We start from the raw sequence: 223,185 nt of genomic DNA on the forward strand, positions 1-223,185 counted from the left end.
TCCTGATGGATCTCAACATGCCCGGCCTGAACGGGCTGTCGGCCACAGAGATGATCCTCGAACAACGCCCGGAGACGCGGATCCTGGTGCTGTCGATGCATGACACGCCGGAATATATCTCGACCGCGCTGGGGCATGGCGCGGTGGGCTATGTGCTGAAGGATGTGCCCACAGACGAGATCAAGCGCGCCATCGACACGGTCATGGCGGGCGGGCGCTATCTCTGCACCGGCGCCGAGGGCGCGCTGCGCCCGGTGATGACCGGCGGGCGCGAACAGCTCACCAACCGCGAACAGATGGTGCTGTTGCAGCTTGCGCAGGGCAAGTCCAACAAGGAAGTGGCGCTGGCGCTGGACATCTCGGTACGCACGGTCGAGACCCACCGCAAGAACATCAAGCGCAAGCTCGGCATCAGCTCCACCGCCGGCCTCACCCGCTATGCGCTGGAACATGGCGTCTTGCAGGGCACCGGCGTCAACGTCTGAACGCAACCGCGCAAACCGATCGCCTAGATCAACGGCCCCGCGCTCTGGCTCTCACCGCAGCGTTCGACCAGCACCCGCAGCACCTGGGGGTGGGTCATGGCATCCTGGGCGATCTCGCCCCCCGCATCCCGCACCGATCCCAGGAGCTGCGCCAGCACCAGAAGCGCCACGAGCAGCGCCGCCTTCATCATGGTGAAGTCGCGGGCGGTTTTGTGGAACGTGCGATAGATGGCCATGTCATCCTCCCTCAGCGGATACTGAACCGATAAGTTCAGATTGCCGCAAAATCATGTTTCAAGCAAATCACGAAGCCGCGCGCGGGTCTTGTCCCCGCCAAATCCAGCCGCTGGGCGGCAGGCAGCAAAATGCGTCTGTCTCCCTGCCCCATTACGAAAGCGGTCGAAATTCTTTCCAAAAATGTCGCCCAACACCCCCGCCTGGAAACTTTCGAAAAAACAAAGCCGCGCGGAATGTGATTTTTCGCGGATTCCAAGGTTGACGCCCCTGCCCCATCCTCCTAATGTCCGCCCCGCGCAACCAAGGAGTCCACCCCGTGGAACGGCTCGTACTGATTGTAGGAAAATGGCGCATGGGCCGGTAACTCGGAACCATAACGGATCCCCATGCGCCCCCGAAATTCTCGGGGGCTTTTTTTATTGCGCAGCGCAAAAATGAATGACGTCGTAAACGGAGACACGCGATGACACGTCAGATGACCGGAGCGAAAATGGTGGTTCAGGCCCTGAGGGATCAGGGTGTGGACACGGTATTCGGCTATCCCGGCGGCGCCGTTCTACCGATTTACGACGAGATCTTTCAGCAGAACGATATCCGCCACATCCTCGTTCGCCACGAACAGGGCGCGGTGCACGCTGCCGAAGGCTATGCGCGCTCGACCGGCAAGGTCGGCGTGGCGCTCGTCACCTCGGGCCCCGGTGCCACCAACGCGGTCACCGGGCTCACCGATGCGCTGATGGATTCCGTTCCGATCATCGTGCTTTCGGGTCAGGTGCCCACCTTCATGATCGGCTCGGACGCGTTTCAGGAGGCCGACACCGTCGGCATCACCCGCCCCTGCACCAAGCATAACTGGCTGGTGAAGGACACGGCCAACCTGTCCTCGGTGATCCATCAGGCCTTTCACGTGGCGGCCTCGGGCCGGCCCGGCCCGGTGCTGGTCGACATCCCCAAGGACGTGCAGTTCGCCAGCGCGGAGTACACGCCCAAGCCCAAGGCGCCGGTCGGCCATTACCAGCCACAGGTCAAGGGCGACATGGAGACCATCACCCAGCTGGTCGAGGCGCTGGAAAACGCCGAGCGCCCGGTCTTTTACACCGGCGGCGGCGTGATCAATTCCGGCCCGGCGGCGAGCCAGCTGCTGCGCGAGCTGGTCGATGCCACCGGCATTCCGATCACCTCGACCCTGATGGGGCTCGGCGCCTACCCGGCCAGCGGCAAGCACTGGCTGGGCATGCTGGGCATGCACGGGCTCTACGAGGCCAACCTCGCGATGCATGGCTGCGATCTGATGATCAATATCGGGGCCCGCTTCGACGACCGGATCACCGGCCGCATCGACGCGTTCTCGCCGAAGTCGAAAAAGGCGCATATCGACGTTGATCCCAGCTCGATCAACAAGGTAATCAAGACCGACATCCCGATCGTCGGCGACGTGGCGCATGTGCTCGAGGACATGCTCAAGGTCTGGAAGGCGCGCGGCCGCAAGGTCAACCGCGAGGCGCTGGCGAAATGGTGGCGGCAGATCGAGGAGTGGAAACAGGTCGAGTGCCTGAAATACAAACCCTCCGAAACCACCATCAAGCCGCAATATGCGCTGGAACGGCTGGAAGCGCTGACCAAGGGCATGGATCGCTATATCTGCACCGAGGTCGGCCAGCACCAGATGTGGGCGGCGCAGTTCCTGGGCTTTGAGGATCCCAACCGCTGGATGACCTCCGGGGGTCTGGGCACCATGGGCTACGGCACCCCCGCCTCCATCGGCGTGCAGGTGGCGCATCCCGACGCGCTGGTGGTCAATGTCGCGGGCGAGGCCTCGTGGCTGATGAACATGCAGGAGATGGGCACCGCGGTGCAGTATCACCTGCCGGTCAAGCAGTTCATCCTCAACAACGAGCGGCTGGGCATGGTGCGCCAGTGGCAGCAGCTGCTGCATGGCGAACGCTATTCGTCGAGCTGGTCCGAGGCGCTGCCCGATTTCGTCAAGCTCGCCGAGGCCTTCGGGGCCAAGGGCATCCTCTGCAAGGATCCGAAGGATCTGGACGATGCGATCATGGAGATGCTGAACTACGACGGGCCGGTGATCTTCGACTGCCTGGTCGAGAAGCACGAGAACTGCTTCCCGATGATCCCGTCGGGCGAGCCGCATAACAAGATGCTGCTTGGCGACGCCAAGGCGACCAACGCCATCGCCGGCAAGGGAGCGGTGCTTGTCTAGCAGCGCGAAAGACCGGCCTGCGCCCGATGCGGCGCAGGCCCTCGCGCAGGCAAACGCGCTGATCTCGGCGCAGCGCAAGCCCGAGGCCGCGGCGCTTTTGCGCGGGCTTCTGGCACGCAGCAGCGACAACGCCGAGGCGCGGCGGCGTCTCGCCGCGCTCGGGGCGGCGGCCCACCCTGCCCCGCGTCTGACAGCGGCGGAAACCCGCGAGCGCAAGGCCATCGGCACGGCGCTCCGGGCCCGCGACTGGCAGGCGGTGCTGCCCCGCGCCCAGGCGCTGCTGAAACGCCAGCCGCTGCTCGGCGATGTCGCCAATGCGCTGGGGCTGGCCCTGCGCGCCACCGGGCGCAACAACGACGCGCTGCGCGCCTTCGACCACGCCATACGGACCGATCCCGCCCTTCCAGACAGCTATGTAAACATGTCGATGCTGCTCCGTTCCCTCTCGCAACCCGCCGCCGCCCGCGACGCCGCCCTCGCCGGGCTGGACGTCGCGCCCGGCAATGCCGGGGTGCGGATGGCGGCGGGGCTGGCGCTGCTCGAACTGGAGGATGCGGATCGCGCCATCATACATCTGCGCGAGGCCACGCGGTCTGCCCCCGGCGATGTGCTCGCCTGGGACGCATTGCTGCGGGCGCTGGATCTGGCCAACAGGAATGACGAGGCCGCCGACGCGCTGGACGCCGCCGAGGCCGCCTGCCCCGGCGCACCGATGATCGCGCTGCACAGGGCTGCGAGGGATCTGCGCGAGGACCGCGCCGAAGACGCGCTGACGCTGCTCGACGCACAAGACCCCACCGCACTGCCGCCCGAGACGCGCGGCGTGCGCGAACAGCTGCGCGGACGCGCGCTCGACAAGCTGGACCGGCCCGCCGAGGCCTTCGCGGCCTTCGACGAGATGAACGCCCACCGGCTGCGCGCCCGGCCCGCCGTTGGCGGACCGCAGTTTCATGGCGCCATTCAACACAAGCTCGCCGGGCTCGACGCGCTGCCCGCAGGCAGCTGGCCCGCCGATGCGGCGGAGACCGATGGCTGGCAACCGGTCTTCATGGTGGGCTTTCCCCGCTCGGGCACCACACTGGCCGACACTTTCCTGCGTGGCCATCCCGACATCCTGCTGACCGAAGAACGGCCGTTTTCGCAAACCCTCACACGCGGCATCGACCCCGCGCGGGAGGCGCACGATCTCGCCACCCTCGGCACCGAGGAGCGCGCCGCCCGCCGCGCCGCCTATCGCGTGCGCTTCGAGACCGATCTTGGCCAGCAGGTGGGCAACCGCAGCGCCATCGACCGGCTGCCCTTCAACATGCTGAACGCCGCCGCCATCGCCCGCATGTTCCCTGGCGCGAAATTCATTCTCGTGCTGCGCCACCCCTGCGACGTGGTGCTGAGCTGCTTCATGCAGAATTTCACCGCCAACGAGGCGATGGACCGCTTCCTCGATCTCTCCGAAGCGGCAGAGACCTATGACCGCAGCTTCACGCTCTGGCAGCGCTACCGCGACCGGCTGGAACTCGACGTGACCGAGCTGCGCTATGAGGACATGATCGCCGATCCTGCCCGCGCCTTTGCGCCGGTGATGGCGGCGCTGGGGCGCGACTGGCGCACCGACATGGCCGATCATCGCCGCGCCGCCCAGAGCCGCGCGGTGATCCAGACAGCGAGCTATGCGCAGGTGACGCGCGGGCTATACCGCGATGCAGAGAACCGCTGGCAGCGTTACCGCGACCAGCTGGCGCCGGTCATGGACCGGCTGACACCATGGATGGAGACGCTCGGCTATTCCGGTCGGGCGCAGTGACAGGAGCGCCGCCAGCCGGCGGCAAGGAAGGGAAGAAAGGAACGGAAATGTCCGCGCTACAGATCAAGAAGGGCTCGTCCAAACATTCGGCCTACAACCTGCGCCCGACCTTCTCGGATGTGCAGGAATCGCACACGATCACCGTGCTGGTGGAGAACGAGCCCGGCGTGCTGGCGCGCGTCATCGGCCTGTTCTCGGGCCGGGGCTACAATATCGACAGCCTGACCGTGGCCGAGGTCGATCACGAAGGCCATCTCTCGCGCATCACCATCGTCACCACCGGCACGCCGCAGGTGATCGAGCAGATCAAGGCGCAGCTCGGCCGTATCGTGTCTGTGCGCGATGTGCACGACCTCACCGCCGAGGGCAGTTCGGTCGAACGCGAACTGGCGCTGATGAAGGTGATCGGCAGCGGCGACAAGCGCGTCGAGGCGCTGCGGCTGGCCGATATCTTCCGCGCCAATGTGGTGGATTCGACGCTGGAAAGCTTCATCTTCCAGCTGACCGGCGCGCCGGACAAGATCGACGCCTTCGCGGATCTGATGCGACCGCTGGGCCTGGTTCAGGTGGCCCGCACCGGCGTCGCCGCTCTGGCCCGCGGCCAGGACTGAGCGACGCCGGGAACCTCCTCCTCAGGATGCCTTGAGCGTCTCCGCCAGAAAACGCCGGTCGGGAAACGCCACGACTTTCCCGGCCGGACGCGCCGCAGCACGGGCCTGCGCCGCGCCACCCCCCGCCATCGGCGAGGCGCCGCGCAGATTTTGCGCGAGCTCCGGATATTGCTTCTGAACCAGACGTTTGGGATTACAGGCAAAGCGCAGATTTTCCGCCTGCATCAGATCGAACTGAATCAGATCCCCGGCGTCAAGCGACACACCGTCATGCGGGCTGGCCACGGAATCATGGTAGAACGCAAGATCGCCGTGGTCCTCACACCAGATTACAGCTTTATGATCTCCGGGGTCTGCCCATAGCACCACCCCATACATCTTTTGTGACATTGTCACACCCTTACCGCTCCGTCTGATACAGGGTTACGCATTTCCTGCCGCACGCCCATGCGAAGAAACGTGTCTCTGGGTTGCATTTTGTGACAGTTTCGATATCAATTGGCGCGGATGGGCATCAAGTGTGACGCTACTTCGCATCAAGTTCCGGTAACCCGTAGAAAATAAGGCCCAAAAATGACGGCGCGCTGTCGTCTAAGCCCCGCTGCGGGAAAGAAACGGAATGTCAACAGATCTAACCCGAGACGATAATCAACCCAGCCCGGCCGAATTGCGTGGCGTATTCGGAGCCAATCTACGCAGGCTCGGACGCAATGCGCCATCTATTTCGGCCCTGTGCCGCGATCTTGGCATCAATCGCACGCAATTCAATCGCTACCTTGCGGGCGAAAGCTTTCCGCGCCCAGATGTGCTGCACCGGATCTGCCGCTTTTTCGGAGTCGATGCCCGTATTCTGCTGGAACCGGTCGACCAGATCCGATCCGAACCGCGCAGCCTGTTGAGCCACAGCTTTATTTCGGATTTCATCGGCGCCGGGGTCACGCATTTGTCGGAAGAGGAATTTCCCTCGGGTTTCTTCCGCTTCTCCCGCGCCGCCTTTACCGAAGAAGACCGCTTCGTCGTCGGGCTTGTGCACATCACCCGCAAAGAGGGCTTCACCTTCCTGCGTGGCTTCGAGCCCAAGGAAGCGCTGTCCATGCACGACATGCCTACCGATCCGCGCACGCGCGAATTTCGCGGCATGGTGATGCCGCAGGCCGAGGGGCTGGCGATGCTGGTCAGCCGGCGCGGCGCGGTCACCACCTCGTTCAACTATCTCGCCCGGGTGCCGGCGCTCGCAAAAACCTACTGGGTTGGCTACACCGTGCGCACCACGCCGGAGAATCCGACCGGGCGGCGCGCTGCCCGGCTGGTCTATGAGTATCTCGGCCGCGACACCCAGCTCATCCTCAATGCCGCACGCACCGCGGGCTATGCCTCGGCAGAGGAACTGGTGCCGTTCCACCGCAAGCAACTGCGCATCGACGAACCCTTCGTCTGATCCGCCCGTCTGAGCCCTTCGGGGCTCAGACCGTCACTGGCCGACCCGCCGTCCCCGCCGCCGCGCCGGTCTTCAGCAGATCGTAGAGATGCCAGGTGGCGTGGCCCAGCACCGGCAGTGTCAGGAACAGCCCGAGAAAGCCCGGCAGCATCGAGACCAGCGTGACCGCCGCGATAAAGAACGCCCAGGCGAACATCACCACCGGATGCGCCGCAACATACTGGAACGAGGTGATCATCGCGGTGACGAAATCGATTTCGCGGTCCAGCAGCAGCGGCAGCGCCAGCACCGTGATCATGTAGAGCAGCGCCGCAAAGCCCGCCCCCACCGCCGAGCCCACCGCCAGCATCGTCAGCCCGTTCGCGGTGAGGAACACCCCATAGCTCGACGAGACATTGGTCATCACCGAGAGGCCCATGAACAGCGCAAAGATCATATGCGCGAGGAAGAACCAGAACAGGAAAACGATCACGATCACCGCGCAGATCGACGGCAGTTGCCGTTTCGACTGCCGCAGGATGACGCTGAAGATCTGCATCCAGTCGAGCGGCAGGCCAAGCTCCAGCCGCCGGCTGACATCGTAGAAACCGACGGCGGCAAAGGGCGCCAGCAGCGGAAAGCCGATCGCCGCGAGCACCAGCCAATAGCTCTGCCCGGTCGCCCAGGTGATCCAGCTCATCAGCAACCCGGCGAACACATAGACCCCGGCAAAGACCAGCGCAAATCCCGGCGCGCGCTTCAAATCGGCCACGCCCCGGCGCAGCGCCTCTTTCAGCGTGGCAAAACGCACCTCTGCCAGCGGGGGCACCCCCGGCTCCGGCGTCACGGTCATCCCTGCCCTCCCTTTTACCCAACTCACTCCTCTTGGAGGAGAGTGTAACCCGGAAAGCGACCACGGGCGCAAGATCTTTGCGCCCGTTCGGAGGATCAGGCGCTCATCGCCTCGGCCAGCGCCGCCGTGTCCTCGTAGAAGTGATAGAGCACCAGCTTGCCGCCCTGCCACTCGGTGACCAGCGCCCAATCGGAGGCAAATGTCTTGCCGGTGGCCCGCACAATGTGGCGCAGCCGTCCGAACAGGCAGGCGCGGCGGGCGTCGCCGACCCCGGCGGCGATGTCGAACCGCTCCGGCGTGAAGAGATCGCCGAAGCGGCCAAAGAACAGCGCCGCCCCCTCCGGCCCGGAATAGGTGCCAAAAAGCGGGTTGGCCGCCGAAGCCTCGCGGCGCGCGGGAATGAACACGGCATCGGGTGCGACCATGTCGAGCACCTGCCCCATGTCCCCGGCGAAAAGCGCCTCTAGAAAGCGGCGTGTCAGCATCTCCGCCGGCGCGGCGGTGTCGGGTTTGTCCAGCATGGGATTTCCTTTCTCTGCGAACTGCCGCAAAGATATCTGTGCGGAAATTCCCGGGAAGCCGGAAGAAATGCCCCATAAATGTGAGAAAACACCCCGATGAACTGGCACGACCTGACCGTTTTTCTCGCGCTCATGCGACAGGGATCGCTGTCGGGCGCGGCGCGGGCGCTCGGCGTCGAACACGCCACCGTCGCGCGGCGGATCGACCGGCTGGAGCGCGCGCTGGCGCTGAAACTCTTCGACCGGCTGCCGCGCGGCTGGCGCCCGACGGCAGAGGCCGATGCGCTGCTGCCCGAGGCCGAGGCGATGGAAGAGGCCGCGCAGGCCCTGGCCCGCCGGGCGCGCGGCGCCGATGCCGGCGGGCCGGTGCGAATCTCGGCGCCGCCGGTATTTCAGGCGCGGATTCTGGTGCCGCTGCTGGGCGGGCTGCTGGCCGATCACCCGGATCTCTCGATCCGCCTCGACGGGCTGGCGGCGCGCGCCGATCTGCAAAGCGGCGAGATCGACATCGCGCTCAGGGTGGGCGCGCCGGAGGGTCAGACGATCCGCGCCCGCAAGCTCGCCGAGGTCGCCTATCGCCCCTATCGCGCGCCGGATGCGGTGACAGAGGCGGTGATCCGTCCCGAGAGCAGCGGCGGCGAGGTCTTTGCCTGGGCGCGGAACTGGGCGGGCAATCGCGCCGTGGCGCTCTACTCCGGCGATCCGCCGAGCATGCTGGCTGCGGCGCACCAGGGGCTGGGCATCGCGGTGCTGCCGGTATTTCTCGGGCGCCCGGCGGGGCTTGTGCCGGTGGACGACGCGGTGCTCTTGCGCCCGCTCTACCTGGCGCTGCACGAGGACAAGGCGCGCAGCCCGCGCATCCGGCGCGTAGCCGACGCCCTGGCCGAACGTCTGCGAGCGATCCGCACCGAGCTGGTCTGAGGCGCTAGTCGCCGAGCCCCAGCCGCTTCATCCGGCGATAGAGCGTCGCGCGGCCGATCCCCAGCGCGCGCGCCGCCTGCGAGACATTGCCGTCGGCGCGGGTCAGCGCCCGCACCACCGCCGCGCGCTCGGCCTTCTCGAACCCGGTGGGGCCGTCGCCCTGACCGAAGAGATCGGCGGCAGGCCGCGGCTTCAGCGCGCCCTTGGCCTCCAGCCGGAAGGCCTTGCGCGCACCGCGCGTGGCGCCGACCACCAGATCGTCGGAATCGACCGCCACCAGCACCGAGGCCTCGCTCTCGTCGCCATCGCCCACCACGATGCGTGCATCGGGAAAGGAGGCACGGAAGAAATCCGCCTCGATGGCGCGCGCGGTCTGCGCCACCGTCGCGGCAATCAGCCGGTTGAAGCCCTCGGTCTGGTCGGCCCGCGCCGACGACACGTCGAGCGCCGCCAGCACGCTGCCATCGGGGCCGAAGATCGGCGCGTCCATGCAGCTCATGCCGATATTGCGCGCAAGGAAATGATCGCCGCGATGGATCGTCACCCGGCGCTGTTCGGCCAGGCAGGTGCCGATGCCGTTGGTGCCCTCGGCGGCCTCGCTCCAGTCGCTGCCGGGCCAAAGCCCCCAGTCGCGGAACACCGCGCTGTCGGCATCGGCGCAGCGCTGATCCAGCACCAGCCCCGCGTCATCGGTCAGCAGCACGCCGCAGCCGGAGCTGCCCACGAGCCCGAAAAGCTGATCGAGCTTCGGCCCGGCCACCAGCAGAAACCGCTCCACCCGCAGCCGCCGCTCGTGCAGCGCGCGCTGGTCGAGCCGCTCGGGCGCGCGACGCTCGGACGGATCGAGCCCGTGATGCCGCATCGACCGCCGCCAGGACGCCGCCAGCGACGACATCGCAGCCGCCCGGTCCGAGCCCACGGTCTTCACGACTCTGTCGATATGATCGGTCACGGGGGTAATCGGCACTCTCCTCCATCGGCGTTTGCGGCGCTAACACCGCGCAGATGGCCAGATTATAGCCCCCGCTGTCAATCGCGCCATGCGACCAAGGCAGCAGGCCCCGTTACTGAAAGCGGCCGCTGCGCTCCAGCACCTCGATCTGATAGCCATCGGGATCGGCGACAAAGAAGAACCGCCCCACCAGCTTGCCGTCGGGGGCGAATTCCACCAGCTTGCGCGGATTGAGGCCTTCGGCCTCGAAACGCGCATGCTCGGCGTCGAGATCGGCCACCGACACCGCCAGATGGCCGTAACCGTCGCCGAGATCGTAGGGCTCCGTCCGGTCCTTGTTCACCGTCAGCTCGACCTCGAACCCGGTCTCGGCATTGCTGAGATAGATCAGCGTGAAGTCGCTGAAATCGAGCCGGTCGGCGATCTCCAGCCCGAAGGCAGTGCGATAGAACGCGACAGAGCGGTCCTCGTCGAGAACCCGGATCATGCTGTGAATGGCTTTGGCCACGATATCCCCCTCAGGTCTTGCTGTGCTGAGGCGCAGCCTAGAGCGCGGCGGCGGGGCGCGGGTAGTAGCGGAATACTACCCCCGCCCAACGTCACTCCGCCTGCGCGTCGGCGCGCGACTTGCCCGAGGCCTGCTGCGCCAGCGTCGCCGCCATGAACGGGTCGAGATCGCCGTCGAGCACGCCCTGCGTGTCGCTGGTCTCGTGGCTGGTGCGCAGATCCTTCACCATCTGGTAGGGCTGAAGCACGTAAGAGCGGATCTGGTTGCCCCAGCCGGCATCGCCCTTGGCCTCGTGCTGGGCGTTGATCTCGGCATTCCGGCGGTCCAGCTCCATCTGATAGAGCCGCGATTTCAGTGCCTTCATGGCGATATCGCGGTTCTGGTGCTGGGATTTCTCCGACGAGGTCACCACGATGCCGGTGGGCATGTGGGTGATCCGCACCGCCGAGTCGGTGGTGTTGACGTGCTGACCGCCGGCACCGGACGACCGGTAGGTATCGACGCGGATCTCGGAGGGGTTCACGTCGATCTCGATATTGTCGTCGACCACCGGATAGACCCAGACGCTGGCAAAGGAGGTCTCGCGCGTGCCCTTGCCAAAGGGCGAGATCCGCACCAGCCGGTGCACACCCGATTCCGATTTCAGCCAGCCATAGGCGTTGGGGCCGGAAATCTTGTAGGCCACCGATTTGATCCCCGCCTCGGTGCCCGGCTCCTCCGATTGCAACTCCACGTCATAGCCGCGCTTTTCGGCCCAGCGGACATACATGCGCTGGAGCATCTGCGCCCAGTCGCAGGCCTCGGTGCCGCCGGCGCCGGCATTGATCTCGAGAAAGGTGTCGTTGCCGTCCGCCTCGCCGTCGAGCAGCGCCTCCAGCTCCTTCTGGCCGGCCTTCTCGGCGAGCGCTGCTATGGCGGCCTCGGCCTCGGAGACGACCTCCTCGTCCTCCTCCATCTCGCCCATCTCGATCAGCTCGACATTGTCGGAGAGCTCCTGCTTGATCGAGTTGTAGGTCTCCATCGCGTCGACCAGCATCTGCCGGTCGCGCATGAGCTTCTGCGCCGCCTGCGGATCGTCCCAGAGGTTGGGGTCCTCGACGCGGGCGTTGAACTCCTCGAGCCGGTGCGGCGCGGTCTCCCAGTCGAGCCGCTGGCCCAGCAGGTCCAGCGATTTCTCGATCTTGTCGACGGATTTCTGGGTCTCGGCGCGCATGGCTGGCTCTCTTCGGGAAATCTGTTGGTCAGGGGGACATAAACCAGCGCCGCCTGCCCTTCAAGCGCCGCGCGTCACAGGCCCCCCCCGGTCGACGCCGGAGCGCCGGCCCGCCCCTTCATCTTTCCGACAAATACTCAACCGACCCCGGCCAGACCGCGCACCGCACGCCCTTTCGCGCCACCGCCGCACCCCCCTCAGGGTGGGTTTTCACCCGCCTGCCCGGATCAATAAAGCCCGCCCGAGCTCAGCGTGCCGAAGCTCGCCTTGGGGCCCACCACGGCTTTCTTGCCGGTGGAGGTGGTCACCTGGCGGGCGCGGGTCGAGCCGTCGGGCTGGATCACGTCGAAATTGCCGGTCATCGCCCAGCCACCATCGAGCTGGATGCCAAAGATCGGCTCTTCGCCACGGCGGAAACACTCGGCCACCACATTCGGGCCGGAGGCCGCATCGCCCAGACGCGCCCCGGTGAAGCGGTCGATCTTGATGAACTCGCAGGCCTCGGGCACCTTGAACGGCCCGCCGCCGTATTTCTTCACCGCCTGGGTCATGAAGCGCTGGAACACCGGCCCGCACATGGAGGCGCCATACGCCCCCCGGCCCAGCGGGCGCGGCGTGTCGTAGCCGATATAGCAGCCCGCCACCACGTTCGAGGTAAAGCCGATGAACCACACGTCCTTGGCGTCGTTGGTGGTGCCGGTCTTGCCGGCGGTGGGCACCGGCAGGTTGACCACACCCGAGGCGGTGCCGCGCTGTACCACGCCCTGCATCATCGAGGTGAGCTGATAGGCGGTCACCCCGTCCATGATCCGCTCGCGGTTGTTGCGGATGGTCGGGCCGCGCCCCGGCGGCAGGTTCGGATCGGCGCAATCCTCGCAGACCCGTTCATTGCCCTTGGCGCTTTCGTGGTTGTAGATCGTGCGCCCGTAACGGTCCTGCACCCGGTCGACCAGCGTCGGCTCCACCCGCTCGCCGCCATTGGCGAACATCGCATAGGCCGAGATCATCTTGTAAAGCGTGGTCTCGTCGGCCCCGAGCGCATTGGCCAGCACCCGGCCCATCTGGTCGTAGACCCCGAATTTCTCCGCATAGCGCGCCACCGTGTCCATGCCGATCTCCTGCGCGAGACGGATGGTCATCAGGTTGCGCGACTGCTCGATCCCGGTGCGCAGCGGCGTCGGGCCGTAATAGGTGTTCGACGAGTTCTTGGGCCGCCAGACGCCCTGCGGCGTGTCGATCTCGATCGGGGCGTCGATGATGATGGTCGAGGGCGCGAAACCGGAATCCAGCGCCGAGGCGTAGACGAAGGGCTTGAAGGAAGAGCCCGGCTGGCGCTGCGCCTGGGTGGCGCGGTTGAAGACCGAATCCTGATAGGAGAAGCCGCCCTGCATGGCGATCACCCGGCCGGTATTGACGTCCATCGCCATGAAGGCGCCCTGCACCTTCGGCACCTGGCGCAGGGTCCAGCGGATAAAGCTGCCGTCGCCATCCTCGATCATCGCGCGCACATGCACCACGTCGCCGCGTTCGAAATTGTCGCGGAAGCTGCCGCGCATCCAGGCGATGTCGTTGCGCGGCACGGAATTGCCGCGCGGGTCGTCGGTGGCGACGCCCTCGATGCCCAGCCGCATGGCCTGATCGCCGACCTCCAGCACCACCGCCGGCAGCCATTGGCTTTCCAGGTCGATGTCGCGGGCGACAGAGGTGCCGGCCAGCGCCGCGCGCCAAGCCTCTTCGCTGCCGAGCGAGTCCTCGGGCAGCGTCTTGCCGGTGCCATGCCAGCGCCCGAGTCCGCGGTCGTATTGCTCCAGCGCGATGCGCAGCGATTCCGCCGCCTCCACCTGCATCTCGGGATCGAGCGTGGCGCGCACGCTGAGACCGCCGGAAAAGAACTCGCCCTCGCCGAAATCGCTGGTCAGCTGGCGGCGAATCTCGTCGGTGAAGTAATCGCGCGGCGGCAGCGAATCCTGATAGGGCTCGTAATCGCCGTTCTGCACCGAGAGCAGCGGCGTGGCGACCTCCGTCTCATAGGTCGGCTCGTCGATATAGCCGTTCTCCATCATCTCGCGCAGCACGTAGTTGCGGCGCGAGAGCAGCCGGTCCTTGTTGCGCACGGGATGGAAATCCGACGGTGCCTTGGGCATCGAGGCGAGGAAGGCGGCCTCGTTCGGCGCCAGCTCCGACAGGCTCTTGTTGAAATAGGTCTGCGCGGCGGCGGTGACGCCATAGGAATTCTGCCCGAGGAAGATCTCGTTCAGGTAAAGCTCGAGGATCTTGTCCTTGCTGAGAGCGCCTTCGACTCGGCTGGCGAGGATGATTTCCTTGATCTTGCGCTCGGCGCGGCGGTCGCCGGAGAGCAGGAAGTTCTTCATCACCTGCTGGGTGATGGTGGAGGCGCCGCGCACGTCGCGGCCACGCGATTTCACCGCGTCGATGGCGGCGGCGGCGATGCCGCGCGGGTCATAGCCCTGATGGGTGTAGAAATTCTTGTCTTCCGCCGAGATGAAGGCCTGCTTCACCAGGTCGGGGATCTGGTCGGCGGGGGTAAACAGGCGCCGCTCCTGGGCGAATTCGTCGATCACCCGGCCCTGCTGCGAATAGATCCGGCTGATCGTCGGCGGGGTGTATTGCGCGAGGCTCTCATGGCTCGGAAGGTCCTGGCCATACATCCAGAACACCGCGCCGATGGTCAGCGCGATCATCATCAAGCCCAGCGTCAGAACGCTGAAAATGCCGCCGAAGAAGGAGAAGATAAACCGAGTCACGCAGGGAGCCCCCAAGATTTGCGCCCCCTTTATAGCGTGCCGGGGCCGCGGTCAAAACACACGCGCTTGTGAGAGCGGCGCGCCGCCTGTTGCCGCGGCGTCCTACTGCCGCCGCAGGCGGGCGAGCGCGGCGTCCTCGATGGCCCAGGCTTCGATTCCGTCGCGAATGCCCGCCGCCATGCCGGCGCGCCAGGCCGAATCCTGGAGGTTCCTGAGATCCTGCGCGGTCGAGAGGAACCCGACCTCGATCAGCACCGAGGGGATGTCGGCGGCCTTCAGCACCGAAAACCCGGCGCGGCGCAGCGGGCGCTTGTGCACCCGCCCCACGGCGTTCTCGATGCCATCCACGAGGTGGCGCGCCAGCGACAGGCTGCGCGGCGTATTGTCGAGCCGCGCAAGATCGAGCAGCACATTGGCGACGCGGTCGTCGGAGCCCGAAAGATCGAGCCCGGCAAGGATATCGTCGCGGTCATGGCGTTCGGCCAGCGCGGCGGAGGCGGCGTCGGAAGCGTCTTCGGCCAATGTGTAGACGGTGGCACCATGGGCGATGCCCTCTTCGATGGCATCCGCATGCAGTGACACAAAGAGATCGGCGCGCGCGTCATGCGCCAGCGCCACGCGGCCCTCGAGCGACACGAAGTGATCGGCGTCACGGGTCAGCACCGCCTCGAAGCCCGCGCGGCGCAGCACGTCGCGCAGCTCGCGGGCGAAGGTCAGCATGAGATCGGCCTCATTGATGCCGTCACGCTCGGCGCCCGGGTCGATGCCGCCATGGCCCGGATCGAGCATGATGCGCAGCGGTGCATCCGCCGCGCGCGGCGCCGGCGCCACGACCGAGGGCGCGGGCAGATCCCAGCGCGGATCCTGCGGCGCGCCGGAGGCCGCCTGCATCTCCTCGGCGCTCGCCGGCAGCAGGCGCAGGCGCAGCTCGGCGCTGCCCGAGCCCTCGGCCACGGTCATGCCCGCCTCGCCGATCACCATGGGCGCCTCGAGCGCCGCCACCAGCCGCGACCAGCCGGAGCGGAAACCGCCCATGCGCAGCGCGGTGACCGCTTCGGAGCGATCCATCTCTTCGGCATCGGCGCCGGTCCAGTCGACCTCGCGGAAATCCACCACCAGCCGGGCGGGATCGGTCAGCGTGAAGGCCCGCCACGGCACGCCCTGGCTGAGCGAGAGCGACAGATCCGCCGCCCCGCCCCAGCGCGCATCGGTGACGCGGCCCCCGGTAAAGAGCGCCCGCCCGCCCAGATCCTGCGCGGCTGCGCTGGCGGCGATGAAAAGCGCCGCGATACAAAGGAAGATCCTGCTCATCCGCCCGTTCGATTATGGTTTTTCCGACCCTACCACGCCGCGCCCGGGATTCGCACCCCGCGCGACGCTCACAAGATTTTTCGTACGAAAAATCTGGGCTCAGCCGCGGGTTTCCATGAAACGGCGCAGACGGTCGAGCCCTTCCTCGATCTCCGCCGTGCCCTGGGCGTAGGAGAACCGCAGCGTGCCGCCGCCGCGCTCTGGATCGAAATCGAACCCCGGCGTCACCGCCACCCCGGCCTTGTCGAGGATCTCGGCGGCAAAGGCGCGGCTGTCATGGGTCAGGTGGCTGACATCGGCATAGACATAGAACGCGCCGTCCGGCGGCGCGATACGGTCGAACCCGGCCTTCGGCAGCCCCTCCAGCATCAGCTGGCGGTTGCGCGCATAGACCTTGCGGTTCTCCTCAAGTTCCTCGGTTGCATCCATCGCGGCCAGCGCGGCCACCTGCGCCGCGTGCGGCGGGCAGATGAACAGATTTTGCGCCAGCCGCTCGACCTGTCGCAGCTGCGGCTCGGGCACCACCAGCCAGCCGACGCGCCAGCCGGTCATGCAGTAATACTTCGAGAAGGAGTTGATCACGCAGACATCGTCGGAGATCTCCAGCGCCGAGACCGAGCGGCGCTCATGCTCGATGCCGTGATAGATCTCGTCCGAGAGAAAGGCCGCGTCGCGCTCCTGACAGAGCCCGATCATCTTGCCCAGCCCCTCGCTGTTGAGCATCGTGCCCGTGGGGTTGGCGGGCGAGGCCATCATGAGCCCCTGAAACTCGACGCCCTCAAGATCCTCCGGCGCCAGCAGGTAGCCGTTCTTCTCCGAGGCCGGGATCTCCAGCGGCCTGATATCCAGCGCCTTCATGATCTGCCGGTAGGAGGGATAGCCGGGCCGTCCGACCACGACATTGTCGCCGGCATCGAACAGCGCGGTGAAGGCCAGCACGAATCCCCCCGACGAGCCCGGCGTAACCACCACGCGGGCCGGGTCGAGGTCGACATCGTACCATTCTCCGTAATGCCGCGCGATGCGGGCGCGCAGCTCCGGCAACCCCAGCGACATGGTATAGCCCAGAGGGTCCGTCTTCATTGTCTCCGCCAGCACATTGCGGGCATGGGCCGGCGCGCCCGAAGACGGCTGTCCCACTTCCATATGGACGATGTGGCGCCCGGCCTCTTCGGCAGCCCGCGCCGCCTCCATCACTTCCATCACAATGAAGGCATCGACCGCCCCCCGGCTTGAGTTTCGCATCTCGCTCTCCCATGGTGGCTCGGGTTCCCGCTTACGGGCGATGTGAGGGAGGGTCAATGTCCGCTGCCGCCGCAAGACCGCTGGCCGCGCTGCTGATCGCCGCGGCGCTGATACTCTCGGCAGTGCCGGCGCGCGCGGTGACGCTGCTGCGCGATGCCGATATCGAATATGCGCTGGCCGAGCTCGCCGCGCCGGTGCTGCGCGCCGCCGGCCTCAGCCCGTCGCAGGTGGGCATTATCGTGGTCGACGACAACAGCCTGAATGCCTTCATCATCGACACCCGGAACATCTTCATCCATTCCGGCCTGATCCTGAAACTGGAAAGCCCCGAGGCCCTGCAGGCGGTGATCGCGCATGAGGCGGCGCATATCACCAACGGCCATATCGCCCGCCGGCTCGGCAATATGCGCAGCGCCCGCACCGCCGCCGCCCTCGGCGCGGCGCTGGCGGCGGCCACCGGTGTCGCCACCGGCAGCGGCGACGCGCTGGCCGGCGTCATGCTCGGCACCCAGAGCGCCGCGATGCGCAATTTCCTCGCCCATACGCGCGCCGAGGAAAGCTCTGCCGATATCAGCTCGATCCGCACGCTGGTGCGCGCCGGGATCGACCCGCGCGGCGCACTGGAAGTGCAGGAGATCTTTCGCGGGCAGGAGGCGCTCTCCGCCCGCCGTCAGGATCCGTATATGCAGACCCATCCGCTGACCCGCGACCGTTTGCGCGCGCTTCAGGGGCTGGTCGCCTCCGCCGGCGCCAAGGCCGCCGAGAATCCGGAGGCGGACTACTGGTACGCCCGCAGCCGCGCCAAGCTCTCGGCCTTCCAGCGCGCGCCGAACTGGACGCTGCGGCGGCTCGACCGGGCGCCGAGCCGCGATATCGCCCTGATGAGCGAGGCGGTGGCACGGCACCGGCAATCGGACCTGCCGCGCGCGCTCAAGGCCATCGACGCCGCCATCGCGCTGCGCCCGCGTGATCCGTTCCTCTACGATCTCAAGGGCGAGATCCTGCTCGAATCCCGCCGCGCCGGCCCGGCCATTCAGGTCTATTCGCAGGCCCGGCAACTGGCGCCGCGCAACGCCCAGATCCTTGCCGGGCTCGGCCGGGCGCAGCTCGCGGCGGGGCAGTACGGCGCCGCGCTGAAGACGCTGGAAGAGGCGCGTGGCCGCGACTGGCGCGACAGCCGCGTGCTGCGCGACCTTGCCGTGGCCTATGCCAAGGCGGGCAATGCCGGCATGGCCTCCGAGGCCACGGCGCAGCGCTATGCGCTGCAAGGCCGTCTGGAGGATGCCGGCATCCACGCCACCCGCGCGCTCGGCCTGCTGCCGCGCGGTTCCGCCCCATGGCGCCGCGCGCAGGACGTGCTAGACGCGGCGCAACGTGCCGAAAAAAACCGCTGACAGCGGACAAAACAGAAAACGGAGATCCGATGCTGACCCGACTGACCCGCCCCGCCACCGCGCTCGCGCTCGCCGCCGGGATCGCCGCCGCCGCCCCTGCCCCGTCCCGGGCGCAGGAGGTCGACTTTTCCGCCATGACGCCGGAACAGCGCCAGGCCTTCGGCGAGCAGGTCCGCGCCTATCTGATGGAGAACCCGCAGGTCATCATGGAAGCGGTGAGCGTGCTCGAAGCGCAGCAGGCCGAACAGCAGGCCGCCGCCGACGAGCAGATCGTGGCGGACAATGCCGATGCGCTCTATCGCGACGGCTATTCCTGGGTCGGCGGCAATCCGGATGGCGACATCACCATCGTGGAATTCTCCGATTACCGTTGCGGCTATTGCCGCAAGGCGTTCCCCGAGGTCGAGGAGCTGATCGAGAGCGACGGCAATATCCGCTTTATCATGAAGGAATTCCCGATCCTCGGCGAAGCCTCGGTGACCTCCTCGCGCTTTGCCATCGCGACGCTGATGGAGGCCGGCCCCGAGGCCTATAAATCGGTGCATGACGCGCTGATGACACTGGAGGGCGAGCCCTCGGAGCCGGTGCTGCGCCGCCTTGCCGGCACGCTGGGTCTGGATGTCGACGCGATCATCGCGCGCATGTCGGACGAAGAGATCACCCGCCGCATCCAGGAAACCCGCGCGCTGGCCGCGCGGCTCAAGATCAACGGCACGCCGAGCTTTGTGTTTGGCGGCGAGATGCTGCGCGGATATGTGCCGCTCGACAGCATGCGCGAGATCGCGGCGCAGATCCGCTCCGATCGCTGATATTGCGGGGCGCGCCTCAGGGGCGCGCCTCTCCACTCCCCGATGCGCCGGAGCCGGGCGCCGCTGACGCCTGCGCCATGGGCAGGTCGAGCCAGATCTGCATGCCTCCGCCCTCGCGCGGCTCAACCGTCATCTTGCCATTGGACTGCTCGACAAACCCGCGCACCATGGGCAGCCCCAGCCCGGAGCCCTGCCCGCGCGGTTTGGTGGTGAAATACGGCTCGAACACCTTGTCGCGCAGATGCTCGGGGATGCCGCTGCCCTCATCCGCGATACCGAAGCGCAGCGCGCTGCCATCGCCATGCGGGCACGGCTTCGCGGTCAGGACGATCTCGCCGCCCGAAGGCATCGCGTCGCGGGCATTGCCGATCAGCTCGAGCAGCGCCGAATGCAGCTTTTCCGGATCCGCATAGACCGGTCTCAGCCCCGGCGCGACTCGCAGCGTCACCCGGTGCCACGGGCCGAGCAGCTCGCGCCGCGCACGTCCGGCCACCGTTTCGAGCAGCGACGCGGGAAGCTGCGCCACCGGGCTGAGGCGCGCATTGCGCGACAGCGCCAGCAGCTGTGTGGTCAATTCGGCACCGCGCCGGGCCGCACGCTCGGCCTCGGTCATCAGCGCATCGCGCTCGTCCGGCGCCACGCTCAGCCGCGCCAGCTCCATATTGCCCAGCACCACCGTCAGCAGATTGTTGAAATCATGCGCCACACCGCCGGTGAACTGGCTAAGCGCGCGTTGCCGTTCGCGCGCGTCGCGCTCGGCGATATGAGCCTGCAACTGTGCGTGCATGCCCCGCAGGTCGAACGCCGCCTTCATAAAGACGCCGTAGAGCGCCAGCATCGCCACCGCCAGCATCCAGCTGTCCGGCGCGTAAGGTGCCTGCCAGAGCAGCCAGCCGACGCGCACCAGCACCGCCCCCGTGATCACCGCAAGGTCGATGCGCAGCGCCGCCCGGAGATGCGCGCGCATCGCCAGGGCGTTGAGCCCGCCCGCCGTCAGAAACAGCAGGGAATAAAGCCACGCCTGCATGTCTCCCGCGATCCAGAGAGAGAGGCCGGGCAGGCAGAACAGCAGGCTGTTGAGCGTCTGCATGATCAGCACGCGCCGCATCAGAAGCGGCGGCCCGCTTTCCGGAAGGCCGCGCAGCACCAGCGCATAGGCGAACTGCGCGAGCATGAAAACCGCGAACCAAAGCGGCAGAAGTGCACTGCCGTAGGTGCGCCAGAACAGCAGGCAGCACAGGCCGAGGATCACATGACGCAGATAGCGCCGATTGGCAAAGGGCGCCTCGAAGCGGCGGATCTGCGCATAATCGACCGGAGGCGACACGGCGGCACCGGTGCCCGGCAGTTTCCCGGCACCGTCCGCCACGGCCTTACTCCGCGGCCTGGGCGCTGGAGGCCTCGGCCTCGATCTCGGCGGCCTTCTTCTCGACCTCCTCGACGATATGGTCGATCATCTGCGCGTTCGACATCTTGTGACTGGCCTTGCCGGCCAGATAGACCATGCCGCTGCCGGCGCCGCCGCCGGTAAAGCCGACATCGGTCATCAGCGCCTCGCCCGGCCCGTTCACCACGCAGCCGATGATCGAGAGGCTCATCGGCGTCTTGATATGCTCCAGCCGCTCCTCCAGCGCCTCGACGGTCTTGATCACGTCAAAGCCCTGCCGCGCGCAGGACGGGCAGGAGATGATGTTCACACCGCGATGGCGCAGCCCCAGCGATTTCAGGATCTCGTAGCCGACCTTGATCTCCTCCACCGGATCGGCGGAGAGCGAGACGCGCAGCGTGTCGCCGATGCCCATCCAGAGCAGGTTGCCGAGCCCGATGGCGGATTTGATCGTGCCCGAGGTCAGCCCGCCGGCCTCGGTGATGCCGAGATGGATGGGCTTGTCGGTGACCTCGGCCAGCCCCTGATAGGCTGCGGCGGAGAGGAAGACGTCGGACGCCTTCACCGAGATCTTGAACTCGTGGAAATCGTTGTCTTCTAGAATGCGGATATGATCGAGCGCGCTTTCCACCATCGCCTCGGGGCACGGCTCGCCGTATTTCTCCAGCAGGTGCTTTTCGAGGCTGCCGCCATTGACGCCGATACGCATGGAGCAGCCGTGATCGCGGGCGGCGGCGATCACCTCGCGCACGCGCTCGGGGCTGCCGATATTGCCGGGGTTGATGCGCAGGCAGGCGGCACCGGCTTCGGCGCTCTCGATGCCGCGCTTATAGTGGAAATGGATATCCGCGACGATCGGCACCGGGCTTTCGCGCACGATCTCCTTCAGTGCCTTCGAGCTGGCCTCGTCGGGCACCGAGACGCGCACGATATCGGCACCCGCCTCGGCGGCGCGCTGCACCTGCTCCACCGTCGCCCTGACATCGGTGGTCGCGGTGTTGGTCATGGTCTGCACGCTGATCGGGGCGTCACCGCCCACGGGCACATTGCCCACCATGATCCGGCGCGACTTGCGCCGCTCGATGCTGCGCCAGGGACGGATGGGATTGTGGCTCATGCCGCGAAGCTCCTCTTGAGCGCCTTCGAATTTCGCGCCCACCGTACTCTTTCAAGCATTCAAACGCCAGTCTCGGCCCGGGCGCCATTGGTCAAATCCGCGTGGCATAAGCCCGCAGACGAAATGGCCCGGAGTTTGGCAACCTCAGTCGGTGACGGCGCTGTTCAGCTCGGCGACCACGCGTTCGAGATCGGCGTCGCGCGAGGCGTCGGCGACCGCGTAGGTCTGCGTCAGGTTGTCGACCGAGAGCGCGAGATTGGCGGTGACCGCGCCACGATCGCCGGCGGGGCCGTAGGTCTGACCGTTCACCGCGAAATAGATCGCGCCGGATTCGCCGACGCGCAGCGTGGCGGGATCCTCGGTGGCGGGAAGCTTGAACGTGTCGCCGGCATTCATGATCGACTCGTAGATCACCGAGCCGTCGGCGGCGCGCACCCGCACCCAGGCCGGGCGCACGGCGATCATCATCACGCCGGGCGCGCCGTCTTCGAGCACTTTGGGATTGCCGGGCACGCCCTGCCCCGCGTTGCCGTTGAACTGGCCCATATCCGCCAGCACGCGCTGGAGATCGCCATCGCGCTGCGGATCGGCGGGCGTATAGGCGGCGTTGAGCAACTCCGGCACCAGCGGCAGATCGCTGGTCACCGACCCGCTGGGGCCGGCAGGGCCGTAGGTCCGGCCGTTCATGGCGAAATAGATCGCACCGGATTCGCCGACATTGAGCCGCGCCTCGGCCTCGTCGCGCGGCACGGTCCAGGTCTCGCCCGCGTCCATCACACGCTCAAAGATCACATTGCCGGTGGTGCCGCGCACCCGCACCCAGGCCGGGCGCACCGCCACCAGCGTCACAGCACCGGGCAGCGTCGCCGAGGCAGAAATGCGCTGCGGCTGCTGCGCCTGCGCGAATTGCCGCTCCGAGCCGTCCGGCGCCATGACCGGCGACGGCGGGGTCATGCCACGCTGGGCAAAGGCGCCCACGGTGGCGGGATCGAGCGAGGAAATCGGCGCGTCGCGCGCCACCAGAACCGGCACGTCAAGCGCCTGCGGACGGTAGAGCCGGTCCATCGCCTCCGACGCCGGCGGCGAGAACGCGCCCACACCATCGGCACGCGCGACCGACTCTCCGGCCACGTCATCCGTCTCGGGGATGCCGGCAGCCTCGACCGGATCAAGCTCGCTCAGAACCACCGGGGTCTGATCGACCGGCGCCAGCTGCACGCGCTGCACCTCGCGCAGGACCGCCCAGCCGCCATAGCCGATGCCGCCGATCAGCGCGACCAGCACTAGCAGCGAGCCGATGGCGCCGGGCTCGATGCGCGACAGGAAGGAATCGCCCGAGGGCGCAAAGGGCATGCGCGGCTCTTCGAACGGATCGCGCGCGGCGGGGCGCGGCGTTTCGCCGGGCTGCGCCTTGCGGATCGTCGAGGCCTTGTCGGACATGCCATGCGCCACGGCAAAGCCGCTCTCGGCACAGAAATGCTGGAAGCACTCGTCGGGATCCATGCCCAGATAGCGCGCATAGGAGCGCACATAGCCGGCGATGAACCCGGGCGTGTCAAATGCGGAAGGGTCGCAATTCTCGATCGCGGCAATGTAGCTCGCCTTGATGCGCAGCTCGCGCTGCACATCCAGCAGCGATTTGCCCATTGTCGCACGCTCGCCGCGCATGACGTCACCGAGCCGTAGCGCGAAGTCGTCAAACCCGCGCGGGCCGTCCTCGGCCACCTCTTCCGGCTTACGTAGGGATTTCCGCCCGATCATGCGTTTGACCCAGTCACCGCTGTCCCAAAAATCTGCCTGTCCACTCACGCTTTCGCGATTCGCGCTGCGTGTTTTATTGAGACTACGTTAGCACATCACAACCTGTTTTACAGGCTTTCCACAGCCCATGAGCGTGGATCTGCGCAAGCCGCCCGGCCACAGGGCGGCCACACTCCGTCACAACGTCGCCACAGAAGCCATTCTGATCTAGAGAGGAATCCGGCCTGCCCCGCCCCTCTCCGCCAGCTCTGCACCGCAGCGGTGCGACAGAGCCGCCGCAAGCAAAAAACCTCCCGCGCAATGCGCGGGAGGCCACTTGATAAGCACTCTGCCAGTTGATTGCGCCTGACCGGATCAGGCGCTCAGCTCCTGCCGATTCAGCGCGCAATGCGACCACAGCGCGTCGAGCGCGCGGATCAGCGTGTCCATCTCGTCGGGGCCGTGCACCGGCGAGGGCGTAAAGCGCAGACGCTCGGTGCCGCGCGGCACGGTGGGGAAGTTGATCGGCTGCACATAGATGCCGTAGCCGTCGAGCAGCATGTCCGAAAGCTGCTTGGTATGCACCGGATCGCCGACGATCACCGGCACGATATGGCTGCCATGGTCGATGATCGGCAGGCCCATGCCCTTGAGCCGGGTCTTGAGGATGCGGGCCTGGGTCTGGTGCTGGTCGCGCAGCGCCTGATCGGTCTTGAGATGCGCGATGGAGGCCGCCGCCCCCGCCGCAACCGCCGGCGGGATCGAGGTGGTAAAGATAAAGCCCGGCGCATAAGAGCGGATCGCGTCGCACATCTTGTCGCTGGCGGCGATATAGCCGCCGAACACGCCGAAGGCCTTGCCCAGCGTGCCGTTGATGATGTCGATGCGATGCGCCAGCCGGTCGCGCTCGGCCACGCCGCCGCCGCGCGGGCCATACATGCCGACCGCGTGCACCTCGTCGAGATAGGTCAGCGCGTTGAACTCGTCGGCGAGATCGCAGATCTCGGCAATCGGGCCGAAATCGCCATCCATCGAATAGACCGATTCAAAGGCGATGAGCTTGGGCGTCGCCGGATCGTCGGCCTCCAGCAGCTCGCGCAGATGCGCCAGATCGTTGTGCCGGAAGATGCGCTTGGCGCCGCCATTGCGCTTGATCCCCTCGATCATCGAGGCGTGGTTCAGCTCGTCGGAATAGATGATGAGCCCGGGGAACAGCTTGGGCAGGGTCGAGAGCGTCGCGTCGTTGGCGATATAGGCCGAGGAAAAGACCAGCGCCGCATCCTTGCCGTGCAGATCGGCGAGCTCCGCCTCCAGCCGCTTGTGATAGACCGTGGTGCCCGAGATGTTGCGCGTGCCGCCCGAGCCGGCGCCGGTGGCGTCGATGGCCTCGTGCATCGCGGCGAGCACCGCCGGGTGCTGGCCCATGCCGAGGTAATCATTGCCACACCAGACGGTGATCGGCTGTTCGCTGCCATCCGCCTTGCGCCAGGTGGCGTGGGGAAACTGACCGTTCTTCCGCTCGATGTCGATAAAGGTGCGGTAACGCCCCTCTTCATGCAGGCGGTTCAGGGCGTCGTCGAGCTTCGCGGTGTAGTCCACCGTGGTCTCCTCCTTCATCTTAGGGCCACGTCGTTATCCATGCTGCGCGGCCTCTTTGCGGCTGTACACAACCGCATTCAGGTTCGTGAATGGATAACGTTCACATCTCTTTCTGTCCACGGTTTAGAAAGAGACTAAGAGTCGCGGCCTTGATTTGTATCAAGACTTTTGGGTCATAAGCGCGGGTCGGGTTTCCCATACTCGTCAGACGCCGCCGATAGGCGCATCGTCCCACCATTGCTTTTTTCCATTCCGGCCGCCGCGTTCGGGCGGCCCTGCTTTCGCGTTTTATCAGGTTGTCCGGATGTCGGCATTCATCGTCTCACTGCCCCCCGCCCCGTTTCTCGTTCTCGGCACCGCCGCCGGCTACGCGCTTGCCACCATCGGCATGAAATTTGCCTCGCAAGGCCAGAGCCTGCCGGGTATCGTATTGACCGCGCTCGGCTTTCTCATCGCCTTTCTGTCCGAAATCTGGCTGATGCGCCAGGCCGAACTGCCGGTGATCTACATCGCGATCATCGCGGTGGAAACCCTCATGGTGCTGCTCTACGCCGCCTGGATCGGCGAGGGGCCGAGCCTGAAACAGGCGCTTGGCGCGGGCATAGTGCTGGCCGGGCTGGTGGTGGCCGGCTGACGCCCGGGCGGTCTGGACAGCGGGGCGCGCGCTGCTAGGGTCGCGGCAGATTTTCCCGCTACAGGAGCCCGCCCATGTCTCTCGACGCCGTTCTCGCCCGTATCGACACCGATCTGCCCGCCGCGACCGACCGGCTGCTCGAGCTGCTGCGAATCCCCTCGATCTCGACCGACCCCGCCTACAAGGCCGAATGCGACCGCGCCGCCGACTGGCTGGTGGCGGATCTGCAATCGCTGGGCGTGACGGTCGAAAAGCGCCCCACCCCCGGCCATCCGATGGTGGTGGGCCATGTGGACGGCGACGGCCCGCATATCCTGTTCTACGGCCATTATGACGTCCAGCCGGTCGATCCGCTGGAGCTCTGGAACCGCGACCCGTTCGATCCCGCCATCGAGGAGACGCCCAAGGGCAAGGTGATCCGCGGCCGCGGCGCGGCGGATGACAAGGGCCAGCTCATGACCTTCATCGAGGCCTGCCGGGCGTGGAAGGCCGAATATGGCGGCCTGCCCTGCAAGATCACCTTCTTCCTTGAGGGCGAGGAGGAAAGCGGCTCGCCCTCGCTGGTGCCCTTCATGAAGGAGAACGCCGAAGAGCTGAAAGCCGATCTCGCGCTGATCTGCGACACCGGTCTGTTTCAGTCCAGGACGCCGGCGATCATGACCATGCTGCGTGGTCTGCTGGGCGAAGAGCTGACGATCACCGGCCCCGACAAGGATCTGCATTCGGGCATGTATGGCGGCATCGCCATCAACCCCGCCCGCGTGCTGACGCGCATCCTCGGCAATCTCTTCGACGATCACGGCGTCATTCAGGTGCCAGAACTTTACGAGGGCGTGCCGGAGCTCTCGCCCGAGCTGAAGGCGCAATGGCAGGGGCTGGGCTTTGACTCCGAGGCCTTCCTGAAGGATGTCGGCCTCTCGGTGCCGGCGGGCGAGGACAGCGTCACGCCGCTGGAGATGATCTGGGCGCGGCCCACCGCCGAGATCAACGGCATCTGGGGCGGCTATACCGGCGACGGGTTCAAGACCGTGCTGCCCAGCCAGGCCCATGCCAAGATCAGCTTCCGCCTCGTGGGCACGCAGGATCCGGAAGCGATCCGCAGGAACTTCCGCGCCTGGGTCGAGGCCCAGCTGCCCGCCGACTGCAAGATCGCGTGGAAGGATCACAGCTGCTCGCCCGCCTCGCAGATGTCGACCGAGCATCCGGTGTTCGAGGCGGCGCGCATGGCGCTATCTGACGAATGGCCGGACCCGGCGGCCTATGCCGGCTGCGGCGGCTCGATCCCCATCGCGGGCTATTTCAAGTCGATCCTGGGCATGGACGCGATGCTCGTGGGCTGGGGCAAGGATGACGACCAGATCCACTCGCCCAACGAGAAATACGACATGGAAAGCTATCACAAGGGCATCCGCAGCTGGGCGCGCATCCTTTCCGCGATGACCGCCTGAGCGCAGAGGCTGATCCGGGACGGTCACGGCATGCACGCAGCGCGTGTGCCGTGACCGCCCAAGTCAGATATGCCGCGCAAACCGCGCTTGCGCCCCTGCTCCCGCACTGGCGCCAAAAGCGCCGCGCAGCCCCTGCGCGTCACCGGCACGACAGGTTTTCCACATGCGAAAGGTGACCCAACGTCATAGTTTTTCAGACTTTTCAATCCGTCCTTCCGTGAGCGGATTTTCCGCCCAAAAATTAGGATTTCGCTCAAATTACCCCTCTGAAGCCGCTGCCAAGACGCATTCGCCACATGAATTCGCCACATTCCGCCGTTAACACTTTTTGTATGACAAACGGGAATAGCCAAACCGAACGGTCGGCCCTAGCGATCTCGCGATGCAACCAGAAGCCGTAACGGTCAGGGACTGAGGCAATGAGGAAATACGCTTTCCGCAAGATGACGCGGGACGATTTCAACACCCGCGTGAAGCGGCTCGACCCCCAGTATTTCCAGCATGGCGATACCAAGCCGGTAGCGACCTGCAGGGCAACCGCGCACCCTTATCTGTGCCTGCTGCTGGGCTTCGGCTGGGCCTATCTGATCTTTGCCATCGCAGGCAAACGCAGCCTCATCGAGACCAGCCTGATGCGCGGCAGCATCCCCGTTCAGTATCATGACTATATCTTCTACGCGCTGGCGGCGCTGCTGGCGGTTTCCGCCGTGATGCTGGCCATACACGTTCTGCGCTATGTCTGCCTGCGCCGGGGCCGCCCGGGGCGGAGCAATTCCGGCGGACTGCTGGTTGGTGCGGCGGCCGCGGCAGCGCTCGCCTACATGCCCTCCAGCGTGCTCGAGGCCGGGTTCGGCCTGCTCGACGACAACTCCAAGACCTTCATCATGGCGACCTCGCAAGGCGTGCGCGAGGCGATGCCCGCCGAGCTGACCTCCGTCGCCTTCATCGTCACCGACTGAATCGCGCCGCTTGACGCCCCCGGCGCGCCGCGCTTCCCTGCCCGGCATGAGCCAGACGCATGACACGCCCCTCAGGGCCGATATCAATGACACGCCCCTCAGGGCCGATATCAACGGACAGAGCATCGCCTACGAGATCGCGGGCCGCGGCCCGCCGCTCCTGCTGCTGCACGGCTATCCGCAATGCCGCGCGCTCTGGCGCCCGCTGATCCCGGCGCTTTCCGACGCCTTCACCGTGATCGCCGCCGATCTGCGCGGCTATGGCGACAGCTCCATGCCCGAGACGATGGAGGCGATGAGCTTTCGCAATATGGGCGCCGACATGCTGGCGCTGATGGATCATCTGGGCTTTGACCGGTTTCACCTCGCCGGGCACGACCGTGGCGCGCGGGTGAGCCACCGGCTGGCGCTGGATGCGCCGGAACGCCTGCTCGCGGTGACCCTGATGGATATCGTGCCCACGCATCACCTGCTCTCGCATTGCACGCAGGAGGTGGCGCGGGCCTATTACCACTGGTTCTTTCTCGCCCAGCCCGCGCCCTTCCCCGAAACCCTGATCGGCCACGATCCGCAGACCTATTTCGAGCGCTGCCTGCTGGGGTTCGGCAAGGCGGCGCTGACGGATTTCGCGCCCGGGCCGCTGGCGGAATACCGCCGCGCCTGGGCGCAGCCCGGGGCGATCCGCGCCGGCTGCAACGATTACCGCGCCGCCATCGACGTGGATTTTCACCACGACGCCGCCGACCTGCACCGCCGCGTGGCATGCCCCGCCCAGGTACTCTACGGTGCCGAGGGCGCCATGGCGCGGCTGATGGATGTGCCCGCGACCTGGGCCGAGCGGCTGGAACATATGCAGGCGCGCGCGATCCCAGGCGGGCATTTCTTTCCCGACCAGTCGCCGAAAGAGACCGCGCAGGCGCTGCGGAGCTTCCATCTCGCCCACGCCGGCTAGACCCGCCGCTTGTGCCGCGCCGCGCCGCGTCCTATCTCTGCGCCCACGGCAAGGAGAGCGAGAAGTGGCGAAGGGCGAGGAGAAGGCACGGGGCGGCTGGGGCGACTGGATCTCGGACCGGGTGCTGCGCGGGCTGATCCGGCTGGCGCTCGCCCTGCCCCATCGCACGCGGCTGCGCCTGATGGGCTGGGCGGTGCGCCGGGTCATCGCGCCGCTGGCGGGCTACCGCAAGCGCGCCATGGACAACCTCGCCCATGTCTGGCCCGAGATGCCCGAGGCCGAGCGCCGCGCCATCGCCGACCGCGTGGCCGAGAATGCCGGGCGCACGATGATCGAGAATTACGACGTCAAAGGCCTGCTGGCGCGGATGCAACACGCGCCGGTCACCGGCGACGGCCTGCCCGAGATCGAGCGCGCCCGCGCCGAGGGCCGCCCGGTGCTTTTCGTCACCGGCCATTACGGCAATTTCGAAGCTCCGCGCGCCGCGCTGGTGGCGCGCGGCTGGCGCATCGGCGGGCTTTACCGGCCCATGGCCAACCCGTTCTTCAACGAGCATTACGCCGCCAATATGCATGCGCTCTCCGACCCGGTCTTCGAACAGGGGCGGCGCGGCACCATGGGGCTTTTGAAGCATATCCGCGGCGGCGGCATGGGCGTGCTGCTCTTCGATGTCTACAGCAGCGATGGCGCCCCCATCGACTTTCTCGGTCAGCCCGCACCGACCCTGACATCGGCCGCCGAGATCGCGCTCAAGACAGATGCGCTCTTCGTGCCCTTCTTCGGCATCCGCCGCGCCGATGGCGTCTCCTTCGACGCGGTGTTCGAGGCGCCGATCCCGCATGGCGATCCGGTAGAGATGATGAAGGAGGCGACGCGGCGGCTGGAGGCGCGCATCGCCGAGGATCCCGGCCAGTGGTTCTGGATTCACCGCCGCTGGAAACCCAGGCGGCAGGCCCGGCGTCAGCGCAAGCGCGCGGCGGCGAGGATGGGGCCGTAACCCTCTTCCTGAAGCATCACCACAACCGGATCATCGCCCTCGACCGGCACATCCATTTCGAGTGGTTCGGCGCCGTCCCAGCGGCCCAGGAACTCCCAGCCATGGGCGATATGGGTATAGGTGACCGAACGGCCCGCATTCTCGCCGTCGAGGATCTCGACCCGGGTCTGCGGCGTGTAGCGCACCAGATGCACCAGCGTCGCCGGCAGCGCCGCCAGCGGCTCCGCCCGGATCTCCAGCGTATCGCCCTCGCGCAGCAGGCTCAGCCGCGCCAGCGCCGGTTTGGCGGCCGCGTGGTTGATCGCGTCAACCACCTTCATCGGGCGCGAGCCCACCACATCGTAGCGCCCGCCGATCACCATCTGCGGCGTGTAGATCGAGCGCCGCCCGGCGGCACGGGCATAGCCCTTCTGCCGCTTGGTGAAATCCGGATCGGCAAAGGCGTCGGGCCAGCCGATATAATCCCAGTAATCCACATGCAGCGCCAGCGGGATCACGTTGGCATGCTCGCCGAGCTCGGCCAGCACCGCGTCCGCCGGCGGGCAGGACGAACAGCCCTGCGAGGTGAAGAGCTCCACCACAACCGGTGCGTCCTCTGCCCGCGCTGCCGCGCCGGAAAGCGCGATACTCAGCCCTGCGATCCAGTAGGTGAGTCGGTTCATGTGCGGTGAAATCCCTGTCTGTGTCCCCTTTCCGGGGTAGCGAAGCGCGCCTGAAATAACCAATCAAGGTTTTGCGAGAGGCGGTGAAGCTTTGCAGATGCGGCATAAGCGCCATTTTTTGTATTCTACGGTATACAAAACCGCGCATCCCCCTTGCACGAGCGCGGCCCATGGGGCAGAACGCGAGGCAAGCGAACCCTTTTCTCCAGTCCTTGCAAGGGAGCCAACCATGCCCATCACAGTCGGTCAGGACACATCCAAGACGCGCAAGACGCTCGAGGTGAACGGCAAGACCTACGCCTATTACTCCATCCCCGCCGCAGAGGAAGCCGGGCTCGGTGCCTTCTCGCACCTGCCCGCAGCGCTCAAGGTGGTGCTGGAAAACATGCTGCGCTTCGAGGACGGCAAGACCGTCTCGGTGGACGACATCAAGGCCTTCTCGGAATGGGGCGCGCTCGGCGGCAAGAACCCGCGCGAGATCGCCTATCGCCCGGCCCGCGTGCTGATGCAGGACTTCACCGGCGTTCCCGCAGTGGTCGACCTCGCCGCCATGCGTGACGGCATCAAGGCCCTGGGCGGCGACGCGCAGAAGATCAACCCGCTGAACCCGGTGGATCTGGTCATCGACCACTCGGTGATGATCGACGAGTTCGGCAACCCGCGCGCGTTCCAGATGAACGTGGACCGCGAATACGAGCGCAATATCGAGCGCTATGAATTCCTGAAATGGGGCCAGTCGGCCTTCAACAACTTCCGCGTCGTGCCCCCGGGCACCGGCATCTGCCACCAGGTGAACCTGGAATATCTGGCCCAGACCGTCTGGACCGATGCGGATCAGGACGACATGGAAGTCGCCTATCCCGACACGCTGGTCGGCACCGACAGCCACACCACCATGGTCAACGGCGCCGCCGTTCTGGGCTGGGGCGTGGGCGGCATCGAGGCCGAGGCCGCGATGCTCGGCCAGCCGATCTCGATGCTGATCCCCGAAGTGGTCGGCTTCAAGCTGACCGGCGAGATGATCGAAGGCACCACCGGCACCGACCTCGTGCTGAAGGTCGTCGAGATGCTGCGCGCCAAGGGCGTGGTCGGCAAGTTCGTCGAATTCTACGGCGACGGGCTCGACAACCTGCCGCTGGCGCAGCGCGCCACCATCGCCAACATGGCCCCGGAATACGGCGCAACCTGCGGCTTCTTCCCGATCGACGACGAGACGCTCCGTTACCTGCGCCAGACCGGTCGTGACGAGGACCGCATCGCGCTGGTCGAAGCCTATGCCAAGGAAAACGGCTTCTGGCGCGGCGCGGATTACGATCCGATCTACACCGACACGCTGGAGCTCGACATGGGCACCATCGTGCCCGCCATCTCCGGCCCGAAACGTCCGCAGGATTACCTGAAGCTGACCGAAGCCGCCTCCGCCTTCACCAAGGTGGTCGCCGATTATCGCGGCATCGACATCTCGGACGACGCCAAGGACATGGCCGACGAAGGCCCGGTGGCCACGAAGCCGGTCAACATCCACAAGACGGCCAAGGTCGACGGCGAGGAATACGAGCTGAAGGACGGCTCGGTGGTGATCGCCTCGATCACCTCCTGCACCAACACCTCGAACCCCTATGTGCTGATCGGCGCCGGGCTCGTGGCACGCAAGGCGCGTGAGCTGGGCCTCAACCGCAAGCCCTGGGTGAAGACCTCGCTCGCTCCCGGTTCGCAGGTGGTGACCGAATATCTCGACGCCGCCGGCCTCACCGAAGACCTCGACGCGGTGGGCTTCAACCTCGTGGGTTATGGCTGCACCACCTGCATCGGCAACTCCGGCCCGCTTCAGCCGGAAATCTCGAAGGCGATCAACGACAACGACCTGATCGCGACCTCGGTGCTCTCGGGCAACCGGAACTTCGAAGGCCGGATCTCGCCCGATGTGCGCGCCAACTACCTGGCCTCGCCGCCGCTGGTGGTGGCCTATGCGCTGGCCGGCGACATGAATATCGACATCGCCAACGATCCCATCGCCCAGACGGCGGACGGCAAGGACGTCTATCTGAAAGACATCTGGCCCTCCAACCAGGAGATCGCCGAGCTGGTCGAGAAGGTCGTCACCCGCGAGGCGTTCCAGGCGAAATATGCCGACGTCTTCAAGGGCGACGAGAAATGGCAGGGCGTGGAAGTCAAGGGCGGCGAAACCTATGACTGGCCGCCGACCTCGACCTATGTGCAGAACCCGCCCTACTTCCAGGGCATGAGCTCCGAGCCGGGCGAGATCACCAATATCTCGGGCGCGCGCATCCTTGCCGTGCTGGGCGACATGATCACCACCGACCACATCTCGCCGGCGGGCTCCTTCAAGGAAAGCACCCCCGCAGGCCAGTATCTGGTCGAGCATCAGGTGCCCGTGCGGGAGTTCAACTCCTACGGCTCGCGTCGCGGCAACCACGAAGTGATGATGCGCGGCACCTTCGCCAATATCCGCATCAAGAACGAGATGCTGGACGGCGTCGAAGGCGGCTACACCAAGGGCCCCGATGGCGAGCAGACCTCGATCTACGACGCCTCGATGGCCTATCAGGAGGCCGGCACCCCGCTGGTGATCTTCGGCGGCGAGCTCTACGGCGCGGGGTCCTCGCGTGACTGGGCGGCCAAAGGTACGGCGCTTCTGGGTGTGAAGGCCGTGATCGCCGAGAGCTTCGAGCGTATCCACCGCTCGAACCTGGTGGGCATGGGCGTCATCCCCTTCGAGTTCACCGGCGACGACACCCGCAAGACGCTGGGCCTGACCGGCGAGGAAACGGTGGCCATCGACGGACTCGACAGCGTGACCCCGCTGGCCGAGGTGCCCTGCACCATCACCTTTGCCGACGGCTCGACCAAGACCATCCAGCTCAAGTGCCGCATCGATACGGCCATCGAGAAGGAATATGTCGAGCATGGCGGCGTGCTGCACTACGTGCTGCGCAACCTCGCCAAGTCCTGATCGGCACAGATATGAGCGCCGCCCGCGACCCAGCGGGCGGCGGAACAGACAGAAAAGCCTGCCGGATAGTCCGGCAGGCTTTTTTATGTCTATGTCTCTTTCGCGAGCACGTCGCCGAAAGGTCCGGCGTGTTCCTGCCCGCAGTCAGCAAAGCGCGCCCGGGCGTGGCTTGCCCCGCATGGCGAGGCAATCCCGCGCGCCGACCGAGAGCCGGAACTCACCCTCCCCCGAACAGCCGCTCCGCCTCTTCCGCGCTGTAGCGCCCCAGACGCACATCCTCCTCCACCAGCGCCCTGTCGCGCGCCGCCGGATCGCCGTAGCCGCCGCCGCCCGGCGTCTTCACACGCACGCGGTCGCCGGCACTTAACGCGATGTCCTGCGCCTTCGAGAGATGCTCCGGCGTGAAGGTCTCGTCATCACGGGTCACCGCGACCTCGTTCACCGCGCCATCGCCGCCGCCCAGCACCCCCTGCGGGCCAAAGCGCCCGTGATCCATCACGAAACTCGCCCGCGCCGTGCCCCTGAGGATCTCCACCTCGTAATCGAGCCCGAACCCGCCGCGATGCGCCCCCGCGCCGCCCGAGCCCTCGCGCAGCGCATAGCGGTGATAGAGCACCGGGAATTGCTGCTCCATGATCTCCACCGGCGGCGCCTTGGAGATGCCGATGGTCGAGCAGCCGTTGGAGATTCCGTCGCCCCCCGCATAGCCGCCATAACCGCCGCCCGAGATCTGATACATCACATAGCTCTGCCCGGTCTCGGCCACCTCGCCGCCCAGTGCGAAATTGCCCGACGAGCCCGCCGGCGCCGCGCTCACCCTGTCGGGCAGCGCCGCGACCAGCGCGGCAAACACCGCCTCGGCGATGCGCTGGCTGACCTCCGCCGCGCAGCCCGAGACCGGGCGCGGGTATTGCGCATCGAGGAATGTGCCCTCGGGGCGGAGGATCTCCAGCGGCTCGAAGGCCCCGGCGCTGATCGGCACATCGGGAAAGATGTGGCGCATGGCGAGGTAGACCGAGCTGTGCGTGGTCGCCAGAACCGAGTTCATCGGCCCGGCGCAGGGCGCGCTGGAGCCGGCGAAATCGAAGGTCAGCTTTTCCCCGTCAGCGGTGATCGCGAGCTTGATCTCCAGCGGCTCGTTCACCACCCCGTCGCTGTCGATATAGGCAATCGAGCGATAGACCCCGGGCGCAATCGCCGCGATCTGCGCCCGCATCTGCTCGGCGGCACGGCGGCGCAGCTCGGCGATGGCCTCGCGCACGGTGTCGTCGCCATAGCGATCGAGCAGCCGCGTCAGCCGCGCCTGCCCCACGTAAAGCGCCGCCGCCTGCGCCTTCACATCGCCGATGCGCTGATCGGCGACGCGGATATTGGAGCAGATGATGGCATAGATCTCGGGATCGAGCTCGCCCTGTTTGAAAAGCCGCACCGGCGGCAGCCGCAGCCCCTCCTGCTCCACCGCGGTGGCGCTGGCGGAGAACCCGCCCGGCACCGCGCCGCCGGTATCCGGCCAGTGGCCGGTATTGCTGAGCCAGCAGAAAATCTCGCCCCCGCGCCAGACCGGCATGGCAAAGCGCACATCCATGAGATGCGTGCCGCCGAGATAGGGGTCGTTGACGATATAGATATCGCCCGGCTGCGGCGCGGCGACCCGGCCCTCGGCGATCATCTCGATGATCTTGCGGGTGGAATGCTGCATGACCCCGACAAAGACCGGCAAGCCTTGCGAGCCCTGCGCGATCAGGCTGCCATCCTCGGCGGCATAGATCCCGTCGGAACGGTCATTGGCCTCGGCGATCACCGGAGAGAACGCCGCGCGGGAAAAGCTCAGATCCATCTCGTCGCAGACCTGTTGCAGCCCGGACTGGATGACGGTGAGGGTGATGGGATCGAGACTCATGACCGTTCCTCCTGTGGCACATGCATGCCTGCCTCCGGCGGGAGTATTTCCGGAAAGATGAAAGCACAGCGCCGCGCCCGGCTTTCATCTTTCTTCAAATACTCCACCGCTGCCATTGCCGCCCGCGCCACGCCGCTCATGAGCGCCCCGCGACGGTGACGATCAGATTGCCGTCGCCATCCTGGGCGGCGCGGTCGCCCGGTTCCAGCACCAGCGTGCAATCCATCTGCTCGACAATCGCCGGGCCGGTGAGGATGGCCTCGGGCGGCAGGTGATCGCGCCAATAGACCGGCGTGTCGGTCCAGCCCTCGAAATAGACCCTGCGCGTGCCGGTCTGCGCCTCGGCCAGCCTGGCCTTGCGGCCCGCCGCGTCGATCAGCGCAGAGAGGTCGATCTCGGGGCGGCGACCGATCACCGAGGTGTTGAGATTGACCAGCGCCGGGCGGATCTCGGGCAGGCGCACCTGGAAGCGGCGGAAATAGGCGTCTTCGAAAAGCGCTTGCAGATCGGCGCGCGAGGGCGTCGCGGAGGCGAGCGGCACGCGCAGCAGATGGGTCTGGCCGATGAAGCGCATCTCGACCGAATGGGTCACCCGCAGCTCGGCGATCTCCACCCGCTCGCGGGCGATGGCGGCGCGGCCCTCCTCGGTCTGGCGGGCGAAGATCGCATGCACCTCGCCCATGTCGCAGGTATCGAGCGGCCTGTTCACCGTGGCGACGTAATCGTGGCGCAGATCGGCGACGATGCAGCCCAGAGCGTTGGTGATGCCCGGGCGCGCGGGCACCAGCACGCGTGGCACACCCAGCTCGCGGGCGATGGCGCAGGCATGCAGCGGCCCGGCGCCGCCGAAGGCGAAGAGCGCAAAATCGCGCGGGTCTTCGCCGAGCGAGACCGAGACCATGCGCACCGCATCGGCCATCTTCGCCGTGGCGATGCGCAGCACCGCCGCCGCCGACTCTGTCGCATCGAGCCCCAGCCGGTCGCCGAGCGTTTCGGCAAAGGCGGCGCGGATCGTCTCCAGCGACACCCCATCCGCGCCGGTGTTCAGCCGCTCCGGGTTCATCCGTCCCAGCAACATATTGGCATCCGAGATTGTCGGTTCCGTGCCGCCCTTGCCGTAGCAGATCGGCCCGGGCACCGAGCCGGCGCTCTCCGGCCCGACCTGCAACAGCCCCGCCGCATCGACCCGCGCAATGGAGCCGCCGCCGGCACCCACGGTGCGCACATCGACCATGGGCACATGGATCGGCATGGCGTATTCGATCTCGATCTCATGGCTCACCGCCGGGTCGGCGCCGCGGATCATCGCCACATCGGTGGAGGTGCCGCCCATGTCATAGGTCAGCAGATCGGGGATGCCCGCGCGCCGCCCGGTATAGGCCGCCGCCATCACACCCGAGGCGGGGCCGGACATCACCGTCTTGGCGGCCTCCTCGGCCACCACCCGTGCCGAGACCATGCCGCCATTGCCGTTCATCACCAGCAGGTCGCGCCCGTAACCGCGCTCCGACAGCCGGTCGGCCAGCCGCTCCACATAGCGGCGCAGCAGCGGCTGGACCGAGGCGTTGACCGCCGCCGTCACCCCGCGCTCGTATTCGCGACTCTCGGAGATCAGCGCGTGCCCGAGGGTGATATTGCCGTTGGGCCAGATCTCGCGGGCGATCTCTCCGGCGCGGATCTCATGCGCGGGGTTGGCATAGGCGTGCAGAAAATGGATCACCAGCGCCTCGCAGCCCTTTTCCACGAGTTCAGACAAGGCCACGCGCAGGGCGTCCTCGTCGAGCGGCAGATAGACGCTGCCATCGGCCAGCAGCCGCTCGGGGATCTCCAGCCGCAGATCGCGCGGGATGATCGGACGGAACTGGCCGGTCATGCCATAGGCATGCGGCCTTGTGCGGCGACCGAGCTCCAGCACGTCGCGGAACCCTTGGGTGGTGATCAGCCCGGTCTTGCAGAGCCGCCGCTCCAGCACCGCGTTGGTGGTGGTGGTGGTGCCGTGCACGATGAGATCCAGCGCGGCGGCATCGACCGAGGCCGCATCCAGCGCCGCCAGCACCCCCGTCGCCTGATTGTCCAGCGTGGTCGGCACCTTGGCGAGTTTCACCGCCGAGGCGCGGCTGTCATAGAACACCAGATCGGTGAAGGTGCCGCCCACGTCGATCCCGGCAAAGGCGCCGGTCAGTTCGTCTGTCATGTGGTCCCCGACAGGATGGCCGCGCGGATCTTGTCCGGGGTCGCGGGCAGATGGTGGATGCGCGCGCCCGTGGCATGGGCGATGGCGTTCAGCACGGCGGGCGCGGTGGGGATCAGGCAATGCTCGCCCAGCCCCTTGGCGCCGTACGGCCCGTGCGCATCGCCGCTCTCGACGATCAGCGTGTCGATAGGGGGCACGTCGCCGATGGTGGGGATGAGGTAATCGTGCAGGTTCTCGGTGCGGCCCGGCAGGAATTCCTCCATCAGCGCCATGCCGATGCCCTGCGCCACGCCGCCCTCGATCTGGCCCTCGACCAGCAGAGGGTTGATCGCCTTGCCGACGTCATGCGCCGCCACGATGCGCCGCAGTTGCACGGTGCCGAGCGCCAGATCGACCTCCAGTTCGCAGATCTGCGCGGCGGTGCCGAAGACCGCATAAGGGTCGCCCTGCCCGTTCGGATCGAGCGGCGTGGTCGGCGGGTCGTAGCTTTCGATAGCCTCCAGCGCATAAGGCTCCCCCGGCGGCAGCTCGACCCTCACCGTTGTACCCGCATCAGTAAGCAGGATGCCCTCGCCGGAGAAGGCGATCTCGGCGGCGTCCGAGACATTGCCCAGCCGCAGGATCTGCGCCCGGAGCGCCGCGCCGCAAAGCCGGGCGGCATTGCCGGAAATATAGGTCTGGCGGCTGGCGGAGGTCTTGCCCGCATCGGGGGTGATGTCGGTATCCGGCCCCACCCGCGTCACGGCAGTAACCGGCACGCCCAGGGCTTCGGCAAAGATCTGGGTGATCACGGTGTTGGAGCCCTGCCCGATATCCACCGCGCCCTGATGCAGCATCAGCGTCCCCTCGGGGGTGACGCCCGCGCGGATCGTCGAGGGGTTCGACATCGAGGTGTTGCCGCAGCCGTACCAGCCCGCCGCCACGCCGATGCCGCGCTTGCGGTCCTCGTGGCTGGCGTTGAACGCCGCCACCTCGGCTTGCGCCCTGTCCCAATGCGGTTTCAGCGCGTCGAGACAGGCGTCGATCCCCATGCCGGTCTCGAACACCTGCCCGGTCACCGTCGGGTCGCCGTTCACCAGGCAGTTGCGGCGACGGAACTCCAGCCGGTCGAGCCCCAGCCTCTCGGCCAGCATGTCATAGAGCTGTTCCTGCGCCACTGCCGATTGCGGCACGCCGAAGCCGCGAAAGGCCCCGGCGGGCGCGGTATTGGTATGAATCCCCGCGCTTTTCGCCTGATAGTTCGGCGTCCGGTACGGCCCGCTGGCGTGGATCGGCACGCGGTTCGCCACGGTCGGCCCCCAGCTCGCATAGGCGCCGGTGTTGAACACCCCGTCAAAGCGCGCCCCCACGATACGGCCATCGGCATCGGCGCCGATCTCCATCACCATGTCCGAGGGGTGGCGTTTGGTCGAGGTCGAGATCGACTCGCTGCGGGTATAGGTGATGCGCGCCGGGCGGTTCAGATGCCAGGCGGCCAGCGCCACATAGGGCTGCGCGGTGAGGTCCAGCTTGGAGCCGAAGCCGCCGCCCACCGCCGTGGGCAGGATGCGCACCGCGTCGGGCGGCAGCCCCATGATCGTCGCGAGACCGTCGCGGTTCATATAGGGCGCCTGGGTGCAGCAGGAAATCTCGATGCGGTCGCCGACCCGGCGGGCCGAGGCCGCCTCGGGTTCGATATAGCCATGCTCGATGAAGCCGGTGGAGAAGCGGCCCGAGACCACATGCGCGGCGCCTTTCAGCGCCGCATCGGCATCGCCGCGTGCCACATAGCCCCGGCACATGACGTTTTCGGCGCGGCTCTCGTGCAGTTGCGCGGCGCTCTCGGCGCCCTCCGGGGTGAGGATCGCGGGCCGTTCCTCCCACGCGACCGGAAACGCCGCCATGGCGTCGAGCGCCTCCTGGGTGCCGACCACCGCCGCCACCGCCTCGCCCTTGAACCGCGCCTCGCCCTCGGCAAAGACCGGCTGGTCCTCGAAGCCGGGGATGACGCCGAAACGGTTCTCGCCGGGGATGTCGGCGGCGGTTAGGATCAGGTCGAGCCCGTTGGCCGCGCGAAACGCCTCAAGATCGCCGAAGCGGAACGCCGCCCGGTGATAGGGCGAGCGGATCACCCGGACCACCAGCGCATCAGTGGGCGCCACATCGTCGCCGAAGCGCTCTTCGCCCGAGAGTTTCGGCCCGCCGTCGAGCCGGGCGATGGGTGCGCCCACGCCGCCCTCGGTCAGCGGTTCGGTGCCGGACGCATCGAGTACCGCGGCAACGATCTTGCGATACCCCGTACAGCGGCAGAGCACGCCGCCGAGCGCATCCGCGACGCTCTCTTCGCTCAGCGCCGCGCCGGAGCGCAGCAGCGCCACCGCCGAGACCATCATGCCCGGCGTGCAGATTCCACATTGCGCCGCCTGATGGCGCTGAAAGCTGCGCACGAGACGGCGCGCATGCGGATCCTCCGCCGCGAGACCGGATTGCGTTTCCACGATATGGCCCTGCACCTGCCCGGCGGCCATCAGGCAGGCACAGACCGGCGCGCCGTCGATCAGAACCGTGCAGGCGCCGCAATCGCCGGCGTTGCAGCCGATCTTGACATCCTTCGCCCCGGCCACCTCGCGCAGCACCTCCGAGAGCCGGGCCGTGCTGTCGGCGGGCACGGTGATCTCGGCGCCGTTGAGGGTGAAGCCGATATGACCCTGCGGCGCATCAAGCGACATGAGCGGCCTCCTGTTCCATGGCTGTGGTAATGGCGCGGGCGACGAGCGTGCGCACGGCGTCGTCACGATACACCGCAGGCGCCCGGACATCGCCAATGGGCGTCAGCTCTGAAAACGGGTATTCACTCACGATTTCAGTTAGTTGAAAAACATTCTTCCCGTAAAGCATTGACTCGAGAGCAGGCAATCGCTGCGCCACCGGTGCGCAGGCGCCCACGGCGATGCGGGCGCGGGTGATGCGGCTCGCCTCGGCCTCGATCACCGCCGCGACCATGGCGATGGAGATCACAAGATATTTCCTCGCACCCAACTTGAGGAATGCGCTGCATCCTCCTGCATTCGTGATAAAAATCTCCGCCAGGATCTCCCCTGCCTCCAGCAGCGTCGCGCGCGGACCGGTGATGAATTCCGCAAGCGGCAGGCGCCTTGTGCCCGCCGCAGAGGCCAGCCCGACCTCGGCATCAAGCGCCAGCAGCGTCGGCACGCCATCCGCCGCCGGAGAGGCGTTGCAGAGATTGCCCGCCACCGTGCCCGCGTTCTGGATCTGCACCGATCCGACCTCGCGCGCGGCGGCTTTCAGCCCATCGAAAAGCGGCGGCAGATCGGCGCGCAGCAGCGCGCTCCATGTGGTCGCCCCGCCGATGCGCCAGCCCTCCGCCTCGCGCGTCACGCCGACGAGTTCCGCCACCCCGGTCAGGTCGACCAGCTCGGCCGGCGGCACCCCGTCGCGCAGCGCCGGATAGAGATCCGTCCCCCGCCCAGCGCCTGCGCGCCGCCCCTGCCCATCAGCGCCAGAGCGGCGTCGAGCGTGTCGGGTCGGTGCAGGGGCATGGCGTCTCTCCTGAGGTCGCTGGCTCTGATGATTTCATTCGCACACAAACGAAGATGCAGGCAGCCTAGGGCGGCTTTGCGATTTCTGTCAATCCGCATCCGGGGACTGCCAGACCACACGTAACGGATTGCTGAAAAACTCATCACAGGTCTCGACACACCCCATCTGCCATATCGCGCCGCTTGACAGAAGAGCGGATGGCATGCGTTCGTATACAAACGAACTTGCCGCAGATCAGCCAGCAGCCGGAGCCCGCGACTTGAGCACACCGACGTCCCCCGCGAAACGCAGCCCCTCGGACCGCCCCGACAAGATCCGCTGCGATGCCTGCCCGGTGATGTGCTACATCGCCGAGGGCCGCGCCGGCGCCTGCGACCGCTATGCCAACGAGGGCGGCGAACTGGTCCGGCTCGACCCGCTGACCATTCTGGAAAACCGCGAGGACGTGGCGCTGGTGCCCTTTCTCGACCGCGAATGGGACGGCGATATCGTCTCGGGCGACGAGGCTTTCATCACCGCCGTGGGCTCCGGCACGACCTATCCCGATTACAAGCCCGCGCCGTTCATCGTCGCCTCCAAAGCGGCGGATGCCGACATGATCACCGTGGTGACCGAGGGGATCTTTTCCTATTGCGGCGCCAAGGTGAAGATCGACACCGACCGGCATCTGGGCAGCGAATGCGCCTGGGTGCGCGCCGAGGGTGAGGTGATCGGCCATGTCACCACCTCGGAATACGGCAGCCAGATGCTGAGCCTCGGCGGGGTCAACCACCTCACCGGCGGCTCCAAGAAGGAGGGGCGCGCGACCTGCTCGGCCCTGCTGGCGCTGTGTAATGGCGAAAGCGTCGCGCTGAGCATCGACAATGGCGCCGAGCTGGAGATCGCCGCCGGACAGGCGCCTGTGGTCAATGGCCAGCGCGAGGAGCGCATGCGCGTCGGCTGCGGCTCGGCCACGGTGGGCATGTTCGCGGCGCAGTGGCAGGGGCTGGTCGACGAGGTTGTCGTGGTCGACGATCATATCACCGGCGTGATGTCGGAACATCAGGCGGGCAAGGTCATCGGCTGGCCCGCCACCGGGATCAAGATCAACGGGCGGCGCTCGACGCCGGGGCGCTATTTCCAGGTGGCCGAGCCCGGCACCGGCTGGGGCGGCACCGATCTCTCCGATCCGCTGGAGATTCTCGGCGCGTGGAAACCCGGCATCGCCTGGCCCGGACTGTCGCTGCTCATGGTCTCGACCACCGGCGAGCACGCCGCCTATTTCGAGCTGAACGAGGATCTCGTGCCGGTCGAGAAAGAGATGCCCGAGCGGCTGCTGCCTTCGGTCCGGCGGATCGAGGATAATTGCGAGCCGTCGCTCGCCTCGGTGCTGTTCATGGCGGGCGCCGGCGGCTCGCTGCGCTCGGGCGTGACCGAGAACCCGGTGAGCCTCACGCGCTCGGTGCAGTCGCGGCTGACCCGGGTGACCTGCGGCGGCGCGCCGGTGATGATCTGGCCCGGCGGCGGCATCACCTTCATGTCGGACGTGACGCAGATGCCGAAAAACGCCTTTGGCTACGTGCCCACCCCGGCGCTTGTGGCACCCATCGAGTTCACCATGCGGCGCGAGGATTATCAGGCGCTTGGCGGGCATATGGACTATGTGATGCCGCTGGAGGAGGCGCTGAAGGGCGTCACCGGGCGGCAGAGCGATCACCGGCTCTCGGGCCGCCGCGCCGAGACTCGCAAATCGGGCAGCCCCTGGCCTGTCAGCCGGGAGCCCGCAAAATGAGCTTTCGCGAGGCCCCCATCGTGCGGATGGCCCGTGACGGGCGGATGCGGCTGACCCATGGCCCGATCGACGTGATCGTGACGGCAGAAGGCCCCGAAAGCGCGGCCAAAGCCGCCCTGCGGCGCGCGCATGAGGCCTTTGAACCGGTGCTCCACGATCTCTGCGCCGAGCTGCCCCGGCTGCGCGCGGCGCATGGTCCCGCGCCGCGTGGCGCCGTGGCGCTGCGGATGCAGAGCGCCACCGATCTCTTCGCGCCCGCCTTCGTGACACCGATGGCGGCAGTGGCGGGATCGGTGGCCGATCATATCCTGGCGGCGACGCTGGTGCCCGGTCACGGACTCGCCCGCGCGCACGTGAACAATGGTGGCGACATCGCGCTCTGGACCGGATCCGCGCCGCTGCGGCTGGCGATCTGCGAAGACCCGCAGACCGGCGCGCCCGGCGCCCGCGCCAGCATCGCGCCCGGCGATGGCATCGGCGGCGTGGCTACCAGCGGCTGGCGCGGGCGTTCGCACTCGCTGGGCATTGCCGACGCGGTCACCGTGCTGGCGCCCGACGCCGCGCGGGCCGATGCCGCCGCCACGCTGATCGCCAACGTGGTGGACCTGCCCGGCCACCCCGCCATCACCCGGATGCCCGCAAGCACCCTCGCCCCCGACAGCGATCTGGGCGACCGGCCTGTGACCACCGGCGTGGGCGCGCTCACCGCCCGCGAGGCGCGGCGCGCGCTGGACGCGGGCCGCGTGCTGGCCGAAGACTATATCCGCCGGGGCCTGATCCGCGCCGCCTGCCTTGCGCTGGCGGGCGAGCGGGTGGCCCTCGGCACCGCCATTGCCAAGGAGGAGCCCGCCCATGCCTGAGGTCAAGATCCGCAAGACGCTGGTCCAGGTCGAAACCGTCTATCACGAGGGCGGCCCCGCCCCCGAAACGCCGCAAAAACGCGCCGCCGCGCTGGCGGTGATCGAGAACCCCTATGCCGGGCGCTATGTGGACGACATCGCCCCCTTCATGAAAGACCTCGAACCGCTGGGGGCGCAGATGGCGCAGCAGCTCATCGACGCGCTTGGCGGCGATGCGGCGGCGGTCGAGGGCTATGGCAAGGGCGCCATTGTCGGCGTGAACGGCGAGATCGAGCATGGCGCGCTCTGGCATGTGCCGGGCGGCTACGCGATGCGCGACGCCATCGAGAAGAGCAAGGCCATCGTGCCCTCGGCCAAGAAGGTCGGCGCGGCGGGCACGCGGCTCGACGTGCCGGTGACCCATACCAACGCCTCTTACGTGCGCTCGCATTACGATGCGGTGGAGGTGGGTATTCCCGACGCGCCGCGCCCGGACGAGATCGTGCTGGTGCTGGTGATGACCACCGGCGGGCGCATCCACGCCCGCATGGGCGGTCTGACGAAAGAAGACGTCAAGGGCGAGGACGGGTTGCGGTGAAGCTGCGCAAGATCATCACGCAGGTCGAGGAGACCCGCTCGGAGATGGGCCGGACGGTCACGCCGCCCGCCCGCCGGGCGCTCGCGGCGGCGGTGATCGAAAATCCCTTTGCCGGGCGCTACGAGGACGACCTGTCGGAACTGATCGAGACCGGCGCCGCGCTTGGAACCTTGCTGGGCGAGGAAGCGCTGGCGGCGCTCGGCTGCGGCGCGCAGGCGGTCGAGGGCTATGGCAAGGCCGCGCTGGTGGGCGAGCTGGGCGAGTTGGAACACGCCGCAGCACTCCTGCACCCCAGGCTCGGCGCGCCGCTGCGCGCGGTGATCGGCGGCGGCAAGGCGCTGGTGCCCTCCTCCAAGGCCATCGGGCGTGCAGGCGAGAGTCTCGACATTCCGCTGGGCCACAAGGATGCCGCCTATGTGCGCAGTCATTTCGACGGCATGCGCCTGCGCATCGCCGACGTCCCGCGCCCGCGCGAGATCGTTGTGGCGGTGGCGTTGCAGCAGACCGGCCGCCCGCTGCCCCGCGTCGGCGGCTTGCAGCATCGCGAGGTGACGGGCGAGGACGGGTTGCGATGACCCTGACCGCGCCGCATAGCGCTCCGCGACAGGCCGGAGGGGCGCCTTCGGGTCCGGCCCGTCTTGCCTGTCCGGTAACAATCCCCCAATCTCGAGACGACAGACCGTTCCCGGCCCGCGTCGCCGCCCGCCCGGCGGCGATTGCAGATCCAGACACCCGGCGCAAAGACCGGATCACATCGGGGGCCGCAGCGCCCCTCAGCCAACAGGAGAGTGACACGCGATGAACCTGATGAGACGCACCGTGCTGGCCACGGCCGCCGCCCTTGCCCTGACCCCTGCCACAGCTTTTGCGCAGGAGACGATCAAGGTCGGCGAGATCAACCATTACAAGCGCCTCGCCGCCTTTGCCGAGCCCTACAGGAAGGGCATCGAACTGGCGCTGAGCGAGATCAACGCCGATGGCGGCGTGCTGGGCAAGGATCTGGAATTCATCTTCCGCGACGATCAGGGCGACCCGGCCGAGGCGGTGAAGATCGCCGAAGAGCTGATGACCCGCGACGGCGCGGTGATGTTCACCGGCTCGATCCTTTCGAATGTCGGGCTGGCGCTGTCGAGCTTCGCCAACGAGAAGAAATATCTCTACCTCGCCGCCGAGCCGCTGGCCGACACGCTGGTGTGGACATCCGGCAACCCCTATACCTTCCGCCTGCGCGTCTCGACCTGGGTGCAGGCCGCCATGCTGGCCGAGGAGGCCGCCAAGACCGACGCAATCAAATACGCCACCATCGCGCCGAACTATGCCTATGGCACCGATGCGGTCGAGGCCTTCAAGACCAACCTCAAGATGCTGAAACCCGAGGTGGAATTTGTCGCCGAGCAATGGCCGGCGCTGTTCAAGATCGACGCCGGCGCCGAGGTGCAGGCCATCGAACGCGCCAAGCCCGATGCGATCTACAACGTCACCTTCGGCACCGACCTCGCCAAATTCGTGCGTCAGGGCACCGACCGGGGGCTCTTCGAAGGCCGTCCTGTCTATGGGCTGCTGACCGGCGAGCCGGAATATCTCGAACCGCTGGAGGACGAGGCGCCTGAAGGCTGGTTCGTCACCGGCTTCCCCTGGTACGGGTTCGAGGACGGCACGCCGGGCAAGACCTTTGTCGATGCCTATGAGGACTTCACCGGCGAGACGCCGAAAATCGGCTCGCTGGTGGGCTACATGACCGCGCAGAGCATCGCCGCCGCCATCACCAAGGCCGGCGCCACCGATACCGAGGCGCTGCGGATGGCCTTCGAAGGGCTTGAGGTCGAGGGCACGCCCATCGGCACGCTGCATTACCGCGAGATCGACAACCAGTCGACGCTGGGCGCCTGGACCGGCACCACGGCGGTGGAGGACGGCAAGGGCGTGATGGTCGACTGGACCTATAACGACCCCGCGCCCTACATGCCCTCCGACGAGGAGATCATGGAGATGCGCCCGGCGGAATGAGCCCGGCCCAGCCATGAGGCCCCGGACCACGTCCGGGGCGGGTTGGGACGGCTCCGACCGATGCCCCCCGCCCCGGGCCTGACCCGGGCCTCCACCGGAGCCGCCCGCGCGGCGGCCCCGCAAGCCTCTCTCCCGATACCAGCCAGAGGACCGTCATGGCCTTCTTCTTCGCCCAGTTCCTCACCGGGCTTGCCAATGCCGCCGCGCTGTTCCTCGTGGCCTCCGGCCTGTCGCTGATCTTCGGCGTCACCCGGATCGTGAATTTCGCGCATGGCTCCTTCTACATGCTCGGCGCCTTCATCGGTGTCGTGCTGATGGATCTGCTGCCCGGCCATGTCGGGTTCTGGGGCGCCATCCTGCTCACCGGACTTGCGGTGGGCCTCATCGGCGCCGTGGTCGAGATGGTGGTGCTGCGCCCGATCTACCGCGCGCCGGAGCTGTTCCAGCTTGTCGCCACCTTCGGGGTGATCCTCGTCATCCAGGATCTGGCGCTGATGATCTGGGGCGCCGAAGACCGTCTTGGCCCCCGCGCCCCCGGCCTGCGCGGCGTCTGGCGGATCTTTGACGAGCCGGTGCCGAAATACGATATCGTGCTGATCGCCATCACGCCGGTCATCCTCTTCGCGCTCTGGTATCTCATCGCCCGCACAAGGCTGGGCGTGCTGGTACGCGCCGCCACGCAGGACCGCGAGATGGTCGGCGCGCTCGGCGTCAATCAGGCCTGGCTCTTCACCGGGGTCTTTGCGCTCGGCTCGGCGCTGGCCGGGCTTGGCGGCGCGCTGCAACTGCCCAAGGGCGGCGCCGATCTGCTGATGGATTTCAATATCATCGGCGCGGTCTTTGTCGTGGTGGTCATCGGCGGCATGGGCTCCCTGCCCGGGGCCTTCATCGCCTCGGTGCTGATCTCGGTGCTGAACGTGTTCGGTGTCACCTACCTGCCGCAATCGACGCTGGTGCTGATGTATGTGGTCATGGCGGTGGTGCTGATCGTGCGCCCCTACGGGCTTCTGGGCCGCGAGGAGGTGGCGGGCGAACATGGTCAGGTCGGCGCGCCGGAAACCCCGATCCGCCCCTACGGGCGCAAGGGCATGGCACTGGTCGCGGTGCTGCTCGCCCTGCTGGCGCTGCTGCCCGTCTTTGCCGAGCCCTTCGTGCTGACGCTGGTGGTCGACATGGTGGTCTTTGCGCTTTTCGCCGCCAGTCTGCATTTCATCCTCGGCTCCGGCGGGCTGGTCAGCTTTGGCCATGCGGCGTTTTTCGGCGGCGGCGCCTATGCAGCGGCGCTGCTGGTCTATCACACCGGCACGCCGATGGAGCTCGCCTTTCTCTTCGCGCCGCTCGCCGCCGGGCTGCTGGCGCTGGGGATCGGCTGGTTCTGCATCCGCCTCACCGGCGTCTATTTCGCCATGCTGACGCTGGCCTTTTCGCAGCTCGTCTGGAGCCTCGCCTTCCAGTGGCGCTCGGTCACCCGTGGCGATGACGGGCTGGTCAATATCTGGCCCGCCGAGTGGCTCTCGGGCGACATAGCCTATTACTATTTCGCGCTGGCCTTCGGCATCGGCGGAATTCTCGTCCTGCGCCATGTCATCCACGCACCCTTCGGCTATGCGCTGCGCGCCGGGCGCGACAGCCCGCGCCAGGCCGAGGCCACCGGCATCGACGTCAAGCGCGTGCAATTCGCGGCCTTCGCGCTGGCGGGCGCCATGGCGGGGCTTGCGGGCGGGATCTTCGTCTTTTCCAAGGGCTCGGTCTTCCCGACGGAGCTGGAGATCGCCAAGAGCTTCGACGCGCTGATCGTGGTGTTTCTCGGCGGGGTGAAGACGCTGGCGGGGGGCGTCGTGGGCGCCAGCTTCATGACCGTGGTCGAGGACTGGCTGGTGCGGCTGGAATACTGGCGGCTGCTGCTGGGGCTGGTGATCATCGCGGTGGTGATCGTGATGCCCGAAGGCATCGTCGGCACGCTGCGCACGCTCTGGCGGCGCCTGCGCCATAGCGATGAGGAGGCGGTCTGATGTCCGAGATCCTGCGTGTCGAGAACCTCAAGAAAAGCTATGACGGCTTTCTCGCTGTCAACGATGTGTCCTTCGCCGTGGCAAAGGGCGAGCTGAAGGCGCTGATCGGCCCCAATGGCGCCGGCAAGTCCACCTGTTTCAACATGCTCATGGGGCAGCTCAGACCCACCGCCGGGGAAGTCTATCTCGACGGCGAGCGCATCACCGGCAAGCGCCCGCGCGAGATCTGGCGGCGCGGCGTCGGGCGTACCTTCCAGATCACCGGCACCTATCAGTCGATGAGCGTGATCGAGAATGTGCAGATGGCGCTGATGAGCCACCACAAGCGGATCTTTTCCATCGCGCCGCGCGCCTGGAAGCTCTACCGCGACGAGGCGATGGGCTTTCTCGACACGGTGTCGATGGCCGATCAGGCCGACCGGCCCTGTTCGGTGCTGGCCTATGGCGATCTCAAGCGGCTGGAGCTGGCGATTGCGCTCTGTCACCGCCCGCGGCTCTTGCTGATGGACGAGCCCACGGCGGGCATGGCGCCCTCGGCGCGGATCGAACTCATGCAGCTCGTGGCCGATATCGTGCGGGATCAGGGCGTCTCGGTGCTCTTTACCGAGCATGACATGGACGTGGTCTTTGCCCATGCCCATCACATCATGGTGCTGAACCGGGGCGAGCTGATCGCCGACGGCTCTGCGACCGAGGTGCGCAACAACCCGCAGGTGCAAGAGGTCTATCTGGGCGGCGGCACGCTCTTCAAGGAGGACGCAAATGCTTAGCGTCGAGCGCATCCACAGCTATTACGGCAAGGCGCATATCCTCAACGATCTCAGCTTCGAGGTGCGGCGCGGCGAGGTGGTCGCGCTTCTGGGCCGCAATGGCGCCGGCAAATCCACCACGATGAAATCGGTGATGCAGCTTGTGCGCCCGCGTCAGGGACAGGTGACGTTTCAGGGCCGCGATCTGGTGGGCGAGCCCGCCTTCCGCGTCGCAAAATGCGGCATCGGCTACGTGCCCGAGGACCGGCGCATCTTCACCGATCTCACGGTCTTGGAAAACCTTGAGGTCGGTCGCCAGCCAAAGCGCGAGGACGCGCCGTTCTGGACCCAGGAGCAGCTTTTCGAGATCTTCCCCAACCTCTACGAGCGCCGCGCCAACCGGGGCAAGCACATGTCGGGCGGCGAGCAGCAGATGCTGACCATCGCGCGCACGCTGATGGGCAACCCGGCGCTGCTGCTGCTCGACGAGCCTTCGGAGGGCATCGCGCCGGTGATCGTCGAGCAGATGGCCGAGACCATCAAGACGCTGAAGCAAGAGGGGCTGACGGTGATGATCTCCGAGCAGAACCTGCATTTCGCCCGTGCGGTGGCGGATCGCGCGATCATCATCGAGGGCGGGGAGAAGAAGTTCGACGGCAGTTTCGCCGAGCTGGAGGCGCATCCGGAGATCCGCGATGCCTATCTGTCGGTCTGACAGCCCGGCGGCATCGCCCGGCCACGGGGCTGTGTCGGAGTATTTGGGAGAAAGATGAAAGGGCGCGGGCCGCGCTCTGCCCGCAAGGCGGCACTGGCGATGCCGCATTGCCTTTCGCAGGAAATGACGTTACGTCCGTTCCCCGGAAAAGGAGAGCCTTGCCTTTGGACGATATCCGCAAAGCCCGCACCAGCGCCGAACACGGCTATCTGCTGGACGAACAGATCGGATTCCTGTTGCGCAAGGCCTATCAGCGCAATTCCACGCTTTTTGCCGAGCTGGTGCCGGGCAAGCTGACGCCGACGCAGTTCTCGGTGATGCACCGGCTGGCCGAGGACGGCCCGATGTCGCAGAACCGGCTGGGCCGCTCGGTGGCGATGGACGGGGCGACGACCAAGGGCGTGGTCGACCGGCTGATCGCGCGCGGGCTGCTCAGCACCGCCCCCGACCCGGACGACCGGCGGCGGCATCTGGTCTCGCTGACGGCAGAGGGCGTGACGCTGATCGACGAGGCGGTGGAGGCGGCGATCGAGGTCAGCGCCGAAACGCTGGCGCCTTTGCGCGAACGCGAGCGGGAGACGCTGCTGCGGCTTTTGAAGAAGCTGGGATAGCGGCCTCAGAGATAGCCGCGCCAGAGCAGCAGCCCCATCAGCAGCGCAAAGACCAGCAGCAGGTTCAGCATCACCGCAGCGAGCAGCGACAGCCGCCTGCCGCGCCGCCGGTCCGCCACGTCGATGCGCTTGAGATGCGCCTCGACCCGCTCCGCCGCGGCCCCGACGGCGGTGGCGTCGATCATCCGCGCCAGACGCGGATGCCCGGCCATGCGGCGCGCCTCGACCACCTTCGCCAGATCGCCGCGCAGCGCGCGCGGCAGCGCCCGGCGGGCGCGGGCCGCGCGGGTCTCGAACCCGCCACGGCGCAGCGACAGCTTTTCCTCGAAAAGCCGCTCCAGCCGCGTCACCGCGCCGCCGATCTCCGGATCCACCATCATCGCCATGCCCGCCAGATCTGCGCAAATCCGCGCCCGATGCAAGCCCCTCGCGCACGCCGGCGCAAAAACCGCGACGGGAGCGCCCTGCCCCATTCCCTTCGCCGCGCGCATCTCCTAGACAGAGCCCATGCTGAACACGATCCTGCATGGCACGCCCGGTGCCGAACCGCCGCTTCTCATCGTCCACGGCCTCTTCGGCTCCGCCCGCAACTGGGGCGTGATCGCCAAGCGGCTGTCCGACGAGCGCCAGGTCATCGCCGTCGACCAGCGCAATCATGGCGAGTCGGCCTGGACCGAGACACACAGCTATCCCGACATGGCGGCGGATCTCGCCGAGGTGATCGACGCCCATGGCGGGCGCGCCGACGTGCTCGGCCATTCCATGGGCGGCAAGGCGGCGATGGTGCTGGCGCTGACCCGGCCCGAGATGGTGGGCCGGCTGATCCTCGCCGATATCGCGCCGGTGACCTACGAGCATTCGCAGATGCAATATGTCGATGCCATGCGCGCGGTCGATCTGTCGCGGGTCGAGAAACGCTCGGATGCCAGCGAGCAGCTCGCCCGCACCGTACCCGACCCGACGCTTCAGGCCTTCTTCACCCAGTCGCTCGACGTCAAGGAGAAGCGCTGGAAACTCAATCTCGACCTGCTGGCCAGGGAAATGCCCAAGATCCTCTCCTTCCCCGAGATCGACGGCCGGTTCGACGGCCCCACCCTGTTCCTCTCCGGCGCCGAGAGCGACTACGTCAAACGCGAATACCGCGAGCGGATCCTGACGCTGTTTCCCGCCGCGCGCTTTGCCAAGATCCCCGGCGCGGGGCACTGGCTGCACGCGGAAAAGCCGCGCGAATTCGAGGCGGCGGTGCGCGCCTGCCTCGCCGCCGAGCGCTGACAGTTTCACGATTTCCGAAACTGGGCGCTACTCGCCCGCCAAAACCCGCAGCTCGCCTTCGAGCCAGGGAAGCTGGCGCAGCGCCGGGTCGATGACCAGTTCCGAGACCAGCTTGCGCATGGTGCGCGCCACATCGCGCGGCACCCGGTCGCTCCAGTCCGAAGCCGCAAACAGCGAGATCGTGCGCGCAAAAGGCTGCACCGGCAGGGGATGCGCCTCCATCCGGTCATGCAGACGGCCCGCGCGCATATAGCCCAGCGGCGTGGTGATGCCCCAGCCCACCCCGCGCGCCACCAGCGTCATCAGCGACAGATGCGCGCCGATCTCGAAGCGTTCGGGGAATTCCAGCTGCTGCCGCGCCAGATGTGCCTCGATCTGCCGCCCGATGAGCTGCTCGCGGTCATAGCGCAGCATCGGCAGCGCGCGCATCAGCGCCTCTGCCCCGCCCGCCTCGGCCAGCGCGCCGCGCGCGCAGACCAGCATGAAGGGATCGCGCACCAGCGGGTATTCCACCACCCCGTCCAGCACCGCGCCGGAGCTTGCCGCGATGGCGATATGCAGCTTGCGCTCGCGCATCGCCTGGGCGATCTCGTGGCTCGGCGCGGTGACCAGCTTGAAGCGGCAGCGGGTCATGTTCTCGGCCAGAATCGTCACGAGCTGCGGCGTCAGATCGTTGTCGAAATCGTCGATCACGCCAAGGTTCAGCGTGCTGAGATGGGTGAGATCCATCACCGTCAGCTCGTTCTGCGCCAGCCGCAACTGGCCCAGCACGCTCTGGGTGCGCATCAGGAAGGAGCGCCCGGCGGGGGTGAGCTGCATCGGCCGGCGGCCGTGATCGACCAGCTCCGCCCCCAGCGCCGCCTCGAGATTGCGCATCTGCTGGCTGACGGCGGGCTGGCTGAGCCCGGTCAGGTCGGCGGCCTGTGCCACCGAGCCGCTCGCGGCCAGCGCCTCGAACACTTCGAGCCCGCGCAGGGTCACCCCTTTCATCAGCATGGCCATCCTCCGCCGCGCCGCCCGTGTCAGAGGGGCGACTTTCACCTTTTGTGAAACTCCGCGCGGTCGGGGTCAAGCGCGCAGGCGGCAGACCCGCCCGCGCCGTGCGGGGCTCAGACGCCCTTGCACATACGCTCGGCGCGGTCGACGAAGGCGCTGTAGCGCTTCCAGAAGGCCTCGTGGCTGGCGCGGTCGGACTGGCGGATCTCCTGCGCGCGATGCGGATCGCGGTAGAACCCCACGGCCATGCGCTGATCGCCATTGCTCAGTTCGACATTGGCGGCGGCCTGGATGCAGCCGCAGAGCTGCGGGCTGCGCGCCTTGCGGTCGGACGAGATACAGGCATCGCTGATCGGCCCGCTCGCCATGCGCGTCACCCGGTAATCGCTGCGCGAGCCGCCGCCGCCGCATCCCGCGACCACGGCCAGCACCACTACAAAGGAAATCGCTCTCATCCGCCTGCCATCCTTGCGCCTGCTCGTCCCCTCGAGGGCTTTGCGCCCTGCTCTGTGGGGAGGTTTTGACACAAAATGCCCCAAAACGCGGCGGGGTTCAATTCACCAGAGTGTCAGCTGGGCGGCGGCAAGCACTGTGATCTCCGGTCAGGTCGGCGGCTCGCCCTCGTCAAAGAACCAACCGGCAATCCGCCTCCCCAGATCGAGCAACCACTTTGCAGCCTTGTCTGCCTTCTGCCCTTGATCCAGCCAGCGTCCGAGCACCGTTACCCGATTGACAAGCACCGCGCGCCATGCACGCGGCGGCTTTTCGGCCTCTACGACAATCTCGACAGCTTCTTCTATCTCCGCTTTTGCACGTGGTGTGAGCGGAGCGTTTTTCTCAAGCACTCCGGGCAACTGACGCAGATCCGCGCGTTCCTGCGCTGTCGGGTATCGCCGCGTCTCAAGCGCAGCCAGTCGTGCGATCCGAGCGCGAACCACATCGCTTTCCCCGCAGATCTCCTCGACCGAAGTGTAAAGAACATTATTCAGCGCGATCAATGCACCGTCTTCCGGGTATTCATCGCCGATCTTACGTTGAAGACTCATACAGGCATTCCAGAACGAGACAGCGACAAGACTCGGCTCTGCACGGTGAGGCCCCAGCGCCCGACGGAGCAAAATCGCCTCGAATGAGCTGTGCTGAAGTCCATTCCCACCAGAAGATGCAATCGCGGAATCCAGCGAAATCTCCACCTGCCCACACGCAAAATCGAGCGCGCTTTGTGGAATAATGACATCATCCCCGACATCCCATTGACCGCTTTCGCGCCTGACAAGCGGCGGAGTGATCGAAGACTTCTGGCTTCTCTCAATCTCGCGGATCCACTCAGCCACCCGACGCGGAGCATCCTCCCCGGTCCAGATCTCATCGGGGATCTCGGTGGCGATGCGGTATTGCAGATCGAAATCGAGCGGTTCGCCGCGGTCGGCGGCCTCGTACCAGCGGATCCAGAAATCAAAATCCGCATCGAGCGCCGAGAACGGTCTGGATTGTTTCAGGATGTCGGACAGAAAGTCGGGACGTTTGTCGCCCCAAAGCAGCCTCGTCCTCAACGCCTCCAAGGAATGATCCGCGTCACTATGGACGGCAGAGCGGACGGCGGCGGCGGCGGCGTCGCCCACGGCGTGGGCGTCGGCGGCGGCGGCGCCCACGGCGTGGGCGGCGTCGGCGGCGGCGTCGCCCACGGCGTCGGCGGCGGCGGCGTGGGCGGCGTGGGCGGCGAAGGCGGCGTCGGCGGCGCCCACGGCGTCGGCGGCGGCGGCGTGGGCGGCGAAGGCGGAGGAGCGGGCAGCGGAGCGGGCGGCGTCGGCGACGAAGGTGAAGGCGGAGGAGCGGGCGGCGGCGTGGGCGGCGACGGCGGCGACCTTTTTGATTTCGGGGGGTGGCGAAGCAGCCGCAACCCCCGAAATCAGCATCGCACGTCCTGTCAAGAGCGCAAGTCTTCGATGCGCATCGGTGAGGCTGTTGCCGTCCGGAAGCCAGGCGATCGCCCACCAGACCCGCATCGCCGCCCGCGTCGCGATCATGACGCAGATCTCTTGCGGCTGCGTCTTCAGCCACGCCTCGAATTCGTCGTCGCCCCTAAACTCCACGCCTACCCGCGCCCCATCTCACACAGCACCTTGACCGAACCCGCAAACCCCATCATATCCACGAAATCATGACCGACCTCGCGCATATCCGCAACTTCTCCATCGTTGCCCATATCGACCACGGGAAATCCACCCTGGCCGACCGGCTGATCCAATCCACCAACACCGTCACCGAGCGGGAGATGAAGGAGCAGTTGCTCGATGCCATGGACATCGAGCGCGAACGCGGCATCACCATCAAGGCCAACACCGTCCGCATCGAGTACATCGCCGAGGACGGCGAAAAATACGTGCTGAACCTCATCGACACGCCCGGCCATGTGGACTTTGCCTACGAGGTCTCGCGCTCGATGCGCGCGGTCGAGGGCTCGCTTCTGGTGGTGGACAGCACGCAGGGCGTCGAGGCGCAGACGCTGGCCAATGTCTATCAGGCCATCGACGCCGATCACGAGATCGTCCCGGTGCTGAACAAGATCGACCTGCCCGCCTCGGAACCCGAGCGCGTCAAGGAACAGATCGAGGACGTGATCGGCATCGACGCCTCCGAGGCGCTGCTGGTCTCGGCCAAGTCCGGCATCGGCATCAAGGAGACGCTGGAGGCGATCATCCACCGCCTGCCCGCCCCCAAGGGCGACCGCGACGCGCCGCTCAAGGCGATGCTGGTGGATTCGTGGTACGACCCCTATCTCGGCGTGGTCGTGCTGGTGCGGATCATGGACGGCGTGCTGAAAAAGGGCGACCAGATCAAGATGATGCAGACCGGGGCGAAATACCCGGTCGACCGCATCGGCGTCTTCCGCCCGGCGATGCAGACTGTCGACGAGCTCGGCCCCGGCGAGATCGGCTTTCTCACCGCGCAGATCAAGCAGGTGCGCGACACCAAGGTGGGTGACACGATCACCCATGAGAAGAAGGGCTGCGAGTCGCCCCTGCCCGGCTTCAAGCCTTCGGTGCCGGTGGTGTTCTGCGGGCTCTTCCCGGTGGATTCCGCCCAGTTCGAGGATCTGCGCGACGCCATTGAGAAGCTGGCGCTCAACGACGCCTCCTTCAGCTTCGAGATGGAGACCTCCGCCGCGCTCGGCTTCGGCTTCCGCTGCGGTTTCCTCGGGCTCCTGCATCTCGAGGTGATCCGCGACCGGCTGGAGCGCGAATACAATATCGACCTGATCACCACCGCGCCCTCGGTCATCTACAATGTCTTCATGAAGGACGGCGAGCTGATCGAGCTGCACAACCCCGCCGACATGCCCGACATGTCGAAGGTGGCGCATGTGGAGGAGCCGCGGATCAAGGCGACGATCCTGGTGCCCGACGACTATCTCGGCGATGTGCTGAAGCTCTGCCAGGACCGGCGCGGCATCCAGCTCGACCTGACCTATGCGGGCAACCGCGCCATGGTGGTTTATGACCTGCCGCTCAACGAGGTGGTGTTCGATTTCTACGACCGGCTGAAATCGGTGACCAAGGGCTATGCCAGCTTCGATTACCAGTGGATCGGCTATCGCGAGGACAATCTCGTGAAGATGCAGGTGCTGGTGAATGATGAGCCGGTGGATGCGCTGTCGATGATGGTGCATCGCGACCGCGCCGAGATGCGTGGCCGGGCGATGTGCGAGAAGCTCAAGGACCTGATCCCGCGCCACATGTTCAAGATCCCGATCCAGGCGGCCATCGGCGGCAAGGTGATCGCGCGCGAGACGCTCTCGGCGCTGCGCAAGGACGTGACGGCGAAGTGTTATGGCGGGGATGCGTCGCGGAAGAAGAAGCTGCTGGAGAAGCAGAAGGCCGGCAAGAAGAAGATGCGCCAGTTCGGCAAGGTCGACATCCCGCAGGAAGCGTTTATTTCCGCCCTCAAGATGGACAGCTAAGTCCATCTGGAGGGCGCGCGGGCGACAGCGGGTTTGGCTATGCCAAATCCCGCGTGCCCGCACGGCTGAGGGGCGCACACCCCCACCGCACTCCCCACCCGTCCCGGCCCCCGCGCCGGGACCTCTCCCTCTCCGTGGATGACAGGCCCGGCAAGGCGCGCTAAGCTTCCGCCATGCCGGCGGCCTTTCGCCATGACGGGTTCCGGTTCTTTTTCTATTCCAACGAGGGCATCTCTTGTGAGACGCACATCGCGCTAGAAAATATCCACCGCCACCAAATCAAGATTAGGCATACTTTAGAAAGTGAACATCTTAGGTTAAAAATGTTAACGACGCGAAGCAGGCAACCACTTGCCCATCTGCATATTAAAGGAATCCCTCACCTAATTGACAATTCGAACTTCTCCAAAAACAGCTCAGCCGCGTCGATACCTTGGCGTGCGGTCATTAGTGTCGTTGCCTCTGGCTCCCCATGAGCCAAATTATGACGGCATGTAAGTAAATTAGAATAATATGTTGCATATTGATCCGGCACAGACGAATTGAACAGCTCCTTACACTCCTCACCAAATCTCTTCGCCAAATCAGCAATATCTGACTTCTTTATTCTCCCTTGATTTTTCCCGTATGTTTGAGAAATAAAGTGAGACACTTTTCGGTCGCCTATTCCTCCGAATCGATCGGATAAAATCGCCTCAACCTTTTTTTCAACCTCAGAATACACCATCGCAGAAACATAGCCAGAAAGAGCCTGCTCAAGAAACGCACGATCACCAGGGTTCGCGCGGTCAGCTCGATCAACAATCTCATCTACAAGCTCTAACACAGCTCTCGACTTGATAAGCATCTTAAAAATACCTGATCAAGTCAGGAACTCATCGGCTTTTTCGATTCTAGTATGAACTTCGTGGCGGTCGCTCGTATTTGCAGATGTCGCCGCCACAAATCCTGTGTCAGAAAAGAGCATATCAAGAGAATCTTCAGACGGATTTCCTCCAGAATTTACTAACGAGCAAAGAACTGCATCTAGAGCGCCATAGTTTAGCTTCCCTCTAAGATGAAATGGCTTTTCTGGCTTGACATTTAAAACTGCCCTACACGCATGTAAGAACTGATTCCGCAGCACATCGAGATTATCGGAATCCTTCATTTTCGCGGTATAGTTACTCAAAAAACCCTTCATTGGCTTTTCATACTCCAGCCATGAATCTGATAGAGCAAGAACACGAAGAAGAAGCTCAACATCCCTAAACCTCTTGTCTGGCTTGGGACGCGCAAGAATTTTTCGCCACTCAGTCGACTCGTTCATCTCATCCAAGAAAGAAATGAACTTACCATGATAGACACATCGGCGAACCTCCATCGGGTTTAAGTTCATACCTCCTGTATTCAATCTCTCAAAAATCAGGTAGATACTTCTATCATCCAAAGGATCCAGCTGCTGAATAATAGTCGCCCTCATCACCGCCTGCTCAAGCTTGAATTGATCTGATTCACTCAAGTCATCAAAAGATTTCCCATTCCACCGAGCCGAGACCCCCTTAAGCCGAAATTTATTCTCACCCATAACTCCAGACAAATAAGCGGTAACCGATGTAATACGCTGGTGACCATCAATAACTTGATATCCCTTGCCCGCCCGAGGTTTATACAAAAAGACACCCGGAACCGGCAATCCAATCAAAAAAGATTCAATCAACTTAGATGCCTTTACTTGATCCCAAACAAATTGTCTTTGAAAATCCGGCACCTTAAGAAGACCATCATCAAGTTGCTGCTTATACCCCTTCAGAGTAGTGTCGGCTGGGTAGTTAAGTATTTCAAACTCCAGCTCAGGTGTCTCTTCCTGTTCATAATCTTCTTCAGTTTTTTCAATGTCCCAATCGGCAGACTGTTCCTGCGACATAGTTTCGTCCTCATCGGCTTTTCACAACAACTACATGGATACCCTCAAAAGGCAATCCTACACCGGCCAAAGCCCAAAAATCTCTTGATATCACATCTGCGCCAACGTTTTCGACCTGTCAAAGTAGCGTATCGTCGAATTTGTGGTTCGGTTTGCCCCCCCTCCGACAGGCGCCATACAAAAAGACCGCCCCTCCCGGGGCGGCCCACGTCACATACTCAAACCTCACTCCGTCATCATCCGCTCGCCGCGCTGGCGGGTCTCCACCATCGCGAGGATCCGCTCGTTGAGCTCCGGGTCGCTCTGGGCGGCCTGGCCGATGCGGTTGTAGGTCGTCACGTCCATACCTTCGGTCTCCTCGACCGCCGCCGTCATCTCGGTATTGGCCTCCTGGATCAGCGCCTTTTTCTCATCCTCGGCAGCCGCGGCCTCGATCTGCGTCATGTAATCCTTCTGCACCTCCTGAACCTGCAACGCCGCATCGACGAAGGAGCTGAGCTGGTCCTCGGAGAAATCCGCCGCCGGTGCGGTCGCCGCCGGAGCCTCGGGGGCGGTTTCGGCGGTCTGGGCCATGACCGGCGCCACCGGCGCGGCGATCAGGGCGGCGATGATCGTGGATTTGAGCAGGGTGCCGTTCAGTTTCATAAGCTCTCCTTCCGGGGGATCCCGGCTGTCTGTGGTCGAGCACGGGATCATCCCGCACCTTCGCCTCAAGAGCTATGCAGTCCCGCGCCCACGTCAAACGCCCCGCCGCCCGCAACGGGAAAGACAGCAAAGCCCCGCCGATACCGCGCGCAAAGGGCGGCGGGCTGCCGCCGGCGGCCTGTGGTTCCATTGACGTGGCGGCGCCGGGCCAAACCCCGCCAACGCCCGATCACAGGCCGGCAAGCCTTTGCCGACACAGCGAAAAACCCGCAAATCCGTCGCAGTTCCGCAACAGCAAAATGATGTGATCGCCCCGTGTGGAGCGATCCGCCCTCCCCATCGTTACCTCCTCAGTCGCGGGAGCCACTCACCCCGCACAATGACAGGAGCAGACGACAATGACCTTCAAACCGCTTATTCTCGTGCCCTTCCTCGCCACCCCCGCCTTTGCCGGCTCGCTCGACCAGGCCGCGCCGGAGCCCGCGCCCGCCGCGCCTGTGGTGCCGGTCACAACGCCGGCCACCGGTGACTGGACCGGCCCCTCGGTCGGTGTGCAGCTCGGCTATGGCAGCGCCGATGCGGATGGCCCCGCCGATGACAGCGAAGAGGGTGCGCTTTATGGCGTGCGTGCCTTCTACGACCACGATTTCGGCAACTGGGTCGCCGGTGGCGGGCTGCAATACGATGGTGCCGATATCGACCTCGGCGACGCGGGCAATGTCGATGGCATCGCCAAGCTCGGCGGCCGGGTCGGCTATGATATGGGCCGGACGATGATCTACGGCTCGGGCGGCTATGCCCATGCCTCCACCGATGGCGGCGCGCTCGATGCGGGCAGCTCGGACGGCTATTACGTGGGCATCGGCGCCGAGACCTATGTGACCGACAATGTCACCGTCAGCGGCGAGCTGAACTATAACGAGTTCGAGGATTTCGACGCCAACGACCTGAAGGTCGGCGCCACCACCGCTACCGTGGGTCTGAACTACCGCTTCTGACCCCGGCTCCCGCGTCCGGCCCCTTCCCCGGGCGCGGGATTTCCAGACCGTCATGAAACCGTTACGCTCCGGTGCATGCGGTCGCTTTTGCTGATTCCCCTCCTCCTGCCCACGGCGCTGCCTGCCGCCTCTCCCATCGCGGAGGTGCTTTGCGAGCCCGGGCCCCGCATGACCGAACGGCTGACCACGCGCCACGGCGCCACGCTCACCTCGACCGGGCTGCGCAACCCCGAGGAGGTGGTCGAGCTCTGGACCGATGCGCAGGGCGACTGGACCATGGTCATCGCCTATGCCTCCGGCACCTCCTGCATCGTCGCCATGGGCGAGCACTGGGCGACGCGCCTGCCACAAGATCCGGCGTAATCCACAGGCTTTCCCCCATGATCGTGGGGTCTGACGCCGCGCGGCCCCTTCCCCCGCCCGCGCCGCTCTGCCATACTCGGCGCCAATCATCGCACAAGACGAGCAGGGCACCATGGCAGACGATCTCCTCGCGGCTACCGAAGCATCCAGTTACGACGCCTCCTCCATCGAGGTGCTCGAAGGGCTGGAACCGGTGCGCAAGCGCCCGGGCATGTATATCGGCGGCACCGACGAGCGGGCGCTGCATCACATGGTGGCCGAGGTGCTCGACAACTCCATGGACGAGGCGGTGGCGGGCCATGCCAACCGCATCGAGGTCGAGCTGCACGCCGATTACGCGGTGACGATCCGCGACAACGGCCGCGGCATCCCGATCGACCCGCACCCCAAGTTCCCCGGAAAATCCGCGCTGGAGGTGATCCTCTGCACCCTGCACGCGGGCGGCAAGTTTTCCGGCAAGGCCTATGAGACCTCGGGCGGCCTGCACGGGGTCGGCGCCTCGGTGGTCAACGCGCTCAGCGATTCCATGGTCGTGCAGGTGGCGCGCAACAAGGAGCTCTTCGAGCAGCGCTTTTCCCGCGGCCTGCCGCTGGGCGGGGTGGAAAAGGTCGGCGCGGCGCCCAACCGGCGCGGCACCACCGTGACCTTCCACGCCGATGAGCAGATCTTTCACCACCACCGGTTCAAGCCGGCGCGGCTCTTCAAGATGGTGCGCTCCAAGGCCTATCTCTTCTCGGGCGTGGAGATCCGCTGGAAATCCGCCATCGACGACAAGGAAACGCCAACCGAGGCCAGCTTTCACTTCCCCGGCGGTCTGGCGGATTACCTTTCCGAGACGATGAACGGCTCCTCCACCTATGCGGACAAGCCCTTCTCCGGCACGGTGGATTTCAAGGAAAAGTTCAACACGCCCGGCAAGGTGGAATGGGCGATCAACTGGACGCCCTCGCGCGACGGCTTCATCCAGTCCTACTGTAACACCGTCCCCACCCCCGAGGGCGGCACCCACGAGGCCGGGTTCTGGTCGGCGATCCTCAAGGGCATCCGCGCCTATGGCGAGCTGGTCAGCAACAAGAAGGCCAGCCAGATCACCCGTGACGACCTGATCACCGGCGGCTGCGCGCTGGTCTCCTGCTTTATCCGCGAGCCGGAATTCGTCGGCCAGACCAAGGACCGGCTGGCCACCACCGAGGCGCAGCGGCTGGTCGAGGGCGCGGTGCGCGACCATTTCGACAACTGGCTGGCCTCGGATACGAAATCCGCCGGCGCCATTCTCGATTTCCTCGTGCTGCGCGCCGAGGAACGGCTGCGGCGGCGTCAGGAGAAAGAGACCGCGCGCAAATCGGCGACGAAAAAGCTGCGCCTGCCGGGCAAGCTCACCGACTGCACCGCCAAGAACCGCGAGGGCACGGAGCTGTTCATCGTCGAGGGCGACTCCGCCGGCGGCTCCGCCAAGGGCGCGCGCTTCCGCGAGACCCAGGCGCTCTTGCCGCTCAAGGGCAAGATCCTGAACGTGCTGGGGGCGGCGTCGAACAAGCTCAGCTCCAACGCCGAGATCCGCGATCTTTGCGAGGCGTTGGGCGTCGGGCTCGGCACCAAGTTCACCATCGACGATCTGCGTTACGACAAGATCATCATCATGACCGACGCCGATGTGGACGGCGCCCATATCGCCTCGCTGCTGATGACCTTCTTCTACACCCAGATGCGGCCGCTGATCGACCAGGGGCATTTGTATCTGGCCTGCCCGCCCTTGTATCGCCTGACCCAGGGCGCGCGGCGGATCTATGTGGCGGACGATGCCGAGAAGGAGGAGATGCTGGCCAAGGGTCTGGGCGGCAAGGGCAAGATCGACGTACAGCGCTTCAAGGGTCTGGGCGAGATGGACGCCAAGGATCTCAAGGAAACGACCATGGACCCGGCGACGCGCAAGCTCATCCGGGTGACCATCGACGAGGACGAACCGGGCGAAACCGGAGATCTGGTGGAGCGCCTGATGGGCAAGAAGCCCGAGCTGCGGTTCCAGTATATCCAGGAGAACGCGCGGTTTGTGGAGGAGTTGGATGTTTGATGCATTGGACAAATTATTTCAGCAGCCTTGCTCCCACATTTGTCGCGTTAATTGTAGCGTACATCGCCTTCCAGCAATGGCAGACCAACAGAACATCTCTTAGAGAGAGATTATTTGACCGTAGACTTGAGATTTTTGAAGAAACGCATACTTTTCTCTCAGAAGTTATTCATAAAGGAACAATTTCAGAAACGAGTATTTTTAGATTTCACGCAGCAATTCACAAAGGAGAATTTCTATTTGAGAGCGATGTTATTTCCTACATGAACGAGATAAGAATCGCATCCGTAAAGTTACTTGAGCACGAAACTATCGCAAGAGAAGCGACGAACAAAGAAGAGCGACAAGAGAATATAAAAAGAAAGTACGAAAAACTGGGAACTCTCGACGAAAAAATCGAGAACATTTTTGATGTCTTTAGGCCCTACCTTCATTTCGCTCGATAGAAGATCAGTTAAAGAGGCATATGAACGCGCCACCTACAGCCGCCGCGCCATCGCCGGCACGCGGGGTGGCGATCCGACCGGTGAACCTCTCGATTTATCCCAGCCACATCCGAAAGACCTCGACACGCGGCACCCAGCCCAGCCAAATCGCCAGCCCGATGGGGCGGGCCGGCGATGGCGCGGCGGCCTTCGGCCTTGTCCCGCGCCCGGGGCAACGCTCGGATGTCGACTGAGGGGCGGTGCTCATAGCAAGGGCATAGTGGGCAGAGTCAGCAACCGAGCACCCCACAACTCTCTCAGGGCTTGCACCTAACCTCCCAAGCAGGTTCAACACCCCGGCAGCAGATACGCGGGCCCGACATGCTCCACCTCTCCCCTCCCTGGTTCAGCCTCGATCTCGGGCAGGACATGCCCGTCCTCTCCTGGGCACCGCATAACGGCGGCCTGACCCGCGCGCGGCGCATCCTCTGGCGCGAGGTGCGCAATGCCGATCTGACCGAGACGCTCGACGTCACCGACTGGCTGCGCCGCGAGCTGGGCGCCATCAACGCATCCGATGCCGTCTGCTTTCTCACCTCCCGCAAACTCTCCGCCGCAATCACGCGCGAGCACACCGAGGGCGGGGTCACCGCAAAAGCCGTGGTCACCGCCGGGCTCTCCAATGCCGAGCGCATCGGCACGCGGCTGCCGCAGACCTGGAAGGACTGGGGCACGATCAATATCGCCCTCACCCTCTCCGCGCCCCTCACCCCGCCCGCGCGGATCGAGGCGCTGAGCCTTGTCGCCGAGGCCCGCACGACCGCCGTGATCGACACCGGCGTCACCCTGCCCACGGGCACCGCCACCGGCACGGGCACCGATTGCATCGCGGTCGCCGCACCGGAGGGCGAGATCGCCTATGCCGGCAAGCACACCGATGCCGGCCACGCCATCGGCCGCGCGGTCTATGACGCCACGCTGACCGCCGTGCAGGACTGGCTCCGCGACAGCGCCCGCTGGTGAAAACCTCACATCTGCGTCAACCGCGCCGCGCGGCGCTAGGCGCCTGCCCCGCCCCCGGCTAGCCTCTCTCCAACGCCCCGCCGAAAGAGATCCGCCATGCGCCGCACCGCCCTCGCCCTCTGCCTTCTCGCCGCCCCCGCCGCCGCGCAGGACACCGATCTGGAGCTGGTGCTGCTGGCCGATGCCTCGGGCTCGATCACGCCCGGCGAGCTGATGTTCCAGCGCGAGGGCTATGCCCAGGCGATCACCGATCCGGAGGTGCTCGCGGCCATCGGCAACACCGCCTATGGCGAGATCGCGGTGACCTATGTGGAATGGGCGGCGAACCAGGCGCAGGTGGTGGGCTGGACGCGGATCGCGGGGCCCGAGGACGCCGAAGCCTTTGCCGAAGAGCTGATGGTGCAGCCGCGCCAGGCCTATGGCCGCAACGCCATCGGCGCGGCGCTGCTGGAAGCGCTGCGGCTGATGGAGGAGAACGACATCGACGGCTGGCGCCGGGTGATCGACTTTTCCGGCGACAGCGCCGGCAACTGGTCGGGCCCGCCCATCGAGACGGCGCGCGACGCGGTGGTGGCCGAGGGCGTCACGATCAACGCGCTGCCGATCCTGCGCCCCGACGATCCGGGCCGCGCGCAGGGCGGGCTGGAGGCGATCTATGAGCAGCGCATCATCGGCGGGCTCGGCGCCTTCGTGGTCACCGCAGACAGCCGCGAGCGCTTTGCAGAGGCGGTGAAGCGCAAGCTGATCCTGGAGATCTCGCATTCGGGCATGGTGGAAAAGCGCCGGGCGCTGGCCGATTGAAGACACGGGGCTTGCGCCGATGCGCGACTCCTGCCCCTAATCCGGCCATGCGTATTCTCCTGCTCCTCCTCTGTCTGACGCTCGCCGCCTGCGGCCGCCCGCTCACCCAGAACGAGCGCGCCTTTCTGAGCGCCGTGCAGGGCGATCAGGTCGATACCTCGCGGGTGCGGTTCCATGACGGGCTGGCGGCGGGCTCGGTCACCTATCAGCGCCCGATCCGCCCGCGCCTGACCTGCATGGAGCGGATCTGGCCGCCCTCGCGCGGCGAGACGGTGACCGTCTCGCCCGGCGCCATGACGCTGTTCAACCGGGTGTTCTATCGCAAGGATCTCTACCGCGAGGATTACATGCCGCATTATCCCAAGCGGGTGGATCTGCTCGACACGATGCTGCTGGCGCATGAGATGGTGCATGTCTGGCAATGGCAGAACCGCGACCGCACCGGCTATTCGCCGCTGAAGGCCGCCACCGAACACGGGCGCTCGGAAGATCCCTATCTCTTCGATCCCGACAGCTCCGCGCGGTTTCTCGATCACGGCTACGAGCAGCAGGGCGCGATCATGGAGGAATATGTCTGCTGCCACATTCTCGACCCCGAGGCGCCGCGCACCGCGCGGCTGCGCGAGATGATCGGGGCGGAGATGCCGGTGGCGCGGCTCGACGCGGCGCTGCGCGACCCGGAGGTGCTGGTGCCCTGGGCCGGGATCCAGAGCGAGGGGATCTGCCGGTGATCGTGCCCGGGGCGGTGGGCAGATTGCCCACCCTACGAGGTCTGCGCTTTGCTTTGAGTGCGGCACCGGACGGATGTCTCCCGCAGGCGTATTTTTGAAAGAGAAGATGCGCAGGACCGCGCCCCCTGACTTTCTTCTCTTTGAAAATACGCAAATCGGCGCGAGGCCGGGCGGGCTCTGCGATTGCAGGTGGAGAGATCCGGCCCCGGCTGCCGCCACTTGGTTCCCCGCGATCAAGCGCGACCCGTAGGGTGGGCAATCTGCCCACCGTCCGACGCGTGACGCGTGACGCATAGAGCCCGCTATGGCCGGATCACAATCCGCGTCTCCGACAGCCCGACCACCTGCACCGCCTCAAAGAGCACCCGGGCGTTTTCCGGCGCCAGCCGCACGCATCCCGCCGAAGCGGGCGTGCCGAGCCGGTCCACCGCCGTGGTGCCGTGAATGGCGTAATTGCCCCGGAAGAAGATCGACCAAGGCATCGGCGCGTTGTGGTAAAGCGTCGAGTAATGCATGCGCTCCAGCGCATAAGGCGTGAAACTGCCCACCGGCGTCACCTTGCCCGCCCGCGCGGTCGAGACAGGCCAGACATAAGCGGCACCGCGGTCGAAGACCACCATCTGCTGGTCGGAGAGATCGATCTCCACCCAGAGGCTCTGCGCCTGTGCCGCCCCGGCGCTCAGCCACAGCAATAGCGCCAGCGCCGCGAACAACACCCGCATCCGCCGCCCTCCTTTGCCGTCAGTCGATTTTCTGGATCTCGCGCAGATAGGCGACCAGATCGACCACCGGCTGGGAGGTCAACACCGGTTGCCCCGAGGGCGTCTTGATCGGCACATCGAACATGCGTGCGAAGTAATCGCCATAAACCGGCATCGGCGAGCCGTGGCTGACCAGCGGGTCGCGCCCGTCGATGCGTTTCACCACGCGCTCGACCGGAAACGTGCCCCCATTGGCAGCGGCGAGCTCGGTGAGGTTCACCGGCTTGATCGTCAAAACGCCTTCCATCGGCCCGTCGCCGCGGCCTTCGAGCCCGTGGCAGGTGGCGCAATGGGTGTGATAGAGCGACCGCCCGATATCGGCATCCTGCGCCGCAGCGCCGGAGCACAGCGTCGACAAGGTTGCGAGTGTTATGATGACATTGCGCATGATCTGGCCTCCCGTTCCTGCCGCGCGAGTGTCTCACCCCCGCAGGGCGCCCGCCTTGATCCGGGTCAAGCGCAGGCGCGGAGATCACACCACGGCGAGATGGGTACTGGCGCGCAACGCCTCCATCGGCCAGGGCGCGTGGCGCCCGTCGCGGTGGAAGGTGGCATGGCCCTGCCCCTGGCCGCTCGGGTTGACGGCGATGCTCACCGGGGCCCCGTTGAAATCGGTGAAACCGAGCGCGGCGCTCTGTCCCAGCATTTCCAGCCGCTCGCGCAGCACATGGCAGGCCAGCGCCTCGCCGAGGCGCAGATCGAGATAGTTCTCGGCCTGGAAATAGCCCCCTGCCACCGAACGGGCCAGCGCGATATCTGCGGCGAGCCGGTCGGCCTCAGTGCCGATATCGACGCCGCTGCCGTCGCTGCCGACCATGCGCAGCCGGGCATGACGGCGGGTGTCGAACAGCGCCTTGAGCAGCGTCGAAAGCGCGCCTGCGATCACCGCCTGGGCGGCGTAGTCGGCACGATGCAGCGGCACGCTGCTCTTCAGCGGCGGCACCAGCAGCATCGGCACCCTGCCCGCGTCACGCCCGAAGGCACGGTTCATCCGATCGACCCAGTGCAAAAGGTTCGGCGCCTTGCCCGAGAGTTCCTCGGCGCAGCCGCGCAGCACACTCGGCTCGCCGGCCATGGGATCTTCCTGCTGCAACAGCGCCGTCAGCCGCGCCGCGAACACGCCCGGGCGGCTCAGCCGGTTGGTACGCCCATGCGCGCGCATAGCGGCGTCAAAGGCACGGTCGGCGGTTTCCGCCATCAGCGACAGGATGTTCTGCGCCGAGACCGGTGCCGCCTCGCCGGCAGCTTGCAGACCGGGGTCGAATTTCACACCCCGCGCCAGCAGCCGCAGCACCGCGTTGTAATAGATCCGGCAGGGGTGGCTCTGCTGCACCCGCGCCACCAGCTCGCGCGGCGTCGCCAGGCCCGGCGTGATCTCGTCGCCCCGGCCCGGCAGCGCCAGCGCGGCGCCGGAAAACCGCTCGATCCAGTCGAGCCAGCGCGACATCGGCGCATCGGGAGCGGGCGGCTCGGAGGGTTCGAGCTCGACCTCTCCGTCGCGGTCGGTGTGGTGAAAGGCCGAAAGCCGCAGCGCCTCGCCATTGTGCCCGACGACGCCGCGAAACAGCGAGCGCAAGGTCAGCTGACCATCGCCGTTGCGCCGCAGACCCCGGCGATGGTCAGCCTCGCCGCAGACGGTCCGGGAGCTGAAGACCGTCTCGACCGGGCCCGGAACAGGCAGCGCCTGCTCGTCGAACCATGTCAGGCTGCGCAGCTCGCAAAGCAGCTCGTGCAGCGTGAAATGCGTCGTGCCGTCGATCCAGATGCGGCAATGGGGATCCTGCATCACCGAGAACGGCAGATCACGCACCAGCGACAGCGCATAGAGTTCGGCCATTTCGGCGGCGAGCTCGGCCGGCCCCATCTCGGGCGGCGGTGGCAGTTGCAGGCTCATCGTGGGCGGCGTACCCGGTTCACGGCCACCTTCTATCACACGAAACCCTGTACGGGCGCTATCGGTCCGGACGGTCATGGTATGATCCCCTGTCGGTTTCGGCCTTGATCACGAACGCTCTGATTTACGGAACGTAAACGCAATGTGCCGACTCAGCGTGAACACACCGTGATTACACCACGAAAACAGCGTAAACTTGGCCCTGATTTGGTAAGAAATGGCCCCCGACTGCAAGGGCAGGCGCGTGAATATTGCGCAAATTCCGCGGGTTTTCTTGACGTAAAGGCCGGCTAAGGCTTTGCTTGGACCATATTTCATCCATGAATTCACGAGGAAACCGCGATGCCCCTGACATGGAGCGATGCACAGAGCGCCGATTTTCGCGACCCCTATGTCGATTTTTCCTGGATGCTGCGGCAAAGGCGCCGGCCTGCGGTGGGCGATCACATCTATCAGCCGGTCTTTATCCGGCTCAAAGGCGCCAAGCCGCGCCCCGCACGCAAGGAGCTCTTGCGCCTGATCGACGACCCGACGGCGCCGCTGCTGATGGAACCGCATGAGCGCGCCATCCTCGAAAGCCGCGCCGCCGGATCAGATCCCGATGCCGGGCTGCCGGACGAATACGCGCTCTATATCGCGCAGGGCACCGCCGCCGATGCCTATGCCGCGCTGTTCGACACGCTCGACACCGGCACGCCCGTGGCGCTCGACCCGAGCGGCACACCCGAGGCGCCCGCGCCCACCGCCGCCGCCGCACAGACCAGCGGCCAGGTGCAGCCCATCGTGGCGATCATCGACGACGGGCTCGCCTTTCTCAACGCGCGCTTCCGCAAGGACGGGCAGACACGGTTTCACGCGGTCTGGCTCCAGGCGCTGGAGCGCAGCGGCCCCGGCGCGAAATCCATGTATCTCGGCGAGGTCATGACCCGCGCCGAGATCGACGCGCTGCTCGCCAGAGGCACATCGCTGAACGAGCCGGCGGAATATGCGGCGGTGAACGCGCGGCTGGCGCGCCACGATGCGCGTCGCTCCACCGATCACGGTACCAGCCATGGCACCCATGTGCTCGACCTCGCCGCCGGGGCTGATCCGCAGGATGCCGACGACCCAGCGCGCGACTGGCCGCTGATCGGCGTGCAACTGCCGCCACAGGCGGTTGCCGATACGTCGGGCACGCGGTTCGAGAGCTACATGGTGCAGGCGATGCGCTGGATCCTGCGCCAGGCGCAGCAGATCGACCCGCGCGCGCCGGTGATCGTCAACCTGTCGATGGGCATGCTCGCCGGCCCCAAGGACGGCACTCGCTTTGCCGAATACCAGATCGCCCGCGAGGCGGCCTTCTGGGAAGAGGCCAAGGGCCAGCCGGTGCGCGTGGTCTGGTCCTTCGGCAACGACTACCGCAAGCGGCTGGTGGCGCGGTTCGACTATCCCGAGGCGCATCCCCGCAGCGCCACCGACCGCAGCATCGAGTGGGTGGTACAGCCCGGCGACCAGACCGAGAGCTTTCTGGAGCTGCGCAGCGGCGCCGGCCAGCCGCTGGACGGGCTGCACCTGGCGCTCACCACCCCCGCCGGTCTGAGCTCGGGCTTTGCGCCCCTCGCCCCGGGCGAGAGCCGCAGCCTGACGCTCGGCTCCGAGGCGGTGGCGCGGATCTATCACGTTCCCGACTACCGGCTCGACGACAATACCGTGCAGCGCGCCTATTACCTGATCGCGCTGGCCCCCACCGCCTCCTGCCATGGCGAGGCGCTGGCCCCCGCCGGTACCTGGCGGCTGGCCTGCCGGCACGTGGGCGGCGAGGCGCTGAGCCTGCATTTGCAGATCCAGCGCGACGACAGCCTCACCGGCTACCGCGCCAGGGCCCGGCAGAGCTATTTCGACAGCGCCGACGGCTATGGCTGGAACGACACCTATCTCGATCACAGCGCGCTGGAGGCCGATTGCGTCATCCGCCACGAGGGCAGCCACAATGCGCTGGCCTCCTCGACGGCGCGGCAGGTGTTTCTGGTGGGCGCGGCGCGGCAGAGCCGCGAGACGGCGCAACTGCTGCCCGCCGACTATACCGGCGAGGGTGCCGACTGGTCTGTACCCGGCCCCACCGCCGCCACCGTGGCCGACCGCAGCCGCATCCGCCCGGGCATGCAGGGCAGCGGCACGCTGAGCGGCAGCACGCGGTTCCTCAACGGCACCAGCGCCGCCGCCGGGCGGCTGACCCGGGCGCTGGCGCTGTCGCACGCGCAGCTCACCGCCAATGCCAGCGGCCCGCATAGCGACGATTTCGACCGTTCCGTGCTGACGCTGTCGCAGGTGCCCGATGCGCAGACGCCCCGGCTCGGCGCCTATGTGGTCGGGACTGAAGAGACCGTCCTCGCGGTCTGAGGCTGAGGCCTTCAAGGAAAACGGCCGGGGCGTTTGCCCCGGCCCACTCGCACCACAAGGCCGGAAAGAGCCAGCCCCCACGCGTTAAACGCTCCTTCAGGCTTCGGTCTGCGCCTCCGCCCACATATCCTTCAGCCACTCGGGCACGACCGACGAGTCGATCTGCACGGTGGATTCGGTGATCTTGTCCTGCGCCGCAAGCTCGGCGCTCAGCAGCGACAGGTTGAAATCGCCCTCATAGAGATCGCCGCGATAGACCCGCGCCGTGGTCTCGGTCTTGCCGTCGAGCAGGTTGACCAGCGCCTCGGCCATGGTCACCCCCAGCACCGCGCCGGCCATGCTGTCGGTCGGGTAATGCACCCCGGCGACGGTGCGGTTGATCGCGATCCGCTCCGCATGGCGGTAAAGCTGGTTCTGCTGTTGCAGCGCCGCGCCCGGATCGAACGCCGCCCCCTCCGCATGATCGTAGAACAGTCGGCTGAGCAGCGTCGCGCCGGCAAAGCTCTCGGTGGCGTGGCCGCTGGGCCAGGCGCCGTGGCCCGGCGTCTGGATGATCGGCTGCACCTCATAGGCCAGCGTGATCGGGCGCGGCAGGTCGAAGCCCAGCTTCACCGGCATCTCGATCCGCGTGCAGAGCCGGAACACCGCCTGAAGCAGCGCCATGGTCCATTTCGTGGCGCCCGAGGACATATAGCTGACCCCGGCAAAGAAGGACTGGATATTGCTGGTCTCGACCCGGATCTCGGTCAGCCGGTCGAAGCGCAGATCGGCGGCGGCGCGCAGATGGGGGAGCTGGGTGGTCTTGACCAGCTCCAGCCCCGGGCGGTGCAGCGTCACCAGCGGCTGGTTCTGGAAACTCACCATGCCGGTGTCGTTGGCCGCCCCGCTGCTCTGGAACTCCACCGCAAAGAGGCTCTGGATCGCCTGATCCATCACCGCGCGGCGCGGCGTGATGTCCAGCCCCCTGACCGCCTGCCAGGAACTGCGCCCCTCGACCCGGCTTTCGCGACTGGGCAGCCCGTCCCAATAGCCGACGGTGCCGTCGCGGGCGCGGCCGAGCGCCGAGCTCAATGCCGAGGAGCCGCCGCCCCCTTCGTGACCCTCATGGCCCTCATGACCTTCATGCCCCTCATGGCCTTCGTGACCCTCGTGGCCCTCATGTCCCTCGTGACCTTCATGTCCATAAATCGGCATATCGCACCTCCTCCCTCGGGAGCCAAATTCACAAAACAATCGCTTTCCTCAGGGTAAACTGGCAGAAAACACACGCAAGCGTCAAAGACTTGTCGGGTCGCTCGCGCGCGATTCACGGAGTATTCACGACAGTTGCCGCTACTGAGAGCCGGTGTTACCCTCACGTCATATCCGTGCCTCCTGAACAGGACCAAGCAATGCGCGACAGCGCGCCTATGATCCGAATTTCGGTGCTCGGCCCGCTGCGTGTGCAGTCGGCGGAGGGGTTGTCGCTGACCCCGAAAGGCGCCAAAAACCAGGCGCTTCTGGCGCTGCTTGCGCTCAGCCCCGACATGTCCCGCCCGCGCCGCTGGCTGGAGGACAAGCTCTGGAGCCAGTTCGGTCCGGAACAGGCCAGCGCCAATCTGCGCCAGGCGCTGAGCAAGCTGCGCGGCAGCTTCGGCGCCCATGACGGCGTGCTTCTCGCCGACCGCAACTCCGTCGCGCTCGACCCCTCGCGCATCACCGTCGATCTGCGCGACGACGGGTTGCCCGGCGATCTGCGCACCGAGCTGCTGGAAGGGCTCGACGCGCGCGACCCGGAATTCGAGGAATGGCTGCGCATGGAGCGCGCCGATCTCCAGACCCGGCTGTCGCGCGCGGCCCCGCAAGAGGCCAAGGGCATCCTGATCGCCTGCCGCTCCTCCGCCTCGGACGGCAACGGGCGGATCATGGGCGATGTGCTGGCCAACCAGATCGGCGAGAACATCGCCGAGCAGATCCGCGCCTGGCGACAGGCCAACGAGCCGGACCTGCCCGCGGATCTGCCGGTCAGCGACCTGTCGATCGGCTGCGATCTGGTACAGACCGATGACGGCCACAAGGTTTTCGTCAAGGGGCTGCACATGCCGACCGGGCGCATCCTCTATTCCAAGCTGCAAAGCGTCGGGCGGCTCGACGACATCCTCGGTGCCGAGGACAGCATCGCCCGGCTGGTCTTCGAGGCCGCCGACTGCATCATCGGCAAGCTGCCGCAGGTGCTCGACAGCAGCCGCCCGGAAAGCCGCGCCACGGCGCTGTCGCGGCTCAGCATGTACCGGATGTTCAGCTTCGAGCGCGACGCGCTGCGCGAGGCCTATTCGCTGCTCAAGCAGGCGCATGAGCTCGACGGCAACGGCGTCTACCTCGCCTGGAGCAGCATGGTGCGGATGATCCAGCTCATGGAGCTGCTGGAGGACGACCGCGAGGCGCTGCGCGAGGAGGCCATCGCGCTGAACTACCGCGCCATCGAGGACAGCCAGGACAATGCGCTGGTGCAGGCGCTGATCTCCAAGGTGCGCGGCACCGCGCAGCGCGACGCGGCGGGCGCCTATGAGCTGGCCGAGCGCGCGGTCGGGCGCAACGCCGCCTCTGCCTTTGCTTGGAAGTCGCTCGCCGAGGCGCATATGCTCAAGGGCGATGTGACCGCCGCCTTCGACGCCTCTGCCCGGGCGCGGGCCATCGCGCACAGCTCGCCCTTCCGGCAATGGTGGGACATGGGGCACTGCATCATCGCCATCGCCAGCAACCGCCCGCACGAGGCCATCGAGGCCGGCGAGGCAGCCGCCCGCGCGGCACCGCTCTCGCGCCCGGCGCACCGGCATCTCCTGGCGCTCTACGCGCTCGACGGGCAATTGGACAAGGCGCAGGACACGGCGGAAAAGCTGGCCAAGATCGAGCCGGGCTTTACCCTCGACCAGATCGTGAACGACGAAAGCTATCCGGTGCGGACGCTGCGCAACAAGGGGCTGCTGGAGCCGATCCGCGCCCTGCTCTGAGCCGCGCTCAGGAGGCGCGCTTGTCGGGGGTCTTGTCGGCGCTCTTGCCCGAGGAATCGAGCGCGCCGACGGTCAGCACCGGCGAGGCGTCGATATCGCGCGCATCCAGCATCGCGGCCACGCGCTCCAGCGAGGACAGCAGTTGCGCCTGCTCCCAGTCTTCCAGACGTTCGAATTCGCGGACGAAGCGCTGTTGCAGCGCGTCCGGCGCGCGTTCCAGCGTGCGCAGCCCGGCCTCGGTCAGCATCACATTGACCTGACGGCGGTCGGTCTCCGATTGCGCCCGGCGCACCATGCCGGTCTTGACGAGCTTGTCCACCAGACCGGTGATCGTCGCCTGACTCACCCCCATCTGCGTCGCCAGCGCCTTGGGCGTGGCGCTGCCGCCGCGCATCTGCACGATCTGCATCACGCGCAGTGTCGCGGGGGACACGCCGGCGGCGCTCGCCAGGTCCCTCTCATAGAGCTCCGTCGCTCGCAGAATGCGGCGCAAGGCAATCAAGCTGTCATCCGTTCGATCCATCGGACCTCGGCCTCATCAGTGTTTTGGCGGATGGTCCTTAGTTGCACAGAACGGGAGAAACCTTCAACCACCTAAGCATCTCCCGCTTTTTCTTTACGCGACTAAGGATATACCATCGAAAAAACTTTTCAAGGCCTGCGATTTTTCCCTTTATTATCAGCACATACCCGCGCAGATCGGCAAAAATCCGTTCAAAATGCTTTAGAGCTTGAAACTTTGACACGGCACCATTAGTTTATCCACCAAAGGAAAGAGAGGGACCAGACCCGATGCCGAAAGACAGCTTCACGCCCCGCAAGGACACGCTCGTGCTGCGCAAGCCCGAGTCGACCGATGGCGCCGCCATTTGGGAGCTCGTGCGCGCGTGCAAGCCACTCGACGAGAATTCCATGTACTGCAATCTCGTGCAGGCTGAGCATTTCCGCGACACTTGTGTCGTGGCCGAGTTGAATGGCGAGGTTGTCGGTTGGATTTCGGGTCACATGATCCCGAACCAGGAGGCCTTTTTTGTGTGGCAGGTCGCCGTCAGCGCCAAGGCGCGCGGACTGGGGCTTGGCCGCAAGATGCTGACGCATCTCGTCAACCGCGACGAATGCGCAGAGGCCGAATGCCTCAAGACCACCATCACCGAGGATAACGACGCCTCCTGGGGGCTCTTCCGCAGCTTCGCCCGCTCTCTCGGCGGCGAGCTCACCGACGAGCCGCATTACGAAAAAGACGTGCATTTCGACGGGCACCACGACACCGAGCACATGGTGACCATCACCCTGCCCCGCGAAGAGGCAGAGGTGCTGCGCGCGGCCTGAGCCGCGCCCGCCCGTCATTCCCCGAACATCGAGAAGACGAAAGGACGTCTCCTATGACACGCGACATCTACACGCGCCGCGAAAGCGAAGCGCGCTCCTACTGCCGTAGCTTTCCCACCAGCTTCGTGAAAGCCAGCGGCTCCATTCTCACCGACGACGAAGGCCGCGAGTATATCGACTTTCTCGCCGGCTGTTCCTCGCTGAACTACGGCCATAACGACCCCGACATGAAGGCCGCGCTGATCGAGCACATCACCGCCGACGGCGTGACCCACGGGCTCGACATGCACACCGCGCAGAAAGAAGCCTTTCTGACCGCCTTCGAGGAGATCATCCTCAAGCCGCGCGGCATGGACCACAAGGTGATGATGACCGGCCCGACCGGCACCAATGCCGTCGAGGCCGCGATGAAGCTGGCCCGCAAGGTCACCGGCCGCCACAATATCGTGGCCTTCACCAACGGCTTCCACGGCATGACCATGGGCTCGCTCGCCGCGACCGGCAATGCCGGCAAGCGCGCCGGCGGTGCGATGCCGCTTCAGGGCGTCACCCACCTGCCCTATGACGGTGCCTTCGGCGAGGGCGTGGACACGCTGAAACAGATCGAGTGGATGCTCGACAACCCGTCCTCGGGGCTCGACGCCCCCGCCGCCTTCCTGGTGGAGCCGGTGCAGGGCGAAGGCGGTCTCAACGCCGCCTCCAAGGAATGGATGCAGGGCATCGCCAAGCTCGCCAAGAAACATGGCGCGCTGCTGATTGCTGACGACATTCAGGCCGGCATTGGTCGCACCGGCACGTTCTTCTCCTTCGAGGAGTTCGGCATCGAGCCCGACCTGATCCCGATGGCGAAATCGCTCTCGGGCATGGGTCTGCCCTTTGCCGCGCTGCTGGTGAAGCCCGAACACGACATCTGGAAGCCCGCCGAGCATAACGGCACCTTCCGGGGCAACACCCACGCCTTTGTCACCGCCCGCGTGGCGCTGGAGAAATTCTGGAAAGACAATAGCTTCCAGAACGATCTTCAGGCAAAGGCCAAGCTTGTCGAGGACGGACTGACCTCCATCGCCGAGATGGTCGACGGCGCCTTTCTCAAGGGCCGCGGCCTGATGCGCGGCGTCGATGTGGGCTCGGGCGAGCTGGCCGGCGCGATCTGCGCCGAGGCCTTCAAGCGCGGCCTCATCATCGAGACATCGGGCGCCCATGACGAGGTGGTCAAGGTGCTTGCACCGCTGACCACGACGGATGAGCAGTTCGCCAAAGGGTTCGAGATCCTGCGCGACGCCACCCGTGCCGCCCTGACCGGAACCAACAAGATTGCTGCGGAGTAACCGACATGATCGTTCGCGACTTCAACAAACTGAAAAACACCGACAAATGCGTGGCCGATGCCCGCTGGACCTCGACCCGCCTGCTGCTGGCGGATGACGGCATGGGGTTCTCGTTCCACATCACCGTGATCGAGGCGGGCTCGGAACACACGTTCCACTACAAGCACCATTTCGAGAGCGTCTACTGCATGGCCGGCAAGGGCCGGATCACCGATCTCGCCACCGGCGAGACGCATGAGATCACCCCCGGCGTCATGTACGCGCTCGACAAGCACGACAAGCACACGCTTGTCGCCGACGAAGAGCTGCACCTCGCCTGCTGCTTCAACCCGCCGATCACCGGCACCGAAGTGCACCGCGAAGACGGCTCCTATGCACCGGCCGAGGAGGTGGCGTAAGCCATGGCAGAGCATACCGTTGAAAAGATCGGCGGGACGTCCATGTCCCGCCTCAACGAATTGCGCGACACGCTGCTGATCGGTGACCGCGAGGGCGCGGATCTCTATGGCCGCATTTTCGTGGTCTCGGCCTTCGGCGGTATCACCAACCTGCTGCTGGAGCACAAGAAATCCGGCGAGCCGGGGGTCTATGGCCAGTTCGCGGAATCCGACAACAGCCATGGCTGGCACGATGCGCTGAACCGCGTCGGCGACGCGATGATCGAGGCGCACAGCGCCGTGCTCGACCATCCCGCCGACATCCAGCAGGCCACCGATTTCGTGCGCACCCGCATCGACGGCGCGCGCAACTGCCTGATCGACCTCGCCCGCGTCTGCTCCTACGGGCACTTCCGCCTCTCCGAGCACATGCTGCAAACCCGCGAGCTGCTTTCCGGTCTGGGCGAGGCGCATTCCGCCTTCGTCACCGTGCAGATGCTTCAGCGCGCGGGCGTCGACGCCCGGTTCGTCGATCTCTCGGGCTGGCGCGGCGATGGCGACGTGACGCTCGAGGAACGCATCCTCGGCGCGCTCGAGGGCATCGACCCGATGACCGAGTTGCCCATCGTCACCGGCTATGCGCAGTGCAAAGAGGGCCTGATGAGCGAGTTCGACCGCGGCTATTCCGAGGTCACCTTCTCGCATCTCGCCGCCCTTACCCATGCGCGCGAGGCGATCATTCACAAGGAGTTCCACCTCTCCTCGGCCGACCCCAACCTCGTGGGCCAGGACGCGGTGCGCAAGCTTGGCCGGACCAACTATGACGTGGCCGACCAGCTCTCGAACATGGGGATGGAGGCGATCCACCCCAAGGCGGCCAAGACGCTGCGCCAGGCCGATGTGCCACTGCGGGTGACCAACGCCTTCGAGCCGAAGGATCCGGGCACGCTGATCGACGACCAGCCGGCGGAGGCTTCGGCGGTGGAGATCGTCACCGGTCTCGACATCATCGCGCTGGAGCTCTTCGAGCAGGACATGGTGGGGGTGAAGGGCTATGACGCCACGATCCTCGACGTGCTGACGCGCCACGATGTGCGCATCGTGTCCAAGGTGTCGAACGCCAACACGATCACCCACTATGTGGATGCCTCGCTCAAGAGCATGCGCCGGGTCGAGAAGGATCTGTCGAAGCTCTACCCCTCGGCGCGGATCTCGTCGCGGACGCTCGCCATGGCTTCGGTCATCGGGCGCGACCTGAACGGGCTGAGCTGCCTGCAACGCGGGCTTGTGGCCATTGCCGAGGAAGGGCTGGAAGCCATCGGCGCCAGCCAGGGGCCGCGCAATGTGGATGTGCAGTTCGTGCTGGAGCGCGAGATCCTCAAGCCGGTCATCAAGGCGCTGCACCGGACCTTTATCGAGGACGAGGCCCCGGCCATCCGCAAAGCCGCCTGAGGCCGCGCGACAGATATCAAAACGAAGGGTGGGCAATTTGCCCACCCTTTTTTATGCGCAACGGACGCCGGGCCAAGGCGTCGGGATTGAACAAAGCAAAACCCGCCCCGCGACATTGCGGAGCGGGGTGTTGAGATCCGTGAGACAGATCCATCGCGCGGCAGAGCCCCCCCTGCCGCGCCTTTTACATCACGCCAGGTCGAACCGGTCGGCGTTCATCACCTTGGTCCAGGCGGCCACGAAATCCTCGACGAATTTCCCGGCATTGTCGTCCTGGGCATAGACCTCGGCATAGGAGCGCAGGATCGCGTTCGAGCCGAAGATCAGGTCAAGCCGCGTCGCCGTCCACTTCACCGCGCCGGTCTTGCGGTCGCGGATCTCATAGATCCCGTCCGCCGCCGGCACCCATGTATAGGCCATGTCGGTCAGGTTGGTGAAGAAATCCGGGGTCAGCGCGCCCTTGCGGTCGGTCAACACGCCGTGCTCGGTGCCGCCATGGTTGGTGCCCATCGCCCGCATGCCGCCGACCAGGACGGTCATCTCCGGCGCGGTCAGCCCCATCAGCTGGGTGCGGTCGAGCATCAGCTCTTCCGGGCTCACCACGTAATCCTTCTTCAGCCAGTTGCGGTAGCCGTCATGGATCGGCTCCAGCACGTCGAAGGACTCGGCATCGGTCATCTCGTCGGTGGCATCGCCCCGGCCCGGTGCAAACGGCACCGTCACGTCGAAGCCCGCCGCCTTGGCGGCCTGCTCGACACCGAGATTGCCCGCCAGCACGATCACGTCGGCGACGCTCGCGCCGGTTTCCGCCGCGATCGGCTCCAGCACCGAGAGCACCCGCGCCAGACGCTCGGGCTCATTGCCCTCCCAGTCCTTCTGCGGGGCGAGACGGATGCGCGCGCCATTGGCGCCACCGCGCATGTCAGAGCCGCGATAGGTCCGTGCGCTGTCCCAGGCGGTGCTCACCATGTCCGGGACCGAGAGGCCGGCGGCGGCGATCTTGGCCTTCACCGCGTCGACATCGTAGGAGGTCGAGCCCTCGGGAACCGGATCCTGCCAGATCAGGTCTTCCGCCGGCACGTCGGGGCCGACATAGCGCACCTTGGGGCCCATGTCGCGGTGGGTCAACTTGAACCAGGCGCGCGCGAAGGTGTCCTTGAAATACTCCGGATCGGCCATGAATTTCTGGCAGATCTCGTTGTAGATCGGGTCCATCTTCATCGCCATGTCGGCGTCGGTCATCATCGGATTGCGGCGCTTGCTCGGGTCGGTGGCGTCGACCGGCTTGTCCTCTTCCTTGATGTCCACCGGCTCCCACTGGTAGGCGCCTGCGGGCGATTTCCGCAGCTCCCATTCATGGCCGAAGAGCATGTCGAAGAAGCCCATGTCGAACTTCGTCGGCTCCGAGGTCCAGGCACCTTCGAGGCCCGAGGTCACCGCATTGGCGGCCTTGCCGTGCATGTTCGGGTTGGCCCAGCCCATGCCCTGCATCTCGGGGCCTGCCGCTTCGGGATCGGGGCCGAGCGCCTCGGCATCGCCATTGCCGTGGGTCTTGCCGACGGTATGGCCACCGGCGGTCAGCGCGGCGGTTTCCTCGTCGTTCATCGCCATCCGCGCAAAGGTCTCGCGCACCTGGGCGGCGGTCTTCAGCGGATCGGGCGTGCCGTTCACCCCCTCGGGATTCACATAGATCAGGCCCATCTGCACGGCGGCCAGCGGGTTTTCCATGGTCGAGGGATCGTCGACATTGTCGTAGCGCTCGTCCGACGGCGCCAGCCATTCCTTCTCGGCGCCCCAGTAGGTGTCTTTCTCGGGATGCCAGATATCCTCGCGACCGAAGCCGAAGCCGAAGGTCTTCAACCCCATCGACTCATAGGCCATGTTGCCGGCAAGGATGATCAGATCGGCCCAGCTCACCGCGTTGCCGTATTTCTTCTTGATCGGCCAGAGCAGACGCCGCGCCTTGTCGAGCGAGACGTTGTCGGGCCAGGAGTTCAGCGGCGCGAAACGCTGGTTGCCGGTGCCGCCACCGCCACGCCCGTCGGCGAGACGATAGGAGCCCGCCGCGTGCCAGGCCATGCGGATCATCAGACCGCCGTAATGGCCCCAGTCCGCCGGCCACCAGTCCTGGCTTTCGGTCATCAGCGCCTTGACGTCGGCTTTCAGCGCCTCGACATCGAGCGATTTCAGCGCTTCGCGATAGTCGAAGCTCTTGCCCATCGGGTCCGTCTTGGTGTCGTGCTGATGCAGGATGTCGAGGTTGAGCGCATTGGGCCACCAGTCCATCACCGTGGTGCCGAGCGCGGTCATCCCGCCATGCATCACCGGGCATTTGCCGCCCGTGTTCACATTGTTTCCGTCCATCTTGGTTGTCCTCCGGACTCGCTGCGTTAGCCGTTGCAAGGGAACAGGGCCGGCGCCTCCCGAGCCTTGCGGCATCTGGGTCAGGCCCGGATCCTCCTCCCTTCCTGGAATCGTTCTAACACGGCGAAACAATAACGTATAATTTCATTTTCTTACTTATACGATAAGTTTTCCAAATAGAGGCGCGCGCAATGCCCCTGCCCCAAAAGCCGGACGCGCCGGCCTGCGGCGGGTCTTCAGTTGGCGCCCAGCGAGGTACCTACCTGAACGATGCCGGTGCCCAGTGAATCCAGCACATAGCTGCCCGCCACCGTCACCGCCTCGATGGTGCCGCCATCGTTGCGCAGCACCTGGTACATGCGCGCCAGCCGGAGGAAGCGGGAATGACGCAGCGGGCTTTCCGGCTCCACCGTCGAGATGTCGATGAGCTGCACCTGCGCCTCGCGCGCGGCGCGCTCGACCACCGGGTTCTCCACATCCACCGCCCCCAGCCGGGGGCGTTTGGTCGAGAGCGCCGAGGACAGCGCCAGCGCCCGGTCGTCCTTGGCCACCAGCACGCTGATCGGCCGGTCGAGCGGCCCCAGAGACCTCAGCTGTTCGCGGAACACCAGCACGTCGATATCCGGCGCGATGAGCACCACATCGGTGTCGCGCACCTCCTGCCGCTCGCCGCGCAGCGCCATGGTGCGCAGGGCCTCCATCGACAGCCAGCTTCCCATGGAATGCGCCAGCAGCAGCGTCTTGCCGTTCAGCCGCCCGAGATCCGACAGCAGCGTGGCCAGCGCATCACGCGACCAGAGCGCCTCCTGCCGGTCGGCCACATATTCCAGAGCGCCGGCTTTCGAGGGCCAAGAGAACAGCACCGGCGGCGTTTCCACCCCCGCCTCATGGCCGAGCTTGGCAAGCCGCAGCAGCGCCTCGGGAAAGCTGTAATTGAAGCCATGCACGAAGACGAGCGTCTCGGGATTGGGCAGCCGTGCCCTGTCCTGCGCCAGCCGCGCCATCAGGCTCGCCCGGTCGAGTCGGCCATGCCCGACGATGAGGTAATCATGCTCGGGATCGGGCGCGCCGTCGCGCCAGTAGATGCCCCGTTCGCGCGGATTCGGCGGAATCGAGACATCGAACCAGCGATAGCTGACGCCGATGGCCGGCGCGCCCGAAAAGCCGATGGCCGGCGGCGCCATCGGCGCCCGCGTGGTCGCCACATAGACCCGCACCACCTCCGCCTCGGGCGGCGGGTCGGCGGGGATCAGCGATTCCGGCCCCGGACGCGGCGAACAGGCCGCGACGAAGAAAAGCAGCGCCATCAGCAGATGACGCCACAGGCCCGGTCTTTCCACGATGTTGCCGTCGTTGCGCAAGAGGCCTCCCGACTCGTGTCCGCCCGCCCTGCATAACCTTCGGCGATGACAGCGAAAAGACAACCGCGCGTTTCATGCGGCTTCCCGAATTCGTGAGGCGCCTGCCCCGGCTCAGCCTTCAGCGATTGCCATAGACCGCGCAGACGCAGCCCTGCGCCTTGAGCTTCACGCAGTAGCGCCAGGCGGTATCGCGGTCGTCGCGCCCGATCCGCGCCATCCAGTATCCGCCCTTCGGGCTCGCGCGGCTCTTCTGCCAGATCAGATCCGGCTCCTCCCCCGCGACCAGCGCGGCGCAACGCTGCGTGCGGGCGCGGTATTGCTCCAGCGCCCGGTCCTTTGTGGTACCAAAGGCGAGCTGCACGCCCCAGGGTTTGAGGTCGGGCTCGGGCGCGGGATAGGCGGTCAGGCGCCGGTCACGGGCGAGCTCATGGCAGGACGGCGCAAAGGGCTTGCCGGGCTGGAGGCTGAAATCATGCGTCTCGGGCGGCGCTTCGGCCCAGGTCTCGGCGGGCAGCCCGGTGATGATGCGCACGTAGTTCACCGTCTCGCGCGGCAGCGACGCGCCGCTTGCGACCAGCGCATCGGCGCGCCGCTCGCCGCCGTTATAGGCCACCGCCGCCAGCCCCTGATTGCCGTAGCGCCGTCGTAGCTCGCCGAGATATTCGGCGGAATATTCCATCGCTTCGGCGGGGTTATAGGCATCGGTCAGCCCGCGCAGCGCGGCGGTGGAGGGGATGAACTGCGCGATGCCCTGGGCGTTGGCATGGCTGCGCGCGTTCGGGTCGAAGCGGCTTTCCTGCCAGAGCAACCGGGCGAAGAACCCCGGATCGACGCCGTGGCGCAGGGCAAAGCGCTCGATGGCCTGGCAGGTGTCGAACACCGCCTGGCTGGGGCGGATGCACAATACCGGGCCGAACGCGCCGCGCGAACAGAGCGTGCCGGGCTCGGAAAGCGGCGGCAGCGCGCCGGCCCTTAGCGGCGCCGCCAGTATCAGAAACCCGAAAAGCATCGCCGCCCGCCACATGCGTTCACTTGGCCCCGGCGGTGCGTGGAGGTCAACTCACACTTTTCACCGGGGCGGCGGCGTATTAGGTGGGTAGCACGGCAGGTGAAGGGTCCGGTCCATGTCATTCTTCGGCAAGCTCAAGAGCAAGCTGTTCAAATCCTCCTCGAAACTCGAGGAAGGCCTCGACGCCATCGTGCAGGAGGGCGGCAGCGAAGACGCGCCCGATCCGGCGCCCGAGCGCCCCGACGACGTGCCGCCGCCTCCGGTGGAGACGCCGCCCGCGCCGGAAGAGGTTCCGGGCCGCCCCGACGAGGCGCCCCCGGGGGCGCCCGAGGAGGTGCCCCCGCGCAGGATCCGGCGCCGGACCTGCCCGGCACGGAGCCCGCGCCCGGGCCCGGCCCGGATGTGGTGCCGCCCGCCGACCCGATCCCCGAGCCCGCGCCGGAGATCGCGCCGCCCACGCCGCAGGAAATGCCCGCGCCGCTCGATCCCAGCCCGATCGCGCCGCCGCCGGAGACACCGACCGGTCCGCCCTCCGAGAGCCGCAAACCCGGCCTGCTGGGCCGTCTGCTCGGGCGCGAGACGCCGGACGCGCCGGTGCTGCGCCGCACGCTCGACGACGAGATGCTGGAAAGCCTGGAGGAGCTGCTCATCGCCTCCGACATGGGCGTCGACACCGCACTGCGGGTGAGTTCCAATATCGCCGAAGGGCGCTATGGCAAGCGCGTCTCCACCGAGGAGATCAAGCAGCTTCTGGCCGGCGAGGTCGCCCGCATCATGGAGCCCGTCGCCCGCCCGCTGCCGCTCTATCCGAAAAAACCGCAGGTGGTGCTGGTCGTGGGCGTCAACGGCTCCGGCAAGACCACCACCATCGGCAAGCTGGCGAGCCAGTTCCGCGCCGCCGGCAAATCCGTGGTGATCGCCGCCGGTGACACCTTCCGCGCCGCCGCCGTCGAGCAGCTTCAGGTCTGGGGGGAACGCGCCGGCGTTCCGGTGCTGACCGCGCCCGAGGGCTCCGACCCGGCCAGCCTCGCCTTCGACGCGATGACCAAGGCGCAGGCCGAGGGTGCCGATCTGCTGATGATCGACACCGCCGGGCGTTTGCAGAACCGGCAGGATCTGATGGAGGAGCTGGCCAAGATCGTCCGCGTCATCCGCAAGAAGGACCCCGACGCGCCGCATAACACGCTGCTGGTGCTGGATGCCACGACTGGGCAGAACGCGCTCAATCAGGTGGATATCTTCCGTCAGGTGGCAGATGTCTCAGGGCTGGTGATGACCAAGCTCGACGGCACCGCCAAGGGCGGCGTGCTGGTGGCGCTGGCCGACCGCTTCGGCCTGCCGATCCACGCCATCGGGGTGGGCGAGCAGATCGACGATCTGGCGCCCTTCGATCCCGAGGAGTTTGCCGCCGCGCTCACCGGTCTCGACCGCGGCTGAGCCGGGCGGCAACTCTTTTCGAAAAGAGTTGCAAATTCCTTTGAAGGAATTTGCGATCACGCCTAGTCGTGATGTTTGTCCCGGGGCCAGACCCGCGTCTCCAGCGCGCGCAACACCACCAGCACCACCAGCACGATGGCGGTGGCCATGGCGGCGAGCGGCATCTGCCCCGCACCGCAGCCCAGCCCGATGGCCCCCGCCAGCCAGAGCGAGGCGCCGGTGGTGATGTTCTTCACCTCGCCGCCGGATTTGAAGATGATCCCGGCCGCCAGAAAGGCCACGCCGGCGGTCACCGCCTCGATCATCCGCAGCGGGTCGTTGCGCTGCTCGCCGCTGCCGCCGAAATCCAGCGCCGCCAGCTCGCGCCCGAGGATCACAAAGAGACAGGCGGCCACCGAGACCAGGATATGCGTGCGCAGCCCCGCCGGCTGGCGGCGCCATTCGCGCTCGGCGCCGATCAGCCCGGCGAGCCCCATCGCAGCGACGAGCCGCAGCAGGGCGACGGGGGCGGGCACGGCGGAAAAGCTCCGCCCGAATTCGGAAAGGATCGTCTCGTTCATGTCACCTCGCAACGGGGATGTGACAAGAACCTACCACACCCGCCCGGAGTTCCCATTGAGATGCGCCGCCGCAGCGTCTATCTCTGCCGCAGGCAATCGGAGAGGCGCATGGCCGCGAAACAGATCAACCCCTTCCTGAAATCGGCGCTGGAGATCGGCCCGATCCTGGTGTTCTTCGCCGCCTATCTGCTGCTCAAGGACCGCGTCTTCACCATCGCGGGCACCGAGTATCAGGGCTTTATCCTGGTCACCGCCGGGTTCATCCCGCTGATACTCGTCTGCACCGCGGCGCTGTGGAAGCTCACCGGCCATCTCAGTCCGATGCAGATCGTCACCGCCGTGCTGATCGTGGTGTTCGGCGGGCTCTCGGTCTGGCTCAACGACGAGCGCTTCTTCAAGATGAAGCCGACGCTGATCTACCTGCTCTTCGGCTCCGCGCTCGGCATCGGGCTGCTGCGCGGCGAAAGCTATCTGCGCAGCGTCATGGAGGGGCTGATGCCGCTCAAGCGCGAGGGCTGGATGATCCTGACCCGCCGCGTCACCGCACTGTTCTTTGGCCTCGCGGTGCTGAACGAAGCGATCTGGCGCACGATGAGCACCGAGACCTGGGTCTATTTCAAGACCTTCGGCCTCACCGCCGCGATCTTCGTCTTCTTCATGACCCAGAGCGGGCTTTTCAAGCGCTACGGGCTCGAACAGCCCGACTGAGGCCGCGCGCCCGCTGTCATGAAACCGTCGCGCCCCGCCGCTATCGCGGGGCGACGACAGGAGACAGCCATGGCGCTTTCGGCATTCACCGCTCCGGGCCGGTTCTGGCGCGGCAATCTGCACACCCATTCCGACCGCTCCGACGGCGTGCTGCCGCCGCAGGAGGTCTGCCGCCGATATCAGGCGGAGGGCTATGATTTCATTGCGCTGACCGATCATTTCATCGGCGCCTATGGCTATCCGATCACCGACACGACGCCGTTCCGCAGCAACAACTTCACCACGATCCCCGGTGCCGAGCTCCATTCCGGCGCCATGGCGAATGGCGAGCTCTGGCACATCCTCGCGGTGGGTCTGCCGGAGGATTTCACCGCGCCTGATGCGCCCGGCTTTCACCCGGTCGCGGGGCAGGAAAGCGGGCCCGAGATCGCCGCGCGGGCACGGGCTGCCGGAGCTTTCGTGGCCATCGCGCATCCGCAATGGTCGGGGCTGACGCTGGCGGATGCGCGCAGCATCGACGCGGCGCATGCGGTGGAGATCTACAACCACGGCTGCGCCACGGGCTGCGACCGGGCGGACGGCGCGCATACCGCCGATCTGCTGCTGAGCGAGGGGCGGCGGCTGAGCCTGATCGCCACCGATGACGCGCATTTCTCCGAGCCCGATCATTTCGGCGGCTGGGTCATGGTCAAGGCCGAGGCGAACGATCCGGAGCTTCTGCTCGACGCGCTGAAACGCGGCGATTTCTACTCCAGCCAGGGGCCGGAGCTGCGCGGCGTGACGTTGGAGCGCGATGCGGTGCGGGTGGAATGCTCGGCGGTCTCCACGGTGATCGTGCAGGGCCATGGTTCGGCGGCAACGGCGCAGCATGGCGCGTCGATGACAGGCGCCGAGCTGCCTCTGGAGCGGCTCCGCAACAGCCCGTGGCTGCGGGTGACGGTGATCGACCGGGCGGGCAAACGGGCCTGGTCGAACCCGATCTGGCGATAGCGCGCGTTGCCCTACCGCCCTACCCCATGGCGGTTGCCGTAGCCCAGGCGAGCACCAGATAGCGCCCGGTCTTGGCCAGGCTCACCAGCACCAGAAAGACCAGCCAGTGGGTGCGCATGATCCCCGCGACCACCGTAAAGGCATCGCCCAGCGGCGCCCAGCTCAGCAGCAGTGTCCAGACGCCCCAGCGGGCATAGAACCGCTGCGCCCGGTCGAGCTGCGCCTCGCTGGCCGGAAACCAGCGGCGATGACGGAAATGCTCGACCCAGAGGCCCAGAAAGTAGTTGACCACGGCACCGAGAATATTGCCGATGCTCGCCACCAGCACGATCATCGACAGCGGCGCCGCCTGCCCCAGCTGCATTCCGACAAAGACCACCTCGGACTGGAACGGCAGGATCGTGGCGGCCCCGAAGGCCGCAAGAAAGAGGCCGCCGAGTGCGGCGGCCTCAGACAACATTGGCGAGGGCCTTCATCCCCATGATGCCCCGCCCAACGCTCAGTGGCCGCTGGCCACCTCGAAGTTGCGCTCCGCCTGCTGTTCGCGCGGCGGGCGACCGATGACTTCGCGCAGCTCGTCGAGCTCGATGAAGTTGTCGGCCTGGCGGCGCAGCTCGTCGGCGATCATCGGCGGCTGGCTGCGGATGGTCGAAACCACCGAAACCCGCACGCCCTGACGCTGAAGGCTTTCCACCAGCGGGCGAAAATCGCCGTCACCCGAAAACAGCACGATGTGATCGACGCGCGGGGCCAGCTCCATGGCATCGACCGTGAGTTCGATGTCCATATTGCCCTTCACCTTACGGCGGCCCTGGCTATCGGTATATTCCTTGGCGGGCTTCGTCACCATCGTGAAACCATTGTAATGCAGCCAGTCCACCAGCGGGCGGATCGGCGAATACTCGTCATTTTCCAACAGGGCGGTGTAGTAAAACGCGCGCACCATTTTGCCGCGGCGCACGAATTCCTGGCGCAGCAGCTTATAGTCGATGTCGAACCCGAGCGCCTTGGCGGCGGCATACAGATTCGACCCGTCTATGAACAGCGCCAGCCGTTCGTCCTTGTAAAACATAAAATGTCCTTTCAGCAATTGGACGCGCCCGAGTGTCCGTGAGTGTGTAATAGGTGGCACGACCGATCTAAGGAGATTAAGACTTTTGCGCGGCGATTCAAGCCGGCATACATAAGAAGAAAGGTATCCGAAACTTGGCTTTCGGACAAGGAATCATGATCGCGCTCGGCGCGAACCTGCCCTCGGCGGCGGGCGGACCCGCCGACACGCTGCGCGCGGCGCTGGCGGATCTGCCGCGCCACAGTCTGGCGCTGCGCGATGTGAGCCGGTTCTACGCAACCCCTTGCTTTCCCGAGGGGGCCGGTCCCGATTACGTCAATGCCTGTGCCCTCCTCGACGGACCGGACGACCCCGAAAAGGTGCTCGCCGCGCTGCATGCGATCGAGGCGGAACACGGTCGCGCACGCCTTCAGCGCTGGGGCAGCCGCAGCCTCGATCTCGACCTTCTGGCGATGGGAGACACGGTTTTGCCGGACGCGACGTCACAGGCTGAATGGCGCAGCCTGCCGCTACGGGAACAAGGCCGGCGCAGCCCGGAGCGGCTGATTCTTCCGCATCCGCGCATTCAGGACCGCGCCTTTGTGCTGGTACCGCTCTGCGATATCGCCCCCGACTGGCGCCACCCGCTGCTCGGCCAGAGCGTGCGCGCGCTCTGCGACGCCCTGCCCGAGGCCGACCGCGCCGCCGTCCGGCCGCTCTAGGCGAATCGTGCTTGTATTCCTTACCCGTGCACGTTAGAAATTCACTTTCTGACGGCTAACCCGATAGGTGATCCCATATGGCCCGCGTGACGGTAGAAGATTGCGTCGACAAGGTTCCCAACCGCTTCGAGCTGGTGATGCTCGCAGCGCATCGCGCCCGCGAGATCTCGTCCGGCGCCGGGATCACGGTCGAACGCGACAACGACAAGAACCCGGTCGTTGCTCTGCGTGAAATCGCCGAGGAGACCCAGTCCGCAGACGAGCTCAGAGAGCGTCTGATCGAGTCCAACCAGACCCAGATCGAGGTGGACGAGCCCGAGGAAGACAGCATGGCGCTGCTCATGGGTGCCGAGCAGGACAAGCCGGCCGATGACGACATGTCGGAAGAAAAGCTCCTGCGCGCGCTGATGGAGGCTCAGGGAGAGAGCTGAGGCCCGCGCCTTATTTGCGGGCCGGGTAAGGATAGGCGCCCATGATCGCGGCGGAAGACCTGGTTGCGCTGGTCCGCAACTATAACCCCAAGACCAATGAAGAACTCATCCGTGCGGCCTATGATTTCGGCCGCGCGATGCATGAGGGGCAGTTCCGCCATTCCGGCGAGCCCTATTTCACCCATCCCGTCGCCGTTGCCGCCATCCTGACCGAGCAGCAGCTCGACGACGCCACGATCATCACCGCGCTGCTGCACGACACGATCGAGGACACCCGCGCCTCCTACAGCGACATCGCCGAGCGCTTCGGCGAGGATGTCGCCGGGCTGGTCGACGGGGTGACCAAGCTCACCAACCTTCAGCTTTCGAGTTCCGAGACCAAGCAGGCGGAGAATTTCCGCAAGCTTTTCATGGCGATGTCCAAGGATCTTCGCGTGATCCTGGTGAAGCTCGCCGACCGCCTGCACAATATGCGCACGATCAAGGCGATGCGCCCGGAAAAGCAGGTGCAGAAGGCGCGCGAGACGATGGACATCTATGCGCCGCTCGCGGGCCGCATGGGCATGCAGTGGATGCGCGAAGAGCTCGAAGACCTCGCCTTCCGGGTGCTGAACCCCGAGGGCCGCGCCTCGATCATCCGCCGCTTCATCACGCTTCAGAAAGAGGCCGGCGACGTGATCCACCGGATCACCGGTGACATGCGCCACGAGCTGGAAGAGGCCGGCATCGACGCCGAGGTGTTCGGGCGGGCCAAGAAACCCTATTCGATCTGGCGCAAGATGCAGGAAAAGGGCATGGGATTTTCCCGCCTTTCCGACATCTACGGCTTTCGCGTCATCACCCGCAACGAGATGGACTGCTACCGCGCGCTGGGGGTGATCCACCAGCGCTGGCGCTCGGTGCCGGGGCGCTTCAAGGATTATATCAGCCAGCCGAAATCCAACGGCTACCGCTCGATCCACACCACCGTGTCGGGCCGCGACGGCAAGCGCGTGGAGGTGCAGATCCGCACCCGCCAGATGCATGAGGTGGCCGAGACCGGCGTCGCGGCGCACTGGTCCTATCGCGACGGCGAGCGCGCCGAGAACCCCTTTGCCGTCGATCCCGCCAAGTGGATCGCCTCGCTGACCGAGCAGTTCGACGCCGAGCAGGACCATGACGAGTTCCTCGAGGCGGTGAAGCTCGAGATGTATTCGGACAAGGTGTTCTGCTTCACGCCCAAGGGCGACGTGGTGAAACTGCCGCGCGGCGCGACGCCGCTGGATTATGCCTATGCGATCCACACCCGCATCGGTTCCGCCTGCGTCGGCGCCAAGGTCGACGGCATCCGCGTGCCGCTCTGGACCCGGCTCAAGAACGGCCAGTCGGTCGAGATCATCACCGCCGAGGGCCAGACCCCGCAGGCCACCTGGCTCGACATCGCCACCACCGGCAAGGCGCGCACCGCGATCCGCCGGGCGCTGCGCGAGGCCGGGCGCGAGCGCTTCATCAAGCTCGGCAACGAGCTGGCGCGCTCTGCCTTCGAGCATGTGGGCAAGAAAGCCACCGACAAGGTGCTGGAAAAGGCCGCTCAGACTCTGAGGCTCGACAGCAAGGACGAGCTGCTGGCGCGGCTTGGCAGCGCCGAGCTGACCTCGCGCGAGGTGGTGCATGCAGTCTATCCCGATCTCGGCCCCGGCGACGAGGCCGAAGTCGATGCGCATCGCGCGGTGATCGGGCTCGAGGCGGGCACCGGCTTTACCCGCGCGCGCTGCTGCCAGCCCCTGCCCGGCGAGCGGATCATCGGCATCACTCATCGCGGCAAGGGCGTGACCGTGCACACGATCGACTGCGAGTCGCTGGCCGCCTACGAGGACCAGCCCGACCGCTGGCTCGACCTGCGATGGGCCGAGGGCACGCACCCGGCCGCCTATGATGTAACCCTGGAGCTAACCATCGGGAACGATACCGGGGTTCTGGGCCGCGTTTGTACCTTGATCGGCGAACGCTTGGCCAATATCTCGGACATGACCTTCGTCGACCGGAAGCCCGACTTTTTCCGGATCAGGATGGATGTCGAGTTCCGCGATGCCGAGCATTTGCACTCGGTGATCTCGGCGCTCGAGGCCGAAAGCGACGTCGCCTCGGTGCACCGCCGCCGGGATGCCTCGCTGGCGGCGATTCCGGCGGCGGCCGAATAGGATACGCGGCTGCGCGCGGCCGCGACATGTGGAACGCGCGGCCCGTCGCGGTCGCGGCAGAACGGACGGAACTGACCTTTGGTCTTCAAACGCCGCGACAGACGACCTTTCTGGAGGATCGTACTGGAGTTGTTCTGGCCGCGCGGCGGCTGGGGCCGTGCGGCGCGCTATGTCCAGCACCGGCTGCACCGCCTGCCCGACCCGCCGGAAAAGATCGCCCGCGGGATCTTTGCCGGGGTCTTCACCACCTTCACCCCGTTCTACGGGCTGCATTTCGTCATCGCCGGCACGCTCGCCTGGATCCTGCGCGGCAATATCGTCGCGTCGCTGCTCGGCACCTTCTTCGGCAATCCGCTGACCTATGTGCCCATCGCCATCGCCTCGCTGCGCACCGGCTACTGGCTGCTGGGAATCGACCGCCACGAGCCGCATCACAAGACCCTGCTTCAGAACTTCTCGGATGCGGGCAGCGATCTGTGGAACAACCTCGTCGCGCTGGTCACCGGCAATCCGACCGACTGGACGGAGCTGATGGTGTTCTACGACAAGGTCTTTTATCCCTACATGATCGGCGGCATCCTGCCCGGCATCATCACCGCGCTGGTGGCCTATTACCTGAGCGTGCCGGTCATCCGCGCCTATCAGAACCGCCGCCGCGGGGTGCTCAAGGCCAAGCTGGCGGCGCTGAAGAAAAAGAAGAAACAGGCCGAGAACGGCGCGCCGCCGGAGTGAGGGCGCGCGCCGCAACCGCAGCGGGAGGGGAGGCCCGAAGCCCATGCGCCTGGTACTGCTCGTCGCCCTGACCATGACGGCCTTTGCCGCCAATTCGCTGCTCAACCGCGCAGCGCTGGCCTCGGGCGGCATCGACGCGGTGAGCTTTGGCACGCTGCGGCTGCTCTCGGGCGCGGTCATGCTGGGCGCGCTGGTGCTGATCCGGCAGGGCGCGCTGCGCCTCGGCGGGCGCGGCCGGCTTGCCGGGGTCGCGGGGCTGTTTCTCTATATCTACGGGTTTTCCGCCGCCTATGCCGGCATGCCGGCCGGGCTCGGCGCGCTGCTGCTTTTCGGCATGGTGCAGGTGACCATGTTCGGCGGCAGCGTGCTGGGCGGCGAACGGGTGCCGGCGCGGCGCTGGCTGGGTGCCGCGCTGGCCTTTGGCGGGCTGGTCTGGCTGCTCTGGCCCGGCGGTGGCGCGGCGCCCAGCCTGCCGCATGCGGCGGCGATGCTGCTCGCGGGGTTCGGCTGGGGGATCTACTCGCTGGCCGGGCGGCTGGCGGCGGCCCCGCAGGCCTCGGCGGCGGCGAATATGGTGCTGGCGGCGGCGCTCGGGCTGCTCGTGCAACTGGGGATGGTGACCGGCGGCGTCGTTGCGGGCGGTTGGTCGGCCTCGGCGGTGGCGCTGGCGGTGCTTTCGGGCGCGGTCACCTCGGGGCTGGGCTATGCGCTCTGGTACGCGCTGCTGCCGCGCATCCCGGGCTCGGTCGCGGCGGTGGCGCAGCTCACGGTGCCGGTGATCGCCATGGCCGGCGGCATGGTGTTTCTCGGCGAGGCGCTCACCGCGCGCTTTACCCTCGCGGCGCTGCTGGTGCTGGGCGGTGTGGCGGTGTCGGTGATCCCCTGGCCACCGCGCCGGGCGGCCTGAGACGCGCCGCATGGCGCCCTGCCCCGCTCGCATGCTAGAACGCTCCGAAAGCCAGGGAGACGGCAGGCATGGCGCGGTTCGTGATCGCAACGCTGGGAATGGTGGGGGCGCTGGGTCTGGCGCTCTGGCTCGGCGGGCTCTGGACGCTGCTCGCCCTGCTCTACATCACCGTCTTTACCTTTTTTCTCGACCGTATCGCGGCACTGGCCGCCCCCGACCGGCCCGACAGCGAGTTTCCGGCGGGAGACGGGCTCGCCGCGCTGCTCGGGCTGGTGCATTTCCCGCTGCTCTATGCCGGGGTCTGGGCGGTGGCCGGCGCCGGCGGGCAAAGCGCGGCGGAGCGCGTCGCGCTGTTCTTTGCGCTGGCGCTGTTCTTTGGACAGGTGAGCAATTCCAACGCGCATGAGCTCATTCATCGCGGCAGCCGGCGGCTGCACCGGCTGGGCGTCGCGGTCTATTGCTCGCTGCTTTTCGGGCATCACGTCTCGGCGCATCTGCGGGTGCATCACATCCACGCCGCCACGCCGCAGGATCCCAACTCGGCGCCGCTGGGGCAGAGCTATTATGCCTTTGCCCCGCGCGCCTGGATCGGCAGTTTCCGCGCCGGGCTACGCGCCGAGACCGCGCGGCGCGCCCGCACCGGCAAGGCACGCGGCTGGCATCCCTATCTCACCTACGCCGCCGGCGCGGCGCTGTCGCTGGCGCTCGCGGCGCTGGTCGCGGGCTGGGCCGGGCTGCTGGCGCTGCTGGGGCTGGCGGCCTATGCGCAGGCGCAGCTGCTGCTTTCGGATTACGTACAGCATTACGGGCTGCGCCGCCGCGCGCGCGGCGCCGGGCGCTATGAGCCGGTGGGGCCGCAGCACAGCTGGAACGCGCCGCACGGGTTCTCCTCGGCGCTGACGCTGAACGCGCCGCGTCATTCCGACCATCACGCCCATCCGGCGCGCCCCTATCCGGGGCTAGAGCTCGACCGGGCAGAGATGCCGATCCTGCCGCAATCGCTGCCGGTCATGGCGGTGCTGGCGCTGCTGCCGCCGGTCTGGCGCCGGCTGATGGATCGCCGGGCGCGGCGCTGGCAGGCGGAGACGCTCTGAGGCGCCGGAAACGGAAAAGCAGCCCCGGGGGGCTGCTTTTGTGGGGATACAATGACACTCGTTAGAAGCTTTGTGCGTTTACTCCGCCGCGAAGGCGGTGGCGAACTTGCCGCACCAGTCGCTGGCCTGAACCACCGGCCAGAGGCCACGGCTGTCGGGCTCGGTCTGGCTCACCGGCGGGTTGGCACGGCAGAGCCCGGCATCGTCGAGCTGATGGGTGTTGTTGGCGATGTGATCTTCGTAGAACGCGCAGGTTTTGCAGTTGGCATGGGCCATCTCATGCACTCCTTCCATTCTGGATGAGGAATGACGGCTTGCTGGCGTACGTGCCTGGCGGAGTGCTGGGTGCGTGAGCTTGCTGGCGTCGAAAACGGGTATACGCCCGAGTCGCGCGCATGTCAAATAATTATTTAAAATCAAATAGTTGAGTAAATTTCTCACCCTTAAATACCTGACTCTTCCGCTCACGATCCGCCCGCGCCCCCTTTTCTCTTGCCGCGCGCTCTGGCAGGGTCGGGACATGCGTATCGTCTGTCTTTGCCTGCTGCTGCTTGCCCCGCTGCCACTGGCCGCGGCCCAGCCCATGTCGGCGGCGGAGTTCGAGCGCTATGTCACCGGCAAGACGCTCTATTTCGGCCTCGGCGGCACCGATTACGGGGTCGAGGAATACCTGCCCGGGCGCGAGGTGCGCTGGTCCTTTCTGGACGGCAGATGCAAGGACGGGTTCTGGTACGAAGAGGCGGGGATGATCTGCTTCGTCTATGACGACCAGCCGGCGCCGCAATGCTGGAGCTTTTTCCGCGAGGGCAACGGGCTGCGCGCGGTGTTCGAGAACGACCCGGCGAATACGGTGCTCTACGAGGCACGGCAGGACGATGAGCCGATGATGTGCCTAGGGCCCGAGGTCGGGGTCTGAGGGCGACCTTTGCCGTCGCGCGGGGCGCGCGACGTTTATTGAGTATTTTCAGAAAGATGAAAGGGGCCGGTCAGAACAGGCTGCCCTGCTCCGGCGCCTCCTTCGCCTTGCGCTTCGGGCGCGGCGCGGCGCCGCCCAAAGCCAGGCGACCGTCGGCGAATTCGATCTCGAGCCCGGCGGCGTCCTGCGCCTCGGTTTTGCGGGTGAGAATATGGCCCTCGCCGCTGCGCACCACCGCATAGCCGCGCGCGAGCGTGCCCTTGTAGCTCAGCGTCTCAAGCAGCCGGGACAGCCCGTCGAGCCGCTGGCGCGGGCTGTCGATGCGGCGCAGGCCGGCCTCGCCGAGCCGGGCGGAAAGCGCGTCGAGCCGGTCACGGCCCAGGGCGATCTCGCGGGTGATCGGGCGCAGCGACAGACGGTCGGTGCGGCGACCGAGCGATTCGCGGCCATGGGCGATGACGCGGGTCAGCAGCGAGGGGCGCAGCGCGCCGGCAACATCGGAAAGCGCCACCCGGCGCTGTTCGGTGCCACGGATGAGGCCGCGCGGCAGCCGGTCGGCCAGAAGATCGAGGCGCTGGCGCGGCGTGTCGAGCAGGGTCTCGGCGCGCGGCAGGGCGCGGGAGAGATCGCGCAGCCGCTGGCCGCGCAGCTCGATACGCTGGCCCATGGCGCGGGTCATGCGGCTGCCCGCCTCGCCGGTCCAGGAGAGCAGCTCCATGCGCACCGGCACGGCGATCTCGGCGGCGGCGGTGGGGGTGGGCGCGCGGCGGTCCGAGACATAGTCGATCAGCGTGGTGTCGGTCTCGTGCCCCACCGCCGAGATCAGCGGGATCTCCGAGGCGGCGGCGGCGCGGGCGACGATCTCTTCGTTGAAGCCCCAGAGATCCTCCACCGAGCCGCCGCCGCGCGCGACGATCAGAAGGTCGGGGCGCGGCATGGCGCCGCCGGGGGTGAGCGCGTTGAAGCCCTCGATGGCGCGGGCGACCTCGGGGGCGCAGCTCTTGCCCTGCACCGCCACCGGCCAGATCAGCACCTTGCGGGGAAACCGCTCGCGCAGCCGGTGCAGGATATCGCGGATCACCGCGCCCGAGGGCGAGGTCACCACGCCGATGATCTCGGGCAGATAGGGCAGCGGGCGCTTGCGTTCGGGGGCAAAGAGCCCCTCGGCCTGGAGCTGGGCCTTGCGTTTCTCCAGCATCGCCATCAGCGCGCCGAGCCCGGCCGGGCGGATGTCCTCGATGACGATCTGGTATTTCGACTGCCCCGGGAAGGTGGTGAGGCGGCCCGTGGCGATGACCTCCATGCCCTCCTCCGGCTGGGTCTCGAAGCGCGCGGCAACGCCCTTCCAGGCGACGCCGGAGATCACCGAGCGGTCGTCCTTGAGATCGAGATAGATATGGCCCGAGCGCGGCCGTGACACGCGCCCCACCTCGCCGCGCACCCGGACAAAGCCGAACTCGCCTTCGATCACGCGCTTGACCGCCCCGGAGAGCTCGGAGACCGAGAATTCCGGCGTGTTGCCGCTGTCGTCGTCGAGAAGATCCATGCCGCTGCGCCTCGCCTGTGGTTCGGGCGATGGTAACCGGCGCGACGGATGAGGGAAAGAGCCGGAGGGGGGGCGCGGGGGAGCTTGGCTCCCCCCGCGCCCCCCTCGACACCGACCTGGAGTTGCGGAATGCCGCAAGCGCCGCTAGAGACCTCGCAACGAGCGACGGGCACGGGCGAAAGGCGGCAGGACGATGAACATCCTCATTCTCGGCGGCGGCGGGCGCGAACATGCGCTGGCCTGGGCGGTGATGCAGAACCCCAAATGCGACAAGCTGATCGTGGCGCCGGGCAATGCCGGCATCGCGCAGATCGCCGAATGCGCCAAGCTCGATATCGAAGACGGCGGCGCGGTGGTGGAATTCGCCGGGGAAAACGCCATCGACCTGGTGATCGTCGGCCCCGAGGCGCCGCTCGCCGCCGGGGTTGCGGATGCGCTGCGCGACGCGGGCTTTCCGGTCTTCGGGCCGTCGCAGGAGGCGGCGCGGCTGGAGGCCTCGAAGAGTTTCACCAAGGAGATCTGCGACGCGGCGGGTGCGCCGACGGCGGGCTACGGGCATTTCACCGATGCGGAGAGCGCCAAGGCCCATGTGCGGGCCGAGGGCGCGCCGATCGTGGTCAAGGCCGACGGCCTGGCCGCCGGCAAGGGGGTGATCATCGCCGAGACCGTGGCCGAGGCCGAGGCCGCCATCGACGACATGTTCGGCGGCGCCTTTGGCGGCGCGGGCGCCGAGGTGGTGATCGAGGAGTTCATGACCGGGGAAGAGGCGTCTTTCTTCCTGCTGGTCGACGGCGAGGACGTGCTGCCCATCGGCACCGCGCAGGACCACAAGCGCGTGGGCGAAGGCGATACCGGCCTCAATACCGGTGGCATGGGCGCCTATTCCCCTGCCCCGGTGCTCTCGGACGCGGTGGCGCAAAAGGCGCTGGACGAGATCATCAAGCCCACCATGGCCGAGATGGTGAAGCGCGGCACGCCTTATAGTGGCGTGCTTTATGCCGGGCTGATGATCGAGGACGGTCAGCCGCGGCTGGTGGAATACAATGTGCGCTTCGGCGATCCCGAATGCCAGGTGCTGATGATGCGGCTCGGCGCGCAGGCGCTGGATCTCATTCAGGCCTGCGCCGAGGGGCGTCTGGCAGACGCACAGGTCAACTGGGCCGAGGATCACGCGATGACCGTGGTGCTGGCTGCGAAGGGCTATCCCGGCAGCTATGAGAAGGGCACCGTGATCGGCGGGCTGGGCGCGCTGACCGAGGACAGTTTCCACCAGATGTTCCATGCGGGCACCTCCGAGCAAGACGGCAAGGTGGTCGCCACCGGCGGCCGGGTGCTGAACGCCACGGCGCGCGGCGCGACGCTGGCCGAGGCGGCGGAGCGGGCCTATGCGCTGGTCGATGCGGTGGACTGGCCCGAGGGCTTCTGCCGGCGCGATATCGGCTGGCGGGCGCTCTGACCCGCTGAGCGGGCTGGACGGCGCCTTGACGGCGCCGTGCGGGGGCGCTGCCCCCACGGCGCGGCGGGCCGCGCCTCCCCCGGGATATTTCTCGCCAATGGAAAAAGGACGCGCGGCGCGGGGTGAAACGCCCCGGCAAATCCACGCGAATGTCCGCGAATGGCCGTTTTCTCGCGGTATGGCCGGGTGCGAGAGCAGCCGGACGGGACAGAGATGCGCAGAGGTCTGAAGATGATTGCGGCGGCGGGGGCGATCCTCGTGGCGCTGCCGCTGCTGAAGGATGCGCAGGGCGGACCGTCGCTCTGGCATCGCGCCGAAGCCCGGCAGCGCAATGCCGGCATCGAGGAGGCGCTGGCGCCGCGCGCGCCCTATCAGGCGGGGCTGATGCCGGTGCGCCGCAGCACTGTCAACGATCACGAGATGCGTGCCTTTGCGCGGTTCCGCGTCGAGGCGCTGGTGCTGTCGCGGCACGATTACCGCTTTGACCGCACGGCGGGGTTCAGTTCCACCGATCTCGCGCTCGGCTGGGGGCCGATGTCGACCCCGGCGCGGGTGGAGGAGGTGGAGATCAGCCAGGCGCGGCGGTTCTATTACTGGCGCCCGAAGCCCGGCGCGCAGCTTTCGGCGCGGCAGATCAGGACCTCCAGCGCCAATATGCATCTGGTGTTGCAGAGCGCGGCGCAGCGCGAGGCTCTGAAGCAGATAGGCAAGGGCGATCTGGTGGTGATCGAGGGCTATCTCGTCGATGTGGAAGCCCCGAGCGGCATGCGCTGGCGCAGCTCGCGCACACGCAACGACGCGGGCGCCGGGGCCTGCGAGATCATCCTGGTGGAGACGATCCGGCGGGTGGCGCCTGAGGTAGAGAAGGCGGTCTGAGCCGCGCAAGGCATGAAAAAGGCGGCGCCCGCTACAGGCGCCGCCCTCTGGTCGTATCCCCGGTGCCGCTCAGGCGGCCTTGGCGCTGTTCGAACCGATGAACCAGGCGTCCTTCTCGGCGGTGCGGCTGACCTCGGTGAAGAGGTCGGCGCTGTCTTCGTCACCCGCCTCGCCGGCGGCATTGACCGCCTCGCGCAGCTTGGTCGTATAGGCGTTGAAGCGGCTCACCAGCGCCTGCACATGGTCTTCGAGCGCCACGATCTCGGTCGGATAGGGCTCGAGCGTGGTTTTCTCGGCCACGGTCTGCGAGCTGCCGCGGGCGAAACCGCCCATCATCGACACGCGCTCGGCCATCATGTCCGAGCCCTCGCGCAGGTGGTCGGCGACGTCGTCGAGCATCTCGTGCACGCCGATGAAGCCGGTGCCGCGCAGGTTCCAGTGGGCCTGTTTGACGGCGTTTCCGAGGTCGATCGTGTCGGCGAGCCGGTCGTTCAGCAGGCCGATCATCTCGTTGCGGGCGTTCTCGTTCAGAAAGGGAACAAAATTCTGTGGCATGTGTAACTCCAATCGTCACGTGTGTCTGTCTGCATCGCGCATCCCGGCGCGTGACCGGGTTCCGCCAGACAAACGCGATCAGAGCCGAGGCGGTTCCGAGATGCGCGGGGAAATCACCTCGCGCTCGGTGACGATGAGGTCGAGCGGCTGGTCGTAGGGATCGAAGGGCAGCGCCTCGGCCTCCTGCGCCGCATAGGCAAAGCCGATGGCCAGCGCCGCGCCCTGCCCGCGCAGCAGCGCCAGCGTGCGGTCGTAGAAGCCGCCGCCATAGCCCAGACGCCCGCCGGCGCGGGTGAAGGCGACCAGCGGCACGATCAGGATCTCGGGCGTGACATAGACCGGCGCGGCGGGAATGCGCGCGCCGAAGGGGCCGTCGACCAGCGGCATATCGGGCTCCCAGAGGGCAAAGCGCAGCGGCTCGCCCGGTCCGGTGATGACCGGCACCGAGACCGGGCCATAGGCGCAGGCCTCGGCCATGGCGGGCAGCGGGTCGATCTCGGTGCGGATCGGCATATAGCCCGCCAGCGACACGCCGCGATGGCCCGCCAGCAGCTCCGAGAGCCGCCCCGCGCCGGTGCCGGGATCGGCGGCATGGGCCTCTTTGCGCCGGGCGAAACCCGCCTTGCGGGCCGCCTGTTTGGCCCCGGCCAGCGGATCGGCGCTCACAGCAGCACCAGCACGGCGAGGCCGAGGAAGGCGAAGAAGCCCACCACATCGGTCACCGTGGTCACGAAGGCGCCGGAAGCCAGCGCCGGGTCGACCTTGAGCCGCTCCAGCACCACCGGGATGACGATGCCGGCGAGCCCCGCCACCACGAGGTTGATCACCATCGCCGCCGCGATCACGCCGCCGAGCTGCGCCGAGCCGAACCAGAACAGCCCCACCAGACCCATCACCAGCGCAAAGACCAGCCCGTTGACCAGCCCCACCATGACCTCGCGGCGGATCACCCGCCAGACGTTGGAGCCGGTGAGGTCCTTTGTGGCCAGCGCCCGCACCGCCACGGTCAGCGCCTGGGTGCCGGCATTGCCACCCATCGAGGCGACGATGGGCATCAGCACCGCCAGCGCCACGACCTGCGCGATCGCGGTCTCGAACTGGGCGATGACCAGCGAGGCCAGCACCGCCGTCAGCAGGTTCACCGCCAGCCAGGGAAAGCGCTGTTTGGTGGTCTCCAGCACCGTATCCGAAAGCCGGCTTTCCTCGCCGACGCCGGCGAGGCGCAGGATGTCTTCCTCGTGCTCCTCGTCGAGCACCGCCATGGCGTCGTCGATGGTGATCACGCCCACCAGCCGCTCGTTCTCGTCCACCACCGGCGCCGAGATCAGGTGATACTGGTTGAAGGCATAGGCCACCTCGCCCTCGTCGCGGGTCACCGGGATGACGTGGAAGGTTTCCGAGATCAGCGAGCGCAGCAGCACCTCGCGGCGCGAGGCCATCAGCCGGCCGAGCGTGACATTGCCCACCGGGCGCAGCTTGGGATCGACCAGCACGATGTGATAGAACTGCTCGGGCAGATCCTCGGTGTTGCGCAGATAGTCGATGGCCTCGCCCACGTTCCAGTGTTCGGGCGCCATCACCACCTCGCGCTGCATCAGGCGGCCGGCGGAGAATTCCGGATAGGTCAGCGATTTCTCGACGGCGACCCGGTCGCTGTTGTCCAGAACCTCAAGAATCGCTTCCTGCTGGGCCTCGTCGAGATCTTCGAGCAGGTCGACCACATCGTCGGATTCCAGCTCGCGCACCGCCTCGGCCAGAACCTCCGGGTGCAGCGCGTTGATCACCTCCTCGCGGATCGATTCGTCGAGCTCGGACAGGATATCGCCGTCGAATTCCTTGCCGTAGAGCTTGATCAGACGCATCCGGTCGAAGGCGTTGATCTGCTCCAGAAGGTCGGCGATGTCGGCGGCGTGCAGCGGCTCCATCAGCGCCACGAGCTTTTCGCGGTCGCCGATATCCACCGCGTAGAGGATCGCCGCCACATCCTTGCGCTGAAGGCTGTAGGCGTCGTCTTCGTCGCGCTCTTCGTCCGGGACGGCCTGTTCGGTCTCTTCGGTCATCGCTGCTCCGCTGCCTGCCGTTTGGCCAAAGCTTAGGATATCGCGGCGCCGAGCAACAGGGCGCATTGCGCTCGGGCGCACCGCCCGCCACAGTGTGTTGCGCCGGACAAGGGGGACGCATGGCAAGGCTGCATCTTGGACAGATCCTGAGCTTCGACGGCTCGCCCTTCGAGGAGGGCCACGATGCCGTCTGGCATGAGCGCCATGGCGGCATGGTGGTCGAGGGCGGCAGGATCCTCGCGCTCGGGCCGGCGGAGGCGATGCGCGCCGCCCATCCCGGCGCCACGGTGGTGGATCATGGCGACGGGCTGCTGCTGCCCGGCTTTGTCGACGCGCATGCGCATTACCCGCAGACCGGCATGATCGCGAGCTGGGGCAAGCGGCTGATCGACTGGCTGAACCATTACACCTTCCCCGAGGAGATGCGCTTTGCCGATCCCGCCTATGCGCGCGAGGTGGCGGGGCGCTATCTCGACCTGCTGCTGGCGCATGGCACCACCTCGGTCTGTTCCTATTGCACGATCCATCCCGGCTCGGTCGATGCGCTTTTCGAAGCCGCCGAGGCGCGCGGCATGCGGATCTTTGCCGGCAAGACCTGCATGGACCGCGACACCGCGCCCGAGGGGCTGCGTGACACCGCGCAATCGGCCTATGACGACAGCAAGGCGCTGCTGGCACGCTGGCACGGGGTTGGCCGCGCGTCCTACGTGATCACGCCGCGCTTTTCGCCGACCTCCACCGTGGCACAGCTCGAGGCGCTGGGGGCGCTCTGGGCGGAGCATCCGGATTGCCTGATGCAGACGCATCTGTCTGAGCAGACCGACGAAATCGCCTGGGTGAAATCGCTCTACCCGGAGGCGCGCGATTATCTCGACACCTATGAACGCTACGGGCTGCTGGGCGCAGGCGGGCTCTACGGGCACGCGATCCATCTGGAGCCGCGCGAGCGCGACCGGCTGCGCGAGACGGGCGCGGCGCTGGTGCATTGCCCGACCTCGAACACCTTCATCGGCTCGGGCCTCTTCGACATGGAGGGGCTGACGCGCGAGGGCCAGGTGGTGGGGCTCGCCACGGATACCGGCGGCGGGTCGAGCTTTTCCATGCTGCGCACCATGGCGGCGGCCTATGAGATCGCGCAGTTGCGCCACCGGCCTTTGCATGCCTCGGAGCTCATCTGGCTGGCCACGCAGGGCTCGGCCCGGGCGCTGCATGTCGCGGACCGGATCGGCAACCTGGCGCCCGGGATGGAGGCGGATTTCATCGTGCTCGATCTGGCGTCGACCCCGGCCATCGCGCAGCGCAGCGCCCGGGCCGGGGATATCTGGGAGGCGCTGTTTCCGACCATCATGATGGGCGACGACCGCGCCATCGCCGAGACCTGGGTGGCCGGCACGCGGGTGTGAATGCCGGGTTGTGACGGTGTGCCCGCCCTGCGGTTGAGCGTTGCGCCGGCGCGGAATCAAGGCGCACCGCGCCGCCGCGCCATCGCCGGCCCGTCCCCCGGGCTGGCGATTTGGTGACGTCAACGCCGCATGTCGAGGTCTTTCGGATTTGGCCGGGGTAAATCGAGAGGTTCTCAAGGCAGGTCGCCAACCCACGGGCCGGCGATGGCGCGGCTTACCGCAGGGCGGGCAAATCTGCCCACCGCATCCGCGCCCTATCTCCGGCGCGCAACCAGCAGCACCCAATATTGCCCGGACCTCCCAATGCCGTAGTCGGTGACCTCGCGCAGGCGCAACGTCTTGCGGTGCGAGGGCGACTCGTCCCAGCCCTCCAGCACCGTGGCAAAGCCGCGCGCCGTCCAGCCGGCGTTTTCCGCCACCCGCGCTGCGTCATAGCCCTGCGCGCGCACCCGGTCGAGGATCGAACTGCCATCCGAGCCCACATGCCCCACCATACCGGTGCGTGCCATGTCGCTTGCATGAGCCTCGGCGGCGGCGACGAGCTGCGGCGTGCGCGACAGGCGCGGCAGCCCATGCGCCGCGCGATAGTCGTTGACCGCACGGTCCGGATCGACCGGCGCGTCCGGCGACCCGCCGAGCTCACCGTATTTGTAATAGAGCGGCGTGCCATCAGCGGCGGCGGCTGTCTGCGCCGGCGCCGCCACCCCCTGCCCGTCCTCGCGCAGATCGATCTCCGCACAGGCGGCCAGACCGAGACAGAGCAGCGGCAAGGCGCCTTTCAGAGCGAACCCCGGCAGGCCGCTCATCGCGGCCGACCGACCACCAGCGCCCAGTAGTCGCCGGACTGTGCCAGCCCGTATTGCGTCACATCCCGCAGCAGCATGTTCTTGCGGTGCGGCGGCGAAGCGATCCACAGCTCCATCACACGGTCGGCGCCACGTCCGGTCTCGGCGATGTTCTCGGCCACCCGGCGAAAGCGATAGCCCTGCCGCTTCACCCTGTCGCCGACGCTGCTGCCGTCCGAGCCGGTATGGGTCATATCGCCCATGCGCGCCATATCCCGCGCATGCGCCTCCGCGGCGCGCTGCAAGGCCGCCGAGCGGGTCAGCCCGGGCAGCCCGTTGGCGGCGCGATAGGCGTTCAGTGAGGGTGTCGCGGCCTGCACCGCCGCCCCCTGGCTCGCCACCGCCGTCGGCGTCGGCGCCTGTTCCGGCACCGCCGACATGCAGCCGGAGACCAGCACGGCCAGCCCGATCAGTACTCCTCGCATGGCGCTCATCCTCTTTACCATGTTCCCTCTCTTTACCATGTTCCGTTCAAACCACGAGCGCGCGGGCCAGCGCCTCCTGCCGCGCCAGCGTCGCGCCAAGATCAATCGTCATGAGCCGCCCGTCGCGCACCACCTGCCGCCCCTCGACAAAGAGATGCCGCACCCGCTGCGGGCCGGCCAGCAGCAGCGCCGCCTTGTCCCAGCTGCCGGCACTGTCAATGCCGGTGACATCCCAAAGCGCCAGATCGGCGCGCTTGCCAGGCGCGATATGGCCGCAATCGTGGCGGCCCAGCACCTCGGCGCCGCCGCGCGTGGCAAGCCGCAGCGCCTCGCGCGCGCTCATTGCATCGGCGCCGCGCGTCACCCGCTGCAACAGCATCGCCTGGCGCGCCTCGGCCATCAGGTTCGAGCTGTCATTGCTGGCCGACCCGTCGACCCCCAGCCCCACCGGCACGCCCGCATCCACCATCGCCCGCACCGGCGCGATGCCCGAGCCGAGCCGGCAGTTCGAACAGGGGCAATGCGCCACCCCGGTTCGGGATTGTGCAAAAAGATCAATCTCCTGCCCGTCGAGCTTCACGCAGTGCGCGTGCCAGACATCGGGGCCGGTCCAGCCAAGCTCCTCGGCATATTGCCCGGGCCGGCAACCGAACTGCGCCTCGGAATAGGCGATGTCCTCATCGTTCTCGGCCAGATGGGTGTGCAGCATCACCCCCTTGTCGCGCGCCAGAAGCGCCGCGTCGCGCATCAGCTCACGGCTCACCGAGAAGGGCGAACAGGGCGCAACGCCGACACGGATCATGGCGCCCTCGGACGGGTCGTGAAAGGCGTCGATGACGCGGATGCAATCGTCAAGGATCGCCGCCTCATCCTCCACCAGCGCATCCGGCGGCAGGCCTCCCTCGCTCTCGCCAATGCTCATCGCGCCGCGTGTGGCGTGAAAGCGCAGCCCGATCTCCAGCGCCGCGTCGATCGTGTCGTCGAGTCGCGCGCCGTTGGGGTAGAGGTAGAGATGGTCCGAGGTCAGCGTACAGCCGGAAAGCGCCAGCTCGGCCAGCCCGGTCAGCGCCGAGATCCGCATCTCCTCCGGCCCGAACCGCGCCCAGATCGGGTACAGCGTCTGGAGCCAGCCGAAGAGCAGCGCATCCTGCCCACCGGGCACCGCGCGGGTCAGCGTCTGGTAAAGATGGTGATGGGTATTCACCAGCCCCGGGGTCACGACGCAGCCGCCCGCTTCGACGATCTCGCCCTGCGTCGCCAGCCCCTGCCCGATCTCCGCGATCAAGCCGCCGCGTATCAGGATATCGGCGCCAGCCAGTTCGCGGCCTTCATCGTCCATGGTCAGCACGCTATGGGCGTTGCGGATCAGGATTTCCGGCATAGCAAGGGCTCCGTTGACGTCGTCGTCAGCGTGACCGCTCGGGCCACGAAAGGAAAGCCCCGGAGGCTGCACATGGCAGCGAAAATCGCCCCATTGCCCGGCAGATGACAAACCCCGCATGGGGCGGGCAATCCTGCCCGCTGCGTGTCAGGTGCCGTTGAGCACCGCGAGCGCCTCTGCGTGCAGCTCGGCATTCGCCGCCGCCAGCGCCCGCCCGCCCTCATGGACAGGCCCGCCCTCCCAGTTGGTGACGATGCCGCCCGCCGCCTCGATCACCGCAATCGGTGCCTGGATGTCATAGGCGTGCAGCCCCGCCTCGATCACCAGATCGATCTGCCCCGCCGCAAGCAGTGCATAGGCGTAGCAATCCATGCCGTAGCGGGTCAGCCGCGCCCGGTCGCGCACCCGTTCGAAGGCCAGCCGGTCGGCCTTTGTGCCGACTTCGGGAAAGGTGGTGAAGAGGATCGCCTGATCGAGCCCGCGCGGCGCGCGGGTGGCGAGCGCAGAGGCGCCCATCGGCCCGGTCATCTCGGCCCGCCCGAGCCCGCCGCAAAACCGCTCGCCGGTATAGGGCTGGTCGATGATGCCGAGGCGTGGGCCGGTCTCGTCCGAAAGCGCGGCCAGCACGCCCCATGTGGGAGTGCCGCTGAGAAAGCCGCGCGTGCCGTCGATCGGGTCGAGCACCCAGGTCAGCCCGCTGCTGCCGCTGCTGGTGCCCAGCTCTTCGCCAAGGATCCCGTCCTGCGGGCGACGCTGCGCCAGCACCGCGCGCATGGCGGCCTCGGCGGCGCGGTCGGCGACGGTGACCGGGTCGAACCCGCCTTCAAGCTTGTTTACGGCATTCAGAGTGCGGGAGCGGAAATGCGGGAGGATCGCCGCACGCGCTGCATCCGTCAGCGCATGCGCCGTGTCCCAAAGCTCGTTTGCCAGCTCTGTCGAGATTTCTGCCATTACGCCCACTCCGCCTGTCGGTCCTCAGACCGCCTAGCGCAGCGGGGGCAGAGGCTCAAGCGACGTCGGAGAGGACCCGCGCCAGCTCGAACAGGCGGCGGCGCTGGTTTTCGGGGATCGCGTAGTAGGAGCGCACCAGGTCGAGTGCCTCCTTGTCGCCAAGGATATCGGCGGGCATCGCGGCGGCGGGTGCGGCGGGCGCATCCTCGACGGTCGCGTCATGCTCGTTTTCGAGCCCTTCGAAGAAGAAGCTCACCGGAACGTCGAGCGCATCGGCGATATCCCAGAGCCGGGAGGCGCTGACGCGGTTGGCGCCGGTTTCGTATTTCTGGATTTGCTGGAACTTGATCCCGACATGTTCGGCAAGCTGTTGCTGGGTCATCCCCACGAGCCATCGGCGGTGGCGGATGCGTTTGCCCACATGGACGTCGACGGGATGCGTCATCGGATGTTCCTTCTACCACACCCCGCGCAGGGGGCGACTATTTCTCCACGCGCCACGAAGCGCACTTTCTCCGAACGCGCGACCCACACGATCGAGAACCCGTTTTCCCGGCTGACGCGACGCTACATCGGGTTAACGAAGAAAATCAAGTAATTTGCGCCCCTAGCGATAAACAGGGTTAATTGCATGCACCTCGCGGTTGCAAAGGTTAAAAAATCGTTAGAAAATTTCGTCACAGCGGTGACATTTGACTTTTCGCGAGGCTAGAACGCAGATTGCTGCAATCGCCGGGAAAACTGCCGAGGACTCCAATGCGCGCCCTTCATCTCACGTCACATGAGTCGCCCCCCGCCTTCACCGATCTGCCAGAGGAAACACCCGGGCCGGGACAGATCGGACTGCGCATCGCGGCCTGCGGACTGAACTTCGCAGACCTGCTGATGATCTCCGGCAAGTATCAGGACACCCCCGCCCTGCCCTTCACGCTCGGGCTGGAGGTGGCCGGCACCGTCGAGGGGCTGGGCGACGGCGTCACCGGGCTCGCGCCGGGCGACCGGGTGGCGGTCTATGGCGGCCAGGGCGGCCTTGCGGAATATGGGGTTTTCGACGCCACGCGCGCGGTCAGGATGCCCGCCAGCATGACGCCGGAGGACGCGGCGGCCTTCCAGATCGCCTATGGCACCAGCCATCTGGCGCTGGACCATCGGGCGCGGCTGCAACCGGGCGAGACGCTGCTGGTGCTGGGCGCCGCCGGCGGCGTCGGGCTGACGGCGGTGGAGATCGGCAAGCTGATGGGCGCCACGGTGATCGCCTGCGCGCGCGGACCGGAAAAGCTCGAGATCGCGCGGCAGGCCGGGGCCGATCACCTGATCGACGCCAGAACCGACGATATCCGCGCGGCGGTGAAGGCGCTCGGCGGCGCGGATGTGGTCTATGATGCGGTGGGCGGCGCGCAGTTCGAAGCCGCCTTCCGCGCCTGCAAGCCCGAGGCGCGGCTGCTGAGCATCGGCTTTGCCAGCGGCGATGTGCCGCAGATCAAGGCCAACCACCTGATGGTCAAGAACCTCACCGTGATGGGGCTCTACTGGGGCGGCTACCTGACCTTCGCCCCCGAGCTGCTGACCGGCTCGCTGGCGCAGCTCTTTGCCTGGTACGAAGAGGGCCGGATCAAGCCCCATATCAGCCATGTGCTGCCGCTCGCGCGCGCCGAAGAGGGGCTGGATCTGCTGCGCAACCGCAAATCCACCGGCAAGGTGGTGATCCGCATTCCCGAATAGCCCGGCGCGCGCCGCTCAGCGCAGCAGCATCGGCTCGGCCATCCAGGCCCGGATCGCGGCGCTCACCGCATCCGGCGCCTCCAGCGGCGGCAGGTGCCCCGCCTCCTCGATCACCGCGAGCCGGGCGCCGGGGATGAGTTCCGCCAGAAAGGCCTGACGCTTGACCGGGTAGAGCTGGTCATGGGCGCCGCAGAGCACCGTCACCGGCACCCGCAACTTGCGCAGCGCGCTCTGCTGGTCGCGGCGCCGTTGCAGCACGCGGATCTGCCGCACGAACACCTCCAGCCCGAGCCCGTCGGCCATATCCGAGAGCATGGCGAGGATCTCGCCCCGGTAGGGCCCGGGCGCGAGGCTGTCGGACGGGAAGAGCGCACGCACCGCCTCGTCGAGCCGCCCGGCCCGCGCCTTGATGATCAGCGGATCGCGCTCCGCCGCCTGCTGCGGCGTCTCGGCCAGTGGCGTGGTGTTCATCAGCATCAGCCGCGACACCCGGTCCGGCGCCCGCCGTTGCAGCTCCATCGCGACAATGCCGCCTAGCCCGAGCCCGGCCAGCGCAAAGCGCTGCGGCAACACGTCGAGCAGCCCCGAGGCGACTTCCTCGACCCGCTCGCCGCCAGCGACCGGCGCCACCATCACCGCCATCTCGCGCGACAGATCTGCGATCTGCGGGCCAAAGAGCCGCGCATCGCACATCAGATCGGGCAGCAGGACGAGGGGCTCAGCCATGCCGCCCCGCAATACCGTCTTCCCGCCCCTGTAAGGCGCCCGACATACCCTGCCCCGTTTTCTGCTGCCCCGTCTTTGCGCGGAATCCTACCAGAGCACGCGGCGAGGAAAAGCGGGAATGCGCCGAGGGCCGCGAAGCGGCGTTACTCCGCCGCGACGACCCGCGCGACCGGGGCGGCGTGGCGCGGAGCGTGAATCTGCATCCAGACCGCCGCCTCGTCATAGAGCGTCCATTCCCGGCGCAGGCCGGAGGGGCCGAATTCCGCGTGGCTGATCCCCATCACATGCACCTCCGCCCCGCTCGGTCGCCCGAACGCGCCCCAGCCGCTGTGCCGTCCGGTCAGCGACCAGCGCAGCGCGGCGCGCGGCGGCAGCAGCCGGTCCTCGCGCCCGATGCGGTGGTGAATGACGAAGCGCGCATCGGGAAAGGCCGCGCGCAGCCCGAACCAGAAGCGCTCCGCCCCGCCCGGCCCCTGCGCCGCCACGCCGCCGGGATAGGCCAGCCGCGCCGCCGGATCGTATTGCGCCGGGATCTCGGAGAACCCCGCCGCCATGATCCGCTCGATCAGCGCGGCAAAGGCCATGCCCCAGTGATTGCCGTTGCCCTGACCGGTATAGGGGCCGGGCTGATCCAGCCCCGGGTGAAACGGCCCGTCCTCGGGATCCAGACAGGCGGCGCGCTCGCGCGCCCAGTCGGAGACGCGCAGTCCGAGCTGGCGCAGGATCGCGCCGCTGTCGCGCAATGCCCAGATCTCGCTGATCCGCCCGTCCTTGGCATAGATATCGGCCATGGCACGAAACCGCAGCCGCCGCCCGCACGGCGCCCCGAAGGCGCCGGCACCGTCATGGCTGCCCTGCATCAGCAGCCGCTGCGATCCCAGCAGCCCGAGCCGCGGCGCACCGGAGCAGATCGCATCCTCCGTCCGCACCGCGAGATCGGGCAGCGCCGCCAGCAGCTCCACCGCCTCGGCGCGGATCGCGCCGGCGCCAAAGCCCATGGCCTGTGCCTGCCGGTGAATGAGCTGCGGATGGCAGATGCCTGCCAGCCCGGCATCGAGCGCCCGCTCGGTCCAGAGCGTCCCTGCCATGGCGCGCAGAAACGCCGGGTAGTCCTCACCGTGCTGTCCCTGCATCGCGCCCTCCTCCATGACTGGCGCGATCAGTGTCACCCGGGAATGGTTAGCAAAGCGTTTCCGGCGGCGCTAAGCCTCGCCGTAGCCGTTCCAGCGAAACGCCCCGTCTTCCTCGCGCAGCGGCGCGAACGGGTTATGCGCAATCTCCCAGATATGGCCCTCGGGATCGGCGAAATAGCCGTGATAGCCGCCCCAGAACACCTCCTGCGCCGGCTTCAGGATGCGCGCCCCCGCCGCCTCGGCGCGGGTCAGCAGCGTCTCCACCTCCTCGCGGCTGCGTAGATTATGCGCCAGCGTCAGCGCGCCGTGGCCGAGCTCTTCGACCGGCACGCCGATATCCTCGGCCAGCGCATGCAGCGGGTAAAGCCCCAGCGTCTGGCCCAGCAGATCGAAGGCAATCACCCCGTCGGGGCTTTCGGCGCGGACCCATCCCAGCGCCTCGTAGAACGCCGTCGCGCGCGCCATGTCGCGCACCCCCAGCGTGATCAGGCTTACTCTCGGCTCCATGGCACCCTCCTTACGTCTCGCCGCAGCGCGTTGCTTGCGCGGCCCGCACCGCTCAGCCGCCGATCTCGGCAATCGCCGCCTCGATCATCGCCAGATTCTCCGGCTCGGAAAAGCGGTGATCGGCGCCCTTCACAAAGCTCAGCCGCAGATCCGGGCTGTCGATATGATCGAAGAGCCGCAGCGCGGTTTCGCGGGTCACAGCCTCGTCCGCGCTGCCCTGCATCAGACGCACCGGGAAGGGCATCGGCAGCGGCGCGCGCAGCACCAGGTTGTCGCGCCCGTCCTCGATCAGCCGCTTGGTCACCGCATAGGGATCGCCATAGGCGGAGGGCAGATAGGTCACGCCCTCCTCCATCACCTTTCGGCGCTCCTCTTCGGAGAAGCCGGCCCAGAACCCGTCCTCGGTGAAATCCGGCGCCGCGGCGATGCCGACAAAGCCCGCGACGCGCCCGGCCAGCCGCTGCGTCAGCAGACTGCCGATCCAGCCGCCCATGGAAGAGCCCACCAGCAGCAGCGGCCCTTCGGTCGCCGACTCGATCACCGCCTGCGCATCCGCCGCCCAGTCCCCGATGCAGCCGGCCTCGAACGCGCCCCCCGATTGCCCGTGGCCGGAATAATCCAGCCGCAGATAGGCCCGCCCGCGCGCCTTCGCCCAGGCCTCCAGATGCACCGCCTTGGTGCCCTCCATGTCGGATTTGTAGCCCGAGAGAAACACCACGGTCGGGCCGTCACCGGGCGTGTGGACATAGGCGAGGCGGGCATTCGGCCCGTCGAGATAGGCGGTGTCGGCCATGGCAGAGGGCTCCTTCGTCGCTTGGCGCGACTGTGCCCCCGCACCGGCCAGAGATGCAACCGGGTTTCGCCACCCCGCTACCGGCGACGCAAAACGGCCCGGGAGCGCGCGTCTCCCGGGCCGTCATGTCCGTGTCGTCGGAAGCGCCCGCTCAGAGCTGCGCCATGACCTCGTCGGAGGCTTCGAAATTGGTGGTGACGCGCTGCACGTCATCGTCGTCCTCAAGCGCATCGACCAGCTTCATCAGCGTCTGCATGGCGTCGAGATCGAGCTCGGTGGTGGTGCCCGGCTTCCAGATCAGCTTGGTGCTTTCGGATTCGCCGAGTTCGGCCTCGAGCGCGTTGGAGACCTCGTTCAGATCGGTATCGGCGCAATAGATGACATGGCCGTCCTCGGAGCTTTCCACATCCTCGGCACCGGCCTCGATCGCCGCCATCATGACGGTGTCGGCATCGCCGGCATCCGCCGGGTAGACGATCTCGCCCTTGCGCTCGAACATGAAGGCCACCGAGCCGGTCTCGCCGAGATTGCCGCCGTTCTTGGTGAAGGTCGAACGCACGTTGGAGGCGGTGCGGTTGCGGTTGTCGGTCATCGCCTCGACGATCACCGCCACGCCATTGGGGCCATAGCCCTCATAGCGGATCTCTTCGTAATTGTCGCCCTCGCCGCCGGACGCCTTCTTGATGGCGCGCTCGATATTGTCCTTGGGCATGGACTGGCTCTTGGCTTCCTTGATGGCAAGCCGCAGGCGCGGGTTCTTGTCGGGATCGGGGTCGCCCATCTTGGCGGCGACGGTGATCTCCTTGGAGAATTTCGAGAAGAGCTTCGCCCGGACCGCGTCCTGACGGCCCTTGCGGTGCTGGATGTTTGCCCATTTGGAATGGCCGGCCATGGTGCCTCTTGCCTCGTCGGAAAACTTCGGAATATCGCACCGCGCTATAGCCCAGAGCGTGGCTCTGCCGCAAGCCCGTCCGGCCCCGCCGCGCCCGGGCTTTCATCTTTCCGGCAAATACTCCTGCCAGTGCGCGCCACGAGCGCCCCCTTCCCCGAGGCGCGCAACCGGGGTAAAGCCGCTGTCATGAGCCGCTTCCTGATCCTCCAGCTGCGCCCCGAGACCGAGGCCAGCGACGACGAATTCGCCGCCTTCCTGCGCAAGGGCGGGCTGAGCGCGGCGCAGGTGCACCGCATCCACCTCGATTGCGAGCCGCTGCCCGAAGGGCTCGACCCGCGCGACTATGCGGGCGTGATCGTCGGCGGCGGGCCCGGCTGCGTCTCGGACCCGCCGGAACGCAAATCCCCGGAGGAGGCGCGGATCGAGGCCGCCTGCCTGTCGCTGATGCCGGCGATCACCGGCGCGGATGTGCCCTTCCTTGGCTGCTGCTACGGCATCGGCATCCTCGCACACCATCTCGGCGCCGAGGTCAGCAAGGCGCGCTATGGCGAGCCGGTGGGGCCGGTGCGCTGCGACAAGACCGAGGCGGGCGGGCGCGATCCGCTGCTCGACGGGCTGCCCGACGGGTTCGACGCCTTTGTCGGGCACAAGGAGGCGGTGCAGATCCTGCCCGCCGGCACGGTGCATCTGCTGCGCTCGGCGCCCTGCCCGTTCCAGATGATCCGTCACGGGCAGAACGTCTATGCCACGCAGTTCCATCCCGAGGCCGACGCGGCGGGGTTCGAGACCCGCATCCGCATCTATCGGCACAAGGGCTATTTCGACCCGTCCGAGGCGGACGATCTGATCGCCATGTGCCGCGCCTCCGAGGTCACCTGGCCGGAGCGCATCCTGAGAAACTTCGTGCAGCGCTACGGCTGATCCCCCAAAATTTTCCTCCGAAAATTTTTCTCCCAGGATTTTTCGTACGAAAAATCCTGGGACACCTCACAAAGGCCAGATCAGCGGGATCACCAGCGCGGACAGCACCCCCACGCTCAGGTTCAGCGGCACCCCGACCTTCAGGAAATCCGAGAACCGGTAGCCGCCAGGGCCATAGACCAGTGTGTTCGTCTGATACCCGATGGGCGTTGCGAAACTGCACGAGGCCGCCACCATCACCGCAACAACCAGCGGGCGCGGATCGATCCCCAGAGCCTGCGCCAGCGAGATCGCGATGGGCGTGACCACCACCGCCACCGCATTGTTGCTCACCGCCTCGGTCAGAACCGAGGTCAGCAGGAACACCGCCCAGATGAGCAGAGGCGCCGGCAGCACCTCCATCAGCGGCGCCACGGCTTTCACGATCAGTTCGACGGCACCAGAGGCGTCGAGCGCCGCGCCGATGGCCAGCATGGCGAAGATCAGCGCCAAGAGCTGCCCCTCGACAAAGGAAAACGCCTCGTCCGCGTCGATGCAGCGCGCCAGTAGCACCACCGCCACGGCGATCACCGCCAGCGCCAGGATCGGCGCCACGCCGAGCGCCGCCAGCACCACGATCCCCGCCATGGCGCCGATGGCGATGGGCGCGTGTCCGCGCCGGAAGGCCCGCGCCGAGGGGTGGGAGACATCCACCAGCTCGAGCTCGTCGGCGAGGCGCTTTATGTCCTCGGGCGAGCCCTCCAGCAGCAGCGTGTCGCCGACGCGCACCACCAGATCGTCGAGCTTGCGGCCGATATTCTGGTTCCGCCGATGCACCGCCAGCGGATAGACCCCGTAGCGCCGGCGCAGGCGCAGCGCGCCAAGGCTGCGGCCCACCATCTTGCAGCCCGGCGTGATCAGCACCTCGACCGTGGTGGTCTCGCGCGCCGAGATCTGGTCCACCCGCTTCAGCGACTTGTTGCGCTGAAGGCTGAGCAGCTCGGTCATCTGCGTGCGCAGGACAACCCGGTCGCCGACCTCGAGCACCACGTCCTGCAATTCGCGGCGCAGCGATTCGTCGCCGCGGACCACATCGACCAGACGCACCCCCTCGCGCTTGAAGAGCTGCACCCCCAGAACCTCGCGACCGATAAGGTTCGACTCGGGCGGGATCACCGCCTCGGTGAAGAATTTCATCCGCGAGCGATCCGACAGCATACCCGCCATGGAATGCCGTTCGGGCAGCAGGAACCGCCCCGCCACGACCAGATAGAACATCCCCCAGGCCACCAGGATAATCGCCAGCGGCGTGACCTCGAAGATGGTGAAGGGCTCCAGCCCCTGGCTGCGCGCCACCCCGTCGACCAGCAGGTTCGTCGAGGTGCCGATCAGCGTTGTGGTGCCGCCGAGGATCGCCGCATAGCTGAGCGGGATCAGCAGCTTCGAGGGCTGCACCCCCAGCACCTGAGAAATCTGCACGAAGATCGGCAGCATCATCACCACGACGGGGGTGTTGTTCATAAAGGCCGAGGCGATCAGCACCACCACCATGATCACCGCGATGGCCCGGCGCGGGCGCCGCGCCACCTCGCCCTGGGCAAAGGTGGCGAAGGCGTCGAGCGCGCCGGTCCGCACCAGCGCCCCCATCACGATGAACATCGCCGCGATGGTCCAGGGCGCCGGGTTCGACAGCACCTCGAGCGCCGCATCATAGGGCAGCACGCCCAGCCCGAGCAGCACCGCCACCCCGCCGATCGCCACCACTTCGGTGGGATAGCGCTCGCGGACGAATAGCACGAACATCGCGACCACGGTCGCGATGGTCACCCAGGCCTGCGCGGTCTGGCTCAATGCGATGAACTGCATGTAAGAATAGCCTGTCTCTGCCCAACCCGACGCATTCTGGCGACGCGCCGCCGCTCTTGCAAGCGCGGCGAAGACGCAGGCGCGCGCCGCAGGCTCCTGAGCGATTGCGCGAGAGGATCCGTGCAGATGCTCAGGAAACCGGCGTCAGGGCCCCGCCTGCTCCAGCCGCCCGCCCTGGCGCACCATCTTCACGGTGATCGCCTTGCCGGTGCGGTCGTCGGTCTCGACGAAAACGCCGCAGAGCGTGGCCTCGCCCAGCGCCGGCTGATAGCGCCCCTTGCTCATGCCGGTCACAAAGCGTCGCATCGGCTCGACCTTGTCCATGCCGATGACCGAATCGTAATCGCCGCACATGCCCGCATCCGAGAGCAGCCCGGTGCCCCCCGGCAGGATCTGCGCGTCGCCGGTGGGCACATGGGTATGGGTGCCGACGACAAAGCTCGCGCGCCCGTCGCAGAAATGGCCCATCGCCATCTTCTCCGAGGTCGCCTCGCAATGCATGTCAACGATGATCGCCTGCGCCATGCCGCCCAGCGGGTGACGGCGCAGCACATCGTCCATGGCCGAGAACGGGTCGTCGAAGGGGCGCTTCATAAAGACCTGCCCCAGCACCTGGGTCACCAGCACCTTGCGCCCGCGCCGGTCGGCAAAGAGCCCCAGCCCGCGCCCCGGCGCCTGTTTGGCAAAGTTCACCGGGCGGACCACCCTTGGCTCGCTTTCGATAAAGCTGAGCATGTCCTTCTGATCGAAGGCATGATCGCCAAGCGTCACCACATCGGCCCCCGCCGCGAGCAGCAGCTTGGCATGCTCGCCGGTCAGTCCGGCACCGTTCGAGGCGTTCTCTCCATTGACCACGACGAAATCGAGCTTCCACTCTTCGCGCAGCCCGGGCAGCCTGTCCGAAATGGCGGCGCGCCCGGCGCGGCCCACCACATCTCCAAGAAATAACAATCTCATGGATCAATCCGTAAGCGTGCCGGCGGCGAAAGCAAAGCCCGATTTGCGCGCGGCGCATCCATCCGGGCGGCTTCAGCGGCAGTCCATCGCGGCGCGCAGTGCCGCCTCACCATAGGGGCCGAGCGCGCGGCTCTCGATCTTGCCGCCGCTGAGGCGCGAGGCCATGAGCCGGCCCCAGACGGCATCCGCCGTGATCATCTCCAGCCCCTGCCCGCAATCGCGCAGACCGCCCTCGATATAGCCCCAGCCGATGCGGTGATTGGTCAGCCCCCGCCGCGCCGCCACGGCGCGCAACTCGGCGCTGCCGGGAACATAGCGCCAGACGCGCAGGGTCTTGGCCAGATGCGGCCGGTCGATATAAGCGAGCTCGATCCGCCCGTCGCCATCGAGATCTCCCGCCCCAACCGGCGCCAGCCAGCGGTTGCGCTGGCCGATGAACGGCGCCGCCGCCAACAGCCCGTCCCCGGTGTAGAGTGCCAGACGCGCACCGCGCGAGAGATCGCTTTCGACCACCATCGCCGCCATGCTGCCGCCGAGATCGACAAGCCTGGGCGCCACGTCCTCGAAGACCCGCGATTGCGGCAGGCGGATCACCACATCGCGCTGCGCGCCCTCCTCGGACAGCCGCAGCCGCAGCGCGCCCCATTCCACCGCATCGCCAAGAACGCCGTGATCGTAGCGCGTCGTTGGCTCCAGATACTCCGCCGCGATCAGCCGGGGCGCAGCATCGGCGCCCTCAAAGGTCAGAAACAGCCCGAGCGCCAGACCCGCGCCGCGCGCGAGGCCGGAGCGGAGAGACCGGGCAAAGCGCCTCAGATCTGTTTCTCCGGCATCTGCACGACCAGACCGTCGAGCGCGTCGCTCACCTTGAGCTGGCAGGTCAGGCGCGAGCGCTCGGGATCCGGCTCATAGGCGAAATCCAGCATGTCCTCTTCCATCTCTTCCTTGCCGGGCAGCTTGCCCACCCAGTCGGGATGCACATAGACATGGCAGGTCGAACAGGCGCAGGCGCCGCCACAATCGGCCTCGATGCCGGGAATGCCGTTGTCGCGGGCGCCTTCCATCACGGTGAGACCCGTGGGCACATCTACCACATGTTCCGTGCCGTTATGCTCGATGTAAGTGATCTTTGCCATTGCCTGTTCGTCTCCGTCGTCTCGTCATGATCGTTTACCTATGCAGCCCGCGCTCGCTGCGCCAGCCCCTTCCCCGGGGCGCGACGCCGCAGACCGGCCGTTCTATCCCAATTTGTCACAGCTTTGCACGGCAGGGTGCTCAATTCATGAACATCCGCCCGCATGGCTTTTCCACGCCGCGCAAAGCCGCTATCCTCCGCCGCAAAGCCCCGCCCGGATACGAAGGCTCGAGCAGATGCACCTCACCTCCCGCCTGATCGCCGCGATGGCGCTCGCGCTCGCTGCCTGCGAGGCGCCCACGGACAGCACCGGCAACTGGCCCGGAGAGGCACCGCCCGCGCCGGAACGCATGGCCGACGGCACCTGCTGGGCGCGCGAGGTGACACCGGCGATCTACGAGCACGTCATGGGCGAGATCCAGGTGGTGCAGGCCGAGATCGCCGAAGACGGCACGGTGATCCGCCCGCCGGTCTATCGCCGGGCGCCGGTGCCGCGCGTGGTCAAGCCGCGCGGCGAGCTGCGCTTCGAAACCCCCTGCCCCGAGCAGACCACGCCCGAGCTCATTTCCTCGGTGCAGCGGGCGCTGGCGGCGCGCGGCTATTTCAGCGGCAGCGTGACCGGGCGTTTCGACGCGCCCACGCAGGCGGCGATCCGCAAGTACCAGAAAGAGCGCGGGCTCGACAGCGCGCAGCTCTCGCTGGAGACCGCCCGCGCGCTGGGGCTGATCGCAACCCCGCTCGACGCGCTGTAGCGCGCCGCCCGGGTAGGCCTGTGCCGGCCTCCGCATGTGTCGCTGCGCGTGCATGCCGCCCCCTCAGCGCGGCAAGAACGTGATCGGCAGCGAGATCGGGCCGGTATTGCCGCTGTCGGCGAGCCAGGTCGCGCCCTCGGCAATGCTGGGCGCACCCATCCCGGCCGAGAGCACGCGATAGGCCACCGCCATGTCGTTACGCGCCACCAGATTGCCGAGACAGTGGTGGATGCCGCCGCCGAAGCCGTAATTCCGCGCCCGCTTTTGCGTGATGTCGAACCCCGCCTCGCCCATCACCGCCGGATCGGTGCCGGCGCTCTCGGAATAGAGATGCAGCACGGTGCCCTTGGGGATGGTGATGCCGCCATAGTCGAACGCCTCGATGGCCTCGCGCGACACCCAGGTGATGGTCGGGCGCATGCGCATGACCTCGGTCGCCGCCGCCATGTCGAGCGACGGATCGGCGGCCAGCGCCTCCCACTGCTCGGGATGGGCGGCGAACATCGACATGCCCAGCCCGAGCTGGTTGCGGGTCGTGTCGACCCCGGCAAAGGCCAGCATCAGCGCCAGATTGTGCAGCTCGTCATAGCTCAGCCGGTCGCCGTCCTCCGAGGCCTGCACCATGATCGACAGGATATCCTCACCGGGAGTCGCCTGCCGGTCCGCCAGAACCTGCGCGATATAGGCGCCGAGCTCTTCGGTCGCGGCCTCGATATTCTCGGCCTCGGCCTTGAAGTTCACCCCCAGCGCCAGCCCCATCGTCGCCGAGGTGCGCAGGATGAAGGGCGCCTCGCTTTCCGGCAGGCCCAGCAGCAGGCAGAGCACCCGCGCCGCGTACGGATCGGCGAAATCCTCCATGAAATCGCAGGCGCCCTTAGCGATGAACCCGTCGGCGAGATCGGTCGCGATGCGCTCGAATTCCGGCATCAGCGCCTTGACCACCTTCGGCGAGAAGGCCGGGTTCACCAGCTTGCGCAGGCGCCAGTGATCGTCGCCCTCGGTCACCAGGATCGACTTGTTCCACCACTCGGCAAAGCTGCCTTCGGTGATCCCGTTCAGCGCCGGCCAGGCATGGCTGCCCTGGATCAGGCTCTTGTGGGTGAGCAGCTCGCCCATCTCCTTGTGGCGCAGCACCGCCAGCCCATAGGGCGTGCGGGCGAACCAGCTGTCGCGGCGGGCCTCCCGCACCGGCTCGGACCGGAGCGAAAAGGCCGGATCGGCCACGTCGAGATAGGGCGCGTCGGCAAAGAGGGTTTCGGCGCTCATGGCAGGCACTCCATATAGGTGTCCTTGTCCCAATCGGTGACGGTGGACATGAAGCGCGCCCACTCGTCGGATTTGTACTCGTGGTAGAGCCGGAACATCTCGCCCGGCAGGCCGCGCTGCACCACCTCGTCATTTTCGAGATGCGCCAGCGCCTCGCCCAGCGACATCGGCAGTTTCTTGACCTTCTTGCCCTGCGCCATGGCGTCGTAGATGTTGCGCTCTTCCGGCGCGCCGGGATCGAGCCCCTTGTCGAGCCCGTCATCCATCGCGGCCAGCAGGGTCGCGCCCATCAGATAGGGGTTCACCATCGAGTCGACGGAGCGATATTCGAACCGGCCCGGCGCCGAGACGCGCAGGCCCGTGGTGCGGTTCTGGAATCCCCAGTCGCTGAACACCGGCGCCCAGAACCCGGTATCCCAGAGTCGACGGTAGGAGTTCACCGTCGAGGCCCCGATGGCGGTCAGCGCCTGAAGGTGATGCACCACCCCGCCGATCGCCTTGAGCCCGGTCGCGCCCGGCATCTGCGGATCGTCGGTATCGGGCATGAAGGTGTTATCGCCACCCTGCACATACATATAGTTGCCCTGCATTCCCGGCAGGTTGTCCGGATCGTTGCCGGTGCGTTTGAACACGTCCTCGCCCTCGGTCCAGAGCGACATGTTGTGGTGACAGCCCGAGGCCGAGACCCCCATGAAGGGCTTGGTCATGAAACAGGCGAAGATGCCGTTTTCCCGCGCCACCTGCGCGCAGAGCTGGCGGTAGGTGGTCAGACGGTCGGCATTGCGCAGCACGTCGTCGAAGGTCCAGTTGAGTTCGAGCTGGCCGGGCGCGTCCTCGTGATCGCCCTGGATCATGTCGAGCCCCATCTTGCGGGCGTAGCGGATCACCTGCATCGACACCGGGCGCAGGCTCTCGAACTGGTCGATATGGTAGCAATAGGGTTTCGACATGCCGTCGGACGGCTTGCCGTTCTCATCGTATTTCAGCCACATCATCTCCGGCTCGGTGCCGATGCGCAGCTGAAGCCCGTGCTTCTTTTTGAATTCCTCGTGCAGCCGGCGCAGGTTGCCGCGGCAATCGGCGGTGAGATAGGCGCCGGGATCGGTCTTTTCCTCGCGGTTGCGGAACAGCGTGCAGAAGATCCGGCCGATCTCGGGCGCCCAGGGAAGCTGCATGAAGGTCTCGGGCTCGGGAATGCCCACCAGCTCGGCGGCCTCGGGACCGTAGCCCATGTAGTCGCCGGCGCGGTTGGTAAAGAGGTTCATCGTCGCCCCATAGACGAGCTGGAACCCCTTCTTGGCGACGCTTTCCCAATGGTCGGCGGGAATGCCCTTGCCCATCACCTTGCCGGTGACGGAGACGAACTGGAGGTAGAGATACTCGATCCCGAGCGCGTCGATCTTTTCGCGCACCTGCTTGACGAGCTCGTCCCGTCCCTCCTGTTCGACGAATGCTTCGATATCCATGTCTACATAGTCCCTGCATGAGCTTTTCTGCCTCCAGAAAGGCCGGACGACTCGGTGCTTGTCCAGAAAAAGATATTATTCAGGGGAAAAAAATATTCGCACGGGGAGAATTGCCCGCCTAAATGGCAGCCGCTGTTCACGCAGCGCACAGGAAATGGGCAGCCCCAAGCCAAACGCGCCGCAGATTGAACAAACATGGGGTTTCCCCCTTGTCAGCTCTTCGCCGCGTTTTGCCCTGAGGAAACTTTATTCACTCCTAGTGTCAGGAGGCACGCTCCTCCCACACATAAACATCCGCAATGGGGAATTATGAACGATGGAACAGGAACTCGCCGCCCTGACTGAGCGGTTGGCTGCTCTGGAGAGCAGCACCGCCATGTCGGGCACGATCAACTCAGAGATCTTCTACTGGTGGTGTACGGCGCTGATGATCGCCATTCACGCGGGCTTTCTCGCCTATGAGATGGGTGCGAGCCGGGTGAAGAACGTGCTGGCCTCGGGGATCAAGAACATCCTCGCCTTCGCCTTCATGGTGCCGACCTTCTATTTCTTCGGCTGGTATATCTACCTGTCGTTCTACAACGGCCTGCTGCCCTCTGCCGATGCCTCGGGCCTGCCGTGGGAACTGTCGATGGGGCCGAACCTGGCCGACAACGCCACCGGCATCTTCTGGGCGGCCTTCACGCTCTTTGCCGCCACCACCGCCTCGATCTTTTCCGGCGCGGTGATCGAGCGCATCCAGACCGCCGGCTTCCTGATCCTGGCGATCCTGCTGGGCTCGGTCGTGTGGATTCTGGGTGGCGCCTGGGGCTGGCACCCGACCGGCTGGCTGACCGTCAAGTTCGGCTATCACGATGTGGGCGCCGCCGGCGTCGTGCACATGGTGGCGGGCTTCTTCGCGCTGGGTGTGCTGCTGAACCTCGGCCCGCGCGTCGGCAAGTTCAACGAAGACGGCAGTGCCAATGCCATCTTCGCCCACAACGTGCCGTTCACGATCACCGGTCTGATGCTGATCATCGTCGGCTTCTTCGGCTTCCTCGGCGGCTGCATCATCTATATGCCGGGCGAACAGTGGATCAACATCTACGGCCAGCCGACCACGCTCTCGGCCTTTGCCTTCAACACGCTGATGGGCATGGCGGGCGGCATCATCGGCGCCTGGGTCAAGACCCGCGATCCGTTCTGGATGATGTCCGGCGCGCTGATCGGTATCTTCGCCGCGGCCTCGGGCCTCGATGTCTACTATCCGCCGGTGGCCTTCGCGCTCGGCACCTTCGGCGGCTTCGTCGTGCCGATGGTTGCCGTCTGGCTCGAGAAGATGGGTATCGACGACGCCGTCGGCGCCTTTCCGGTGCACGGCATCGGCGGCCTGATCGGCGTGGTCTCCTGCGGGATCTTCGCTGCCGGCTACCCGAATGTCGACGGCATGCCCCCGGTCAGCCTCTGGGGCCAGATCGTCGGCGCCGTGACCATGGCGGTTCTGGGCTTCGTGCCGGGCTATGTCGCCTCCTATATCCTGAAGGTCTTCGGCCTGCTGCGCGTGCCGGATCACATCCAGGAAAAGGGTCTCGACATCGTCAAGGTTCCGGTCTCGGCCTATCCCGAAACCTACACCCCGGCCCCGGTCAATGTCGCGACCCCCGCGGCCGCCGGCACCCCGGCAGAGTAAGAAAGGAAAGATCCCATGAACACCTCTCCGATCGAAAGCTGGGAAGGCGCCGAAGCCTACTTCACCTTCGCCGACAAGCCCGCCGTGATGATGCTGTTCCTGCTGATCGCCGTCGCGATCACCTTCGGGACCATCATCGTCGCCGCGGTGCACGAGAAGCACGCCTACAACAATCACTGACGTCCCTTGTGTCTGTGAGAACGGAAAGGGGCGGGCCGCGAGGCTCGCCCCTTTTCATGTTCCGGTCACCGGGGGCATATGCCCCGCCGGAGATCCCGGCCCGATCCCGCGCCTAGCCGCGAAAGATCCAGAGCAGCAACAGCCCCGTCAAGATGCTCAGCAGCCCGAGATTGCGCCGCGCCTCCAGCGGCATCGCGCGCAGCGCCTCCAGCAGGCGCTCCACAAGCGAAGGGGCCAGTGCATAGACCAGCCCCTCGATAATGAGGACCAGCGCGATCCCCGTTCCGATATCGGTCAGCGTCAATTCGCCCCCGCGGTGCCCTGGTTCTTGAAGTACTCGAAGAACTCGCTGTCGGGCGTCATCACCAGCGAGGAGTTGCTGCCCTCGAGCGCCGTCTCATAGGCCTGAAGCGAACGGTAGAAGGCAAAGAACTCCGGATCGGCGCCGTAGGCCTCGGCAAAGATGCCGTTGCGCTCCGCATCGGCCTCGCCTCGGATCACGTTGGCGTCGCGGTCGGCTTCGGACTGGGTTTCCACCACCGTCCGGTCGGCCAGCGCGCGCACCCGCTGCGCCGCCTCGTTGCCGCGCGCGATCTCGTCGGCGGCTTCGCGTTCGCGCTCGGCGCGCATCCGGGCAAAGGTGGCTTCGAGGTTCTGCGACGGCAGGTTGGTCTGCTTGAGCCGCACATCCACCACGTCGAGCCCCAGCGACAGCGCCGAAGAGCGGGCATTGTCGCGGATGCGGTTGGAGAACTGGCGCCGGTCGGCCGAGAGGATCACGTCGGAGGTCACCTGATCGGCGCCCAGAACCTCACGGATCTGCGCGTTCAGGATGCCCGAAAGCCGGTCCTCGGCGGTGCGCACACCGCCCACGCCGACAGCCTGACGGAACTGCACCACATCGGCGATGCGGTAGCGCGCGAAGGCGTCGACCACGAGGCGGCGGTCGTCCGAGGGCGTCACCTCGATGGTGTCCGTGTCGAGCGACAGGATGCGGTCGTCGTATTTCACCACTTCCTGGATGAAGGGGATCTTGAACGCGAGCCCCGGCTCTTCCTTGACCGATTTGATCTGGCCGAATTGCAGCACCAGCGCCTTTTCACGCTCGTCCACCACGAAGATGGAGGAGAGCACGAGCACCAGCGCGATCACCAGTGCCGGGACGATAAAGGTTGTCTTGCGCATATCAGTTGCCCCCCGTCGTCGTGCGGCTGCGGTTCAACTCGTTGAGCGGCAGATAGGGCACCACACCGCCCTCTCCGCCGGTCAGGCTCTCGTCGAGGATGGTCTTGTCGACACTGCCCAGCACACGCTCCATGGTCTCCAGATAGAGACGGCGGCGGGTGACCTCGGGTGCCTTGGAATATTCCTCGCGCACGGCGGAAAAGCGGCTGGCCTCACCGACCGCCTCGTTGACCACGCGGGCACGGTAGCCCTCGGCCTCTTCGCGGATCTGTGCCGCCTGACCGCGCGCCTCGGCCACCACGCGGTTGGCATAGGCATCGGCCTGGCGTTCCAGCCGGTCGCGTTCCTGCTCGGCGGCCTGCACCTCGCGGAAGGCGTCGATCACCTCGCGCGGCGGATCGGCGGTGTCGAGGTTGATCCGCACCACACTGATGCCCGACTCGTATTCATCGAGCGTCGCCTGGATCTGCTCCATCGCGGTATCGGCGATGATGCCCCGGTCGCGGTTGAGGATCGGCGCGAGGTTGCTGGCCGCGATGATCTCGCGCATGACCGCCTCGGACACCGCCTGAACCGTCAGCTGCGGATCGCGGATGTTAAACAGCAGTTTCGCCGGATCGTTGATGTTCCAGACCACCTGAAACTCGATATCGACGATATTGGCGTCGGTGGTCAGCATCAGCCCGTCGGCGGAATTGCCGCGCCCGGCGCCGATGGTCTCGGTGCGCTCGGAGGTCACGTTCACCACTTCGGCGCTGACCAGCGGCCAGGGCGCGAAGTTCAGACCCGGATTGCCGGTCGCGCTGTACTTGCCGAGGAACAGCTCGACCGACTGCTCTTCGGGCTTCACGGTGTAAAAGCTCATGTAGCCCCAAAGACCCAGCGCCACCAGCGCGGCGATCCCCAAGGTGCCCTTGCTGAAGCCGGGCCCGCCCGAGCCGCCGCCCGAATTCGAGCCGCCGCCATTGCCGCCGCCGCGCCCGCCCATGAGCACGCGCAGACGCTCCTGGCCTTTTTTCACCAGCTCGTCGATCTCGGGGATCTGCGGGTCGTCGGGCCGGCGCCCACCGCCGCCGCCGCCATTGGGCGGCCGCTCGCCGCCCCTGTTACCACCGCCGCCCCAGGGGCCGCCGCTGTTTCCTGCCATGAAGCCTTTTCCCTTCCCGTAAAACGCTGTCGTCCTGTCCCGCTTCTACCTGTGCATTTTGCGCAGGGATTCAAGCGCTCCGAACCGGTTTGCGCATGGTCACGATCTCTTCCGACATGGTCGGATGCACCGCGACCGTGCGGTCGAAATCTTCCTTCGTGGCGCCCATCTTCACCGCGATGCCGGCAAGCTGGATCATCTCGCCCGCCCCCGGCGCGACGATATGACAGCCCAGCACCCTGCGCGTCTCCTTCGACACCACGAGCTTCATCATCACACGGTCCGGGCGTCCGGCAAAGGCCGTCTGCATCGGGCGGAAGGAGGTGGAGTAGATCTCCACCGGTTCCTGCTCCCGCGCCTCTTCCTCGCTGAGGCCCACCGTGCCGAATTCCGGCTGGGTGAAGACGGCGGAGGGGATCAGCTCGTGATCCACCGGCGTCGGGTTGCCCTTGAAGACCGTCTCGACAAAGGCCATGCCCTCGCGGATCGCCACGGGGGTGAGGTTCACCCGGTCGGTCACGTCGCCGATGGCATAGATCGAGGGCACCGCGGTCTGGCTGTACTTGTCGACCTCGACCTCGCCCTTGCGGCCGAGCTTCACCCCGATCTCTTCCAGCCCCATATCCACGGTGTTGGGCGCCCGCCCGGTGGCAAAGAACACCGCGTCGAAGACCCGCGCACGGCCATTGGTGGCCTTGACCCAGATCGGCCCGCCGCGCTTACCGCCCTCGGGATGCAGCGCCGGGTCCTCGTGCATCGGGGTGCCCATTGGAATGCGCCCGTCCGGGTTGCCTTCGAGATCCTCGTCGGTGGCGCAGCGCATCTCGACGATATCGGTGCCCAGATGCAGATCGACGCCGCGATCCTTCATGCTGTCGGCGATCAGGCCGCGCGCCTCCTCGTCAAAGCCGCGCAGGATCTGCGCGCCGCGATAGATCTGCGTCACCTCGACGCCCAGCCCGTTGAGAATGCAGGCGAATTCGCAGGCGATATAGCCGCCGCCGACGATCAGGATGCTTTTCGGCAGTTCCGGCAGGTGGAAGATATCGTCGCTGACGATCCCCAGATCGGCATTCGGCAGATCGGGCCGCACCGGGCGCCCGCCGGTGGCCAGCAGGATATGCTTGGCGGTAAAGGTCTCGCCGGTCGAAAGTTCCACCGTATGCGGATCCTTCACCTTGGCGCGGGCGTCGAAACTGTCGACGCCGGAATTCTTCAGCAGCGAGCGGTAGACGCCTTCCAGCCGGTCGAGCTCGGTATTGAGGCTGTCCTTGAAGCCCTTCCAGTCGAAGGCGCCTTCCTTCAGATCCCAGCCGTAATTGCGCGCGTCCTCGACCACCTCGCCATATTCGCTGGCAAAGACCATCAGCTTCTTGGGCACACAGCCGCGGATCACGCAGGTGCCGCCATAGCGGTCTTCCTCGGCCAGCCCGACCTTGGCATCGGCCTCGCCCGCCGCGACACGCGCCGCGCGCACGCCGCCGGAGCCGCCGCCGATGACGAAGAGATCATAGTCGAAATCGCTCATGCATCGCCCCTTTGTTCGCTTGCGCGCATGGTAGACCATAGGGGGCGGGGGATTGCCAGAGCGAGACGGTCGGGAATGGGACGCCAAAGCGCGCATTTTGGCGCAGGGCGAGAGGCCCCGCGACACCCGCCCCGGACCCGGTCCGGCGCCTCACCGGCAGCGATCCCGGCTCAGATGTCCTGGAAGAGATTGTCGCTTTCGACGAAATCCACGCGGTCTTCGGACACCGTGCCGGCATTGATATCGCGGGTTTCCACCCGCCCGTCGCCATAGCCGATCACCACCTGATCGCAGATGTCGATAAAAAGCCCGTTCTCGACCACGCCGGGGATCTGGTTCAGCACCAGCGCCAGCTGGCGGGGATTGCCGATGCGCGAGACATGCAGGTCGAGGATGTAATTGCCCTCGTCGGTGATGAAGGCACGCTCGCCATTCATGCGCAGCGTCGTCTTGCGCCCCATCACATCCATCGAGACCAGCGCCTCTTCGAGCAGCGCCTGGCTGGCGGTCCAGCCGAAGGGGATGACCTCCACCGGCAGCGGGAAGGCGCCCAGCGTCTCGACCTCTTTCGCGGCATCCGCGATCACCACCATCTGGTCGGAGGCGGTGGCGACGATCTTTTCCTGAAGCAGCGCGCCGCCGCCGCCCTTGATGAGGTTCAGCTCGCCGTCGAACTCGTCGGCACCGTCGATGGTGAGATCGAGCCAGCGCGCCTCGTCGAGCGAGATCACCTCAATGCCTACCTCGCGGGCCAGCTCGGCGGTGCGCGTCGAAGTCGGCACCCCCTGAAAGCGCAGCCCCTCCTCGCGCACCCTCTCGCCGAGGCAGCGCACCAGCCAGGCGGCGGTGGAGCCGGTGCCGAGCCCGACACGCATGCCGCTCTCGACGAATTCGGCGGCGCGTTTTGCGGCCACGAACTTGGCCTTGTCGATCGGCGAAAGCTCTCCGGTCATAGCGGGCGACTCCTCTGCTGCTGCGGCGGGCTTATAAAGGCAATGCGCCGGCGGTGCGAGAGGCAAAACCGGCGCAGTGGCGCCATCAGGGCCGGATTGAGAGCCGGTCCATGCCGAGCTCGTAGGGCGCGCGCGCCGAGGCCGGAAGCGGCGCACAGGCCGCCGCGGCGCCCAGAATGGGATCGCCCTCCTCGAGCACACCGAATTCCTCGAAGAAAGACAGATCGCCGAGGACCTTCTTGCCGCCGGCTTTCAGCCAGGTCTTGCGCAGAATCTTGCGTCGAAAGCGCAGCGTTTGCGGCTTTTCATGCGCGGTCATTCCGCACAGCACCGTCTGCCCTCCGAGCTCGCGCACGGAATAGACCAGATGAACGGAGCCATAGGCCTGCCCGAACGTGATCCCGAAGACCTCGAACCTGTCATCGACCAGCACTGTCGGGGTATCGGCGGTTGCGGCCTGCGCACCGAGAGAAAGCGTGGCGACCAGAGAAAGCGCGGCGATTTTACTGAAAAGAGATTTCATTTCGTACCTTTAGAGACACATCGGGATGGCCACCATAGCGGCCGGCAGCGGCGGTGCAAGCAGGAGTGATCAAAGCGGCGCGGCGCGGGCGCCGCACAGGATATCTCGCCCGCCCGGGCGGGCTCGGGCCTCTGGCGGAGGTGACGCCCTGCTGCCGGTGTCCTGCCCTCAGGGTCTCGTGGTTATGGCGTATTTGCAAAGAGAAGAAGACGCGGGCAGCTACGAGGCCCGGTACATGATGGTCGTGGGATCGCTGTGGGGGCTGCCGTCGGGGGCGAGCGCGTAGCCGGGGATTTCACCGGCGACCGCGAAGCCGCAGGCGGCATAGAGCGGCTGGGCGGCGTCGCCGCTGCGGGTGTCGAGCGTGATGAGGCTGCGGCCCTCCTCTGCGGCGCGGGCGAGCAGCGCCTGCATCAGCGCCCGGGCAATGCCGCGGCGGCGATGAGACGGAGCGACCAGCATCTTGGAGACCTCGGCGCGGTGGCGCTGGTTGGGCATCGCGGCAAGATCGAGCTGCACCGTGCCGACAAGCGCCTCTCCCGCGAATCCGGCCCAAAGGATGCGATGGCCGCCGCGCAGTGCCGGCAGCACAGAGTTGGTCCAGAACGCCTCCGCCTCTTGCTGCGGAAAGGGCATGACGAAGCCGACGCTGGCGCCGTCCTCGACGCAATGGCGCAGCAGCGTGCCGAGCGCCGGGATCTGCGCCTCGGCCTCTGCGGCGAAAAGCTCGCGGATCGTCAGGCTCATGGCGTCACCAGCACGAGCACATATTTCGCGCCCTTCTCTTTCGGCGTCTCGAAGACCGAGGCGCCGGTCAGCCGGTAGCGCAGCGTGTCGCCGGGGCGCAGGCTGTATGTCTCGCCCTCCAGCGTTACCTTCAGGCGGCCCGAGACCAGCAGCAAATGGTGCTCCAGCCCCGGCACCGGAGCCGCGTCATAGGCGATGCGGCTGGCCGGTTCGAGCCGGCAGTCCAACACCTCCGCCGCCAGCGCCGCGCCGCCGGGCGAGGCCACGCGCCGGGTGAAGCCGCCATCGCGCCAGACCGCCTGATCGTCGCGGCGCAGGAGCGGCGTGAAGCCCTCCTCCACCATCGCCAGCAGCCGCGACATGGTCATGCCATAGGCGGCGCAAAGCTTGCCCAATACTTCGGCAGTCGGGCTGACCTCGCCCTTTTCCAGCCGCGACAGGGCGGCGCGGCTCACCCCGCTCTGCTCGGCGAGCTGATCGAGCGTCAGCCCGCGCTCGGCACGCAGCCGGGCGAGGCGCTGCGACAGGCGGTCGGTCAGGGTTTCGGGCACGGGATATCTCCGGGAATCTTTCTCATATCCGGGATATTACCGCACCCTTGGGACCGTGCAAGAAAAACTGCATGCGCGCACCCGCGCGGTTTTTTCGGCACCCGTGGCTTGAGCCCTTTGACACTCGCGCTAGCTCTGGATAGTGTACAAGAAAGTTTAACACTAAACTAGTTGGGGAGGAATCGCCATGGCCGCCCGGAAACCCGCTGCCAAGCCGAACGTCTCGCCCGATGAGCTGCGGCAATATTACCGCGACATGCTGCTGATCCGGCGCTTCGAAGAGAAGGCAGGCCAGCTTTACGGCATGGGACTCATCGGTGGGTTCTGTCACCTTTACATCGGTCAGGAAGCCGTGGTGGTCGGGCTCGAAGCCGCCGCCGAGGAGGGCGACAAGCGCGTCACCTCCTACCGCGACCACGGCCACATGCTGGCCTGCGGCATGGACCCCAACGGCGTGATGGCCGAGCTCACCGGCCGCGAGGGCGGCTATTCCAAGGGCAAGGGCGGCTCGATGCACATGTTCAGCCGCGAGAAGCATTTCTACGGCGGCCACGGCATCGTCGGCGCTCAGGTGCCGCTGGGCGCGGGTCTCGCCTTTGCCGACCAGTATCTCGACAACAAGCGCGTCACCTTCACCTATTTCGGCGACGGCGCGGCCAACCAGGGCCAGGTTTACGAGACCTTCAACATGGCCTCGATCTGGAAGCTGCCGGTGGTCTTCGTGATCGAGAACAACCAGTACGCCATGGGCACCTCGCAGAAGCGTTCGACCTCTACCGAGGACATCTACACCCGCGGCGCGCCCTTCGGCATCCCCGGCGAGCTGGTCGACGGCATGGACGTGCTGGCGGTCAAGGCGGCCGGCGAGAAGGCCGTGGCGCATTGCCGCGAGGGCAAGGGGCCGTATATCCTCGAGATCAAGACCTATCGCTATCGCGGTCACTCGATGTCAGACCCGGCGAAATACCGCACCCGCGAAGAGGTCCAGAAGATGCGCGAAGAGCGCGACGCGATCCAGCATGTGCGCGACCTGCTGTTGCAGGGCAAACATGCCACCGAGGACGACCTCAAGGCGATCGACAAGGAAATCAAGGACATCGTGAACGCGTCCGCCGAGTTCGCCAAGGAGAGCCCGGAGCCGGCGCTCGACGAACTCTGGACCGATATCTACGCCAGCGAAGTGCCGCAGGGCGACGCGATCGACGCCTGAGGCAGGAGGATACCCGACAATGGCAACACAGATTCTCATGCCCGCGCTCTCGCCCACGATGGAAGAGGGCACGCTGGCAAAATGGCTCGTGAAGGAGGGTGACACCGTCACCTCCGGCGACATCCTCGCCGAGATCGAGACCGACAAGGCAACGATGGAATTCGAGGCGGTCGACGAGGGCATCGTCGGCAAGCTGCTGATCGAGGAAGGCACCGAGGGGGTCAAGGTGAACACCCCCATCGCGGTGATGGTCGAGGAAGGCGAAAGCGTCGAGGATGCCGAGGCCCCTGCCCCGGCGACCGAAGCGCCCGCCGCCGAAGAGGCCCCTGCCGCCGCTCCGGCGCAGGCCGAAGCGCCGGAAAGCAAGGTGCCCGCCGCCGCGGCCTCGCCCGACTGGCCCGAGGGCACGGCGATGAAGAGCCAGACCGTGCGCGAAGCACTTCGCGACGCCATGGCCGAAGAGATGCGCGGCGACGCCAATGTGCTCGTCATGGGTGAGGAAGTCGCCGAGTATCAGGGCGCCTACAAGGTCACCCAGGGGCTTCTCGACGAGTTCAGCGCCAAGCGCGTGATCGACACGCCGATCACCGAGCATGGCTTTGCCGGCATCGGCGTGGGCGCGGCCTTTGGCGGGCTGAAACCCATCGTCGAGTTCATGACCTTCAACTTCGCCATGCAGGCGATGGACCAGATCATCAACTCGGCGGCCAAGACGCTTTATATGTCCGGTGGCCAGATGGGCTGTCCCATCGTGTTCCGCGGCCCGAACGGCGCCGCCGCCCGCGTCGGCGCGCAGCACAGTCAGGACTATGCCGCCTGGTACGCGATGATCCCCGGTCTGAAAGTGGCGATGCCCTATTCCGCAGCCGACGCCAAGGGCCTGCTGAAATCCGCCATCCGCGACCCGAACCCGGTGATCTTCCTGGAAAATGAGATCCTCTACGGGCGCAGCTTCGATGTGCCGGACATGGACGATTTCACCGTTCCCTTCGGCAAGGCGAAGATCTGGCGCGAGGGCAAGGACGTGACCATCGTCAGCTTTGGCATCGGCATGCAATACGCGCTGGAAGCGGCTGAAAAGCTTGCCGAAGACGGCGTCGAGGCCGAGGTGATCGACCTGCGCACCCTGCGCCCGCTCGATTACGGCACGGTCATCGAGTCGGTGAAGAAGACCAACCGCTGCGTCACCGTCGAGGAGGGCTTCCCGGTGGGCGCCATCGGCAACCATCTGGGGGCCTATATCATGCAGAACGCCTTCGATTATCTCGATGCGCCGGTGATCAACTGCACCGGCAAGGACGTTCCCATGCCCTATGCCGCCAATCTCGAGAAACACGCGCTGGTGACCACCGCCGAGGTGCTCGAGGCGGTCAAGCAGGTGACCTACCGGTGAGCCCGGTCGAGGTGATCGGGCGCGACGTGGCGCGCGAGGCCTATCGGGTCCGGGTGGATGCCGAGGGTCTCGCCCGCACCGCGCTGGTGCCCGAATGCCTCATGGAAACGCTGCGCCCGGGCGAGCGCCCGAGCCACCAAGAAGCCTATGAATGGATCGCCGCACATCGCGGCAGGATCGAGAAGGCGGTGATCGCGCGGGCAGCGGCCCGCACGCCGCGCCCGCCCTACGATCTCGTGACCCTCGCCGAGGAGAGCTGAAGACATGCCCACCGAAATCCTGATGCCCGCCCTGTCGCCGACCATGGAGGAAGGCACGCTGGCCAAATGGCTGGTCAAGGAAGGCGACACCGTGAATTCCGGCGACATTCTCGCCGAGATCGAAACCGACAAGGCCACGATGGAGTTCGAGGCGGTGGACGAAGGCACCATCGGCAAGATCCTCATCGAAGAGGGCTCCGAGGGGGTGAAGGTCAACACCCCCATCGCCGTGCTGCTGGAAGAGGGCGAGAGCGCCGACGATATCGAAACCTCCTCCGCCCCTGCGCCGGCAGAGGAAAAACCCGCCCCGGCCCCCGCCGCGGACGAGAAACCCGAGCCGGGGCCGCAACAGGCGGCCGCGGCGGCGACCCCCGCCACCCCTGCCCCGGCGGCGCCCGAAGCCGCCGATGGCAGCCGCATCTTCGCCACCCCGCTGGCGCGCCGCATCGCTGCCGACAAGGGTCTGGACCTGACGCAGATCAAGGGCTCCGGCCCGCATGGCCGCATAGTCAAGGCGGATGTCGAGGGCGCCAAGGCCGCCCCCGCCGAGAAAGCTGCGCCCGCGGCTGCCGAGGCGCCCGCCGCCAAGGCCGATGCGGTTGCCATGCCCGCCAGCCCCGGCGCCGAGCAGGTCAAGAAGATGTACGAGGGCCGCGACTACGAAGAAGTCAAGCTCGACGGCATGCGCAAGACGGTGGCGAGCCGCCTCACCGAGGCCAAGCAGACCATCCCGCATTTCTACCTGCGCCGCGACATCAAGCTCGACGCGCTGCTGAAATTCCGCAGCCAGCTCAACAAGCAGCTCGAAGGCCGCGGCGTGAAGCTCTCGGTCAACGACTTCATCATCAAAGCCTGCGCGCTTGCCCTGCAATCGGTGCCCGACGCCAATGCGGTCTGGGCCGGCGACCGGATCCTCAAGCTCACCCCCTCCGATGTCGCGGTCGCCGTGGCGATCGAGGGCGGGCTCTTCACCCCGGTACTGAAGGATGCCGAGATGAAATCGCTCTCGGCACTCTCCGCCGAGATGAAGGATCTCGCGGGCCGCGCCCGCAACAAGAAGCTCGCGCCGCATGAATATGTCGGCGGCAGCTTTGCGATCTCCAATCTGGGCATGTACGGCATCGACAATTTCGACGCGGTCATCAACCCGCCGCATGGCGCCATCCTCGCCGTGGGCGCGGGCGTCAAGAAGCCGGTCGTGGGCGCCGATGGCGAGCTGACCGTGGCGACGGTGATGTCGGTGACGCTCTCCGTGGATCACCGGGTCATCGACGGCGCGCTGGGGGCCGAGCTGCTCCAGGCCATCGTCGAGAACCTGGAGAACCCGATGGTGATGCTGGCCTGACCTGTCTGCCAGACCGCATCGCTCGAAACGCCCGCCGCCCACCGGCGGGCGTTTCCTTTTCCGGCGTGCCGCATGGCATCTATGCCTCTGGCTCATGCCGCCCATGCGACGGGCGGGCTTGCCGGCGCCCCGCCGCGCCGTTAGCGTAGGACATGCTGCATCGCGGCAGGGCCGGCATGCCCGAACCGCGCGCAAACCCCGACATGCCGGAGACGTTCCATGGTCTATACCGACCGCCAGGCCCGCCTGACGATCCTGTCCCTCGCGCTCGGTGCCTTCGCCATCGGCGTCACCGAATTCGCCGCGATGGGGCTCTTGCCCTATTACGCCGCCGATCTCGGCGTGAGCGAGCCGCGCGCCGGCCACGCGGTCAGCGCCTATGCCATCGGCGTGGTCGTCGGCGCGCCGGTGCTGGCGGTGCTGGGCAGCCTGCTGCCGCGCAAACTGCTGCTGGTGCTGCTCATGGCGTTCTTCCTGCTGGCCAATGCGCTCTCGGCCATGGCGCCGGGCATCGACACGCTGGTGGTGGCGCGGGTGCTGGCGGGGCTGCCGCATGGCGCCTTCCTTGGCATCGGCATGCTGTTTGCCGCCGAGATGTCGCCCGAGGGGCGCAAGGCGGCGGGCGTGGCACAGGTGCTCATGGGACTGACCATCGCCAATGTGATCGGCGTGCCGGCGGCGGGCGCGATCGGCCAGGCCTTCGGCTGGCGCTGGTGCTTTGTCATCGTCGCGGTGATCGCGGCAGGCTCGGCGGCGATGATCGCCCGGGTCGCGCCGCAGCCGCAGGAAGCCCCGGCGGCGAACCCGCTGCGCGAGCTCTCGGCGCTGGCCAACCGCGCGGTCTGGCTGACGCTGCTGGTGGGCGCGGTGGGCTTCGGCGCCATCTTCGCGGTCTATTCCTATTTCTCGGCGGCAATGATCGCGGCGGCCAAGGCGCCGGAATGGGCGATCCCGCTGGCGCTCTCGGGCTTCGGCATCGGCGGCACGGCGGGCAATTACATCGCCGGACGGCTGGCGAGCTGGTCACGGCTCGGCGGCGCGCTGGTGCTGCTTTGCGGCATGATCGCCATATCGCTGCTCTATGCGGCGGTGATGGGCCATTGGGTGGCGATGGCGCTGGTGGTGATGGCGCTGGGACTGACCGCCGGGCTGGTGATCCCGCTCCAGATGCGGCTGATGGATGTGGCGGGCGAGGGCCAGACCCTGGCCGCCGCGCTGAACCACGCCGCCTTCAACGCCGCCAACGCGCTGGGGCCGTGGCTCGCGGGGATGGCGCTGGCGGCGGGCTATGGCTGGCAGGTGACCGGCCAGGTCGGCGCCGCGCTGGCGGCGGCGGGGATTGTCGTGCTGGGGCTGGCCTGGCTCGACGCAAGACCCCGGCGCCGGGCGCTCGCCGCAGGCTGCTGAGCCCCGCGCCACGCGCAAGATCCTTCAAAGGATCTTGCAAAACGCTTCGAAGCGTTTTGGCCGCCCGGACCGCTCAGCCCGAGCAGTTGCAGCCGGTGAGCTTCTGATCCATGTTGCGCGACGGCTGATCGCAGCCGGCATCGCCGACGATCTTTGCCGGCACCCCCGCCACGGTCTTGCAGGGCGGCACCTCTTCCAGCACCACCGAGCCCGCCGCGATGCGCGAGCCGCTGCCGATGCGGATATTGCCCAGCACCTTGGCGCCGGCACCGATCAATACGCCGTCGCCGATCTTGGGGTGACGGTCCTCGTCCTCCTTGCCGGTGCCGCCCAGCGTCACCGAATGCAGGATCGAGACATCGTTGCCCACCACCGCCGTCTCGCCGATGACAATGGAATGGGCGTGGTCGATCATGATGCCCTGCCCGATCTTCGCCGCCGGGTGGATATCGACGCCGAAGAGCTCCGAGGCGCGCATCTGGAAGAAGGAGGCGAGATCCTTGCGCCCCTCGCTCCACAGCCAATGCGCCACACGCTGGCTCTGCACCGCCTGGAAGCCCTTGAAATAGAGCAGCGGCTGGAGAAACCGGTGGCAGGCCGGGTCGCGGTCATGGGTGGCACGGATATCGGCCCGCGCGGCACGCGCCAGCCACGGGTCCGAGGCATAGGCCTTGTCGCAGATCTCGCGCAGGATCTGTTCCGACATCTCGCCATTGGCGAGCTTCATCGAGATCCGGAAGGCCAGCGCCCCCTCTATGGTGGCGTGGTGCAGCACCGAGACATGCACCATCCCGCCCAGCAGCGGCTCGGCGGCGACGGCCTCTTCGGCCTCGCGGGTGATGCGGGCCCAGACCGGGTCCAGCTCGGCGATCCTTGCGCGGGTTTCGGCCATGTTTCCCTCCGTTGCGTCCTGCCCTTATAGCAGATAGCCGCGACGGTCCGAAACGCAAAACCGTGATAGGGTCAATCGCGAAACCGCATGGGCCGCGCGCTCAGCGCCCGGGCAGGCCGCGCCGATGGCACCGCAGCGCCTCCAGCACCAGGATCAGGCAATCGGCGTAATCGGGATCGTCGAGCCGCCGCTCAGGCGCAATCGCCTGCGACAGCGCCGCCGACATCAGCGTGCCGTTGCCCCATTCCGCATGCGCCCGGCCGATGCGGCGGCGGTAGCGGTCCGCCGCATCGGCCCGCGCCACCAGATCCCGCGCAGCCCGCCAGCGCTGCCCCTGCGGCACGCTCAACAGCGCGCAGGCGGCGCAGATCAGATCGCCATGCAGCACCGGCCTCATGCCGAGAGCGTCACCCTCGCGAACGGCCCCGGCCCGTAACGCGCCGAGATCTGCGCCACCTCGATGGCATAGACGCCCGAAATCCCGTCCTGCGCCGGATCGTAGCTCCAGGCGGGCTGCGCCACCTGCGCGCTGCGCAGCACCGTCTCGCCCTGCGTCACGCGCAGCTGATAGGCCTCGCTCTCCTCGCCCAGCGGCACCTCGTGGAGCGCCCAGCTGTCACCGTCGATGCGGGTGCGCCGGATCCAGCTGACATCGACGCCGCTGCCGGTCTCGACCGCGCGCAGATGCGCCGGGCGGTAGGGCCGCAACCCGTTGCCGTCAAAGGCATGCACCTCTTGCACATAGCTCGGATCGTCATAGCCGCGCCGTGCCGGACCGATGCGGTAATGCCGCTGCTGGCGCCGCAGCGCCGCCGCCAGCGCGATCTGCTGCGGTGTGCCGTCGAGCGCCACCACCCAGGACCCCTCGGGCCAGACCTCCGGCATGAGACCGTCGGTGCCGAACTGCCCGCGCAGCCGGTGGCTCAGCATCCAGACGCCTTCGCCCGCCATCTGCGCATCGCGGAACTGAAAGATCTCCCAGGCGCCGGGCGTACCGTCGCCGATGGCCATCAGATTGCCCCCCGCGAGCAGCGCTTCGTCGCCGATGGATTGCAGCGTGCCCGAGAGCATCCGCAGCTGCAACAGCCCGCCCCGGTCGATCCGCCCGGCGGGCGCCGCCGCCAGCGGCGTCTCGGTCACGCCGATCGCCGAACGCGCGGCGATGATCTCGTTCAGCACGTAATCCGCATCCGACCCGGACTCGTAGACCGCCACCGATCCCGGCCACGGATCGGAGGTCAGCGCCACATGCGGCGCGTGCTCGACCTCCTCGCCGCTCATCAGCGGCAGATCCAAGAAGAAGGGCAGCACCTGCACCGCCGGGATGAAGGCGCGCAGGCTCGGCGCGTCGTCGGGGAAATCCGACGGCAGGTAGACATCCGGCTCGATCCGCACCGCATCCACCAGCTGATGCGTGCCGATCTCGACCCGGTCGACCCGCGCCAGCACCCGCCCCGCCTCGGCGGGCAGCGAGACCACATCCCCCGCCGCAACCGGAAGCTGCGAGGGCGGCAGCGCGAAACGCAGGCTCTCGCGCGCCACGCGCCCCTCGGCAAGCCAGCGCTCCACCGTCATCCGCGCCTCGCGCCGGGTCAGCGCCATGGAGAGCTCGGACTCGGCCACCGCATGGGTTTCCTCGTCGGGCAGCACCGTCTCTTCGGCGGCAATGGCGTGATCGCCATCCGCCTCGACAAAGCGCAGCCGCACCCGGCCCGCCATCTCCGCCTCGCTGGCCCGGCTGCGCACCAGATCGCCGTCGAGCTCTTCGGACACCGCCAGCCGCTCCGGCGCCAGCTCCACCGCATCGCGCCCGCGCCGCAGCGCAAAGACCAGCGCCCCGTCGCGCTCGATCGCATCCACCCCATGCGCCAGCATCAGCGGTTGCAGCGCGCGGCGGGCGTCGCCCACCTGGTCCACCGCATAGCCCCGCACCCAGCCATGCAACCCGCTCACATCGTAGTCGTGCAGACCCACGCTGTCGCAGATCTCCGCCACCACCGAGGCCAGCGTGCGCGACGAGACACGCCCGTTGAGCCAGTGCCCGCGCCGGTAATTGCCGCCATCGGTCCAGAGCTCCGAAAGCCCCGGAAACCACGGATAAGGCCGCGCATCCCAGGCCCAGACATAAGCGTGATCCATGTCGAGCATCGGCCCGCCATACTCCTCCGAGACCGGGTTATGCGCCGGATCGCCCCAATAGGCATGCATCGCGCGCAGATATTGCCGCTGGATAAGTTCATCTCGCAAGCCATTGGAATAATACGGCAACCGGCTTTCAGAGCTTTTCGGATCGAGGAACTTGTTGGGCTGGTTGGTGCCCTTGTCGAGCGCGGCACAACCCAGCTCGGTAAAGCGCAGGGGCTTCGATCCCGGCTCCCAGGCGGTGGGGTCGGCCTGCCGTACGCCACCGATCCGCTCGTGATGAGCATTGCCCCACCAGCCGCGCAGATCCTTGTAGCGGAACACCCAGGGCTCGTCATGCGCCCCGTCGGTGATGGGCTCCCGGCGCTGCGCCGCGCGCGCCTCGGCACTGGGGTAGTACCAGTCATAGCCCTCGCCGCCGGCAACATTGGCCATGAGGTAGTCGGGGTTGTAGATCGCGCCCCAATGCGCATCCGCATGGTCGTCGCCGTCACGCCAGTCCGACAGCGGCATGTAATTGTCGATGCCGATAAAGTCGATCTGATCGTCCGCCCAGAGCGGATCGAGATGGAAATACACATCCCCCGTCCCGTCCTGCGGATGATAGCCGAAATATTCCGACCAATCGGCGGCATAGCCGAGCTTCACCTCCGGCCCCAGCAGCGCGCGGCATTCGGCGGCCAGCGCGCGCAGAGCCGCGACCGCCGGAAAGCCACTGTCCGAGCGGATCTGCGTCAGCGCCCGCATCTCAGACCCGATGCAGAAGGACTCGACCCCGCCCGCCGCCGCGCAGAGCGCCGCCTGATGCAGGATGAACCGGCTATAGGACCATTCCGCCGGCCCGTCATAGCTCACCGTGCCGTCGCCCACGGAGAAATCCGCCGCCGTCACGGTGCCGATGAAATCCGCCACCTCGCTGGCCGCCGCCGCCGTGCCGTCGGGCGAGCCGTCACGCCCCGGCGCCGCGCTCAGGGTGATCCGCCCGCGCCAGGGCAGCGGCGGCTGGTCTTCCGCGCCGCTCCACGGGTCTTCGAGCCCGTTGCCCTCCAGCTGCTCCATCAGGATGAAGGGGTAATACATCACCTCCAGCCCGCGATCCGCCATGCGCCGGATCGCCTGCACCACCGAGGCATCGCAGGGTGTGCCGCCATAGACCGGACGGTCCTCGACGCGGGGCACCAGCTCCGCCGCGCCGCGTGCCAGCCCCGAGACTTTCCATTTCATCTTTTTCCCGTCGAACTCATCCTGTTCGATCTTGGGTTTGATCTCACATTGCCCACAGCGCAGATCGCTGCCGAACCAGCTCACCACCAGCGAGACCGCGCCGCAGCCCGGCATCTCGTCGGTGAGTTGATCCAGCGACGTGTTGAAATCCGGCGCTTCGGAGGGCGAGTTCACGTTCACCACCCCCGAAGATCCCTTGCCGTATTTCATATGTACCGGCTCCGTCGCCAGCGCATATTCCCCCGTGCCCGGGATCATCGCCACGCCGCGGATCGCATGCGGCACATCCTCGGGGTCGTCCTGCACCGGTCGCGTCACCTCGAAACTGAACTGCGGCACCCGGTTGCCGAAGGCTTCCAGCATCAGATCCTCGATCACCACATAGGCGGTGCCGCGATAGGCTGGCACCAGACCTGCGCCCTCCTCCGCCTCCATGCGCGGATCGGGCGCCTGATCGCGGCTGCCCGGATAGACCCGCATGTTCAGATCGCTGACCGGCAGCTCGGCGCCATCCGCCCAGACCCGGTTCACCCCTGAAATCTCGCCCTTGCAAAGCGCCAGCGCGAGGCTCACCGAATAGCTGTAGCTCTTCACCGTCGGCCCCGAGGGCTGGCCCTTGCCGCCGCCGCCGGTTTTCTTCTTCTTCACATGTTCGACGAATTCCGTGGCCCAGATCACATGGCCACCGACCCGCATCCGCCCATAGACCTGCGCGATGGCCGCGCCTTCGCCGGCACCGCTCAGCCGAAAACGCTCGATGCGGCCGGTCTCGACCGTCTCGGCGCCCTTGCCCATCAGCCGCTGATCCAGCGCCCGGCCGAAACTCGCGCCGATAAAGCGGCCCACCGCCGTCATCGACAGCCCCAGAACCGAACCGCCGATTGCGCTGCCTGCCGCCGCGCCGACGGCTGAGAAAAGGATCGTCGCCATTATGTCACCTCTGTTGGAAGGGCAAAGCGCGCCGCGATGCGCCGCCGCCAGGGCTGGCTCAGCGGGCTTTCGATCACCCCGTGCCCGTTATAGGCATGCACAAAGCTCGCCGCCGCGCCGATGCCCGCCTGAAGCCCCAGATGTTTCGCCACCGCGCCCTCGCGCATGCGGAAGAGCAGCACATCGCCCGGTGCCTCGTCCTCGCGCGGCTTGCGCGCCATATAGCGCAGCCCGATGCGCAGCAGCGCCTCGTCGCCCTGTGGCTCGGACCAGTCCATCGTGTAGGGCGGCGCCTGCTCGGGCTCCGGCCCGATCAGCTCGCGCCAGACCCCGCGCAACAGCCCCAGACAGTCGCAGCCCGCGCCCCGGACCGAGGCCTGATGCACATAGGGCGTGCCGATCCAGCCGCGCGCGGCGGCGACAACGCGCGCCCCGCTCATCGCCGGCTCCCGCCGCTCTGCGACTTCGCCTGCGAAGGGTGCACCATGATCCAGTCCTCTTCGGGAATATCCGGAAAGCCCTGAAAGTTCAGGATATTGTTGAATTTCAACCGACAGGTCTCAAACCGCTTGTCGCACCCGGCGAAAAGCCGGAGCATATCGCCCGCCGCCACCGGCGCGCCCAGCGGCTCCCAGAGTTCGATCAGCCGCTCACCGTTCCAGAAGCGGTCGCGCTTGATGCTGCCGCTCAGCCCCTCGGCGGCGCCGCTCAGCACCTCGAAGCGCCCGCGCTGGAACCAGCCGGCCTCGAACCCGGTGAGATCGCCAAAGCGGAAGGAGCGGTTTTCCTCGACGCCAAGCGCCGGCCCCTCGTGGAAATACCCCGGCTCGCTCAGATCGGCACCGCAGGCGGCATCGCCCAGAACCGCGCTACAGGGCGCCTGAAACACCCGCCCCACCGGGCGGTTCAGCATCTCGGTCAGCCCGCGCAGCTCGGCGTGAAACGCGCCATTCGCGCGCCGGATCTCGCCGATGCTGCCCCGGAACATCATCCTTCGCTGGTCGGTATCGCGCCAGTTCACCAGCCACGAGACAACTTCGGCCCCGTCAAAGCGCCCGGCCTCGATATCCGCCTCCGACAGCGCATCGTCGCGCAGCGCGCCCATGGCCTCGGTATTGTCCACCGAGAGCCCGGTCGCCTGTTGCAGCGCCATCGCCGTCAGCCCGGTATCGGCGCGAAACACGAGCCCGTCAAAGCTCAGATCGCGGTCGTGATCGGTGAATCCGTAGCGCGTGCCGTCGCGCCGCGTCACCGCCCAGCAGCGCGCCACCGTGGTCAGCCCGGTGGCGAGATGCACGTGAAGCTCGTCCACCCCCATCAGACCCGCACCTCCACCACCGGCACGTCGGGCGCCTGGCCCGCCTTGAAGCTCGCGACGCTGACATTGATCCGGTCGGTATCGAACCGCACCGGCACGTCGAATTCGAACCCTGCCGAGACCTCGACCCCGGCCAGCGGCGGCTCTTCGAATGTGATCACCCCGGTGGTCAGGTCGATCTCGAAATGCACGCCCTCGCGCATCTCGACATCCTGCACCGCCGCCAGCACCGTGCCGGCCACCGGCTTCGTGATCGGGCGGGCATAGGCGGCGGCGCCCGAGCGGTAATTCTTGACCAGTTGAAAGGCCCGGGTTTCGCCGTCGCCCTCGGCGATCACCTGATCGGTGGGCGTCACCCTGCCGCTGGGTTTGCACGACCGGTAATCCGCCCAGTCCTTCCAGCGGAATCCGTAAAGCTGGCCGTGCCGCGCCTCGAAAAACGCCAGCAGCGCCTCGATATCGTCGAGCCCGCGCAGCCCCAGCCCGGCGTCGTAGCGCCGCCGCGAATGCGCCCAGGGGCTGTTGCGCTCCTCGAACCCGCTGGTCAGTTCGACCACATCCGTGCGCCGCTCCGGCCCGCCCAGCGCGCCAAAGCTCAGATCCGCCGGAAATCTCACCTCGTGAAAACTCATCGCCCGTTCCTCACCTGTTGCGCGCGCCCTGGCCGAGCGCGCGGCTCATCTGCGCCGCGATCTGCGACTGGCTGCGCCGAAAGCTCTGCGCGTCCGGCGTGGTGATGTTCATCACCACCGTGACCGGCTGCGCACCGCCGCTCTGCGCCCGCACCCCGAGCTTGCCGTCCGGCCCGCGGGTCAGCGGCATGATCGCCTCGGGCCCCGCCTCGCCCATCAGCCCGGTGCCGCCGCGCATGGGAAAGCTCACCGGCCCGTTCACCACGCCGCCGCTGGCAAAGGGCATCACCCGCCCCTGGCTGAAGGAGCCGCCCTTTTCGAACCAGGAAAACCCGCTGAAGAGCCCGGCGAGATTGCCCGCCAGCATCCCGCCCACATGCTGGGTCACCGGCTTCACCGCGGCCTTGTAGGCGGTGTCGATCATCGAGCGGGCCACCTGCTCCAGTGCCTCGCTCAGCTTTGCGCCGTCCAGCACCACCGCGTCGATGGCGCGCCCCAGCCCCTTGCTCAGCGCACCCTCCAGCTTGGCCACATTGCGCCCCGTCGCGGAAAAGGTCTGGTGGATGCGCTTCATCTCGGCATCGAACCCCGCCGCCATGGCGCTGGCGGAGCCAAGCCGCTGTTCCAGCCCGGCTATCTCGGTCTCCAGATCGTCCAGCGTGTCCAAATCGGTCATCGGGCATCTCCTTTCATCTCGTCGGGGAAGGCCGCGATCAGCTCATCGAGCCGCGCCCGTCCCATCGGTGTGCCGCCGCTCTCTTCCCCCAGCATCAGCCGCAGCTCGGCGGGGGTGAGCGTCCAGAACTGCTCGGGCGTCAGCCCCAGCCCGCGCAGACCCGCGCGCAGCAGCTGCTGCCAGGCAAACCCGTCGCTCATCCGCTTTCCTCCGGCAGCATGAAGGCCCGCGCCAGCAGCTCCGCCGCCGCCTTCGCCGCGGCCATCGGGCCGCCGGCGATCTCGGCGCGCAGCAGATCCGCCGCGCTCCCCTCCCAGCCGCCGCCGCGCAGCCCGGCGACGATCAGCGCCAGCACGTCGCGCGTGCTGCACCGGCCCTCCTCGAAGCGCTGCACCAGCGCCACCAGAGAGCCCTCCTCGAGCCCAGCTTCCAGCTCGGCCAGCGCCCCCAGCGTCAGCCGCATGGCGCGCTCCTCGCCGTCAAGGGTCAGCGCCACCTCTCCCCGCCACGGATTGGCCATTACGCCACCGGTACCGGCACGAATTGCAGCGCCCCCGCCGAGGCGAGCGAGACCTCATAGGTCGCCTCGCCATTATGCGAGCCAGCATATTCGATGGAGGTCAGCTGAAACGCCCCTTCCACCGTGCCGAAATCCGGGATGATCACCTGGAAATCCGGCGTCTCCCCGTCGAAAAAGATCTGCCGGGCGCGCTCGTCCGTGCCCGCGTCGCGGAACACGCCCGAGCCCGAGATATTGGCCGATTTCACCCCGGCCCCCGCCAGCAGCTCGCGCCAGCCGCCCTGGCTCTCCAGCGTCGTCACATCGACGCTTTCCGCGTTGAAGCTCACCCGCGTCGCGCGCAGCCCCGCCATGGTCTCGAACTGGCCGTCGCCGGTCAGATCCACCTTGATCAAAAGATCCTTGCCGTTCTGGGCACCCATCGCCTTACTCCTTGAATAGAGGGATCAATCGTCTTCGACGCGGGCGCGGAAGGTCATGTCGATCCGCCGCAGCCCGCCGCTTTCGCGCTTTGCCCGCGCCTTCAGAAAGCGCAGGCTCACCAACCGCCCCCGGTCGAGCGCCAGCCCCGCGTCGTTCAGCGCATCGCAGGCCGCCGCCGCCACCGTCTTGGCCATCTGAAACCCCGCCGCGTCGGTCACCACCGCCACGGTGAGATCGTGCCAGGCGCCGCCGCCGCTCTGGTCCGAGGCATCTTTTGCCGTCTCGGAGCCCAGCAGCACGTACAGCCCCGGCAGCGTGCCCGCCGGCAGCGCGTCGTAGATGTCGCTGCCAACCAGCGCGCTCAGCGCCCCGTCGCCCGAAAGCTGCTGATACACGGCGCCCTGCAACGCCGCCGACATCGCATAGCTCATGCCGCCACCTCCTCGCGGGTCTCGCAGATCAGATACATCCCGCCCGGCTCGTGCTCGGTCACCGTGAGGATGCGGAAGAGCCGCCCCCCCTGACGCAAGCGCTGACCCGGCACCGGCCGGTTCGAGTGGCCCTGCGGCGCGGCGCGCACGGTGATGCGGAACCCGCCCACCGCCAGTGCGCCCGCCTCGCCATTGGCCTCGCGCCCCGTGCGCGGCCGGATCTCCGCCCAGAGCGTGCCCAGCACGCTCCAGCTCTCGGTCAGCCCGCCGGCGCCATCCGGCGCGCTCATCGGCGCTTCCAGCACCAGTTGGCGGTTCAGATGCGGCCCGCTCATGCTCCGAACCCCATGCGCATGGGCCGGTAGCGGGCAATGAGCGAGGTCACACCGAAGGGCATGCAGCCCTGTCCCAGCGCCGTCTCGTCGCGATATTCGTAGTAATGCGCCGCCAGCAGCAGCACCGCCTGTGCCAGATCGGCGGGCAGATCGTCGAAGCCCCCGCCATAGCCCGCGGTAAACCGGATCTCTGCCGCGCCGCCCTCGGGGATTGCCGGCAGCGCCGTGCCCTGCGGGCGCAGCCTCGGCGCCTGCCCGTCCACCTCCAGCCGGTAGCGCGCCGGGTCGATGACCTCTGCCGCTCCGAACCGATCCACGACGGAAAGCTGGCTCACCGCGCTCACCGGCGCCACCGGAAACACCGCAGCTTCCGGGTCGCGCCAGCCGTTCAGCGTCCAGACAAAGCCGCGTGTGATCAGCGCCTTGCCCGTTCGCGCCTCGATGGCCGCCAGCGCCGCCCGCAGGAACGAGCCCAGCACCGCATCCTGCACGTCGTCCTCGGCAAAGCCGCTACCCAGCCGCAGGTGGCGCTTCAGCGCCGCCACCGGAAGGGCCGCGTCGGGCACCTGTGTTTCTTCGATCAACATCATCTGTATTCTCCGCAATCCTCTCCCGACCTCCGCGACCGGGGCTCAAGGCGGGCGCGTGCCGCCCACGTTGCTCGGACGGAGGGGAGCAGCTGGACAACGCGAGTTCTTCCGGCACGCGCCCCATGAAGGCGGGTCGCCCCGCCCTCATGTCCGCGTCAGTCTCAGGCCAGGGCGCAGCGCAGCAGCTTGATCGCCGCGAAATCGCTCACGTCACCGCCGACGCGCTTGGTGGCGTAGAACAGCACATGCGGCTTGGCGCTGAAGGGATCGCGCAGCACCCGCAGATCCGGCCGTTCGGCAATGGTGTAGCCGGCGCCGAAATCACCGAAGGCAATGGCATCGGCATCGGCGCCAATGTCCGGCATGTCCTCGGCGATCAGCACCGGATAGCCCAGCAGGCGCGCCGGCTCGGCGGCGGCCAGACCGTCCGACCACAGATGCCGCCCATCCGCGTCCTTGAGCTTGCGCAGTGCGCCGGCGGTCTTGGAGTTCATCACGAATGCAGCCTTGGCGCGGTATTCCGCCCCCAGCGCATAGACCAGGTCGATGATCGCGTCGCCGCCGCCGATCCCGTCGGCCACGCCCGAGGGCACATAGCCGAGATTGCCCCAGGTCCAGACATCGTTGTCCACCGTGTCGTGGTCGAGGAAGCCGCGCGGCTTGTCGACGCCGTCGCCGCTGACAAAGGCCGCCGCCTCGGCGCGCGAGAACTTGTCGGCGATCCGGCCCGCCAGCCAGGTCTCGATATCGAAGGCGCTGTCGTCCAGCAGCCGCTGGCTGGCCTTGGGCATCGCCGAGAGCTCGTGCAGCTTGATCGAGATGCGGTCGATGGTCGGCGTGCCGGTGACCGTCGAGTCGGTGGTCTCGTCGGCCCAGCCGGCGCCGGTCTCGCCCTGGTCGATCAGCACGTCATAGGAGGTGGCCTCCACCGTCACCACGCTGGCGATGGCCCGGATCGAGGCGGTGCTGTCGAGCACCGATTTCACCGTCTCCGAGGTCACCGGGTCGACCAGATAGCCGCCATCGCCCGCCACGGCGGTCGACATCGCCTTGCCCTCCAGCGCCAGCCCGCGCAGCGCGTCGTCGTCGCCGCTGCGCAGATAGGCGTCAAAGGCCTTCTGATGCGGCGCAAAAGTCTCTGCCGTGGTGGCCAGCGCCGGGCGTCCGCGCGGGGTGGTCATTTTTGCGTCAAGCATGGTCAGTCGCTCTTCCTGTTTTTGAAGCTTCACCTGAAAGTCGGCCTGCAAGGCCCTGAAATCGCCGACGAGTCCCGCAACAGCGGCGCTCACCCGGGCGACCGGAGACAGATCTTCCCCGGTCCGAGAACCAGTCTCGGAGTTGCTCATGATCTCGATCCCGTTCGTAAGAGGCGCGCGTCAGCCGCCCGCCAGGTCCAGACGCGCGCCCTCCAGCGCCTGCGCCAATTCACGCAGCATGGCCTCGTCCGGGCTCTCGCCCTTGGCCGCCACCCGCGCACTGGGCAGCATCGGGAAGGTCACCAGCGACACTTCCCAAAGCTCCAGTTCCTTGAGGAGCCTGCGCCCCTTCTCATCCTTGCCCGCCTTCAGCGTGCGATAGCCGATCGACAGCCCGTCGATGGCCCCTGCCGCGATCAGCGCCGCCGCCTCGCGGCCCTTCTCCACCGTGTCCAGAAGCCGGCCCTTCACATAAAGCCCGCGCGCATCCTCGCGCACCTCCTCCCAGATCCCGATGGGCTGAGCCGGGTCGTGCTGCCAGAGCATCTTGACCGCGCGCCCCTCGGCGCCCAGCCGCCCCAGCGAGGCCGCATAGGCCCCCGGCGCCACCACGTCGCCGCCCTGATCGCAGGCCCCGAACAGCGAGGCATAGCCCTCGATCTTCGTGCCCTCGACCAGCACCACCTCCGCGTCGAAGCGGCAGAACTTGTGCTCAAGATCCATTCCCGTTCCTTTCCGAAATCCGCTCAAGGGGTCACGCCCGTCAGCCCGACGAATGCCTGCGCCAGGATCACCCCGGCGACCCCGTAAACCGCCAGCCACAGCCGTTTCTCCAGCCGCTCGATCAGCGCCTCGATCCGGTCGAGCCGCCCGTTCAGCGCCTCGATCTGCAAGCGGCTCACCCGCTCATGCGCCTCCAGCTTCAGCGCCGGCGCGCAGGCAAAGGGCTCGTATTCCAGCTTGCGCTCACTCACCCTCGCCGCCCTCCGGCAGCGCGGGCAGGCCCAGCATCCGGCGCTTCTCGGCGGCGGTGAGGAAATCGGCCCCCGCGACGCGCGCCCATTGCGCGTCGCGCTCGGCGGCCAGCGCCGGCACCTGGTCGAGATCCGGCGACAGCGCCACCTCCTCGCCCAGATGCGCCGACAGCCACCGCCCCACCGCCGCCGTCACCCGTGTCGCCAGCGGCAGCACGGTGAGCCGGTAGAAAGCGCGATGCGCCTCCTGGTAATTGGCGAATGTCGCCTCGCCGGGAATCCCCAGCAGCATCGGCGGCACCCCGAAGGCCACCGCGATCTCGCGCGCCGCCGCCTCCTTGGTCTTCTGGAATTCCATATCCGAGGGCGAAAACCCCATCGGCTTCCAGTCGAGCCCACCCTCCAGCAGCATCGGCCGCCCGGCATTGCGCGCGCCCTGATGCAGGCTCTCCATCTCGTCGCGCAGCCGTTCGAACTGATCGTTGCTCATCGCGCCCTGACCGTCGGCACCCGTCCAGACGATGGCCCCCGAGGGCCGCGCCGCATTGTCGAGCAGCCCCTTCGACCAGCGGCTCGCGGCGTTATGCACATCCACCGCCTGCGCCGCCGACTGGATCGGCGAGAGCCCGTAATGATCGTTCTGCGGATGAAACGCCCGGATATGGCAGACCGGCGACACCGCGCCGCCGGCATCGAACCGGTGCCGGCGCCCGTCGACCATGTAGTCATAGGCGATGGGCCAGCCATCCGGCCCCGGCACCAGCCGCATCCGGTCCGAGCGCAGCACATGCAGCTCGGCGGGCAGCCCGGCCTCGCCGCTCACCGCCTCGACATAGCCGTCGCCCGACAGCAGCAGGTGGCCATAGAGCGCCTCGAACAGTTCCGCGCGGCCCTGCGCCGGGTTCGGCGCGCTCACCAGCGACAGCAGCGGATGCTCGGTGTAGCGCTGTTCCCGGTCCTGAAGCACCAGCGGCAGCGCCGCGGCGGCCTCGGCGATGAGCTTCACCGCGCGAAACCCCACCGGATTGCCCGCAAAGCCCGCGCGGGTCAGCGAGCCGCTGTCGCGCGGGCTCCAGGCCACGCGCCCGGCGCTCGCATAGGCCATGACCGGCCCGGTGGCCGAAGCCTTGACCTCCGGCACCGGCGCCGCCCCGCTGTCCCTGCGCAGAAAATCGAATACCATCGCCTGACGCTCCTTGCTCATGTCCGCTTGGGGCCGTCGCGGGCCCTCATCGCCTTCGAAAACCACCCTAGGAAAAGAAGGTTAAGGCGCTCTGCCGGCAGCGCCCGCTCGCGGCGCAACACCCCGCTCAGCGAAACCCGGCTATGCAGTAGACGCCCTAGCTTGGGGCGCTAACTCCGGGTTAGGCTCCCCGGATACCCGCGCCTGCGCACAAGAAACCTCCGGGACATACTGAATGACTGCCGAGCCTCCGCCCGATCTCCGCCCCCTGTTGTCCGAGGATGCCGAGATCGCGGCCGAGATCTTTCTCGATGCAGTCCTGAACGGCACCGCGCCGCATTATTCCGAGGAAGAGCGCCGCGCCTGGGCCGGCCCGCGCGCCGATCCCGAGCGCTGGCGCGACCGCATCGGCGGCTCGGTCGGGCTGATGGCCGAGCTGCGCGGCGTGCCGGTGGGTTTCATGACGCTGGTGATGCCGGGTCATATCGACCTGGCCTTCGTGCGCCCGGGCGCCGCCGGCCACGGCATCGGCAGCGCGCTGCTTTCGGCGCTCACCACCATCGCCCGCGCCGGCGGCGCCAGCGCACTGACCTCCGATGTCAGCAAGGCCGCGCGCGCCTTCTTCGCCCATCACGGATTCGAGCTGCTGCGCGAACAGAGCATCACCCGCCGCGGCGTCGCCCTGACAAACTACGCCATGCGCAAACCCCTGTAGGGTGGGCTTCAAACCCACCCCAGACGCGCAAAGCCTGGCAAACCGCCCGTGTTACAACACCCGCAGAGCCGGCCGCTTCCAGCCCTGCATCGGCGCCACCACCAGCTCGGTCAGCGCCCAGACCAGCGCATCCACCCGGTCGGGCGAGCCCTGCCCCTGAAACCCCGCCGCCGTCATCAGCCCCATCTGCTCCTCAAGCGCGGCAAAGCCGCCCGCATGCCCGACACGCCCCTGTTCGTAGAGCGCCGCCACCGGCTCCGCCCGCGCCACCTTGCCCCGCGTCGCATGCACCTGACGCAGCGCGATCTGCGGCGCCACCTGCCGCAGCACCGTCTCGACCATGGCGCCGCCCTGATTGACCTCGGCCACCACCCGATCCGCCTGCCAGCGCTCATAGGCCGCCACCGCCGCCTCCGCCCAGCCCGTGGGCGAGACGCCCTGCACCGTCGCATCCTCCAGCACGACCGCGCGCCAGCTCTGCGGCGGCCCCTCGCAAAGCACACCGGCCACCACGATCCCGCAAGCATCCGAGGCCTTGCCCGCCCCCGCCGGCGGGTCCACCGCCACCACGATCCGGTCAAAGCGCTCGGGCACCGGCATGCCCTGCGCCCGGTCCAGCATCTCCGCCGTCCAGAGCGCCCCGTCCACATCCGAGACCAGCACCCCGTCGAGCTCCTGCCGCGCCAGCCGGGTATTGCCGTAGCGCGCCCGCACCTCCTCCAGAAACGACGCCGCCAGATTGGCCCGGTTGGCCTCGGTCTTCGCCCGCGTCACCACCGTGCTCCCCAGCGCCAAGAGCTCCTTCAGCACGCCGACATTGCGCGGCGTCGTGGTCACGCAGACCTGCGGCGTCTCCCCCAGCCGCAGCGCGAATTGCAGCATGTCCCAGGTCTCGCGCGCCTTCTTCCACTTGGCCAGCTCATCGACCCAGGCGGCATCGAATTGCGGCCCGCGCAGCGCCTCCGGATCATGCGCCGAAAACACCATCGCCTCCGCCCCGTTCGGCCACACGAGACAGCGCCGCGTCGCCTGCCACTCGGGCCTGCGGTCGGGCGGCGAACAGGCCAGCAGCCCGCTCTCGCCGAACACCATCACCTCGCGCACCTGATCCAGCGTCTCGCCCACCAGCGCCACGCGCTTGCAGCGCCCCGGCGACAGCGGCAGCGCGCCCTCGACGCAGGAACGCACCCATTCCGCCCCGGCCCGCGTCTTACCCGCGCCGCGCCCGCCCATGATCACCCAGGCGCGCCAGTCGCCCTCGGGCGGCAACTGATGCTGCATCGCCCAGAACTCGAACAGAAAGGGGAGTGCCAGGCACTCCCCCTCCGTCAGCTCATTCAGAAACCCCTCGCGCACCGCAGCACCGGCGGAGGCGAGCCATGCGGCACCCGATCTCATCGCGCGCCCGTTCGAGATCCAGAGCCCAGTCTCCGGCAATCCCCTTCTGTTTTCGTCTGACATTGGCGATCTGCGCCTCCGTTTCATGCGACGCCCTCATCCAGTAGCGGACATCGCTCATCAGCTTGCCCGCCTCGGTCTTGGACACCTCCTCCCCGTCTTCGATCTGCGCCTTGAGGCGTCTGATTTCCGCGCCGAGCTCCTGAAGAACGCCGACGATCCGGTCGCGCTCGTCTTCGAGTCGCGACATTTCCTCTTCGAGATGGATAAGGATCATGCTCGATACCTTTCTTGCCTGTGGGTCTCCGCCCGAGGCAGCAGGACGACCGTCACCCTCTTTCGAAGACAACGGAAAAGACACCCGCCGGGGGCCTGTCCCCGGCGCCGTCCACCCAATGCGTCCAGCATGGCAAAACTCTAGCCGCGACCGCGCGCCCGGTCAAATTTTCGCACCGAACGCCATCCCCTAAAGCGCTGTTAAAACTTATGAATTCCGCATTAACCACCAAAGCGCCGCAGCTTCATCTTTCGTAAAATACTCCCGCCGGAGGCCTCCGCCACCGGCCACAAAGCGCCACCCTCAAACAAAAAAAGGGCGCGGCCCCAAAAGGCGCCGCGCCCGCAGGGTGGGGTTTCAACCCACCGCAGCTTTCAGCAAACTCACTCGATGCGGTTGAGCAGCTCGCCCAGCGAGGCTTTCGCATCGCCATAGAACATCCGCGTGTTCTCCTTGTAGAAGAGCGGGTTCTCGATGCCGGAATAGCCGGTGCCCTGACCGCGCTTCGACACAAACACCTGCTTGGCCTTCCACACTTCCAGAACCGGCATGCCGGCGATGGGCGAGTTCGGATCTTCCTGCGCAGCCGGGTTCACGATGTCATTGGAGCCAATGACGATCACCACATCGGTGTCGGGGAAGTCGTCGTTGATCTCGTCCATCTCCAGCACGATGTCATACGGCACCTTGGCCTCGGCCAGCAGCACGTTCATATGCCCCGGCAGACGCCCAGCGACGGGGTGGATGGCGAAACGCACCTCCTTGCCCTTGGCGCGCAGGCGCCGGGTCAGCTCGGCCACGTTCTGCTGCGCCTGCGCCACCGCCATGCCATAGCCCGGCACGATGATGATGCTGTCGGCCTCGTCCAGCGCGCCGGCCACACCGTCGGCATCAATGGCGATCTGCTCGCCCTCGACCTCCATCGCCGGGCCGCTCGTGCCGCCGAAGCCGCCGAGGATCACCGAGATGAAGCTGCGGTTCATCGCCTTGCACATGATGTAGGACAGGATCGCCCCCGACGAGCCCACCAGTGCACCGACCACGATCAGCAGGTCGTTGCCAAGCGAGAAGCCGATGGCCGCCGCCGCCCAGCCGGAATAGCTGTTCAGCATCGACACCACCACCGGCATGTCGGCGCCGCCGATGCCCATGATCAGATGATAGCCGATGAACAGCGCCGCCAGCGTCATGATGAAGAGCGGCAGGAAGCCCCCGGTCGACACGTACCAGATCAGGCAGAGCACCGAGATCACCGCCGCCGTCAGGTTGAGCAGATGCCCGCCCGGCAGCTTTTTCGCCGCGCTCGTCACCTTGCCCGCCAGCTTGCCGAAGGCGATCACCGAGCCGGTGAAGGTCACCGCCCCGATGAAGATGCCAAGGAACAGCTCGACCGACAGGATATTGAGCTCGACCGGCGTCTTATGCGCCACCAGCTCGGCAAAGGTGCCATGCACCTCGGCGCCGGCCTCTTGCGCGCGTGCCACCGCCTTCATGGTGAAATGCGCGTTGAAGCCGACGAACACCGCCGCCAGGCCCACCAGCGAGTGCATCGCGGCCACAAGCTGCGGCATCTCGGTCATCTCGACCTTCTTGGCCACATAGACGCCGATGACGCCGCCCGCTGCCACGAGAATGACCGAAAGCCACCAGAGCCCCGCACCGGGGCCGATCAGCGTGGCGAAGACCGCCAGCGCCATGCCGACGATGCCGTACCAGACGGCGCGCTTGGCGCTTTCCTGGCCCGAGAGCCCGCCGAGGCTCAGGATGAAGAGCACCGCCGCGACCACATAGGCCGCCGTCGTGAATCCGAATTCCATTGTTCTGCCCTCCCCCTTACGACTTCTGGAACATGGCGAGCATGCGCCGCGTCACGAGGAAACCGCCGAAAATGTTGATCCCGGCCATGAACACCGACAGCGCCGCCAGCAGGATCACCAGGAACGAGCCCGAGCCGATCTGCATCAGCGCGCCGAGGATGATGATCGACGAGATCGCGTTGGTCACCGCCATCAGCGGCGTGTGCAGCGAGTGGCTCACGTTCCAGATCACCTGGAAGCCCACGAAGACCGCCAGCACGAAGACGATGAAATGCTGCATGAAGCTCGCGGGCGCCACGAGGCCCACGCCCAGCAGCAGTGCCGCACCCACCGCGAGCAGGGTCACCTGGCTCCGGGTCTGCGCCTTGAAGGCCGCCACTTCCTGCGCGCGCTTCTCTTCCGGCGTCAGCTCGGGTGCCTTCTCCTTCGGCTTGGCGGCCGCGATCGCCTTGGTCTTGGGCGGCGGCGGCGGCCAGGTCACGTCATGCTTGTGCGCGATGGTGGCGCCGCGGATGACGTCGTCTTCCATATTGTGATCGACCGTGCCGTTCTTCTCCGGCGTCAGGTCGGTCATCATGTGACGGATATTGGTGGCGTAGAGGCTCGACGACTGCGTCGCCATGCGGCTCGGGAAATCCGTGTAGCCGACGATGGTCACGCCATTGTCGGTGACGATTTTCTCGTCCTTCACGGTCAGCTTGCAGTTGCCGCCACGCTCGGCGGCGAGGTCGATAATGACCGAGCCGCGCTTCATGCTCTCGACCATATCCGGAGTCCAGAGCTCGGGCGCCTCGCGGTTGGGGATCAGCGCCGTGGTGATGACGATGTCCATTTCCGGTGCCAGCTCGCGGAACTTGGCCAGCTGCGCCTCGCGGAATTCCGGCGAGGAAACAGAGGCATAGCCGCCAGAGCTCGACCCGTCCGCCTGCTCTTCCTCGAAATCGAGATAGACGAATTCCGCGCCCATCGACTCGACCTGCTCGGCCACTTCCGGCCGCACGTCGAACGCGTAGGTGATCGCGCCCAGCGAGGTCGCGGTGCCGATGGCGGCGAGGCCGGCCACACCGGCGCCGACGATCAGCACCTTGGCGGGCGGCACCTTGCCGGCGGCGGTCACCTGCCCGGTGAAGAAGCGGCCGAAATTGTTGCCCGCCTCGATCACCGCGCGATAGCCCGCGATATTGGCCATCGAGCTCAGCGCGTCCATCTTCTGCGCGCGGGAGATCCGCGGCACCATGTCCATGGCGATGACAGACGCGCCCTTGTCGGCGGCCTCTTTCATCAGCGCCTCGTTGGCGGCCGGCCAGAAGAACGAGATCAGCAGCTGACCCTCGCGCAGCCCGGCTGCCTCCTCATCGGTCGGCGGCTGCACCTTGGCCACGATCTCCGCCTGCGCCCAGAGCGCCTGCGCATCGTCGACCAGCGTCACCCCCGCCGCTTCATAGGCGGAATCCGCAAACCCGGCCTTCACGCCGGCGCCCCGTTCCAGCAGGCACTCATAGCCCAGCTTTTGCAGCTGGCCCGCCGAGTCCGGCGTCATCGCAACGCGATTTTCACCTGCCGCCAGTTCCTTTGGCGTCCCTATCTTCACGTTTGTCGTCCCCCTTAGGATCTCCTGAGACATGTCTCTTGCCGTCGCGGCACATGCCAATTGATACCGTGTCTACAATCCAGACCGGCCGCTCACAACGTCATCGCGTCGGTTAATCACATCCGGAGACGGATTTAAAGCCACCTTCTCGTTTGTTGCGAATATTTAGCATATCTCGCAAGAAACTTTCGCTGCAACCGCATCTCCTCGGGTTCGATAAAGCGTTTCTCGATCACCCAGACAAAGACCGGCAGCAGCGGTAGCGCCAGCACCGCATCCCAGAACAGAATGAACCCCGCAAGAATCATGCCATCGCCCAGATAGATCGGGTTGCGCGTGCGTTTGAAGATGCCGCTGGTCACCAGCTGCGCCGCCTCGTCATGCGGCATGAAACTGGTGTGATGTCGCCGCATCTCGGCCAGCGCCAGCGCCGCCAGCAGCGCGCCACCGCCCACCAGCAGCCCGCCCAGCAGATCCGCCCAGACCGGGCCAAAGCTCAGCCCCATCGGAAAGCGATGCGCCTGCACCCAGGCCAGCGCCAGGCAAACGGCCAGCCAGACCGGCGGAATATCGACCCATTTCCGAAACATACCCGGCATCCTTCATGCAGCATTCCGCCACATGTCAAACCAAAGCGAAGCCGCCCGCAAGGGCGAATGAGCCGGTCACTCCCATTCCATCTCCTCATACACCCGGCCCGCATTCTTCGTCGCCAGCTCCTCGAATGTGTCGAGCCCCTCCCAGGTCGACTGATCCACGTAATAGGCGCTCGCCAGATCGCCGCCCTCGTCGATATGCACGCGGATCTTGGCGCGCAGATCCTTGAGGTAGTCCGAGGTGAACCGCGTCACCTGCGCCATATTCGTCGGATGCCCATGGCCGGGGATCACATAGGTCGCCCCCAGCGCAGTGAACGGCCCGTCAAAGGTCTCGATCCAGCAGCTCGTACAGGTCTCGGCAAAGATCGGCGGCATGCGCTCATGAAAGGCGATGTCACCGGCGATCACAATGCCCCATTGCGGAATCCAAACCTGCGTGTCGCCCGGATCATGCGCCGGCCCCAGATGCAGAACCTCCAGCGCCACCTCGCCCATCTCGACGGTGTATTTATCGGAAAAAGACAAGTTCGGCACGGCAACCCCCGTGCCTTCAGCCTTGTCACGGTTGTAATTCTGCATGCCCTGAAGGATGAAATCGCCATCCTTCTCGAACACCTCGATGGCATCCTCATGCGCGAGGATATCGACCCCCAGCTCCGCCCAGTAGGAATTGCCCAGCATCGCGTGGCCCTGGCCGTTCTCGTTGATCACCAGCTTCACCGGCTGATCGGTCACCGCCTTGATCTCCTCATGCAGCGCCGCCGCCAGCCGTGCCGAGGCGCCGCCATTGATCACCACCACGCCATCGCCGGTCACCACAAAGCTGAGATTGTTGTTATGACCCGAATTCTCATAGGTCGGCGGCGCCGTCGCACCGATCGCGCTCCAGACATGCGGGATCACCTCCACCGGCTTGTCGTAAAGCTCCGACTGCGGATACTGGTCCGCAATATCCTCATGCGCGGCGGCCGCCCCCGCCAGCAATACCGCCCCGATCGTCACTCCAACTCGCATGGTCGCTCCTCCCTCATGGCTACCGCGCATGACATTCACAGATGCGAATAGGTATGACAAGCCGCAATCCGGCGGCTTGCCCCCGGCGCGAAACGGCGTCAGGGTCTGGCGAAGCAATTGCGCCGGAGGAGCGTTTTGACCGATTTCGCCTGGACCCGTAACCAGTTCCATATTCCGCTCGGCCTGATCTATCTCGACGGCAATTCCCTCGGCCCCCTGCCCAAGGCCACACCCGCGCGGATGGAGCGCATGCTCTCAGAGGAATGGGGCGAGCATCTGATCGGCGGCTGGACCAGCTGCAGCTGGATGGACATGCCGCGACGGCTCGGCAACCGGCTGGGCCGGCTGATCGGCGCCGAGGAGGATCACGTCGTGATCGGCGACACGCTTTCGATCAAGGTGTTCCAGGCGCTCGCCGCCGCGCTCCAGATCTGCCCCGAGCGCCGGGTGATCCTCTCGGACCGGGGCAATTTCCCCACCGATCTCTACATGGCCGAGGGGCTGATCCGGCTGCTCGGCGACCGTCACGAGCTGCGCCTCGTCGCCCCGCACGAGCTTGAGGACGCGATCACCGAAGAGGTGGCGGTGCTGCTGGTAACCGAGGTCGATTATCGCACTGGGCGGCGCCACGATCTCAAGGCGCTGACCCGCAAGGCGCATGACATGGGGGCGCTGGCGATCTGGGATCTGGCGCATTCCGCCGGCGCCCTGCCTGTCGATGTCGCCGCCGGCGGCGCCGATTTCGCCGTCGGCTGCACCTATAAATACATCAATGCCGGCCCCGGCTCGCCGGCCTTCATCTATGTCTCTCCCGAACATGCCGAGCACGCCGACCCGGCGCTTGCCGGCTGGCTCGGCCATGCCGCCCCCTTCGCCTTCGAACAGGGCTACCGTCCCGGCGAGGGCATCGAGCGCATGCGCGTCGGCACGCCGCCGGTCCTGCAAATGGCCGCGCTCGACGCGGCGCTCGACGTCTGGGACAAGGTCGACATGAAAAAGCTGCGCAAACGCTCGCTCGCCCTCACCGGGCTGATGATCGAGGAGGTCGAGCAGCATTGCCCCGGGCTGAAACTCGCCACCCCCCGCGACAACGACGCGCGTGGCAGCCAGGTCTCGTTCCGCTCCGAACACGGCTACGCCATCATGCAGGCGCTGATCGACCTCGGCGTCGTCGGCGATTTCCGCGCCCCCGACGTGCTGCGCTTCGGCATCACGCCACTTTACATCGGCGAGGACGAGATCCGCGAGGCGGTCGAGGTTCTGGCCCGCGTCCTGCGCGGCGCGCTCTGGGACCATCCGAAATACCAGCGGCGCAAATCGGTGACCTGAGCCGCCGCCTCACCCCCCGGCGCGCCCCTGCGCGTCATCCGCCACAATCACGAAACCGCAAGCGCCGCTTGAAGTTGCCCCCCGGGCGCGTAGGTTGACGCTCACATTCAGAGTTCAGACCGGAGACTTTGCCGATGAAGACACTCGCCGCGGCCTGCGCCGCCCTGGCTCTCGCAGCGCTCCCCGCACTGGCCGAGGACCAAGAGCCGGTCACCACCTTCACGCTCGACAACGGCATGGATGTGGTGGTGATCGAGGATCATCGCGCCCCCGTCGTCGTCCAGATGGTCTGGTATCGCGCCGGATCGGCGGACGAGACGCCCGGACGGTCCGGCGTTGCGCATTTCCTCGAACACCTGCTTTTCAAGGGCACCGATACGCTGGCGCCCGGCGAGTTCTCCCAGGTCGTGGCCAAGAATGGCGGCACCGACAACGCCTTCACCTCCTACGACCAGACCGCTTATTTCCAGCGCATCGCCGCCGACCGGCTCGGGCTGATGATGGAGATGGAGGCCGACCGCATGGTCAATCTGCGGCTCGACGAGGAGGACATCCTCACCGAGCGCGATGTGATCATCGAAGAGCGCAACATGCGGGTGGAAAACGACCCCGCCGCGCTGATGCGCGAGCAGCTCGGCGCCGCGCTCTATCTCAACCACCGCTACGGCGTGCCGATCATCGGCTGGCGCGACGAGATGGAGACGCTCGATCTCGACGCCGCGTATGATTTCTATCACCGCTTCTACGCCCCCAACAACGCCATCCTGATCGTCGCGGGCGACGTGCGCCCCGACGAGGTGCAGGCGCTGGCCGAGGAGCATTACGGCCCTCTGCCCGCCAACCCCGAGGTCGGCGCACCGCGCGCCCGCCCGCAGGAGCCGCGCCAGCTCGCCGAGCGCCGGCTGACCTTCCGCGATCCGCGCGTGGCCCAGCCCTATGTGATGCGCCGCTATCTCGCGCCCGAGCGCGATCCGGGCGACCAGCGCGAGGCGGCGGCGCTGACGCTGCTGAGCGAGATCCTCGGTGGCGGCCAGACCTCGGTGCTGAACCGCGACCTGCAATTCGACAGCAAGTCCGCGCTCTATACCGGCGCCTTCTACGACGGCACCTCCTATGACGATTCGAGCTTTGGCCTCGTCGCCGTGCCAGCCCCCGGCGTGACCCTGCCCCAGCTCGAAGCCGAGCTCGACGAGACGCTTGCCAGCTTCATCGACGAGGGCGTCGACCCGGATCAGCTGGAGCGCATCAAGTTCCAGCTCCGCGCCGACCGGATCTACGAGCGCGACAGCGTGCAGTCGCTGGCGCGGCGTTACGGCAGCGCGCTGACCTCCGGGCTGACGGTGGAGGACGTGCAGGCCTGGCCCGACATCCTGCAATCGATCACCGGCGAGGAGATCGTGGCGGCAGCCCGCAAGGTCTTTGACCGCAAGCAATCGGTCACCGGCTATCTGATGCCCGAAGAAACGCAGGACGCCCCCAAGGAGGTGACCCAATGAAACCGGTTTTCGCCTTCGTCGCCAGCCTGTTCCTCGCAGGCCCCGCCCTCGCCGCAGCCGATATCCAGACGGTCGAGACGCCGATGGGCTTCACCGCCTGGCTGGTCGAGGAGCCCTCGATCCCCTTCACCTCGCTGGAAATCCGCTTCGAGGGCGGCACCTCGCTCGACGCACCCGGCAAGCGCGGCGCCACCAACCTGATGGTCGGCCTGCTTGAGGAAGGCGCCGGCGAGTACGACGCACGCGGCTTTGCCGAGGCGCGCGACGCGCTCGCCGCCAGCTTCCGCTACGATTCCGGGCCCGACACCGTGTCGGTCTCGGCCAAGTTCCTGACCGAGAACCGCGACGAGGCGGTGGCGCTGCTGCGCGAAAGCCTCATAGATCCGCGCTTTGGCGAGGATGCGGTCGAGCGAGTGCGCGCGCAGGTGCTCTCGGGCATCCGCAGCGACCTCAAGGATCCCGACGCCATCGCCAATGCCGAGTTCGACCGCCTGGTCTTTGGCGATCACCCCTACGGCTCGCAGCCCGAGGGCACGGTGGAAAGCGTCACCGCGCTCACCCGCGACGATCTGGTCGCGGCCCATCGGGCGGCGCTGGCCCGCGACCGGGTCTATATCGCCGCGGCGGGCGACATCTCTCCCGAGCAACTCTCGGCGCTGATCGACCGGCTGCTCGGCGATCTGCCCGCCACCGGCGCGCCGCTGCCCGAGGATGTTGACGTCGCCACCACGGCCGGCACCACGGTCGTGCCCTTCGACACGCCGCAATCGGTGGCGCTCTTCGGCCATGAGGGGCTGAAGCGCGACGATCCGGATTTCTTCGCCGCCTATGTGATGAACACGATCCTCGGCGGCGGCGGTTTCGAGGCGCGGCTGATGACCGAGGTGCGCGAAAAGCGCGGCCTGACCTACGGGGTCTATTCCTATCTGCTGCCGATGGACCATGCCGAGCTCTATCTGGGCCGGGTCGCCTCGGCCAATGACCGCATCGGCGAGGCGATCTCGGTGATCCGCGACGAATGGGCCAGGATGGCGAGCGAGGGCGTCAGCGATGCCGAGCTGGCGCAGGCCAAGACCTATCTCACCGGCGCCTATCCGCTGCGCTTCGACGGCAACGGCCCCATCGCGCGCATCCTCGTGGGCATGCAGATGGACGGGCTGACGCCGGACTATGTCACCACCCGCAACGATCATATCGAAGCGGTGACAGCGGAGGATATCGCGCGCGTGGCCGCCCGGCTCCTGCAACCGGATGCGCTGCGCTTCGTCGTGGTCGGTCAGCCCGAGGGGCTGGAGGACGCGCCGGGCTAAAGCCGCCGCTCTGGTGGTTCGCACGGGACAGAGGCCGGGGCATCGCTCCGGCCTTTCTCTTTCCCATCGCTGGCGCGCGCTTTGCCGCTTGAGCCTTCCACCCCCGCCCGGCTAGACTGCCCCCGTGCCTGGCTCGGGCCGCCTCCCTCCAGCGGGGAAGCATGTATCATGCGGAGCGTCGTCATTCCGGACCTGTCTCGTCCGAGCATATGCATAAGGAGGGTTTGCGTCGGCTGCTCGGAAGAGGAGGACCAGACATATGCATCTCTCCGCCCCCATCTACAGGCTGAAACGCAACGCCAGAGATCTCGCCCGCCAGCAGGGCATTCCCCTGCACCGGGCACTGGATCGCGTTGCCAGCGAACAAGGCTACCAGAGCTGGAGCCATCTCGCCTCGCAGGCATCGCAGGCGCGCCCGGCGGCAGCCGTCCTGTCGCGGCTCGTTCCCGGCGACCTGATCCTGATCGGCGCACGGCCCGGACAGGGCAAGACCCTGCTCGGTCTGGAGCTCGCGGCGCGCGCCGGCGCGCTCGGCAGAACCGGGTTTTTCTTCACGCTCGATTACCACGAACGCGACGTCCGCCAGCGGCTTTCAGAGCTCGGACTGCCCCCCTCCGCCGATGCAGGGGCGGTGCAGGTGGATACGTCAGACGACATATCGGCGGATCACGTCATTCGCCGTCTCGCGAGCGCAGGCACCCCTGCCCTTGCCGTGATCGACTATCTGCAACTGCTCGACCAGAAACGCAGCACTCCCGATCTCGCAACCCAGATCGGCGCGCTGCGGCGCCATGTGAAAGAGACCGGGGCCATCTGCGCCATCATCTCGCAGATCGACCGCAGCTTCGATCTGAGCCCGCGAAAAATGCCCGGGCGCTCGGATATCCGCCTGCCCAATCCGCTCGACCTCGCCGCCTTCGACCGGATCTGTTTCCTCAACGAGGGCCGGCTCCGCATGGAGGCCGCACAGGCCTGACACGCAAACGGGCCGGAGCATCGCTCCGGCCCGCCCACCATACTGCGAGGAAAGCCCGCAAGGGCTTGACGAGCGCGCCGGCTCAGTGCCGGAAATGCCGCATCCCGGTGAACACCATCGCCAGCCCCGCCTCGTCGGCCGCCGCGATCACCTCGTCGTCGCGCATCGAGCCGCCCGGCTGGATCACCGTGCTGGCCCCCGCCGCCGCCGCTTCCAGCAGCCCGTCGGCAAAGGGGAAGAACGCGTCCGAAGCCACCGCCGAGCCCTTGGTCAGCGGCTCCGGCAGGCCCATCGCCTCGGCCATGCGCTCGGCCTTCTTGGCGGCGATCAGCGCCGAATCGAGCCGGCTCATCTGGCCCGCGCCGACACCCACGGTGGCGCCGTCCTTGACATAGACGATGGCGTTCGACTTGACGTGCTTGGCCACTTTCCAGGCAAAGAGCAGGTCGCGCAGCTCGGCCTCGGTGGGCTGGCGCTTGGTCACCACCTTCAGATCGTCGAGGCCGATCATCCCGGTGTCCTTGTCCTGCACCAGAAAGCCGCCCGCCACCTGACGATAGGTCAGCCCCGGCACGCCGGGATTGGCAACGCCGCTGGTGGTCAGCAGGCGCAGGTTCTTCTTCTTGGCAAAGATCTCCTTGGCCGCGTCGTCGGCGCCGGGGGCGATGACCACCTCGGTAAAGATCTCGGTGATCGCCTCGGCGGTCTCCGCATCCAGCTTGCCGTTCAGCGCCACGATGCCGCCGAAGGCCGAGGTGCGGTCGCAGTCGAACGCCTTCTGATAGGCGTCCTTCAGCGTCGCGCCCCTCGCCACGCCCGAGGGGTTGGCGTGCTTGATGATCGCCACCGCCGGCCCGTCCCCGGGCAGGAATTCCGACACCAGCTCAAAGGCGGCATCGGTGTCGTTGATATTGTTGTAGCTGAGCTCCTTGCCCTGTTGCTGCACCGCGTTCGCCACGCCCGGGCGACCGGAGCCGTCGCGGTAGAAGCTGGCGCTCTGATGCGGGTTCTCGCCATAGCGCAGGGTCTGGGCCAGTTCGCCGGCAAAGGCCCGGCGGCGCGGCGCCGCCTCGTCCAGCGCGCCCGCCATCCAGGCCGAGACGGCGCTGTCATAGGCGGCGGTGCGGGCATAGGCGGTCAGCGCCAGTTGCTGGCGGAACGCATAGCTCGTCGCGCCGTCATTGGCATCGAGTTCCGCCAGCAGCGGGGCGTAATCGGCCACATCCACCACCACATTGACGAAACCGTGGTTCTTGGCGGCGGCGCGGATCATCGCCGGGCCGCCGATGTCGATATTCTCGATGCAGGTCTCGTAATCGGCGCCCTTGGCCACCGTCTCCTCGAACGGGTAGAGATTGACCACCAGCAGGTCGATCTCGGGAATGCCATGGCCTTTCATCGCGCCCCGGTGTTCGGCATTGTCGCGCAGCGCCAGCAGCCCGCCATGAATGCGCGGATGCAGCGTCTTGACCCGCCCGTCCATCATCTCGGGAAACTCGGTGACCTCGGCCACGTCGCGCACCGCGACGCCCGCCTCGCGCAGCGCCTTCGCCGAGCCGCCGGTGGAGAGAATCTCGATCCCCCGCGCCGCGAGGGCCTCGCCCAGCTCGATCAGGCCGGTCTTGTCGGATACGGAAATCAGTGCGCGGGCGACTTTGTGCAGGTCAGGCATACGGTTGGGGTCCCCAGATGGTTCAATGCGTCGGCTCCGCCTCGTCCGTCGCCAGGTCGCGCACCGCAATCGCGGTGTCCTGCGCCTTGGCCAGAGACCAGCGGATGCGCGTCGCATACTCCATCGCGCGGCCGGATAAAACGATCTGTTTGGCGGCACGGGGCCGCAACCGGCCTTTTTCCAGGTAAACCGACGGCTCCAGCGTCAGCTCCGGCCCCGGATCGTAGCGAAACACCCAGATTTCCCCCGAGCGCAGCGCCAGCGAGACCGCGTTGCCGCCCATGTCGAGCTCTGCATCCACCTCCGGATGCAGGTGAAAGCGCAGTTGCCAGGGCAGGCCCGAGAGCTTCACCGCATCCATGCGCCGGTCGAACAGCTTCTTGTCGACATCGGTGAGCGTCATCAGCAGATCCTCGCCCACCAGCCCGCGCCCGTCGAAGGTCAGCTCCAGAATGCGCGCATGGGTCAGCCCGTGGGTCGTGCGATAGCCGTCATGGCCGCCCTCGAAGCGCAGCCCGTCCGATGCCTGCCCGATCTCCACCGGCACGTTCTGCGGCGCATCCTCCAGCAGCTCGCGCTCCACCCCGCCGACCCGCCGCGGCGGCGCCAGCCGCGCGCTGGAATACCCATCGAGACAAAGCGTCGAATGGCTGGGCGTGGCGCGGCCGGCGCGCCGCCAGTCCTCGCCAAAGACCGCGCCGGAGCCGCAGCTCACCACCAGCGGACGCCGCCCCGAGGTCAGCTCGAAGGCCAGCGTCGAGGCATGCGCATCCGCCGAGGCGCGCCCGCCCGGCGGCGGTGCCGCATCGACGATGACGCTGCTGCGCCCGGCAGAGAGCCGGGCATAGCCCATGGCCAGCCCCTCGGCCTGCCGCCTGCGGCTGCCCGAGGCCGCCAGCGCCTGATCGAGCCGCCCGTCGAGCCCGCGCCCGCCGCCCTGAAAGCGCGCCAGCCCGCCATCGGCATGGCGCAGCGCGCGCAGGGTCGGCGCGATCCGCCCAATGGCGGCCAGATGCGCGTCGTCGGGCACCGCGTCCGCCTCCTCCAGCGCCGCCTGCGCCCAGGTCAGCAGGGTGAACACCTCCAGCAGCTCTTCGGGGTTGCGGGTGGGAATGCCGCCCTGCGCATCCACCTGCCGGGTGCATTCCGCCCCCAGCGCACGGCGGGCAGGTTCCACATAAGCGCCCATGCCCTCCAGCGACAGCCCGGCATAGAGCAGCCCGGTCAGCGCCTCGAATCGCGGCAGCCCCGGCGCCGAGCTCTGCCAGCGGCGGCTGAGAAAGATCGTCTGGCAGGCCAGCGCGCGGTAGAAATCGCCGGATTTCTCGCTGTCGATGCCGCGCAGCACAAAAAGCGCGTGCTGGATCGAGCGGATCAGCCGCCGCCCGGCGAGCTCCGGCGCCCAGCCGGCGCCCTTGCCGCTGCCATAGCGTGCGATCCAGCCCCAGAGCCAGGTCTGCGCCACGCCGCGCGCCCGCGCATCGCCCGCCGCCGCCAGATCGTCGAGCCAGCGGAAACTGTGGATCTCTTCCTCCCAGGCGGCATCCGGCGTGTCGAGATCCCAGATCATCGCGCCGGGCGCCTCGACCAGATGGCCCGCGAACATCAGATTGCCGGCGCAAAGCTGCCGGCCCTTGGCGAAACTGCCGGTGCTGCGCGGTTCCTGCTGCGAGACGAATCCCAGCGCGGGACGGGAACGGGCGGCCATGCGCGCGTGAAAGCGGTTCAGAAACCGCGTCGCCGCGGCGGACCAGCTTTCCGTCTGTGACATGCGCCCTCGTGCCTCTCGCCCGCTCTTGCCGCGGCTGTTCTTGCGGCGATACTAACCAGTGGGGTCGGGCAAGTCACCTTGGAATGGCGCCGAACCGCCGGGTTTCCGCAGAACCGCCATGTAGAACCCGTCCATGCCGCCGCGTTCCGCCCAGAAATCGGGCCGCAGCCGCAGCCCGCCCTCGGGCGCGCGCCAGCCGGCCTCGACGCCCGGCGCCTCGGCCTGCAGCAGCTCAAGGCCCTCATGCCGCGCCAGCGCCGCCTCGATCTGGCATTCGCCCTCGTCGGGAATCAGCGAACAGGTGCAAAAGACCAACCGCCCGCCCGGCGCCAGCAGCGACAGCGCATGGTCGATCATCCTCTCCTGAAGCCCGATCAGCTCCGAGATCCCCTCGCCCTGTTTGGCATGTGGCAGGTCGGGGTGGCGCCGGATCGTGCCGGTGGCCGAACAGGGCGCATCGAGCAGCACGGCATCATATGTGCCCTGATGCTCCAGCGCGTCGCCTGCGACGATCTCGGCCCTGAGCCCGGTGCGGGCGAGGTTCTCCGCCACCCGCGCCAGCCGCGCCTCCGACAGATCGAGCGCGGTCACCTGCGCGCCCGCCGCCGCCAACTGCATCGTCTTGCCGCCGGGCGCCGCGCACATGTCCAGCACCCGCAGCCCCGCCACATCACCGAGCAGCCGCGCCGGCAGCGCGGCAGCGGCATCCTGCACCCACCAGTCGCCGGCCTCGTAACCCGGCAGCGCCGAGACCTGCCCGGCTTCCGCCAGCCGCACCGAGCCGGAGGGCAGCAGCACGCCGCCCACGGCCTGTGCCAGCGCCGCCGGATCGCCCTTTGCCGTCAGGTCGAGCGGCGCGCCGGCCAGATGGGCCGCCTCCATCGCCGCCACCGCCTTGCCGCCCCAGGCGGCGACCAGCGGCTCGCGCAGCCAGCGCGGCAGACGCGGCACGCGCAGCTTGGCCCATTGTGCCGGCCCGTCTGCACTGAGCTTGCGCAGCACCGCGTTGACCAGCCCCTTCATGCTCTGCGCCTTGCGGTCCTGCGCGACGATCTGCACGCAGTCATTCACCACCCCATGCGCGGCACCGCCGGTGCAGAGCTCCCAGGCGCCCAGCCGCAGCACGTTCCTGACGAAAAGCGGCGGCCCCTTGCGCAGATGCGGCTTCAGCAGCCGGTCGCAGCGTTCGAGATTGCGCAGCACCTCCTGCGCCATGCGCTGCGCCGCCGCGCGGTCGGGCGCGGAAAGCGCCTGCCAGGCCGGGCCCGACATCGCCTCGGACAAGAGCCGCCCCTGCCCCAGCACCTGGCCCAGCAGCGCCACGCATTGCACGCGGGCAGAGGAAATGGTCGGCATGAGGGCGGTCTCCGGGTTGTGTCGCGGGGCTGGCGGCGCATATATCAAGGGGATAGAGACGAGGAAAGCCGCCATGTCCGAAGACAACACCGCCCGCCCAGACCTGCCCCCCGCCGCGCAGCGCGCACTGGCCGAAGCCGCCGAACGCCGCAAGCAGGCCGAGATCGAGGCAGCGCGCGCACCGGCGCCGAAGGAATATGGCGGTCGCGACGGGCTTGACCCCGCGCGCTATGGCGACTGGGAGAAAAAGGGCATCGCCATCGACTTCTGAGCCGTGCGCCCCGGGCGCCCTGGCCTATCCGCCGGCCTTGTCGACCAGCGCGATGACCTTGTCGGAATCCCGGCGCAGCCAGTCGAGATCCGCCGGCAGCGCCGACGTATCGCAGGCCTTGACGAAATCCTGAAAATAGCTGTCGCGCCAGGTCCGCCGCCCGAGCAGCGATAGAAGCCGCGCGCGCCGGCCAAAGAAGAATTGCAGCAGCGACGCGGAGGCCGGTGTCTTGATCGTGGCGCTGAGGATCTTCGAGCTGTAGCGGATGACCGGCTTGGTCTCATCGGCAAAGGCCGAGGCCTCGACATGGTCGGCATATTTCAGCAGATCCTCCGCCGGGATGCCGCCGCCCAGCCGAAGCCCGTAATTGTTGCTCTGGAACGTGTAATGGAACGGCGTGGGTGCCCCCCAAACGAATTCCGGCTCCATCTCCGGGGTCACGAAGGTATAGGTCGGCAGCCCGATCCGCGGCAGCGGGCTGACCAGCACGTCAAACGCGCCGCCCTTCTCTGCCGCTGCTTCGGCATCCTTCGCGATATCGGGTGAAAAGAAATCGTCGTCATCGTGAAAATAGATGAGCGCATCGGGATGTCCCGCGACAATCTCGGCAAGCCGGGGGTCGTTCGCCTCGAGCGAGATCGAGGAGGGCACGCTGCGGATGCTCTGCTGAGAAATTTCAGCGACCGTCGCGCGGAAGGTAAAGAAATCGACCTTCTTGCTCTTGTTCCACTTGGCGATCAGGCGCGGCAGGTCTTTGGGAAACCCGGGGATATGTTCCTGCGGCACGTAGCGGCTGTCGTCGATCTTCAGCCCCTGCTGGTAATCGCGACTGAGCGATGCCCAGTCCGGCGAGCGCCGGCAAATGAAGATGATTTGGGTCAAAGCGGTCTCTTTCCTGAGATTGGTCGGGAAAATCAATATCTGGGAAGTACTTGCGTCGCCTCCGACTTACTTCATCACGCCCGGATCACCAACAGCTTTGACCTTGCAGATTGCGGAATAAGCCGGTTCCTGGGCCGGCACTGCCCGGAAAACATGCGCTCCCGCCGGGGCGCCGGGCGCAAGGCCCCGGCGCCACACGGTCAGTCTTCGAGACCGAGAACATCCAGCATGTCGTATTCGCCGGGCGCCTTGTCCTGCCCCCAGAGCGCGGCCTTGAGCGCACCACGGGCAAAGAGCGCGCGATCGGAAGCGATGTGCTTCAGCACGATGCGCTCGCCGGCGGTGGCAAAGATCACCTCGTGCTCGCCCACCACATCGCCGCCGCGAATGGCGTGAAAGCCGATATGGCCGCGCTCGCGCTTGCCGGTGATGCCGTCGCGGCCCCGGTCAGAAACCTCGTCCAGCGCCACGCCGCGCCCCTCGGCAGCGGCCTCGCCCAGCATCAGCGCGGTGCCCGAGGGCGCGTCGACCTTCTGGTTGTGATGCGACTCGACGATCTCGATATCCCAGTCCGCATCCAGCGCGGCGGCGACCTGCTGCGTGACCTTGGTCAGCAGGTTCACGCCGAGCGACATATTGCCGGCCCGCACGATCACCGCGTGGCGCGCCGCCACATGGATCTTGTGCAGATCCTCCGGCGACAGCCCGGTGGTGCCGATCACATGCACCGCCCGCGCCTGCGCGGCGAGCTCGGCAAAGGCAACGGTGGCAGCGGGCGCGGTGAAGTCGATCACCGCCTGCGCCTTGGCAAAGGCCTCCAGCGCGTCATCGGTCACCATCACGCCGTTTTCGGTGCCGCCCATGCAGATGCCCAGATCGCGGCCCACCCAGTCATGGCCCTCGCGTTCCAGCGCGCCGACAAGCGTCAGCCGGTCGCTCTTCTGCACCTCGCGGGCCAGCATCTGGCCCATGCGGCCCGACACCCCCGTCACCACGACACCCGGCTTTTCGGTCATCCTGCTCTCCAATCCCAATCGCGCGAAACCCGAGCCTCCTTACCGCGCGTCGGCGCGCTTGGCAAAGGGGCGGGCAAGCACTAAGTGGGAAGGCATGGGCAAGAACAGATTCCACGACGGGCACGGACCAAGCCAGCGCCAGCTGAGGGTCGGCGAACTCATTCGCCGGACGCTCTCGGATGTGCTGACGCGCGGCGATATCCACGATCCCGAACTCAACCGCCTGTCGATCACCGTGGGCGAGGTCACCGTCTCTCCCGACCTCAAGGTCGCCACCGCCTATGTCGTGCCGCTGGGCGGCGGCCATGCGGACGAGATGTTCGACCTGCTCAAGCGCAACAAATCCGAGCTGCGCCGCGCGGTGTCGAAAGGGCTGACGCTGAAATTCGCCCCCGAGCTGCGCTTCCGCCTCGACGAGACCTTCGACCGGCTCGACGAGACCCGCCGGCTTTTCGCGCAGGACGCGGTGCGCCGCGACCTGGAAGACTAGCCGGTGCGCGGCTGGCTCGCCGCCTGCGCGCTGCTGCTGGGCGCCCTGCCCGCGCTACCCGCCCGCGCCGTCACCTGCGAGAGCGTGGATTACGAGCGCAACCGCTACACGCTCTGCACCGTCGATGCCGAACACGAAGAACTGCGCGGCTTTCTGAACGCCCCCGACGGCACGCCCTGGGGACAGTTCGCCACGCTCGACGCATCGCTGCGCGCCGAGGGCGAGACGCTGGTCTTTGCCATGAATGGCGGCATGTATCACGAGGATCGCGCGCCGGTCGGCTATTATGTCGAGGGCGGCGAGGAGGCGATGCGCGTCATCTCCAACGCCGGCCCGGGCAATTTCGGGCTGCTGCCCAATGGCATCTTCTGCATCCGCGAGGACCGCGCCGACGTGATCGAGACGCGCACCTTTCTGCGCGACCGGCCCGAGTGCCGCTATGCGCAGCAATCGGGGCCGATGCTGGTGGTCGACGGCGAATTGCACCCGCGCTTCCTGCCCGACAGCACATCGCGCTATATGCGCAACGGCGTCGGCACCTCGGAAGACGGCAAGAGGGCCGTTTTCGCGATCTCCGAAAGCGCGGTGACCTTCCACGAATTCGCCTCGCTGTTCCGCGACAGGCTGGGCCTGCCGCAGGCGCTGTTTCTCGACGGCAATGTCTCGCGGCTCTGGGCGCCGGAGATCGGCCGCCGCGATATCGGGCGCGCGCTGGGGCCGATCCTCGGCGTGGTCGCAAAGACCGAGTAGCGGGCGCCCCCCCCGCACCGGTAGCGCCACAGCGCAGACCAATCCGGCGCCTTTTCCTTGCACAGCGCCGCCGCGCGGCCTACCTCGGAGAACGACCCGAGACGGAGAACACATGACCCGCCCCCTCGATACCTTGACCGATGCCCTCCTGTCCGCCGCCCGCAAGGCCGGCGCCGATGCTGCCGATGCGCTGGCGGTCGCTGGCAGCGCCACCGAAATCGACGTACGCAACGGCACGCTGGAACAGGCCGAGCGCTCGGAGGGCACCGATATCGGGCTGCGGGTCTTTGTCGGCAGGCGCACGGCGGTGGTTTCGGCCTCCGACACGCGCGACGAAACACTGGCGGCGATGGCCGAACGCGCCGTCGCCATGGCCCGCGAGGCGCCCGAAGATCCCTATGCCGGGCTCGCCGATCCGGACCAGCTTGCCCGCGACTGGGATGCCGACGCGCTCGAGATGTGCGACCCGGCGCCGGAGCCCGCCCCGGCGGCGCTTCAGGAGGATGCCTGCGCCGCCGAGGCCGCCGCGCTTGGCGTCGCGGGCATCGGGCAGGTGCAGGCGGCCAGCGCCGGCTACGGGCGGCGGCAGGTGCATCTGGCCACCAGCAACGGTTTTTCCGGCGGCTATATGCGCAGCTCGCGCTCGGTGTCCTGCGTCGCCATCGCCGGCGAAGGGCTGGCGATGGAACGCGATTACGACGGCGACGGGCGCACCTTCCAGAGCGACCTGCGCGCGCCCGAGGAAATCGGCCGCAGCGCTGCCGAGCGCGCGCTGGAGCGGCTGAACCCGCGCAAACCCAAGACCGGTGCCTATCCGGTGCTCTTCGATGAGCGCATCGCCGGCGCGCTGATCGGCCATCTGATCGCGGCGGCCAACGGCGCGGCGGTGGCGCGCGGCGCGTCCTGGCTGCGCGACGCCCTGGGGCAAGAGGTGCTGCCGGCGGAGCTGTCGCTGATCGAGGATCCACACCGCCCGCGCATCTCAGGCTCCCGCCCCTTCGATGCCGAAGGCCTGCCGACGCAGCGCCGCGCCCTCGTCGAGAACGGCGTGCTGACCGGCTATACGCTCGATCTGGCCAATGCCCGCAAGCTGGATATGGCGCCCACCGGCAATGCCGCGCGCGGCACCTCGGGCGGGCCTTCGCCCAGCACCTGGAATCTCGAGCTGACCCAGGGGTCGCAGAGCCGCGCGGACCTGATCGCCGAGATGGGCACCGGGTTGATCGTGACCTCGATGATCGGCGCCACGATCAACCCCAATACCGGCGATTATTCGCGCGGGGCGGCGGGGCTCTGGGTCGAGAACGGCGTGCCGGCCTATGCGGTCTCGGGTGTGACCATCGCCGGCAATCTGCGCGACATGCTGCGCCGGATGACGCCCGCGAACGACGCCCGGCCCTGGCTGTCGCGCGTGGTGCCCTCGCTGCTGGTGGAGGGGCTGACCCTTGCCGGAGAGTGATCTCGCGCTGCTCATGCGCGCCGCCCAGGCGGCGGCCGAAACCGCGACGCGCTTTATCGGTGCCGAAATCAATGTGCGCCACAAGCCCGACGACGGCAGCCCGGTGACCGATGCCGACATGGCGGTGAACGCGGTGCTTGCGGAAATCCTGCGCGGCGCCCGCCCCGGCTATGGCTGGCTCAGCGAGGAGAGCGCCGACGATCCCGCCCGGCTGGCGGCGCAAAAGGTCTTCATCGTTGATCCGATCGACGGCACCCGCAGCTTCATCGAGGGCTCGGACAGCTGGGCGCATTCCATCGCCGTGGCCGAGGACGGAGAGATCACCGCCGCCGTGGTCTTCCTGCCGCTGCGCGACAAGCTCTATACGGCAGAGGCCGGTGAAGGCGCGCGGCTCAACGACCGCCGCCTGCGCGCCGGCAGCGCCGCGACGCTGGAGAGCGCGCATGTGCTGGCGACCAAGCCGGCGCTCGACCCAACCCACTGGCGGCAGGGCACGCCCGCCACCACGCGCAGCCACCGCCCCTCCATCGCCTACCGGCTGGGGCTGGTGGCCGAGGGGCGCTATGATGCGATGTTCACCTTCCGCCCGTCCTGGGAATGGGACATCGCCGCCGGCGCGCTGCTGCTCGCGGAAGCCGGCGCGCGGCTGACCGACCGGCGCGGCGATGCGATCCGCTTCAACGCCGAGAAACCGCTGCATGAGGGGGTGGTTGCCGCCAACCCGGCACTGCACGCGGATATCGTCGCGCGGCTGCGGCAGATGCCCTGAGCGCTCCACCCGTCCGCAAATTTCTTCGAAGAAATTTGCAAAAGTTTTCGAAAACTTTTGCACCGCCGCCTCCGCGCTTGACCTCGCCCGGCCAGCCCGTAGGTTGCCCCCGTCAGCACGGGAAAGGACATCAAGGATGGTTCAGCGACTGCACCTCGTCTTCGGCGGCGAACTCGTGACCCCGGAAAAGAACACCTTCAAGAATGTCGACGACATCCATATCGTCGGCATCTTCCCCGATTACGCCAGCGCCCATGATGCCTGGAAGGCCGAGGCGCAGCGCACCGTCGACAACGCCCATATGCGCTATTACATCGCGCATCTGCACCGGCTGCGCGACGAGGAGACCGAGGCCTCGACCACCGAGGAGCTCGGCTGACAGCCTTGACGCGCAAACCCTTCGCGCTTTCGGCCTATCTGGCCTTTGCCCGCGGACGCCCCGCAACGCCCATGCCTCCGGCGCCTTCCCGGCCCGAGGGGCCGTTGCTCTGGGCGCATGCGGACAGTGCCGAGGCCGCGCGCGCACTCTCGGCGCTCGCCGTGCGGATGCAGAGCCAGCGCCCGGAAATCACCCTGCTGCTCACCCATCCGCCCGGCATGGCCGTGCCCGCCGGCGCCCCCGACCGCATCGTGCTGCCGCTGCCCGTCGACAGCCTGGCCAATGCCCAGGCCTTCGCCGATCACTGGGGCCCGGATCTGGGGCTCTGGACCGGCCAGCTCCTGGCGCCCGCGCTGCTGGCGCGGACCTCCGCCATCGGCACGCGGATGATCCATCTCGGGGCACGCAACGAGATCTGGACGACCCCCGCGCCGCTCTGGGTGCCCGATTGCACCGGCGCCGCGCTGACGCTGTTCGACCGGATCTTTGCCGAGGACAGTGCCGCGCTGCGTCGCCTGCGCCGCCTGGGGCTGAGCGACAGCCGGCTGCGCAGCGCCGGTCCGCTCAGCGAGACCGCGCCGCCGCTCGACTGTCCGCCGGCGCTGCACGAAGAGCTGGCGCAGGCGCTCTCGGGCCGCCCGGTCTGGCTCGCCGCCAAGATCCGCGCCGATGAGGCCTCGGACATCCTGCGCGCCCATCGCCGCGCCACGCGGCTCGCCCACCGGCTGCTGCTGGTCCTGGTGCCGGCAACGGCAGAGGACGGGGTCGCCATCGCCGGCACGGCAAGTGCCTCGGACCTGCGCATCGCCAGCTGGGAGAGCGGCGACATGCCCGATGAGAACTGCCAGGTGCTGCTCACCGCCGATGCCGCCGATCTGGGGCTCTGGTACCGGCTCGCTCCCATCGTCTTCCTCGGCGGCTCGCTGCGCGCCGGCCATGGCGGCGAAGACCCGCTGGAGGCCGCCGCCCATGGCGCCGCCCTGCTCTACGGCCCGAATGTCAGGCGCCACCTTTCCGCCTATACGCGGCTGGTCGATGCCGGCGCCGCACGCATCGTGCGCGATTTCGACACGCTGGCGACGGCGGTGTCGCAGCTCATTGCGCCCGACCGCGCGGCTGCCATGGCCCATGCCGGCTGGGATGTGGTCAGCCAGGGCGCGGCGCTCACCGACGAGGTGATCGCGCTGATCTTTCAGTGGCTCGATGGCGATGGCGGCGACGGCGCCGGAGAGGCCGCCTGATGCGCCCGCCCGGCTTCTGGTACACGCCCCCCTCCCGGCCCGGCTGGCAGGCCCGTCTGCTGGCGCCGCTGGGCGCGCTGACCGCGCGGGCGACCGCCCGTCGCGTCGCGCGGCAGGCAGGGCTTGCCCCCGGCGTGCCGGTGATCTGCGTCGGCAACCTCAATGCCGGCGGCACCGGCAAGACCCCCACGGTCATCGCACTGATCGAACGGCTCTCTGCGCGCGGCCTGGTGGTGCATGTGGTCTCGCGCGGCCATGGCGGGCGGCTGAGCGGCCCGGTGCAGGTTGATCCACGCCGGCATGGGGCGGCGGATGTGGGCGACGAGCCGTTGCTGCTCGCCGCCTTCACCCCGGTCTGGGTGGCGCGCGACCGCGCCGCCGGCGCCCGCGCCGCCGTGACCGCCGGGGCGCAGGTCATCCTGCTGGATGACGGTTTCCAGAACCCCGGCCTGCAAAAGGATCTGTCGCTGATCGTGGTCGATGCCGCCAAGGGCTTCGGCAACGGGCGCTGCCTGCCCGCCGGCCCCCTGCGCGAGCCGGTCCCCGCAGGTCTCGCCCGCGCCGATCTGTTGCTCTCCATCGGCCCCGGCCCGGCGCAACGTCAGTTCGCCGCGAGCTGGGGCGACAGAATCGCCCTGCCGCATCTGACCGGCCGGCTGGAGCCGCTGCAAACCGGCATGGACTGGGCCGATATGCGCGCCTTTGCCTTTGCCGGGATCGGCCACCCCGAGAAGTTCTTCGCCACCCTGAAAGGCCTCGGCGCCGAATTGGCTGGTACCCAAGCGCTCGACGACCACCAGCCCTTCACCCCGGCGCTGCTGACCCGGCTGGAAACCGACGCGGCACGGCTCGGCGCGCAGCTTGTGACCACGGAAAAGGACGCGGTACGGCTGCCCGACGCCTTCCGCCCCAAGGTGCTGACCCTGCCCGTGCGATTGCAGATCGACGATGCGGGGCCACTCGACACCGCACTGAACCGGCTGTTTCCCTGACCGCCCGCGCCCAAATTTCTTCGAAGAAATTTGCAAAAGTCTTCGAAGACTTTTGCCCCCGCCCCTATTCCGCCGCCAGCGGCTGTTCCGCATCGCGGTGGCCGATGGCAGCGATTTCCGCCACCACCCCGCGCAAGAGCCGCCGGAACGCCTGGAACCGCGCATTCGGCCGGATCCGCGCCTCATCCATATAGATCGACCGGTCGATCTCCACCTGGATGGCGTGCTGGCCGCGCGACGGTCGCCCATAGGCCTGGGTCACATAAGCCCCGGCAAAGGGCGTGTTGCGCACCACCGCCAGCCCCGCCCCGGCAAAGGCCGCCTCGACCCGCGCCACGATCTCCGGCGCGGCAGAGGCGCCGAACCGGTCGCCGATCACGATCTCCGGGCGCCGTCCGGAGCTGCGCGCCACACCCTCCACCGCCTCATGCGGCATCGAGTGGCAATCGATCAGAATCGCCTCACCATGCTGCTCCCGCGCGCTCTCGAGCAACCCGCGCAGCTGCTGGTGATAGGGGTGCCAGTAGCGCGAGATCCGTCGCTCCGCCTCCGCCAACGGCAGCTTGCCGCGATAGATCGCCCGACCGTTCGCCACCACCCGCGGCACCACGCCCAGCCCGCTCGACACGCGCGGATTGTGCCCGCCGCGCCGCACCCCTTCGATCAGCGCGGGATCGAGCTCGTCCACCGAGCGATTGAGGTCGATGAAGGCGCGCGGCGCCCCGGCGCGCAGCAGCGGCGCGCCGAATTGCGGCGCGCAGTCGAAAAGCCGGTCGACAAAGGCATCCTCCGAAGAGCGGATCGACTGTTCGTCGAGAACCGTGCCGCGCAGGAAGCTCCACGGGTAATCGCGCCCCGAATGCGGTGATGCGAAGACCACGCAGGAGGTGGCCGCCTCCGGCAGATCGAGGTGATAGGCGACTTTCGGCATTCGGGCTCCTTCCGCGCCAGTTTAGCCCCATTTGCATCCCCGCCAAAAGCCCGTTTTACAGACAGTTAGGAAACCGGGAAAAGCTCTGGAAAAGCGCTTGCCACCGCTCCCGACTCCTTTTATAGAGCGCTCCACCGGCGCGGTTCCTCCGCGCCCCGTTTTATTCTGGGGCAAGGGGAACAGGATCGCGCGGTCCATAACGGGCGGTTAGCTCAGCGGTAGAGCACTACGTTGACATCGTAGGGGCCACTGGTTCGATCCCAGTACCGCCCACCATGGACATCACTCCCCGCGGCCTCGTGCCACGGGAAACCGCAACGCCAGGCGCTCGCGCGCCGCGACAAGAGGAGAGACCGAAATGAAGGTCGCAAACTCGCTCCGCTCGCTCAAAAAGCGCCATCGCGACTGTCGCGTTGTGCGCCGCAAGGGCCGTGTCTACGTGATCAACAAGACCCAGCGTCGCTTCAAGGCCCGTCAGGGCTGAAGCGTCCGAAGATCGCGACGAACGGAACTGGCCGCCCTTTCGGGTGGCCTTTCTGTTTTTGGCACAGCGGTTTTCCATCCAGTCCCTCGCTCAATCCTCGGCGACGATCTCGAGGCGGTAACGCAGGCTCGTGCCCATCGGCGCGCCGTAATAGCCCCCCTCCACCGGCATGGTTTCCGCCTGTTCCGGCGCGGCACAGAGCGCCACATGACCATCGCTCACCCGCGTGCCGTGGGTGGGGTCGTAGCCGCGCCAGCCAAGCCCCGGCAGGAAGGCCTCGGGCCAGGCATGCAGGTGCCGCTTGCCGTCGACGCTCTCCGCCCGCGCCTGATAGCCGCTGACAAAGCGCGCCGGGATCCCCATGAGCCGGCAGCAGGCGATGAACAGCACCACCAGATCCCGGCAGGCCCCCACCGCGCGCAGCAGCGTCTCCTCCGGGCTCTGGGCATAGCCGGTGTCGCGAATGCGCCGGTCGGTGCGCTCATAAAGCGCCCGCGTCAACGCATCGAGAAAGGCCGGCGCCTCGCCCCGCGACGCCGCCATCAGCAGACGCGCGAAATCCCGCACCGCCGCGCCGGGATCGGTCGCCCCGAGATAGGGCGCCAGCGCCGCCCCCTCCCCGTGCCACGGTAACGGCGGCAACGAAGCGTCCGCGGCCAGCGGCGCCTGCGTCTCGATCTCGAACTGGCTGTCGATGCGCAGCGCGCTGGCCGGATCGCCGAACTCCACCAGCGTCAGCACATTGCCATGGGCATCCTCGATCTCGCGCAGCGCCGCCGGCTCCGGCTCGATCACCAGCCCGCGCAACAGCAGCCGCCCGGCCTCGCCGCGCGGCGTCAGCCGCAACCGGTGCGGCGCCAGCGCGACCGGCGCCTCGTAGCTGTAGACTGTCTCATGACGGACCGAAAACCGCATCGCTGCCTCCCCGCATCCCCGGCAGTGAAGCATCGCAAACCATCGCAGCGCCAGCCAAATCCGCGGCCCGCACAGCCTCGACGCGCGCCCTGCCTAGAGGCGCGGCACCGCGCCTTCGCCCCCGCCGCCAGCGCTGCCTTGACGAAGGCCGCGATGCGTTCGGGATCCTTCACCCCGGGCGCCGACTCGACCCCGGAAGAGACATCCACCTGCCGCGCCCCGGTCATCGCCACCGCCCGGCCGACGGTCTCCGGCGTCAGCCCGCCCGCCAGCATCCACGGGCAGGGCCAGCGCCGCCCGGCGATCAGCCGCCAGTCGAAGGCCAGACCGTTGCCGCCCGGCAGCGCCGCGCCCTTCGGCGCCTTGGCATCCACCAGAAGCTGATCCGCCACCCTGCCGTACTCCAAGAGCGCCGGCAGATCCGCCTCGCTGGCGACACCCACCGCCTTCATCACCGGCAAGCCATAGCGCGCCCGGATCTCGGCCACCCGCGCCACGCTCTCGCGCCCGTGCAGCTGCACCATATCGAGCGGCACCGCCTCCAGGATCTCGTCGAGCAGCGCATCCTCCGGATCCACCACGAGCCCGACCTTGGCGAGCCCCACCGGCGCCGCCAGCGCCAGCGCGCGCGCCTCCGCCACGCTCACGCAGCGCGGGCTCCTGGCAAAGAACACCAGCCCGGCATAACGGGCCCCGGCCCGCGCCACGGCGTCCATGTCCTCGGGCCGTGTCAGCCCGCAGATCTTTACGCGAATATCATCCATCCCGCACCAGCCCAGCGGTTTTCCATTGGCCCCAAATATCCCGGGGACGCCGCCCAGCGGGCGGCGGGGGCAGCGCCCCGAAAGGCGCCCCTGCCCGGTCTCAGGCGCTCTGGTCGAGAATCGCCAGAACCTCGTCCTTGTCCTTGTCGCGCTCGGCCTGGGTCTTTTTCAGCTCGCGCTCGAGCTTGCGCAGCTCGGTCTTGCGCTGCGCGGCGGCGGCGCGGTGCTTGTGCTCGCGCAGCCATTCCCAGAAGAACCCGATCAGCAGCCCGGCGACGATGCCGCCGAAAAACACCAGAAACACCGGCACGTTCAGCGATTGCTGGAAATTCACCAGCGCCGCCAGCTCCTCCGGCAGCAGCATCAGCTCCACCATGGAGCGGTTGGCCATGGCGATGGCCACGAGGACGACCGCGAGGACGCCCAGGAACGCGTAGCGAATATAGCGCATAGGTCTGCCTTACTTTCCGTTCAGCCGGTCGCGCAGGAGCTTGCCCGTCTTGAAGAAGGGCACATGCTTTTCCTCGACATCGACCGCTTCGCCGGTCCGGGGGTTCCGGCCCAGCCGCGCGTCGCGCTTCTTGACCGAAAAGGCCCCGAAGCCGCGCAGTTCGACCCGGTCGCCCCGGGCCATGGCATTGGTGATCTCCTCAAAGATCGTATTCACGATCCTCTCCACGTCCCGCTGGTAGAGATGCGGATTCTCCTCCGCGATCTTCTGGATCAATTCTGATCTGATCATCCTCACACATCCCCTCAAGGCGTCTTTTCGCGCGCCCCTCTTCTACGACACTCCGGCCGCCCCCGCCAAACGGAAAGCTCGAGATAGCCGAAAAAAGCCATGAATAGCAGCGCTTTGACGCGGGGTTCGGCGGGGCTTCGCCGGATCGGCCGCGCCCGCACCCGATTGCTGCGGCGCAGCTAGCGCAGGTGCGCCGGACGATTCGGCGCGCGCCCGCGGCAGCATCGCGCCCCGGAGGCGCACATGAAAAGGCCCCGCCGGATCGCTCCGGCGGGGCCTCTCGTCTCTTGCGCGAGCGCGCGTCAGGCTCAGTTGTCGCCTTTCAGCGCCGCGCCCAGGATGTCGCCCAGCGATGCGCCGGAGTCCGAGGAGCCGTACTGTTCCACGGCCTCTTTCTCTTCGGCGATCTCGCGTGCCTTGATCGACAGGCCCAGACGGCGGGTCTTGCTGTCGATATTGGTGACGCGCACGTCGATCTTGTCACCGACCGAGAAGCGCTCGGGGCGCTGCTCTGCGCGGTCACGCGACAGGTCGGAGCGGCGGATGAAGGATTTCATGCCTTCGTATTCCACCTCGATGCCGCCATCCTCGATCGCGGTGACCTCGACGGTCACGATCGAGCCGCGCTTCACGCCGCCAACCGCATCGGCGAACTTGTCGCCGCCCAGGGCCTTGATCGAGAGCGAGATGCGCTCCTTGTCGGTGTCCACTTCGGTGACCACGGCCTGAACCACGTCGCCCTTGCGGTATTCCTGGATGGCTTCCTCGCCGCGCTGATCCCAGCTGAGATCCGAGAGGTGCACCATGCCGTCGATCTCGCCGTCGAGGCCGATGAACAGACCGAATTCGGTGATGTTCTTGACCTCGCCTTCGACCTGCGTGCCCTCGGGGTGGGTCTCGGAGAAGACTTCCCACGGGTTGCGCATGGTCTGCTTGAGGCCGAGCGACACGCGGCGCTTGGCCGGGTCGATCTCGAGCACCATGACGTCCACTTCCTGCGAGGTGGAGACGATCTTGCCGGGGTGCACGTTCTTCTTGGTCCAGGACATTTCCGAGACGTGAACGAGGCCCTCGACGCCCGGCTCCAGCTCCACGAAGGCACCGTAATCGGTGATGTTCGTGACGCGGCCCTTGTGGACCGAGCCCAGCGGGAACTTGACGGCAACCAGATCCCACGGATCTTCCTGGAGCTGCTTCATGCCCAGGCTGATACGGTGGGTTTCCTTGTTGATCTTGATGACCTGGACTTTGACGGTCTCGCCGATCGACAGGATCTCGGAGGGGTGGTTCACACGGCGCCATGCCATGTCGGTGACGTGCAGCAGGCCGTCGACACCGCCCAGGTCAACAAACGCACCGTATTCGGTGATGTTCTTGACCACGCCGTCGACCGTCTGGCCTTCGGAGAGGTTCGAGATGACCTCGGCACGCTGTTCGGCGCGGCTCTCTTCGAGGATCGCGCGGCGCGAGACAACGATGTTGCCGCGGCGACGGTCCATCTTGAGGATCTGGAACGGCTGCTTGAGACCCATGAGCGGGCCGGCGTCGCGCACCGGGCGCACATCGACCTGGGAGCCGGGCAGGAAGGCCACGGCACCGCCGAGATCGACGGTGAAGCCGCCCTTGACGCGACCGAAGATCGCACCTTCGACACGGGCGTCGTCGGCATAGGCTTTTTCGAGACGGTCCCAGGCTTCTTCGCGGCGGGCCATCTCGCGGGAGATGACGGCTTCGCCGCGGGCGTTCTCGGCGGCGCGGAGATAGACTTCGACCTCATCGCCGACGGTGATGTCGGGCGCTTCGCCGGGATTCGCGAATTCCTTGAGTTCGACGCGGCCTTCCATCTTGTAGCCGACATCGATGATGGCCTGGCCCGCTTCGATCGCGATGACCTTGCCCTTGACGACAGTGCCCTCATCGGGCGTGTCCATTTCGAGGCTTTCATTAAGGAGGGCCTCGAATTCCTCCATGGTTGCGTTAGCCATGTGGCGTTATGATCCTTTTCATCTTCGGTTTTTCTGGCCGGGCGGTTGTCTCCGCCGGTCTTGGTGATGTGGGCCTTGGGCCGCACGGATTGGTCCTTCGGGCGCTCCGCAATACGAAAGAGGGCCGGTGGTGCCGACCCTGCTCGTCTCGTCGTCCGCGGCGTTGTTTGCCTTGCTTGACGCGCGCGATATACCCGCTGGCTGGCCGTCGCGCAAGCGTGAATGGCCCTGCCCCTCGGCGAGAAGAGCCCGCAAGGGCTCGACGAGCGGCCCCGCCCGCCTCAGCCTTCGCCGCTGCCCCGCGCCGCATCGACCGCCGCGATGGCGCGCACCACCGCCGCGTCGATATCGAGCTCCGAGGTGTCCAGCACCACCGCGTCCTCCGCCGGGCGCAACGGCGCGTCGGCGCGGGTCGCGTCGCGATGGTCGCGCTCGCGGGTCTCCGCCAGCACGATCTCATACGCTGTCTCGACACCCTGCGCGTGCAACTCCTCGTAACGGCGGCGGGCACGCACTTCGGGGCTGGCGGTGACAAAGAGCTTGGCCTCGGCCTCCGGGCAGATCACCGTGCCGATATCGCGCCCGTCCAGCACCGCGCCGCCGGCGCGGCGCGCATAGGCGCGCTGGAAATCCACCAGCGCCGCACGCACCTCCGGGATCGCCGCGACCTTGCTCGCCGCCTGCGCCACGTCCGGGCTGCGCAGCCCCTCGGCCTCGAGATCCTCCGCCATCAGCCCGCGCGCCGCCGCAACCGGCTCGACCCCGTCGAGCATCTGCCGCCCGACCGCGCGGTAGAGCAGCCCGGTATCCAGATGACCGAACCCGAAATGCCGCGCCACCGCCTGGCTGATCGTGCCCTTGCCCGCCGCCGCCGGCCCGTCGATTGCGATGGTGAACGCCATGCCGCCTCTTCCCTGAAAGCCTACAGACCCCGTGTTATGGCGAGCGCCGCCGCGCGCTTCAACCCCCGGCGCCGCGCGGGTCGCGATCCGCCGCTGAGGCGCGCCTCACCCCGCGCGCGAGATCGCCGCCCCAAGCGCCGTCATCAGCGGCTCGAAGACCGGAAAGGAGGTGGCGATGGGCCCGCCATCGTCCACCCGCACCGGCTCTGCCGTGGCCAGCCCCAGAATCAGGAAGGACATGGCGATGCGGTGATCGAGATGGCTCCGCGCCTCCGCCCCGCCCGGCACATTGCCATGGCCGCGGCCATGCACCGTCCACCAGTCCTCGCCCTCCTCGACCTCCACGCCATTGGCGCGCAGCCCAACCGCCATGGCGTCGATCCGGTCGCTTTCCTTGACCCGCAGCTCCTTCACGCCGGGCATATGCGTCTTGCCCTCGGCAAAGGCCGCCACCACCGCGAGCACCGGATATTCGTCGATCATGCTGGCGGCGCGTTCGGGCGGCACCTCGATGCCCTTCAGATCCGGCGAGAAGCGCGCGCGCAGATCCGCCACCGGCTCGCCGCCCTCCTCGCGCTCGTTCTCGAAGCTCAGATCCGCGCCCATCTCGCGCAGGGTAAAGAACAGCCCCGCCCGCGTCGGGTTCAGCCCGATATTCGGCACCAGCACGTCCGAGCCCTCGCAGATCAACGCGGCGCAGACCGGAAACGCCGCCGAGGACGGATCGCGCGGCACGACGATATCCTGCGGCCGCAGCTCCGGCTGGCCGGTGAGCGTGATCACCCGGCCCTCATCGGTCTCTTCGGTCGTCACCCGCGCGCCGAACCCCGCCAGCATGCGCTCGGAATGGTCCCGCGTGGCCTCGCGCTCGATCACCACGGTTTCGCCCGGCGCCGCCAGCCCGGCCAGCAGCACCGCCGATTTCACCTGTGCCGAGGGCACGGGTGTGGCGTAGCGCACCGGCAGCGGATCGCGCGCACCGAGAATGGTCATCGGCAGCCGCCCGCCCGCGCGCCCGTAGGCCCGCGCGCCGAACAGCGCCAGCGGGTCAGTGACCCGCGCCATGGGCCGCTTGTTGAGGCTGGCATCGCCGGTGAAGGTCGCGGCGATGGGCGTGGTCGCCATCGCCCCCATGATCAGCCGCACACCGGTGCCGGAATTGCCGCAATCGATCACCTGACCGGGCTCGGCGAAGCCGCCGACGCCGACGCCCTGCACATGCCAGGTATCGCCGCGCTTCTCGACCTGCGCCCCGAAGGCGCGCATCGCCTTGGCGGTGTCGAGCACGTCCTGCCCCTCCAGCAGCCCGGTGACACGGGTCTCGCCCACCGCCATCGCGCCCAGGATCAGCGACCGGTGCGAGATCGACTTGTCCCCCGGCACATGCGCCTCGCCATGCAGGCCCGTGGACCGGCGCGCAATCATCGGAATGGCTTCCCCGTGGCTCGACATGACGCCCCCTCGTGTTATCGCTCGCGCGCCTGATAGCAGCCGCCCCGCGCGCCGTCCATCGCCCGCGCGGGCCCCGAAGCCGTTTGAGTATTTTCCGGAAAGATGAAAGCAGGGCGCCGCGCCCGGCCCTTCATCTTTCTGCAAATACTCCCAAACGCCCTCACCGCCGGCGGAAGGTCAGGTAATGCGGCACGCGCCCCTCGCGCAGCGCCTTCTGCTCGTAGCGGGTCGAAAGCCAGTCACCCCAGGGCCGGCGCCAGTCCTCGGGCCGCTCCGCCAGCCAGTCGAACCCGGCTTTCGGCACCTCGACCAGCGTCTGACGCACATAATCGGGGATATCCGTCGCCACGCGGAATATCGCGCCGGGCTTCAGCGCCCGCGCCAGCGGCTCCAGATGCTCCTGCGTCACAAAACGGCGCTTGTGGTGGCGTTTCTTGGGCCAGGGATCGGGATAGAGCAGGAACGCCCGGTCGATGCTCGCCTCGGGCAGCACGTCGAAGAGATTGCGGACATCGCCGGGATGCACCCGCACATTCTCCAGCCCCGCCGCGCGGATCTTGCCCAGCAGCATGGCGACACCGTTCATGAAGGGCTCGCAGCCGATGATCCCCATATCCGGATAGGTGGCGGCCTGATGCACCATATGCTCGCCGCCGCCGAATCCGATCTCCAGCCAGACCGGCCGGCCACCGAACAGCGCGCCCAGATCCAGCGGCTTGCGCTCGGGGTTCTCCTCCCAGTCCACCGGCCCCGGCGAGAGCCCGGCCAGATCCTCGTCCAGATAGGCCTCCTGCGACGCCTTCAGCGTCTTGCCGCGCACGCGACCGTAGAAATTGCGCCAGGGCGCGTCGGGATGTTTGTTCGAGCTCGTCATGGGCGCGCCATGTAACGGCAAGCGCCGCGCGGAGCAATCCCGCGCGGCCCGCTCAGGCATCAGACGCCGGACCGGCGCCTACATCGGCTGCGGACCTTCCGGATCGACATCGTCATTGCCGCCGTACTCGGGCTCAGCGGGCGTGTCGTACTCCGCCTCGCGCTCGACATCGTCGGGATGCATGAAGGGGAAGAGGCCCGGATGCTGGCGAATGAGCTGTTTCTCCAGCCGCCGCAGCCGCGCCTCGAGCTGCGCCAGTGACGGGTTCTCGGTTTCGACATACCGCTTCGCCGCACGCATCGCCCGCTGCTTGGGCACGGCGGGCACCTGGTCGAGCGAATAATGCACGTTCCAGCGCGGCCCGCCGAGCCAGACCGCCGCGAACATGATCTTGGCGCGCTGATCGGGCGTGCCCGAGGCGACGAGCGCATCATAGAACATGCGGTGCACATCCTCCCAGCGCCCGTTGTGGTAATTGGCCCCGCCCTCGTTGCCGACACCGCAATAGGCGTCGTGAATGGCGGCGGCGTTGACATATTCCGGCGCGGTCGGCTGGCCCACGATGGCCACGAAGATCTCGGGGATCGAGGCGCCATCGGTCAAGGTGCCCGGCGGCGCAATCCAGGTCTTGCTCCGGGCGTCGGTAAAGCGCAGCGGCTCGGCCAGCGGAAAGAACCGGTAGGGCCGCTTCGGCAAGGTGACGGGTCGGTCGGCCACTTTCACCGGGCTGTTCTCATAGGCGCAATTGTCGGGACGCTGCGCACAGGTGATTTCGGAGAGGGCACGGACCTTCTCCACGTCGTTCGCGGTTGGCGCGCAGGCGGCGAGTGCCAACAGCGCAGCGCCCGCAAGGCTTTGTCTGATCATCGGATAATTCCTGAGGTTCTGAAAATGAAATCCCGCGCCGAGACTAGCGGGATTTTTACCATCCGATCAAGAGCGCGCATGTCCCCCGATTGCCCTGCGCAATTGACCGGGATCAAGGAACACATACCGGATTCATGATGTCTCTCGCGGAAACGCGCAGCCAAGGAGAGACAGCCATGCTGAGACTTGCCGGAATCCTCTACTCTCTCATCGGAACCACGCTTGCGGGCAGCTTCATGATCGCCGCGCTGGTCACCGGGTACGACACGCTGATCCCGATTGTCGCCTCTGCGGCGGCGGGGGCCGTGGTGGCGCTGCCGGTGACCTGGTACGTGGCCAGGGCGATCTATTCGCCGAGCTGATCCAGCAGACCGCGCGCCGCGATCTCGATGAGATCGAGCGCCCCGTCGAAATCGCGGGTATAATACGGGTCGGGCACCTCGGTGGCGCGCGTCTGCGGCGCGTAATCGGTAAAGAGCCGCAGCTCGGCGCGCGCGTCGGCGGGGCGCATCGCTTTGAGATTGGCCATGTTGCTCTCATCCATCGCGAGAATCAGATCGAATCGCGCGAAATCCTCCACGCTCACCTGCCGCGCGCGCAGCGGAGACAGATCGTAGCCCCGCGCCTGCGCCGCGCGCTGCATCGGCCCGTAGGGCGGCTCGCCCAGATGCCAGTCACCGGTGCCCGCGCTGTCGATCTCGAGCGCCTTTCCGCGCTCGGACGCCATGGCGCGCAGCACCCCCTCGGCGGAAGGCGAGCGGCAGATATTGCCGAGACAGACAAAGAGGATAGTTTGGGCCATGGGCGTCTCCTTTGCGCCTTTACCTAATGCGTCCGGACAAGGGGGAAAAGCATGGCCCGAAAGATCGTGATCCTGACAGGCGCAGGCATTTCCGCCGAAAGCGGGCTGGGCACGTTCCGCGATGAGGGCGGGCTCTGGGCACAGCACCGGATCGAGGATGTGGCGACGCCGGAGGGCTTTGCCCGCGACCCCGGGCTGGTGCATCGCTTTTACAACGCGCGCCGCGCGCAGGCGCTGGAGGCCGCGCCCAACCCCGCGCATGAGGCGCTGGCGAGGCTCCAGCGCGACTGGCCGGGCGAGGTGGTGATCGTCACCCAGAACGTCGACGCGCTGCACGAAAAAGCCGGCGCCAAGGCGATTCACATGCATGGCGAGCTTGCGGGCGCGCTGTGTTTTGCCTGCGGCCACCGCTGGCCGGCGCCGCTCGAAATGGCGCCGGGCACGCCCTGCCCGTCCTGCAACGCCCCCGCCGGGCGGCCCGATATCGTCTGGTTCGGCGAGATGCCCTATCACATGGAGATCATCGCCGAGCATCTGCAAAGCTGCGATCTCTTCGCCGCGATCGGCACGTCGGGGCAGGTCTATCCGGCGGCGGGATTCGTCGAGGAGGCCGCGATGGCCGGTGCCGAGACGGTGGAGCTGAACCTTGCGGACAGCGGCATCAGCCGCGCCTTCGACGACCACCGCGTCGGCCCGGCGAGCAAGGTGGTGCCGGACTGGGTCGCGGAGCTGCTGACGGCGCTTTAGGGCTGTCGGGCGCCTCCGGCGACTGGCGAAACTCTGCCTCACGGGTCCGTCGACACCGGCGCCTTCGGCTTGCTTCCGGGCCTGAGAGCGAAGATTAGACAAGTCACTTAAGTGCGCACCTCTTGCCCACTGCCACCCGTCACATCCCGAAGCCATGGCAACAAAAAACCGCGCCCCGATGGAGCGCGGTTCTCTCTCGGCGTGGCAAAACCCTCAGTTCGTCATGCCGCCCGTCTTGCCATGCTGCATGGCGTGATCCGGCTGGCGCTCCAGATCCACCGGGATCTCGACCACCATCTCCCCGGCCTTCTCGAAGGTCAGGGTGACGTTCAGCATCTTGTCCTGCTCGAAGGGCGCGGTGAGCCCCATGAACATCACATGATCGCCGCCGCGCGCCAGCGCGTGCGAGCCATGCGCGGGAATCACAAAGCCCTCCTCGACCTCGACCATGCGCATGACGCCGTTGTCACCGGCGATATGGGTGTGCAGCTCGACCTTGACCGCCGCGTCCGAGGCAACGGCGATCAGCCGGTCGTCCTCGTCGCCGGTGTTCTCGATCACCATGAAGGCGGCACCGGTCTTGGCGCCGGCCATGGCGCTGCGGGCATAGGCATCCTGCACCGCGATCTCGGCAAAGGCAGGGGTGGCGAGCGCCAGCGCAGAGGCGCCGGCGAGAATCAGGGATTTCATTGTCGGAATGTCCTTATGTCTGTCTGAATGTCGCTTACCAGTTCAGACAGCGGCGGGCGGATCGCGCGCCTGCGGCAGCGGCACGCGCATCCCCTGCCCGCGCCGCGCGGCGAATTCCGGCGCCACGCGCAGCCAGAGCGGCAGAGCCTGCGGCGGGGTCCAGCCCCCGCCCGCCGCCGCGAACAGCGTCAAAAGCCCGTCCGGGCAGACATGGCTGTGACCGACCGGATTGCCCTCGGCATCCACCATCACCGTGACCAACCCCAGCCCGGAGCAGATCACGATCTCGCCCGCCGGCGCCGGCTGAGCCCGCGCCACGGCCATCTGGTAGCCTGTCAGCGCAAGCACCAGGGCGAGAAAAAAAGCAGCCAGTGGATATCTTTTCCGGAGCATCGGCCAAGAATTAGGCAAAGCGTCCCGGATTGTCACGCGACAAAAGGAAACAGCCCCGGCGCTGCGGAGCGCCGGGGCTGTGGATAAGCCTGTGGAGGCCGAATCAGGCCTGAGCGGCCTGCGCCTTGGCGATCTCTTTCTTCACCTTCAGCGCGTTGGCGCTGAGCTCGGTGTCCTTGGCTTTCGCCAGGAACTTGTCGAGCCCGCCGCGATGATCGACCGAACGCAGCGCGGAGGCCGAGATCCGTAGCTTGACGCCACGGCCCAGGGTTTCCGACTGAAGCGTCACATCGTTCAGGTTCGGCAGAAAGCGCCGCTTGGTCTTGTTGTTGGCGTGGCTTACGTTGTGACCCGTCATCGGGCCTTTGCCGGTCAGTTCGCATACGCGCGACATGGGTCCATCCTCATCGTCTCGGGGCGAAAATCCGGCTCTGGCAGTCTGTGCCGTTCCTTCGCCAATATGAAAGGGCGCCACAGCGGCGCCCGGAAATCTGGTCGGGCTTCTCTAGCCCCAAGCCCCCGGCGCGTCAAGCCCTTCTCCGGCAGGCTTTCACCCCTTGTTCACAACCGGCACCGCCGCCGCGCCGAGCGCGGTGAACCGCGCCGCGAGCGCCGGCCTGCCGTGCCGCTCGGCAACCCGGCGCATATGGTCGAAATAGCTCGGCGACAGGCGCCGCGCGGCCCGGTGCCCGGCGATCAGCCGCGCCGCATCGACCCCGCCATGCACCAGCTCCGCCTGCATCTGCGGAAAGAACCCGCCCTGCCGCAGCACCCGCGTCGGCGGGTGCCCGCCCCCGGCCAGCCGGCAGATGCGCAGGCGCGGAAAGATCACCTGGGCCATCAGCGCGTGCCGCAGGTCGTTGGCCACGAAGGGATCGCAGAGCACCGCCCCGCGCAGCGCCGGGCTGCCATGCCGCGCCAGATCGCCGAGTGCGGCGTCGAATCCCTCCGCCTCGCGCCGATAGCGCCGGTCGAAGGGCACTAGCTCCGGCGCGATGGAGATCTGCGGCGAGATCGCGATCACCTGCGCGATGTTCAGCGCCGCCGAAAACCGAAAGGCGCCGTAGCCGCCCATGGAAAACCCCATCGACACGACGCGCCGGAATCGCTGCGCCAGCTCGCGCAGCACCGCCTCCAGCGCCTGTGTCTCGTCATTGACGAACCAGTCGTTCCAACGGCTCTGGATATGCAGATGCGCATAGCCGCGCGCGGTAAAGGCGCGCACCGGGCGCACGGTGTCGAAATCGCCGGGCTCGCCGATGCGCTGGCGAAAACTCACGAAAAGCCGCTTGTTGCCGCCCTTGAAGAGATCGGCCCGCAGCAGCGCGCCGTCGAAGACGCGCTCGCTCTTCATGCGCCGGGGGTCTCTCCCAGATAGGTCTCGAGCAATTCATCGGCAGCGGCGGCGGCGCTGATCCCGCCCTCTTCCACCTGATGCGCCAGCGCCGTCATGGCGCCCTTCACGGGTTCGCGCCGCAGCCGCGCCAGCAGCCCCTCGCGCACCTCGGATTCGAACCAGAACCGCGCCTGCCCGGCCCGGCGCGCGGCGAAATGCCCGGTCTCGCGGCGCCACTCGGTCAGCGCCTGCATCTCGTCCCAGGCCTTCTGCAAGCCCTCCTCCTCCAGCGCCGAGACGGTCAGCGCCTTGGGAAAGCCCTGCGGATCCTGCGGTCGCTTGCGCAAGAGCCGCAGCGCGCCCGCGTAGTCGGCGCAGGTGCGCGTGGCGGTGGCCTTGAGATCGCCATCGGCCTTGTTGATCAGGATGATATCGGCGGTCTCCATGATGCCGCGCTTCACCCCCTGCAACTCGTCGCCGCCCGCCGGCGCCAGCAGCAGCAGGAAGAGATCCGACATCTCCGCCACCACGGTTTCCGACTGGCCCACACCAACGGTCTCGATGAGAATCACGTCGAATCCGGCGGCCTCGCAAAGCCCGATCGCCTCACGGGTCCGCCGCGCCACGCCCCCCAGTTGCGATTGCGCCGGCGAGGGCCGGATAAAGGCATTGGGATCGCGGCTCAGCCGCTCCATCCGGGTCTTGTCGCCAAGGATCGAGCCGCCCGAACGCGCCGAGGACGGGTCCACCGCCAGCACCGCCACTTTCAGCCCCTGCGCCGTCAGCATCATGCCGAAGGCCTCGATAAAGGTGGATTTCCCCACCCCCGGCGTGCCCGAAAGCCCGATACGCAGCGCCTCGCGCCCGGCGCCGCGCAGCTTTTCCAGCAGCTCCCGTGCCGCCGCCCGGTGATCGGCCCGCCCGCTTTCCACCAGCGTGATCGCCCGCGCCAGCGCGCGCCGCTCGCCTTTCAGAATGCGTTCCGCCAGATCGCCGATATCCATGCCGTCCACCTCGTCAATTCCGCCTCCGAAATGACCCGCCCCGCGCCGCGATGTCCACCCCCTGCCGGCGCCTGTGCGTCTTCTCTTTCACAAATACGCAAAATGCTCCCGGCAGCCAAAGGCACCGCCGCGATGGACCCCGCCCGCCACATGCGCCATAAGCCGCGCCATGGACCGCCTGCCCATCGACGCCGCCCTGCCCGAGCTGATATCCGCCCTGCGCGATGCCGGCCGCGCCGTGCTGCAAGCCCCGCCCGGCGCCGGCAAGACCACCCGCGTGCCGCTCGCCATGCTGGAGGCCGGCCTCACGCCACAAAAGATCGTCATGCTGGAGCCGCGCCGCCTCGCCGCCCGCGCCGCCGCCGCGCGCATGGCCGAGACGCTCGGCGAGGCCCCGGGGCAAACCGTCGGCTACCGCATCCGCGGCGAGGCCAAGGTCTCGAAAACCACCCGCATCGAGGTGGTGACCGAGGGCATCCTCACCCGCATGATCCAGTCCGACCCGGAGCTTTCCGGCATCGGCGCGGTGATCTTCGACGAGTTCCACGAACGCTCGCTCAATGCCGATCTCGGCCTCGCGCTTTGCCTGGAGATCGCCGGCGCCCTGCGCGACGACCTGCTCCTGCTGGCGATGTCGGCGACGCTCGACGCCCAGCCGGTGGCCGATCTCATGGCCGCCCCCATCGTCACCTCCGAGGGCCGCGCCTTTCCGGTCGAGACCCGCTGGCTCGACGCGCCCCTGCCCAAGCGCCAGCGCTTCGAAGACGCCATGGCCGATCTCATCGCCCGGGCCGCGTCCGAGACCGAGGGCGGCATTCTCGCCTTCCTGCCCGGCGAGGGCGAGATCCGCCGCACCCAGGCGCTGCTGGCCAAGCGCCTGCCGAAAGACATCCAGATCCGTCCGCTCTTCGGCGCCATGGAGTTCGCCGCCCAGCGCGCCGCGATCCGCCCCGAGACGCAGGGCCGCAAGCTGGTGCTGGCCACCGCCATCGCCGAAACCTCGCTCACCATCGAGGATATCCGCGTGGTGGTGGACGGTGGCCGCGCCCGCCGCGCCCGCTTCGATCCGGGCTCCGGCATGGCGCGGCTGGTGACCGAGCGCGTGACCCGCGCCGAAGCCACCCAGCGCGCGGGCCGCGCCGGGCGTGTCGCGGAGGGCACCGCCTACCGGCTCTGGACCAGGGGCGAAGAGGGCGCGCAGCGCGCCTACCCGCCCGCCGAGATCGAAAGCGCCGATCTCGCCGCACTGGCACTGGAGCTGGCGCTCTGGGGGGCGGCGCCCGGGGATCTGCCCTTTCTCACCCCGCCCAATCCCGGCGCCTATGCGGAGGCGCAGGCGCTCTTGCGGATGCTCGGCGCGCTCGATGCCGAGGCGCGCATCACCGCCCATGGCAAGGTGCTGGCCTCCCTGCCGCTGCATCCGCGCCTCGCCCATATGCTCGCGCTGGCAGGTCCCGCCGCCGCGCCGCTGGCGGCGCTGCTCTCGGATCGCGACCCGCTCACCGGCGCGCCCTCCGACCTCACCCTGCGGCTCGAAGCGCTCACCGATCTGCGCCGCTTCACCGAGACCCGCCCGCATGGCGTCAATCGCGGCGCGCTGGAGCGCATCAAGTCCGAAGCCCGGCGGCTGAGCGCGCGGGCGAAGAGCCTCCGCAAGGAGGCAATGAGCCCCGCCGCCATGGCCGCGCTGGCCTATCCCGACCGCATCGGCCTGCGCCGCAAGGGCGATGCCCCGCGCTACCAGCTCTCCGGCGGCAAGGGGGCTGTGATGGACGAGGCCGATCCGCTGGCCTCCGCACGGCTCATCGTGGTCACCGATACCGACGGCAACCCGCGCGAGGCCCGCATCCGCCAGGCGATCCGGATCACCGACTCCGAACTGCGCGACCTCTTCGCCGATCAGATCCGCTGGGAGGACAGCTGCGCCTGGTCGAAACGCGAGCGCCGCGTCATCGCGCGGCGGCAGGAACGCCTCGGCGCCATCGCGCTCGACGACCGCATCTGGAAAGACGCGCCGCCCGACGCCATCGCCCGCGCCATGCTCGACGGGGTGCGCGATCTCGGTCTCACGCTCTCCGACGCCGCCCGCCGCTTCTCTGCCCGCGTCGCCATCGCCCGCGACGGCGGGCTCGACCTGCCCGACATGTCCGACCCCGCGCTTCTGGACACGATAGAGGAGTGGCTGCTGCCCTATCTCACCGGGGTCAAGACCGCCGAGGACTGGAAACGGTTCGACCTTCTGCCCGCCCTGCGCGCCCGGCTCGACTGGGGCCAGATGCAGGCGCTGGATACGGCGGTGCCCGGCAAGTTCACCACCCCGCTCGGGCGCGACATCCCCATCGACTATTCCGGCGAGCACCCGGAAATCTCGCTGCGCCTGCAAGAGATGTTCGGCCAGCGCAGCCACCCGACGGTCGGCAACACGCCGCTGCGTGTCACCCTGCTCTCCCCGGCCCGGCGCCCGGTGCAGACCACCATGGATCTGCCCGGCTTCTGGGACGGCTCCTATGCGGATGTGCGCAAGGACATGAAGGCGCAATACCCCAAACACCCCTGGCCCGAGGACCCGCGCGAGGCCGACCCCACCCTGCGCGCCAAACCGCGCGGGCGGTGAGCGGCGCGCGAGCAGGCATAGCGCCGCGCGGCACCACGGTTTTTTGTGAGTATTTTTAGAAAGATGAAGACCCGGGTCAGTCCCACCACGGGCCGTGCGGCGCGTCTTTTCCGTCGACCCGGTCGAAGCCGTGATGGCCGAAGAAATCGCGTTGCGCCTGGATCAGCGCCGCCGTGCCGCGCGGCTGGCGCATCGTGTCCCAGAAGCTCAGCGCCGAGCCCAGCACCGGCAGCGGGAATCCGGCCCCGATGGCCTGCGCCACGAGGCGGCGCAGCGCCGGGATGCCGCGCGCGAAGGTCCCGGCAAAGCCCGGCGCGAGGATCAGCTGCCCCTCCGGCGCACCGTCACGGAACGCCGCCGCGATATCGTCGAGCAGTTTCGCGCGAATGATGCAGCCCGCCCGCCAGATCTCGGCGATCCGCGCGAAATCGAGCTGCCAGCCATATTCCTCCGAGGCCGCGTCGAGAATCCGGAAGCCCTGCGCATATTCCAGCACCCGCGCCGCCAGCAGCGCCGCCTCCAGATCGTCCGGCACGATCTCCAGCGCGCCGCGTTCGCTTCCGAACGCCTCCCCGGCCCGTTCGCGCAGCGGCTTTTCCGCCGACCAGGCGCGCGCGGCCACCGCGCCCTCGATCATCGTCGCCGACTGGCCGAGCCGCACCGCCTCGATGGCGGTCCAGCGGCCCGTGCCCTTCTGGCCGGCGCGGTCGAGAATGGCATCCACCATCGGCCCGGCCGCCAGCGGATCGTCATGGCGTAACACCTCGGCGGTGATCTCGTAGAGATAGCTGCCGAGCGGCCCCGCGTTCCAGGCCGCGAAGCGCTCCGCCACCTCGTCCACCGACAGCCCCGCGCCAAAGCGCAGCAGGTCGTAGGTTTCGGCGATCATCTGCATATCGGCATATTCGATGCCGTTATGCACCGTCTTGACGAAATGCCCGGCCCCGTCCGGCCCCATGCGGTCGACGCAGGGCGCGCCCTCGAACCGCGCGGCGATGGCGGTCAGGATCGGTTTCAGCCCCGTCCAGCTCTCTTCCGAGCCGCCGAACATCATCGACGGCCCGTGCCGCGCCCCGTCCTCGCCGCCGGACACGCCCATGCCGACGAAATGCAGCCCCGCCGCCGCCATCCGCTCCGTGCGCCGGATGGTATCGTGAAAATCCGCATTGCCCGCGTCGATCACCGTATCGCCGGGATCGAGCAGCGGGATCACCTCGTCCAGCATGTCGTCGATGGGCCTCGTCGACGGGATCATCGCCAGCAGCAGCCGGGGCCGCGGCAGCGCCGCGATCAGCGCCGGCAGATCGGGCGCGGAGGTGACATCGCCGGCAAATGGCGCGGCGCGGGTGGCAAAGGCGTCGATCAGATCGTCGGTCCGGTTCGAAACCGCAATGGCGATGCCCTGCTCGGCCATGTTGAGCGCCAGCGCCGAGCCCATCGTGCCCAGCCCGTAAATTCCGATCTTCGGCTCCGCCATCTCTGCCTCCTTGCGCGTGACAGCGCTAACCTAGCTATCCCGCCGCTGCCGGCAATACGCATTCGCGCACAGCCGCCCTTCGCGCGCGCCCTCAAGGAAAAGGCGCGGAGACATCCGCCCCCGCGCCCTCTGCGTCTTATGTGTCTTCTCTTTGGCAAATACGCCGCGGCGACCGTGCCACGGGCGGCGCCTGCGCATCGGGGCGGCTCAGCCGCCCACGCACCAGCGCATGATTGCCTTTTGCGCGTGCAGCCGGTTCTCGGCCTCGTCCCAGATCACCGATTGCGGCCCGTCCATCACCTCCGAGGTCACTTCTTCCCCGCGATGCGCCGGCAGGCAATGCATGAAGAGCGCGTCCTTGCCCGCCGCCTCCATCAGCTTTTCGTTCACCTGATAGGGCCGCAGCATATTGTGGCGCCGCTCGCGCGCGCTCTGCGCATCATGCATCGAGACCCAGGTGTCGGCGACCACCAGGTCGGCGCCCTCGACGGCCTTGAACGGGTCGCGCTCGATGGTCACGGTGCTGCCCGCGTTGCGCGCCAGCCCGACGAATTCCATCTCCGGATCGAGCTGCACCGGGCCGGTGAAGGTGAGGTCGAAGCCGAACTGTCCCGCCGCGTGCAGGAAGGAGGCACAGACATTGTTGCCGTCGCCGCACCACACCACCTTCTTGCCGGCGATGGGGCCGCGATGCTCCTCGAAGGTCATCACATCGGCCATGATCTGGCAGGGATGCGTGCGGTCGGTCAGCCCGTTGATCACCGGCACCGTGGCGTATTCGGCCATCTCAATCAGCACAGATTCATCGAAGGTCCGGATCATGATCATGTCGACAAAGCGCGACATCACCCGTGCGGTATCCGCGATGGTCTCGCCATGGCCGAGCTGCATGTCGCTGCCCGAGAGCACCATGGTCTGCCCGCCCATCTGGCGCACACCCACGTCGAAGGAGGTGCGCGTCCGGGTCGAGGGCTTCTCGAAGATCAGCGCGACCATATGGTCCTTGAGCGGCAGATCGTCGTCTTTGGCGGCCTTGGGGCGACCGTTGCGGGCGGTCTTGATCGCCCTGGCGCTGTCGATGATCTCCCGCAGGGCGGTCTTGTCGGTTTTGTGGATGTCCAGAAAATGGTTCATGATCGTATCGCTTTTTTCGGAGGGGGTGACGGGGCGCTGCCCCTGCCCCCGGAACGGGTCCGGGGGCATTCCCCCGGGATATTTAGAGCCAATGGAAACGCTCAGGCGGTTTCCAGCGCGGAGGCGGCGGCGTCGAGACGGGCGATGGCCTCGGCGATCTCGTCATCCGAGATCGTCAGCGCCGGCAGCAGGCGGACCACATTGTCGGCGGCGGGCACGGTGATCACCAGCGCCTCATAGCCGGCCTTGACGAATTCCGCCGGGGCCGGCTTGACCTTGAGCCCCAGCATCAGGCCGGAGCCGCGCACCTCCTCGAAGATGTCGGGATGCGCCGCGATCAGCCCTTCGAGCTTCTGCCGCAGGAAGCCGGCCTTGCGGTTAACCTCCGCGAGAAACTCCGGCTCGGCCACGTGATCCATCACCGCGCAGCCAACGGCGCAGCCCAGCGGGTTGCCGCCATAGGTCGAGCCATGGGTGCCGGCGGTCATGCCGGAGGCCGCCTCTTCGGTCGCCAGCACCGCGCCCAGAGGGAAGCCGCCGCCGATGCCCTTGGCCACCATCATGATGTCGGGGACGATCCCCGCCCATTCATGCGCGAAGAGCCGCCCCGTGCGGCCCATGCCGCATTGCACCTCGTCGAGCACCAGCAGGCAGCCCTTTTCGTCGCAAAGCGCGCGGATCGCCTTCAGCTCGTCATCGGGCAGCGGTCGGATGCCGCCCTCGCCCTGGATCGGCTCCAGCAGCACGGCGGCGGTATTGTCGTCGATGGCGTCTTTCAGCGCGTCGAAATCGCGCCAGTCGAGATGTTTGAAGCCGGGCAGCAGCGGGCCGAACCCCTTGACCATCTTTTCCGAACCGGCGGCGGCGATGCCCGCCGAGGACCGGCCATGGAAGGAGCCGGAAAAGGCGATGATATCGGTCTTTTCGGGCAGGCCTTTGTCATACCAGTATTTCCGCGCCATCTTGACCGCCAGCTCGCAGGCCTCGGTGCCGGAATTGGTAAAGAAGACAGTGTCGGCGAATGTCGCACCCACCAGCTTGTCGGCCAGCGCCTGCTGCTGCGGGATCTCGTAGAGGTTCGAGACATGCCAGAGCTTGCCCGCCTGCTCGGTCAGCGCCGCGACCAGCGCGGGATGGGCATGGCCCAGCGCGTTCACCGCGATGCCGCTGCCCAGATCGAGGAATCGGCGGCCGTCTTCCTCCACCAGCCAGGAGCCTTCGCCCTTCACGAAGTGCAGGGGCGCGCGGGTATAGGTGGGCAGGACGGACGGGATCATTGAGAAATCCTCAGCATAGGAGGCCCGATAGGTGCCAAGGGCTTGGGGCCGAGTCAAGTTTTATGGGGTTGTGACGTGCAACGGGGCGCCGTCCCTTGCGGGAGGCGGGAAAGAGGAGCCTTCAGGCTCGTCGGATTCGGGGCGCGTGCGTCATGGGATGTGCTGATACAGGAATGCTGGCGTTTGGCAAGGGGGATGTGACGACGCCCCCACGGCCAATCAGCGCGCCCGATGCAGAGGCGTGGAGGCTGAGGATGATCGCCCGAGGCGCCACCGTCCCATTCCATCCCTTATGCGCCGGCAGATATGCCCCCCGTCGAAAGCCCACGCATCCCTCGCATCCGGGTCTCGGCAGCAGTGGAAATACGATGACTTGTCGATGAATTTCGGGACTATACCTTTTTATCACGATTTCGGCACACACGATCAATTCCAATTAAACTTGAAATAAAGTTACTTTTTAAATACGAATAATTATCAGAGAATTTCGCGCTGAGCACGGGTATTATCCGGCGGCGCTTTCCGCCCTGTCATCCCAAAATAGCGGGATCGTCTCAATTCCGAGGAGGGCCGCCCCAATGAACAGAGACGTCGCGGCGAAGCCGGACTATCAGGCCTGGTCGGTGAGGCTTTCGGCTGTCTGTGCCGCGATTGCGCTGCTGGACCTGATCCTCGGCTGGATTGCAGGCATCGACTTCTTCGTGAGATTGCGGCCCGGATACCCGGCGATGGTCCCCGGCACGGCGATTTGCGTGCTTCTGGGCAGCGCGGGAGCCGCGGCAAAGACCCGGGACGGCAGGTTGTCGGCAGTCAGCCTGGCCTGCGGCGCCGTAATCCCGGTCATCGTTCTTCTGACCTATCTGGTTCCGGCCTTCGATCTCGGACCGGACGCCATGTCGATCGGCACGGCGGTCGCCAGCCTTTCCGTTGCGGCCTGCCTGCTATTCGGCCACTTTCGGCATAAGGGCGAATTTATCACGCTCATATCCGCAACGCTCGGCCTGAGTGCCGTCGCAATCCCGCTGCTCGGCTATATCTTTAACGCCGAGGCGCTCTTTTCCAATCCGATCTATACGAAAATGGCGCTGCATACGGCGGCGAGCTTTATGCTGCTCTTTCTCGCGCTGCTTCTGCTGATCCCGGAGACCGGCTGGATGCGGGTCGTCACCGCGCCGGAACGCGGCAGCCAGATGCTGCGCCGTCTCCTGCCCGTTCTGATTTTCGGGCCGGTCGGGCTGACCGAGCTGGCGCTGATCGCGTCGCGCCGAGACATGCTGTCTCCGGATCTCCGGGCTGCCGTTCTGACCTATGTCATGATCGCCCTGACCGGCAGCGCTGCGATTTTCTTTGCGCATCTGGCAAATGTGTCCGAGCGTCTGGCCGCGGAATCGGACCGCCGGCGGCGCGACAGCGAACGGGCGCGGCAGGCTGTGGAGCTGGCCATGGAACGCGGCCAGAGGATCGAGTCGCTGGGCCGGCTGGTCGGCGGAGTCGCGCATGATTTCAACAACACGCTCGCGGTCATCGTCGGCAATCTGGAACTTCTGCAACACGACAAGGACGAGAAAACCCATGAGGTCTATGTCGCAGAGGCGATCAGCGCCGCGAACCAGGCGGCACAGTTGACCGGCCAGCTTCTGGCCTATGGCCGCAAGTCGCGGCTCAAGCCAACGGATGCGCGCATCGACGAGCTCGCGCGCGAGGCGGTGCGGATGTTCGAGCGGCTCTGCCCGGCGAATATCACGATCGCCCCGCGTTTCGCCGCGCCGCAGGCGGTGATTCATGTGGACGAGTCAGGCTTTCGCCAGGCGCTGCTGAATATCCTCATCAACGCGCGCGATGCCCAGCCCGGCGGCGGGCGCATCGAGCTTTCCACTGCGATCGAACGACACGGTCAGGAAGACGTGACCGGGTTCGCGGCACAGGAAGAGCTCTGGCCGGGCCTCTTCGCGGTGGTCACCGTCGCGGATAGCGGGCCGGGCATGGCGCCGCAGACGCTGGGGCTCGCAACGGACCCGTTCTTTACGACGAAACCGGTCGGAGAAGGGACCGGGCTTGGCCTGTCGGTGGCATCGGGCTTTTGCCGGCAATCCGGCGGCGGTCTGTCGCTGGAAAACGCGGAAGAAGGCACCGGGCTGGTGGTCACGATGGCCTTCCCGCTTGCCGGTTGTGGCGCGGCCGATGCCGTTTCCGAAACCGATCGGTCGAGCGGGACCGCCAGCCTCGCGCGGCGGGTTCTTGTCGTGGAGGATGAGGTACAGGTGCGGCAGGTCATGATGCGCCAGCTCACGTTTGACGGGCATGACGTCGAGCTATGCTCCTCGGGCCAGGAGGCGCTTGACCTGCTGCAAAGCGGTTACCGCCCGGATCTGGTCATTACCGACCTCGCCATGCCCGGCCCGGTCCAGGGCGGCGCGCTGTCGCGCATGATCCGTGCGGAATATCCCGAGATACACGTCATTCTCATGTCGGGTTACGAATCTCCCCGGCAGAAGCTCGAACGCGACAGCGGCGAGCGCTTTCTGCAAAAGCCGATCAACTGGCAGGTGCTTCGCGAGGTCGTGGCCTCGGTTCCGAGATCGTCACAGGAGGACTGATCTGGCCGAGAGTGGCTCAAGGCATTTCTCTCGGCTCAGCCGAACACCGCCTCCGGGTACCCCACCCCCATCAGATAGAGCCCCTGCGGCGGGCAGACCGGCCCGCAGGCCGCGCGGTCACAGGCCTCCAGCGCCGTCTTCACGTCACCCGGCGCCCAGCTCCCCGCGCCCACCCGCTCCAGCGTGCCGACGATGCTGCGCACCTGGTTGTGCAGGAAGCTGCGGGCGCGCAGGGAGAAATGGAATTCCGTGCCCGCCCCGGTCTCGACCTGCTCGATCCGGATCTCGTCCAGCGTCTTCACCGGCGAGGCCGCCTGGCACATGGTCGAGCGGAAGGTGGTGAAATCGTGAAGGCCGATGAGATGCGCCGCGCCCGCCCGCATCGCCCCGAGATCGAGCGGATTCATCACCCGCCAGACCTGCCCCGCCTCCAGCGTCGCAGGGGCGCGGCGCACCAGCAGGCGGAAAAGATAGCGCCGCTCCAGAGCCGAAAACCGCGCGTGCCAGTCGTCATCTACAGCGGCACAGGCACGGATCGCCACCGGTGCTGGCTTGAGGTGATAGTTCAGCGCCTCGGAAAGCCGGAACGGATCCCAGTCCTTCGCCATGTCGCAATGGGCCACCTGACCGCGCGCATGCACGCCCGCATCGGTGCGCCCGGCGGCGGCAATCGTGTGATCGCGCGGCTCGAGACGCGCCAGCGCGGCCTCGATCGCGCCCTGCACCGAGGGCTGATCCGCCTGCCGCTGCCAGCCCGAAAAAGGCCCGCCGTCATATTCCACCAAAAGCGCGTATCTGGGCATGACGGCCCCTTAGCCCCTCCGTCCGTGTCCGGCAATCCCCACCCTTGCGCATCCGTATCGGGACGGGTTGAGAAATTGTAACGGTTTCATTACACAGCGCCGATCCATGTCAAAGGTCTAGGTATCGCTACTGTGTTCGCCCGTGTCTGGAAACGCTACATCGCCCCGGTTCTGAGCCGCCCGCCGCGGTTCCAGGTGGCAGCGCTTTGCTACCGACACGGCGAGACCGGCCCCGAGGTTCTGCTGATCACCTCGCGCACGACGAAACGCTGGATCATTCCCAAGGGCTGGCCGATTCACGGCACCGATGGCGGCGGCACCGCGCTTCAGGAAGCCTGGGAAGAGGCCGGGGTGAAGCCGCGCGGCGGCCGCCCCCTGCGCATCGGGCGCTATCGCTATCACAAGGTGCTGAGCGGCGGCCTCCCGATCATGACCGATGTCGATGTCTATGCCATCGAGGTCGAAAAGCTCTATGAAACCTTTCCCGAAGCCGGCGAACGCCAGCGCAGCTGGATGACGCCCGACGAGGCCGCCGAGCTGGTCGACGAGGACCAGCTCAAGGCGCTGCTGCGCGATCTGCCGGAACTGCCGGACAGCACGCGCCGGGGCTGAGCTCCGCGCGCCCGCGCCATCAAGGACGACTTTTCCCGTGTCACAGGACAGCACCAGCCATCAGTGGAAGACACTGGACCAGGACCTCAACCGCCTGTCGCGGCTCGAGGCCGCCACCATGTACAGCGCAAGGCCGCTGGTGGGGGTCGGCATCTCGCTGGTCTTCGTCACGCTGGCGGCGCTGGCGGCGGCGCTCTTCACCGGCGGCGAGCCGCAGGGGCTTGCCGTGGTGGTGGCGGCGGCCTTCGGCGCCTATATGGCGCTGAATATCGGCGCCAATGACGTGGCCAACAATATGGGCCCCGCAGTGGGCGCCAAGGCGCTGTCGATGCTGGGCGCCATCGCCATCGCGGCGATCTGCGAAAGCGCCGGCGCGCTGCTGGCGGGCGGCGACGTGGTCTCGACGATCTCCAAGGGCATCATCGACCCGCAGGGGCTGGCAGACGGGCGGGTCTTTGTCTGGGCAATGATGGCGGCGCTGCTCTCGGCCTCGATCTGGGTGAATATCGCCACCTGGATCGGCGCGCCGGTCTCCACCACCCATTCCGTCGTCGGCGGCGTCATGGGCGCGGGCATCGCGGCGGCGGGGCTCGGAACGGTGAGCTGGCCCACCATGGGCGCCATCGCCGCAAGCTGGGTGATCTCGCCGCTGCTGGGCGGGGTGATCGCGGCGGCGATGCTGGCCTTCATCAAGTGGCGGGTGATCTATGTCGCCGACAAGATCGCCGCCGCGCGGGTCTGGGTGCCGGTGCTGATCGGCGTGATGAGCGCTGCCTTCGCCACCTATCTCTCGATCAAGGGGCTGAGCCATGTGATGAAGATCGGCCTGCCGCTGGCGCTGACAATCGGCGCGGCGGCGGGCGTTCTGGTCTGGCTGATCTCGGTGCCCTTCATCCGCCGCCAGTCGCGCGGGATGGAGAACCGCAACCGCTCTCTCAAGACGCTGTTCCGGCTGCCGCTGGTGGTTTCGGCAGGGCTCCTGTCCTTTGCCCATGGCGCCAATGACGTGGCCAATGCGGTGGGGCCGCTGGCCGCCGTGGTCTATGCCCAGCAATCGGCGGAGGTCGCGGGCGAGGTGTCGATCCCACTCTGGGTCATGGTGATCGGCGCGCTGGGGATCTCCTTCGGCCTCGTCCTCTTCGGCCCCAAACTGATCGGCATGGTGGGCAGCCAGATCACCAAGCTCAACCCGATGCGCGCCTATTGCGTGGCGCTATCGGCGGCGGTGACCGTGATCGCCGCCTCCTGGCTCGGCCTGCCGGTCAGCTCCACCCATATCGCCGTGGGCGGGGTGTTCGGCGTCGGCTTCTTCCGCGAATGGTACATGGAGCGCCGCGCCCGCCGCATCGCTGACAACCGCCCCGTGGCGCAGCGCATCGCCCGGCAGGAACGTGCCCGGCGCAAGCTGGTGCGGCGGTCGCATTTCATGACCATCGTCGCGGCCTGGGTGGTCACCGTGCCCGCCGCGGCGCTGCTTTCGGCGCTGTGCTTCTGGCTGCTACAGGGGCTGGGTTTCTAAGCCCCCCGCCCGCGCCCGAGCCGGACAAAGACGGCAGCCCCAAATGAAAACGCCCCGCGCGGACTGCGCGGGGCGTTTGCGTTCGACGGGTATAATCCCAGGGATCACATGCGCGAGGCGACGTTTTCCCAGTTCACCAGGTTGTCGAGGAAGTTGGCCAGATAGGCCGGGCGCTTGTTGCGGAAGTCGATGTAGTAGGAATGCTCCCACACGTCGCAGCCCAGCAGCGCGGTCTGGCCGAAGCAGAGCGGGTTCACGCCGTTTTCGGTCTTGGTGACCTTCAGGCCACCGTCGGTGTCCTTCACCAGCCAGGCCCAGCCCGAGCCGAACTGGCCGGCACCGGCGGCGGCGAAATCTTCCTTGAATTTCTCGATCGTGCCGAAGGAGTCCTTCAGCGCCGCTTCCAGCTCGGAGGGCATGCCGGACTCGTCGCCGCCCATCATTTCCCAGAACTGGCTGTGGTTCCAGTGCTGCGAGGCGTTGTTGAAGATGCCGCTCTGCGCCACGGCGCCAGCCTCATAGGTGCCGGTCACGATCTCTTCGAGGCTCTTGCCCGCCCACTCGGTGCCGTCGACCAGCTTGTTCAGCGTGGTCACATAGGTGTTGTGGTGGATGTCATGGTGGTATTCCAGCGTCTCCTTGGACATGCCCTTGGAGGCGAGAGCGTCATGTGCATAGGGAAGATCGGGAAGTTCGAACGACATTGAGATATCCTCTTGGCGTTGAGTGAATTTGCACGACATTCCTAGACCCGCATAGCGTGAGGTCAAGTCAGTCCTTGGAAAAACGTCCCGGGATGCGGAATGTTCCACGTCCCGGCACGGGAGGGGGGTCAGGCGGGATGGAACCCGACCTCGCCGCCCGGCTCTGCCGCCACGCTCATCACGCGGAAGGCATAGTCTGCGACCGAGCGGAACACGAAGACCTGCGCCTCCTCCGGCCCGCGCAGCCAGTAGCCGGCGGCGACCTGCGCCAGCCGCGAGCGCCGCACGTCGCCGGGCGCAAAGGCCCCGGGCGCCATGTCGGCGGGGGTAATCTTCGACAGCACGTCTCGCAGATGCGGGCCGCGCAGGCGGAAATGCGCCCGCATGTCAGAGACATCGGCGGCAAGCAGGATCCAGTTCGGAAAGGTCTCCTCCAGCCGCGCCAGCATACCGGGCACCTCGTCATAGGGCAGCAGGAGCAAGAGCTCGTCCGGCGACATCCAGAGCAGCGCGCGCTCGCCCTCCGCCGTGGTCTTGAGCGGCTCGGGAAAGCTGAGCCCCAGCAGTCCGGTGAGCTTTGCGCGGTAATCGTCGGAAAACTCGCAGCGCAGGGCGATCTGGCCCAGCGGCGGCAGCGCCTCGATCTCGACCAGCCCGTCGCTATGGGCGCCCTGCATCGGGGCCATGACCTCAGACATTCTGTTTCTCCCCTTCCGGATCGTAGAAGACCGGGCTGACAATGCGCGCCTCGACCACCGAAGGCTTCTCGTCGGTCGGATCCTGATCTTCGGCGGTGAAGGCCAGCACCTCGCCCATGCGCTCGGGCCCATGTTTCACCAGCCCCATGGCGATGCCCTTTTCCAGCGTCGGCGACCAGTAGGTCGAGGTTACCCGGCCCTGCACATTGCGCTGGCCGTTGGCGTTGCGCCCAGGCGCGATGGCATAGGCGCCGTCGGGCAGCACCGTGCCGTCGAGCGTCTCCAGCCCGACGAGCTGCCAGCGGTCGCCGCGCGCCATGTCCTCGCGCGCCTGGGCGCGCTTGCCGAGGAAATCCTCTTTCTTCTTCGAGATCGCCCAGGAAAGGCCGAGATCCTGCGGGATCACCGTGCCGTCGCTCTCGTCGCCGATCATGATAAAGCCCTTTTCAGCGCGCATCACATGCAGCGCCTCGGTGCCGTAGGGGGTGATGTTCCACTCCGCCCCGGCCTCGAGCAGCTTGCCCCAGAAGGCGCGGCCGCGATTGGCGGGCACGGCGATCTCGTAGCTGAGCTCACCGGAAAAGGAGATGCGGTAGACCCGCACCGGCGTGTCGGCGAGCGTCCCGTCGGCCCATTGCATGAAGGGCAGCGTTTCCCTGCTGACATCCATGCCGCCGAGCTTTTCCAGCAGGTTGCGGGCATTGGGGCCGACCACGGCGATCTGGGCGTATTGCTCAGTGAGATTGGTCGTAAGAACCCTCCAGTCCCACCATTCGCATTGCAGCCAGTCTTCCATATGCGCATGGACGTGATCGGCGCCGCCGGAGGTGGTGTGGCAGAGCCAGCTGTCCTCGCTGAGGCGCACGACGACGCCGTCATCCATCAGAAAGCCATTTTCATTGCACATCAGCCCGTAGCGGCATTTGCCCACCGGCAGGGTCGACATCATGTTGGTATACATCATGTCCAGGAATCTGCCCGCGTCCGGCCCCTTGACCAGGATCTTTCCGAGCGTCGATGCATCAAGGATTCCAAGACTTTGCCGCGTGGACTTAATCTCGCGCTTGACGGCATCGTGCTTGGTCTCGCCCGGGCGCGGATAGCAATACGGGCGGCGCCAGTGGCCAACCGGCTCCCAGGCGGCATTGTGCGTTTCGTGCCAGTCATGCATCGGCGTGCGGCGCAGCGGCTGGAAGATCTCGCCGCGCGCCTCGCCAGCGATGGCGCCGAAGCTGATCGGCGTGTAAGGCGGGCGGAAGGTGGTGGTGCCGACCTGCGGAACGGGTTCACCCAACGCATCAGAAAGCACCGCCAGTCCATTGATATTGGACAGCTTACCCTGATCCGTCGCCATGCCCAGCGTGGTGTAGCGCTTGGTGTGTTCGACGCTTTCATACCCCTCGCGCGCGGCAAGCTGCACATCGGAGACCTTGACGTCGTTCTGGTAGTCGAGAAACGCCTTCATGCGCAGCCCCGCATGGGCGCCCTGCGGCATCAGCCAGACGGGCGCGAGCGGCGCCTCCGTCGTGGCCTCGGCCCGCGGCGCGGCCGCACCCGCCTTATGGCCCAGCGCCTCGGCGGCCGCGACCGCGGCTTTCTCGGCATCGGCCAGCGTGTCGGAAAGGTGGAACGCGCCGTTCGCGGCCCCGGCCACGCTCACGAAGGGCGCGCCGTCGGCACCGGTCGGCGCGCGGGAGGCATCGGGGCGGAAGAAGGCGCCGGCCTCGTCCCAGGCAAGCTTGCCGCCGCAATGGGACCAAAGATGCACCACCGGCGACCAGCCGCCGGACATCGCCACCGCGTCGCAGGGGATCTCTTCCAGCACCGCGCCCTCGCCGGCCTGAAGGCAGGTGGCCACGCCCGTCACACGCTTGCCGCCCAGCACCTTGGCAATGCCGCGCCCGGGCTCTACCCGGATGCCCAGCGCCCTGGCCTCCGCCATCAGCGCGCCGCCGCCCAGCGGGCGTGCGTCGAGAATGGCGGGCACGTCGAGCCCGGCCTGTTTCAGCGCGATGGCGGTGCGATAGCCGTCATCGTTATTGGTCACCACCACGGTGCGGTCGCCGGCGGAAACGCCGTAATTCACCACGTAATCGCGCAGCGCCGAGGCCAGCATGACGCCCGGCACATCGTTGCCGGCAAAGCTCAGCGGGCGCTCGATGGCGCCGGTGGCGGCGAGGATCTGCTTGCAGCGGATGCGCCAGAGCCGGTGGCGCGGCCCCCTGGCGCCAGGCTTGTGATCGGTGACGCGCTCATAACCCAGCGCATAGCCATGATCGTAGACGCCCGCCCCCATGCAGCGCAGGCGCAGGCGCACATTGTCCATCGCCTCCAGCTCGGCCACGGTCTTGGCCACCCAGTCCCCCGGGTCCATGCCGTCGATTCTGCCGCCATCGACCGGCGCGCGACCGCCCCAATGGGCGCCCTGCTCGATCAGCAGCACCTGCGCGCCGGCGGCCCCGGCGGCCCTTGCCGCCTGCAAGCCGGCGACGCCGCCGCCGACGATCAGCAGATCCACATGGGCGTGGAAATGCTCGTAGCGGTCGGCGTCGCGCACCTCCGGATGCGGCGCCTTGCCGAGACCCGCCGATTGCCGGATCACCGGCTCGTAGAGATGTTTCCAGAAGGCGCGCGGCCAGAGGAAGGTCTTGTAATAGAACCCCGCCGGCAGGAAACGCGCCAGGGTCGCGTTCACCTCGCCGACATCGAATTCCAGGCTCGGCCAGTGGTTCTGGCTGTCGGCGACCAGCCCGTCGAAGAGCTCGGTCGTGGTGGCGCGCTGATCGGGTTCGAACCGCGCGCCCTGCCCGAGCCCCACCAGCGCGTTGGGCTCTTCGGCGCCGGAAGCCACCAGCCCGCGCGGACGGTGATATTTGAAGCTGCGGCCCAGCAGCATCTGGTCGTTGGCCAGCAGCGCCGAGGCCAGCGTATCGCCCGCAAAGCCGGTGAAGCGCTTGCCGTTGAAGGTGAAGCCGATCTGTTTCGACCGGTCGGTGAAGCGGCCGCCCTTGGCCAGTCGCGTGCTCATCGCTCGGACCTCGTGATGCTGGCGCCGGCGGAGCCTCCGGCGGGAGTATTTGTCGAAAGATGAAGGATCATGCGCTTCGTGCCCGGTCCGGGTGACGCCGCGCGATGCGGTCGAGGATCTCCTGCGGCGGATTGTGGGTCTGGGCGGGATAGGTGCCGTAGACCTCCATGGTGACGCTGTCGCGCGCGGCGAGGAACCACTTGCCGCAGCCATAGGCGTGGCGCCAGCGCTCCAGCACCACGCCGCGCGGGTTGTCGCGGGTGAAGAGATAGGTCTCAAAATCGGCGTCGGAGCTGCCCGGGCCTTGGCGTTTCAGATGCGCCTCGCCGCCGGGGGCAAGCTCGATCTCGGCGGCGTCGATGCCGCAGCAGGGACAATGCAGGCTCAGCATGGGAAGGCTCCTAATCCGGATCCAAAACGCGAAAACCCGACCGCCGCGCTATGCCGCGCGGGGCCGGGTCCGATGAGGGAAAATGTTTTCGGGAGGTCGGCGTTACTGACCGTCGGTCGCCTCTTCGGCAGCGCCTTCGATGGCATTGGCCGCGCCTTGCAGCGCGTTGCCGGCATCGTCGACCGCGTCGCCCGCGCCTTCGATGGTGACGGTGACATCATCGCCGGAGTCGCCCGAGACGCTCTCGGCGCCGCCGAACACGACAAAGCCGATGACCGCCACCACGACGACGAGAATGCCGACGATGAAGGCCAGCCCGGTATTGCCGCCGGAGCCTGTCGTGGTTGTGGTTGTGGTGGTATTGTTGCGAGGGGGCGTATCGGCGTGATCGGACATCTGAGCGTTCCTGTGCAGTTTCGGACTGCATTGAGAACGCGCGTCACTTGTGCCCCGTTCCATCCCCGTTTCGCCCCATTGGCGGCATTCCGCCGGGCAAGGCGCGCAAAATCCGGGCATTTGCGGATTTTTCCGGGCTTTTCCACTCTCCCTTGAGCTGCATTAACATCCGCGTCGGCGTTGCCGCTTACGCTAACAGAGAGGCAACAAGAAAGGGCAGAGAGATGGGCAGATTGATGACCCTGACGCTGACGAGTCATCGCGGGCGGCAGTATCCGGTGGAGCTGTTTTCGCGCGATACCGTCTTTACCGATACCGGCGCGGTTTACCTGTTCCTGCGCGCGCCCGAGGGGCGCTCGGTGCAGGCGCAGGTGCTCTATGTGGGCGAGACCGGCGCCATGGGCCGCCAGATGATCGAGGACCGCCGCCCGGGCGGCCCGTGGGAGCGCGCCGAGGCCCTCGGCTTCGACACCATCGGCGGGCTGGCGCTGGCGCGTCCCGAGGACCGGGCGATGATCGCGCAGGACTTCATCCATAGCTGGCACCCGCCCTGCAATGACGGTCACGGCGCGCTGGCCGGCCTCGTGGGGCTGGTGGCGCCGGCGCCGTTCCAGATGAAACGGGCGATCGGCGGGAAGTAGCGGATCCCCGCTGGCGCTATGCCGGTCGATGCACTGTCGGATCGCACCATTCTCCGTCCTGGCGCCGGAGATATTCTGATCGTTGTGGAGGTGGAACAGCGGCGTGCCCCTTAGCATGCCCGGACCTTTCCGAGTATCAAATCACCGTATCCGGTCATCAAAGTTCCGATCAGAACGGAGAGCAATTCCACACCCTTCCGAAATTTGAGAAAATGAGAAACCGAGCTTTTATAGAGTTCGTCCTCTCCATCAAAACGGCATTCCTTTGGGAGCTCTCTAAAGAGCCTGTGGATCGCTTTGAAATGCACGATACGGTCAGTATCTTTTATTTCCCAAAAAACGATCAGCAATGACAAAACGATCCACACAACACCGAAACGTTGCAGAGATGCCCAGTCACTACAGGACTGACTCAGAACGTAAGTGACGCCCAAAAGGGCTATGACAGCAACAACGGGCATCAACGCCAAAAGCGCGCCTTCCGCACGCGCGAAGAGTCTGTGCAACGCCTGCAACTGTTCTTTCTGACGAGACGCAGCGTCACCATCGCGCTTTTCCATTGCGGCGAGGTGCCACTTGACCAGCGGCGCGAGAGCCTTGGCTACAAGCAAATCAAGTAGATCTTCACCGAAATAGAATATCCTCAATGCGCCACCCCCGCCGCGACGCTTTCGTCGATGAACCGCCCCTCGCGGAAGCGGTCGAGCCCGAACGCCTCGGTAAGCGGCGAATGCCCCTTCGCCATCAGCTCGGCAAAACCCCAGCCCGAGCCCGGGATCGCCTTGAACCCGCCGGTGCCCCAGCCGCAATTGATGAAACAGCCCTCGAGCGGCGTTTTCGACAGGATCGGCGAGCGGTCGCCCGTCACGTCGACGATGCCGCCCCATTGCCGCAGCATCTTCAGCCGCGAGATCATCGGGAAGGTCTCGACCAGCGCGCGCACGGTCTCTTCGATATGCTGGAAGCTGCCGCGCTGGGTGTAGTTCACATAGCCGTCGGTGCCGCCGCCGATCACCATCTCGCCCTTGTCGGACTGGCTCATATAGCCATGCACGGTGTTGGCCATGACGACCACGTCCATGCAGGGCTTGATCGGCTCCGAGACCAGCGCCTGCAAGGCCACCGATTCCAGCGGCAGGCGGAAGCCGGCCATCTCGGCCAGCACCCCGGAATGGCCCGCGACCACGATGCCCAGCTTGTCGCAGGCGATATCTCCCTGCGTGGTGGAGACGCCGGTCACGCGGTCCCCGTCGCGCTGCACGGCGGTGACCTCGCAATTCTGGATAATGTCCATGCCCATGTCGGAACAGGCACGCGCATAGCCCCAGGCCACCGCATCGTGCCGGGCGGTGCCGCCGCGGGCCTGCCAGAGCGCGCCCAGCACCGGGTAGCGCGGGCCGTCGATATTCATGATCGGGCAGAGCCGCTTGACCTCGCGCGGCGAGATCATCTCGGTGTCGATGCCCTGCATGCGGTTGGCATGCACCGTGCGCTGATAGCCGCGCAGCTCATGCTCGGTCTGGGCCAGCATCATCACGCCGCGCGGGCTGAACATGACGTTGTAGTTCAGATCCTGACTCAGCGTCTCGTAGAGCGAGCGCGCCTTTTCATAGAGCGCCGCAGACGGGTCCTGAAGGTAGTTCGAGCGGATGATCGTGGTGTTGCGCCCGGTATTGCCGCCGCCGAGCCAGCCCTTCTCGATGATCGCGACATTGGTGATGCCGAAATTCTTGCCGAGGTAATAGGCGGTGGCGAGCCCGTGCCCGCCGGCCCCCACGATCACCACGTCATAGCGCGGTTTCGGCTGCGGACGGCGCCAGGCGCGGCCCCATCCGGTGTGATAGCGTGCGGCCTCGCGGGCGATGGCAAAGACGGAGTAACGTTTCATCGGGCCTCGAATCCGGGACAGGCGCGTCCCCTACCACCAGAACTCAACATCAGCCGGGCGTGAACCGCAACCACCCTGTCCCCCGGCGGCGCGCAGGGCCATTTGGCCGCGCCTCTGAGGGCTTTTTTCCGCCGCTTTGCATCTATACATGGATCCGGAGGACGTGGACGGGAGTGAGCATGACCCTTTTCTGGATCGTTGCAGGCGCGGGCGCGCTGATCGTGGCGGCGCTGCTGGCGCTGGCGCTGCTGCGCGGGCAGCGCGAGACCGGCCCGGCGGAGGCCTATGACCTCCAGATCTATCGCGACCAGCTCAAGGAGATCGAGCGCGACGCGGCACGCGGGGTGATCGGCAGCGAAGAGGCCGAGCGGCTCAAGACCGAGGTGTCACGCCGCATCCTCGCCGCCGATGCCAAGATCCACGATACCGAGGGCGAGAGCGCGCGCGGGCGCGGCCCGGCCACGGCCATGGCGGTGCTGATCGCACTGGCGCTGCTCGGCGGCGGCTTCGGGCTTTATGCCACGCTGGGCGCGCCGGGCTATGGCGATCTGGGGTTGCAGGACCGCATCGCCTCTGCCCGTGAGCTGCGCGCCAACCGTCCCAGCCAGGAGGAGGTCGAGGCGCAGCTTCCCGCCACCCCGCAGGTCGAGGCGCCCGAGGATTACATGACGCTGGTCGAGCGCCTGCGCGGCGCCGTCCAGGAACGGCCCGACGACATTCAGGGCCACATGCTGCTTGCCCGCTCCGAGGCGGCGCTGGGGAACTACCCGGCGGCCTATGCGGCGCAGCGCCGGCTGATCGAGCTCAAGGGCGAGAGCGCCACCGCCAAGGATTACGCCGATCTCGCCGACATGCTGGTGCTGGCCGCCGGCGGCTATGTCTCGCCCGAGGCCGAGCGGGTGCTCGATGAGATCATGGCGCGCGATCCGGCGAACGGCGTGGCCCGCTATTACGGCGGGCTGATGATGGCGCAGACCGGGCGGCCCGATTCCGCCTTCCGCATCTGGGACCAGCTGCTGCGCAACAGCGCGCCCGACGATCCCTGGGTGCCGCCGATCCGCGAGCAGATCGGCGAGCTCGCCATGGCCGCCGGCAAGAACGACTACCAGCTTCCCGCCGGCGCCGCACCGCGCGGCCCCGGGCTCGCCGGCCCCAGCGCCGCCGATGTGGAGGCCACCGCCGACCTGAGCGACGCCGAACGTCAGGACATGATCCAGGGCATGGTCGACCGGCTGGGCGAGCGGCTGGCCACCGAGGGCGGCTCGCCGCAGGAATGGGCGCAGCTACTGGGCGCGCTCGGCGTGCTGGGCGAAACCGAGCGCGCCGGTGCGATCTGGGCCGAGGCGCAGACCGTCTTTGCCGGGCGGCCCGAGATGCTGGACATCGTGCGCGCCGGCGCACGTCAGGCGGGGGTGGTGGAATGATCCTCGACGAGATCGAAGACTTTGCCGCTGCCCTGCCCCCGATGCGCGCCATCGCCGGGCTCGACCTCGGCACCAAGACCATCGGCGTGGCGCTGTCGGACCGGTTGCTGACCGTGGCCACGCCGCTGGAAACGATCAAGCGCAAGAAATTCACCGAGGATGCGCAGCGCCTGCAAGCGATCCTCTCCGCGCGCGAGATCGGCGGCATCGTGCTCGGCCTGCCGCGCAATATGGACGGCTCCGAAGGCCCGCGCTGCCAGTCGACCCGCGCCTTCGCGCGCAATTTCGCGCAGCTCTGGGACGGGCCGCTGACCTTCTGGGACGAACGCCTCTCCACCGTCGCCGCCGAGCGCGCGCTGCTGGAGGCCGACACCTCGCGCAAGAAGCGCGCCGAGCTGATCGACCATGTGGCGGCCTCCTACATCCTTCAGGGCGCGCTCGACCGGCTGCGCCATCTGCGGGGGTAAGCCATGAGCGACGAGGTCTGGAAACGCGACGAGATCGAGAGCCCCTGCATCAAGATCTGCGTCATTCATCCGGAGGCGCGGCTCTGCACCGGCTGCCTGCGCAGCATCGACGAGATCGCCGCCTGGTCGAAGATGACCCAGGCGGAGCGCCGTGCGGTGATGGCAGAGCTGCCGGGCCGCAAGAGCCAGCTCATCCGCCGCCGCGGCGGGCGCGCGGGCCGGCGCGACCGGTAAGGCTCAGGCCGCCTCGGTCACCCGCATCAGCGCCTTTTCGATCAGTTCGGGCCCCACGCCGTCGCGCGTCGCCTCCTCCGACAGCACCCGCCGCCAGCCGCGCGCACCGGGACGGCCCGCGAAGAGCCCCAGCATGTGCCGGGTGATCTGATGCAGCCGCCCGCCCTGCGCCAGATGGCGCTCGATATAGGGCAGCATGGCGCGGGCAATGTCCTCGGGCGCCTTGGCCTCCGCCGCAGCGCCATAGATCCGCGCATCCGCCCCGGCGAGGATCTCCCAGGGCTTGTGATAGGCGGCGCGCCCAATCATCACCCCGTCGAGCCCCTCCTCCAGCAGCGCCTGCGCGGCTTCGAGACTGTCGATGCCACCATTGATCGAGATCTCGAGCTCCGGGAAGGCCCGCTTCATCTCCACCACCAGCGGATAGTCGAGCGGCGGGATATCGCGGTTTTCCTTGGGGCTGAGCCCTTGCAGCCAGGCCTTGCGCGCATGGATCGTCACCTTGCGGCACCCTGCCCCGGCAACCTTTTCGACAAAGCGCGGCAGCACCTCGCGCGGCTCCTGATCGTCGACCCCGATGCGGCATTTCACGCTCACCTCGATGCCCACCGCCGCGCGCATGGCAGCGACGCAGTCGGCCACCAGCTCGGGCGTCTTCATCAGCACCGCGCCGAACGTGCCCGACTGCACCCGGTCCGACGGGCAGCCGCAATTGAGGTCGACCTGATCGTATCCCGCCTGCTCACCAAGCCGCGCCGCCTCGGCCAGTTCCTGCGGCTCCGACCCGCCCAGTTGCAGCACGACGGGATGTTCCTCGGGGCTGAAATCGAGCAGATGCAGCGCCCCACCCCGCACCAGCGCGGGGGCGGTGACCATCTCGGTATGGAGCAGCGTCTGCCGCGACAGCAGCCGGTGGAAATACCGGCAATGCCGGTCGGTCCAGTCCATCATGGGCGCGACGGACAGACGGGAAGCCGTTGATATCTCCTTTTTTCTTTTTTTCTCAGCCACTTCGGCGCACCTTCAGCTCGTCTCGTTTCCGCTCATTATGGACCAAATCAGTCGATTTTGACACTGGATTTGGTCCTGTGGACCAAATACAGTTCCATGGACCAAATGGGGAGACCATCATGGGCTCGATCACCACGCGCAAACGCAAGGATGGACATAACAGCTACAGGGCACGTGTACGAGTGATGCGCGAGGGCACCGTCTATCATGAGACGAAGACTTTTGACAGACGTCCAGCTGCGACCGCCTGGATAAAGAAACGCGAGAAAGAGCTAGCAAGACCTGGTGCGCTGGAAGAGTTGAACGCATCCGATCCCCCGCTGTCCAAAGCGATCGAGCGCTATACCGAGGAAGCCGTGAAGGACATCGGCCGCACGAAAGCGCAGGTCCTCAGGACCATCACCACCTACCCGATCGCCGATCTGCCCTGCTCCACCATCAAGGCGAAGGATATCATCGAGTTCCTTCAGTCACTGCCTGGACAACCGCAAACCGTCGGGAACTACGCGAGCCATCTCGCCTCCATTTTCGCCATAGCCCGACCGATGTGGGACTTTCGACTGGATGACCGGGAGATGAGAGACGCGATCACCGTCGCGCGCCGCATGGGGATCATCTCCCGTTCTGCGCAGCGGAACCGCAGGCCCACCCTTGATGAACTCGACCGGCTGCTGGCCCACTTCATTGATCGGCGCCAGAGAACGCCTCAAGCCATGCCCATGCACAAGGTGATCGTTTTCGCTCTCTTCTCGACGCGCCGACAGGCAGAGATCACCCGGCTCACCTGGGATGACTTTCAGAAGGAGCACAAGCGCATCCTGGTCCGCGACATGAAGCATCCCGGCGAAAAACTCGGAAACGATACCTGGGTCGATCTGCCTGAGGAGGCCATTCGGGTCATCGACAGTATGCGCAAGAGCAAGGCTGAGATCTTCCCCTACTCCCCGGACGCGATCACGACCAACTTCACACGCGCTTGCAAGCTACTCGGGATCGAGGATCTGCACTTCCACGATCTGCGCCACGAAGGCATTTCCCGGTTGTTCGAGATGGGTTGGAACATCCCCCATGTCGCGGCGGTCAGCGGACACAGGTCTTGGGTTAGCCTGAAACGCTATACGCACATCCGAGAAACAGGCGACAAATATGCAAACTGGCCGGGAATGCAGGTCGCAATCGACAGAGCCTGAGCTCAGCCCGCCTTGCCGAAGGTTCCCCAGCCTGAAACTTTGAAGGAAGCTCAAATAGGCCACACTCCAAGCGATCTGCCTTCAAATTATCGAAGTATCGTTGGTTGCGGGGGCAGGATCTGATCACAACTTGCGCCCCGAGCAAGTAAAGATGGTTGCGGGAGGGCGCACCCATCATAACTTGCCACTGGACGGTCGGCCCATGGGGCCAGATGATGTTAGAGATGTATCTAAGAAAATTGCGATGGTTGTGGGGATTTCCCGCGGTCTGGAATTGCTATTTCGAGCGGTAGCTTAGCCTTGGCGGAAACGCGACAGCACTCTTGAGCGCTGCCCTCCGAAGGTGGAGGTTTAAATCCCGATAACGCGTCACTACTTCGTTGGTCTTTCAAACAACGTAAGAAACTACCGGCCCCGTTCGCGGGGCCGGTAGCCAAATTAGGCTGTCAGAGCAGAATTCCCACCGTCGTTCTTCCAGCGCCGCCAGGCGGGAAAGGCCAGCGCGAGCACGCCGAGGGCCACATGGGCAAGCGCGATACTGAGCGTGAAGCCGGCTACGAGAGCCCATGGGCTGATCGCAGCCCAGACACCCGCAACCATACGCGCCCAGTCAAGCCCTTCATGCGGTCGCCAAAGCGCAATTGCGGCAAGCACTGCGATCAGTCCTCCTGTCAGTAGGGCGCTCCAGAAGGCAATATCGGTCATCGTGACGACGAAGGGCAACCCAGCGAGGGCTAGGCCCGCGAGAAGGCTGATGCCGTCGCCAAGCTTGTCATAGTTCGTGGTCCAGGTCTTGCTCATGGTGTTACCTCCTTTCTCTTCACCAGGGATTCAATGCGGCCGAGCCAGCCGCTTGGGCGCCGGCGCAGGCAGGAAGGGCAACAGCTCCTCCTGCGAAATCGCACCGGTCGCGATCTCTTCCAAGGCAAGCTCTTCGGTTGCTTGCCGTTTAGGTTCGACCCGCGGTTCTGCCCCGGCCCTCAGCGCCCGGCTGCGGGCGCTCGCGGCGAGGACCAGTGCGAAACGATCGGGCACCGCCTGCTGGGCATCAATTGCAACGAAGGGATTCATGCCGCCCTCCCTTCCTCAACGGATGGATACAATCCGTCGGCGGCCACCGCCGCTTCAAGCGCCAACAGCGCTCGTTCAACCTCGGCAAACTGCGATGCACGCTGGTTTTCCGGCATGCCTTCGGTGCTGGCGACATCCTGAAGATACTCCGTGTAGGCCCAGTTCATCAGGATAGAACGGCGAGCCTCCAACGACAGGCTGGCGTCCGAAGCAACTTCAATGGGAGAACGCCCATCATCGCCGCCTTTCGGATCGCCCCGCCGTTTTGCGCCGGCCATCGCGTCACGATAGGTTTGCCGCATCTCGGACAGTCCGAGCCGAGAGAGCGTGGCATCGGACCACAGCCCGGCCTGCCTGTCCCGTGCCCGGGCGGCACGGCGCGCGGCTTCGCCTGCCGGCAGATGCACCTCGTAAGCCACCCCCAGACGCTTTGCATGGCGAATAGCGGCTTCCAGCGTCGGAAAGCTAAGGTCTATCTGCTGGATCGTGTCGTCGCCACCCGTCCAGCCCATCAAAGGCTCGAGCCAAGGACCGGTCCGGCGTGGAAAGCTCATCTTCCAGCCCTTCGTACGCGTGCGCCCCGAGGTCATCGCCGATTTCGACGGTTTCCATATCCGGGCGACCGCATCGTCCGGCAGAGAAGAGTCCCAGTCTGGTCGCGAACCGGCCTGACTCAGAATGGGTGATACATGTGATTGTCCTGTGAAATCTCCGCTGATCACGTTCATCTCTTAGCCTCCAGATTGCAGGAAGGGCGTCCGGCCGCCACCCGAGCGGCCGGAACGTCCCGTTCTGGGTCCAAGCTGGTTCAGGCCGCGACCGGTTCCGGCTCTGGAGCTGTCTCGAGCTGCCTGGTCTCGAGACCCTCGGTCGCCTCAGCCGACGCGATCTCGATCCGACGCGGTTTGAGTTCCTCGGGGATCTCGCGCTTGAGCTCGACGGTCAGCAAGCCGTTCGACAGCGTGGCCGCTTCGACCCGGACGTGATCGGCCAGTTCGAACCGACGTTCAAACGACCGGCCGGCGATGCCACGATAGAGATAGCTGACACCGCCGTCACCTTCGGGCGTCTCCTTGCGGCCCGACACGATCAGCATGTTCTTGTCTTGGGTCAGGGTCAGATCGTCTTCGGCAAAGCCCGCCACCGCCATGTCGATGCGATAGTCGTCCTCGCCGGTCTTGACGATGTCATAAGGCGGCCAGTTGTCGAGCGTCTCCACTCGACGGGCTGTCTCGAGCGCGTCGAGCATACGGTCGAAGCCAACGCTCGAACGGAACAGAGGTGCAAAATCAAGTGTCGTTGCCATAGCCATATCCTCCTTTGAGCAACATGGGTACAGACATCGGGAGCACCGCAGGAGCGATGTCCCGCTTTATGGCCGATCCCCATCTGGGCGATCTGCATAAAGTGATTTGGAACAGCACCTTACGGTTTCAAGAGGATGCTCGGAAACTTTTTTCTACGAACAGCTCTCCTATATTTCTCTTGCTTCCTTGTAGCATTCGAAAGGAGGAGATCATGACCGAAAACGACGTGAAAAGCATCCTGGGTCCCGGCACGGACCCCACGCTTCTGTCTGATATTCTGCGCACCGGCGCCGACGCCTCCGAACTTGCCTGTGCCAAGGCCTGGGTCGAGGCGGACGAGGCGCAGGTCGATGCCCATAGCCCCTTCCCATCGGGCCGGGTCGCCCGGCTGGTCGAATTGCTCGAAGCCGATCAGGAAGAAGATGATCTGCAGTAGCAGAAATCGGGCTGGCGCAGACGATGGCGCCAGCCCGTCCCTTCAGGTGGTCACAATAACCCGAACCGGTCCGTCGCGACGCAGAACATCGGCAACCACGTGGGTGCCAGACCGGCGCAGAGCCACATCGACGGATCCACCATCAAGGCGGAGATTGCGCAGCACGACCTCTCCCAGAAACTCCGGAAGGATCGGTTGCTCGAAGATCACCTGCCGCGCCTCGGCGTCGAAGCGCAGCCCGAGACAGGCCTGAAGCAGCAAAAGCGGCGCTCCCGCCGCCCAGGCCTGCGGCGTACAGGCCACCGGATAGAAGGTGGGGCCTTGCGTCTCGCGGCGCGGGAAGCCGCAGAACAACTCCGGCAACCGTCGCAGGTCGATATAGGTGGCCGCAGAGAAGATGCCCTCGAAAATCCGTGCGGCCTCTTCACGGAACCCGTAGCGCGCCAACCCCGCCCCGATCAGCGCATTGTCATGGGGCCAGACCGACCCGTTGTGATAGCTCATCGGATTGTACCGTGCCTGACCCGCGGCAATGGTCCGCACTCCCCATCCGCAGAAAGACGACGGCCCCATCAGGGCTCGAACGACCGTTTCGGCGCGCTCCTCCGGGACGATTCCCGTCCAGAGCAGATGGCCCGCGTTCGAACTGCGTACTCGGCAGGGCCGTTTGTCACCATCGAGGGCGAGCACATAGGTTCCAAGCTCATCGTCCCAGAACGCCGCGTCAAAACGGGACTTCAATTCCGAGGCCTTTTGCGCCTGTTCCTCCGCGATCCCGTCATGACCGAGTTCCCGTGCGATCTCGGACGCAGCCAGCCGGGCAGCATAGACGTAGCCCTGTACCTCGCATAGCGCGATCGGCCCCTTGGCCAGCGTCCCATCGGCGTGAAACACCGCATCATGACTGTCCTTCCACCCCTGGTTGGCGAGCCCCTTGTCGCTGCGCCTCCCGTATTCCACGAAACCGTCGCCGTCCCGATCGCCATAGGTCTCGATCCAGTCGAGCGCCGCACAGACATGCGGCCAGAGTGTTTCCAGCACCACCCGATTGCCGGTGCGTTCGAAATACGCCCCGGCGAGCATCACGAACAGCGGTGTCGAATCCACGCTGCCGTAATAGCGCCGGAACGGAACTTCGCCGGTTTCCGCCATTTCGCCATAACGCACTTCATGAAGGATCTTGCCTGGCTCGGCATCGGTATCCGGATCGAATTCCGTCGCCTGGTTGGCCGCAAGATGCAGTAAAACGCCCCGCGCGACCGCCGGGTCGAGCCAGAGCATTTCCCAGGCGGTGATCAGAGCATCGCGCCCGAACACGGTGCTGAACCAGGGCACGCCCGCATAGGGATAGGGCCCCTCCTCCGTATCGGTCATGAGCATGTAGAGGTCCGAGACCGAACGGCGCATGGTCTCGTTGAATATCTCGTTGGAGCTTTGCACCGTGGCTGCGCGGGAAGAAGAACGTCTGAGTGCGCGGCGCGCGTCCCGCAACGAGCGGAAAAACAGGCGCGACGGAGGATCCTCAGCCCCATTCACGTCGCAGCCGATCTCGATAAAGAGCGAACGCGTTTCGCCGGGGGCGAGGCTCAGACGATAGACGGCTTTCCCCGGCTCAAGCTGCGCAGGCGCAGGATCAAAACGCAGAGCGGTGCTACGTGGATTGTGGTCGAGCCCCCGGTACGACAAGAGCACGTGCGAGCCATCCACCTCCGGCAAGAGCGACGTTCCCCGGCGGGCCCGCACCCGGCCACGGACCTCAAAAATATCCGCAAAATCGGCCTCAAAGGCGATTTCCAAGGTAATCTCATGTGGGGCCTCGTCGAAATTGCGTACCGCCAGCCGCTCATAACACGTGCCCTGCCAGAGAAACCGCGTCCGGCGCATGTGGATGCGATCATGCGCAATCAGACAGCGACCGGTTTCGTCATAAAGATCGGGATTCGTCAGATCGCAGGTCAGCGTGGCGTTATCGTCGCGCAATGTGGACGAGAGCAGCATGGGCCGCTCTCCCCCGATGGTCAGATAGTAATGCGAGAGATACCTGGTGTCGCGATGGAACAGGCCCTCGGGGCTGCCTGGCCCCGAGAGCACATCGCCATTGTGATCGAACACGGCGAAGGTATCGCCGTGCTTCAGGGTTCGTGGCCGCCGCTCCTGCAAGGAGGCTGCCGCCGGGATGAAGAATTGCGCCGGCGGCGCGACCAGTTGCGACGCACGCAAGGCCGTCTGTTGCAGCGCCTCGGTCATCTTACTCTCCTTCGCACTCATTCCGCTGCATGCAGGACATGGGCCCCATGGCCGCCGAGCATATGCGGGAGCGGCATCGTAACAGCCTCGACGCCCGGCAGCCCGCGATAGATTTCGACATAGTCGCGCGCCATGCGATCTGCGGTGAAGCGTTCTTCGAACGTCTCGCGCACGATTCCTCTGCTGATACGGTCCAGCTTGCTGACGGCCGCGACAGCGTCCTCCAGCGAGTGCACGACATAGCCGGTCAGCCCTGGCTCCACGATCTCGGGCACTGAGCCATTCGCCCATGCGATTACAGGCGTGCCGCAGGCCATGGCCTCGATCATCACCAAGCCGAAAGGTTCGGGCCAGTCGACCGGGAAGAGCAGCGCCCGCGCGTTCCCGAGAAATTCGGCCTTTTGCTTCTCGTTGATCTCTCCGATGAACTCGACATTGTCGTGGGCGTCGACCATAGGCGCGATGATCTCTTCCCAATACTTGCGATCCGCATCGCCTATCTTGGCGGCGATTTTCAGTGGCATCCCCGCCCGCGCCGCAATTTCGATGGCGCGGTCCGGGCGTTTCTCCGGCGAAATCCGTCCGAGGAAAGCAAGATAGTCGCCGTTCGGGCGTTCGGTGAAGGGCAGCAGAGTCTTGGGAAGACCGTGATAAACTGTTCCTGCCCAGTTCACGAAGGGCACCGGACGGCGCTGGTCGTCCGAGATCGAAACGAGCGGATAGTTCGGGAAGGTCGCATAGAAGGGACGAAGATCAGGCCCGTCGAGCCGGCCGTGCATGGTCGTCACCATGCGATCGGCGAATGCGCGCGCCATGGGATAGTGCAGGAAGTCGATGTGAAAATGCAGCACGTCGAATTCATCGGCCCGCAAGCGGACTTCCTCCAGCATGGCGACATGCCAAGGCAGCGAGTTCTTCACGTTCGGATCGAGCCGGAGCGCTTCCTTGCTGCACGGAACCAGGTGGGCCTTGGTCCGGCTGTCGCCGCTGGCGAACAGCGTGACTTCATGGCCCTGCCTGACCAGTTCTTCGGTGAGATAGGAGACGATCCTTTCTGTTCCCCCATAGAGACGCGGCGGGCAACTTTCTTCCAGCGGTGCGATCTGTGCGATCTTCATCGGCAAAACCTCCTCTTCTGAGCGAAGCCTCAACAATGGATGCGAGAAGGTCGTCTACGATCACCCCGCCTGGGCATGACCGCCGGATGTGGCATCTCGAATTCGGACAGTCGTGATACAAGATCACTGCCATCCGCCGGACCATGGTTCCGGAACGCGAGATGGCCTTGCCCGGCAAAACCTCCTGCGCAAAACAGCGATGTCAGATAGCAGGGAACCCCTGCGAAAAGTTCAGTTAGAAATCGACTTTGGAGTTTCAACCCCCTCCCGCGCGCAAAAAATATGGCGCGAAGCAGGCAGGTGCTGAGTGTGCGTTGGCCGCATTCACGCTGCGCGACGAACCACAACCGCTCCAATCAGCATGCTCAGCCCCAACGCAAGGAACAGAGGGTCGGCGATCTTGGCTTGCAACAGGCCGGAGGCAGTCGTGACAGAGATGAGCATCAAGCTGAATTCGCCGCCATGGGCCAGGATGGCGCCCGCGCGAAGCGCAGTCTCGAGCTGTTCTCCGAACATGCGGGTCAGGGCAACAACAAGCGCGAGTTTCACCACCATGAGCACAAAAAGCCATGCCAACACCATTGGCCATGTCGACCAAAGCGCACCTATATGGAGTTGAGCTCCGATACCGATGAAGAACACCCCGACGAACAGATCCCGGAACGGCCTGATTTCCCGTTCAACGAATTGGCGGGCGTCGCCCTCAGCGATCATCATGCCGGCAGCGAAGGCACCGAGCGCCGGCGAAAGACCCGCAACCTGCGCAATAATGGCCGCGAGCAAGGCAACGGTCAGGGCCAGAAGCTGTGCGAGTTCAGCCTCGCCCTGGGTTGCGACCCATCCGGCAAGCCGCTGAAGCATTGACCGGGCGATGAAGAGCGCCCCGACGAGCACGCCCATGCCCTCGACCATCTTCAGGACGTCGTGCCCGCTTTCCACGACTCCTGCCGCGGCGATGACATCGTGAAAGGCCAGAAAGCCGACGGCCGCCAGATCCTGAAACAGCAGAACAGCGATCGCGACCCGTCCCTGGGGCGTCCCGAGCGCATCGCCGCCCGCCAGGACCTTAAGGCAAAGCGCGGTCGACGACATCGCGACCGCGCCAGCGATCAGAACCGCCGCCGCCGGCGCGATCTCGGTAAAGACGAGCAGCCCTGCGGTGACCGACCCTCCGGTTACGAGCACCTGTGTCAGACCGAGTCCGAAGATCAGCCGCCGGAGCGACACGAGCTTGTCGAGGGAGAATTCCAGACCAAGCGCAAAGAGAAGCAGGATCACCCCGACCTCACCTATAAGCGTCAGTGTGGCACCCTCGGCGATGAGCCCCAGACCGGACGGCCCGATCACAATGCCGGACAGCAGGAAACCGACCAGTGCGGGGATGCCAAGCCATGCGCAGATCGCGACATGGCAAAAAGCCATCATGGCGAGCAACGCGGCGGCCTCCAACAGCCCCTGGTCGGCGTGCATCAACGTCGCCCGCTTCCATAGACAGTTGCCCCGATCCACGCCGGTGGGTCGGACGCGGGGAAGGATTCAGCACTCGCTTCACAGACCGGGTCTGCAGCCGTCGCGAGTTCCGCTGATAGATCACGAACGCTGGCCGCGTCGATGCCTCGGTGAAGCCGGTGCCGGGAACTCGGTCGGTGGCCGGTCTCGATGCGGTGGGCGCCAGGAGCATCGGCTCCCTTGCTGGTTGGCGCTGTCTCCCACCAGAAGCGGCGCGGTGGCACGGATCGACGTTTGTCCGGCTCGTGGCGCACGATATACTGCCAGTCGTTTCGTTCCGCGAAGGCGATGGCGCTGTCGAGATCAGGGAATGTCAGGCGGATCGGACGATAGGGATCTTTGGTTGCGGTCCAGCCCATAAGAGGCTCGATGACCGGCGCCCGGGCCGTCTCAAACTCGAGTATCCAATGCTGCCGCCTGATTGGAGCGGAGGTGTGAGACGAGCGAGCTGGCCTGTAGATCAACGCTGTCGGCACGTCTGGAGATGTCAGGTCAGTTCCGGGGATCTTCGGTCGAAACGGTGGGCGGTTGTGTCCTTTCAGCATGATTTACCTCTCTTCGGATTGCGGCACCGGCGGCGTCACCGCCGGTGCGCGGGCCATCATTCAGAGGCGGGCTCAGCCTCTTCGCTATCGGCTTTGCCCGGCACTTCGGGGGTCTCGGTTTCTCCTGCGCTCTCCAGCTTTTGGAACGTGATCTTCTGATCATCCGCGGTCCAGGCGACGCGCACCTTGTCGCCGTCCTCGATCCGACCGGAAAGCATCTCGCGGGCGAGCTCAGTCTCCAGTTCCGAACGGATTAGCCGTCGCAACTCGCGGGCGCCGAACTCTGGCCGGAAACCCACTGCTCCGAAATGCTCCGCAACGCTTCCGTCATAGTCGAGCTCGACCCCCTGGGTCAGCGCCGTGCGGGCGACACGGGCCAGCTGCAGCTCGACGATCTGCCGGATTTCCGACTGGTTCAGAGAATGGAAGACGATGATTTCGTCGATCCGGTTGATGAACTCGGGCCGGAAATGGGCACGCAACACGTCCATCAGTTCGGCCTTCTGCCCTGCCTCGTCGAACTCCTTGGTTCCGCGCTTGCGAAGGTTGCGCTGGATGATATCGGAGCCGAGGTTCGACGTGGCGATAATGATGGTGTTGGTGAAATCCACCACGCGGCCCTTGCCGTCGGTCAGGCGGCCATCGTCGAAGACCTGCAGCAGGATGTTATAGACATCTGCATGCGCCTTCTCGATCTCGTCGAGCAGCACGACAGAATAGGGCCGGCGCCGGACCCGTTCCGTCAGCTGGCCGCCTTCGTCGTAACCGACATAGCCCGGCGGGGCGCCAACCAGCCGCGCGACCGCGTGACGTTCGCCATATTCGGACATGTCGATGCGGATCATCGCATCCTGATCACCGAAGATCGTCTCCGCCAGAGTCTTGGCCAGCTCGGTCTTGCCGACGCCGGTCGGGCCGAGGAACAGGAAGGTCGCGGTCGGGCCGGAGCCCTCGCGCAGCCCGGCGCGCGCCAGTCGCACGGCATCGGCAACGGCATGGATGGCCTCTTCCTGGCCGATTACCCGCTCATGCAACTTGTCCTCGAGTTTCAGCAGCTTTTCGCGCTCTTCTGTCGTCAGTTCGCTCACCGGCACGCCGGTCAGTTTCGAGACGATCTGCGCCACGTGGTCGGCGCGCACTTCAGCCGTCGCAGAGGCCCGGTCGCGCTTCCAGGTTTCCATCAACTCGTCAAGCTCGACCTGTTTGGCTTCAAGCTCTTTCTTGAGTTCAGCAGCACGGTCGAACTGCTTCCTCCCCGCAGCGTAGTCCTGCTCGCGCCGGATCTGGGCGACCTCAGCCTCGAGCTCCTGGACATCGACGGGACGCGCGGTAGCGCTGATCTTCACGCGCGCGGCAGCCTGGTCGATCAGGTCGATGGCCTTATCGGGCATGAAGCGGCCGGTGACGTAGCGGTCGGAAAGCTCGGCCGCCGCGACGATGGCCTCGTCGGTGATCGTCACCTTGTGGTGGCTTTCCAGCGTGTCGCGCAGTCCGCGCAGGATCATGATCGTCTGCGCCACCGTCGGCTCATCGACATAGACCGGCTGGAAGCGGCGCTCCAGCGCGGCGTCCTTCTCGATGTATTTCTGGTACTCGTTCAGGGTGGTCGCGCCGATCAGGTTCAGCTCGCCGCGGGCCAGCGCCGGCTTGAACGTATTGGCGATGTCGAGCCCGCCTTCGCCGCCGCCCTGTCCGGCTCCGACGATGGTGTGGATCTCGTCGATGAACAGGATCATGTCGGCCTTGTTGGCCTCGATCTCCTTGAGGATCTTCTGGACCCGCTCCTCGAACTCACCGCGATATTTCGATCCGGCCACCATCGAATTGATGTTGAGTTCGACCAGCCGTTTGTCGCGCAGCGCCTCGGGCACCTCGCCCGCGACGATGCGCTGCGCCAGCCCCTCGATGATCGCGGTCTTGCCGACACCCGGTTCGCCGATCAGCACCGGGTTGTTCTTCTTGCGCCGCGCCAGAACCTCGATCGTCGTCTCGATTTCACGCGCCCGGCCGATCACCGGGTCGAGCCTGCCCTCGCGCGCCAGCTTGGTCAAATCGCGGCTGTATTCATCCAGATCAGGCGTGCTCGACGGGGTTTCGACGCGGCCTTCCTCGGCCCCCTGACCGACGACCTTTGTCACCTGCTGGCGTAGCGCCTGCGGCGTCAGGCCCAGCCGGTTCAAGATGCTCGACGCCACGCCCTCGCCCTCTTCGGCGAGACCGATCAGAAGGTGTTCGGGGCCGACATAGGAATGGCCCAGCTCGTTCGAGGCGATGAAGGCGCGGTTCAGCGCATCCTTCACCCGCGGGCTGACGCCGATCTCACGGTCCTCCCCCGTTGCGTCGCCCTTCTTCGCTTCGCTCTCGATCTGGCGGCGCAGATCG

General features: G+C 66.8%; 218 protein-coding genes, 1 tRNA gene and 2 pseudogenes (2 of these 221 only partly in view). 89 read left to right on the plus strand and 132 right to left on the minus strand.

All coding sequences use genetic code 11. The annotated features are described in order from the left end of the window. Positions 1 to 485: the 3' portion of a response regulator transcription factor gene (locus Ga0080574_RS23090; protein ID WP_076705188.1), read on the plus strand. It extends 160 nt beyond the left edge of the window; only the last 485 of its 645 coding nucleotides appear in the window; its start codon lies beyond the left edge, outside the window; it ends in the stop codon at positions 483 to 485. A 23-nt stretch (positions 486 to 508) separates the two neighbouring features. Here the strand turns inward: Ga0080574_RS23090 and Ga0080574_RS23095 are convergent, their stop codons facing one another. Further along, positions 509 to 721: a hypothetical protein gene (locus Ga0080574_RS23095; protein WP_076705190.1), complete on the minus strand. Its 213-nt coding sequence runs from the start codon at positions 719 to 721 to the stop codon at positions 509 to 511. A 464-nt stretch (positions 722 to 1,185) separates the two neighbouring features. Here Ga0080574_RS23095 and Ga0080574_RS23100 point away from each other — a divergent pair, with 464 nt between their 5' ends. From Ga0080574_RS23100 to ilvN, 3 genes are read left to right on the plus strand one after another with little or no spacing between them, the layout of a single operon-like run. Further along, positions 1,186 to 2,940 (plus strand): acetolactate synthase 3 large subunit, encoded by a 1,755-nt coding sequence (locus tag Ga0080574_RS23100; protein ID WP_076705192.1) that lies wholly within the window; start codon positions 1,186 to 1,188, stop codon positions 2,938 to 2,940. Continuing rightward, positions 2,933 to 4,741 carry a tetratricopeptide repeat-containing sulfotransferase family protein gene (locus Ga0080574_RS23105; protein WP_076705194.1) on the plus strand — a complete coding sequence of 603 codons (1,809 nt, stop codon included), beginning with the start codon at positions 2,933 to 2,935 and terminating at the stop codon, positions 4,739 to 4,741. The genes Ga0080574_RS23100 and Ga0080574_RS23105 overlap by 8 nt, the downstream gene beginning before the upstream one ends. A 47-nt stretch (positions 4,742 to 4,788) precedes the next feature. After that, a complete protein-coding gene (gene ilvN / locus Ga0080574_RS23110) occupies positions 4,789 to 5,352 on the plus strand; it encodes an acetolactate synthase small subunit (RefSeq protein ID WP_076705195.1) in 564 nt (187 codons plus the stop codon). 21 nt (positions 5,353 to 5,373) lie between these two features. On the opposite strand, the gene Ga0080574_RS23115 is transcribed toward ilvN, so the two are convergent. After that, positions 5,374 to 5,742 (minus strand): hypothetical protein, encoded by a 369-nt coding sequence (locus Ga0080574_RS23115; RefSeq protein WP_076705202.1) that lies wholly within the window; start codon positions 5,740 to 5,742, stop codon positions 5,374 to 5,376. A gap of 229 nt (positions 5,743 to 5,971) precedes the next feature. On the opposite strand from Ga0080574_RS23115, the gene Ga0080574_RS27015 reads away from it, so the two are divergent. Next, the gene (locus tag Ga0080574_RS27015) at positions 5,972 to 6,790 is read left to right on the plus strand and encodes a helix-turn-helix domain-containing protein (protein WP_076705204.1); all 819 of its coding nucleotides are present in this window, start codon (positions 5,972 to 5,974) and stop codon (positions 6,788 to 6,790) included. Between the two features lie 25 nt (positions 6,791 to 6,815). Here the strand turns inward: Ga0080574_RS27015 and Ga0080574_RS23125 are convergent, their stop codons facing one another. Both Ga0080574_RS23125 and Ga0080574_RS23130 read right to left on the minus strand, forming a co-directional pair. Then, the gene (locus Ga0080574_RS23125) at positions 6,816 to 7,622 is read right to left on the minus strand and encodes a DUF2189 domain-containing protein (protein ID WP_076705206.1); all 807 of its coding nucleotides are present in this window, start codon (positions 7,620 to 7,622) and stop codon (positions 6,816 to 6,818) included. 95 nt (positions 7,623 to 7,717) lie between these two features. Then, complete coding sequence (locus tag Ga0080574_RS23130) at positions 7,718 to 8,143, minus strand: nuclear transport factor 2 family protein (RefSeq protein ID WP_076705208.1); 426 nt, start codon at positions 8,141 to 8,143, stop codon at positions 7,718 to 7,720. 96 nt (positions 8,144 to 8,239) lie between these two features. Here Ga0080574_RS23130 and Ga0080574_RS23135 point away from each other — a divergent pair, with 96 nt between their 5' ends. Then, positions 8,240 to 9,064, plus strand: a complete 825-nt coding sequence (locus Ga0080574_RS23135; protein ID WP_076705210.1) for a LysR family transcriptional regulator — start codon at positions 8,240 to 8,242, stop codon at positions 9,062 to 9,064. 4 nt (positions 9,065 to 9,068) lie between these two features. Here Ga0080574_RS23135 and Ga0080574_RS23140 read toward each other — a convergent pair whose 3' ends face one another. From Ga0080574_RS23140 to Ga0080574_RS23165, 6 genes are all read right to left on the minus strand, one after another. Continuing rightward, positions 9,069 to 10,025 carry a helix-turn-helix domain-containing protein gene (locus Ga0080574_RS23140; protein ID WP_380659264.1) on the minus strand — a complete coding sequence of 319 codons (957 nt, stop codon included), beginning with the start codon at positions 10,023 to 10,025 and terminating at the stop codon, positions 9,069 to 9,071. Positions 10,026 to 10,128: 103 nt separating this feature from the next. Then, the gene (locus tag Ga0080574_RS23145) at positions 10,129 to 10,524 is read right to left on the minus strand and encodes a VOC family protein (RefSeq protein WP_076705213.1); all 396 of its coding nucleotides are present in this window, start codon (positions 10,522 to 10,524) and stop codon (positions 10,129 to 10,131) included. 91 nt (positions 10,525 to 10,615) lie between these two features. After that, a complete protein-coding gene (gene prfB / locus Ga0080574_RS23150; protein WP_076705215.1) occupies positions 10,616 to 11,737 on the minus strand; it encodes a peptide chain release factor 2 in 1,122 nt (373 codons plus the stop codon). Between the two features lie 227 nt (positions 11,738 to 11,964). Beyond that, entirely contained in the window at positions 11,965 to 14,502 is a 2,538-nt protein-coding gene (locus tag Ga0080574_RS23155; protein WP_076705217.1) for a penicillin-binding protein 1A, read from the minus strand. 102 nt (positions 14,503 to 14,604) lie between these two features. Continuing rightward, a complete protein-coding gene (locus tag Ga0080574_RS23160; RefSeq protein ID WP_076705218.1) occupies positions 14,605 to 15,813 on the minus strand; it encodes an N-acetylmuramoyl-L-alanine amidase in 1,209 nt (402 codons plus the stop codon). A 99-nt stretch (positions 15,814 to 15,912) separates the two neighbouring features. Next, a complete protein-coding gene (locus Ga0080574_RS23165) occupies positions 15,913 to 17,058 on the minus strand; it encodes a pyridoxal phosphate-dependent aminotransferase (protein WP_076705220.1) in 1,146 nt (381 codons plus the stop codon). A 56-nt stretch (positions 17,059 to 17,114) separates the two neighbouring features. Between Ga0080574_RS23165 and Ga0080574_RS23170 the strand changes: the two genes are divergently transcribed. Both Ga0080574_RS23170 and Ga0080574_RS23175 read left to right on the plus strand, forming a co-directional pair. Beyond that, positions 17,115 to 18,452 (plus strand): M48 family metalloprotease, encoded by a 1,338-nt coding sequence (locus tag Ga0080574_RS23170; protein ID WP_076705222.1) that lies wholly within the window; start codon positions 17,115 to 17,117, stop codon positions 18,450 to 18,452. 29 nt (positions 18,453 to 18,481) lie between these two features. Further along, positions 18,482 to 19,261: a DsbA family protein gene (locus tag Ga0080574_RS23175; protein WP_198039763.1), complete on the plus strand. Its 780-nt coding sequence runs from the start codon at positions 18,482 to 18,484 to the stop codon at positions 19,259 to 19,261. A 16-nt stretch (positions 19,262 to 19,277) separates the two neighbouring features. On the opposite strand, the gene Ga0080574_RS23180 is transcribed toward Ga0080574_RS23175, so the two are convergent. The 4 genes from Ga0080574_RS23180 to hemA form a co-directional block, all read right to left on the minus strand. Next, positions 19,278 to 20,630 (minus strand): sensor histidine kinase, encoded by a 1,353-nt coding sequence (locus Ga0080574_RS23180; protein ID WP_076705224.1) that lies wholly within the window; start codon positions 20,628 to 20,630, stop codon positions 19,278 to 19,280. Between the two features lie 4 nt (positions 20,631 to 20,634). Next, positions 20,635 to 21,765 (minus strand): flavodoxin-dependent (E)-4-hydroxy-3-methylbut-2-enyl-diphosphate synthase, encoded by a 1,131-nt coding sequence (ispG, locus tag Ga0080574_RS23185; protein ID WP_076706117.1) that lies wholly within the window; start codon positions 21,763 to 21,765, stop codon positions 20,635 to 20,637. Between the two features lie 144 nt (positions 21,766 to 21,909). After that, the gene (locus Ga0080574_RS23190; RefSeq protein ID WP_076705226.1) at positions 21,910 to 23,526 is read right to left on the minus strand and encodes a helix-turn-helix domain-containing protein; all 1,617 of its coding nucleotides are present in this window, start codon (positions 23,524 to 23,526) and stop codon (positions 21,910 to 21,912) included. Positions 23,527 to 23,880: 354 nt separating this feature from the next. Next, positions 23,881 to 25,104, minus strand: a complete 1,224-nt coding sequence (gene hemA, locus Ga0080574_RS23195; RefSeq protein WP_076706118.1) for a 5-aminolevulinate synthase — start codon at positions 25,102 to 25,104, stop codon at positions 23,881 to 23,883. A 304-nt stretch (positions 25,105 to 25,408) separates the two neighbouring features. Here hemA and Ga0080574_RS23200 point away from each other — a divergent pair, with 304 nt between their 5' ends. From Ga0080574_RS23200 to Ga0080574_RS23220, 5 genes are all read left to right on the plus strand, one after another. Then, positions 25,409 to 25,738: a 5-aminolevulinate synthase gene (locus Ga0080574_RS23200; protein ID WP_076705228.1), complete on the plus strand. Its 330-nt coding sequence runs from the start codon at positions 25,409 to 25,411 to the stop codon at positions 25,736 to 25,738. 74 nt (positions 25,739 to 25,812) lie between these two features. Continuing rightward, positions 25,813 to 27,186 carry a M20/M25/M40 family metallo-hydrolase gene (locus tag Ga0080574_RS23205; RefSeq protein ID WP_076705230.1) on the plus strand — a complete coding sequence of 458 codons (1,374 nt, stop codon included), beginning with the start codon at positions 25,813 to 25,815 and terminating at the stop codon, positions 27,184 to 27,186. 419 nt (positions 27,187 to 27,605) lie between these two features. After that, a complete protein-coding gene (locus tag Ga0080574_RS23210; RefSeq protein ID WP_076705231.1) occupies positions 27,606 to 28,145 on the plus strand; it encodes a hypothetical protein in 540 nt (179 codons plus the stop codon). Positions 28,146 to 28,191: 46 nt separating this feature from the next. Beyond that, positions 28,192 to 29,097 carry an alpha/beta fold hydrolase gene (locus Ga0080574_RS23215; protein ID WP_083716931.1) on the plus strand — a complete coding sequence of 302 codons (906 nt, stop codon included), beginning with the start codon at positions 28,192 to 28,194 and terminating at the stop codon, positions 29,095 to 29,097. Positions 29,098 to 29,161: 64 nt separating this feature from the next. Then, a complete protein-coding gene (locus Ga0080574_RS23220; protein WP_076705233.1) occupies positions 29,162 to 30,094 on the plus strand; it encodes a lysophospholipid acyltransferase family protein in 933 nt (310 codons plus the stop codon). Here Ga0080574_RS23220 and Ga0080574_RS23225 read toward each other — a convergent pair. Beyond that, entirely contained in the window at positions 30,058 to 30,756 is a 699-nt protein-coding gene (locus Ga0080574_RS23225) for a DUF1223 domain-containing protein (protein ID WP_076705235.1), read from the minus strand. The two genes, Ga0080574_RS23220 and Ga0080574_RS23225, sit on opposite strands and share 37 nt — an antisense overlap. A 229-nt stretch (positions 30,757 to 30,985) precedes the next feature. On the opposite strand from Ga0080574_RS23225, the gene acnA reads away from it, so the two are divergent. Then, positions 30,986 to 33,730, plus strand: coding sequence for an aconitate hydratase AcnA (gene acnA, locus Ga0080574_RS23230; RefSeq protein ID WP_076705237.1), 2,745 nt, complete (start codon positions 30,986 to 30,988; stop codon positions 33,728 to 33,730). Between the two features lie 217 nt (positions 33,731 to 33,947). Here acnA and Ga0080574_RS23235 read toward each other — a convergent pair whose 3' ends face one another. From Ga0080574_RS23235 to Ga0080574_RS26610, 5 genes are all read right to left on the minus strand, one after another. Further along, positions 33,948 to 35,630: a hydantoinase B/oxoprolinase family protein gene (locus Ga0080574_RS23235; RefSeq protein ID WP_076705239.1), complete on the minus strand. Its 1,683-nt coding sequence runs from the start codon at positions 35,628 to 35,630 to the stop codon at positions 33,948 to 33,950. Positions 35,631 to 35,766: 136 nt separating this feature from the next. After that, on the minus strand, positions 35,767 to 37,824 hold the full coding sequence (locus Ga0080574_RS23240) for a hydantoinase/oxoprolinase family protein (protein WP_076705241.1): 2,058 nt from the start codon (positions 37,822 to 37,824) through the stop codon (positions 35,767 to 35,769). Continuing rightward, complete coding sequence (locus tag Ga0080574_RS23245; protein WP_076705243.1) at positions 37,821 to 40,532, minus strand: molybdopterin-dependent oxidoreductase; 2,712 nt, start codon at positions 40,530 to 40,532, stop codon at positions 37,821 to 37,823. Before Ga0080574_RS23245 ends, Ga0080574_RS23240 begins: the two co-directional genes overlap by 4 nt. Continuing rightward, positions 40,522 to 41,253: an FAD binding domain-containing protein gene (locus Ga0080574_RS23250; RefSeq protein WP_237219307.1), complete on the minus strand. Its 732-nt coding sequence runs from the start codon at positions 41,251 to 41,253 to the stop codon at positions 40,522 to 40,524. The genes Ga0080574_RS23245 and Ga0080574_RS23250 overlap by 11 nt, the downstream gene beginning before the upstream one ends. Continuing rightward, positions 41,226 to 41,363 (minus strand): hypothetical protein, encoded by a 138-nt coding sequence (locus tag Ga0080574_RS26610; RefSeq protein ID WP_237219308.1) that lies wholly within the window; start codon positions 41,361 to 41,363, stop codon positions 41,226 to 41,228. Before Ga0080574_RS26610 ends, Ga0080574_RS23250 begins: the two co-directional genes overlap by 28 nt. 338 nt (positions 41,364 to 41,701) lie before the next feature. Here Ga0080574_RS26610 and Ga0080574_RS23255 point away from each other — a divergent pair, with 338 nt between their 5' ends. The 9 genes from Ga0080574_RS23255 (at position 41,702) to Ga0080574_RS23295 (ending at position 50,666) form a co-directional block, all read left to right on the plus strand. Beyond that, entirely contained in the window at positions 41,702 to 43,135 is a 1,434-nt protein-coding gene (locus Ga0080574_RS23255) for a 6-hydroxynicotinate reductase (protein ID WP_237219401.1), read from the plus strand. Beyond that, positions 43,132 to 43,995 carry a UPF0280 family protein gene (locus Ga0080574_RS23260; protein WP_076705247.1) on the plus strand — a complete coding sequence of 288 codons (864 nt, stop codon included), beginning with the start codon at positions 43,132 to 43,134 and terminating at the stop codon, positions 43,993 to 43,995. Before Ga0080574_RS23255 ends, Ga0080574_RS23260 begins: the two co-directional genes overlap by 4 nt. Then, positions 43,988 to 44,572 (plus strand): amino acid synthesis family protein, encoded by a 585-nt coding sequence (locus Ga0080574_RS23265; protein ID WP_076705255.1) that lies wholly within the window; start codon positions 43,988 to 43,990, stop codon positions 44,570 to 44,572. Before Ga0080574_RS23260 ends, Ga0080574_RS23265 begins: the two co-directional genes overlap by 8 nt. Next, complete coding sequence (locus Ga0080574_RS23270; RefSeq protein WP_076705257.1) at positions 44,569 to 45,147, plus strand: amino acid synthesis family protein; 579 nt, start codon at positions 44,569 to 44,571, stop codon at positions 45,145 to 45,147. Before Ga0080574_RS23265 ends, Ga0080574_RS23270 begins: the two co-directional genes overlap by 4 nt. A 223-nt stretch (positions 45,148 to 45,370) precedes the next feature. Continuing rightward, on the plus strand, positions 45,371 to 46,579 hold the full coding sequence (locus Ga0080574_RS23275; protein ID WP_076705259.1) for an ABC transporter substrate-binding protein: 1,209 nt from the start codon (positions 45,371 to 45,373) through the stop codon (positions 46,577 to 46,579). 155 nt (positions 46,580 to 46,734) lie between these two features. Beyond that, entirely contained in the window at positions 46,735 to 48,591 is a 1,857-nt protein-coding gene (locus Ga0080574_RS23280) for an ABC transporter permease (protein ID WP_076705261.1), read from the plus strand. Beyond that, complete coding sequence (locus tag Ga0080574_RS23285; RefSeq protein ID WP_076705263.1) at positions 48,591 to 49,361, plus strand: ABC transporter ATP-binding protein; 771 nt, start codon at positions 48,591 to 48,593, stop codon at positions 49,359 to 49,361. The genes Ga0080574_RS23280 and Ga0080574_RS23285 overlap by 1 nt, the downstream gene beginning before the upstream one ends. Continuing rightward, positions 49,354 to 50,055: an ABC transporter ATP-binding protein gene (locus Ga0080574_RS23290; RefSeq protein ID WP_076705265.1), complete on the plus strand. Its 702-nt coding sequence runs from the start codon at positions 49,354 to 49,356 to the stop codon at positions 50,053 to 50,055. The genes Ga0080574_RS23285 and Ga0080574_RS23290 overlap by 8 nt, the downstream gene beginning before the upstream one ends. A gap of 164 nt (positions 50,056 to 50,219) precedes the next feature. Continuing rightward, complete coding sequence (locus Ga0080574_RS23295; protein ID WP_076705267.1) at positions 50,220 to 50,666, plus strand: MarR family winged helix-turn-helix transcriptional regulator; 447 nt, start codon at positions 50,220 to 50,222, stop codon at positions 50,664 to 50,666. Between the two features lie 5 nt (positions 50,667 to 50,671). Here Ga0080574_RS23295 and Ga0080574_RS23300 read toward each other — a convergent pair whose 3' ends face one another. Next, positions 50,672 to 51,052, minus strand: coding sequence for a hypothetical protein (locus tag Ga0080574_RS23300; RefSeq protein ID WP_076705269.1), 381 nt, complete (start codon positions 51,050 to 51,052; stop codon positions 50,672 to 50,674). 121 nt (positions 51,053 to 51,173) lie between these two features. Between Ga0080574_RS23300 and Ga0080574_RS23305 the strand changes: the two genes are divergently transcribed. Continuing rightward, positions 51,174 to 51,938 carry an alpha/beta fold hydrolase gene (locus tag Ga0080574_RS23305; RefSeq protein WP_076705271.1) on the plus strand — a complete coding sequence of 255 codons (765 nt, stop codon included), beginning with the start codon at positions 51,174 to 51,176 and terminating at the stop codon, positions 51,936 to 51,938. A gap of 27 nt (positions 51,939 to 51,965) precedes the next feature. On the opposite strand, the gene Ga0080574_RS23310 is transcribed toward Ga0080574_RS23305, so the two are convergent. The 3 genes from Ga0080574_RS23310 to Ga0080574_RS26080 form a co-directional block, all read right to left on the minus strand. Then, the gene (locus Ga0080574_RS23310) at positions 51,966 to 52,934 is read right to left on the minus strand and encodes a LysR family transcriptional regulator (protein ID WP_076705273.1); all 969 of its coding nucleotides are present in this window, start codon (positions 52,932 to 52,934) and stop codon (positions 51,966 to 51,968) included. Positions 52,935 to 53,047: 113 nt separating this feature from the next. Then, on the minus strand, positions 53,048 to 53,389 hold the full coding sequence (locus tag Ga0080574_RS23315; protein ID WP_076705275.1) for a hypothetical protein: 342 nt from the start codon (positions 53,387 to 53,389) through the stop codon (positions 53,048 to 53,050). A 147-nt stretch (positions 53,390 to 53,536) separates the two neighbouring features. Continuing rightward, complete coding sequence (locus Ga0080574_RS26080) at positions 53,537 to 54,961, minus strand: hypothetical protein (RefSeq protein WP_156876435.1); 1,425 nt, start codon at positions 54,959 to 54,961, stop codon at positions 53,537 to 53,539. 134 nt (positions 54,962 to 55,095) lie between these two features. On the opposite strand from Ga0080574_RS26080, the gene lepA reads away from it, so the two are divergent. Further along, the gene (lepA, locus tag Ga0080574_RS23325) at positions 55,096 to 56,895 is read left to right on the plus strand and encodes a translation elongation factor 4 (RefSeq protein ID WP_076705279.1); all 1,800 of its coding nucleotides are present in this window, start codon (positions 55,096 to 55,098) and stop codon (positions 56,893 to 56,895) included. Positions 56,896 to 57,274: 379 nt separating this feature from the next. Here the strand turns inward: lepA and Ga0080574_RS26085 are convergent, their stop codons facing one another. The 3 genes from Ga0080574_RS26085 to Ga0080574_RS23335 form a co-directional block, all read right to left on the minus strand. Then, positions 57,275 to 57,742 carry a HEPN domain-containing protein gene (locus Ga0080574_RS26085; protein ID WP_156876436.1) on the minus strand — a complete coding sequence of 156 codons (468 nt, stop codon included), beginning with the start codon at positions 57,740 to 57,742 and terminating at the stop codon, positions 57,275 to 57,277. 15 nt (positions 57,743 to 57,757) lie between these two features. Continuing rightward, entirely contained in the window at positions 57,758 to 58,801 is a 1,044-nt protein-coding gene (locus Ga0080574_RS23330) for a DUF262 domain-containing protein (protein ID WP_076705281.1), read from the minus strand. A 225-nt stretch (positions 58,802 to 59,026) separates the two neighbouring features. Further along, the gene (locus tag Ga0080574_RS23335) at positions 59,027 to 59,446 is read right to left on the minus strand and encodes a DUF4168 domain-containing protein (protein WP_076705283.1); all 420 of its coding nucleotides are present in this window, start codon (positions 59,444 to 59,446) and stop codon (positions 59,027 to 59,029) included. A 398-nt stretch (positions 59,447 to 59,844) separates the two neighbouring features. Between Ga0080574_RS23335 and Ga0080574_RS23340 the strand changes: the two genes are divergently transcribed. From Ga0080574_RS23340 to Ga0080574_RS23365, 8 genes are all read left to right on the plus strand, one after another. Further along, the gene (locus Ga0080574_RS23340) at positions 59,845 to 60,444 is read left to right on the plus strand and encodes an outer membrane protein (RefSeq protein WP_076705285.1); all 600 of its coding nucleotides are present in this window, start codon (positions 59,845 to 59,847) and stop codon (positions 60,442 to 60,444) included. Between the two features lie 87 nt (positions 60,445 to 60,531). Beyond that, on the plus strand, positions 60,532 to 60,807 hold the full coding sequence (locus tag Ga0080574_RS23345) for a hypothetical protein (protein ID WP_237219309.1): 276 nt from the start codon (positions 60,532 to 60,534) through the stop codon (positions 60,805 to 60,807). Between the two features lie 112 nt (positions 60,808 to 60,919). Continuing rightward, complete coding sequence (gene parE, locus Ga0080574_RS23350; protein ID WP_076705294.1) at positions 60,920 to 62,878, plus strand: DNA topoisomerase IV subunit B; 1,959 nt, start codon at positions 60,920 to 60,922, stop codon at positions 62,876 to 62,878. Then, positions 62,875 to 63,324, plus strand: a complete 450-nt coding sequence (locus Ga0080574_RS26090; RefSeq protein ID WP_156876437.1) for a hypothetical protein — start codon at positions 62,875 to 62,877, stop codon at positions 63,322 to 63,324. Before parE ends, Ga0080574_RS26090 begins: the two co-directional genes overlap by 4 nt. A 20-nt stretch (positions 63,325 to 63,344) precedes the next feature. Then, positions 63,345 to 63,557 (plus strand): hypothetical protein, encoded by a 213-nt coding sequence (locus Ga0080574_RS26095; RefSeq protein WP_156876438.1) that lies wholly within the window; start codon positions 63,345 to 63,347, stop codon positions 63,555 to 63,557. 127 nt (positions 63,558 to 63,684) lie between these two features. Further along, a complete protein-coding gene (locus Ga0080574_RS23355; RefSeq protein ID WP_076705295.1) occupies positions 63,685 to 64,326 on the plus strand; it encodes an adenosylcobinamide amidohydrolase in 642 nt (213 codons plus the stop codon). Between the two features lie 96 nt (positions 64,327 to 64,422). Further along, the gene (locus tag Ga0080574_RS23360) at positions 64,423 to 65,127 is read left to right on the plus strand and encodes a DUF1194 domain-containing protein (protein ID WP_076705297.1); all 705 of its coding nucleotides are present in this window, start codon (positions 64,423 to 64,425) and stop codon (positions 65,125 to 65,127) included. A 47-nt stretch (positions 65,128 to 65,174) separates the two neighbouring features. Next, positions 65,175 to 65,858 (plus strand): hypothetical protein, encoded by a 684-nt coding sequence (locus Ga0080574_RS23365; RefSeq protein ID WP_076705299.1) that lies wholly within the window; start codon positions 65,175 to 65,177, stop codon positions 65,856 to 65,858. 302 nt (positions 65,859 to 66,160) lie between these two features. Here the strand turns inward: Ga0080574_RS23365 and Ga0080574_RS23370 are convergent, their stop codons facing one another. The 3 genes from Ga0080574_RS23370 to Ga0080574_RS23380 all read right to left on the minus strand — a co-directional run bounded on the left by Ga0080574_RS23370 (position 66,161) and on the right by Ga0080574_RS23380 (position 68,591). After that, on the minus strand, positions 66,161 to 66,580 hold the full coding sequence (locus Ga0080574_RS23370) for a L,D-transpeptidase (protein WP_076705302.1): 420 nt from the start codon (positions 66,578 to 66,580) through the stop codon (positions 66,161 to 66,163). A gap of 19 nt (positions 66,581 to 66,599) precedes the next feature. Next, positions 66,600 to 67,007, minus strand: coding sequence for a c-type cytochrome (locus Ga0080574_RS23375; RefSeq protein ID WP_076705304.1), 408 nt, complete (start codon positions 67,005 to 67,007; stop codon positions 66,600 to 66,602). Positions 67,008 to 67,091: 84 nt separating this feature from the next. After that, on the minus strand, positions 67,092 to 68,591 hold the full coding sequence (locus tag Ga0080574_RS23380) for a bromoperoxidase (RefSeq protein ID WP_076705306.1): 1,500 nt from the start codon (positions 68,589 to 68,591) through the stop codon (positions 67,092 to 67,094). Positions 68,592 to 68,855: 264 nt separating this feature from the next. On the opposite strand from Ga0080574_RS23380, the gene Ga0080574_RS23385 reads away from it, so the two are divergent. Then, complete coding sequence (locus tag Ga0080574_RS23385; protein WP_076705308.1) at positions 68,856 to 70,892, plus strand: S8 family serine peptidase; 2,037 nt, start codon at positions 68,856 to 68,858, stop codon at positions 70,890 to 70,892. A gap of 96 nt (positions 70,893 to 70,988) precedes the next feature. Here the strand turns inward: Ga0080574_RS23385 and Ga0080574_RS23390 are convergent, their stop codons facing one another. Beyond that, entirely contained in the window at positions 70,989 to 72,086 is a 1,098-nt protein-coding gene (locus tag Ga0080574_RS23390) for a phosphatase PAP2 family protein (protein ID WP_076705310.1), read from the minus strand. A gap of 197 nt (positions 72,087 to 72,283) precedes the next feature. On the opposite strand from Ga0080574_RS23390, the gene Ga0080574_RS23395 reads away from it, so the two are divergent. After that, complete coding sequence (locus Ga0080574_RS23395) at positions 72,284 to 73,882, plus strand: AfsR/SARP family transcriptional regulator (RefSeq protein ID WP_076705316.1); 1,599 nt, start codon at positions 72,284 to 72,286, stop codon at positions 73,880 to 73,882. Positions 73,883 to 73,889: 7 nt separating this feature from the next. On the opposite strand, the gene Ga0080574_RS23400 is transcribed toward Ga0080574_RS23395, so the two are convergent. Then, positions 73,890 to 74,405, minus strand: a complete 516-nt coding sequence (locus tag Ga0080574_RS23400) for a MarR family winged helix-turn-helix transcriptional regulator (RefSeq protein WP_076705318.1) — start codon at positions 74,403 to 74,405, stop codon at positions 73,890 to 73,892. Positions 74,406 to 74,674: 269 nt separating this feature from the next. Here Ga0080574_RS23400 and ectA point away from each other — a divergent pair, with 269 nt between their 5' ends. From ectA to Ga0080574_RS23420, 4 genes are read left to right on the plus strand one after another with little or no spacing between them, the layout of a single operon-like run. Then, positions 74,675 to 75,211, plus strand: coding sequence for a diaminobutyrate acetyltransferase (gene ectA / locus Ga0080574_RS23405; protein ID WP_076705320.1), 537 nt, complete (start codon positions 74,675 to 74,677; stop codon positions 75,209 to 75,211). A 53-nt stretch (positions 75,212 to 75,264) separates the two neighbouring features. Next, positions 75,265 to 76,539 carry a diaminobutyrate--2-oxoglutarate transaminase gene (gene ectB, locus Ga0080574_RS23410; protein WP_076705322.1) on the plus strand — a complete coding sequence of 425 codons (1,275 nt, stop codon included), beginning with the start codon at positions 75,265 to 75,267 and terminating at the stop codon, positions 76,537 to 76,539. A gap of 5 nt (positions 76,540 to 76,544) precedes the next feature. Beyond that, the gene (locus Ga0080574_RS23415) at positions 76,545 to 76,937 is read left to right on the plus strand and encodes an ectoine synthase (protein WP_076705323.1); all 393 of its coding nucleotides are present in this window, start codon (positions 76,545 to 76,547) and stop codon (positions 76,935 to 76,937) included. Positions 76,938 to 76,940: 3 nt separating this feature from the next. Continuing rightward, positions 76,941 to 78,368, plus strand: a complete 1,428-nt coding sequence (locus Ga0080574_RS23420; protein ID WP_076705325.1) for an aspartate kinase — start codon at positions 76,941 to 76,943, stop codon at positions 78,366 to 78,368. Positions 78,369 to 78,557: 189 nt separating this feature from the next. On the opposite strand, the gene katG is transcribed toward Ga0080574_RS23420, so the two are convergent. The 3 genes from katG to Ga0080574_RS23435 all read right to left on the minus strand — a co-directional run bounded on the left by katG (position 78,558) and on the right by Ga0080574_RS23435 (position 83,102). Continuing rightward, positions 78,558 to 80,732 (minus strand): catalase/peroxidase HPI, encoded by a 2,175-nt coding sequence (katG, locus tag Ga0080574_RS23425; RefSeq protein WP_076705327.1) that lies wholly within the window; start codon positions 80,730 to 80,732, stop codon positions 78,558 to 78,560. Between the two features lie 236 nt (positions 80,733 to 80,968). Beyond that, positions 80,969 to 82,093 (minus strand): alpha/beta hydrolase, encoded by a 1,125-nt coding sequence (locus Ga0080574_RS23430; protein ID WP_083716932.1) that lies wholly within the window; start codon positions 82,091 to 82,093, stop codon positions 80,969 to 80,971. A 118-nt stretch (positions 82,094 to 82,211) separates the two neighbouring features. After that, positions 82,212 to 83,102: a lytic transglycosylase domain-containing protein gene (locus tag Ga0080574_RS23435; protein ID WP_237219310.1), complete on the minus strand. Its 891-nt coding sequence runs from the start codon at positions 83,100 to 83,102 to the stop codon at positions 82,212 to 82,214. Between the two features lie 115 nt (positions 83,103 to 83,217). Here Ga0080574_RS23435 and ftsY point away from each other — a divergent pair. Then, positions 83,218 to 84,539: pseudogene (gene ftsY / locus Ga0080574_RS23440) on the plus strand (signal recognition particle-docking protein FtsY). 62 nt (positions 84,540 to 84,601) lie between these two features. Here the strand turns inward: ftsY and Ga0080574_RS23445 are convergent. Beyond that, positions 84,602 to 85,099, minus strand: coding sequence for an MgtC/SapB family protein (locus Ga0080574_RS23445; RefSeq protein WP_076705331.1), 498 nt, complete (start codon positions 85,097 to 85,099; stop codon positions 84,602 to 84,604). 108 nt (positions 85,100 to 85,207) lie between these two features. On the opposite strand from Ga0080574_RS23445, the gene Ga0080574_RS23450 reads away from it, so the two are divergent. Both Ga0080574_RS23450 and Ga0080574_RS23455 read left to right on the plus strand, forming a co-directional pair. Continuing rightward, positions 85,208 to 85,807, plus strand: coding sequence for an inner membrane-spanning protein YciB (locus Ga0080574_RS23450; RefSeq protein WP_076706121.1), 600 nt, complete (start codon positions 85,208 to 85,210; stop codon positions 85,805 to 85,807). 69 nt (positions 85,808 to 85,876) lie between these two features. Continuing rightward, the gene (locus tag Ga0080574_RS23455; RefSeq protein ID WP_076705333.1) at positions 85,877 to 86,797 is read left to right on the plus strand and encodes a PHP domain-containing protein; all 921 of its coding nucleotides are present in this window, start codon (positions 85,877 to 85,879) and stop codon (positions 86,795 to 86,797) included. Positions 86,798 to 86,816: 19 nt separating this feature from the next. Here the strand turns inward: Ga0080574_RS23455 and Ga0080574_RS23460 are convergent, their stop codons facing one another. Both Ga0080574_RS23460 and Ga0080574_RS23465 read right to left on the minus strand, forming a co-directional pair. Continuing rightward, entirely contained in the window at positions 86,817 to 87,257 is a 441-nt protein-coding gene (locus tag Ga0080574_RS23460; RefSeq protein ID WP_076705335.1) for a YqaA family protein, read from the minus strand. Between the two features lie 39 nt (positions 87,258 to 87,296). Continuing rightward, positions 87,297 to 87,869, minus strand: a complete 573-nt coding sequence (locus Ga0080574_RS23465) for a LabA-like NYN domain-containing protein (RefSeq protein WP_076705342.1) — start codon at positions 87,867 to 87,869, stop codon at positions 87,297 to 87,299. 155 nt (positions 87,870 to 88,024) lie between these two features. Here Ga0080574_RS23465 and folK point away from each other — a divergent pair, with 155 nt between their 5' ends. From folK to Ga0080574_RS23495, 6 genes are all read left to right on the plus strand, one after another. Next, complete coding sequence (gene folK / locus Ga0080574_RS23470) at positions 88,025 to 88,570, plus strand: 2-amino-4-hydroxy-6-hydroxymethyldihydropteridine diphosphokinase (RefSeq protein ID WP_076705344.1); 546 nt, start codon at positions 88,025 to 88,027, stop codon at positions 88,568 to 88,570. Between the two features lie 77 nt (positions 88,571 to 88,647). After that, positions 88,648 to 89,001, plus strand: coding sequence for a DNA-directed RNA polymerase subunit omega (gene rpoZ, locus Ga0080574_RS23475; RefSeq protein ID WP_076705347.1), 354 nt, complete (start codon positions 88,648 to 88,650; stop codon positions 88,999 to 89,001). A gap of 41 nt (positions 89,002 to 89,042) precedes the next feature. Beyond that, positions 89,043 to 91,181: a RelA/SpoT family protein gene (locus Ga0080574_RS23480; protein ID WP_076705355.1), complete on the plus strand. Its 2,139-nt coding sequence runs from the start codon at positions 89,043 to 89,045 to the stop codon at positions 91,179 to 91,181. Positions 91,182 to 91,259: 78 nt separating this feature from the next. After that, entirely contained in the window at positions 91,260 to 91,913 is a 654-nt protein-coding gene (locus Ga0080574_RS23485) for a DUF2062 domain-containing protein (RefSeq protein ID WP_076705361.1), read from the plus strand. A 43-nt stretch (positions 91,914 to 91,956) separates the two neighbouring features. Continuing rightward, positions 91,957 to 92,820, plus strand: a complete 864-nt coding sequence (locus Ga0080574_RS23490; protein ID WP_076705363.1) for a DMT family transporter — start codon at positions 91,957 to 91,959, stop codon at positions 92,818 to 92,820. 68 nt (positions 92,821 to 92,888) lie between these two features. Next, positions 92,889 to 93,914 carry an alkane 1-monooxygenase gene (locus tag Ga0080574_RS23495; protein WP_076705365.1) on the plus strand — a complete coding sequence of 342 codons (1,026 nt, stop codon included), beginning with the start codon at positions 92,889 to 92,891 and terminating at the stop codon, positions 93,912 to 93,914. 78 nt (positions 93,915 to 93,992) lie between these two features. Here the strand turns inward: Ga0080574_RS23495 and Ga0080574_RS23500 are convergent, their stop codons facing one another. Continuing rightward, positions 93,993 to 94,190 carry a hypothetical protein gene (locus Ga0080574_RS23500; RefSeq protein ID WP_076705367.1) on the minus strand — a complete coding sequence of 66 codons (198 nt, stop codon included), beginning with the start codon at positions 94,188 to 94,190 and terminating at the stop codon, positions 93,993 to 93,995. Positions 94,191 to 94,434: 244 nt separating this feature from the next. On the opposite strand from Ga0080574_RS23500, the gene Ga0080574_RS23505 reads away from it, so the two are divergent. Next, entirely contained in the window at positions 94,435 to 94,830 is a 396-nt protein-coding gene (locus Ga0080574_RS23505) for a hypothetical protein (protein ID WP_076705369.1), read from the plus strand. Positions 94,831 to 94,900: 70 nt separating this feature from the next. On the opposite strand, the gene xseA is transcribed toward Ga0080574_RS23505, so the two are convergent. After that, positions 94,901 to 96,376: an exodeoxyribonuclease VII large subunit gene (gene xseA / locus Ga0080574_RS23510; protein WP_076705371.1), complete on the minus strand. Its 1,476-nt coding sequence runs from the start codon at positions 96,374 to 96,376 to the stop codon at positions 94,901 to 94,903. A 193-nt stretch (positions 96,377 to 96,569) separates the two neighbouring features. Between xseA and purD the strand changes: the two genes are divergently transcribed. Both purD and Ga0080574_RS23520 read left to right on the plus strand, forming a co-directional pair. After that, a complete protein-coding gene (gene purD / locus Ga0080574_RS23515; RefSeq protein ID WP_076705373.1) occupies positions 96,570 to 97,832 on the plus strand; it encodes a phosphoribosylamine--glycine ligase in 1,263 nt (420 codons plus the stop codon). A 213-nt stretch (positions 97,833 to 98,045) separates the two neighbouring features. Further along, positions 98,046 to 98,708 (plus strand): hypothetical protein, encoded by a 663-nt coding sequence (locus Ga0080574_RS23520; RefSeq protein WP_076705375.1) that lies wholly within the window; start codon positions 98,046 to 98,048, stop codon positions 98,706 to 98,708. A gap of 69 nt (positions 98,709 to 98,777) precedes the next feature. Here the strand turns inward: Ga0080574_RS23520 and dps are convergent, their stop codons facing one another. The 3 genes from dps to mgtE form a co-directional block, all read right to left on the minus strand. After that, complete coding sequence (gene dps / locus Ga0080574_RS23525; protein WP_076705377.1) at positions 98,778 to 99,263, minus strand: DNA starvation/stationary phase protection protein Dps; 486 nt, start codon at positions 99,261 to 99,263, stop codon at positions 98,778 to 98,780. A gap of 78 nt (positions 99,264 to 99,341) precedes the next feature. Then, a complete protein-coding gene (locus Ga0080574_RS23530; protein ID WP_076705379.1) occupies positions 99,342 to 99,929 on the minus strand; it encodes a 5-formyltetrahydrofolate cyclo-ligase in 588 nt (195 codons plus the stop codon). Beyond that, the gene (gene mgtE, locus Ga0080574_RS23535) at positions 99,926 to 101,323 is read right to left on the minus strand and encodes a magnesium transporter (RefSeq protein ID WP_076705381.1); all 1,398 of its coding nucleotides are present in this window, start codon (positions 101,321 to 101,323) and stop codon (positions 99,926 to 99,928) included. Before mgtE ends, Ga0080574_RS23530 begins: the two co-directional genes overlap by 4 nt. Before the next feature lie 119 nt (positions 101,324 to 101,442). On the opposite strand from mgtE, the gene guaD reads away from it, so the two are divergent. Further along, complete coding sequence (gene guaD, locus Ga0080574_RS23540; protein ID WP_076705383.1) at positions 101,443 to 102,726, plus strand: guanine deaminase; 1,284 nt, start codon at positions 101,443 to 101,445, stop codon at positions 102,724 to 102,726. A gap of 254 nt (positions 102,727 to 102,980) precedes the next feature. Here the strand turns inward: guaD and Ga0080574_RS23545 are convergent, their stop codons facing one another. The 5 genes from Ga0080574_RS23545 to Ga0080574_RS23565 all read right to left on the minus strand — a co-directional run bounded on the left by Ga0080574_RS23545 (position 102,981) and on the right by Ga0080574_RS23565 (position 106,773). Further along, positions 102,981 to 103,532 (minus strand): CAP domain-containing protein, encoded by a 552-nt coding sequence (locus Ga0080574_RS23545; protein ID WP_083716933.1) that lies wholly within the window; start codon positions 103,530 to 103,532, stop codon positions 102,981 to 102,983. Further along, the gene (locus Ga0080574_RS23550) at positions 103,529 to 103,996 is read right to left on the minus strand and encodes a CAP domain-containing protein (protein ID WP_076705385.1); all 468 of its coding nucleotides are present in this window, start codon (positions 103,994 to 103,996) and stop codon (positions 103,529 to 103,531) included. The genes Ga0080574_RS23545 and Ga0080574_RS23550 overlap by 4 nt, the downstream gene beginning before the upstream one ends. A gap of 46 nt (positions 103,997 to 104,042) precedes the next feature. After that, positions 104,043 to 105,377: an 8-oxoguanine deaminase gene (locus Ga0080574_RS23555; protein ID WP_076705387.1), complete on the minus strand. Its 1,335-nt coding sequence runs from the start codon at positions 105,375 to 105,377 to the stop codon at positions 104,043 to 104,045. 147 nt (positions 105,378 to 105,524) lie between these two features. Further along, positions 105,525 to 106,328: an inositol monophosphatase family protein gene (locus Ga0080574_RS23560; protein WP_076705389.1), complete on the minus strand. Its 804-nt coding sequence runs from the start codon at positions 106,326 to 106,328 to the stop codon at positions 105,525 to 105,527. A 55-nt stretch (positions 106,329 to 106,383) separates the two neighbouring features. Then, positions 106,384 to 106,773, minus strand: a complete 390-nt coding sequence (locus Ga0080574_RS23565; protein WP_076705391.1) for a helix-turn-helix domain-containing protein — start codon at positions 106,771 to 106,773, stop codon at positions 106,384 to 106,386. A 311-nt stretch (positions 106,774 to 107,084) separates the two neighbouring features. Here Ga0080574_RS23565 and Ga0080574_RS23570 point away from each other — a divergent pair, with 311 nt between their 5' ends. Then, positions 107,085 to 108,050, plus strand: coding sequence for an NADPH:quinone oxidoreductase family protein (locus Ga0080574_RS23570; RefSeq protein ID WP_076705393.1), 966 nt, complete (start codon positions 107,085 to 107,087; stop codon positions 108,048 to 108,050). Between the two features lie 15 nt (positions 108,051 to 108,065). Here the strand turns inward: Ga0080574_RS23570 and Ga0080574_RS23575 are convergent, their stop codons facing one another. From Ga0080574_RS23575 to Ga0080574_RS23595, 5 genes are all read right to left on the minus strand, one after another. Beyond that, positions 108,066 to 108,776, minus strand: coding sequence for an alpha/beta fold hydrolase (locus Ga0080574_RS23575; RefSeq protein ID WP_076705395.1), 711 nt, complete (start codon positions 108,774 to 108,776; stop codon positions 108,066 to 108,068). Between the two features lie 143 nt (positions 108,777 to 108,919). Then, positions 108,920 to 109,909 (minus strand): nuclear transport factor 2 family protein, encoded by a 990-nt coding sequence (locus tag Ga0080574_RS23580; protein WP_076705396.1) that lies wholly within the window; start codon positions 109,907 to 109,909, stop codon positions 108,920 to 108,922. Positions 109,910 to 109,978: 69 nt separating this feature from the next. Continuing rightward, positions 109,979 to 110,416: a VOC family protein gene (locus Ga0080574_RS23585; protein WP_076705398.1), complete on the minus strand. Its 438-nt coding sequence runs from the start codon at positions 110,414 to 110,416 to the stop codon at positions 109,979 to 109,981. A gap of 52 nt (positions 110,417 to 110,468) precedes the next feature. Further along, complete coding sequence (locus tag Ga0080574_RS23590) at positions 110,469 to 111,209, minus strand: alpha/beta fold hydrolase (RefSeq protein ID WP_076705400.1); 741 nt, start codon at positions 111,207 to 111,209, stop codon at positions 110,469 to 110,471. Between the two features lie 151 nt (positions 111,210 to 111,360). After that, the gene (locus Ga0080574_RS23595) at positions 111,361 to 112,101 is read right to left on the minus strand and encodes a YebC/PmpR family DNA-binding transcriptional regulator (RefSeq protein ID WP_076705403.1); all 741 of its coding nucleotides are present in this window, start codon (positions 112,099 to 112,101) and stop codon (positions 111,361 to 111,363) included. A gap of 186 nt (positions 112,102 to 112,287) precedes the next feature. Here Ga0080574_RS23595 and Ga0080574_RS23600 point away from each other — a divergent pair, with 186 nt between their 5' ends. Next, positions 112,288 to 113,022, plus strand: a complete 735-nt coding sequence (locus Ga0080574_RS23600) for a glutamine amidotransferase (RefSeq protein ID WP_076705405.1) — start codon at positions 112,288 to 112,290, stop codon at positions 113,020 to 113,022. Between the two features lie 66 nt (positions 113,023 to 113,088). Here Ga0080574_RS23600 and Ga0080574_RS23605 read toward each other — a convergent pair whose 3' ends face one another. From Ga0080574_RS23605 to Ga0080574_RS23620, 4 genes are all read right to left on the minus strand, one after another. Continuing rightward, positions 113,089 to 114,867, minus strand: coding sequence for an SLC13 family permease (locus tag Ga0080574_RS23605; RefSeq protein WP_076705407.1), 1,779 nt, complete (start codon positions 114,865 to 114,867; stop codon positions 113,089 to 113,091). Positions 114,868 to 115,011: 144 nt separating this feature from the next. After that, positions 115,012 to 115,824, minus strand: a complete 813-nt coding sequence (locus Ga0080574_RS23610; protein WP_076705408.1) for a TIGR00282 family metallophosphoesterase — start codon at positions 115,822 to 115,824, stop codon at positions 115,012 to 115,014. Positions 115,825 to 115,896: 72 nt separating this feature from the next. Further along, on the minus strand, positions 115,897 to 116,475 hold the full coding sequence (locus tag Ga0080574_RS23615) for an FG-GAP repeat domain-containing protein (protein ID WP_335743516.1): 579 nt from the start codon (positions 116,473 to 116,475) through the stop codon (positions 115,897 to 115,899). Positions 116,476 to 116,636: 161 nt separating this feature from the next. Further along, complete coding sequence (locus tag Ga0080574_RS23620) at positions 116,637 to 116,960, minus strand: 2Fe-2S iron-sulfur cluster-binding protein (RefSeq protein ID WP_076705412.1); 324 nt, start codon at positions 116,958 to 116,960, stop codon at positions 116,637 to 116,639. 235 nt (positions 116,961 to 117,195) lie between these two features. Here Ga0080574_RS23620 and Ga0080574_RS23625 point away from each other — a divergent pair, with 235 nt between their 5' ends. Then, on the plus strand, positions 117,196 to 117,711 hold the full coding sequence (locus tag Ga0080574_RS23625) for a peptidoglycan-binding domain-containing protein (protein ID WP_076705414.1): 516 nt from the start codon (positions 117,196 to 117,198) through the stop codon (positions 117,709 to 117,711). Positions 117,712 to 117,774: 63 nt separating this feature from the next. Here Ga0080574_RS23625 and Ga0080574_RS23630 read toward each other — a convergent pair whose 3' ends face one another. Both Ga0080574_RS23630 and Ga0080574_RS23635 read right to left on the minus strand, forming a co-directional pair. Then, positions 117,775 to 118,977: a cytochrome P450 gene (locus Ga0080574_RS23630; RefSeq protein ID WP_076705417.1), complete on the minus strand. Its 1,203-nt coding sequence runs from the start codon at positions 118,975 to 118,977 to the stop codon at positions 117,775 to 117,777. Then, positions 118,974 to 120,443 carry a glutamine synthetase family protein gene (locus tag Ga0080574_RS23635; RefSeq protein ID WP_076705419.1) on the minus strand — a complete coding sequence of 490 codons (1,470 nt, stop codon included), beginning with the start codon at positions 120,441 to 120,443 and terminating at the stop codon, positions 118,974 to 118,976. Before Ga0080574_RS23635 ends, Ga0080574_RS23630 begins: the two co-directional genes overlap by 4 nt. 316 nt (positions 120,444 to 120,759) lie before the next feature. Between Ga0080574_RS23635 and Ga0080574_RS23640 the strand changes: the two genes are divergently transcribed. Together Ga0080574_RS23640 and Ga0080574_RS26335 are read left to right on the plus strand one after the other, a co-directional pair. Further along, complete coding sequence (locus Ga0080574_RS23640) at positions 120,760 to 122,112, plus strand: ammonium transporter (RefSeq protein ID WP_076705420.1); 1,353 nt, start codon at positions 120,760 to 120,762, stop codon at positions 122,110 to 122,112. A gap of 15 nt (positions 122,113 to 122,127) precedes the next feature. Further along, entirely contained in the window at positions 122,128 to 122,292 is a 165-nt protein-coding gene (locus tag Ga0080574_RS26335) for a hypothetical protein (RefSeq protein WP_198039764.1), read from the plus strand. A 112-nt stretch (positions 122,293 to 122,404) separates the two neighbouring features. Here Ga0080574_RS26335 and Ga0080574_RS23645 read toward each other — a convergent pair whose 3' ends face one another. From Ga0080574_RS23645 to Ga0080574_RS23680, 8 genes are all read right to left on the minus strand, one after another. After that, entirely contained in the window at positions 122,405 to 122,596 is a 192-nt protein-coding gene (locus Ga0080574_RS23645; protein WP_076705422.1) for a DUF2065 domain-containing protein, read from the minus strand. After that, positions 122,593 to 123,477, minus strand: a complete 885-nt coding sequence (gene hflC, locus Ga0080574_RS23650) for a protease modulator HflC (protein WP_076705424.1) — start codon at positions 123,475 to 123,477, stop codon at positions 122,593 to 122,595. The genes Ga0080574_RS23645 and hflC overlap by 4 nt, the downstream gene beginning before the upstream one ends. A gap of 1 nt (position 123,478) precedes the next feature. Next, complete coding sequence (gene hflK, locus Ga0080574_RS23655) at positions 123,479 to 124,624, minus strand: FtsH protease activity modulator HflK (protein ID WP_076705426.1); 1,146 nt, start codon at positions 124,622 to 124,624, stop codon at positions 123,479 to 123,481. A 70-nt stretch (positions 124,625 to 124,694) separates the two neighbouring features. After that, entirely contained in the window at positions 124,695 to 126,152 is a 1,458-nt protein-coding gene (locus Ga0080574_RS23660) for an FAD-dependent oxidoreductase (RefSeq protein ID WP_076705428.1), read from the minus strand. Between the two features lie 170 nt (positions 126,153 to 126,322). Beyond that, on the minus strand, positions 126,323 to 127,105 hold the full coding sequence (rpiA, locus tag Ga0080574_RS23665) for a ribose-5-phosphate isomerase RpiA (RefSeq protein WP_076705429.1): 783 nt from the start codon (positions 127,103 to 127,105) through the stop codon (positions 126,323 to 126,325). An 85-nt stretch (positions 127,106 to 127,190) separates the two neighbouring features. Further along, positions 127,191 to 127,628, minus strand: coding sequence for a hypothetical protein (locus tag Ga0080574_RS23670; RefSeq protein WP_076705431.1), 438 nt, complete (start codon positions 127,626 to 127,628; stop codon positions 127,191 to 127,193). Between the two features lie 219 nt (positions 127,629 to 127,847). Next, positions 127,848 to 128,375, minus strand: coding sequence for a GNAT family N-acetyltransferase (locus Ga0080574_RS23675; RefSeq protein ID WP_076705433.1), 528 nt, complete (start codon positions 128,373 to 128,375; stop codon positions 127,848 to 127,850). Next, positions 128,372 to 128,926, minus strand: a complete 555-nt coding sequence (locus Ga0080574_RS23680) for a helix-turn-helix domain-containing protein (protein ID WP_076705435.1) — start codon at positions 128,924 to 128,926, stop codon at positions 128,372 to 128,374. The genes Ga0080574_RS23675 and Ga0080574_RS23680 overlap by 4 nt, the downstream gene beginning before the upstream one ends. 187 nt (positions 128,927 to 129,113) lie before the next feature. On the opposite strand from Ga0080574_RS23680, the gene pdhA reads away from it, so the two are divergent. The 5 genes from pdhA to Ga0080574_RS23705 all read left to right on the plus strand — a co-directional run bounded on the left by pdhA (position 129,114) and on the right by Ga0080574_RS23705 (position 134,541). Further along, positions 129,114 to 130,136 carry a pyruvate dehydrogenase (acetyl-transferring) E1 component subunit alpha gene (gene pdhA / locus Ga0080574_RS23685; RefSeq protein WP_076705437.1) on the plus strand — a complete coding sequence of 341 codons (1,023 nt, stop codon included), beginning with the start codon at positions 129,114 to 129,116 and terminating at the stop codon, positions 130,134 to 130,136. 19 nt (positions 130,137 to 130,155) lie between these two features. After that, entirely contained in the window at positions 130,156 to 131,529 is a 1,374-nt protein-coding gene (locus Ga0080574_RS23690; RefSeq protein WP_076705438.1) for a pyruvate dehydrogenase complex E1 component subunit beta, read from the plus strand. Beyond that, positions 131,526 to 131,789 carry a hypothetical protein gene (locus tag Ga0080574_RS23695; protein ID WP_076705440.1) on the plus strand — a complete coding sequence of 88 codons (264 nt, stop codon included), beginning with the start codon at positions 131,526 to 131,528 and terminating at the stop codon, positions 131,787 to 131,789. The genes Ga0080574_RS23690 and Ga0080574_RS23695 overlap by 4 nt, the downstream gene beginning before the upstream one ends. Positions 131,790 to 131,793: 4 nt before the next feature. Next, on the plus strand, positions 131,794 to 133,134 hold the full coding sequence (locus Ga0080574_RS23700) for a pyruvate dehydrogenase complex dihydrolipoamide acetyltransferase (protein WP_076705442.1): 1,341 nt from the start codon (positions 131,794 to 131,796) through the stop codon (positions 133,132 to 133,134). 219 nt (positions 133,135 to 133,353) lie between these two features. Next, complete coding sequence (locus Ga0080574_RS23705; RefSeq protein ID WP_076705444.1) at positions 133,354 to 134,541, plus strand: MFS transporter; 1,188 nt, start codon at positions 133,354 to 133,356, stop codon at positions 134,539 to 134,541. Positions 134,542 to 134,614: 73 nt separating this feature from the next. Here the strand turns inward: Ga0080574_RS23705 and cysE are convergent, their stop codons facing one another. From cysE to Ga0080574_RS23790, 17 genes are all read right to left on the minus strand, one after another. Then, the gene (gene cysE / locus Ga0080574_RS23710; RefSeq protein WP_076705446.1) at positions 134,615 to 135,433 is read right to left on the minus strand and encodes a serine O-acetyltransferase; all 819 of its coding nucleotides are present in this window, start codon (positions 135,431 to 135,433) and stop codon (positions 134,615 to 134,617) included. 100 nt (positions 135,434 to 135,533) lie between these two features. Next, complete coding sequence (locus Ga0080574_RS23715; RefSeq protein ID WP_076705448.1) at positions 135,534 to 135,830, minus strand: DUF7742 family protein; 297 nt, start codon at positions 135,828 to 135,830, stop codon at positions 135,534 to 135,536. After that, positions 135,827 to 139,729, minus strand: a complete 3,903-nt coding sequence (locus Ga0080574_RS23720; protein ID WP_076705450.1) for a baseplate multidomain protein megatron — start codon at positions 139,727 to 139,729, stop codon at positions 135,827 to 135,829. Before Ga0080574_RS23720 ends, Ga0080574_RS23715 begins: the two co-directional genes overlap by 4 nt. Beyond that, positions 139,729 to 140,169: a C40 family peptidase gene (locus Ga0080574_RS23725; protein ID WP_076705452.1), complete on the minus strand. Its 441-nt coding sequence runs from the start codon at positions 140,167 to 140,169 to the stop codon at positions 139,729 to 139,731. The genes Ga0080574_RS23720 and Ga0080574_RS23725 overlap by 1 nt, the downstream gene beginning before the upstream one ends. Then, the gene (locus tag Ga0080574_RS23730; protein ID WP_076705454.1) at positions 140,166 to 141,047 is read right to left on the minus strand and encodes a phage/gene transfer agent baseplate hub protein; all 882 of its coding nucleotides are present in this window, start codon (positions 141,045 to 141,047) and stop codon (positions 140,166 to 140,168) included. The genes Ga0080574_RS23725 and Ga0080574_RS23730 overlap by 4 nt, the downstream gene beginning before the upstream one ends. After that, a complete protein-coding gene (locus tag Ga0080574_RS23735; RefSeq protein ID WP_076705456.1) occupies positions 141,047 to 141,679 on the minus strand; it encodes a DUF2460 domain-containing protein in 633 nt (210 codons plus the stop codon). The genes Ga0080574_RS23730 and Ga0080574_RS23735 overlap by 1 nt, the downstream gene beginning before the upstream one ends. Positions 141,680 to 141,689: 10 nt before the next feature. Further along, a complete protein-coding gene (locus Ga0080574_RS23740; protein WP_076705458.1) occupies positions 141,690 to 142,355 on the minus strand; it encodes an RcGTA-type gene transfer agent tail tape measure protein in 666 nt (221 codons plus the stop codon). Continuing rightward, complete coding sequence (locus Ga0080574_RS23745) at positions 142,352 to 142,555, minus strand: rcc01693 family protein (protein ID WP_076705461.1); 204 nt, start codon at positions 142,553 to 142,555, stop codon at positions 142,352 to 142,354. Before Ga0080574_RS23745 ends, Ga0080574_RS23740 begins: the two co-directional genes overlap by 4 nt. Further along, positions 142,552 to 142,875, minus strand: a complete 324-nt coding sequence (locus tag Ga0080574_RS23750; protein ID WP_076705462.1) for a gene transfer agent family protein — start codon at positions 142,873 to 142,875, stop codon at positions 142,552 to 142,554. Before Ga0080574_RS23750 ends, Ga0080574_RS23745 begins: the two co-directional genes overlap by 4 nt. Beyond that, entirely contained in the window at positions 142,875 to 143,297 is a 423-nt protein-coding gene (locus Ga0080574_RS23755) for a phage major tail protein, TP901-1 family (RefSeq protein WP_076705464.1), read from the minus strand. The genes Ga0080574_RS23750 and Ga0080574_RS23755 overlap by 1 nt, the downstream gene beginning before the upstream one ends. A 24-nt stretch (positions 143,298 to 143,321) precedes the next feature. Further along, positions 143,322 to 143,729 (minus strand): DUF3168 domain-containing protein, encoded by a 408-nt coding sequence (locus Ga0080574_RS23760; protein ID WP_076705466.1) that lies wholly within the window; start codon positions 143,727 to 143,729, stop codon positions 143,322 to 143,324. Continuing rightward, entirely contained in the window at positions 143,726 to 144,064 is a 339-nt protein-coding gene (locus Ga0080574_RS23765) for a head-tail adaptor protein (RefSeq protein ID WP_076705468.1), read from the minus strand. The genes Ga0080574_RS23760 and Ga0080574_RS23765 overlap by 4 nt, the downstream gene beginning before the upstream one ends. After that, positions 144,061 to 144,654, minus strand: coding sequence for a head-tail connector protein (locus tag Ga0080574_RS23770; RefSeq protein ID WP_076705470.1), 594 nt, complete (start codon positions 144,652 to 144,654; stop codon positions 144,061 to 144,063). Before Ga0080574_RS23770 ends, Ga0080574_RS23765 begins: the two co-directional genes overlap by 4 nt. 161 nt (positions 144,655 to 144,815) lie before the next feature. Beyond that, positions 144,816 to 146,000 carry a phage major capsid protein gene (locus Ga0080574_RS23775; protein ID WP_076705472.1) on the minus strand — a complete coding sequence of 395 codons (1,185 nt, stop codon included), beginning with the start codon at positions 145,998 to 146,000 and terminating at the stop codon, positions 144,816 to 144,818. A 30-nt stretch (positions 146,001 to 146,030) separates the two neighbouring features. Further along, complete coding sequence (locus Ga0080574_RS23780; RefSeq protein WP_076705474.1) at positions 146,031 to 146,573, minus strand: HK97 family phage prohead protease; 543 nt, start codon at positions 146,571 to 146,573, stop codon at positions 146,031 to 146,033. A 23-nt stretch (positions 146,574 to 146,596) separates the two neighbouring features. Then, the gene (locus Ga0080574_RS23785) at positions 146,597 to 146,824 is read right to left on the minus strand and encodes a GTA head formation protein, RCAP_rcc01685 family (protein WP_076705477.1); all 228 of its coding nucleotides are present in this window, start codon (positions 146,822 to 146,824) and stop codon (positions 146,597 to 146,599) included. Next, on the minus strand, positions 146,817 to 148,007 hold the full coding sequence (locus Ga0080574_RS23790; protein ID WP_076706123.1) for a phage portal protein: 1,191 nt from the start codon (positions 148,005 to 148,007) through the stop codon (positions 146,817 to 146,819). Before Ga0080574_RS23790 ends, Ga0080574_RS23785 begins: the two co-directional genes overlap by 8 nt. Before the next feature lie 235 nt (positions 148,008 to 148,242). On the opposite strand from Ga0080574_RS23790, the gene Ga0080574_RS23795 reads away from it, so the two are divergent. Beyond that, the gene (locus Ga0080574_RS23795) at positions 148,243 to 148,722 is read left to right on the plus strand and encodes a GNAT family N-acetyltransferase (protein WP_076705479.1); all 480 of its coding nucleotides are present in this window, start codon (positions 148,243 to 148,245) and stop codon (positions 148,720 to 148,722) included. A gap of 51 nt (positions 148,723 to 148,773) precedes the next feature. Here the strand turns inward: Ga0080574_RS23795 and Ga0080574_RS23800 are convergent, their stop codons facing one another. The 6 genes from Ga0080574_RS23800 to Ga0080574_RS23825 all read right to left on the minus strand — a co-directional run bounded on the left by Ga0080574_RS23800 (position 148,774) and on the right by Ga0080574_RS23825 (position 155,418). Next, positions 148,774 to 150,120, minus strand: coding sequence for a DNA-packaging protein (locus Ga0080574_RS23800; protein WP_076705481.1), 1,347 nt, complete (start codon positions 150,118 to 150,120; stop codon positions 148,774 to 148,776). Beyond that, on the minus strand, positions 150,056 to 150,397 hold the full coding sequence (locus Ga0080574_RS23805; protein ID WP_076705489.1) for a hypothetical protein: 342 nt from the start codon (positions 150,395 to 150,397) through the stop codon (positions 150,056 to 150,058). Before Ga0080574_RS23805 ends, Ga0080574_RS23800 begins: the two co-directional genes overlap by 65 nt. 383 nt (positions 150,398 to 150,780) lie before the next feature. Then, the gene (locus Ga0080574_RS23810) at positions 150,781 to 152,214 is read right to left on the minus strand and encodes an NAD(P)(+) transhydrogenase (Re/Si-specific) subunit beta (protein ID WP_076705491.1); all 1,434 of its coding nucleotides are present in this window, start codon (positions 152,212 to 152,214) and stop codon (positions 150,781 to 150,783) included. Between the two features lie 16 nt (positions 152,215 to 152,230). Continuing rightward, the gene (locus Ga0080574_RS23815) at positions 152,231 to 153,805 is read right to left on the minus strand and encodes a Re/Si-specific NAD(P)(+) transhydrogenase subunit alpha (RefSeq protein WP_076705493.1); all 1,575 of its coding nucleotides are present in this window, start codon (positions 153,803 to 153,805) and stop codon (positions 152,231 to 152,233) included. A 134-nt stretch (positions 153,806 to 153,939) separates the two neighbouring features. Then, positions 153,940 to 154,395, minus strand: coding sequence for a methyltransferase family protein (locus tag Ga0080574_RS23820; RefSeq protein ID WP_076705495.1), 456 nt, complete (start codon positions 154,393 to 154,395; stop codon positions 153,940 to 153,942). Positions 154,396 to 154,470: 75 nt separating this feature from the next. Continuing rightward, entirely contained in the window at positions 154,471 to 155,418 is a 948-nt protein-coding gene (locus Ga0080574_RS23825; protein ID WP_076705497.1) for an MBL fold metallo-hydrolase, read from the minus strand. A gap of 135 nt (positions 155,419 to 155,553) precedes the next feature. On the opposite strand from Ga0080574_RS23825, the gene kynU reads away from it, so the two are divergent. From kynU to Ga0080574_RS23845, 4 genes are all read left to right on the plus strand, one after another. Next, on the plus strand, positions 155,554 to 156,747 hold the full coding sequence (gene kynU / locus Ga0080574_RS23830; protein WP_076705499.1) for a kynureninase: 1,194 nt from the start codon (positions 155,554 to 155,556) through the stop codon (positions 156,745 to 156,747). Positions 156,748 to 156,881: 134 nt separating this feature from the next. Then, positions 156,882 to 158,243: a M16 family metallopeptidase gene (locus Ga0080574_RS23835; protein ID WP_076705501.1), complete on the plus strand. Its 1,362-nt coding sequence runs from the start codon at positions 156,882 to 156,884 to the stop codon at positions 158,241 to 158,243. Further along, complete coding sequence (locus Ga0080574_RS23840) at positions 158,240 to 159,553, plus strand: M16 family metallopeptidase (RefSeq protein WP_076705503.1); 1,314 nt, start codon at positions 158,240 to 158,242, stop codon at positions 159,551 to 159,553. The genes Ga0080574_RS23835 and Ga0080574_RS23840 overlap by 4 nt, the downstream gene beginning before the upstream one ends. Before the next feature lie 259 nt (positions 159,554 to 159,812). Continuing rightward, positions 159,813 to 160,529, plus strand: a complete 717-nt coding sequence (locus Ga0080574_RS23845; protein WP_076705505.1) for a DNA helicase — start codon at positions 159,813 to 159,815, stop codon at positions 160,527 to 160,529. Positions 160,530 to 160,611: 82 nt separating this feature from the next. Here Ga0080574_RS23845 and purH read toward each other — a convergent pair whose 3' ends face one another. From purH to Ga0080574_RS23860, 3 genes are read right to left on the minus strand one after another with little or no spacing between them, the layout of a single operon-like run. Then, a complete protein-coding gene (gene purH, locus Ga0080574_RS23850) occupies positions 160,612 to 162,201 on the minus strand; it encodes a bifunctional phosphoribosylaminoimidazolecarboxamide formyltransferase/IMP cyclohydrolase (RefSeq protein ID WP_076705507.1) in 1,590 nt (529 codons plus the stop codon). 22 nt (positions 162,202 to 162,223) lie between these two features. Further along, the gene (locus Ga0080574_RS23855) at positions 162,224 to 163,972 is read right to left on the minus strand and encodes a heparinase II/III family protein (RefSeq protein ID WP_076705509.1); all 1,749 of its coding nucleotides are present in this window, start codon (positions 163,970 to 163,972) and stop codon (positions 162,224 to 162,226) included. 51 nt (positions 163,973 to 164,023) lie between these two features. Then, positions 164,024 to 165,328 (minus strand): RsmB/NOP family class I SAM-dependent RNA methyltransferase, encoded by a 1,305-nt coding sequence (locus Ga0080574_RS23860; RefSeq protein ID WP_076705511.1) that lies wholly within the window; start codon positions 165,326 to 165,328, stop codon positions 164,024 to 164,026. A gap of 73 nt (positions 165,329 to 165,401) precedes the next feature. Here Ga0080574_RS23860 and Ga0080574_RS23865 point away from each other — a divergent pair, with 73 nt between their 5' ends. Beyond that, a complete protein-coding gene (locus Ga0080574_RS23865; RefSeq protein WP_076705513.1) occupies positions 165,402 to 165,599 on the plus strand; it encodes a DUF1674 domain-containing protein in 198 nt (65 codons plus the stop codon). Positions 165,600 to 165,623: 24 nt separating this feature from the next. On the opposite strand, the gene Ga0080574_RS23870 is transcribed toward Ga0080574_RS23865, so the two are convergent. Both Ga0080574_RS23870 and dapB read right to left on the minus strand, forming a co-directional pair. Further along, positions 165,624 to 166,481 (minus strand): hypothetical protein, encoded by an 858-nt coding sequence (locus Ga0080574_RS23870; RefSeq protein WP_076705515.1) that lies wholly within the window; start codon positions 166,479 to 166,481, stop codon positions 165,624 to 165,626. Positions 166,482 to 166,681: 200 nt separating this feature from the next. Continuing rightward, entirely contained in the window at positions 166,682 to 167,497 is an 816-nt protein-coding gene (gene dapB / locus Ga0080574_RS23875) for a 4-hydroxy-tetrahydrodipicolinate reductase (RefSeq protein WP_076705517.1), read from the minus strand. A 94-nt stretch (positions 167,498 to 167,591) separates the two neighbouring features. Between dapB and rbfA the strand changes: the two genes are divergently transcribed. The 7 genes from rbfA (at position 167,592) to lpxK (ending at position 173,577) form a co-directional block, all read left to right on the plus strand. Further along, the gene (gene rbfA, locus Ga0080574_RS23880; protein WP_076705519.1) at positions 167,592 to 167,987 is read left to right on the plus strand and encodes a 30S ribosome-binding factor RbfA; all 396 of its coding nucleotides are present in this window, start codon (positions 167,592 to 167,594) and stop codon (positions 167,985 to 167,987) included. A 3-nt stretch (positions 167,988 to 167,990) separates the two neighbouring features. Next, complete coding sequence (locus Ga0080574_RS23885; RefSeq protein ID WP_076705520.1) at positions 167,991 to 168,737, plus strand: phosphodiester glycosidase family protein; 747 nt, start codon at positions 167,991 to 167,993, stop codon at positions 168,735 to 168,737. A gap of 112 nt (positions 168,738 to 168,849) precedes the next feature. Beyond that, positions 168,850 to 170,196 (plus strand): TldD/PmbA family protein, encoded by a 1,347-nt coding sequence (locus Ga0080574_RS23890; protein ID WP_076705521.1) that lies wholly within the window; start codon positions 168,850 to 168,852, stop codon positions 170,194 to 170,196. Continuing rightward, positions 170,183 to 170,965: an inositol monophosphatase family protein gene (locus Ga0080574_RS23895; protein WP_076705523.1), complete on the plus strand. Its 783-nt coding sequence runs from the start codon at positions 170,183 to 170,185 to the stop codon at positions 170,963 to 170,965. The genes Ga0080574_RS23890 and Ga0080574_RS23895 overlap by 14 nt, the downstream gene beginning before the upstream one ends. Positions 170,966 to 171,101: 136 nt before the next feature. Continuing rightward, entirely contained in the window at positions 171,102 to 171,344 is a 243-nt protein-coding gene (locus Ga0080574_RS23900) for a DUF4170 domain-containing protein (RefSeq protein ID WP_076705525.1), read from the plus strand. Between the two features lie 5 nt (positions 171,345 to 171,349). Next, on the plus strand, positions 171,350 to 172,585 hold the full coding sequence (locus Ga0080574_RS23905) for a 3-deoxy-D-manno-octulosonic acid transferase (RefSeq protein ID WP_076705533.1): 1,236 nt from the start codon (positions 171,350 to 171,352) through the stop codon (positions 172,583 to 172,585). After that, positions 172,585 to 173,577, plus strand: a complete 993-nt coding sequence (gene lpxK, locus Ga0080574_RS23910) for a tetraacyldisaccharide 4'-kinase (protein WP_076705535.1) — start codon at positions 172,585 to 172,587, stop codon at positions 173,575 to 173,577. The genes Ga0080574_RS23905 and lpxK overlap by 1 nt, the downstream gene beginning before the upstream one ends. Before the next feature lie 64 nt (positions 173,578 to 173,641). Here the strand turns inward: lpxK and Ga0080574_RS23915 are convergent, their stop codons facing one another. Continuing rightward, complete coding sequence (locus Ga0080574_RS23915; protein WP_076705537.1) at positions 173,642 to 174,508, minus strand: N-formylglutamate amidohydrolase; 867 nt, start codon at positions 174,506 to 174,508, stop codon at positions 173,642 to 173,644. Positions 174,509 to 174,709: 201 nt separating this feature from the next. Here Ga0080574_RS23915 and Ga0080574_RS23920 point away from each other — a divergent pair. Both Ga0080574_RS23920 and ykgO read left to right on the plus strand, forming a co-directional pair. Further along, positions 174,710 to 174,784, plus strand: a tRNA-Val gene (locus tag Ga0080574_RS23920). 82 nt (positions 174,785 to 174,866) lie between these two features. Then, a complete protein-coding gene (gene ykgO / locus Ga0080574_RS23925; protein ID WP_007792261.1) occupies positions 174,867 to 174,992 on the plus strand; it encodes a type B 50S ribosomal protein L36 in 126 nt (41 codons plus the stop codon). Between the two features lie 90 nt (positions 174,993 to 175,082). Here the strand turns inward: ykgO and Ga0080574_RS23930 are convergent, their stop codons facing one another. The 9 genes and pseudogenes from Ga0080574_RS23930 to Ga0080574_RS23970 form a co-directional block, all read right to left on the minus strand. After that, positions 175,083 to 175,907: a transglutaminase family protein gene (locus Ga0080574_RS23930; protein ID WP_076705544.1), complete on the minus strand. Its 825-nt coding sequence runs from the start codon at positions 175,905 to 175,907 to the stop codon at positions 175,083 to 175,085. 93 nt (positions 175,908 to 176,000) lie between these two features. Next, positions 176,001 to 176,671 (minus strand): annotated as a pseudogene (locus tag Ga0080574_RS23935) (phosphoribosylanthranilate isomerase). Positions 176,672 to 176,771: 100 nt separating this feature from the next. Continuing rightward, a complete protein-coding gene (locus tag Ga0080574_RS23940) occupies positions 176,772 to 177,122 on the minus strand; it encodes a LapA family protein (RefSeq protein WP_076705547.1) in 351 nt (116 codons plus the stop codon). Positions 177,123 to 177,131: 9 nt separating this feature from the next. Next, positions 177,132 to 177,413 (minus strand): integration host factor subunit beta, encoded by a 282-nt coding sequence (gene ihfB, locus Ga0080574_RS23945; protein ID WP_076705549.1) that lies wholly within the window; start codon positions 177,411 to 177,413, stop codon positions 177,132 to 177,134. Positions 177,414 to 177,721: 308 nt separating this feature from the next. Next, positions 177,722 to 179,398: a 30S ribosomal protein S1 gene (rpsA, locus tag Ga0080574_RS23950; protein ID WP_076705551.1), complete on the minus strand. Its 1,677-nt coding sequence runs from the start codon at positions 179,396 to 179,398 to the stop codon at positions 177,722 to 177,724. 281 nt (positions 179,399 to 179,679) lie between these two features. After that, a complete protein-coding gene (locus Ga0080574_RS23955; protein ID WP_076705553.1) occupies positions 179,680 to 180,300 on the minus strand; it encodes a (d)CMP kinase in 621 nt (206 codons plus the stop codon). A gap of 105 nt (positions 180,301 to 180,405) precedes the next feature. Beyond that, complete coding sequence (aroA, locus tag Ga0080574_RS23960) at positions 180,406 to 181,752, minus strand: 3-phosphoshikimate 1-carboxyvinyltransferase (protein ID WP_076705555.1); 1,347 nt, start codon at positions 181,750 to 181,752, stop codon at positions 180,406 to 180,408. Between the two features lie 160 nt (positions 181,753 to 181,912). Next, positions 181,913 to 182,626: a tRNA (guanine(46)-N(7))-methyltransferase TrmB gene (gene trmB, locus Ga0080574_RS23965; RefSeq protein WP_076705558.1), complete on the minus strand. Its 714-nt coding sequence runs from the start codon at positions 182,624 to 182,626 to the stop codon at positions 181,913 to 181,915. A 78-nt stretch (positions 182,627 to 182,704) separates the two neighbouring features. Continuing rightward, on the minus strand, positions 182,705 to 183,493 hold the full coding sequence (locus Ga0080574_RS23970) for a DUF1353 domain-containing protein (protein WP_076705560.1): 789 nt from the start codon (positions 183,491 to 183,493) through the stop codon (positions 182,705 to 182,707). A gap of 176 nt (positions 183,494 to 183,669) precedes the next feature. On the opposite strand from Ga0080574_RS23970, the gene Ga0080574_RS23975 reads away from it, so the two are divergent. Then, positions 183,670 to 183,855, plus strand: coding sequence for a CTP synthetase (locus tag Ga0080574_RS23975; RefSeq protein ID WP_076705562.1), 186 nt, complete (start codon positions 183,670 to 183,672; stop codon positions 183,853 to 183,855). On the opposite strand, the gene Ga0080574_RS23980 is transcribed toward Ga0080574_RS23975, so the two are convergent. Continuing rightward, positions 183,840 to 184,295: a low molecular weight protein-tyrosine-phosphatase gene (locus Ga0080574_RS23980; protein WP_076705570.1), complete on the minus strand. Its 456-nt coding sequence runs from the start codon at positions 184,293 to 184,295 to the stop codon at positions 183,840 to 183,842. The two genes, Ga0080574_RS23975 and Ga0080574_RS23980, sit on opposite strands and share 16 nt — an antisense overlap. Before the next feature lie 51 nt (positions 184,296 to 184,346). On the opposite strand from Ga0080574_RS23980, the gene Ga0080574_RS23985 reads away from it, so the two are divergent. After that, entirely contained in the window at positions 184,347 to 185,042 is a 696-nt protein-coding gene (locus tag Ga0080574_RS23985) for an NAD-dependent deacylase (RefSeq protein WP_076705572.1), read from the plus strand. Positions 185,043 to 185,255: 213 nt separating this feature from the next. On the opposite strand, the gene Ga0080574_RS23990 is transcribed toward Ga0080574_RS23985, so the two are convergent. The 5 genes from Ga0080574_RS23990 to meaB form a co-directional block, all read right to left on the minus strand. Then, the gene (locus tag Ga0080574_RS23990) at positions 185,256 to 185,732 is read right to left on the minus strand and encodes a copper chaperone PCu(A)C (RefSeq protein ID WP_076705574.1); all 477 of its coding nucleotides are present in this window, start codon (positions 185,730 to 185,732) and stop codon (positions 185,256 to 185,258) included. Positions 185,733 to 185,774: 42 nt separating this feature from the next. After that, on the minus strand, positions 185,775 to 186,056 hold the full coding sequence (locus Ga0080574_RS23995; RefSeq protein WP_237219311.1) for a hypothetical protein: 282 nt from the start codon (positions 186,054 to 186,056) through the stop codon (positions 185,775 to 185,777). A gap of 172 nt (positions 186,057 to 186,228) precedes the next feature. Next, positions 186,229 to 186,519, minus strand: coding sequence for a 50S ribosomal protein L28 (gene rpmB / locus Ga0080574_RS24000; RefSeq protein WP_076705578.1), 291 nt, complete (start codon positions 186,517 to 186,519; stop codon positions 186,229 to 186,231). A 156-nt stretch (positions 186,520 to 186,675) separates the two neighbouring features. Then, positions 186,676 to 187,479, minus strand: a complete 804-nt coding sequence (locus Ga0080574_RS24005) for an alpha/beta hydrolase (RefSeq protein ID WP_076705580.1) — start codon at positions 187,477 to 187,479, stop codon at positions 186,676 to 186,678. Beyond that, positions 187,476 to 188,465, minus strand: coding sequence for a methylmalonyl Co-A mutase-associated GTPase MeaB (gene meaB, locus Ga0080574_RS24010; RefSeq protein ID WP_076706124.1), 990 nt, complete (start codon positions 188,463 to 188,465; stop codon positions 187,476 to 187,478). Before meaB ends, Ga0080574_RS24005 begins: the two co-directional genes overlap by 4 nt. A 169-nt stretch (positions 188,466 to 188,634) precedes the next feature. Between meaB and hrpB the strand changes: the two genes are divergently transcribed. Then, positions 188,635 to 191,079 (plus strand): ATP-dependent helicase HrpB, encoded by a 2,445-nt coding sequence (gene hrpB, locus Ga0080574_RS24015; RefSeq protein WP_076705582.1) that lies wholly within the window; start codon positions 188,635 to 188,637, stop codon positions 191,077 to 191,079. Between the two features lie 76 nt (positions 191,080 to 191,155). On the opposite strand, the gene gnd is transcribed toward hrpB, so the two are convergent. The 3 genes from gnd to Ga0080574_RS24030 form a co-directional block, all read right to left on the minus strand. Then, positions 191,156 to 192,556, minus strand: a complete 1,401-nt coding sequence (gene gnd / locus Ga0080574_RS24020; protein WP_076705584.1) for an NADP-dependent phosphogluconate dehydrogenase — start codon at positions 192,554 to 192,556, stop codon at positions 191,156 to 191,158. A 207-nt stretch (positions 192,557 to 192,763) separates the two neighbouring features. Continuing rightward, positions 192,764 to 193,690 carry an ornithine carbamoyltransferase gene (argF, locus tag Ga0080574_RS24025; RefSeq protein ID WP_076705586.1) on the minus strand — a complete coding sequence of 309 codons (927 nt, stop codon included), beginning with the start codon at positions 193,688 to 193,690 and terminating at the stop codon, positions 192,764 to 192,766. A gap of 101 nt (positions 193,691 to 193,791) precedes the next feature. Further along, positions 193,792 to 194,967: an aspartate aminotransferase family protein gene (locus tag Ga0080574_RS24030; protein ID WP_076705588.1), complete on the minus strand. Its 1,176-nt coding sequence runs from the start codon at positions 194,965 to 194,967 to the stop codon at positions 193,792 to 193,794. Positions 194,968 to 195,545: 578 nt separating this feature from the next. On the opposite strand from Ga0080574_RS24030, the gene Ga0080574_RS24035 reads away from it, so the two are divergent. Further along, complete coding sequence (locus tag Ga0080574_RS24035) at positions 195,546 to 197,564, plus strand: response regulator (protein WP_076705590.1); 2,019 nt, start codon at positions 195,546 to 195,548, stop codon at positions 197,562 to 197,564. A 35-nt stretch (positions 197,565 to 197,599) separates the two neighbouring features. Here the strand turns inward: Ga0080574_RS24035 and truA are convergent, their stop codons facing one another. Further along, complete coding sequence (gene truA / locus Ga0080574_RS24040; RefSeq protein ID WP_076705592.1) at positions 197,600 to 198,367, minus strand: tRNA pseudouridine(38-40) synthase TruA; 768 nt, start codon at positions 198,365 to 198,367, stop codon at positions 197,600 to 197,602. Positions 198,368 to 198,499: 132 nt separating this feature from the next. Here truA and Ga0080574_RS24045 point away from each other — a divergent pair, with 132 nt between their 5' ends. Continuing rightward, entirely contained in the window at positions 198,500 to 198,979 is a 480-nt protein-coding gene (locus tag Ga0080574_RS24045) for an NUDIX hydrolase (RefSeq protein ID WP_076705594.1), read from the plus strand. A 37-nt stretch (positions 198,980 to 199,016) separates the two neighbouring features. Next, the gene (locus tag Ga0080574_RS24050) at positions 199,017 to 200,498 is read left to right on the plus strand and encodes an inorganic phosphate transporter (RefSeq protein WP_076705596.1); all 1,482 of its coding nucleotides are present in this window, start codon (positions 199,017 to 199,019) and stop codon (positions 200,496 to 200,498) included. A 104-nt stretch (positions 200,499 to 200,602) separates the two neighbouring features. On the opposite strand, the gene Ga0080574_RS24055 is transcribed toward Ga0080574_RS24050, so the two are convergent. From Ga0080574_RS24055 to Ga0080574_RS24075, 5 genes are all read right to left on the minus strand, one after another. After that, positions 200,603 to 201,202 carry a superoxide dismutase gene (locus Ga0080574_RS24055; RefSeq protein WP_076705599.1) on the minus strand — a complete coding sequence of 200 codons (600 nt, stop codon included), beginning with the start codon at positions 201,200 to 201,202 and terminating at the stop codon, positions 200,603 to 200,605. A 128-nt stretch (positions 201,203 to 201,330) separates the two neighbouring features. Continuing rightward, on the minus strand, positions 201,331 to 201,900 hold the full coding sequence (locus Ga0080574_RS24060) for a sarcosine oxidase subunit gamma (protein WP_076705601.1): 570 nt from the start codon (positions 201,898 to 201,900) through the stop codon (positions 201,331 to 201,333). Beyond that, positions 201,893 to 204,928: a sarcosine oxidase subunit alpha family protein gene (locus Ga0080574_RS24065; protein WP_076705603.1), complete on the minus strand. Its 3,036-nt coding sequence runs from the start codon at positions 204,926 to 204,928 to the stop codon at positions 201,893 to 201,895. The genes Ga0080574_RS24060 and Ga0080574_RS24065 overlap by 8 nt, the downstream gene beginning before the upstream one ends. Before the next feature lie 67 nt (positions 204,929 to 204,995). Then, the gene (locus tag Ga0080574_RS24070; RefSeq protein ID WP_076705605.1) at positions 204,996 to 205,319 is read right to left on the minus strand and encodes a sarcosine oxidase subunit delta; all 324 of its coding nucleotides are present in this window, start codon (positions 205,317 to 205,319) and stop codon (positions 204,996 to 204,998) included. Between the two features lie 102 nt (positions 205,320 to 205,421). Beyond that, a complete protein-coding gene (locus Ga0080574_RS24075) occupies positions 205,422 to 205,715 on the minus strand; it encodes a hypothetical protein (RefSeq protein ID WP_156876441.1) in 294 nt (97 codons plus the stop codon). A 236-nt stretch (positions 205,716 to 205,951) separates the two neighbouring features. Here Ga0080574_RS24075 and Ga0080574_RS24080 point away from each other — a divergent pair, with 236 nt between their 5' ends. Further along, a complete protein-coding gene (locus Ga0080574_RS24080) occupies positions 205,952 to 206,356 on the plus strand; it encodes a hypothetical protein (protein ID WP_237219312.1) in 405 nt (134 codons plus the stop codon). 110 nt (positions 206,357 to 206,466) lie between these two features. Here Ga0080574_RS24080 and Ga0080574_RS24085 read toward each other — a convergent pair whose 3' ends face one another. Beyond that, positions 206,467 to 207,003, minus strand: a complete 537-nt coding sequence (locus Ga0080574_RS24085; RefSeq protein ID WP_076705609.1) for a hypothetical protein — start codon at positions 207,001 to 207,003, stop codon at positions 206,467 to 206,469. Beyond that, the gene (locus tag Ga0080574_RS24090; RefSeq protein ID WP_076705611.1) at positions 207,000 to 208,244 is read right to left on the minus strand and encodes a sarcosine oxidase subunit beta family protein; all 1,245 of its coding nucleotides are present in this window, start codon (positions 208,242 to 208,244) and stop codon (positions 207,000 to 207,002) included. Before Ga0080574_RS24090 ends, Ga0080574_RS24085 begins: the two co-directional genes overlap by 4 nt. A 179-nt stretch (positions 208,245 to 208,423) precedes the next feature. Here Ga0080574_RS24090 and ccmI point away from each other — a divergent pair, with 179 nt between their 5' ends. From ccmI to Ga0080574_RS24105, 3 genes are read left to right on the plus strand one after another with little or no spacing between them, the layout of a single operon-like run. Continuing rightward, a complete protein-coding gene (gene ccmI / locus Ga0080574_RS24095; protein ID WP_076705613.1) occupies positions 208,424 to 209,668 on the plus strand; it encodes a c-type cytochrome biogenesis protein CcmI in 1,245 nt (414 codons plus the stop codon). Further along, complete coding sequence (gene ruvX, locus Ga0080574_RS24100) at positions 209,665 to 210,135, plus strand: Holliday junction resolvase RuvX (RefSeq protein WP_076705615.1); 471 nt, start codon at positions 209,665 to 209,667, stop codon at positions 210,133 to 210,135. Before ccmI ends, ruvX begins: the two co-directional genes overlap by 4 nt. Before the next feature lie 3 nt (positions 210,136 to 210,138). Then, entirely contained in the window at positions 210,139 to 210,369 is a 231-nt protein-coding gene (locus tag Ga0080574_RS24105; RefSeq protein WP_076705617.1) for a DUF1289 domain-containing protein, read from the plus strand. 3 nt (positions 210,370 to 210,372) lie between these two features. Here Ga0080574_RS24105 and dusA read toward each other — a convergent pair whose 3' ends face one another. Continuing rightward, positions 210,373 to 211,380 (minus strand): tRNA dihydrouridine(20/20a) synthase DusA, encoded by a 1,008-nt coding sequence (dusA, locus tag Ga0080574_RS24110; RefSeq protein WP_076705620.1) that lies wholly within the window; start codon positions 211,378 to 211,380, stop codon positions 210,373 to 210,375. Between the two features lie 119 nt (positions 211,381 to 211,499). Here dusA and Ga0080574_RS24115 point away from each other — a divergent pair, with 119 nt between their 5' ends. Continuing rightward, positions 211,500 to 212,570 carry a site-specific integrase gene (locus Ga0080574_RS24115; RefSeq protein WP_043869992.1) on the plus strand — a complete coding sequence of 357 codons (1,071 nt, stop codon included), beginning with the start codon at positions 211,500 to 211,502 and terminating at the stop codon, positions 212,568 to 212,570. A 438-nt stretch (positions 212,571 to 213,008) separates the two neighbouring features. Here Ga0080574_RS24115 and Ga0080574_RS24120 read toward each other — a convergent pair whose 3' ends face one another. The 4 genes from Ga0080574_RS24120 to Ga0080574_RS24135 form a co-directional block, all read right to left on the minus strand. Then, the gene (locus tag Ga0080574_RS24120) at positions 213,009 to 213,371 is read right to left on the minus strand and encodes an SPW repeat domain-containing protein (protein ID WP_052453269.1); all 363 of its coding nucleotides are present in this window, start codon (positions 213,369 to 213,371) and stop codon (positions 213,009 to 213,011) included. Between the two features lie 30 nt (positions 213,372 to 213,401). After that, positions 213,402 to 213,641 (minus strand): DNA-directed RNA polymerase subunit omega, encoded by a 240-nt coding sequence (gene rpoZ / locus Ga0080574_RS24125; protein WP_052453270.1) that lies wholly within the window; start codon positions 213,639 to 213,641, stop codon positions 213,402 to 213,404. After that, the gene (locus tag Ga0080574_RS24130; RefSeq protein WP_082033237.1) at positions 213,638 to 214,369 is read right to left on the minus strand and encodes an NADH dehydrogenase ubiquinone Fe-S protein 4; all 732 of its coding nucleotides are present in this window, start codon (positions 214,367 to 214,369) and stop codon (positions 213,638 to 213,640) included. Before Ga0080574_RS24130 ends, rpoZ (Ga0080574_RS24125) begins: the two co-directional genes overlap by 4 nt. A gap of 80 nt (positions 214,370 to 214,449) precedes the next feature. Next, positions 214,450 to 214,947, minus strand: coding sequence for an Hsp20 family protein (locus Ga0080574_RS24135; protein WP_043869993.1), 498 nt, complete (start codon positions 214,945 to 214,947; stop codon positions 214,450 to 214,452). 212 nt (positions 214,948 to 215,159) lie between these two features. Here Ga0080574_RS24135 and Ga0080574_RS24140 point away from each other — a divergent pair, with 212 nt between their 5' ends. After that, on the plus strand, positions 215,160 to 215,384 hold the full coding sequence (locus tag Ga0080574_RS24140; RefSeq protein WP_043869994.1) for a hypothetical protein: 225 nt from the start codon (positions 215,160 to 215,162) through the stop codon (positions 215,382 to 215,384). A 42-nt stretch (positions 215,385 to 215,426) separates the two neighbouring features. On the opposite strand, the gene Ga0080574_RS24145 is transcribed toward Ga0080574_RS24140, so the two are convergent. From Ga0080574_RS24145 to Ga0080574_RS24165, 5 genes are all read right to left on the minus strand, one after another. Then, the gene (locus Ga0080574_RS24145) at positions 215,427 to 217,631 is read right to left on the minus strand and encodes an amylo-alpha-1,6-glucosidase (RefSeq protein WP_043869995.1); all 2,205 of its coding nucleotides are present in this window, start codon (positions 217,629 to 217,631) and stop codon (positions 215,427 to 215,429) included. A 17-nt stretch (positions 217,632 to 217,648) separates the two neighbouring features. Further along, on the minus strand, positions 217,649 to 218,749 hold the full coding sequence (locus tag Ga0080574_RS24150; protein ID WP_076705622.1) for a glycosyltransferase family 4 protein: 1,101 nt from the start codon (positions 218,747 to 218,749) through the stop codon (positions 217,649 to 217,651). 324 nt (positions 218,750 to 219,073) lie between these two features. After that, positions 219,074 to 220,219: a cation:proton antiporter gene (locus tag Ga0080574_RS24155; RefSeq protein ID WP_043869997.1), complete on the minus strand. Its 1,146-nt coding sequence runs from the start codon at positions 220,217 to 220,219 to the stop codon at positions 219,074 to 219,076. After that, the gene (locus tag Ga0080574_RS24160) at positions 220,219 to 220,803 is read right to left on the minus strand and encodes an NADH dehydrogenase ubiquinone Fe-S protein 4 (protein WP_074743001.1); all 585 of its coding nucleotides are present in this window, start codon (positions 220,801 to 220,803) and stop codon (positions 220,219 to 220,221) included. The genes Ga0080574_RS24155 and Ga0080574_RS24160 overlap by 1 nt, the downstream gene beginning before the upstream one ends. 56 nt (positions 220,804 to 220,859) lie before the next feature. After that, on the minus strand, positions 220,860 to 223,185 hold the 3' portion of the coding sequence (locus tag Ga0080574_RS24165; protein ID WP_052453271.1) for an ATP-dependent Clp protease ATP-binding subunit. Its footprint extends 455 nt past the window's final position; 2,326 of the gene's 2,781 nt are visible here — the last part of the coding sequence; the start codon falls outside the window, past its right edge; the stop codon is at positions 220,860 to 220,862.

Source organism: Salipiger abyssi (genome assembly GCF_001975705.1).
Classification (GTDB): Bacteria; Pseudomonadota; Alphaproteobacteria; order Rhodobacterales; family Rhodobacteraceae; genus Salipiger; species Salipiger abyssi.

Coding starts and splice junctions, on each gene's coding strand:
- Ga0080574_RS23095 (WP_076705190.1), bottom strand. CDS start 721: ATGGCCATCTATCGCACGTTCCACAAAACCGCCCGCGACTTCACCATG.
- Ga0080574_RS23100 (WP_076705192.1), top strand. CDS start 1,186: ATGACACGTCAGATGACCGGAGCGAAAATGGTGGTTCAGGCCCTGAGG.
- ilvN (WP_076705195.1), top strand. CDS start 4,789: ATGTCCGCGCTACAGATCAAGAAGGGCTCGTCCAAACATTCGGCCTAC.
- Ga0080574_RS23115 (WP_076705202.1), bottom strand. CDS start 5,742: ATGTCACAAAAGATGTATGGGGTGGTGCTATGGGCAGACCCCGGAGAT.
- Ga0080574_RS27015 (WP_076705204.1), top strand. CDS start 5,972: ATGTCAACAGATCTAACCCGAGACGATAATCAACCCAGCCCGGCCGAA.
- Ga0080574_RS23125 (WP_076705206.1), bottom strand. CDS start 7,622: ATGACCGTGACGCCGGAGCCGGGGGTGCCCCCGCTGGCAGAGGTGCGT.
- Ga0080574_RS23130 (WP_076705208.1), bottom strand. CDS start 8,143: ATGCTGGACAAACCCGACACCGCCGCGCCGGCGGAGATGCTGACACGC.
- Ga0080574_RS23135 (WP_076705210.1), top strand. CDS start 8,240: ATGAACTGGCACGACCTGACCGTTTTTCTCGCGCTCATGCGACAGGGA.
- prfB (WP_076705215.1), bottom strand. CDS start 11,737: ATGCGCGCCGAGACCCAGAAATCCGTCGACAAGATCGAGAAATCGCTG.
- Ga0080574_RS23160 (WP_076705218.1), bottom strand. CDS start 15,813: ATGAGCAGGATCTTCCTTTGTATCGCGGCGCTTTTCATCGCCGCCAGC.
- Ga0080574_RS23165 (WP_076705220.1), bottom strand. CDS start 17,058: ATGCGAAACTCAAGCCGGGGGGCGGTCGATGCCTTCATTGTGATGGAA.
- Ga0080574_RS23170 (WP_076705222.1), top strand. CDS start 17,115: ATGTCCGCTGCCGCCGCAAGACCGCTGGCCGCGCTGCTGATCGCCGCG.
- Ga0080574_RS23175 (WP_198039763.1), top strand. CDS start 18,482: ATGCTGACCCGACTGACCCGCCCCGCCACCGCGCTCGCGCTCGCCGCC.
- ispG (WP_076706117.1), bottom strand. CDS start 21,765: ATGAGCCACAATCCCATCCGTCCCTGGCGCAGCATCGAGCGGCGCAAG.
- Ga0080574_RS23190 (WP_076705226.1), bottom strand. CDS start 23,526: ATGATCGGGCGGAAATCCCTACGTAAGCCGGAAGAGGTGGCCGAGGAC.
- Ga0080574_RS23200 (WP_076705228.1), top strand. CDS start 25,409: ATGTCGGCATTCATCGTCTCACTGCCCCCCGCCCCGTTTCTCGTTCTC.
- Ga0080574_RS23205 (WP_076705230.1), top strand. CDS start 25,813: ATGTCTCTCGACGCCGTTCTCGCCCGTATCGACACCGATCTGCCCGCC.
- Ga0080574_RS23210 (WP_076705231.1), top strand. CDS start 27,606: ATGAGGAAATACGCTTTCCGCAAGATGACGCGGGACGATTTCAACACC.
- Ga0080574_RS23215 (WP_083716931.1), top strand. CDS start 28,192: ATGAGCCAGACGCATGACACGCCCCTCAGGGCCGATATCAATGACACG.
- Ga0080574_RS23225 (WP_076705235.1), bottom strand. CDS start 30,756: ATGAACCGACTCACCTACTGGATCGCAGGGCTGAGTATCGCGCTTTCC.
- acnA (WP_076705237.1), top strand. CDS start 30,986: ATGCCCATCACAGTCGGTCAGGACACATCCAAGACGCGCAAGACGCTC.
- Ga0080574_RS23235 (WP_076705239.1), bottom strand. CDS start 35,630: ATGAGTCTCGATCCCATCACCCTCACCGTCATCCAGTCCGGGCTGCAA.
- Ga0080574_RS23240 (WP_076705241.1), bottom strand. CDS start 37,824: ATGACAGACGAACTGACCGGCGCCTTTGCCGGGATCGACGTGGGCGGC.
- Ga0080574_RS23245 (WP_076705243.1), bottom strand. CDS start 40,532: ATGTCGCTTGATGCGCCGCAGGGTCATATCGGCTTCACCCTCAACGGC.
- Ga0080574_RS26610 (WP_237219308.1), bottom strand. CDS start 41,363: ATGCCCCTGCACCGACCCGACACGCTCGACGCCGCTCTGGCGCTGATG.
- Ga0080574_RS23255 (WP_237219401.1), top strand. CDS start 41,702: ATGTGCTACATCGCCGAGGGCCGCGCCGGCGCCTGCGACCGCTATGCC.
- Ga0080574_RS23260 (WP_076705247.1), top strand. CDS start 43,132: ATGAGCTTTCGCGAGGCCCCCATCGTGCGGATGGCCCGTGACGGGCGG.
- Ga0080574_RS23265 (WP_076705255.1), top strand. CDS start 43,988: ATGCCTGAGGTCAAGATCCGCAAGACGCTGGTCCAGGTCGAAACCGTC.
- Ga0080574_RS23275 (WP_076705259.1), top strand. CDS start 45,371: ATGAACCTGATGAGACGCACCGTGCTGGCCACGGCCGCCGCCCTTGCC.
- Ga0080574_RS23280 (WP_076705261.1), top strand. CDS start 46,735: ATGGCCTTCTTCTTCGCCCAGTTCCTCACCGGGCTTGCCAATGCCGCC.
- Ga0080574_RS23285 (WP_076705263.1), top strand. CDS start 48,591: ATGTCCGAGATCCTGCGTGTCGAGAACCTCAAGAAAAGCTATGACGGC.
- Ga0080574_RS23290 (WP_076705265.1), top strand. CDS start 49,354: ATGCTTAGCGTCGAGCGCATCCACAGCTATTACGGCAAGGCGCATATC.
- Ga0080574_RS23300 (WP_076705269.1), bottom strand. CDS start 51,052: ATGGCGATGATGGTGGATCCGGAGATCGGCGGCGCGGTGACGCGGCTG.
- Ga0080574_RS23305 (WP_076705271.1), top strand. CDS start 51,174: ATGCTGAACACGATCCTGCATGGCACGCCCGGTGCCGAACCGCCGCTT.
- Ga0080574_RS23310 (WP_076705273.1), bottom strand. CDS start 52,934: ATGCTGATGAAAGGGGTGACCCTGCGCGGGCTCGAAGTGTTCGAGGCG.
- Ga0080574_RS23315 (WP_076705275.1), bottom strand. CDS start 53,389: ATGAGAGCGATTTCCTTTGTAGTGGTGCTGGCCGTGGTCGCGGGATGC.
- Ga0080574_RS26080 (WP_156876435.1), bottom strand. CDS start 54,961: ATGATCGCGACGCGGGCGGCGATGCGGGTCTGGTGGGCGATCGCCTGG.
- lepA (WP_076705279.1), top strand. CDS start 55,096: ATGACCGACCTCGCGCATATCCGCAACTTCTCCATCGTTGCCCATATC.
- Ga0080574_RS26085 (WP_156876436.1), bottom strand. CDS start 57,742: ATGCTTATCAAGTCGAGAGCTGTGTTAGAGCTTGTAGATGAGATTGTT.
- Ga0080574_RS23330 (WP_076705281.1), bottom strand. CDS start 58,801: ATGTCGCAGGAACAGTCTGCCGATTGGGACATTGAAAAAACTGAAGAA.
- Ga0080574_RS23335 (WP_076705283.1), bottom strand. CDS start 59,446: ATGAAACTGAACGGCACCCTGCTCAAATCCACGATCATCGCCGCCCTG.
- Ga0080574_RS23340 (WP_076705285.1), top strand. CDS start 59,845: ATGACCTTCAAACCGCTTATTCTCGTGCCCTTCCTCGCCACCCCCGCC.
- parE (WP_076705294.1), top strand. CDS start 60,920: ATGGCAGACGATCTCCTCGCGGCTACCGAAGCATCCAGTTACGACGCC.
- Ga0080574_RS26095 (WP_156876438.1), top strand. CDS start 63,345: ATGAACGCGCCACCTACAGCCGCCGCGCCATCGCCGGCACGCGGGGTG.
- Ga0080574_RS23355 (WP_076705295.1), top strand. CDS start 63,685: ATGCTCCACCTCTCCCCTCCCTGGTTCAGCCTCGATCTCGGGCAGGAC.
- Ga0080574_RS23360 (WP_076705297.1), top strand. CDS start 64,423: ATGCGCCGCACCGCCCTCGCCCTCTGCCTTCTCGCCGCCCCCGCCGCC.
- Ga0080574_RS23365 (WP_076705299.1), top strand. CDS start 65,175: ATGCGTATTCTCCTGCTCCTCCTCTGTCTGACGCTCGCCGCCTGCGGC.
- Ga0080574_RS23370 (WP_076705302.1), bottom strand. CDS start 66,580: ATGCGGGTGTTGTTCGCGGCGCTGGCGCTATTGCTGTGGCTGAGCGCC.
- Ga0080574_RS23375 (WP_076705304.1), bottom strand. CDS start 67,007: ATGCGCAATGTCATCATAACACTCGCAACCTTGTCGACGCTGTGCTCC.
- Ga0080574_RS23380 (WP_076705306.1), bottom strand. CDS start 68,591: ATGACCGTCCGGACCGATAGCGCCCGTACAGGGTTTCGTGTGATAGAA.
- Ga0080574_RS23385 (WP_076705308.1), top strand. CDS start 68,856: ATGCCCCTGACATGGAGCGATGCACAGAGCGCCGATTTTCGCGACCCC.
- Ga0080574_RS23390 (WP_076705310.1), bottom strand. CDS start 72,086: ATGCCGATTTATGGACATGAAGGTCACGAGGGACATGAGGGCCACGAG.
- Ga0080574_RS23395 (WP_076705316.1), top strand. CDS start 72,284: ATGCGCGACAGCGCGCCTATGATCCGAATTTCGGTGCTCGGCCCGCTG.
- Ga0080574_RS23400 (WP_076705318.1), bottom strand. CDS start 74,405: ATGGATCGAACGGATGACAGCTTGATTGCCTTGCGCCGCATTCTGCGA.
- ectA (WP_076705320.1), top strand. CDS start 74,675: ATGCCGAAAGACAGCTTCACGCCCCGCAAGGACACGCTCGTGCTGCGC.
- ectB (WP_076705322.1), top strand. CDS start 75,265: ATGACACGCGACATCTACACGCGCCGCGAAAGCGAAGCGCGCTCCTAC.
- Ga0080574_RS23415 (WP_076705323.1), top strand. CDS start 76,545: ATGATCGTTCGCGACTTCAACAAACTGAAAAACACCGACAAATGCGTG.
- Ga0080574_RS23420 (WP_076705325.1), top strand. CDS start 76,941: ATGGCAGAGCATACCGTTGAAAAGATCGGCGGGACGTCCATGTCCCGC.
- katG (WP_076705327.1), bottom strand. CDS start 80,732: ATGGACGGAAACAATGTGAACACGGGCGGCAAATGCCCGGTGATGCAT.
- Ga0080574_RS23435 (WP_237219310.1), bottom strand. CDS start 83,102: ATGCTTTTCGGGTTTCTGATACTGGCGGCGCCGCTAAGGGCCGGCGCG.
- Ga0080574_RS23445 (WP_076705331.1), bottom strand. CDS start 85,099: ATGAACGAGACGATCCTTTCCGAATTCGGGCGGAGCTTTTCCGCCGTG.
- Ga0080574_RS23450 (WP_076706121.1), top strand. CDS start 85,208: ATGGCCGCGAAACAGATCAACCCCTTCCTGAAATCGGCGCTGGAGATC.
- Ga0080574_RS23455 (WP_076705333.1), top strand. CDS start 85,877: ATGGCGCTTTCGGCATTCACCGCTCCGGGCCGGTTCTGGCGCGGCAAT.
- Ga0080574_RS23460 (WP_076705335.1), bottom strand. CDS start 87,257: ATGTTGTCTGAGGCCGCCGCACTCGGCGGCCTCTTTCTTGCGGCCTTC.
- Ga0080574_RS23465 (WP_076705342.1), bottom strand. CDS start 87,869: ATGTTTTACAAGGACGAACGGCTGGCGCTGTTCATAGACGGGTCGAAT.
- folK (WP_076705344.1), top strand. CDS start 88,025: ATGATCGCGCTCGGCGCGAACCTGCCCTCGGCGGCGGGCGGACCCGCC.
- rpoZ (WP_076705347.1), top strand. CDS start 88,648: ATGGCCCGCGTGACGGTAGAAGATTGCGTCGACAAGGTTCCCAACCGC.
- Ga0080574_RS23480 (WP_076705355.1), top strand. CDS start 89,043: ATGATCGCGGCGGAAGACCTGGTTGCGCTGGTCCGCAACTATAACCCC.
- Ga0080574_RS23490 (WP_076705363.1), top strand. CDS start 91,957: ATGCGCCTGGTACTGCTCGTCGCCCTGACCATGACGGCCTTTGCCGCC.
- Ga0080574_RS23495 (WP_076705365.1), top strand. CDS start 92,889: ATGGCGCGGTTCGTGATCGCAACGCTGGGAATGGTGGGGGCGCTGGGT.
- Ga0080574_RS23500 (WP_076705367.1), bottom strand. CDS start 94,190: ATGGCCCATGCCAACTGCAAAACCTGCGCGTTCTACGAAGATCACATC.
- Ga0080574_RS23505 (WP_076705369.1), top strand. CDS start 94,435: ATGCGTATCGTCTGTCTTTGCCTGCTGCTGCTTGCCCCGCTGCCACTG.
- xseA (WP_076705371.1), bottom strand. CDS start 96,376: ATGGATCTTCTCGACGACGACAGCGGCAACACGCCGGAATTCTCGGTC.
- purD (WP_076705373.1), top strand. CDS start 96,570: ATGAACATCCTCATTCTCGGCGGCGGCGGGCGCGAACATGCGCTGGCC.
- Ga0080574_RS23520 (WP_076705375.1), top strand. CDS start 98,046: ATGCGCAGAGGTCTGAAGATGATTGCGGCGGCGGGGGCGATCCTCGTG.
- dps (WP_076705377.1), bottom strand. CDS start 99,263: ATGCCACAGAATTTTGTTCCCTTTCTGAACGAGAACGCCCGCAACGAG.
- mgtE (WP_076705381.1), bottom strand. CDS start 101,323: ATGACCGAAGAGACCGAACAGGCCGTCCCGGACGAAGAGCGCGACGAA.
- guaD (WP_076705383.1), top strand. CDS start 101,443: ATGGCAAGGCTGCATCTTGGACAGATCCTGAGCTTCGACGGCTCGCCC.
- Ga0080574_RS23545 (WP_083716933.1), bottom strand. CDS start 103,532: ATGAGCGGCCTGCCGGGGTTCGCTCTGAAAGGCGCCTTGCCGCTGCTC.
- Ga0080574_RS23550 (WP_076705385.1), bottom strand. CDS start 103,996: ATGCGAGGAGTACTGATCGGGCTGGCCGTGCTGGTCTCCGGCTGCATG.
- Ga0080574_RS23555 (WP_076705387.1), bottom strand. CDS start 105,377: ATGCCGGAAATCCTGATCCGCAACGCCCATAGCGTGCTGACCATGGAC.
- Ga0080574_RS23560 (WP_076705389.1), bottom strand. CDS start 106,328: ATGGCAGAAATCTCGACAGAGCTGGCAAACGAGCTTTGGGACACGGCG.
- Ga0080574_RS23565 (WP_076705391.1), bottom strand. CDS start 106,773: ATGACGCATCCCGTCGACGTCCATGTGGGCAAACGCATCCGCCACCGC.
- Ga0080574_RS23570 (WP_076705393.1), top strand. CDS start 107,085: ATGCGCGCCCTTCATCTCACGTCACATGAGTCGCCCCCCGCCTTCACC.
- Ga0080574_RS23575 (WP_076705395.1), bottom strand. CDS start 108,776: ATGGCTGAGCCCCTCGTCCTGCTGCCCGATCTGATGTGCGATGCGCGG.
- Ga0080574_RS23580 (WP_076705396.1), bottom strand. CDS start 109,909: ATGCAGGGACAGCACGGTGAGGACTACCCGGCGTTTCTGCGCGCCATG.
- Ga0080574_RS23585 (WP_076705398.1), bottom strand. CDS start 110,416: ATGGAGCCGAGAGTAAGCCTGATCACGCTGGGGGTGCGCGACATGGCG.
- Ga0080574_RS23590 (WP_076705400.1), bottom strand. CDS start 111,209: ATGGCCGACACCGCCTATCTCGACGGGCCGAATGCCCGCCTCGCCTAT.
- Ga0080574_RS23595 (WP_076705403.1), bottom strand. CDS start 112,101: ATGGCCGGCCATTCCAAATGGGCAAACATCCAGCACCGCAAGGGCCGT.
- Ga0080574_RS23600 (WP_076705405.1), top strand. CDS start 112,288: ATGAGCCGCTTCCTGATCCTCCAGCTGCGCCCCGAGACCGAGGCCAGC.
- Ga0080574_RS23605 (WP_076705407.1), bottom strand. CDS start 114,867: ATGCAGTTCATCGCATTGAGCCAGACCGCGCAGGCCTGGGTGACCATC.
- Ga0080574_RS23610 (WP_076705408.1), bottom strand. CDS start 115,824: ATGAGATTGTTATTTCTTGGAGATGTGGTGGGCCGCGCCGGGCGCGCC.
- Ga0080574_RS23620 (WP_076705412.1), bottom strand. CDS start 116,960: ATGGCAAAGATCACTTACATCGAGCATAACGGCACGGAACATGTGGTA.
- Ga0080574_RS23625 (WP_076705414.1), top strand. CDS start 117,196: ATGCACCTCACCTCCCGCCTGATCGCCGCGATGGCGCTCGCGCTCGCT.
- Ga0080574_RS23630 (WP_076705417.1), bottom strand. CDS start 118,977: ATGAGCGCCGAAACCCTCTTTGCCGACGCGCCCTATCTCGACGTGGCC.
- Ga0080574_RS23635 (WP_076705419.1), bottom strand. CDS start 120,443: ATGGATATCGAAGCATTCGTCGAACAGGAGGGACGGGACGAGCTCGTC.
- Ga0080574_RS23640 (WP_076705420.1), top strand. CDS start 120,760: ATGGAACAGGAACTCGCCGCCCTGACTGAGCGGTTGGCTGCTCTGGAG.
- Ga0080574_RS26335 (WP_198039764.1), top strand. CDS start 122,128: ATGAACACCTCTCCGATCGAAAGCTGGGAAGGCGCCGAAGCCTACTTC.
- hflC (WP_076705424.1), bottom strand. CDS start 123,477: ATGCGCAAGACAACCTTTATCGTCCCGGCACTGGTGATCGCGCTGGTG.
- hflK (WP_076705426.1), bottom strand. CDS start 124,624: ATGGCAGGAAACAGCGGCGGCCCCTGGGGCGGCGGTGGTAACAGGGGC.
- Ga0080574_RS23660 (WP_076705428.1), bottom strand. CDS start 126,152: ATGAGCGATTTCGACTATGATCTCTTCGTCATCGGCGGCGGCTCCGGC.
- rpiA (WP_076705429.1), bottom strand. CDS start 127,105: ATGACCGGAGAGCTTTCGCCGATCGACAAGGCCAAGTTCGTGGCCGCA.
- Ga0080574_RS23670 (WP_076705431.1), bottom strand. CDS start 127,628: ATGAAATCTCTTTTCAGTAAAATCGCCGCGCTTTCTCTGGTCGCCACG.
- Ga0080574_RS23675 (WP_076705433.1), bottom strand. CDS start 128,375: ATGAGCCTGACGATCCGCGAGCTTTTCGCCGCAGAGGCCGAGGCGCAG.
- pdhA (WP_076705437.1), top strand. CDS start 129,114: ATGGCCGCCCGGAAACCCGCTGCCAAGCCGAACGTCTCGCCCGATGAG.
- Ga0080574_RS23690 (WP_076705438.1), top strand. CDS start 130,156: ATGGCAACACAGATTCTCATGCCCGCGCTCTCGCCCACGATGGAAGAG.
- Ga0080574_RS23700 (WP_076705442.1), top strand. CDS start 131,794: ATGCCCACCGAAATCCTGATGCCCGCCCTGTCGCCGACCATGGAGGAA.
- Ga0080574_RS23705 (WP_076705444.1), top strand. CDS start 133,354: ATGGTCTATACCGACCGCCAGGCCCGCCTGACGATCCTGTCCCTCGCG.
- cysE (WP_076705446.1), bottom strand. CDS start 135,433: ATGGCCGAAACCCGCGCAAGGATCGCCGAGCTGGACCCGGTCTGGGCC.
- Ga0080574_RS23715 (WP_076705448.1), bottom strand. CDS start 135,830: ATGAGGCCGGTGCTGCATGGCGATCTGATCTGCGCCGCCTGCGCGCTG.
- Ga0080574_RS23720 (WP_076705450.1), bottom strand. CDS start 139,729: ATGGCGACGATCCTTTTCTCAGCCGTCGGCGCGGCGGCAGGCAGCGCA.
- Ga0080574_RS23725 (WP_076705452.1), bottom strand. CDS start 140,169: ATGAGCGGGGCGCGCGTTGTCGCCGCCGCGCGCGGCTGGATCGGCACG.
- Ga0080574_RS23730 (WP_076705454.1), bottom strand. CDS start 141,047: ATGGGGGTGGACGAGCTTCACGTGCATCTCGCCACCGGGCTGACCACG.
- Ga0080574_RS23735 (WP_076705456.1), bottom strand. CDS start 141,679: ATGAGTTTTCACGAGGTGAGATTTCCGGCGGATCTGAGCTTTGGCGCG.
- Ga0080574_RS23740 (WP_076705458.1), bottom strand. CDS start 142,355: ATGACCGATTTGGACACGCTGGACGATCTGGAGACCGAGATAGCCGGG.
- Ga0080574_RS23745 (WP_076705461.1), bottom strand. CDS start 142,555: ATGAGCGACGGGTTTGCCTGGCAGCAGCTGCTGCGCGCGGGTCTGCGC.
- Ga0080574_RS23750 (WP_076705462.1), bottom strand. CDS start 142,875: ATGGCCAATCCGTGGCGGGGAGAGGTGGCGCTGACCCTTGACGGCGAG.
- Ga0080574_RS23755 (WP_076705464.1), bottom strand. CDS start 143,297: ATGGGTGCCCAGAACGGCAAGGATCTTTTGATCAAGGTGGATCTGACC.
- Ga0080574_RS23760 (WP_076705466.1), bottom strand. CDS start 143,729: ATGAGCTATGCGATGTCGGCGGCGTTGCAGGGCGCCGTGTATCAGCAG.
- Ga0080574_RS23765 (WP_076705468.1), bottom strand. CDS start 144,064: ATGAGCGGGCCGCATCTGAACCGCCAACTGGTGCTGGAAGCGCCGATG.
- Ga0080574_RS23770 (WP_076705470.1), bottom strand. CDS start 144,654: ATGATGTTGATCGAAGAAACACAGGTGCCCGACGCGGCCCTTCCGGTG.
- Ga0080574_RS23775 (WP_076705472.1), bottom strand. CDS start 146,000: ATGAGCAACTCCGAGACTGGTTCTCGGACCGGGGAAGATCTGTCTCCG.
- Ga0080574_RS23780 (WP_076705474.1), bottom strand. CDS start 146,573: ATGGATCTTGAGCACAAGTTCTGCCGCTTCGACGCGGAGGTGGTGCTG.
- Ga0080574_RS23790 (WP_076706123.1), bottom strand. CDS start 148,007: ATGGTATTCGATTTTCTGCGCAGGGACAGCGGGGCGGCGCCGGTGCCG.
- Ga0080574_RS23795 (WP_076705479.1), top strand. CDS start 148,243: ATGACTGCCGAGCCTCCGCCCGATCTCCGCCCCCTGTTGTCCGAGGAT.
- Ga0080574_RS23800 (WP_076705481.1), bottom strand. CDS start 150,120: ATGAGATCGGGTGCCGCATGGCTCGCCTCCGCCGGTGCTGCGGTGCGC.
- Ga0080574_RS23805 (WP_076705489.1), bottom strand. CDS start 150,397: ATGATCCTTATCCATCTCGAAGAGGAAATGTCGCGACTCGAAGACGAG.
- Ga0080574_RS23810 (WP_076705491.1), bottom strand. CDS start 152,214: ATGGAATTCGGATTCACGACGGCGGCCTATGTGGTCGCGGCGGTGCTC.
- Ga0080574_RS23820 (WP_076705495.1), bottom strand. CDS start 154,395: ATGTTTCGGAAATGGGTCGATATTCCGCCGGTCTGGCTGGCCGTTTGC.
- Ga0080574_RS23825 (WP_076705497.1), bottom strand. CDS start 155,418: ATGCGAGTTGGAGTGACGATCGGGGCGGTATTGCTGGCGGGGGCGGCC.
- Ga0080574_RS23835 (WP_076705501.1), top strand. CDS start 156,882: ATGAAGACACTCGCCGCGGCCTGCGCCGCCCTGGCTCTCGCAGCGCTC.
- Ga0080574_RS23840 (WP_076705503.1), top strand. CDS start 158,240: ATGAAACCGGTTTTCGCCTTCGTCGCCAGCCTGTTCCTCGCAGGCCCC.
- Ga0080574_RS23845 (WP_076705505.1), top strand. CDS start 159,813: ATGCATCTCTCCGCCCCCATCTACAGGCTGAAACGCAACGCCAGAGAT.
- purH (WP_076705507.1), bottom strand. CDS start 162,201: ATGCCTGACCTGCACAAAGTCGCCCGCGCACTGATTTCCGTATCCGAC.
- Ga0080574_RS23855 (WP_076705509.1), bottom strand. CDS start 163,972: ATGTCACAGACGGAAAGCTGGTCCGCCGCGGCGACGCGGTTTCTGAAC.
- Ga0080574_RS23860 (WP_076705511.1), bottom strand. CDS start 165,328: ATGCCGACCATTTCCTCTGCCCGCGTGCAATGCGTGGCGCTGCTGGGC.
- Ga0080574_RS23865 (WP_076705513.1), top strand. CDS start 165,402: ATGTCCGAAGACAACACCGCCCGCCCAGACCTGCCCCCCGCCGCGCAG.
- dapB (WP_076705517.1), bottom strand. CDS start 167,497: ATGACCGAAAAGCCGGGTGTCGTGGTGACGGGGGTGTCGGGCCGCATG.
- rbfA (WP_076705519.1), top strand. CDS start 167,592: ATGGGCAAGAACAGATTCCACGACGGGCACGGACCAAGCCAGCGCCAG.
- Ga0080574_RS23890 (WP_076705521.1), top strand. CDS start 168,850: ATGACCCGCCCCCTCGATACCTTGACCGATGCCCTCCTGTCCGCCGCC.
- Ga0080574_RS23900 (WP_076705525.1), top strand. CDS start 171,102: ATGGTTCAGCGACTGCACCTCGTCTTCGGCGGCGAACTCGTGACCCCG.
- lpxK (WP_076705535.1), top strand. CDS start 172,585: ATGCGCCCGCCCGGCTTCTGGTACACGCCCCCCTCCCGGCCCGGCTGG.
- Ga0080574_RS23915 (WP_076705537.1), bottom strand. CDS start 174,508: ATGCCGAAAGTCGCCTATCACCTCGATCTGCCGGAGGCGGCCACCTCC.
- ykgO (WP_007792261.1), top strand. CDS start 174,867: ATGAAGGTCGCAAACTCGCTCCGCTCGCTCAAAAAGCGCCATCGCGAC.
- Ga0080574_RS23930 (WP_076705544.1), bottom strand. CDS start 175,907: ATGCGGTTTTCGGTCCGTCATGAGACAGTCTACAGCTACGAGGCGCCG.
- Ga0080574_RS23940 (WP_076705547.1), bottom strand. CDS start 177,122: ATGCGCTATATTCGCTACGCGTTCCTGGGCGTCCTCGCGGTCGTCCTC.
- ihfB (WP_076705549.1), bottom strand. CDS start 177,413: ATGATCAGATCAGAATTGATCCAGAAGATCGCGGAGGAGAATCCGCAT.
- rpsA (WP_076705551.1), bottom strand. CDS start 179,398: ATGGCTAACGCAACCATGGAGGAATTCGAGGCCCTCCTTAATGAAAGC.
- Ga0080574_RS23955 (WP_076705553.1), bottom strand. CDS start 180,300: ATGGCGTTCACCATCGCAATCGACGGGCCGGCGGCGGCGGGCAAGGGC.
- aroA (WP_076705555.1), bottom strand. CDS start 181,752: ATGTCGAGCCACGGGGAAGCCATTCCGATGATTGCGCGCCGGTCCACG.
- trmB (WP_076705558.1), bottom strand. CDS start 182,626: ATGACGAGCTCGAACAAACATCCCGACGCGCCCTGGCGCAATTTCTAC.
- Ga0080574_RS23970 (WP_076705560.1), bottom strand. CDS start 183,493: ATGATCAGACAAAGCCTTGCGGGCGCTGCGCTGTTGGCACTCGCCGCC.
- Ga0080574_RS23975 (WP_076705562.1), top strand. CDS start 183,670: ATGCTGAGACTTGCCGGAATCCTCTACTCTCTCATCGGAACCACGCTT.
- Ga0080574_RS23980 (WP_076705570.1), bottom strand. CDS start 184,295: ATGGCCCAAACTATCCTCTTTGTCTGTCTCGGCAATATCTGCCGCTCG.
- Ga0080574_RS23985 (WP_076705572.1), top strand. CDS start 184,347: ATGGCCCGAAAGATCGTGATCCTGACAGGCGCAGGCATTTCCGCCGAA.
- Ga0080574_RS23990 (WP_076705574.1), bottom strand. CDS start 185,732: ATGAAATCCCTGATTCTCGCCGGCGCCTCTGCGCTGGCGCTCGCCACC.
- Ga0080574_RS23995 (WP_237219311.1), bottom strand. CDS start 186,056: ATGGCCGTGGCGCGGGCTCAGCCGGCGCCGGCGGGCGAGATCGTGATC.
- rpmB (WP_076705578.1), bottom strand. CDS start 186,519: ATGTCGCGCGTATGCGAACTGACCGGCAAAGGCCCGATGACGGGTCAC.
- Ga0080574_RS24005 (WP_076705580.1), bottom strand. CDS start 187,479: ATGAAGAGCGAGCGCGTCTTCGACGGCGCGCTGCTGCGGGCCGATCTC.
- meaB (WP_076706124.1), bottom strand. CDS start 188,465: ATGGATATCGGCGATCTGGCGGAACGCATTCTGAAAGGCGAGCGGCGC.
- hrpB (WP_076705582.1), top strand. CDS start 188,635: ATGGACCGCCTGCCCATCGACGCCGCCCTGCCCGAGCTGATATCCGCC.
- gnd (WP_076705584.1), bottom strand. CDS start 192,556: ATGGCGGAGCCGAAGATCGGAATTTACGGGCTGGGCACGATGGGCTCG.
- argF (WP_076705586.1), bottom strand. CDS start 193,690: ATGAACCATTTTCTGGACATCCACAAAACCGACAAGACCGCCCTGCGG.
- Ga0080574_RS24030 (WP_076705588.1), bottom strand. CDS start 194,967: ATGATCCCGTCCGTCCTGCCCACCTATACCCGCGCGCCCCTGCACTTC.
- Ga0080574_RS24035 (WP_076705590.1), top strand. CDS start 195,546: ATGAACAGAGACGTCGCGGCGAAGCCGGACTATCAGGCCTGGTCGGTG.
- truA (WP_076705592.1), bottom strand. CDS start 198,367: ATGCCCAGATACGCGCTTTTGGTGGAATATGACGGCGGGCCTTTTTCG.
- Ga0080574_RS24055 (WP_076705599.1), bottom strand. CDS start 201,202: ATGTCGTTCGAACTTCCCGATCTTCCCTATGCACATGACGCTCTCGCC.
- Ga0080574_RS24060 (WP_076705601.1), bottom strand. CDS start 201,900: ATGTCTGAGGTCATGGCCCCGATGCAGGGCGCCCATAGCGACGGGCTG.
- Ga0080574_RS24065 (WP_076705603.1), bottom strand. CDS start 204,928: ATGAGCACGCGACTGGCCAAGGGCGGCCGCTTCACCGACCGGTCGAAA.
- Ga0080574_RS24070 (WP_076705605.1), bottom strand. CDS start 205,319: ATGCTGAGCCTGCATTGTCCCTGCTGCGGCATCGACGCCGCCGAGATC.
- Ga0080574_RS24075 (WP_156876441.1), bottom strand. CDS start 205,715: ATGTCCGATCACGCCGATACGCCCCCTCGCAACAATACCACCACAACC.
- Ga0080574_RS24080 (WP_237219312.1), top strand. CDS start 205,952: ATGACCCTGACGCTGACGAGTCATCGCGGGCGGCAGTATCCGGTGGAG.
- Ga0080574_RS24090 (WP_076705611.1), bottom strand. CDS start 208,244: ATGAAACGTTACTCCGTCTTTGCCATCGCCCGCGAGGCCGCACGCTAT.
- ccmI (WP_076705613.1), top strand. CDS start 208,424: ATGACCCTTTTCTGGATCGTTGCAGGCGCGGGCGCGCTGATCGTGGCG.
- ruvX (WP_076705615.1), top strand. CDS start 209,665: ATGATCCTCGACGAGATCGAAGACTTTGCCGCTGCCCTGCCCCCGATG.
- Ga0080574_RS24105 (WP_076705617.1), top strand. CDS start 210,139: ATGAGCGACGAGGTCTGGAAACGCGACGAGATCGAGAGCCCCTGCATC.
- Ga0080574_RS24115 (WP_043869992.1), top strand. CDS start 211,500: ATGGGCTCGATCACCACGCGCAAACGCAAGGATGGACATAACAGCTAC.
- Ga0080574_RS24120 (WP_052453269.1), bottom strand. CDS start 213,371: ATGAGCAAGACCTGGACCACGAACTATGACAAGCTTGGCGACGGCATC.
- rpoZ (WP_052453270.1), bottom strand. CDS start 213,641: ATGAATCCCTTCGTTGCAATTGATGCCCAGCAGGCGGTGCCCGATCGT.
- Ga0080574_RS24130 (WP_082033237.1), bottom strand. CDS start 214,369: ATGAACGTGATCAGCGGAGATTTCACAGGACAATCACATGTATCACCC.
- Ga0080574_RS24135 (WP_043869993.1), bottom strand. CDS start 214,947: ATGGCAACGACACTTGATTTTGCACCTCTGTTCCGTTCGAGCGTTGGC.
- Ga0080574_RS24140 (WP_043869994.1), top strand. CDS start 215,160: ATGACCGAAAACGACGTGAAAAGCATCCTGGGTCCCGGCACGGACCCC.
- Ga0080574_RS24145 (WP_043869995.1), bottom strand. CDS start 217,631: ATGACCGAGGCGCTGCAACAGACGGCCTTGCGTGCGTCGCAACTGGTC.
- Ga0080574_RS24150 (WP_076705622.1), bottom strand. CDS start 218,749: ATGAAGATCGCACAGATCGCACCGCTGGAAGAAAGTTGCCCGCCGCGT.
- Ga0080574_RS24155 (WP_043869997.1), bottom strand. CDS start 220,219: ATGCACGCCGACCAGGGGCTGTTGGAGGCCGCCGCGTTGCTCGCCATG.
- Ga0080574_RS24160 (WP_074743001.1), bottom strand. CDS start 220,803: ATGCTGAAAGGACACAACCGCCCACCGTTTCGACCGAAGATCCCCGGA.